The organism is Ideonella flava, assembly GCF_051857595.1.
Taxonomy (GTDB): domain Bacteria; phylum Pseudomonadota; class Gammaproteobacteria; order Burkholderiales; family Burkholderiaceae_C; genus Ideonella.
The window spans coordinates 56,761-227,813 of sequence record NZ_JBPZHD010000014.1 but is presented as its reverse complement, the minus strand read 5'-3'; the positions used below and the strand labels follow the sequence as shown (position 1 = coordinate 227,813).

Annotated in this window: 160 protein-coding genes, 2 tRNA genes and 1 pseudogene; 87 read left to right on the top strand and 76 right to left on the bottom strand. The window is 69.6% G+C overall.

Features of this window, described 5'->3' with window-relative positions; all coding sequences use genetic code 11:
* Positions 1 to 520: 520 nt before the first annotated feature.
* Positions 521 to 1,825: an oxalate/formate MFS antiporter gene (gene oxlT / locus ACS5PM_RS27840; RefSeq protein WP_439391173.1), complete on the bottom strand. Its 1,305-nt coding sequence runs from the start codon at positions 1,823 to 1,825 to the stop codon at positions 521 to 523.
* A 10-nt stretch (positions 1,826 to 1,835) separates the two neighbouring features.
* On the bottom strand, positions 1,836 to 3,362 hold the full coding sequence (locus tag ACS5PM_RS27835) for a sensor histidine kinase (protein ID WP_439391166.1): 1,527 nt from the start codon (positions 3,360 to 3,362) through the stop codon (positions 1,836 to 1,838).
* A gap of 139 nt (positions 3,363 to 3,501) precedes the next feature.
* On the opposite strand from ACS5PM_RS27835, the gene ACS5PM_RS27830 reads away from it, so the two are divergent.
* Positions 3,502 to 4,203, top strand: a complete 702-nt coding sequence (locus ACS5PM_RS27830) for a response regulator transcription factor (RefSeq protein WP_439391165.1) — start codon at positions 3,502 to 3,504, stop codon at positions 4,201 to 4,203.
* A gap of 3 nt (positions 4,204 to 4,206) precedes the next feature.
* On the opposite strand, the gene ACS5PM_RS27825 is transcribed toward ACS5PM_RS27830, so the two are convergent.
* Genes ACS5PM_RS27825 through ACS5PM_RS27800 form a run of 6 tightly spaced genes read right to left on the bottom strand, consistent with a single transcriptional unit; the run spans position 4,207 to position 11,281 of the window.
* Positions 4,207 to 5,331, bottom strand: a complete 1,125-nt coding sequence (locus ACS5PM_RS27825; RefSeq protein ID WP_439391164.1) for an HPP family protein — start codon at positions 5,329 to 5,331, stop codon at positions 4,207 to 4,209.
* 17 nt (positions 5,332 to 5,348) lie between these two features.
* Complete coding sequence (locus ACS5PM_RS27820; RefSeq protein ID WP_439391163.1) at positions 5,349 to 5,573, bottom strand: formate dehydrogenase subunit delta; 225 nt, start codon at positions 5,571 to 5,573, stop codon at positions 5,349 to 5,351.
* A gap of 4 nt (positions 5,574 to 5,577) precedes the next feature.
* The gene (fdhD, locus tag ACS5PM_RS27815; protein ID WP_439391162.1) at positions 5,578 to 6,414 is read right to left on the bottom strand and encodes a formate dehydrogenase accessory sulfurtransferase FdhD; all 837 of its coding nucleotides are present in this window, start codon (positions 6,412 to 6,414) and stop codon (positions 5,578 to 5,580) included.
* The gene (gene fdhF, locus ACS5PM_RS27810; protein ID WP_439391161.1) at positions 6,411 to 9,248 is read right to left on the bottom strand and encodes a formate dehydrogenase subunit alpha; all 2,838 of its coding nucleotides are present in this window, start codon (positions 9,246 to 9,248) and stop codon (positions 6,411 to 6,413) included. The genes fdhD and fdhF overlap by 4 nt, the downstream gene beginning before the upstream one ends.
* Before the next feature lie 27 nt (positions 9,249 to 9,275).
* Positions 9,276 to 10,814 carry a formate dehydrogenase beta subunit gene (locus ACS5PM_RS27805; RefSeq protein ID WP_439391160.1) on the bottom strand — a complete coding sequence of 513 codons (1,539 nt, stop codon included), beginning with the start codon at positions 10,812 to 10,814 and terminating at the stop codon, positions 9,276 to 9,278.
* Positions 10,811 to 11,281 carry an NAD(P)H-dependent oxidoreductase subunit E gene (locus ACS5PM_RS27800; protein WP_439391159.1) on the bottom strand — a complete coding sequence of 157 codons (471 nt, stop codon included), beginning with the start codon at positions 11,279 to 11,281 and terminating at the stop codon, positions 10,811 to 10,813. Before ACS5PM_RS27800 ends, ACS5PM_RS27805 begins: the two co-directional genes overlap by 4 nt.
* 220 nt (positions 11,282 to 11,501) lie before the next feature.
* Here ACS5PM_RS27800 and gcl point away from each other — a divergent pair, with 220 nt between their 5' ends.
* From gcl to ACS5PM_RS27780, 4 genes are all read left to right on the top strand, one after another.
* Positions 11,502 to 13,298: a glyoxylate carboligase gene (gene gcl, locus ACS5PM_RS27795; protein WP_439391158.1), complete on the top strand. Its 1,797-nt coding sequence runs from the start codon at positions 11,502 to 11,504 to the stop codon at positions 13,296 to 13,298.
* A gap of 18 nt (positions 13,299 to 13,316) precedes the next feature.
* Positions 13,317 to 14,096 carry a hydroxypyruvate isomerase gene (hyi, locus tag ACS5PM_RS27790; protein WP_439391157.1) on the top strand — a complete coding sequence of 260 codons (780 nt, stop codon included), beginning with the start codon at positions 13,317 to 13,319 and terminating at the stop codon, positions 14,094 to 14,096.
* 24 nt (positions 14,097 to 14,120) lie between these two features.
* Positions 14,121 to 15,017, top strand: coding sequence for a 2-hydroxy-3-oxopropionate reductase (gene glxR / locus ACS5PM_RS27785; RefSeq protein ID WP_439391156.1), 897 nt, complete (start codon positions 14,121 to 14,123; stop codon positions 15,015 to 15,017).
* 110 nt (positions 15,018 to 15,127) lie between these two features.
* Positions 15,128 to 16,363, top strand: coding sequence for a glycerate kinase type-2 family protein (locus ACS5PM_RS27780; RefSeq protein ID WP_439391155.1), 1,236 nt, complete (start codon positions 15,128 to 15,130; stop codon positions 16,361 to 16,363).
* Positions 16,364 to 16,624: 261 nt separating this feature from the next.
* Here ACS5PM_RS27780 and ACS5PM_RS27775 read toward each other — a convergent pair.
* From ACS5PM_RS27775 to ACS5PM_RS27725, 11 genes and pseudogenes are all read right to left on the bottom strand, one after another.
* Positions 16,625 to 17,557, bottom strand: a pseudogene (locus ACS5PM_RS27775) (LysR family transcriptional regulator); the annotation flags it as partial.
* A gap of 2 nt (positions 17,558 to 17,559) precedes the next feature.
* A complete protein-coding gene (locus ACS5PM_RS27770; RefSeq protein WP_439391172.1) occupies positions 17,560 to 18,984 on the bottom strand; it encodes an NAD(P)(+) transhydrogenase (Re/Si-specific) subunit beta in 1,425 nt (474 codons plus the stop codon).
* Positions 18,985 to 18,986: 2 nt separating this feature from the next.
* Positions 18,987 to 19,286, bottom strand: a complete 300-nt coding sequence (locus ACS5PM_RS27765) for an NAD(P) transhydrogenase subunit alpha part 2 (protein WP_439391154.1) — start codon at positions 19,284 to 19,286, stop codon at positions 18,987 to 18,989.
* Positions 19,287 to 19,776: 490 nt separating this feature from the next.
* The gene (locus ACS5PM_RS27760) at positions 19,777 to 20,916 is read right to left on the bottom strand and encodes a Re/Si-specific NAD(P)(+) transhydrogenase subunit alpha (RefSeq protein ID WP_439391153.1); all 1,140 of its coding nucleotides are present in this window, start codon (positions 20,914 to 20,916) and stop codon (positions 19,777 to 19,779) included.
* On the bottom strand, positions 20,910 to 22,334 hold the full coding sequence (pyk, locus tag ACS5PM_RS27755) for a pyruvate kinase (RefSeq protein ID WP_439391151.1): 1,425 nt from the start codon (positions 22,332 to 22,334) through the stop codon (positions 20,910 to 20,912). Before pyk ends, ACS5PM_RS27760 begins: the two co-directional genes overlap by 7 nt.
* 70 nt (positions 22,335 to 22,404) lie before the next feature.
* On the bottom strand, positions 22,405 to 23,439 hold the full coding sequence (locus tag ACS5PM_RS27750; RefSeq protein WP_439391149.1) for a 2-dehydropantoate 2-reductase: 1,035 nt from the start codon (positions 23,437 to 23,439) through the stop codon (positions 22,405 to 22,407).
* A gap of 43 nt (positions 23,440 to 23,482) precedes the next feature.
* Positions 23,483 to 24,256: a fumarylacetoacetate hydrolase family protein gene (locus ACS5PM_RS27745; protein WP_439391147.1), complete on the bottom strand. Its 774-nt coding sequence runs from the start codon at positions 24,254 to 24,256 to the stop codon at positions 23,483 to 23,485.
* A 27-nt stretch (positions 24,257 to 24,283) separates the two neighbouring features.
* The gene (locus tag ACS5PM_RS27740) at positions 24,284 to 25,123 is read right to left on the bottom strand and encodes a succinate--CoA ligase subunit alpha (protein WP_439391145.1); all 840 of its coding nucleotides are present in this window, start codon (positions 25,121 to 25,123) and stop codon (positions 24,284 to 24,286) included.
* Between the two features lie 26 nt (positions 25,124 to 25,149).
* Complete coding sequence (locus tag ACS5PM_RS27735; RefSeq protein WP_439391143.1) at positions 25,150 to 25,458, bottom strand: HAD family hydrolase; 309 nt, start codon at positions 25,456 to 25,458, stop codon at positions 25,150 to 25,152.
* A gap of 121 nt (positions 25,459 to 25,579) precedes the next feature.
* Complete coding sequence (gene frc, locus ACS5PM_RS27730; RefSeq protein ID WP_439391141.1) at positions 25,580 to 26,830, bottom strand: formyl-CoA transferase; 1,251 nt, start codon at positions 26,828 to 26,830, stop codon at positions 25,580 to 25,582.
* Between the two features lie 34 nt (positions 26,831 to 26,864).
* On the bottom strand, positions 26,865 to 27,305 hold the full coding sequence (locus ACS5PM_RS27725) for a PAS domain S-box protein (RefSeq protein ID WP_439391139.1): 441 nt from the start codon (positions 27,303 to 27,305) through the stop codon (positions 26,865 to 26,867).
* Between the two features lie 217 nt (positions 27,306 to 27,522).
* On the opposite strand from ACS5PM_RS27725, the gene ACS5PM_RS27720 reads away from it, so the two are divergent.
* Together ACS5PM_RS27720 and ACS5PM_RS27715 are read left to right on the top strand one after the other, a co-directional pair.
* The gene (locus ACS5PM_RS27720) at positions 27,523 to 28,545 is read left to right on the top strand and encodes a pirin family protein (protein ID WP_439391137.1); all 1,023 of its coding nucleotides are present in this window, start codon (positions 27,523 to 27,525) and stop codon (positions 28,543 to 28,545) included.
* Positions 28,542 to 29,270: a phosphatase PAP2 family protein gene (locus ACS5PM_RS27715; RefSeq protein WP_439391135.1), complete on the top strand. Its 729-nt coding sequence runs from the start codon at positions 28,542 to 28,544 to the stop codon at positions 29,268 to 29,270. Before ACS5PM_RS27720 ends, ACS5PM_RS27715 begins: the two co-directional genes overlap by 4 nt.
* A gap of 5 nt (positions 29,271 to 29,275) precedes the next feature.
* Here the strand turns inward: ACS5PM_RS27715 and ACS5PM_RS27710 are convergent, their stop codons facing one another.
* A complete protein-coding gene (locus ACS5PM_RS27710) occupies positions 29,276 to 29,683 on the bottom strand; it encodes a hypothetical protein (RefSeq protein ID WP_439391133.1) in 408 nt (135 codons plus the stop codon).
* A 183-nt stretch (positions 29,684 to 29,866) separates the two neighbouring features.
* Here ACS5PM_RS27710 and ACS5PM_RS27705 point away from each other — a divergent pair, with 183 nt between their 5' ends.
* Positions 29,867 to 30,397, top strand: a complete 531-nt coding sequence (locus tag ACS5PM_RS27705; protein ID WP_439391132.1) for a hypothetical protein — start codon at positions 29,867 to 29,869, stop codon at positions 30,395 to 30,397.
* Positions 30,398 to 30,401: 4 nt separating this feature from the next.
* Here the strand turns inward: ACS5PM_RS27705 and ACS5PM_RS27700 are convergent, their stop codons facing one another.
* Together ACS5PM_RS27700 and ACS5PM_RS27695 are read right to left on the bottom strand one after the other, a co-directional pair.
* Complete coding sequence (locus tag ACS5PM_RS27700) at positions 30,402 to 30,653, bottom strand: hypothetical protein (protein WP_439391131.1); 252 nt, start codon at positions 30,651 to 30,653, stop codon at positions 30,402 to 30,404.
* A 57-nt stretch (positions 30,654 to 30,710) separates the two neighbouring features.
* A complete protein-coding gene (locus ACS5PM_RS27695; RefSeq protein WP_439391130.1) occupies positions 30,711 to 31,043 on the bottom strand; it encodes a putative quinol monooxygenase in 333 nt (110 codons plus the stop codon).
* A gap of 28 nt (positions 31,044 to 31,071) precedes the next feature.
* Here ACS5PM_RS27695 and ACS5PM_RS27690 point away from each other — a divergent pair, with 28 nt between their 5' ends.
* On the top strand, positions 31,072 to 31,347 hold the full coding sequence (locus tag ACS5PM_RS27690; protein ID WP_439391129.1) for a hypothetical protein: 276 nt from the start codon (positions 31,072 to 31,074) through the stop codon (positions 31,345 to 31,347).
* A 53-nt stretch (positions 31,348 to 31,400) separates the two neighbouring features.
* Here ACS5PM_RS27690 and ACS5PM_RS27685 read toward each other — a convergent pair whose 3' ends face one another.
* The 4 genes from ACS5PM_RS27685 to ACS5PM_RS27670 form a co-directional block, all read right to left on the bottom strand.
* Entirely contained in the window at positions 31,401 to 32,624 is a 1,224-nt protein-coding gene (locus ACS5PM_RS27685) for a DUF418 domain-containing protein (RefSeq protein WP_439391128.1), read from the bottom strand.
* 16 nt (positions 32,625 to 32,640) lie between these two features.
* Positions 32,641 to 34,812 (bottom strand): glycoside hydrolase family 9 protein, encoded by a 2,172-nt coding sequence (locus tag ACS5PM_RS27680; protein ID WP_439391126.1) that lies wholly within the window; start codon positions 34,810 to 34,812, stop codon positions 32,641 to 32,643.
* 257 nt (positions 34,813 to 35,069) lie between these two features.
* Positions 35,070 to 35,624, bottom strand: coding sequence for a thioredoxin family protein (locus ACS5PM_RS27675; RefSeq protein ID WP_439391125.1), 555 nt, complete (start codon positions 35,622 to 35,624; stop codon positions 35,070 to 35,072).
* 131 nt (positions 35,625 to 35,755) lie between these two features.
* Positions 35,756 to 36,631 (bottom strand): hypothetical protein, encoded by an 876-nt coding sequence (locus ACS5PM_RS27670; protein ID WP_439391124.1) that lies wholly within the window; start codon positions 36,629 to 36,631, stop codon positions 35,756 to 35,758.
* Positions 36,632 to 36,842: 211 nt separating this feature from the next.
* On the opposite strand from ACS5PM_RS27670, the gene ACS5PM_RS27665 reads away from it, so the two are divergent.
* The 19 genes from ACS5PM_RS27665 (at position 36,843) to ACS5PM_RS27575 (ending at position 56,602) form a co-directional block, all read left to right on the top strand.
* The gene (locus ACS5PM_RS27665) at positions 36,843 to 38,006 is read left to right on the top strand and encodes a CaiB/BaiF CoA transferase family protein (protein ID WP_439391123.1); all 1,164 of its coding nucleotides are present in this window, start codon (positions 36,843 to 36,845) and stop codon (positions 38,004 to 38,006) included.
* Positions 38,007 to 38,159: 153 nt separating this feature from the next.
* On the top strand, positions 38,160 to 39,953 hold the full coding sequence (locus ACS5PM_RS27660; protein WP_439391122.1) for a hypothetical protein: 1,794 nt from the start codon (positions 38,160 to 38,162) through the stop codon (positions 39,951 to 39,953).
* 122 nt (positions 39,954 to 40,075) lie between these two features.
* A complete protein-coding gene (locus ACS5PM_RS27655) occupies positions 40,076 to 41,104 on the top strand; it encodes an AraC family transcriptional regulator (RefSeq protein ID WP_439391121.1) in 1,029 nt (342 codons plus the stop codon).
* Positions 41,105 to 41,252: 148 nt separating this feature from the next.
* Positions 41,253 to 42,242, top strand: a complete 990-nt coding sequence (locus ACS5PM_RS27650) for a Bug family tripartite tricarboxylate transporter substrate binding protein (protein WP_439391120.1) — start codon at positions 41,253 to 41,255, stop codon at positions 42,240 to 42,242.
* A gap of 112 nt (positions 42,243 to 42,354) precedes the next feature.
* Positions 42,355 to 43,539 (top strand): lipid-transfer protein, encoded by a 1,185-nt coding sequence (locus ACS5PM_RS27645; RefSeq protein WP_439391119.1) that lies wholly within the window; start codon positions 42,355 to 42,357, stop codon positions 43,537 to 43,539.
* Between the two features lie 11 nt (positions 43,540 to 43,550).
* Positions 43,551 to 43,994 carry a MaoC family dehydratase N-terminal domain-containing protein gene (locus tag ACS5PM_RS27640; protein ID WP_439391118.1) on the top strand — a complete coding sequence of 148 codons (444 nt, stop codon included), beginning with the start codon at positions 43,551 to 43,553 and terminating at the stop codon, positions 43,992 to 43,994.
* A gap of 12 nt (positions 43,995 to 44,006) precedes the next feature.
* Entirely contained in the window at positions 44,007 to 44,426 is a 420-nt protein-coding gene (locus tag ACS5PM_RS27635) for a MaoC family dehydratase (RefSeq protein WP_439391117.1), read from the top strand.
* 21 nt (positions 44,427 to 44,447) lie between these two features.
* Positions 44,448 to 45,275 carry an SDR family NAD(P)-dependent oxidoreductase gene (locus ACS5PM_RS27630; protein ID WP_439391116.1) on the top strand — a complete coding sequence of 276 codons (828 nt, stop codon included), beginning with the start codon at positions 44,448 to 44,450 and terminating at the stop codon, positions 45,273 to 45,275.
* On the top strand, positions 45,272 to 46,432 hold the full coding sequence (locus tag ACS5PM_RS27625; protein WP_439391114.1) for an acyl-CoA dehydrogenase family protein: 1,161 nt from the start codon (positions 45,272 to 45,274) through the stop codon (positions 46,430 to 46,432). The genes ACS5PM_RS27630 and ACS5PM_RS27625 overlap by 4 nt, the downstream gene beginning before the upstream one ends.
* A gap of 100 nt (positions 46,433 to 46,532) precedes the next feature.
* Positions 46,533 to 48,203 carry a long-chain-fatty-acid--CoA ligase gene (locus ACS5PM_RS27620; RefSeq protein ID WP_439391113.1) on the top strand — a complete coding sequence of 557 codons (1,671 nt, stop codon included), beginning with the start codon at positions 46,533 to 46,535 and terminating at the stop codon, positions 48,201 to 48,203.
* Positions 48,200 to 49,171: a Bug family tripartite tricarboxylate transporter substrate binding protein gene (locus ACS5PM_RS27615; RefSeq protein WP_439391112.1), complete on the top strand. Its 972-nt coding sequence runs from the start codon at positions 48,200 to 48,202 to the stop codon at positions 49,169 to 49,171. Before ACS5PM_RS27620 ends, ACS5PM_RS27615 begins: the two co-directional genes overlap by 4 nt.
* A gap of 11 nt (positions 49,172 to 49,182) precedes the next feature.
* Entirely contained in the window at positions 49,183 to 49,614 is a 432-nt protein-coding gene (locus tag ACS5PM_RS27610; protein ID WP_439391111.1) for a PaaI family thioesterase, read from the top strand.
* Between the two features lie 4 nt (positions 49,615 to 49,618).
* Entirely contained in the window at positions 49,619 to 51,151 is a 1,533-nt protein-coding gene (locus ACS5PM_RS27605) for a class I adenylate-forming enzyme family protein (protein ID WP_439391110.1), read from the top strand.
* A 71-nt stretch (positions 51,152 to 51,222) separates the two neighbouring features.
* Positions 51,223 to 51,624 carry a PaaI family thioesterase gene (locus ACS5PM_RS27600; protein WP_439391108.1) on the top strand — a complete coding sequence of 134 codons (402 nt, stop codon included), beginning with the start codon at positions 51,223 to 51,225 and terminating at the stop codon, positions 51,622 to 51,624.
* Positions 51,625 to 51,648: 24 nt separating this feature from the next.
* Positions 51,649 to 52,449, top strand: coding sequence for an SDR family oxidoreductase (locus ACS5PM_RS27595; protein WP_439391107.1), 801 nt, complete (start codon positions 51,649 to 51,651; stop codon positions 52,447 to 52,449).
* Between the two features lie 788 nt (positions 52,450 to 53,237).
* The gene (locus ACS5PM_RS27590; RefSeq protein ID WP_439391106.1) at positions 53,238 to 54,014 is read left to right on the top strand and encodes an enoyl-CoA hydratase/isomerase family protein; all 777 of its coding nucleotides are present in this window, start codon (positions 53,238 to 53,240) and stop codon (positions 54,012 to 54,014) included.
* 45 nt (positions 54,015 to 54,059) lie between these two features.
* Entirely contained in the window at positions 54,060 to 54,965 is a 906-nt protein-coding gene (locus tag ACS5PM_RS27585; RefSeq protein WP_439391171.1) for an SDR family NAD(P)-dependent oxidoreductase, read from the top strand.
* A gap of 2 nt (positions 54,966 to 54,967) precedes the next feature.
* Positions 54,968 to 55,957, top strand: coding sequence for an NAD(P)H-dependent flavin oxidoreductase (locus tag ACS5PM_RS27580; RefSeq protein ID WP_439391104.1), 990 nt, complete (start codon positions 54,968 to 54,970; stop codon positions 55,955 to 55,957).
* A 96-nt stretch (positions 55,958 to 56,053) separates the two neighbouring features.
* Positions 56,054 to 56,602, top strand: a complete 549-nt coding sequence (locus ACS5PM_RS27575; RefSeq protein WP_439391103.1) for a hypothetical protein — start codon at positions 56,054 to 56,056, stop codon at positions 56,600 to 56,602.
* A gap of 100 nt (positions 56,603 to 56,702) precedes the next feature.
* Here the strand turns inward: ACS5PM_RS27575 and ACS5PM_RS27570 are convergent, their stop codons facing one another.
* Both ACS5PM_RS27570 and ACS5PM_RS27565 read right to left on the bottom strand, forming a co-directional pair.
* A complete protein-coding gene (locus tag ACS5PM_RS27570) occupies positions 56,703 to 56,894 on the bottom strand; it encodes a hypothetical protein (RefSeq protein ID WP_439391102.1) in 192 nt (63 codons plus the stop codon).
* A 42-nt stretch (positions 56,895 to 56,936) separates the two neighbouring features.
* A complete protein-coding gene (locus ACS5PM_RS27565; protein WP_439391101.1) occupies positions 56,937 to 57,101 on the bottom strand; it encodes a hypothetical protein in 165 nt (54 codons plus the stop codon).
* Positions 57,102 to 57,307: 206 nt separating this feature from the next.
* Between ACS5PM_RS27565 and ACS5PM_RS27560 the strand changes: the two genes are divergently transcribed.
* Positions 57,308 to 59,848: an ATP-binding protein gene (locus ACS5PM_RS27560; RefSeq protein WP_439391100.1), complete on the top strand. Its 2,541-nt coding sequence runs from the start codon at positions 57,308 to 57,310 to the stop codon at positions 59,846 to 59,848.
* A 49-nt stretch (positions 59,849 to 59,897) separates the two neighbouring features.
* On the opposite strand, the gene ACS5PM_RS27555 is transcribed toward ACS5PM_RS27560, so the two are convergent.
* Both ACS5PM_RS27555 and ACS5PM_RS27550 read right to left on the bottom strand, forming a co-directional pair.
* A complete protein-coding gene (locus ACS5PM_RS27555) occupies positions 59,898 to 60,197 on the bottom strand; it encodes a PAAR domain-containing protein (protein WP_439391099.1) in 300 nt (99 codons plus the stop codon).
* Positions 60,198 to 60,208: 11 nt separating this feature from the next.
* The gene (locus tag ACS5PM_RS27550) at positions 60,209 to 61,789 is read right to left on the bottom strand and encodes a phage baseplate assembly protein V (RefSeq protein WP_439391098.1); all 1,581 of its coding nucleotides are present in this window, start codon (positions 61,787 to 61,789) and stop codon (positions 60,209 to 60,211) included.
* 136 nt (positions 61,790 to 61,925) lie between these two features.
* Here ACS5PM_RS27550 and ACS5PM_RS27545 point away from each other — a divergent pair, with 136 nt between their 5' ends.
* From ACS5PM_RS27545 to ACS5PM_RS27530, 4 genes are all read left to right on the top strand, one after another.
* Positions 61,926 to 62,384, top strand: a complete 459-nt coding sequence (locus tag ACS5PM_RS27545; protein ID WP_439391097.1) for a phage tail protein — start codon at positions 61,926 to 61,928, stop codon at positions 62,382 to 62,384.
* Positions 62,385 to 62,528: 144 nt separating this feature from the next.
* Positions 62,529 to 64,055 carry an FAD-dependent oxidoreductase gene (locus ACS5PM_RS27540; RefSeq protein ID WP_439391096.1) on the top strand — a complete coding sequence of 509 codons (1,527 nt, stop codon included), beginning with the start codon at positions 62,529 to 62,531 and terminating at the stop codon, positions 64,053 to 64,055.
* A 116-nt stretch (positions 64,056 to 64,171) separates the two neighbouring features.
* Entirely contained in the window at positions 64,172 to 65,011 is an 840-nt protein-coding gene (locus ACS5PM_RS27535) for a PA4780 family RIO1-like protein kinase (RefSeq protein ID WP_439391095.1), read from the top strand.
* Between the two features lie 135 nt (positions 65,012 to 65,146).
* The gene (locus ACS5PM_RS27530) at positions 65,147 to 65,338 is read left to right on the top strand and encodes a hypothetical protein (RefSeq protein WP_439391094.1); all 192 of its coding nucleotides are present in this window, start codon (positions 65,147 to 65,149) and stop codon (positions 65,336 to 65,338) included.
* A gap of 20 nt (positions 65,339 to 65,358) precedes the next feature.
* Here the strand turns inward: ACS5PM_RS27530 and ACS5PM_RS27525 are convergent, their stop codons facing one another.
* Positions 65,359 to 66,267, bottom strand: coding sequence for a LysR family transcriptional regulator (locus ACS5PM_RS27525; RefSeq protein ID WP_439391093.1), 909 nt, complete (start codon positions 66,265 to 66,267; stop codon positions 65,359 to 65,361).
* Positions 66,268 to 66,390: 123 nt separating this feature from the next.
* On the opposite strand from ACS5PM_RS27525, the gene ACS5PM_RS27520 reads away from it, so the two are divergent.
* From ACS5PM_RS27520 to ACS5PM_RS27490, 7 genes are all read left to right on the top strand, one after another.
* A complete protein-coding gene (locus tag ACS5PM_RS27520; protein WP_439391091.1) occupies positions 66,391 to 67,368 on the top strand; it encodes a Bug family tripartite tricarboxylate transporter substrate binding protein in 978 nt (325 codons plus the stop codon).
* Positions 67,369 to 67,379: 11 nt separating this feature from the next.
* Complete coding sequence (locus ACS5PM_RS27515; protein WP_439391089.1) at positions 67,380 to 68,879, top strand: class I adenylate-forming enzyme family protein; 1,500 nt, start codon at positions 67,380 to 67,382, stop codon at positions 68,877 to 68,879.
* A 58-nt stretch (positions 68,880 to 68,937) separates the two neighbouring features.
* Entirely contained in the window at positions 68,938 to 69,357 is a 420-nt protein-coding gene (locus tag ACS5PM_RS27510) for a Zn-ribbon domain-containing OB-fold protein (protein ID WP_439391088.1), read from the top strand.
* Positions 69,354 to 70,535 (top strand): thiolase family protein, encoded by a 1,182-nt coding sequence (locus tag ACS5PM_RS27505; RefSeq protein ID WP_439391086.1) that lies wholly within the window; start codon positions 69,354 to 69,356, stop codon positions 70,533 to 70,535. The genes ACS5PM_RS27510 and ACS5PM_RS27505 overlap by 4 nt, the downstream gene beginning before the upstream one ends.
* A gap of 304 nt (positions 70,536 to 70,839) precedes the next feature.
* A complete protein-coding gene (locus ACS5PM_RS27500; RefSeq protein WP_439391085.1) occupies positions 70,840 to 72,213 on the top strand; it encodes an MmgE/PrpD family protein in 1,374 nt (457 codons plus the stop codon).
* A 68-nt stretch (positions 72,214 to 72,281) separates the two neighbouring features.
* Positions 72,282 to 73,448, top strand: coding sequence for an acyl-CoA dehydrogenase family protein (locus ACS5PM_RS27495; protein WP_439391084.1), 1,167 nt, complete (start codon positions 72,282 to 72,284; stop codon positions 73,446 to 73,448).
* Between the two features lie 341 nt (positions 73,449 to 73,789).
* Positions 73,790 to 74,875, top strand: coding sequence for an MBL fold metallo-hydrolase (locus ACS5PM_RS27490; RefSeq protein ID WP_439391083.1), 1,086 nt, complete (start codon positions 73,790 to 73,792; stop codon positions 74,873 to 74,875).
* A gap of 21 nt (positions 74,876 to 74,896) precedes the next feature.
* Here ACS5PM_RS27490 and ACS5PM_RS27485 read toward each other — a convergent pair whose 3' ends face one another.
* A complete protein-coding gene (locus tag ACS5PM_RS27485) occupies positions 74,897 to 75,814 on the bottom strand; it encodes a LysR family transcriptional regulator (protein WP_439391082.1) in 918 nt (305 codons plus the stop codon).
* A gap of 91 nt (positions 75,815 to 75,905) precedes the next feature.
* On the opposite strand from ACS5PM_RS27485, the gene ACS5PM_RS27480 reads away from it, so the two are divergent.
* The 5 genes from ACS5PM_RS27480 to ACS5PM_RS27460 are packed head-to-tail and all read left to right on the top strand — an operon-like array spanning position 75,906 to position 82,238.
* Positions 75,906 to 77,966 (top strand): 4-oxalomesaconate tautomerase, encoded by a 2,061-nt coding sequence (locus ACS5PM_RS27480; RefSeq protein ID WP_439391081.1) that lies wholly within the window; start codon positions 75,906 to 75,908, stop codon positions 77,964 to 77,966.
* A gap of 20 nt (positions 77,967 to 77,986) precedes the next feature.
* Entirely contained in the window at positions 77,987 to 78,847 is an 861-nt protein-coding gene (locus ACS5PM_RS27475) for an HTD2 family dehydratase (protein WP_439391080.1), read from the top strand.
* Positions 78,848 to 78,860: 13 nt separating this feature from the next.
* Positions 78,861 to 80,042, top strand: coding sequence for a CaiB/BaiF CoA transferase family protein (locus ACS5PM_RS27470; protein WP_439391079.1), 1,182 nt, complete (start codon positions 78,861 to 78,863; stop codon positions 80,040 to 80,042).
* Positions 80,042 to 80,866: an HpcH/HpaI aldolase/citrate lyase family protein gene (locus ACS5PM_RS27465; RefSeq protein ID WP_439391078.1), complete on the top strand. Its 825-nt coding sequence runs from the start codon at positions 80,042 to 80,044 to the stop codon at positions 80,864 to 80,866. Before ACS5PM_RS27470 ends, ACS5PM_RS27465 begins: the two co-directional genes overlap by 1 nt.
* A gap of 25 nt (positions 80,867 to 80,891) precedes the next feature.
* Positions 80,892 to 82,238, top strand: a complete 1,347-nt coding sequence (locus ACS5PM_RS27460) for a class-II fumarase/aspartase family protein (protein ID WP_439391077.1) — start codon at positions 80,892 to 80,894, stop codon at positions 82,236 to 82,238.
* 70 nt (positions 82,239 to 82,308) lie between these two features.
* Here the strand turns inward: ACS5PM_RS27460 and ACS5PM_RS27455 are convergent, their stop codons facing one another.
* The 6 genes from ACS5PM_RS27455 to hrcA form a co-directional block, all read right to left on the bottom strand.
* Positions 82,309 to 84,093: a response regulator gene (locus tag ACS5PM_RS27455; protein ID WP_439391076.1), complete on the bottom strand. Its 1,785-nt coding sequence runs from the start codon at positions 84,091 to 84,093 to the stop codon at positions 82,309 to 82,311.
* On the bottom strand, positions 84,090 to 87,140 hold the full coding sequence (locus ACS5PM_RS27450; protein ID WP_439391075.1) for a ligand-binding sensor domain-containing protein: 3,051 nt from the start codon (positions 87,138 to 87,140) through the stop codon (positions 84,090 to 84,092). The genes ACS5PM_RS27455 and ACS5PM_RS27450 overlap by 4 nt, the downstream gene beginning before the upstream one ends.
* A gap of 240 nt (positions 87,141 to 87,380) precedes the next feature.
* Complete coding sequence (locus ACS5PM_RS27445; protein WP_439391074.1) at positions 87,381 to 88,490, bottom strand: DUF1615 domain-containing protein; 1,110 nt, start codon at positions 88,488 to 88,490, stop codon at positions 87,381 to 87,383.
* 153 nt (positions 88,491 to 88,643) lie between these two features.
* A complete protein-coding gene (locus ACS5PM_RS27440; RefSeq protein WP_439391073.1) occupies positions 88,644 to 89,279 on the bottom strand; it encodes an H-NS histone family protein in 636 nt (211 codons plus the stop codon).
* Positions 89,280 to 89,584: 305 nt separating this feature from the next.
* Positions 89,585 to 89,661: transfer RNA gene (locus ACS5PM_RS27435), tRNA-Ile, on the bottom strand.
* A 34-nt stretch (positions 89,662 to 89,695) separates the two neighbouring features.
* Complete coding sequence (hrcA, locus tag ACS5PM_RS27430; protein WP_439391072.1) at positions 89,696 to 90,724, bottom strand: heat-inducible transcriptional repressor HrcA; 1,029 nt, start codon at positions 90,722 to 90,724, stop codon at positions 89,696 to 89,698.
* 70 nt (positions 90,725 to 90,794) lie between these two features.
* Here hrcA and ACS5PM_RS27425 point away from each other — a divergent pair, with 70 nt between their 5' ends.
* The 4 genes from ACS5PM_RS27425 (at position 90,795) to ACS5PM_RS27410 (ending at position 94,995) form a co-directional block, all read left to right on the top strand.
* Complete coding sequence (locus ACS5PM_RS27425) at positions 90,795 to 91,670, top strand: NAD kinase (protein ID WP_439391070.1); 876 nt, start codon at positions 90,795 to 90,797, stop codon at positions 91,668 to 91,670.
* A 19-nt stretch (positions 91,671 to 91,689) separates the two neighbouring features.
* Positions 91,690 to 93,369: a DNA repair protein RecN gene (gene recN, locus ACS5PM_RS27420; RefSeq protein ID WP_439391069.1), complete on the top strand. Its 1,680-nt coding sequence runs from the start codon at positions 91,690 to 91,692 to the stop codon at positions 93,367 to 93,369.
* Between the two features lie 100 nt (positions 93,370 to 93,469).
* A complete protein-coding gene (gene rapZ, locus ACS5PM_RS27415; RefSeq protein WP_439391068.1) occupies positions 93,470 to 94,369 on the top strand; it encodes an RNase adapter RapZ in 900 nt (299 codons plus the stop codon).
* A complete protein-coding gene (locus ACS5PM_RS27410) occupies positions 94,366 to 94,995 on the top strand; it encodes an LON peptidase substrate-binding domain-containing protein (RefSeq protein ID WP_439391067.1) in 630 nt (209 codons plus the stop codon). The genes rapZ and ACS5PM_RS27410 overlap by 4 nt, the downstream gene beginning before the upstream one ends.
* On the opposite strand, the gene mutY is transcribed toward ACS5PM_RS27410, so the two are convergent.
* The 3 genes from mutY to mutM all read right to left on the bottom strand — a co-directional run bounded on the left by mutY (position 94,930) and on the right by mutM (position 99,074).
* The gene (gene mutY, locus ACS5PM_RS27405) at positions 94,930 to 96,039 is read right to left on the bottom strand and encodes an A/G-specific adenine glycosylase (RefSeq protein ID WP_439391066.1); all 1,110 of its coding nucleotides are present in this window, start codon (positions 96,037 to 96,039) and stop codon (positions 94,930 to 94,932) included. The genes ACS5PM_RS27410 and mutY overlap by 66 nt on opposite strands.
* On the bottom strand, positions 96,036 to 98,093 hold the full coding sequence (locus ACS5PM_RS27400) for a dynamin family protein (protein WP_439391064.1): 2,058 nt from the start codon (positions 98,091 to 98,093) through the stop codon (positions 96,036 to 96,038). The genes mutY and ACS5PM_RS27400 overlap by 4 nt, the downstream gene beginning before the upstream one ends.
* A 138-nt stretch (positions 98,094 to 98,231) precedes the next feature.
* Positions 98,232 to 99,074 carry a bifunctional DNA-formamidopyrimidine glycosylase/DNA-(apurinic or apyrimidinic site) lyase gene (gene mutM, locus ACS5PM_RS27395; RefSeq protein WP_439391063.1) on the bottom strand — a complete coding sequence of 281 codons (843 nt, stop codon included), beginning with the start codon at positions 99,072 to 99,074 and terminating at the stop codon, positions 98,232 to 98,234.
* 150 nt (positions 99,075 to 99,224) lie between these two features.
* Here mutM and ACS5PM_RS27390 point away from each other — a divergent pair, with 150 nt between their 5' ends.
* From ACS5PM_RS27390 to ACS5PM_RS27360, 7 genes are all read left to right on the top strand, one after another.
* Entirely contained in the window at positions 99,225 to 100,982 is a 1,758-nt protein-coding gene (locus ACS5PM_RS27390) for a tetratricopeptide repeat protein (protein WP_439391062.1), read from the top strand.
* Positions 100,979 to 101,521 carry a lipoprotein insertase outer membrane protein LolB gene (locus tag ACS5PM_RS27385; RefSeq protein WP_439391061.1) on the top strand — a complete coding sequence of 181 codons (543 nt, stop codon included), beginning with the start codon at positions 100,979 to 100,981 and terminating at the stop codon, positions 101,519 to 101,521. The genes ACS5PM_RS27390 and ACS5PM_RS27385 overlap by 4 nt, the downstream gene beginning before the upstream one ends.
* Before the next feature lie 5 nt (positions 101,522 to 101,526).
* The gene (gene ispE, locus ACS5PM_RS27380) at positions 101,527 to 102,447 is read left to right on the top strand and encodes a 4-(cytidine 5'-diphospho)-2-C-methyl-D-erythritol kinase (RefSeq protein WP_439391060.1); all 921 of its coding nucleotides are present in this window, start codon (positions 101,527 to 101,529) and stop codon (positions 102,445 to 102,447) included.
* A gap of 37 nt (positions 102,448 to 102,484) precedes the next feature.
* A tRNA-Gln gene (locus ACS5PM_RS27375) sits at positions 102,485 to 102,561 on the top strand.
* Between the two features lie 106 nt (positions 102,562 to 102,667).
* On the top strand, positions 102,668 to 103,630 hold the full coding sequence (locus ACS5PM_RS27370; RefSeq protein WP_439391058.1) for a ribose-phosphate pyrophosphokinase: 963 nt from the start codon (positions 102,668 to 102,670) through the stop codon (positions 103,628 to 103,630).
* Positions 103,631 to 103,783: 153 nt separating this feature from the next.
* Positions 103,784 to 104,410, top strand: a complete 627-nt coding sequence (locus ACS5PM_RS27365) for a 50S ribosomal protein L25/general stress protein Ctc (protein ID WP_439391057.1) — start codon at positions 103,784 to 103,786, stop codon at positions 104,408 to 104,410.
* Positions 104,411 to 104,556: 146 nt separating this feature from the next.
* Entirely contained in the window at positions 104,557 to 105,972 is a 1,416-nt protein-coding gene (locus tag ACS5PM_RS27360) for a pre-peptidase C-terminal domain-containing protein (RefSeq protein ID WP_439391055.1), read from the top strand.
* A gap of 31 nt (positions 105,973 to 106,003) precedes the next feature.
* Here the strand turns inward: ACS5PM_RS27360 and ald are convergent, their stop codons facing one another.
* Positions 106,004 to 107,119, bottom strand: coding sequence for an alanine dehydrogenase (gene ald, locus ACS5PM_RS27355; RefSeq protein WP_439391054.1), 1,116 nt, complete (start codon positions 107,117 to 107,119; stop codon positions 106,004 to 106,006).
* 123 nt (positions 107,120 to 107,242) lie between these two features.
* Between ald and ACS5PM_RS27350 the strand changes: the two genes are divergently transcribed.
* Genes ACS5PM_RS27350 through ACS5PM_RS27340 form a run of 3 tightly spaced genes read left to right on the top strand, consistent with a single transcriptional unit; the run spans position 107,243 to position 109,303 of the window.
* A complete protein-coding gene (locus tag ACS5PM_RS27350; RefSeq protein WP_439391053.1) occupies positions 107,243 to 108,211 on the top strand; it encodes a LysR family transcriptional regulator ArgP in 969 nt (322 codons plus the stop codon).
* Between the two features lie 7 nt (positions 108,212 to 108,218).
* Positions 108,219 to 108,854 (top strand): aminoacyl-tRNA hydrolase, encoded by a 636-nt coding sequence (pth, locus tag ACS5PM_RS27345; RefSeq protein WP_439391051.1) that lies wholly within the window; start codon positions 108,219 to 108,221, stop codon positions 108,852 to 108,854.
* A 29-nt stretch (positions 108,855 to 108,883) separates the two neighbouring features.
* On the top strand, positions 108,884 to 109,303 hold the full coding sequence (locus ACS5PM_RS27340) for a hypothetical protein (RefSeq protein ID WP_439391049.1): 420 nt from the start codon (positions 108,884 to 108,886) through the stop codon (positions 109,301 to 109,303).
* Here ACS5PM_RS27340 and ACS5PM_RS27335 read toward each other — a convergent pair.
* The 4 genes from ACS5PM_RS27335 to hisF are packed head-to-tail and all read right to left on the bottom strand — an operon-like array spanning position 109,300 to position 111,544.
* Positions 109,300 to 109,596 carry a YfhL family 4Fe-4S dicluster ferredoxin gene (locus ACS5PM_RS27335; protein ID WP_439391048.1) on the bottom strand — a complete coding sequence of 99 codons (297 nt, stop codon included), beginning with the start codon at positions 109,594 to 109,596 and terminating at the stop codon, positions 109,300 to 109,302. The two genes, ACS5PM_RS27340 and ACS5PM_RS27335, sit on opposite strands and share 4 nt — an antisense overlap.
* 30 nt (positions 109,597 to 109,626) lie before the next feature.
* Positions 109,627 to 110,130: a pantetheine-phosphate adenylyltransferase gene (gene coaD, locus ACS5PM_RS27330; RefSeq protein WP_439391047.1), complete on the bottom strand. Its 504-nt coding sequence runs from the start codon at positions 110,128 to 110,130 to the stop codon at positions 109,627 to 109,629.
* A gap of 53 nt (positions 110,131 to 110,183) precedes the next feature.
* Positions 110,184 to 110,768 (bottom strand): 16S rRNA (guanine(966)-N(2))-methyltransferase RsmD, encoded by a 585-nt coding sequence (gene rsmD, locus ACS5PM_RS27325; protein ID WP_439391046.1) that lies wholly within the window; start codon positions 110,766 to 110,768, stop codon positions 110,184 to 110,186.
* Complete coding sequence (gene hisF, locus ACS5PM_RS27320; RefSeq protein ID WP_439391044.1) at positions 110,765 to 111,544, bottom strand: imidazole glycerol phosphate synthase subunit HisF; 780 nt, start codon at positions 111,542 to 111,544, stop codon at positions 110,765 to 110,767. Before hisF ends, rsmD begins: the two co-directional genes overlap by 4 nt.
* A gap of 134 nt (positions 111,545 to 111,678) precedes the next feature.
* On the opposite strand from hisF, the gene ACS5PM_RS27315 reads away from it, so the two are divergent.
* Positions 111,679 to 112,257 carry a DJ-1/PfpI family protein gene (locus ACS5PM_RS27315; RefSeq protein ID WP_439391043.1) on the top strand — a complete coding sequence of 193 codons (579 nt, stop codon included), beginning with the start codon at positions 111,679 to 111,681 and terminating at the stop codon, positions 112,255 to 112,257.
* A gap of 57 nt (positions 112,258 to 112,314) precedes the next feature.
* On the top strand, positions 112,315 to 112,746 hold the full coding sequence (locus ACS5PM_RS27310; RefSeq protein WP_439391041.1) for a ribbon-helix-helix domain-containing protein: 432 nt from the start codon (positions 112,315 to 112,317) through the stop codon (positions 112,744 to 112,746).
* Here ACS5PM_RS27310 and hisA read toward each other — a convergent pair.
* From hisA to ACS5PM_RS27250, 12 genes are all read right to left on the bottom strand, one after another.
* Positions 112,680 to 113,426 (bottom strand): 1-(5-phosphoribosyl)-5-[(5-phosphoribosylamino)methylideneamino]imidazole-4-carboxamide isomerase, encoded by a 747-nt coding sequence (gene hisA / locus ACS5PM_RS27305; protein WP_439391039.1) that lies wholly within the window; start codon positions 113,424 to 113,426, stop codon positions 112,680 to 112,682. The two genes, ACS5PM_RS27310 and hisA, sit on opposite strands and share 67 nt — an antisense overlap.
* A gap of 100 nt (positions 113,427 to 113,526) precedes the next feature.
* Positions 113,527 to 114,186: an imidazole glycerol phosphate synthase subunit HisH gene (gene hisH, locus ACS5PM_RS27300; protein WP_439391038.1), complete on the bottom strand. Its 660-nt coding sequence runs from the start codon at positions 114,184 to 114,186 to the stop codon at positions 113,527 to 113,529.
* On the bottom strand, positions 114,183 to 114,785 hold the full coding sequence (gene hisB, locus ACS5PM_RS27295) for an imidazoleglycerol-phosphate dehydratase HisB (RefSeq protein WP_439391037.1): 603 nt from the start codon (positions 114,783 to 114,785) through the stop codon (positions 114,183 to 114,185). Before hisB ends, hisH begins: the two co-directional genes overlap by 4 nt.
* The gene (gene hisC, locus ACS5PM_RS27290; protein ID WP_439391036.1) at positions 114,782 to 115,879 is read right to left on the bottom strand and encodes a histidinol-phosphate transaminase; all 1,098 of its coding nucleotides are present in this window, start codon (positions 115,877 to 115,879) and stop codon (positions 114,782 to 114,784) included. Before hisC ends, hisB begins: the two co-directional genes overlap by 4 nt.
* Entirely contained in the window at positions 115,876 to 116,337 is a 462-nt protein-coding gene (locus ACS5PM_RS27285) for a PIN domain-containing protein (protein WP_439391035.1), read from the bottom strand. Before ACS5PM_RS27285 ends, hisC begins: the two co-directional genes overlap by 4 nt.
* Positions 116,309 to 116,554 carry a CopG family transcriptional regulator gene (locus ACS5PM_RS27280; protein ID WP_439391034.1) on the bottom strand — a complete coding sequence of 82 codons (246 nt, stop codon included), beginning with the start codon at positions 116,552 to 116,554 and terminating at the stop codon, positions 116,309 to 116,311. Before ACS5PM_RS27280 ends, ACS5PM_RS27285 begins: the two co-directional genes overlap by 29 nt.
* Positions 116,555 to 116,605: 51 nt before the next feature.
* Entirely contained in the window at positions 116,606 to 117,916 is a 1,311-nt protein-coding gene (gene hisD, locus ACS5PM_RS27275; RefSeq protein WP_439391033.1) for a histidinol dehydrogenase, read from the bottom strand.
* 15 nt (positions 117,917 to 117,931) lie between these two features.
* The gene (gene hisG / locus ACS5PM_RS27270; RefSeq protein ID WP_439391032.1) at positions 117,932 to 118,570 is read right to left on the bottom strand and encodes an ATP phosphoribosyltransferase; all 639 of its coding nucleotides are present in this window, start codon (positions 118,568 to 118,570) and stop codon (positions 117,932 to 117,934) included.
* Positions 118,570 to 119,832, bottom strand: a complete 1,263-nt coding sequence (gene murA / locus ACS5PM_RS27265; RefSeq protein ID WP_439391031.1) for a UDP-N-acetylglucosamine 1-carboxyvinyltransferase — start codon at positions 119,830 to 119,832, stop codon at positions 118,570 to 118,572. Before murA ends, hisG begins: the two co-directional genes overlap by 1 nt.
* 63 nt (positions 119,833 to 119,895) lie before the next feature.
* Positions 119,896 to 120,162, bottom strand: a complete 267-nt coding sequence (locus ACS5PM_RS27260) for a BolA family protein (RefSeq protein ID WP_439391030.1) — start codon at positions 120,160 to 120,162, stop codon at positions 119,896 to 119,898.
* A gap of 185 nt (positions 120,163 to 120,347) precedes the next feature.
* Positions 120,348 to 121,142 carry an ABC transporter permease gene (locus tag ACS5PM_RS27255; protein ID WP_439391029.1) on the bottom strand — a complete coding sequence of 265 codons (795 nt, stop codon included), beginning with the start codon at positions 121,140 to 121,142 and terminating at the stop codon, positions 120,348 to 120,350.
* Positions 121,139 to 122,059, bottom strand: coding sequence for an ABC transporter ATP-binding protein (locus ACS5PM_RS27250; protein WP_439391028.1), 921 nt, complete (start codon positions 122,057 to 122,059; stop codon positions 121,139 to 121,141). Before ACS5PM_RS27250 ends, ACS5PM_RS27255 begins: the two co-directional genes overlap by 4 nt.
* 149 nt (positions 122,060 to 122,208) lie before the next feature.
* Between ACS5PM_RS27250 and ACS5PM_RS27245 the strand changes: the two genes are divergently transcribed.
* From ACS5PM_RS27245 to ACS5PM_RS27225, 5 genes are all read left to right on the top strand, one after another.
* Positions 122,209 to 122,865 (top strand): TetR/AcrR family transcriptional regulator, encoded by a 657-nt coding sequence (locus ACS5PM_RS27245; protein WP_439391027.1) that lies wholly within the window; start codon positions 122,209 to 122,211, stop codon positions 122,863 to 122,865.
* Positions 122,866 to 122,896: 31 nt separating this feature from the next.
* Positions 122,897 to 123,670: a tetratricopeptide repeat protein gene (locus ACS5PM_RS27240; RefSeq protein ID WP_439391026.1), complete on the top strand. Its 774-nt coding sequence runs from the start codon at positions 122,897 to 122,899 to the stop codon at positions 123,668 to 123,670.
* Between the two features lie 289 nt (positions 123,671 to 123,959).
* On the top strand, positions 123,960 to 125,198 hold the full coding sequence (locus ACS5PM_RS27235) for a multidrug effflux MFS transporter (RefSeq protein ID WP_439391025.1): 1,239 nt from the start codon (positions 123,960 to 123,962) through the stop codon (positions 125,196 to 125,198).
* 146 nt (positions 125,199 to 125,344) lie between these two features.
* Entirely contained in the window at positions 125,345 to 126,370 is a 1,026-nt protein-coding gene (gene miaA / locus ACS5PM_RS27230) for a tRNA (adenosine(37)-N6)-dimethylallyltransferase MiaA (protein ID WP_439391024.1), read from the top strand.
* 44 nt (positions 126,371 to 126,414) lie between these two features.
* Positions 126,415 to 127,200 (top strand): oxygen-binding di-iron domain-containing protein, encoded by a 786-nt coding sequence (locus ACS5PM_RS27225; protein WP_439391023.1) that lies wholly within the window; start codon positions 126,415 to 126,417, stop codon positions 127,198 to 127,200.
* A gap of 177 nt (positions 127,201 to 127,377) precedes the next feature.
* On the opposite strand, the gene ACS5PM_RS27220 is transcribed toward ACS5PM_RS27225, so the two are convergent.
* Positions 127,378 to 128,142, bottom strand: a complete 765-nt coding sequence (locus tag ACS5PM_RS27220) for a GGDEF domain-containing protein (protein ID WP_439391022.1) — start codon at positions 128,140 to 128,142, stop codon at positions 127,378 to 127,380.
* A 293-nt stretch (positions 128,143 to 128,435) separates the two neighbouring features.
* On the opposite strand from ACS5PM_RS27220, the gene ACS5PM_RS27215 reads away from it, so the two are divergent.
* Both ACS5PM_RS27215 and ACS5PM_RS27210 read left to right on the top strand, forming a co-directional pair.
* Entirely contained in the window at positions 128,436 to 129,305 is an 870-nt protein-coding gene (locus tag ACS5PM_RS27215) for an SPFH domain-containing protein (RefSeq protein ID WP_439391021.1), read from the top strand.
* A 13-nt stretch (positions 129,306 to 129,318) separates the two neighbouring features.
* Complete coding sequence (locus tag ACS5PM_RS27210) at positions 129,319 to 129,504, top strand: type II toxin-antitoxin system antitoxin (RefSeq protein WP_439391020.1); 186 nt, start codon at positions 129,319 to 129,321, stop codon at positions 129,502 to 129,504.
* Positions 129,505 to 129,510: 6 nt separating this feature from the next.
* On the opposite strand, the gene ACS5PM_RS27205 is transcribed toward ACS5PM_RS27210, so the two are convergent.
* From ACS5PM_RS27205 to ACS5PM_RS27190, 4 genes are read right to left on the bottom strand one after another with little or no spacing between them, the layout of a single operon-like run.
* Positions 129,511 to 131,133 (bottom strand): DHA2 family efflux MFS transporter permease subunit, encoded by a 1,623-nt coding sequence (locus tag ACS5PM_RS27205; protein ID WP_439391018.1) that lies wholly within the window; start codon positions 131,131 to 131,133, stop codon positions 129,511 to 129,513.
* Positions 131,134 to 131,141: 8 nt separating this feature from the next.
* Complete coding sequence (locus tag ACS5PM_RS27200) at positions 131,142 to 132,347, bottom strand: HlyD family secretion protein (RefSeq protein WP_439391016.1); 1,206 nt, start codon at positions 132,345 to 132,347, stop codon at positions 131,142 to 131,144.
* A 29-nt stretch (positions 132,348 to 132,376) separates the two neighbouring features.
* Positions 132,377 to 133,885: an efflux transporter outer membrane subunit gene (locus ACS5PM_RS27195; protein WP_439391015.1), complete on the bottom strand. Its 1,509-nt coding sequence runs from the start codon at positions 133,883 to 133,885 to the stop codon at positions 132,377 to 132,379.
* A gap of 11 nt (positions 133,886 to 133,896) precedes the next feature.
* Positions 133,897 to 134,388, bottom strand: coding sequence for a MarR family winged helix-turn-helix transcriptional regulator (locus tag ACS5PM_RS27190; protein WP_439391013.1), 492 nt, complete (start codon positions 134,386 to 134,388; stop codon positions 133,897 to 133,899).
* A 116-nt stretch (positions 134,389 to 134,504) separates the two neighbouring features.
* On the opposite strand from ACS5PM_RS27190, the gene ACS5PM_RS27185 reads away from it, so the two are divergent.
* The 4 genes from ACS5PM_RS27185 to ACS5PM_RS27170 all read left to right on the top strand — a co-directional run bounded on the left by ACS5PM_RS27185 (position 134,505) and on the right by ACS5PM_RS27170 (position 139,419).
* Positions 134,505 to 136,304, top strand: coding sequence for an ABC transporter transmembrane domain-containing protein (locus ACS5PM_RS27185; RefSeq protein ID WP_439391012.1), 1,800 nt, complete (start codon positions 134,505 to 134,507; stop codon positions 136,302 to 136,304).
* A gap of 97 nt (positions 136,305 to 136,401) precedes the next feature.
* Positions 136,402 to 137,238, top strand: a complete 837-nt coding sequence (locus ACS5PM_RS27180; RefSeq protein WP_439391011.1) for a thymidylate synthase — start codon at positions 136,402 to 136,404, stop codon at positions 137,236 to 137,238.
* A gap of 113 nt (positions 137,239 to 137,351) precedes the next feature.
* Positions 137,352 to 138,758, top strand: a complete 1,407-nt coding sequence (locus ACS5PM_RS27175) for a selenium-binding protein SBP56-related protein (protein WP_439391010.1) — start codon at positions 137,352 to 137,354, stop codon at positions 138,756 to 138,758.
* Between the two features lie 4 nt (positions 138,759 to 138,762).
* A complete protein-coding gene (locus ACS5PM_RS27170) occupies positions 138,763 to 139,419 on the top strand; it encodes a hypothetical protein (protein ID WP_439391009.1) in 657 nt (218 codons plus the stop codon).
* Positions 139,420 to 139,557: 138 nt separating this feature from the next.
* On the opposite strand, the gene ACS5PM_RS27165 is transcribed toward ACS5PM_RS27170, so the two are convergent.
* Entirely contained in the window at positions 139,558 to 141,138 is a 1,581-nt protein-coding gene (locus tag ACS5PM_RS27165; protein WP_439391008.1) for a hypothetical protein, read from the bottom strand.
* Positions 141,139 to 141,354: 216 nt separating this feature from the next.
* Here ACS5PM_RS27165 and modA point away from each other — a divergent pair, with 216 nt between their 5' ends.
* Genes modA through ACS5PM_RS27145 form a run of 4 tightly spaced genes read left to right on the top strand, consistent with a single transcriptional unit; the run spans position 141,355 to position 144,675 of the window.
* The gene (gene modA / locus ACS5PM_RS27160; RefSeq protein WP_439391007.1) at positions 141,355 to 142,110 is read left to right on the top strand and encodes a molybdate ABC transporter substrate-binding protein; all 756 of its coding nucleotides are present in this window, start codon (positions 141,355 to 141,357) and stop codon (positions 142,108 to 142,110) included.
* Positions 142,107 to 142,796: a molybdate ABC transporter permease subunit gene (gene modB, locus ACS5PM_RS27155; RefSeq protein ID WP_439391006.1), complete on the top strand. Its 690-nt coding sequence runs from the start codon at positions 142,107 to 142,109 to the stop codon at positions 142,794 to 142,796. The genes modA and modB overlap by 4 nt, the downstream gene beginning before the upstream one ends.
* Positions 142,793 to 143,875, top strand: coding sequence for a molybdenum ABC transporter ATP-binding protein (gene modC / locus ACS5PM_RS27150; RefSeq protein WP_439391004.1), 1,083 nt, complete (start codon positions 142,793 to 142,795; stop codon positions 143,873 to 143,875). The genes modB and modC overlap by 4 nt, the downstream gene beginning before the upstream one ends.
* Positions 143,872 to 144,675: a TOBE domain-containing protein gene (locus ACS5PM_RS27145; protein ID WP_439391003.1), complete on the top strand. Its 804-nt coding sequence runs from the start codon at positions 143,872 to 143,874 to the stop codon at positions 144,673 to 144,675. The genes modC and ACS5PM_RS27145 overlap by 4 nt, the downstream gene beginning before the upstream one ends.
* A gap of 19 nt (positions 144,676 to 144,694) precedes the next feature.
* Here ACS5PM_RS27145 and ACS5PM_RS27140 read toward each other — a convergent pair whose 3' ends face one another.
* From ACS5PM_RS27140 to ACS5PM_RS27120, 5 genes are read right to left on the bottom strand one after another with little or no spacing between them, the layout of a single operon-like run.
* Positions 144,695 to 146,083, bottom strand: a complete 1,389-nt coding sequence (locus ACS5PM_RS27140; protein ID WP_439391001.1) for a patatin-like phospholipase family protein — start codon at positions 146,081 to 146,083, stop codon at positions 144,695 to 144,697.
* 8 nt (positions 146,084 to 146,091) lie between these two features.
* Entirely contained in the window at positions 146,092 to 146,829 is a 738-nt protein-coding gene (locus ACS5PM_RS27135) for a MipA/OmpV family protein (protein ID WP_439391000.1), read from the bottom strand.
* Complete coding sequence (locus tag ACS5PM_RS27130; RefSeq protein WP_439390999.1) at positions 146,826 to 149,897, bottom strand: efflux RND transporter permease subunit; 3,072 nt, start codon at positions 149,895 to 149,897, stop codon at positions 146,826 to 146,828. The genes ACS5PM_RS27135 and ACS5PM_RS27130 overlap by 4 nt, the downstream gene beginning before the upstream one ends.
* Positions 149,897 to 151,024 carry an efflux RND transporter periplasmic adaptor subunit gene (locus ACS5PM_RS27125; protein ID WP_439390998.1) on the bottom strand — a complete coding sequence of 376 codons (1,128 nt, stop codon included), beginning with the start codon at positions 151,022 to 151,024 and terminating at the stop codon, positions 149,897 to 149,899. Before ACS5PM_RS27125 ends, ACS5PM_RS27130 begins: the two co-directional genes overlap by 1 nt.
* Positions 151,025 to 151,036: 12 nt before the next feature.
* Positions 151,037 to 151,591, bottom strand: coding sequence for a TetR/AcrR family transcriptional regulator (locus tag ACS5PM_RS27120; protein WP_439390997.1), 555 nt, complete (start codon positions 151,589 to 151,591; stop codon positions 151,037 to 151,039).
* A gap of 81 nt (positions 151,592 to 151,672) precedes the next feature.
* On the opposite strand from ACS5PM_RS27120, the gene ACS5PM_RS27115 reads away from it, so the two are divergent.
* From ACS5PM_RS27115 to xth, 11 genes are all read left to right on the top strand, one after another.
* Positions 151,673 to 153,049: a TolC family protein gene (locus ACS5PM_RS27115; RefSeq protein WP_439390996.1), complete on the top strand. Its 1,377-nt coding sequence runs from the start codon at positions 151,673 to 151,675 to the stop codon at positions 153,047 to 153,049.
* 130 nt (positions 153,050 to 153,179) lie between these two features.
* Positions 153,180 to 154,754, top strand: a complete 1,575-nt coding sequence (locus ACS5PM_RS27110; protein ID WP_439390995.1) for a xylulokinase — start codon at positions 153,180 to 153,182, stop codon at positions 154,752 to 154,754.
* A complete protein-coding gene (locus ACS5PM_RS27105) occupies positions 154,751 to 155,416 on the top strand; it encodes a class II aldolase/adducin family protein (RefSeq protein WP_439390994.1) in 666 nt (221 codons plus the stop codon). The genes ACS5PM_RS27110 and ACS5PM_RS27105 overlap by 4 nt, the downstream gene beginning before the upstream one ends.
* Positions 155,417 to 155,421: 5 nt before the next feature.
* On the top strand, positions 155,422 to 156,900 hold the full coding sequence (locus ACS5PM_RS27100; RefSeq protein WP_439390993.1) for an aspartate aminotransferase family protein: 1,479 nt from the start codon (positions 155,422 to 155,424) through the stop codon (positions 156,898 to 156,900).
* Between the two features lie 3 nt (positions 156,901 to 156,903).
* Positions 156,904 to 157,518, top strand: coding sequence for a hypothetical protein (locus ACS5PM_RS27095; protein WP_439390992.1), 615 nt, complete (start codon positions 156,904 to 156,906; stop codon positions 157,516 to 157,518).
* Positions 157,519 to 157,547: 29 nt separating this feature from the next.
* Positions 157,548 to 158,696, top strand: a complete 1,149-nt coding sequence (locus ACS5PM_RS27090) for an MFS transporter (protein WP_439390991.1) — start codon at positions 157,548 to 157,550, stop codon at positions 158,694 to 158,696.
* 109 nt (positions 158,697 to 158,805) lie between these two features.
* Positions 158,806 to 159,318 carry a dihydrofolate reductase gene (locus tag ACS5PM_RS27085; RefSeq protein WP_439390990.1) on the top strand — a complete coding sequence of 171 codons (513 nt, stop codon included), beginning with the start codon at positions 158,806 to 158,808 and terminating at the stop codon, positions 159,316 to 159,318.
* A gap of 4 nt (positions 159,319 to 159,322) precedes the next feature.
* A complete protein-coding gene (locus ACS5PM_RS27080; RefSeq protein WP_439390988.1) occupies positions 159,323 to 159,898 on the top strand; it encodes a DUF4337 domain-containing protein in 576 nt (191 codons plus the stop codon).
* 78 nt (positions 159,899 to 159,976) lie between these two features.
* Positions 159,977 to 161,026 (top strand): ABC transporter substrate-binding protein, encoded by a 1,050-nt coding sequence (locus tag ACS5PM_RS27075; RefSeq protein ID WP_439390987.1) that lies wholly within the window; start codon positions 159,977 to 159,979, stop codon positions 161,024 to 161,026.
* Between the two features lie 10 nt (positions 161,027 to 161,036).
* On the top strand, positions 161,037 to 162,845 hold the full coding sequence (locus ACS5PM_RS27070) for a diguanylate cyclase domain-containing protein (protein ID WP_439390986.1): 1,809 nt from the start codon (positions 161,037 to 161,039) through the stop codon (positions 162,843 to 162,845).
* A 109-nt stretch (positions 162,846 to 162,954) separates the two neighbouring features.
* Positions 162,955 to 163,722, top strand: a complete 768-nt coding sequence (gene xth / locus ACS5PM_RS27065) for an exodeoxyribonuclease III (protein ID WP_439390985.1) — start codon at positions 162,955 to 162,957, stop codon at positions 163,720 to 163,722.
* A 107-nt stretch (positions 163,723 to 163,829) separates the two neighbouring features.
* Here the strand turns inward: xth and ntrC are convergent, their stop codons facing one another.
* The 7 genes from ntrC to ACS5PM_RS27030 form a co-directional block, all read right to left on the bottom strand.
* Positions 163,830 to 165,344: a nitrogen regulation protein NR(I) gene (ntrC, locus tag ACS5PM_RS27060; protein ID WP_439390984.1), complete on the bottom strand. Its 1,515-nt coding sequence runs from the start codon at positions 165,342 to 165,344 to the stop codon at positions 163,830 to 163,832.
* Between the two features lie 88 nt (positions 165,345 to 165,432).
* Positions 165,433 to 166,524 (bottom strand): nitrogen regulation protein NR(II), encoded by a 1,092-nt coding sequence (gene glnL, locus ACS5PM_RS27055; protein WP_439390983.1) that lies wholly within the window; start codon positions 166,522 to 166,524, stop codon positions 165,433 to 165,435.
* Positions 166,524 to 167,024 (bottom strand): hypothetical protein, encoded by a 501-nt coding sequence (locus ACS5PM_RS27050; RefSeq protein ID WP_439390982.1) that lies wholly within the window; start codon positions 167,022 to 167,024, stop codon positions 166,524 to 166,526. Before ACS5PM_RS27050 ends, glnL begins: the two co-directional genes overlap by 1 nt.
* A gap of 167 nt (positions 167,025 to 167,191) precedes the next feature.
* A complete protein-coding gene (glnA, locus tag ACS5PM_RS27045) occupies positions 167,192 to 168,607 on the bottom strand; it encodes a type I glutamate--ammonia ligase (RefSeq protein ID WP_439390980.1) in 1,416 nt (471 codons plus the stop codon).
* 192 nt (positions 168,608 to 168,799) lie between these two features.
* Positions 168,800 to 169,333: a GNAT family N-acetyltransferase gene (locus ACS5PM_RS27040; RefSeq protein WP_439391170.1), complete on the bottom strand. Its 534-nt coding sequence runs from the start codon at positions 169,331 to 169,333 to the stop codon at positions 168,800 to 168,802.
* A 44-nt stretch (positions 169,334 to 169,377) separates the two neighbouring features.
* A complete protein-coding gene (locus tag ACS5PM_RS27035) occupies positions 169,378 to 170,163 on the bottom strand; it encodes a competence/damage-inducible protein A (protein ID WP_439390978.1) in 786 nt (261 codons plus the stop codon).
* Entirely contained in the window at positions 170,163 to 171,038 is an 876-nt protein-coding gene (locus tag ACS5PM_RS27030; protein ID WP_439390977.1) for an EI24 domain-containing protein, read from the bottom strand. Before ACS5PM_RS27030 ends, ACS5PM_RS27035 begins: the two co-directional genes overlap by 1 nt.
* Between the last annotated feature and the right edge of the window lie 15 nt (positions 171,039 to 171,053).

The window sequence follows — 171,053 nt, the reverse complement described above, 5'->3', positions numbered from 1 at the left end:
TACAACCCCACGCGGCTGCACTCCACGCTGGGTTATCGCTCACCTGCCGACTACGAGCGCTGCCTTCTGCTGCAGCGCGCTTCCCTACCTATCTGAGTGTCCGGAATGGCTTGACCACGGCACACCTTTCCGTTCGGGCTGAGCTTGTCGAAGCCAGCGATGTGCCATTGGGCCCTTCGACAAGCTCAGGGTGAACGGCGGTGGGGTGGGCAGGCTCCCACTCCCACGGCTGGGATGAGCACCCCCCTTTCCGTTCGGGCTGAGCCTGTCGAAGCCAGCGATGTGCCATTGGGCCCTTCGACAAGCTCAGGGTGAACGGTGGTGGGTTGCAGCAGGCTCCCACTCCCACGGTTGGGATGGGGATCACCTTTCCGTTCGGGCTGAGCTTGTCGAAGCCTGGTGATGCGGGCCCTTCGACAAGCTCAGGGTGAACGGATTGGGGGCCATCGGCTCACACGTCCCTCCCCCGTTCTGCCTGAGCCTGTCGAAGGCCAGTGCGTCACTCGACCGTTGAGGCCGCTCAGGTCAGCAGCCTGTGTCGCATCGGCCGCAGAACGAACCAGGCCAGCAGCGCAGCCGCGCCGCTCATCCCCCCGGCGATCAGGAACACCGCGTGCCAGTCGCCGAGCACCGAGACCAGCACGCTCGACAGCGGCACCATCAGCGAGGCCGTGCCCTTGGCGGTGTAGAGCAGCCCCGCATTGGCGGCCGCGTACTTCGAGCCGAAGGTGTCGGCGCAGGTCGAGGGGAACAGGCTGTAGATCTCGCCCCAGGCGAAGAACACCAGGCCGGTGAGCAGCACGAAGACCACCGGGTGCGCGCCCGAATGGCTCAGGGCGAAGATGGCCACGGCCTCGAGCAGGAAGGCCGCCAGCATCGTCTCCTCGCGCCCGATCTTGTCCGACACCCAGCCGCAGATCAGCCGCGTCGCGCCGTTGAGCACGCGGTCCAGCGCGAGCGCAAACGTGAGCGCCGGCAGCACCAGGCCGAAGAGATCCACCGGCACATCCGCAATGCCGAAATGCACGGCGATAGGCGCCAGTTGCGCGGTGGCCATCAAGCCCCCAGCAGCCACGAGCGCGAAGATGAGGTACATCATCCAGAACACCGGCTGCCTCAGCACCTCGGCCGGGGTGTACTCGCGGCTCGATTGAGGCACGGCCGCCGAAGGCGGCGCCAGCGTGATTCGCGGCAGCAGCTCGTGCGGGTTGTCCAGCGCCAGCGCGAGGGCCATCACGACCAGCCCCTGGCCGAGGCCGAAATAGAGGAAGGCCGATTCGTAGCCGCGCGCCGCTATGACCATCGTGATGGGCAGCACGGTGAGCGCCGAGCCGGCGCCGAAGGCCGCCACCGTCAGCCCCACGGCCAGCCCGCGCTTGTCGGGGAACCACTTCAGCGCGCTGCCCACGCAGGTGCCGTAGACCGCCCCCGCGCCCAGGCCGCCGATGGCCGCCCCCACGTACAGCAGGCCGAGCGAGTCGGCCATCGCGTTCATGACCCAGGCGATGGCGCAGAGCAGGCCGCCGCCGAACACCACCGGGCGCGGGCCGGCCTCGTCCACCAGGTAGCCGGCAAAGGGCACGACAAAGGTCTGTGCAATCACGAAGACCGAGAAGGCCACCTGGACGGCCGCGTGGCTCCAGCCGAACCTGTCCGCCAGCGGGTTGACGAACAGTGTCCAGCCGTACTGCAGGTTGGCGACCATCGCCATGCAGACCAGGCCCATCGCCAGCTGCACCCAGCGGTGGGCCGCGCCCGGCGCGGGCAGGTCCCCGAGGCCCGCGTCGAGCGGCGTGGCGGCGATCTCGCTGCTGCTGCGCTTCATCATCTTCACTCTACGCCTGCGCGGGGCCTTGCAGCCCGCCCTGGTGACGATCGTGACCAAGGTCACCCCCCTCTCGCATCTCCGGCCCGACACGCAACCGCAGGCACAGCCGCGTGCCGGCGCCGGGCCGGCTTTGCAGCTCGAGCCGGGCGCCTATCAGCTGGGCATGCTCGCGGATGCCGGTGACGCCGAAATGGCCGGGGTAGCTCGACTCCGGATCGAAGCCGACACCGTCGTCGGCGATCACCAGCTCGATCTCGCCATCGCCCGCCTGCAGCAAGGCCACCTCGACATGCGCCGCGCGGGCATGGCGGTCGATGTTTCGCAGCGCCTCCTCGGCAATGCGGAAAACTGTCTCGGCCCGCTCGTCGGCGAAGCTCGCCGCCTGGGGATCGGCCCGGTAGCTGACCTCCAGCCCGGTGCGCTCGGCAAAGCGCACGGTCGCGCCGCTGAGCGCGGCCCCCAGGCCCAGGTCGCGCACCGCGTTCAGGCGCATGTGGCTCACGGCGTCACGCGCCTCCTTCAGGCCCTCGCGCGCCACCTCCTCGGCTCGCTCCAGCTCGGCGGCCAGGCGCTGCGGATCGTGGGCATGGAGCATGCGCAGGGTGCGAACCTCGACCAGCATCTCCATCATCGAATGGGCCAGGGTGTCGTGCAGGTCGCGGGCGAAGCGCAGGCGCTCGCGCACGACGGCGGCATAGCGGCTGTCGGCCGCCAGGCGCTCGACCTCGCGGGTGCGCGCCTGCACGCGTTGCTCGAGTTCGCGGGTGAGCTGGTCGAGCTCCGCATGCTCCTGCCGCAGGGCGTTCAGCAGGCGGCCGAAGGCGCGGCCCAGGACCGCCACTTCATCGAAGCCGGCCGGCTCCACGATCCCTTCGGCCTCCTGGTTGGCCACCTTGCGCACCTGCGATGTCAGGTCGCTCAGCCGCCGCGTGAGCCGGCGCGCGAAGGCCACGCCTATCAGCGCCGCAAAGATGCTCAGCAGGATGGAAATGGCGGTGAGCTTCTCCTGCAGGGTGCCGCCGTGCCCGCTCTCTTCGCTGGGCTGGACCACCGCCACGCGGATGCCCAGGCTGCGCAGGCCTGGCGCGCGCGACAGCGGCGCGGTGACGACCACCTGGTGCTCGCCGTTGCCGCCGATCTGGAGCGAGGCGCGCGGCAGGGTCAGCGGCACGTCGGCGGACGACTCTTCAGGCTGCTGGAAGACGATGTCGTGTCGGTCGTCGAGCAGCAGCACGCGGGCCCTCGGATCGGGCTTGGCCTCCTCGCGCGCGGCCTCGACGATCTTGCCGAGCCGCTGGCGCGAGGGCAGCGCCAGGACCCCGCCCGGCCCGGCCACCGCACCTTCCAGATCGATGGCCAGCCGGGTGGCGAAGCGCATCATCTGCGCGTCGCGCTGGGCCAGCATGCTGTTGAGGGCGAAGTCGCCGACGGTCAGCAGCGCCAGCGCGATGGCCAGCGACAGCACGACAGCGAACCAGGCCACCGCGGTCGCCAGGCTGCGCCTGGGATCCAGGGCTTGCAGGTATCGGGACATCGACTTGTAGTGCCGGCGTTCGGGGGCTGACGCCGGTCATCGTCTCCTCGTGGCCGACACGAATACCGCTGCCGCAGCCACTGCCGTATATTGCCTTGAACCCTCGCCGATCCATCCTAGCGGCGGCCCTAAGGACAGCATGAATTCCGTCACCGAGCGAGCCGGCACCCAGCGCATCCGCGTGCTGATCGTCGACGACCAGGCCCTGGTCAGGCGCGGGCTGGCGCTGATGCTGTCGCTCGAGTCGGACATGGAGGTGGTGGGCGAAGCCGGTGACGGCATGGAGGCGATAGAAACGGCCCGGCGCCTGCGCCCGGACGTGGTGTTGATGGACCTGCACATGCCGCGCAAGGGTGGCGTCGCGGCCACGCGCGAGATCACCGCCGCCCTGCCCCAGACCCACGTGCTGGTGCTGACCACCATGGAAGCCGAGCAGAGCGTGTTCGATGCCCTGCGCGCCGGCGCCCTGGCCTACCTGCTCAAGGACGCGACCGAGGTCGAGGTGCTGGAGGGCATCCGCGCCGTCCACCGCGGCGAATCACGCCTGACGCCACAGATCGCCCGCAAGGTGCTGGACCAGTTCCGCCGCCTGTCCGCCCTCGAGCCCAAGCCCACCTACCAGCCCCCGGTGGAAGAGGATCCGGCCGCCTCCTTGAACGACAAGGAGACCAAGGTCCTGCAGCTCATCGCCGAAGGCAAGAGCAACAAGCAGATCGCCGGCCTGCTCTTTCTCGCCGAGGGCACGGTGAAGAACTACGTCAGCCGCATCATGGAGAAACTGCATGCCGGCAGCCGCACGGAGCTGGCGGTCATGGCCTTGCGGCAGAAACGGGTCGAGTGAACGCTACTCGTGGCGCGCCAGGGCGCGGACCACGTCCGACTGCGTGATCATCCCCACCAGCCGGCGCTCGCCATCGATCACCGGCACGTGGTGGTGCCCGGTGCTGGAGAACAGCGGCAGCAGGTCGCCGATCGGCCTGTCCTGGCTCACCACCCGAACCTGCCTCGCCATGATCTGGCCGACCGTCTCGGGCTTGTCACTGTGGGTCGTCGGCGTGGGCCGGATGAGCGACGCGAGTCGCCGCGGCCACTCGGCCTGCGCGTCCACCTTGGCCTCGCGCATGAAATCCGCCAGGGTGACGATGCCCACCAGCCGCTGCGCCCGGTCGACCACCGGCAGCGACTTGATCCGGTGCTGGCGCAGCAGGGCCCAGGCCTCCTGCAGCGGCGTGCCGAAGCTCACCGCCACCGGATCCTGCGACATCACCTCGGCGCAGCGCACCTGCCCCGAGCGGCGCCGCCAGGCCTGCGCCTGCGCCTGCTCCAGCAGCATGTGCAGGTCCTCGCGGCTGAGGTCCAGCACCTGGTTGTAGCGGGCCAGCACGGCGTCGAGGTCGGCGTCGGTGAACGAGCGGTGCCGCACCTCGTCGACCTTCGGGCCCACCGCATGGCGCTGCGGGTAGGTCCGGCCGGTGGCGTGGTTGTAAAGAACCCCCGCCAGCGACAGCAGCAGCGAGTTCACGAGGACCGGGTAGACCGCGAACCCCGGATCACCGACGCCGGCCATCACCATCAGCAGCGCACAGGCGCCGCCCGGCGGATGGAGGCAGCGCAAGGCGAACATCAGCCCGATCGCCACGCCCACGGCCAGTGCCGCGGCCCAGGGGGTGCTGCCCAGCAACTGCACGAAAGCGATGCCGACCAGCGCCGACAGGGTGTTGCCGCCGACCACGCTCCACGGCTGCGCGAACGGGCTCGCCGGCAAGGCGAACACCAGCACCGCGCTGGCCCCTATGGGCGCCACCAGCCACGGCAGGCTGGCATGCGGCGGCGTGAAGGCGTGGCACAGCAGTGCCGTGAGCAGGACACCGAGCAGTGCGCCCAGCGAAGCGCGCCAGCGCTCCTTGCCGTCGACCGTCTGGTCAGGCGGAAGGAAGTCGCGCCAGCTCGCACCCGAAAGCGTGCGCAAGCGGAGGCTGCCGACCTTCACGCGAGTCGGGCGCGGTGCTGCTGCAGCGCCTGCAGCACGATGGCGTTCAGGCCCTCGCCATGCGCCTTGTCCAGGTGCTCGAGGATGCCGCGCCGCATGCGCGGCTCCCAGAAGCGCTGGATGTGCGTGGCCAGGTCGGCCCGCGCCTCGTCGGCATCGGGCATGGCGGCGAAGAAATCGCCGATGCTGTTGGCCATCTGGATGAGGTGCTCGGTGTGCATCGTGTCAGGTGGTCGTCGGTTCGAGGATCAGGCGGTCGGCATGGCTGTAGGCCACCCAGTCGACCCCGCGCGCGAAGCCGATCAGGCAAAGCCCGGCCTCCTGTGCACTGCGCACGGCCAGGGCGGTGGGGGCGGAGATGGCGGCCAGCACGCCGACGCCGGCACGCACCGTCTTCTGCACCATTTCGTAGCTGGCGCGGCTGGTCACCGCGAAGAAGCCCGCCCGCGCATCGGTACGACTGCGCGCGAGTGCGCCGATCAGCTTGTCGAGCGCGTTGTGGCGGCCGACATCCTCGCGCAGCAAGTGGATCTCGCCGGAAGGGTCGCACCACGCGGCGGCATGGGTTGCGCCGGTCGCGGATTGTAGGTGCTGCTGCCTTCGCATCGTGCCCAGCGCCCGGGAGAGACCGTCGACATCGATGGACAAAGAAGTGACTCGCGAATCGATGCGCGGCAGCGCCTGCGCCAGGCTCTCGACGCCACACAGGCCGCAGCCGGTGCGGCCGGCCAGCGTGCGGCGGCGCTCCTTCAGCTTGGCGATGCAGCGGCTCGCGACCTCGATGTGCACCACGATGCCCTCGTCGACCTGCTCGACCTCCACGTCGTGCAGGTCGCCGGGCCGGTCGATGATCCCCTCGCCCAGGGAGAAGCCGTATGCAAAGTCCTCCAGGTCGAGCGGCGTGGCGAGCATCACTGCATGGGAGAGGCCGTTGAACTGCAGGGCCACCGGCACCTCGTCGGCCACGAGGTCGTCGACCATGCGCGGCACGCCGCCGTGGCAGGCGAGCGCCTGCAGGGACGCGGAACCGGGGACGGGGGCGAGGGTGTGCATCGCCGTCATTCCTTGCCGAGCAGCTCGAGCTGCTTCTCGTTGAAGCGCACGTACTCGACCTGCCACTCCGAGGGCTGCGCCACCTTGCTGACCTGGACCGCCGTGACCTTGTACTCGGGGCAGTTCGTCGCCCAGTCGGAGCTGTCGGTGGTGATCACGTTGGCGCCCGACTCGGGGAAGTGGAAGGTCGTGTAGACGACGCCCGGCTGCATGCGATCGCTGACCCTGGCCCGCAGCACCGTCTCGCCGGCACGGCTGGTGATGCCCACCCAGTCCTCGTCCTTGATGCCGCGCTCCTCGGCGTCGTGCGGATGCAGTTCCAGCCGGTCCTCGTCGTGCCACAGGTTGTTGGGCGTTCGCCGCGTCTGCGCGCCGACGTTGTACTGGCTGAGGATGCGGCCGGTGGTGAGCACCAGCGGGAACTTGCGCGTCACCTTCTCGGGCGAGGCCACATACTGCGTGATGACGAAGCGGCCCTTGCCGCGCACGAACTCGTCGACGTGCATGATCGCCGTGCCGTCCTCGGCCGTCTCTTCGTTGCAGGGCCATTGCACGCTGCCGAGCTTGTCGAGCTTGGCGTAGCTGACGCCATGGAAGGTCGGCGTGAGCGCCGCGATCTCGTCCATGATCTGCGACGGGTGGGTGTAGTCCATCGGGTAGCCCAGCGCCTTCGACAGCTCGACGGTCACCTCCCAGTCGGCCAGGCCGCCCAGCGGCTTCATCACCTTGCGAACCCGCGAGATGCGGCGCTCGGCGTTGGTGAAGGTGCCGTCCTTCTCCAGGAAGCTGGAGCCGGGCAGGAAGACATGCGCGTACTTCGCCGTCTCGTTGAGGAAGATGTCCTGCACCACCAGGCACTCGAGCCGCGACAGGGCCTCGGTCACGTGCTGGGTGTTGGGGTCCGACTGCACGATGTCCTCGCCCTGCACGTACATGCCCTTGAAGCTGCCCTCCATGGCGGCGTCGAACATGTTGGGGATGCGCAGGCCCGGCTCCGACGCAAGCGGCACGCCCCACGCGGCCTCGAACTCGGCGCGCACGATGCTGTCGGACACGTGGCGGTAGCCCGGCAGCTCGTGCGGGAAGGAGCCCATGTCGCACGAGCCCTGCACGTTGTTCTGGCCGCGCAGCGGGTTCACGCCCACGCCCTCGCGGCCGACGTTGCCGGTGGCCATCGCGAGGTTGGCGATGCCCATCACCATCGTCGAGCCCTGGGCGTGCTCGGTGACGCCCAGGCCGTAGTAGATGGCCGCGTTGCCGCCGGTGGCATACAAGCGCGCAGCGCCGCGCAGCTCTGCTGCCGGCACGCCTGTCACGGCTTCCGTGTATTCGGGCGAGTTCTCCACCCTGGCCACGAAATCGCGCCACTGCTGGAAGGCCCTTTCCTCGCAACGCTCGGCGATGAAAGCCTCGTTCAGCAGGCCCTCGGTGACGATGACGTGCGCCAGGGCGGTGATCACGGCCACGTTGGTGCCCGGGCGCAGCTGCAGGTGATGGTCGGCGCGCACGTGCGGCGCCGAGACCAGGTCGATGCGGCGCGGGTCGACGACGATGAGCCGCGCTCCCTCACGGATGCGCTTCTTCATGCGCGAGGCAAACACCGGGTGCGCATCGCTCGGGTTGGCGCCGATGACCATGATCACGTCGGACTTCTCGACCGACTTGAAAGTCTGCGTGCCGGCCGATTCGCCGAAGGTCGCCTTGAGGCCGTAGCCGGTGGGCGAGTGGCAGACCCGGGCGCAGGTGTCGACGTTGTTGTTGCCGAAGGCCGCGCGGATCAGCTTCTGGACGAGGTAGGTCTCCTCGTTGGTGCAACGCGAGGAGGTGATGCCGCCGATGGAATCACGCCCATGCCTTGACTGGATGCGGCGGAACTCCGAGGCCGCATGCGCGAGCGCCTCTTCCCACGACACCTCCTGCCACGGGTCGCTGATCTTCGCCCGGATCATCGGCTTGGTGATGCGGTCCTTGTGCGTGGCATAGCCCCAGGCGAAACGGCCCTTGACGCAAGAGTGGCCCTCGTTGGCCTTGCCGTCCTTCCACGGCGTCATGCGCACGACCTGCTCGCCCTTGACCTCGGCCTTGAAGCCGCAACCCACGCCGCAATAGGCGCAAGTCGTGACCACGCTTTTCGTAGGCATGCCGAGCGAGATCACGCTCTTGTCCTGCAGCGTCGCGGTCGGGCAGGCCTGCACGCAGGCGCCGCAACTCACGCACTCGCTGTCCATGAAGGTCTCGTCCTGTCCCGGCGACACGCGCGAGTCGAAGCCGCGGCCGGAGATCGTCAGCGCGAAGGTGCCCTGCGTCTCTTCGCAGGCCCGAACGCAACGGTTGCAGACGATGCACTTGCTCGGGTCATAGGTGAAGTACGGGTTGGACTCGTCCTTCTTCGCCTGCAGGTGGTTGGCGCCTTCGAAGCCGTAGCGAACGTTGCGCAGCCCCACTGCGCCGGCCATGTCCTGCAGCTCGCAATCGCCGTTGGCGCCGCAGGTCAGGCAATCCAGCGGGTGGTCGGAGATGTAGAGCTCCATCACGTCGTGGCGCAGCTTGCCGAGCTTGTCGCTCTGCGTGCGCACCTTCATGCCGGCTTCGGCGGGCGTGGTGCACGAAGCCGGATAGCCGCGCCGGCCCTCAATCTCCACCAGGCACAGGCGGCAGGAGCCGAAGGGCTCCAGGCTGTCGGTGGCGCACAGCTTGGGCACGCCGATGCCGGCCTCGATGGCGGCGCGCATCAGCGATGTGCCGGCCGGCACGGTGACCTGCTGGCCGTCGATCTCGAGCGTCACCTGTGCCTCGGACCCACTCTTGGGCGTGCCGTAGTCGACTTCGTTGAATGGCTGCATGGGTGTGTGTCTCTTCGGTCGTGTTCTTCAGGCGGCCTGCTGGTCCGGCGGGACGAGGCCGAAGTCCTGCGGGTAGTGGTCGAGCGCCGACAGCACCGGGTACGGCGTCATGCCGCCCATGGCGCACAGGCTGCCGGCGAGCATGGTGTCGCACAGGTCTCGCAACAGCCTCTCCTGTTGCGGCCGGTTGTGGTTGGCTACGATCTTGTCGATGACTTCGACGCCGCGCGTGGAGCCGATGCGGCAGGGCGTGCACTTGCCGCAGGACTCGACGGCGCAGAACTCCATCGCGAAGCGCGCGAGCTGCGCCATGTCCACCGTGTCGTCGTGCACCACCACGCCGCCGTGGCCGAGGACCAGGCCTTTGCCGGTGTAGACGTCGTAGTCCAGCGGCAGGTCCCACTGCGATTCAGGCACGTAGGCGCCCAGCGGCCCGCCGACCTGGATGGCCTTGACCGGCCGGCCGCTTCGGGTGCCGCCGCCGATGTCGAAGACCAGCTCGCGAAGGCTCAGGCCGAAGGGCAGCTCGAACAGGCCGCCTCGCCTGATGTTGCCGGCCAGCTGGAAGGGCAAGGTGCCGCGCGAGCGGCCGCTGCCGAAGTCCTGGTAGAACTTCGCGCCCTTCTCCAGGATCGTCGGCACCGCGGCGAAGGTGAGCACGTTGTTGATCACCGTGGGCTGGCCGAACAGGCCGCTGAGGGCCGGCAGCGGCGGCTTGGCGCGCACGATGCCGCGCTTGCCTTCGAGGCTCTCCAGCATCGCGGTCTCTTCGCCGCAGACGTAGGAGCCGCCGCCGACGCGCGCCTCGATGTCGAAGGCCTTGCCCGAGCCGAGCATGGAGGCGCCGAGCACACCCGCCTCGCGTGCGGCCTTGAGTGCACGCTCGAAGGTGGCGATGGCGTGCGGGTACTCCGAGCGGATGTAGACGAAGCCCTTGCTGGCGCCGACCGCGAGCGCGGCGATCGCCATGCCTTCGATCAGGAGGTAGGGGTCGCCTTCGAGCAGCATGCGGTCGGCGAAGGTGCCGGAGTCGCCCTCGTCGGCATTGCAGACGACGTACTTCTGCCTGGACGAGGTCTGGGCGACCGTGCGCCACTTGATGCCGGCCGGGAAGGCTGCGCCGCCGCGGCCGCGCAGGCCCGAGTCCAGCACCGATTGAACGATGGCCTCCGGCGTCGTCGCCAGGGCGTTCTTCAGGGCGGTCCACGGTACCGGTGCGATCGGGTCATCCAGGCCGCAACGCGAGAAGGTCAGCCGCTGCTGGCGCTTGAACTCCGGCAGGTCCTCGGTGTGACCCAGGCGCAGCGGATGCGCCCCGCCTTCGAGCCAGCCGGCGTCGAACAGCGTGCGCACGTCGTCCGGAGTGACGGGACCATAGGCGATGCGGCCGGCCGAGGTCTGCACTTCGACCAGGGGCTCCAGCCAGGTCAGGCCGCGCGAGCCGTTGCGCACGACCTTGACCGAAAGCCCGCGGGCACCCGCCTGGCCCGCGATGGCGGCAGCCACCACGTCGGCATCCATCGCCAGCGCGGACGCATCGCGCGGCACGTAGATCACGGTGCTCATCGGAAATCCCCCGCCTCGGCCATCAGTTCATCCAGCTTTGCGGGCGTCATGCAGGCATGCGGCTGGCCTTGCAGCATCACCGCCGGCGATTGCGCGCAAAGGCCCAGGCAGTACACCGCCTCGACCGTGCAGCTGCCATTCGCCCGGGCCTGTGCCAGCAGCGCCTCGCCGCCGACCGAGCGGCACGACTCGGCACGGCAGACCTGCAGCACCGGCCCGCGCGCCGGCTCCTGGCGGAAGTGGTGGTAGTAGGTGATGACGCCGTGCACCTCGGCCCGCGACAGGTTCAGCGCCTGGGCGATCTGGCCGACCGCCCCGGAGGGCACGTGGCCCAGCGCGTCCTGCACGCCGTGCAGCACCGGCATCAAGGGGCCATCGAGATGGCGCCGTTCTGCGATCACCCGCGCCACCGCTTCACGGTTGTAAGGCGCTTGTCTCACGGGTGGTGCGATCACTGTCTCGCTCATGCGGATCTCTGGTCGGGATCAAGGTGGAGCCGACTATCGCGCCCCGCTGTTTCGGGGGCCGTTGACCGCAGTCAAGATTCGAAAAAACCCCCGAACCGGTCCCTCGTGACGAATGGCACTTTCTTCAAGTCTTGACTGCGGTCAACAGCGAAATGCTGCACGCCACCGGACCATTCGCCCCAATCGAAACCTGGCCGATCAAGGCCGCAGGAGGCACGAGATGGCGAAGATGAAGGCCGTGATGGCCGCGGTTCTGGTGATGGAAAAAGAGGGCGTCACGCAGGCCTTCGGCGTGCCGGGCGCGGCTATCAACCCGATGTACGCCGCCCTGCGCGAGCGGCAGACCATCAGCCACATCCTGGCGCGCCACGTCGAGGGCGCGTCGCACATGGCCGAGGGCTACACGAGGGCGCGAGCCGGCAACATCGGCGTGTGCATCGGCACCTCGGGCCCCGCGGGCACCGACATGATCACCGGCCTGTACTCGGCCGGCGCGGATTCCATCCCCATCCTGTGCATCACTGGCCAGGCGCCGCGCGCCAGGCTGTACAAGGAGGACTTCCAGGCGGTCGACATCGAGTCCATCGCCAAGCCGGTGACCAAGTGGGCCGTCACCGTGCGCGAGCCGGCGCAGGTGCCGCGCGCCTTCCAGCAGGCCTTCCACCTGATGCGCTCGGGCCGCCCGGGCCCGGTGCTGATCGACCTGCCCTTCGACGTGCAGATGGCCGAGATCGAGTTCGACATCGAGACCTACGAGCCGCTGCCGGTCTACAAGCCCGCGGCGACGCGCAAGCAGATCGAGAAGGCGCTGGACATGCTGGCCGCGGCCGAGAGGCCGCTCATCGTCGCCGGCGGCGGCATCATCAACGCCGATGCGAGCGCGCTGCTGCAGGAGTTCGCCGAGCTCACCGGCGTGCCGGTGATCCCCACCCTCATGGGCTGGGGCACGATCCCCGATGACCACCCTCTGATGGCCGGCATGTGCGGCCTGCAGACCAGCCACCGCTACGGCAACGCGACGATGCTCGCGAGCGACTTCGTGCTGGGCATCGGCAACCGCTGGGCCAACCGCCACACGGGCTCGGTGGAGACGTACACCAAGGGCCGCAAGTTCGTCCACGTGGACATCGAGCCCACGCAGATCGGCCGGGTCTTCATGCCCGACTTCGGCATCGTGAGCGATGCGAAAGCCGCGCTGGAGCTCTTCGTCGAGGTGGCGCGCGAACGCAAGGCCGCCGGCACGCTGGGCGACTACTCCGACTGGTCCAGCCGCTGCGCCGAGCGCAAGCGCCTGATGCTGCGCAAGAGCCACTACACCGAGGCCCCCATCAAGCCGATGCGGGTGTACGAGGAGATGAACGCGGCCTTCCCGCGCGACACCACCTACGTCACCACCATCGGCCTTTCGCAGATCGCCGGCGCGCAGTTCCTGCACGTGTACGGGCCGCGCCGCTGGATCAACTGCGGCCAGGCCGGGCCGCTCGGCTGGACCATCCCCGCCGCGCTCGGCGTGGTGGCGGCCGATCCGACGCAGATGGTGGTCGGCCTGTCGGGCGACTACGACTTCCAGTTCCTGATCGAGGAGCTGGCGGTCGGCGCGCAGTTCCGCCTGCCCTATGTGCACGTGCTGGTGAACAACAGCTACCTCGGGCTCATCCGCCAGGCGCAACGCAACTTCGACATGGACTACTGCGTGCAGCTGGCCTTCGAGAACCAGAACATGTCGGACGAGGACGGCGACCTGCGCGGCTACGGCGTCGACCACCAGGCCGTCGTGCAGGGCCTGGGTTGCAAGTCGCTCCGCGTGACCGACCCGGAGAAGATCCAGGGCGCGCTCGTCCAGGCCCAGTCCATGGCGCGCGAGTTCTCGGTGCCGGTGGTCGTCGAGGTGATCCTCGAGAAGGTGACCAACATCGCGATGGGCACCGAGATCGACAACGTGCGCGAGTTCGAGGACATCGATTGCCGCCATCCGGAAGGCATCAAGGGCCTGGAGCTGGCTGGGCTTCTGGCCTGAACTGAAAGGAGACCGGTCATGCCCCGTTTCGCCGCCAACCTGACCATGCTGTTCAACGAGGTGCCGTTCCTCGAGCGCTTCGAGCGCGCGGCCCGAGCCGGCTTCACGGCCGTGGAGTTCCTCTTCCCCTACGGCTGGACGGCCGAGGAGATCAAGTCGCGCCTGGACGCCAACCGCCTGCAGCTGGTGCTGCACAACCTGCCGGCCGGCGACTGGGACGGCGGCGAGCGCGGCATCGCCTGCCATCCCGACCGGGTGGAGGAGTTCCGCGCCGGCGTGGACCGCGCCATCGCCTACGCCAAGGTGCTCGGCGTGAAGCAGCTGAACTGCCTGGCCGGCAAGGCACCCGCCGGCGTGCCCGAGGACGCCCTGCGCTCCACCTTCGTCGCCAACCTGCGCTACGCCGCCCGCAAGCTGGCGGGCGCGGACCTGCGCCTGCTGATCGAGCCGATCAATCGCTACGACATCCCCGGCTTCTACCTGCACCGCACCGACCAGGCGTTGGGCATCCTGGACGAGGTCGGAGAACCTAACTTGTTCGTTCAGTACGACATCTACCACGCGCAGCGTACCGAGGGCGAGCTGGCCGCCACGCTGCGCAAGCATCTCTCGCGCATCGCCCACGTGCAGCTGGCCGACAACCCCGGTCGCCACGAGCCCGGCACCGGCGAGATCAACTACCCCTTCCTCTTCAAGCTGCTGGACGACATCGGCTACGAAGGCTGGATCGGCTGCGAGTACAAGCCCGCCGGCACCACCGAGGCCGGCCTGGGCTGGCGCCAGCAGATGGCGCTCTGAACCTTCGACAAAGGACTGCATTCCATGACCAAGCAACCCCTGAAGATCGGCTTCGTCGGCCTGGGCACCATGGGCACGCCGATGGCGGGCCACCTCATCGCCGCCGGCCACCAGCTCTTCGTCAACACCATCGGCAAGATCCCGCCTTCGATTGCCGACAGCACCGCCACCCAGTGCGTCAGCGTGCGCGGCGTGGCCGAACGGGCCGACATCATCTTCGTCATGGTCCCCGACACGCCGGACGTCGAGAAGGTGCTGTTCGACGAGAGCGGCCTCGCCTCCGGCCTCACCAAGGGCAAGGTGGTGGTGGACATGAGCTCCATCTCGCCCATCGCCACCAAGGAGTTTGCGAAGAAGATCAACGCCATCGGCTGCGACTACCTGGACGCGCCCGTCTCCGGCGGCGAGGTGGGGGCCAAGAACGCGACGCTGTCCATCATGGTTGGCGGCGACGAGGCGGTGTTCGCCAAGGTCAAGCCGCTGTTCGAGCTGATGGGCAAGAACATCACGCTCGTCGGCGGCAATGGCGATGGCCAGACGGCCAAGGTCGCCAACCAGATCATCGTGGCGCTCAACATCGAAGCCGTCGCTGAAGCCCTGCTCTTCGCCGCACGCGCCGGCGCCGACCCGGCCAAGGTGCGCGCGGCGCTGATGGGAGGCTTCGCTTCGAGCCGCATCCTCGAGGTGCATGGCGAGCGCATGATCAAGCGCACCTTCGACCCGGGCTTCCGCATCGAGCTGCACCAGAAGGACCTGAACCTGGCGCTTTCCAGCGCCCGCGCGCTCGGCGTCTCGCTGCCCAACACGGCGACGGCGCAGGAGCTGTTCAACGCCTGTAGCGCCCACGGTGGCAAGGGCTGGGATCACTCGGCGATGGTGCGGGCGCTGGAGAAGCTGGCCAACTTCGAGATCGGCGGATGACGGCCCCGAGGTCCGAGCTGCCGCCCGGCCCGGCCCCCGAGGGGGTCAAGGAACTTGGGAGCGGCCCTGCGTTCCTTGAGCGCATTCCTCCAGCAGATTTGCTGCGCCGGATGTTCGACGCGGCGATCGCCTCGGCCCAGCCCGACGTCTGCGTCCCGCTTCACCTGCCCGAGCCGCCACGCGGGCGGCTCCTGGTCATAGGCGCCGGCAAGGCCTCGGCGGCGATGGCGCGAGCGGTGGAGCGGCATTGGCGCGGGCCGCTGTCGGGCCTGGTGGTCACGCGCTACGGCTACGGCGCGGGCTGCGAGCACATCGAGATCGTCGAGGCGGCGCACCCGGTGCCGGATGCCGCCGGCCTGCGCGCCGCCGAGCGCATGCTGGCACTGGTGCAGGGCCTGACGGCGGACGACCTGGTGCTGTGCCTCATCTCCGGCGGCGGCTCGGCGCTGCTGCCGCTGCCCGTGCCCGGCGTGACCCTGCAGGACAAGCAGGCGCTCAACCGCGCCCTGCTCGCCTGCGGCGCGACCATCTCCGAGATGAACTGCGTTCGCCGGCACCTGTCGGCGATCAAGGGTGGGCGCCTCGCCGCGGCCTGCCACCCGGCCCGCGTGCTGACGCTGGCCATCTCCGACGTCCCCGGCGACCAGCCGGGCGACATCGCCTCGGGCCCGACGGTGGCCGACGCGACGACCTGCGCCGATGCGCTGGCCATCGTCGACCGGCACGGCATCGAGCTGCCCCCGGCGCTGCGCGAGGTGCTGGAGAACGGACGTGGCGAATCGGTCAAGCCTGGTGATCCGCGGCTCGCGGGGGCACGCTACGAGTTCATCGCCACCCCGCAGAGGGCACTCGAGGCGGCCGCCGACGTCGCCCACCGTGCCGGCTTCGCCGCCCACATCCTCGGCGACGCGATCGAGGGCGAGGCGCGCGACGTGGGCACCGTACTGGCCGGTATTGCGCGCCAGGTGGCCCTGCGCGGGCAGCCGTTCACGGCGCCTTGCGTGCTGCTTTCAGGCGGCGAGACGACCGTCACGGTGCGCGGTCCTGGCCGCGGCGGGCGCAATGTCGAATGCCTGCTGTCCACCGCCATCGCGCTCCATGGCCAACCGCGCATCCATGCGCTGGCCGGCGACACCGATGGAGTCGACGGCAGCGTCGACATCGCCGGCGCGGTCATCGGGCCGGACACCCTGGCCCGCGCTGTCGAGCTGGGCCTGAAGCCGCGCGAGGCGCTGGCCCGCAACGACGGCCACGGCTTCTTCCAGGCGCTGGGTCAGTCGGTGGTCACGGGGCCGACGAGGACCAACGTCAATGACTTCCGGGCGATCCTCGTCGAAGGGCCCTGACTCGCGAAGGAATTCATGCGCAAGGTCAAGCGAGTGATCTAGGGTTTTCCCTAGAATGGACTCAGTCCCGCTCCTCGTCGAATACCAGCCATGAATTCAGCCGTCACGACCGCCAAGCCCCTCGCTGCCCCGAGCGCCGGTTCCGAGACCTGGAACGAACTCGTCGCAGCGATGCCCATCGTCATTTTCTACCGCGCCGCCCGCGAGCTGCTGCGCCAGCGCGCCCACAAGCGCGCCGTGCTCGAAGCCTTCCGCCGCTGATCCGCTCTCGGGGGCCGTCCAGGGCACGAACTGCCCGATCAGCGACGCGCCCTCCCTCAGCAGGAAATCCTTGAACGCCTGAGCCACCGGCGGCAGGCGCTTGGTGCGCCGGTGCACCAGGTACCAGTGAAGCATCAGGGGGAAGCCCTGAACATCGAGCGCCCGCAGCTGGCCGCTCTGCAATTCGCGGCTCACCGTGTGGGCCGACAGGAAGCTCAGTCCGAAGCCCGCCATCACCGCCTGCTTGATGGTCTCGGTGCTGCGGATCTCCATCGCCACGTTCAGACCTGTCAGGTCGCCGCCGAAGCCCTCGCACATCGAGCGCCAGGTGTCCGAGCCGCGCTCTCGCACCACGAAGGGCTGGCGCATGACTTCCGCCGTCGGGATCCCCCGCCGCGTCACCATCGGGTGCGCCGGCGGCGCGACGATCACGTAGGGGTGCGGCGCGAAGGCCTGGTTCAGCGTGTCGAGGTCGGTGGGCGGCCTCACCATGATCGCGAGGTCGGTCAGGTTCTCGGCGATGTGGGCCAGCAGCTCCTCGCGGTTGTGCACCGTGAAGTTGAGCGTCACGCCGTGGTGGCGGCCCAGGAATTGCACCAGCAGCCGCGGGAAGAAGTAGTCGCCCGCGCTGATCACCCCCACGTTCAGCCGGCCGCCGCACACGCCACGGATGTGCGCCATCGCGGCTTCTGCCTGCTCGAACTGCTGGATGATGGTGCGGCTGATCTGCAGCAGCTCGGCGCCGGCCTGCGTGAGGTAGATCTTCTTGCCGAACTGCTCGAACAGCGTGTGGCCCGCATGCTCCTCGAGCTTGCCCACCTGCGTGGACACGGCGGGCTGCGTGAGGTGCAGCTCCTCGGCTGCTCGCGAGTAGCTCAGGTGCCGCGCCACCGCTTCGAAGACCTTGAGCTGCCGAAGCGTGGCGTTCTTCATTCCTACTCCACGGCCTTCACCGCGTCCTCGACCACCTTCTTCGCATCCCCGAACACCATCATCGTCTTGTCCATGTAGAACAGCTCGTTGTCGAGCCCCGCGTAGCCCGCGGCCATGGAGCGCTTGTTGACGATGATCGTCTTGGCCTTGTAGGCCTCCAGGATGGGCATGCCGTAGATGGGCGAGCCCTTCTGCAGCGCGGCCGGGTTCACCACGTCGTTGGCACCGAGGATCACCGCCACGTCGGCCTGGCCGAACTCGGCGTTGATGTCCTCCATCTCGTGGACCTGGTCGTAGGGCACCTCGGCCTCGGCCAGCAGCACGTTCATGTGGCCGGGCATGCGGCCGGCGACGGGGTGGATGGCGTACTTGACCTTGATGCCTTTGTCGGTGAGCTTCTGCGCCAGCTCCTTGACCGCATGCTGCGCACGCGCCACCGCCAGGCCGTAGCCCGGAACGATGATCACGCTCTCGGCATTGCCGAGGATGAAGGCCGCGTCGTCCGGGCTGCCGCTCTTGACCGGACGCTGCACCGCCTCGCCCTGCGCCGCGCCAGCCTCGCCGCCGAAGCCGCCGAGGATCACGCTGAAGAACGAGCGGTTCATCGCCTTGCACATGATGTAGCTCAGGATCGCGCCCGAGGAGCCGACCAGCGAGCCCGCGATGATGAGCATCGGGTTGCCCAGCGAGAAGCCGATGCCGGCCGCGGCCCAGCCCGAGTAGCTGTTGAGCATGGACACCACCACCGGCATGTCCGCCCCGCCGATCGGGATGATGATGAGCAGCCCCAGCACGAAGCTCAATGCCAGCATCAGGCCGAAGGCCAGCGGGTGCTGCGTGCCCATGAAGACCAGGCCCAGGCCGACGGTGGCGAGACCCAGCGCGAGGTTGAGCGCGTGCTGCCCCTTGAACGAGACCGGCGTGCCCTGGAACCAGCGAAGCTTGTAGCGGCCCGAGAGCTTGCCGAAGGCGATGACCGAGCCCGAGAAGGTGATCGCCCCGATGGCGGCGCCCAGGAAGAGCTCCAGCCGGTTCCCCGCGGGGATGGGCTCGCCGGCTTGCAGGCCGCTCAGCAGTGCCGAGGGCTCGGCCACCGCGGCCACGGCGATGAACACCGCCGCCAGGCCGATCATGCTGTGCATGAAGGCGACCAGCTCCGGCATCTTGGTCATCTCGACGCGCCTGGCCATGACGGCGCCCGCGGTGCCGCCGACCAGCAGGCCGATCAGCACGTAGCCCAGGCCGAGCGCATGCCCGCCGGCCAGCTTGACGATCAGCGCCGCGGTGGTGAGCGCGGCGATCGCCATGCCCGTCATGCCGAAGACGTTGCCGCGGATCGAGGTGGTGGGATGCGACAGGCCTTTCAGGGCCTGGATGAAGCAGACGCTCGCCGTGAGGTAGAGCAGCGTCACGAGATTCATGCTCATGCTCATGCTCGGCGCTCCTTCTTCTTGAACATCTCCAGCATGCGGCGGGTGACGAGGAAGCCGCCGAAGACGTTGACGGCGGCCAAAGCGACGGCCGCCACGCCCATGCTGCGGCCCAGCCAGGTCTCGGTCAGCGCCGCGGCCAGCATGGCACCGACGATGACGATGGCCGAGATGGCGTTGGTGACCGCCATGAGCGGCGTGTGCAAGGCCGGCGTGACCGTCCACACCACGTGGTAGCCCACGTAGATGGCGAGCACGAAGACGATGAGGTTGGTGATGGTGGGACTGACGATGTCCATGGTTTCGGTTCTCTGTTCACTCCCCCGTTCGGCCTGAGGCCGTCGCCCCGATCGGTCTGCCCCCTGCCCGTTCTGCCTGAGCCTGTCGAAGGCCCTTCGGCACCCACCAACCGTTCGGGCTGAGCCTGTCGAAGCTGCACGCCCTCTAACGGATGGTGGTATGGGCCCTTCGACAGGCTCAGGATGATCGGGACCCTTCGACAAGCTCAGGGCGAACGGGAGATGGGAGGCTCGGATGAACGGTTGGAGGTGGGGCCCTTCGACAAGCTCAGGGTGAACGGAAGAGGAGGCGCGGTGAACGGGTGAAGGTGTGCGGACCCGGGTTCCCCTCCCCGTTCGGCCTGAGCCTGTCGAAGGCCCTGCGCCCACCTCAGGGGAAATGGAAACTGAAGGCCCGGCACATCTCCGTCCGTTCGGGCTGAGCCTGTCGAAGCTGCAGGCCCCTGAACGGACGGAGGCACGGGCCCAAGCCAAGGGTGAACGGCGGTGCTCATGCCGTGCTCAGCGCATCATCCGCCGGCACCGCCGCGACGGCCGGCCGCGCCACCAGGCACGCCGCCACGATGTCGTCGTCCACCGGCACCTGCAGCCCACCCTCCTTCGTGAGGATGAGCTTGAGGAAGTCGAGGACGTTGCGGGCGTAGAGCGCGCTCGCATCGGCAGCCATCAGCGCCGGCAGGTTGGCCTCGCCGACCAGCGTGACGCCGTGGCGCACCACCGTCTCGCCAGGCACCGTGAGCGCGCAGTTGCCACCGGCCGGAGCGGCGATGTCGACGATGACCGACCCCGGCTTCATGGCCTGCACCATGTCCTCGGTCACGAGCCGCGGCGCGGGCCGGCCGGGGATGAGGGCGGTGGTGATCACCACGTCGGCCTGGGCCACCCGCTTCGCCACCTCGAGCTGCTGGCGCGCGAGCCACGAAGCCGGCATCGGCTTGGCGTAGCCACCCTGCCCCAACGCGGCTTCCTTCTCTTCCTCGGTCTCGCAGGGCACGTCGATGAACCTGGCGCCGAGCGACTCGACCTGCTCCTTCACCGAGGGCCGGACGTCCGAAGCCTCGATCACCGCGCCCAGCCGCTTCGCCGTCGCAATGGCCTGCAAGCCCGCCACGCCCACGCCGAGGATCACGACGCGTGCAGCCTTCACCGTGCCCGCCGCGGTCATCAGCATCGGGAAGAAGCGCTTGTGGTGATGAGCGGCCAGCAGCACGGCCTTGTAGCCGGCGATGTTGGCCTGGCTGCTCAGCACGTCCATGGACTGGGCACGCGTCGTTCGCGGTGCGGCCTCCAGCGCGAACGCCGTGACGCCCGCCGCCTGCAGCCGCTGCAGCCCCGGCTTGTCGAAAGGATTGAGCATGCCCACCAGCACCGTGCCCGCCTTCATCAACGGCAGCTCTTCAGCCGAAGGCGAACGCACCTTCAGCACCAGCTCGCCACCGAAGGCCCCGGCGCGGTCGGTGATCTCCACGCCCACCGCCTGGTAGGCCACGTCCGGCAGGCTCGCGGCCTCGCCGGCGCCGGCCTCCAGGCGCAACACATGGCCCAGCGCGCCGAGCTTCTTCGCCGTCTCGGGCGTGAGCGCCACGCGCGTCTCGCCGGGCCAGGTCTCGCGAGGGATGCCGATCAGCATGGCGCGACCCGGTGCACGTGCAGGAAGTTGGTGCTGCCGGCACGCCCGAAGGGCAGGCCGGCGACGATCGCGATGTCGTCACCCTCCGCCGCAAAGCCTTCGGCCTGCGCCGTCCGGCCCGCGCGCTGCAGCATCTCGCCGACGTCGTGGACGTCGTCCTCGACCCGCACTGCGTGCACGCCCCAGGCCATGGCGAGCCGGCGTGCCGTGGCCTGCGAAGGGGTGAGGCTCAGCAACGGCACCGCGGGCCGCTCGCGTGCAGCGCGCAGAGCGCTGAAGCCGGAGGCCGTGTAGGTCACGGTCGCCGCCGGCCGCAGCAGCTCGGCCACCTGCCCCAGCGCGGCACACACGGCATCGGCGGTGGTGGCCTGCGGCGGCTGGTGCGTCGCCTCCAGGCCGGGGCGATAGGTCGGGCTCGCCTCCACCCGGGCGATGATGCGGTCCATCATCGCCACCGCCTCCTTCGGGTAGCGGCCCGACGCCGACTCGGCCGAGAGCATCACCGCATCGACGCCTTCGTAGACCGCATTGGCCACGTCGGAGACCTCGGCGCGCGTCGGCGCCGGCGACTGGATCATGGACTCCAGCATCTGCGTGGCCACCACCACCGGCTTGCCCGCGCGGCGGCAGGCCTGCACGATGCGGCGCTGCATCTCGGGCACGCGCTCGGGCGGCAGCTCGACGCCCAGGTCGCCGCGGGCCACCATCAGGCCATCGCACAGGTCGACGATGCCGTCCAGCTGGTCCATCGCTGCCGGCTTCTCGATCTTGGCCATGATCCAGGCGCGGTCGCCGATGATCTCGCGCGCCTCGACGATGTCCTCGGGTCGCTGCACGAAGGACAGCGCCACCCAGTCGACCCCGAGCTGCAGCCCGAAGGCGAGATCGTCACGGTCCTTGGGCGTGAGCGGCGACAACGGCAGCACGACGCTCGGCACGTTCACGCCCTTGCGATCGGAAAGGGTGCCACCGACCAGCACCCGCGTCTCGGCGAAGTCGGCTCCATGCCGCTCGACGCGCAGGCGCAGCTTGCCGTCGTCGAGCAGCAGCTCGGTGCCCTCGGCGAGCGCGGCGAAGATCTCGGGGTGACGCAGGAAGGCGCGGCGTGAATCGCCGGGTGTCGGATCCATGTCCAGCCGGAAGGCCGCGCCCTGGTCCAGCACGGCTTGGCCGCCCTCGAAGGTGCCCACGCGCAGCTTGGGGCCCTGCAGGTCCAGCAGCACGCCGATGGGGCGCTGGTACTGCTGCTCCAGCCGCCGGATGGCGGCCAGGCGGCGGGCGTGGTCGTCCTGCGTGCCGTGGCTGAAGTTGAGGCGGAAGACGTCGACGCCCTGCTCGAACAGCGCGCGCAGCATCGCCTCGTCCGAGCTCGCCGGCCCGAGCGTGGCGACGATCTTGGTGTTCCTGGCGCGCCTCATGTCTGCTCCCTACGGCCTGCGGCCGATCCCTCCGAGAGGGAATGCGCCCCTACGGGCGGCCGGGCGGGGCTCATGCCGCCCTCGCCTCGGCTTGTGCGGCGGCCCCATGCAATCGCACATGCCCGCCCTGCTCCTGCATCGTGCGGGCGAGCAGCTTCACCAGCGCATAGACGCTGTCCATGTGCGGCGTGGGCGTGTCCGTCAAGCGCGCGAGTTCGACCACCGAGCCGAGCAAGGCATCGATCTCGAGCTCGCGGCCGGCCTCCACGTCCTGCAGCATCGAGGTCTTGTGCTTGCCGACCTTCTCGGCGCCGGCGATTCGCTTTTCCAGCGGCACGCGGAAGCTGATGCCGAGCTTGTGCGCCACGGCCTGGGCCTCGCGCATCATGTTGGCCGCCAGCTCGCGCGTCAGCGGGAACTGGCAGATGTCGACCAAGGTGGCGTGGGTCAGGCTGCTCACCGGGTTGAAGGTGAGGTTGCCCCACAGCTTGAGCCACACCTCGGCGCGGATGTCCTCCAGCACCGGTGCCTTGAAGCCGGCGTTGGCGAAGCAGGCCGACACGCTCTGCGCGCGCTCGCTGACGCTGCCGTCGAGCTCCCCCAGCGGGAAGCGGTCGCCCTCGATGTGGCGCACCACGCCCGGCGCCATCAGCTCGGAGGCCGGGTAGACCACGCAGCCCAGCACGCGCGCCGGGTCGATGGCCGCGGCGATGCGGCCCTGCGGATCCACGCTGTCGACGTGTGCGCCTTCGTACGGCCCGTGCTGCTTCTGGAAGTACCAGTACGGGATGCCGTTCTGCATCGGCACGATGATGGTGTCGGGGCCCAGCAGGTGAGGCAGCGAGGCGATCACCGGCTCCAGCTGGTGCGCCTTCATGGCCAGCACGACCACGTCCTGCGGGCCGGCAGCCGCGTAGTCGTCGGTGGCCTGCACGTGCAGGGCGGTGTGCTCGTGGCCGTCGGCCGTGACCAGGCGGATGCCGCGGTCGCGGATCGCGCTCAGGTTGCGGCCGCGCACGATGAAGGTGACGTCCTCGCCCGCCAGGGCAAGCTTGGCGCCGACGAGGCCGCCAATGGCCCCCGCGCCGATGATGGCGATCTTCATGGGTGGAATCCTCGAGTTGGAGAAACCGGGGCGCGGCGCAGGCTCAGGCCTGGCCGAAGCGATTCGACAGCCGGCCTATGCCCTCGATCTCCACCTCGACCAGGCTGCCCGGCTTCATCGAGCCGACGCCGACCGACGTGCCGCACAGGATCACGTCGCCCGGCAGCAGGGTCATGTCGAGGGAGATGCGGCTCACGAGCTGGGCCACGCTGAAGGTCATGTCGCTGATGGGGTAGTGCTGGCGCACCTGGCCGTCGAGCAGCGTCTTCACGCTGAGCGCCGCCGGGTCCAGGCCGCTGGCCACCACGGGGCCCAGCGGGCAGAAGCCGTCCAGGCCCTTGGCCCGCGTCCACTGCGCGAAGGACGCATCGCGGAAGAGGATGTCGGACACGGTGACGTCGTTGCCCACCGTGTAGCCGAACACGAAGGCCATCGCCTCGCTCTCGGTCACCGCCGTGCAGGGCCGGCCGATCACGATGCCGAGCTCGCCTTCGAACGCCACCTTGCCGCCGCCGCGAGGCAGCGGGATGGGCGCGCCATGGGCGCTCCACGAGTTGGGCGACTTCAGCAGGTACAGCGGCTCTTCCGGATAGGCCAGCTGCAGCTTCTCGCGCAGCTGGCCGAAGTTGTTCCACAGCGCGATGACCTTGGTCGGCTGCACAGGCATCAGCACCTGCACCTGCTCGAGGCCGGCGCTGCGGCCGGTGGGCTCGTTGTCGCCGAAGAAGTCCCCGCGGTGTTCGAGCACCCGGTCGCCGTGGAGCGTTCCGAAGGAGTCGATGCCGTCGAGGCGATAGCGGATCCAGCGCGTTTGCATGGGTTGCCTTTGATTGCTTGAAAGAATTCAGTCGAAAGGCAGCCAGCGCGTGTCGACCACCGACGCGGTGAGCTCCCCCAGCATCGCGGGGTTGCGCGTCATGTGCACGCCGCAGTCCTGCAGGCGGGTGCGCTGGGCCCGCGCGGGATCGGCTTCGTCGATGTAGCCCACCAGCGGCTTGTGCGCGCCGGCGCGGATCCACGCCGCGCATGCGGCTTCGCTCGCTTCGTCGATGGGGCCTATGAGCAGCACGGCGTCGGTGGCCGGGTCCTGCTCGAAGAGCTTGAGCAGCTCCAGGTGCGTGGGCTCGTGGTGATCCTCGGCCAGGCCCACCGCAGTGGAGGTGCCCAGGCCGAACTGCACGAGCTGGCGCGCCGCCAGGGCGGTGAGGCCCAGCGAGCGCGAGATGATGCCGATGTGACCGCGCCGGTGGGCTTCACCCGGCAGGCCGCCGATCTTCACTTCGGCCGGCGTGACCAGGCCGGCGCAGCCCGGTCCCAGCAGCCGCGTGCCGCTGGCCTCCAGGTGGCCGCGCACGTCGCGCAGCTCGTCCTTGCTCACGCCGTTGCTGATGCACACGACGAGCTCCATGCGGGCCTCGGCCGCCTCTTCGATCGCCGCGGCCGTGCGTCCGGCCGAGGCGTAGACGACGCAGGTGTTCGCCCCCGTCGCTTCGCGCGCATCGGCCACGTTCTCGAAGATCGGGATGCCGTCGACGAGGCGCCCGGCCATTGACGGCGCCACCCCCGCCACGAAGCACCGGCGGCCATGCCCATAGCCGAGGCAAGCCGGCATGTGCAGCCGCTCCGCGTCGTCGCCCAGGCCCTGGACGACGATGCGGGTGCGCTTGTTGACGAGGATGGACATGGCGGCAGGCTCCGTTCGATGGGCCGTCAGACGCCCGGTTGCAGCGTGGCCGTCTGCGACCAGTCGAAGGGGCGGCCGGCGCAGGGCTTGTACTGGGCCTTGCGCTCGTGGATCGCAGCCGCGAGGAACTCCGCGTCATAGGCCTGGAGCAGGTGCGGGTGCTGCGTCTGCAGGTAGTGCCGGATGCGGACCTCGGGCTGGGGGCTGAAGCGCATCAGCGCCTCGTAGGTCTGGCTGTCCCAGTGCCAGCGCAGGCCGAGCTCGTAGAAGGCCGCGTTGTAGGCGTTGCGCTCGAGTTCTTCGTGGTCCAGTTCGCGGGGCAGATCGTTCATCATGACCATCACTCCTTCAATGTTTCGCCGGTGGTGTCAGGTCAATGTAGAAGGCCGCTCGGATCAAAGACAGTCAATACTTTTTATGCGGACCATCTGCGCGAAGTGATGGTCCGCACCAGCTTCAAATGGCCTTTTCCGAGCGCAGCAGCTCCACGTCGCTGGCGCTGTAGCCGAGCTCGCGCAGCACCTCGTCGGTGTGCTCGCCCAGCAGGGGCGCAGGCGTGACCACGGTGGGGCTGTCGGAAAGCTTGATCGGGTTGCCCACCGTGAGGTGCTTGCCCCGCTTGGGGTGCTCGACTTCGACCACCGTGCCGCTCTGGCGCAGCCACGGGTCCTCGGCGATCTCCTTCATCGAAAGGATGGGGCCGCAGGGGATGTCGAACTCGTTGAGGATCTCCATCGCCTCGAACTTGGTCTTGGTCATCGTCCACTGCTCGATGCGCGCGAAGATGGGCTTCAGGTGCAGCAGCCGGGCGCGCGGCGTGGCGTAGGCCTCGTCGGTGATCCAGCTCTCTTCGCCGATCACCTTGCACACCGCCGGCCAGACGGCCGCCTGCGTGATGAAGTAGATGTAGGCGTTGGGATCGGTCTCCCAGCCCTTGCACTTCAGGATCGAGCCCGGCTGGCCGCCGCCGGAGGCGTTGCCGGCGCGGGGCACCGCGTCGCCGAAGTGCTGGTCGGGGTATTGCGGGTACTCCTGCAGCACGTGGGTTCGCTCCAGCCGCTGCTGGTCGCGCAGCTTCACGCGGCACAGGTTCAGCACCGCGTCCTGCATGGGCGCGAGCACCCGCTGGCCGCGGCCGCTGTGGGTGCGCTGGTAGAGCGCGGCGACGAGGCCCAGCGCCAGGTGCAGGCCGGTGCCGCTGTCGCCGATCTGGGCGCCGCTGACCACGGGCGGGCCGTCGTCGAAGCCGGTGGTCGACGCCGCGCCGCCAGCGCACTGCGCCACGTTCTCGTAAACCTTGCAGTCCTCGTAGCGGCCGGGGCCAAAGCCCTTGACCGAGCCGACGATCATGCGCGGGTTGAGCTTCTGGATGTGCTCCCACGACAGGCCCATGCGCTCCATCGCGCCGGGGGCGAAGTTCTCGACCAGCACGTCGCAGTGCTTGATCAGCGACTCCAGCACCTGCTTGCCCTTGGGCTTCTTGGCATCGAGCGTGATCGAGCGCTTGTTGTGGTTGAGCATCGTGAAGTAGAGGCTGTCGGCATCGGGGATGTCGCGCAGCTGGCCGCGCGTGGCATCGCCTTCGCCGGGCCTTTCCACCTTGATCACGTCGGCCCCGAGCCACGCCAGCAGCTGGGTGCACGTGGGCCCCGACTGGACGTGGGTGAAATCGAGGATGCGAACGCCGCTGAGGGCCTTGTTGTCCATCGCCTGGTCTCCGGTTCAATCAACGAAATGGGGGTCAGGCGGCGCTGCGCGCGGCGGCCTGCTCGAGCTCGGCGATGCGGCGGCGCATGGCACGGTCCTCGTTGAAGCGCGCGGTGTCGTCGCGGATGATGGCGGCCACGCCCTGCACCTCTTCCTGCGGGCCGGTCAGCAGGGCCACGGTGAAGGCGATCGAGAGCTGGCGGCCGTCCTTGTGAAGTGCCGGCACCTTCAGCAGCGAGGTGCCGTAGCGCGTGACGCCGGTGGCCACGGTCTTGGCGTAGCCTTCGTTGTGGCGGCCGCGAAGGCGGTCGGGGATGATGAGGTCCAGCGGCTGCCCCAGCGCCTCTTCCTCGCTGAAGCCGAAAAGGCGAGTGGCGGCGTCGTTCCACACCACGATGGCGCCCTGGGCATTGCTGACGACGACGGCGTCGCCCATGCCCCGCAAGAGTTGTTCGAAATCGATGGAAGAGGTCACTGCAGTCTCCTGTCCGATCCAAGGCGCCCTCTGCGTTCCTGCTCGGGGCAGGTGTTTTCGTGGGGCGTATCGCTTGGGAAGACTGTGCGGTGGCACCTCTTTGGAAGCCGTTGACCGGAGTCAAGATTCAAAAAATATGTGACGAGCGTCCCGGCCCCCGCCTTGGCGGTAAGGTCGGGGCCTGCGGCACGAGCGGCAGCCCTCCAGAAAGACCTGCATGAACCCGATCCTCTCGATCCAGCCCCTGGGCTTTCCCTGGCCCACGGTGGATCCCTTCCTCTTCTGCGTCCACCACGACGACCCGTACCCGAAGGCCAACGGCCGCTTCGGCCCCGCCGCCTCGCTGCAGGGGCATCAGCTCGGGCAGGACTTCAGCAACGCCGACGGCTGGCGCATGTACCACGGGCACACCGTGCCGGGCTTCCCGCCCCACCCCCATCGCGGCTTCGAGACGGTGACGGTCGTGCGCCGCGGCTGGATAGACCACGCCGATTCGCTGGGTGCCGCCGCCCGCTACGGCCAGGGCGACGTGCAGTGGCTGACCGCCGGCAAGGGCGTGGTCCACGGCGAGATGTTCCCCCTGCTCGACACCGAGGCGCCCAACCCGCTGGAGCTGTTCCAGATCTGGCTGAACCTGCCGGCCCGCAGCAAGATGGCCGAGCCGCACTTCACGATGTTCTGGTCGGCGCAGGTGCCGCGCCTGGTCGACACGAGCGCCTCGGGTGCACGAACCGAGGTCCTCTGCATCGCCGGACCGCTGGAGGGCGCAAGCGGGTCGCCTCCCGCACCACCGCCCGATTCCTGGGCCGCCGCGCCGCAAAACGACGTGGCGATCTGGACGCTGCGCCTGGAGCCCGGCGCCCGCTGGACGATGCCCCCCGCCCGGGGCGAGGGCACGCGCCGCCATCTCTACTTCTTCGCCGGCGACCGGGTCACGATCGCGGGCCAGCCCCTGAAGGACCCTGCCGCCATCGAACTGGCGCCCGGCGCGCCGGTGGAGCTGGTCAACGAAGGCGAATCGACCGCCGAGTTCCTGCTCCTGCAGGGCCGCCCCATCGGCGAGCCAGTCATGCAGTACGGCCCCTTCGTGATGAACACCGAACAGGAGATCAGGCAGGCCTTTGCAGACTACCAGCGCACCCAGTTCGGCGGCTGGCCCTGGCCCGACCCCGAGCCGGTGCATGGACCCGATGCGGTGCGCTTCGCCCGGCGCAGCGACGGGCAGATCGAGCATCCATGACCCTGAATCGAGACGCCCGCTGGCCCGCCGACCTCTGGCAGCGCGCGCGCCACCTGTTCCCGCTGAAGCTGTTCGGCATCACCGCCGTGATCACGCTGTTCTTCGTCGGCTACTTCCACGTTCTTCGCCACCCGGCCCATCCGGTGACGATCATGCCGACGACGGCGCTCGACGCGCTCATCCCCTTCCAGCCGTGGACGCTGGGCGCCTACCTGTCGCTGTGGCTGTACGTCGGCTTTGCCCCGGGGCTGCAGCTCACCTTGGCTCAGCTTCGGGTCTATGCCGTGTGGTCGATAGCCCTGTGCCTGACGGGCCTGGGCATCTTCTACTTCTGGCCGACGGCCGTGCCCCCGGTCGAGATCGCCGATCCGAGTTCGGGCGCGTTCCAGATGCTGCGTGGCGTGGATGCTTCCGGCAACGCGTGTCCGTCGATGCACGTGGCCTTCGCGGTGTTCACCGCGTTCTGGCTGGCGCGCGTGCTGAAGGAGGCTCGCGTGCCTTTCGCCCTGCACCTCGTCAACATCGCCTGGGTGCTGGCCATCACCTGGTCCACGGTCGCCATCCGGCAGCACGTGGTGCTGGACGTGGTGGCAGGCGCCCTGCTGGGAAGCGCGTATGCATGGTTGTCGCTGCGCAGGCTGCCCGTGGGCCGGGTGAATCCTGCGCAGTCCATCGATTCGCCGCTGCCGGCGGCTCCCGCGCTCAGGCCGGGACCGGGCCGCTGAGTCTTTCAGCGCGCCGCGGGTCCGCTGGCCTCCAGGGCCTGGGTGCAGGCCAGGCGCTGGCGAGGATCGGCCAGGGCCTTGCAACGCGCCACCCGGTCGTCGATCTTCCCGGGGGCCGCGGCGCCTTGCTCGGCGGACCGGGCTTCGGCCGGCGACGGCGGCGGGGGCTTGCGGCCCAGCGGGACGGTGACCTGTGGCGGCGGCATGTCCTCGGGGCGCAGGTCGCCGGGGAAGGTCGCGCTGTCGCGCAGTTCCTGCGCGGTCAGGGGGCGTTTCACCGGCTTGGCCGTGCGCGGCGCGGAGGCGACGGCGCTCGCAGCGCCAGGCGGTGCCGAAGCGGGCTGGGCGGCATGGCCCGGCATGGCCACGAGCAGCGGCCAGCAGGCGGCGACAAGAAGGCGTTGGCGTTCCATGGTGTCCTGCCGTGCGGCTGCAGATGTGCAGCCTTGCATGGCAGCCTGCGCCGCCTGACGGCGAATCTGCGTAGGACGACCCGCCGTTCGCGCATCGGCACACGTCCCTCGGACGACGATTGTGCAGTTGCACAACGCCGCCTAGGATGGACGTTCAACGACCACATCCGAGGGAGCCCAGCCATGGCATCAACCCGCCCCGCCGCCATCGCCACCGCCGCGAATGAAGCCCAGGCAGCCTCGTCTGCGCCGGCCCCGGCCACGCAGCCCTACCCCGACCTGTATGGCCTCTGGCTGCAGTCGCTGGCCCGGGCGCTGGAGGCCCGCTCCCCCTTGTCCGGCGACGTGACGCAGTGGATCCGCGCCTGGGGCGAAGCTGTTGGCCAGGTGGGCCTGTTCAACCTCAACATCGCCGGCTCCAGCGACCCGCAGGCCGAGCGCCGCATCGGCGGCCAGTACAGCTATGGCCGGCAGCTGGGGCGCCTGACCGAGGTGCTGGAGCCCTTCGTTCATGCTCACGAAGGCGAGTTCCGCAAGGAGGCTGGCGACAAGGCGGTCGACGACTTCCTGAAGATGGTCGCCGACATCAAGAAGCTGAAGCAGGCCAGCGTCGAGGACATCGTCGCCAAGGTTCGGCAATGGCGCGACGAGCCCGACTTCGAGAAGAAGCTCCGCGAGCTGCAGGCGCAGCTGAAGGCGATCTCGAAGGCCTAGGGCCTCAGTCCAGCTTTGCCCCGGACTTGCGGATCACCTCCGCCCACTGGCCGGCCTCGCGCGCGACGAAGTCCTGGAAGGCCTCGTGCGGCATGTTGATCGGGAAGCTGGCCGCCGTCTCCAGGCCCGCCTTGACCTCGGCCGAATTCATCACCTCCGCCAGTTCGTCGGACAGGCGCTTGCTGCTGGTGACCGCCAGCGGCGCGATCCCGCCGCTGCGGATGTGCGGTGCCGAAGTGGCGACGAAGTCGAACATCGCTGCAGGGTCGCAACGCCATCGAGCCGGCCAGCAGCGAGAAGGTGCGGCGATCCATCACCGGCCCGCGTCGGGGGTGGAGCGAGGCGCCTTCGGCAGCGCCAGCTCGCTGGCCTCGTAGACCTTCATCTCGGGTTCGACGGCGGCCAGCGCTGCGATCGAGCGTGCGAACTCCACCGAGGCCGGCACCTTGAAATGCCGGAACAGGTCTTCGGCGCTCGCCCACTGCTCGATGAAGACGAGGCGCCCGGGATGGCCAGGGTCGGTCGTCACGTCATGCCGCAGGCAGCCGGGCTCCTGCCGCGAGCGGGCCACGTGCTCCTGGCTCAGGCGCAACGATTCGTTGAAGTGGTCGTCTCTCGCGACGACACTGCCGAGGACGATCAGCATGCCGGTGTCTCCTGGAAAGGGATGGCGAATGGGGTCGACATGGCGCGCCAGGCTCAACGGGCGCAGGCGCCGCCATCGACCGGGATCACGGTACCAGTCATGTAGCTGGGCGTCCGATGGCGTCCTGGGCGGAGCGATCAAGCGTGCCTACGGTGGCGCCAACAAGTCGCTGCGCGAACTGGAGCGCCTGGGAGCCATCGCGCTGGACTACGGCGCCATCGAGATCCGCGACGTGGGCTTGCTGCGCCAGGCCTGCGGGCAGGCCGCGAGCGTCGCGAACGCCAGGGTTGCGCCGGGCGGGTGACATGGGCAGCCTGGCGAGCGCTGGCCCGGACCTTTCCACAGCCACCTCCTGGCTCATGTCGGCTGTGGCAGGGCACGCCGCATCGGCACCTGAAGCGTGCGCAGCGTGGCCGCGCGCCACAGCCACTCGAGCGGCCCGTATGAATACCGCTTCAGCCACGCCCGCGCGAATGTGCATTGCAGCGCGAACACCGCAAGGGCGAAGAACAGCGCCGCGAACGGGCCCACGTGGCGGTAGAGGCCCAGCCCGAAGGGGTAGAAGAACGGAACCCCGATCACGGCCTGCGTGACGTAGCAAGTGAGGCTCATGCGCCCGTAAGGGACCAGCACGCCAAGCACCCGGCGTGCGCGCGGATACAGCAGCGCGAAGCCGCCGGCCCACACCGCCGCCTGCGCCAGGTTGCCGTACATCCCCACGAGCTCCGCCAGGAGTTGTTCGCGCCGGCCCTGCAGTCCCAGCATGCCCAGGCCACGCTGCGCAAGCCAGGCCAGCGCGAGGCCTGCGAGCCCCCCGACCAGCGTCCAGCGCGCCAGCCGCTGCAGCCGGACAGCATCGTGCAACACGCCGCTGCGCCCCAGCAGCAGGCCGCAGGCGAACAGGCCCAGCATCTGCGGCCAGCGCCAGCTCTCCCACAGCCACCACCACTTGGTGAGCTGCCCTTGCCACGCGTTCAGGCGCACCACGTCGGCGAGGCTGCCGGTGGCGAACACGTCCTCTGCCTGCCCGAACATGGCCCAGTGACGCGGGATGCCCGGCTGCCAGGCAGGGTCGGCCAGCACGCGCAGCACCTCGACCCACTGCGGCAGTTGAAGCAGCAGCAGCACCGCGACGACAGTCAGCCCTCGCGAGCCCAGCCGGTCCAGCAAGACCAGCGGCACCGCCAGCAAGGCGATGGGGCCAAGGATGTCTCCGTTGTAGAGCAGGCCGTGCAGGTAGCCCAGCACGCCGAGCAGCGCCATGCGCCAGAGGAAGCGTGCCTGGGCGCCTTCGTCGCCCCTGCGGCGCCAGCTTTGCAGCGTGATGAAGAAGCTCACGCCGAACATCAGCGCGAAGATCGCATACGCCTTGCCGCCGAGGATCCGGAAGGCCCAGCCGATGGTCTGGCCGTCCAGCGCTTCGAGCCAGGCCGGCCGGCCCGGCGGCATGCGCATGAAGTCCCAGTGCTCGACCGCGTGCAACAGCAGGATGCCGAGCAGCGCCGAGCCGCGGAGCGCGTCCACCAGGTCCAGCCGAGCGTTGCCGGCTGGCGGGCGCGTCGCCGCGACTCGTGCTGTCACGCCGGGGCGTTGTGCGTCACTTCACGAAACGGGCGAGCAGGCGGATGTAGGCCGTCTGGTAGCCGTTGGAGTTCTCGCTGATCGGCCAGGAGTTCAGCGGCCAGCCGTCGTTGAAGTCGAGGTAGGACTTCTGCGGCGGTTGGCCCCACGGCGGGGTCGGCCGGCTCGTGCCGCAGGCGGCCGAGATGCCGGGACAGCGGTCGTCCCAGTTCCACTGGTTGTAGTTGGGGCCGCCCACGAGGATGCCCGGCGCGGGGCCGTAGGTCGAGGTCGCGGCGCTGTCCCATTGCGCGCTGCCGTCGGTGAACCAGGTGTGGAAGATCTGGTTGACCGACTTCTCGGCGCCGAAGCTCACCATGTTGGTCAGGTAGACCTTGCCGAACGGGTTCACGCCGTGCAGGTAGTGCAGGTAGTCGGACGCGGCATCGGCCACTTCGTCGGCGCTGCGGCTGTTGATGCCGTAGTAGCTTTCGTTGGCGAACAAGGTGCCGGCCAGGCCCTTCGCCCCGTTGCTGCCCCAGGTGTAGTCGCTGAGGTAGGCGCGGTACGGGTCGCGCTGCGCATCGACGGCGCCCCAGCCGCCGTAGTCCGGGCGGGCCCACTGCTCGACGTAGCGAGTGCGGATGGCGCTCGCGATGCTGGCGGTGGCGCCGGGCAGCGAGGCGTAGTACAGCAGGTTGCTGGCGCTGCCGGCGTTGAAGGGCGAGATGTACCACGAGCCCATCAGCGGCTCTTCCGTGTAGTGCGCGTCGACGTAGTCGCGGTAGGTGGCCTCGCCCGTGGCTGCGAAGAGCTTGATGGCGGCGAACAGGCGCAGTTGCTTGCGGCCCGCGTCGTCCGTCTCCTGCTGGCCGGCACCGAGGCCTTGAGTGCCGCTGGCCTCGTCGTTGTTGCGGAAGACCACGTTCGGATTGGCCGCAGCCCAGTTCCATGCATTGCGGGCCCGCGTCAGCAGGTCGGCGGCATAGTTCTTCATCGCCGTGTTGTTCAGGCCGCCGAACACCTTGGCGCCGTGCGCATAGGCGGCCGCCACCGCGAGCGTGGCCGAAGTGCTCGCGTCACCGTAGTAGCTCGGGCCGGTGGCGGCCGACGGCGGGCTGGCGTGCGAAACGCCGACGATGGACAGCACCGAGCCGTTGCTGTTTTGCATGCGCACCAGCCAGTCCAGGCCCCACTTCACTTCGTCGAGCAGGTCGGGAATGCCGTTCCGGGACTCGGGGATGTTGAAGTCGTCGGTCCAGACCGTGGGGTTCTGGCTGTAGGCGTCCAGCAGGTCCTGCACGTAGCCGGCGGCCCAGCTGGAGTACTTGTTGAGGTCGCCCGCGTCGTACCAGCCGCCCCGCAGGTCGCGTGCGGTGTTGGCGTTGTTCTTGTCGAGGAAGCGCCGGGCCTGGGTGTCCTGGCCCGCCTTCAGGTGGCTCGCGGCATCGGCCCAGCCGGCACCGGCGTTGCCGGCGCTCTTGGTCTGGCCAGCGCGCTGGTAGTAAAAGCTCCGCACGGCCTGGATCAACACGTCGCGGTAGACGTTGTCACCAATCTCGAAACGGGCCGAGCGCTGGTTGGCCGCGGGATCGACGATCTCGTAGGTGCCGGGCGTGGTGACCTGGCTGAAGTCGAACCACCACACCTGGTCGCCCGAGGAGGGATCGGTCTTGAGCTCGTTCCAGTCCCTGGGCCAGAAGGTGTAGACAACCGAGCCGTTGAGCGAGTTCACCACCTGCAGCTGCTGGGGCCAGTAGAACTCGTTGCTGTCATAGCCCACCTTGGGCAGGCGCAGCACCGCGATCTTCTTGCGGTTGGGCTGGTAGCCGAACTGGTCGACCATGATGTACTTGGCCACGTTGGCGGCCGGCGCCGGCGCGACGGTGAAGGTGTAGTTCTGCACCGTCTTCGCACCGCAGCTGTTGGTGTAGGTGGCGGTGGCTGTGCAGCTGGCACTGAGCTTGATCGCCTGCTCGCGCGACGAGCCCGAGGTGCCGCAGCCGCTCCACGACCACGAGCCTTGCAGCGGCTGCGGCCCGAGCACGACCCGGGAGCCGGCGTTCAGCGATGCCGAGGCCCGGACCGCCCAGGGGCTGGTGCCGTTGATGTTGAGGTAGGGGGTGACCGCGCTGGGCTGGCACGTCTGTGCCCACGCCGGGGCGCCCAACGCTGCGAGTGAAAGCAGCACGCCTGTTCTGATCGACACGTCTTGTCTCCGTTCTGGTCTGTGAGGTCTGGTCTTCCCCGGCGAATCCTGACGAGCCGGCCGAGGGCGGGACTTCAGCACCTTGCCGGTGCTACCAATAAATTGGTAATACCAGTTTCGCCCCAATCGCAAGGCGGCCTTACCAGAACAAACCCTTGGCCGAAGGCATCGCCGGCCACTGATCCATGGAGGCCGTTGGCCGGCCCTCAGCTCATCGCGCGCGCCTTGCGAAAGCTGCCGCTTCAGCGCCGAGGCCTTCAGGCCGCCTTCCACTTGATCGAGCAGCCCATGCTGGCGTGCTGGGCCTCGGGGCCCTGGCCGGTGCGCGCGATCGACTCCATGGCCTCGTAAAGCTCGCGGCGGGTGTCGGGCGCGGGCGGCTGTCGCCCGGCGGAGTCCAGCCGCCCTCGGTACTGAAGCGACCGCTCCCGGTTGAAGCCGAAGATGTCCGGCGTGCACACGGCGCCGTAGGCCAAAGCCACCTGCTGCGTCTCGTCGTGAAGGTAGGGGAAGTCGAAGCCATGCTCGGCAGCGAAGGCCTTCATGCGCTCGAAGGAGTCCTGCGGATAGGCGGCGGCATCGTTGGCGCAGATCGCCACCACGCCGACGCCGATCTGCCGCAGGGCCCGCGCCTCCTGCACGATGCGGTCCACGACCGCCAGCACGTAAGGGCAGTGGTTGCAGATGAACATCACGACCAGCCCTTGCGGCCCGGCAGCCTCGGCGTAGGACCAGCTCCGGCCCTCGACGCCGGGCAGCCTGAAATCGGGGGCGATCATGCCGCGCTGCAGCGGCTCGGACGTGGCAGCCATGGGCGGACTCTCCTGCGGGTTGGACGATGGACGCGGCCTCGATGCCTGCGCGGCCAAGGCCGTGTCCACCGACATCAGGTCAGGATACCGCGCCGCTCCCGGCGCCCAGGACGACCGAACGAGTCAATGCGTCAGCTCAGGCCGGCCGTGTCGATGCCGGCCTGGTCGAGCTTTCTCTTCACTTCCTCCTGCGGCATTCCGGAGGGGGTCTTGAAGTCCGCCAGCGTGGCGTTCGACGCGCTGGGGGTGGGAACGAGCACCTGCTTTCCCAGCAGCGCGCCGCCCAGGCGGAAGTGCCCGCTGCCCGTCATGGCCATGACCTCCCTGGCCAGGGCCGAGAGGTTCGAGTCCGTGTTCTGCTCCTCGGGCGCTTCTTCCCGGGCGCTCTTGCGCACCACTGTCACGTCGTCCAGCGCGCTCGCCATCACGGTCGGCACCCGGTGGTGGGCCAGGCCGAGCATCCAGGCCGAGTTGACCCGCATGTCGTGCTCATCCCCCGGGTCGTAGACCACGCCTTTGGGCACCTGGCCCTGGTAGAGGGCCTGCTTCATCTCGTCCTTCTCCTGCTCTTGCTGGCGGCTGTGCAGCAGCGCCAGAGAACCCTTGGGGACGTGCCGGGTCGACTCGTAGACCACCCATTCCTTCTCGCGCGGGCCAGTCGTTCCATCGCTGAAGCGCTTCATGGGCTGGGCTTCGACGCAGTAGCCATGACTGGCCATCTGGTAGTGGAGCTCGCTTCGGTAGGGCGTGTGGCCCTGCGCATCCCTGGCATTGACGTCTCTCTGGTGAGCGCCGCGCCAGTGCGCTTGCAGGGTCGTGGCCGCCTCGTCCTGGCTCGGAGAGCGTCGCTGGGCGAGTCCATCGAGAACGCCGGCGCCGCGAGGCGAAGCCGTCGAGTGGTCAGGCGGCGACGGGGCTGCCGCGCCCGGATGAGCGAGCTCGGGCGACGAGGCGCTGGCCGTTTGGACCGGGCTGCCTGCCAAAGCCTTGGAGATGACTCCGCCCATTCTTTGCCTTCTTCATTCGACCGTAGGAGGGGCCAGTCTCCGAGCGGCCCGCCCGCGCGGCCCATGCCGTGCGAACGGTCGTGTGGTGAAGCGAAAGACCCGCGCCGGGGCTGCCGCGGCTTGCTTCCGGCCGGCCTGCTGATCGTTCCTGCCAATCGGATTCAGCCAATCCGCCATCGCCCGGCACCGCCGTGCTGCCTAGACTGGCCCGATGACAGCAGCCCCCGACACCGCCCCGCTGGCACGCGTGCGCGTACTCGACCTCACGCGTCTCCTGCCCGGCCCGATGTGCACGCTGCACCTCGCCGACCTCGGCGCCGACGTGATCAAGATCGAGGACACCGGCGCCGGAGACTACGCGGCCCCGGCCCTGCGCACCCTCGTCCAGCGTAACAAGCGCGCGCTGCGGCTGGACCTCAAGCAGCCCGAGGGCGTGGCCGTGCTGCAGGCGCTGGCCCGCGACGCCGATGTGCTCGTCGAAAGCTTCCGCCCCGGCGTGATGGAGCGGCTCGGGGTGGGCTACGACACCCTGGCCGCGCTCAACCCCAAGCTCGTCTACTGCAGCATCACCGGCTACGGCCAGAGCGGGCCCTACCGCGACGAGCCCGGCCACGACCTCAACTACTGCGCGCTGGCCGGCGTGAGCGACCAGATCGGCCGAGCGGGCGAAGCACCGGCCTTGTCGAACGTGCCCGTGGCCGACCTGCTCGGCGGCTCGCTCACCGCGGCGATGGGCCTGCTCGCCGCCTTGTTCGACGCGCAACGCACCGGCCGCGGCCGGCACGTGGACATCTCGATCGCCGACAGCACCCTGGCCCATGCCGTGGTGCCCATGGTGAGCATGCTCAGGGAGGGCACCACCCGGCCGGCGGGCACCGACAAGCTGTCGGGCGGCCTGGCCTGCTACGGCCTGTACCGAACGAGCGACGGCCGCCATCTCGCCGTCGGCGCGCTGGAGCGCAAGTTCTGGGACGCCTTCTGCCACGTGCTGGGCCGCGAAGACCTGAAACCGCAGCACCTGCCGCCCGATGCCGAGGCCACGCAGATGCTGCGTGCAGAGCTCGCCGAGATCATCGCCTCGCAGCCCCTGGCCCACTGGCAGCAGCGCTTCGAGGGCACCGGCTGCTGCGTGACGCCGGTGCTGCGCCTGGAGGAGGCGCTGGACGACCCGCACTTCCGCGCTCGCGGCATGGTCGTCGAACCGCCGGAGGGCGGCCCGCGTCAACTCGCCTGCCCGGTCAAGATGAGCGGCTACCGCTTCGAGCTACGCCGCCCGGCCCCGCGCCCCGGCGAGCACAACGACGAGATCCTCGACGAGCTGGGATTCGGCGCCAGCGAACGCGACCACCTGCGCCGGCAAGGAGCGATCGCTTAGCGCCCGCACGCTTCATAACCAACGAGGCGTACGCAGGCAAATCAGACACCAAGGAAGAAGCCACCTTCGCCAGTTTGCACTTGCCTTCGTGTTCCGGGCCCGACGCGGAAGACCTCGCCCGACAGTCTCGGGAAATCCCGGCCGGACACACGCATGCAACCCACCCACATCAGAACGCCTTCCTTCACGGGCGTGCCGTTCCAGCACGACAGCTCGTCTCGCAGCACATCCGCATCGCCCAGCCACCGTGCACCTGGGCAACGGACTCACGAGCGCCCGGATGGGCTGGAAACGCGCCGCGCTTCGTCGCCGGAGCCGGCGGCCACAGGCCGGCCGCGCGCGGCGCTGCCTGCAGTGGGCTCAACGGGCGATCGCTTTGAAGCAAACACCGCGCCCTGGGCCTTCCCTGCCGATCTGTTGACCGAGGTCGCCACGCGGCTCGGCGAAGAGAGTGCAGCAGCGCTGGCGAGCATCAACGAGGGCAACCGTGATGACCTTCCGGCCGTCGTCGACAAGATCACTACCGCCCAGGCGGAGTGCTTCTGGGAGAAAAAAGGCTTCGAAGGCAACCGCGTCATAGCTGTCCTCGCCAAGGTGATAGCTCAGTTGCCACCAGAGCACCTCGCAGGCCGTTTGGCGGGTATTGCGTCCTGGCTGTCCCAATCGGAAGCTGGAGCGACGTCGGTGCATGTCATGCTCGAGGCGTCCCAAAAGCTGCCGGCGCATCAGCGACAGAAAGTCTTCGACACGATGCTCGGGCAAATGCAGTACAACCCGGACAACCTGCATCTTCTGTCGAAGGCGGTATGGACGCATCCGCACGAGCGGCCCATCGACGAAATGCTCAAGATCGTTCGGTCATTCGAATTCCTCAAAGCCGACCCACGTGCGTCCACCGACTTGCGCCACATCGTCTCCGAGATGCCGATCTCGAAGATTGGATCAGACGATCGCTTGGCATTGGTGAACGAGCTTGCGCGGGTGGGTCAGCGTATTGATCCCACCGACTGGGTTGGAAAAGCTTGGCAGATGGTGTGCGAGGCCAACGACCCGCAATTGCTGCAAAAGTCGTTCAACCCTCTGATGTCTCTCATCCCGGACCGCATTCGACATTTTGGTGAAAGTTTCGAATCCAATAACCCGCTGAAAAGCATGGCCGAACGGCTTGGCGAATTGCCCGAGACGGAGTTGCGGCCTGCATGGGCGCAGATGAAGGAAATCCTGCGTTCCAGGCCCGAACTGGTTGAAGCCACCGCCCTCGCCCATGCACGGGGGGGCACGGCTACGAAGGAGGCCATGCTTGCAGGCTTGATGGAGACAGTGCCGCGCCTGGCGCCTGAGATGCAAGGGGAGGCTGCGGCATTGATCAAGGGACACTGGCCCGCATCGAGTAAGGCGCTTGTGAAGCTGGCCTCGGTCATCCCCAAGCTCACCGAAGAGGCGCGCGAAAAGGCATTCGAAGCTGTGGTGAGTTGCCTGGAAGAGGCGGAGAAAAAGCTGCGCCATTCCCTTGCGGGCCCAGGGCCCTCGCGGGCGGCGTTCGCCCAGATGGGCGGCCTCGAGGGCCTGCTGGTGCCGATGTCCCGGGCGGCGGGTGCCCTTCCCGACCACGCCCCGCGCGCAGCTGCTGTGGATCAGGTTCTCAAGTGGCTGCCGCACGTCTCTGACCCTTCCAGCCTCGCCGAAGCGCTCAAATCGCTGGCCCGAGCTTTGCCGGCCGTGCTGGAACGTCCAGTCCCCCACGGAGCGACGAAGCGTGACGCGCTCCTGCAGAGCTTTGCCGAGCAGGCCAAGAGGCTTCCGCCCGAGCACCGTGCCCCTGCTCTGAAGGAGATGATTGGCGACACCCAGGCGTACGCCGGCAAGCCGACGTCATTCTTTAGCCGGGACAAGAGTCAGAAGCTTCCGGCGCTGCTTCAGAAGCTTCTGGATGACAGTACGCGGTGAGGGCAAGCCCCTGCGGGACGCAGGATGCCCTCCGATAGAGGTAGGTTGAAGCGACTGCTGGCTTCAGGGCCCACTTCCTACAATCGCGCCACCTCGGACACCCGGCCTGGCGCGGCGCCCGCATGGCGACGACGAGCTTCACCCACCACACGATCGCCATCCAGCAGGTCGAGCAGATCCTGCTCGGTGCGCGCGCGCGGGGTGCCGACATCGGCGCCTTGCTGCAGCGTGCCGGCATCTCGCCCGCCCTGCTCGAATCGCCGCTGTCTCGGGTCACGCAGGCGCAGTACGCCGCCCTGATCTTCGTGCTGCGCCACGCGATGCGCGATGAGCTCTGGGGCCTGTGCCAGCGGCCGCTGCCGCTCGGCAGCTTCGCGATGGGGTGCCGCCTGCTGATTGGCTCGCGCACGCTGGGCGAGGCGCTGCAGGCCGGGCTGCGCTTTTACCGCCTGCTGCTCGACGACTTCGTGCCCCGCCTGCAGGTGCAGGGCCGCGTGGCCCGCTTGAGCCTGGTGCCGCGCGGCGAGCCGAACGCAGCGCTGGCCTACGCCGAGCGGGCGTTCTCATTCTTCGCCTACGGCCTGGCCTGCTGGCTGGTAGCGCGCCGCGTGCCGCTGCTGGCGGTGGACTACCCCCCATCCGCCCTCGGCCACAGCAACGACGCGGGCACGCTCTTCCAGGCCCCGGTGCACTACGACCAGCTGTGCACGGGCTGGCGCTTCGACGCCCGCTGGCTCGATCTGCCGGTGGTGCAGAACGCGCAGAGCCTGGGCGAGTTCCTGCAGCAGGCGCCCGCCAGCCTGCTCGTGAAGTATCGCGACCAGAGCAGCCTCACCGAGCGGATCCGCCGCATCCTGCGCCGCCGCCTGGCCGAGGAGCTGCCCTCTCTCGAGGACATCGGCCATCAGCTCGCGATGACGCCGCAGACGCTGCGCCGCCGCCTGCACGAAGAAGGCCGCGGCTTTCGCGAAATCAAGGACGACCTGCGCCGCGACGCCGCGATCGAGTACCTCGCCCGACCCGAGCTGACGCTGCCCGAGATCGCGGCGTTGCTGGGCTTCTCGGAGGCCAGCACCTTTCACCGCGCCTTCAAGCACTGGACCGGCGTGGCGCCGGGCGAATACCGGCAGACCCGCCTGCGCGAGCGCTGAGCCGCCGGGCGCTGCTCGGGGTCAACCCGAAGCACGACGACGGTTGTCACTTTCTGCCAATGCATAGAGCGTCGTTGCCATTGGACGCGTGGGCACCGGCTCCCACACTCGCATCCGTCATTGCACCAGACAGACGGAGACAAGCGAGATGCACAAGCCCCTCACCATCACACGCCGCAGCTTTGCCGGCGCGCTGTCCGCGCTCGGCCTGTGCGCCACTTCGGCGGCCTTCGCCCAGGGCGCCGACGCCTACCCGCGCCAGGTGATCCGCATCGTCGTGCCCTACCCGGCCGGCGGCGCCACCGACACGCTGGGGCGGGTGATGGCGACCAAGCTGCAGGAGGCGTGGGGCCAGACGGTGATCGTGGAGAACAAGCCCGGCGCCTCCGGCACCATCGGCAACGACATGGTGGCCAAGTCGCCGCCCGACGGCTACACGGTGCTGCTGGCCATCACGGCCATCGTGCAGGTGCCGGCGCTGATGCCCAACCTCGGCTACGACGTGATGAAGGACCTGCAGCCGCTCGCGCAGGTGGCCAGCACCAACTCCCTGCTGGTCGTTCCCAAGTCCGCTCCCGTGAGCACGCTCAAGGAGTTCATCGACCTGGTCAAGGCCAACCCCCGCAAGTACAACTTCGGCTCCTATGGCGTGGGCACGTCCTCGCACATCCAGGGATCGCTGCTGAACATGCAGGCCAAGCTCGACCTCACGCATGTGCCATACAAGGGCGCAGCACCCCTGCTGCAGGACCTGCGCGGCGGCCAGCTCTTCTCGGCCTTCATCGACATGGCCACCGCCCGCCCTCACCTGGAGGCGATGAAACCCCTGGCCGTCACCGGACCTCGCCGCAACCCCTTGCTGCCCGAGGTGCCGACCTTCGCCGAGCTGGGCTACCACTCCTTCGAGCCGCTGGGCTGGTTCGCGCTGTTCATGCCCTCGGGGGTACCCGCCCCGATCGCGAAGAAGTTCGCCGACGAGGCCAACCGCATCCTGCACCTGCCCGACGTGATCCAGCGCATCGAGGGCCTGGGCATGACGCCCGGCGGCATGCCGACGGCCGACTTCGCCAAGGTCGTGCGCGAAGACGCCGCCATCTACGCCCGGATCATCCGCGAAGCCAACATCCGCCTCGAATGAGCCGCGCCTTGAGCGGTTTTGCCAATGCGCTTGTCCGCACTGGCCATTGGACTGAAGACCACGGCGGCGCAAGCTTCGAGCCATCACAGCCCTGCACAAAGGCAGACCCCCGATGAAACGCAAAGTCTTCGTAGCCGGTGTCGGCATGATCCCCTTCAGCAAGCCCGGCAAGAGCGAGCCCTACATGGTGATGGGCGAGCGCGCCGCCAAGCTCGCGCTGGAGGATGCCCGCGTGCCCTATGCCGAGGTGCAGCAGGCCTACGTGAGCTATGTCTACGGCGACTCCACCGCCGGCCAGGCGGCGATCTACCGCGTCGGCCTCACCGGCATCCCGGTGTTCAACCTCAACAACAACTGCTCCAGCGGCTCCAGCGCGCTGTACCTGGCGCGCCAGGCGGTGGAGAGCGGCATGGTCGAGTGCGCCATCGCGCTGGGCTTCGAGCAGATGGTGCCCGGCGCGCTCAAGGGCGCCTATGACGACCGGCCGTCGCCGATGGCGCGTTTCGCCGAGACGATGAGCGAGCTGCAGGGCTACGACGACGCCGCGCCGCGCGCCTCGCAGTTCTTCGGCGGCGCCGGGCGCGATTACATGAAGCAGTACGGCATCCGCGCCGACACCTTCGCCCGCATCTCGGTCAAGGCGCGCCAGCACGCGGCGCGCAACCCGCTGGCGGTGTTTCGCGACACCGTCACGCTCGACCAGGTGATGGCCGCGCCCACGGTGTTCGAGCCCCTCACCCGCCTGCAGTGCTGCCCGCCCACCTGCGGCGCGGCCGCGGCCATCCTGTGCTCGGAGGACTTCGCGCGCCGCCATGGCCTCGATGCCAAGGTCTTCATCGCCGCGCAGGCCATGACCACCGACACGCCCAGCACGTTCGACAAGCGCGACATGCGCCAGCTCGTGGGCTACGACATGACCCAGGCCGCCGCGGCCCAGGTGTACGAAGCCGCCGGCATCGGCCCCGAGGACCTGGACGTGGTCGAGCTGCACGACTGCTTCACCGCCAACGAACTGATCACCTACGAGGGCCTCGGGCTCACGCCCGAAGGCACCGCCGAGAAGTTCATCGTCGAGGGCGACAACACCTACGGCGGCCGCGTGGTCACCAACCCCTCGGGCGGCCTGCTCTCCAAGGGCCACCCACTGGGCGCCACCGGCCTGGCGCAGTGCGCCGAGCTGACCTGGCAACTGCGCGGCCAGGCCGACCAGCGCCAGGTCGAGGGCGCGCGGCTGGCGCTGCAACACAACCTCGGGCTGGGCGGCGCGTGCGTGGTCACGCTGTACCAGGCCGCTTGAGGGGCACAGCGATGATCGACAGACGCTACATCGGCCACACCCTGGCGCCGTTCTCGGTGCCGGTCGAGGCGGGCCGCCTGCGCTTCTTCGCCAAGGCCACCGGCCAGGCGGACCCGGTCTACACCGACGTGGCCGCGGCGCGCGACGCGGGCCACCCCGACCTGCCGGTGCCGCCCACCTTCCTCTTCTGCCTGGAGATGGACAGCCCCAAGCCCGCGGCCATCCGCGAGCTGCTGGGGCTGGACTACCGCCGCCTGCTGCATGGCGAGCAGCAGTTCAGCTACCACGCCATGGCCTATGCCGGCGACGTGCTGAGCTTCGAGCAGCGCATAGAGGACATCTACGACAAGAAGGGCGGCGCGCTGGAGTTCGTGGTGCGCCGCACCCGCGTGAGCAACCAGCACGGCGCACTCGTCGCCGAGCTGCGAAGCGCGACGGTCGTTCGCAACGGCTGAAGGAGCATCCGAATGACGCTGGCGAATTTCGAGGCGCTGCAGGTCGGCGACAGCCTTCCCGCCTTCCAGACCGAATCCATCTCGCGCCTGGCGCTGGCGCTGTACTGCGGCGCCTCGGGCGACCACAACCCCATCCACGTGGACATCGATTTCGCCCGCGCCGCCGGCCAGCAGGACGTGTTCGCCCACGGCATGTTGTCGATGGCCTACCTCGGCCGACTGCTGACGAACTGGGCGCCGCAGCGGCAGCTGCGCCAGTTCGGCGTGCGCTTCGTCGCCATCACCCAGGTGGGCGACCGCATCACCTGCCGCGGCACGGTGCTGGAGAAGTTCGAGGCCGAAGGCGAGAAGCGCGTGCGGCTGGAGCTCTCCACCGTGGATGCCGACGGCCAGGTCAAGTTGAGCGGCGACGCCGTCGTGGCGCTGCCCTGACCCCCTTCCGGAGATACGACGATGACGAAGAAGTTGCAGGACAAGGTGGCGCTGGTGTCGGGCTCGGGCCGCGGCATAGGCCGCGAGATCGCGCTCAAGCTGGCCAGCGAAGGCGCGCGCGTGGTGGTCAACGACCTGGACGAAGCCCCCGCGATGGAGGTGGTGCAGGCCATCCGCGCCGCCGGCGGCCAGGCGGCGGCCTGCGTAGGCAGCGTGACGGAGGCCGGCTTCGCGCCGCGCTTCGTGCGCACCGCGCTGGACGAGTTCGGCGGCATCGACATCATCGTCAACAACGCCGGCTACACCTGGGACAACGTGATCCAGAAGATGAGCGACGAGCAGTGGGAGGACATCCTGGCCGTCCACCTGACCGCGCCCTTCCGCATCCTGCGCGCCGCCGCCGATTTCATCCGCGAGACGGCCAAGAAGGAGGCCGAGGAAGGCAAGCAGGTGTTCCGCAAGGTCGTCAACATCTCGTCCACCTCGGGCGTCTACGGCAACGCCGGCCAGGCCAACTACGCGGCGGCCAAGTCCGGCATCAACGGCTTGACGCGGGCGCTGGCCAAGGAGTGGGGCCGCTACAAGGTCAACGTCAACAGCGTCGCCTTCGGCCTGATCAAGACGCGCCTGACCGAAGCCGACGCCGATGCCGACGCCAGCATCGACATCGAGGGCCGCCAGATCAAGGTCGGCGTCAACCCGCAGATCCTGAAGAACGCCGAGGCCACGATCCCGTTGGGGCGCGCCGGCACGGCGGAGGAAGCGGCCGGCGCGGTCTACCTGTTCTGCATCCCCGAGTCGAACTACGTCAGTGGCCAGACCCTCATTTGCGGCGGCGGAAAGCCATGAGCCTCGCGAATCCCGCACGCCCCTGGATGGAACCCGAGCTCCAGCAGCTGCGCGACACCGCGCGCCGCTTCTTCGAGACCGAGTGCGCGCCGCGCCACGAGGAGTGGGCCGAGCAGAAGCACGTGGACCGCAAGATCTGGCGGCGGGCCGGCGAGCTGGGCCTGCTGTGCGCCGGCATGCCCGAGGAGTACGGCGGTGGCGGCGGCCACTTCCTGCACGAGGCGGTGATCTGCGAGGAGCAGCAGCGCGCGATGGTCAACAGCTTCAGCATCAATGTGCACTCGGGCATCCTGGCGCACTACCTGCTGGCCTATGGCAGCGAGGCGCAGAAGAAGCGCTGGCTGCCGGCCATGGCCAGCGGCGAGATGGTGGGCGCCATCGCGATGACCGAGCCCGGCGCCGGCACCGACCTTCAGCGCATCCGCACCACGGCCCTGCGCGACGGCGATCACTACGTGGTCAACGGCGCCAAGACCTTCATCACCAACGGCTTGCACGCCGATCTCGTCTGCGTGGCCGTCAAGACCGATCCGCAGGCGCAGGCCAAGGGCGTGTCGCTGCTGATGATGGAGACACGGGATCTGCCGGGCTTTCGCCGCGGACGCCTGCTGGACAAGATCGGCCAGCGCGCGCAGGACACGGTGGAACTGTTCTTCGACGACGTCCGCGTGCCCGCGGCCAACCTGCTGGGCGGCGAGGAGGGGCGTGGCTTCGCGCAGCTGATGCAGCAGCTGCCGCGCGAGCGCCTGCTCATTGCCGTGGGCGCCGCGGCCACCATGCAACGGGCGGTGGACGAGACGCTGGCCTACGTGCAGCAGCGCCAGGTCTTCGGTGCGCCCCTGATGGCCCTGCAGAACACCCGCTTCAAGCTGGCCGAGTGCCAGACCCAGGCCACCCTCGCGCGCAGCTTCGTCGACGACTGCATCGCCCGGCTGCAGCGCGGCGAGCTGGACGTGCCCACCGCCGCCATGGCCAAGTGGTGGATCACCGACGCGCTGTGCAAGGTGGTCGACGAATGCCTGCAGCTGCACGGCGGCTATGGCTACATGAACGAGTACCCCATCGCCCGCATGTATGCCGATGCCCGCGTGGGCCGCATCTACGGCGGCGCCAACGAGGTGATGAAGGAAATCATCGCCCGCGGCATGGAGCGTTGAGCGCTGCCCGCCTTCATCTCTGGTGAACCCCCGTTTCGGCAAATACAGATAGGCGCCGCGAAGACCGCCGCCTAGCATGGATCCGGAGACAAGAACTGCCATGACCGCCCGCGCCTCGTCCCCCTGGTTCAGCGTCTGGCCGCGCGGCCTGCCCCGGCAGATCCACGTGCCCCAGGTCTGCCTGAGCCACAACCTCGACGTGGCCGCGGCGCGCTATCCGGACAAGCCTGCGGTGCTGTTCTTCGACCAGCCGGTGACCTTCGCCGAACTGAAGGCCCAGGCCGATGCGCTGGCCGGCCACTTGCAGCGCAACGCGGAGCTGAGGCACGGCGACCGCGTGCTGCTGATGAGCCAGAACTGCCCGCAATACGCCATAGCTTTCCACGCCATCGTGCGCTGCGGCGCGGTGGTGGTGCCGGTCAACGCGATGTGCACCGCCGCCGAGCTCTCGCACTACATCGAGGACAGCGGCGCCCGCGTGGCCCTGGTCGCGCAGGAGTTGCTGCCCGCCCTGCGTCCGGCGCTGGACGACGGCCGCCTCCAGCACGCCGTGGTGCACACGTATTCGGACGCGCTGGGCCCTTCCAGCGACCTCACCGTGCCCGACTGGGTGAGCGCGCCCCGCGCGGTGCTCGACCACCCTCGCCTCGTTCACTGGCAACAGGCGCTGGCCCAGGGCCTGAAGCCGTCAGCCGTCCAGGCCTCGCCTGACGACCTCTGCGTGCTGCCCTACACCTCCGGCACCACCGGCCAGCCCAAAGGCTGCATGCACACCCACCGCACGCTGCTGGCCTCCACCGTCTCGGCCGTGCTGTGGCGCGGCCTGCATGCCGAATCGGTGGTGATGGGCGTGGCCCCGCTGTTCCACCTGCTGGGCATGCAGAACGCGATGCTGATGCCGATGGCGGTCGGCGCGACGGTGGTGATGCAGCCGCGCTGGGATGCTGCCAACGCCGCGCGCCTGATCGAACGCCACCGCGTCAGCGCCTGGGCCGCGCCACCGGCCATGCTGAACGACTTCTTCGCCCACCCCGAGGCGCTGCAGCGCGATCTGTCCAGCCTGGCCATCCTCAACGGCGGCGGCGCCGCGATGCCGGAGGCCGTGGCCGAGATGCTGCAGGAGCGCTTCGGCCTGAGCTACATCGAGGGCTACGGCCTGACCGAGACCGCCTCCTTCCTGCACTGCAACCCGCTGGGCCGCGGCAAGCGCCAGTGCCTGGGCGTTCCGGCCTTCGGCGTGGATTCGCGCATCGTCGACCCCGAGACCCTCGCCGAGCTGCCGCCGGGGGAAGTGGGCGAGCTCGTCACCAGCGCACCGCAGGTGATGCGGGGCTACTGGCACGACGAACGAGCCAACGCGGCCAGCTTCTTCGAGCGCGACGGCCAGCGGTTCTTGCGCACCGGCGATCTCGCCAGCATGGATGAGCAGGGCTACTTCTTCATGCGAGATCGACTCAAACGCATGATCAACGTCAGTGGCTACAAGGTCTGGCCGGCCGAGGTGGAAAGCGCGCTCTACGAGCACCCCGCCATCCACGAGGCCTGCATCGTGGGCGTGGCCGACAGCCGCCAGGGCGAATCCGTCAAGGCCGTGGTGGTGCTCAAGCCGGGCGCCGCGCTGGACGAGCCGCAGCTCATCGCCTGGTGCCGCGAGCGCATGGCCGCCTACAAGGTCCCGCGGCAGGTCGAGTTCCGCGACGCGCTGCCGAAGTCCGGCACCGGCAAGGTTCTCTGGCGAGAGATTCAAGCTCAACAAAGGGGACAAGCATGACCACACTGACCCGCCGCGTTCTGTGGACCGCCGCGATGCTGGCAGCCGCGCTCGGCTGCGCTCCGGCCCTGGCCACCGACGCCTTCCCGAGCAAGCCCATCGTGCTGGTGCTGCCCTTCCCGCCCGGCGGCTCGTTCGACCCCATCCTGCGCGCGCTCGGCAACGCGGCGGGCAAGGAGCTGGGCCAGCCCGTGGTGCTGATGCACAAGCCCGGCGCGGGCGGCGTCACCGGCACCGCCGGCCTGGCCACGATGACCGAGGCCGATGGCTACACCCTCGCGCTGATGCACAACTCGGTGATCCGCCAGCCGCTGATCGCCAAGGCCACGTGGGACCCGCTGAAGGACTTCACCTACGTGATCGGCCTGGGCTCGCTCAGCACCGGCATCGCCGTCGCGGCCGATGCGCCGTGGAAGACGCTGCCCGAGCTGCTGGCCGATGCCAAGGCCCGCCCCGGCATCGTGAGCTGGGGCAACGTCGGCGCCATCAGCGCCAACCGCATCTATGCCGAGCGCCTGGGCCGCAGCGCCGGCGTGAAGTTCAACATGATCCCCTTCAAGGGCGGCAGCGAGGCCTTCACCGCGTTGATCGGCGGCCACCTCGATGTCTACGGCGACCCGGGCTTCGGCCCCATGGCCAGCAGCGGCAAGGTGCGGCTGCTCGCGACCATGACCGAGCACCGCCTGCCCCGGTGGCCCCAGGTGCCCACGCTGAAGGAGCTGGGCCACGACCTGGTCGTGCAATCCAACATCGGCCTGGTCGCGCCCAAGGGCCTGCCGCCCGAGATCACCGAGCGCCTGCACGCCGCCTTGCGCAAGGCCACCGAGGATCCGGACTACAAGCGCCTGTGCAACGAGTTCGACCTCGCGCCCGCGCTGCTCGACCCGCCGGCCTACAAGGCCTACGCGCAGGCCCAGTTCCAGCGCGAGAAGACCATGCTCGACGAGATCGGCTTCAAGCCGGAGTGAGGCGCAACGCGATGTCCGAATCCCCTTCCATCGCCCCGGCGGCACAGCCGACCCCTGCCCTGCCCGAGCGCCACATCCCCTTCCTCGACAAGATCGGCATGCGCCGCGTGCGCGTCGGCGGCGGCGAGGCAGTCGTCACCCTCGACCTGCAACCCGACCTGCTCAACAACCATGGCGGTGGCCACGGCGGGGTGGTGATGACCCTGCTCGACAGCGCGATGGCCAACGCCGCGCTCAGCCGCATCGACTTCGCCCGCGAGGTGGTCACCATCGACATGCACATCGGCTTCATGCGCCCGGCCGCCGGCCGGCTCGAAGCCACCGGCCGCGCCACCGGCGGCGGCCGCTCGGTGTGCTTCTGCGAGGCCGAGATGACCGATTCGACCGGCGAGGTCGTCGCCAAGGCCATGGGCACCTTCCGCTACCGCGCACCGGCCGCCTGAAGCCATGTACCTCACCCAAGGATTGCACCGCGCGCTGCAGCGCGATCCCGCCAGGGTCGCCCTGCGCCATCTGCAGGCCGGGGGCGATCGCCACTGGACCTTCGCGCAGTTCGCCGACCGCGTGGGCCGGCAAGCGGCGGCGTTGCGGGCACGCGGGGTTGGCCGTGGCGACCGCGTGGCCCTGCTGGCGCCGAACGACGATGCGCTGATCACGCTGCTCAACGCCTGCTGGTGGCTGGGCGCCGTGGCGTGCCCGCTCAACGTCCGCTGGAGCGTGCCGGAGTTGCGTTTTGCCGTCGCCGATTGCCAGGCCCGCCTGCTGGTGGCCGACGCGCAGTTCGCGGCCCAGGCCGCGGCGCTGGCCGACCTGGGCCCCATCGCGTCCTGCGAAGACATCGCCGCCGAAGGGCAGGCGCTCGAGCCGCTCGAAGACACCCGCACCGGCGGCGACGCCCTGGCCGCCATCCTCTACACCGGCGGCACCACCGGTCGCTCCAAAGGCGTGATGCTCACCCACGCCAACTTCTGGACGGCTTCGATGACGCGCGGGGCCGAACTCAACAACTCGCCTGACAGCGTCTCGCTACTGGTGGCACCGCTGTTCCACGTCGCGGGCCTGGGGCGGCTGGTGGGCCAGTCCATCGTCGCAGGCGCCTGCGTCACCTTGCCGCAGTTCCGCGCCGAGGTGGTGCTGGCCGCCATCGAGCAGCACGGCATCACCGACATCGTCGTCGTGCCCACCATGCTGCAGGCCCTGCTGGAGGCGCCGGGCTTCGACGCCGCGCGATTGCAAAGCCTCAACCGCATCGCCTTCGGCGCGGCACCTATGCCGCCCGACCTGCTCGACCGCGCGCTGGCCGCCTGGCCGCAGGCCGAGTTCTTCCAGGCCTATGGGCTCACCGAGACGGCCGGCGCCGTGTGCATCAACCTGCCGGCCAACCACCGGCCCGCGCCAGGGTCGGATGCACGCACGCTCGGCCGCCTGCGCAGCGTCGGTCGGGCCGGCCTGGGCGCCGAGATCCGGGTCGTCGACGAAAGCGGCCGCGAGCTGCCGCGCGGCGAGGTGGGCGAGATCGTGGTCCGCGGCCCGATGGTGACGCAGGGCTACTGGCGGCTGCCCGAGGTCACCGCCTCGGCCTTTCACGAGGGCTGGTTCCGCACCGGCGACGGCGGGCGGATGGACGACGAAGGCTTCCTCTTCATCGCCGACCGCCTGAAGGACATGATCATCACCGGCGGCGAGAACGTCTACTCCGCCGAGGTCGAGGCCGCATTGCGCAGCCACCCCGCCGTGACCGACGCCGCGGTGATCGGCGTGCCCGACGCCCGCTGGGGCGAGGCAGTGCATGCGGTGGTGGTGTTGAGCAAGGCGGCGGATCTGGACCCGGCCACGGCCGGCGACGCGCTCAAGGCCTGGTGCCGTGGGCAGCTCGCCGGCTTCAAGTGCCCACGCGGCATCAGCTTCACCGATGCGCTGCCGCTTTCCGCGGCCGGCAAGGTGCTCAAGACCGTGCTGCGCGCGGCGCATCCCAAGTGAGCCCCGCCCGGCCGCCCGTAGGGGCTCACTCCCTCCCGGAGGGACAGGGCCGAAGGCCCGAGGGAGCACCGTTGCGCGACGTCGATCGTCACCAGGCCTTCGGCCGCGTGCCGTTCATGCAGCTGCTGGGCGTGCGGCGCGAGTTCTCGCAGGACGGCCGGGCGCGCCTGGTCGTGGAGGCGCGGCCCGAGCTGGAGAACCTGATCCACGCGATGCACGGCGGCGTGGTCGCCACGCTGGTCGACGTGGTGATGGCCAGCGCGGCCGTCTCGCGGATCGATTTCAGGCGCACCGCCGTGACGCTCAACCTCAACACCAGCTACCTGCAGCCCGGCCGCGGCCGGCTCACGGCCGACGGCGAGGTGATCAGCGTCGCCGACGAGGTCGTGCAATGCCAGGCGGTCGTGCGGGACGAGGGCGGCCGCACCGTGGCGCGCGCCGTCGGGTCCTTCCGCTACCTGGACCCTCGCTGAGATCCCAAAGACTGGACTGAAGCCATGAACACGAACCCGCTCGATTTCACCGGCCGCCACGTCTTCGTGGCCGGGGGCAGCAGCGGCATCAACCTCGCCATCGCCGATGCCTTCGCCCAGCGCGGCGCCACGGTCTCCATCGCCAGCCGCTCGGCCGAGCGCGTGGCCGGTGCGGTCGAGCATTTGCGCCGCCACGGCGGCCAGGTGCAAGGCCACAGCGCCGACGTGCGCGAGTACGAGGCGATCGACGCGGCGCTTGCCGCGGCCCGCGAGCGCTTCGGCCCCATCGACGTGCTCGTCTCGGGCGCCGCCGGCAACTTCGTCGCGCCGGCGCTGGGCATGTCGAGCAAGGGCTTTCGCACCGTGGTCGACATCGACCTGGTCGGCAGCTTCAACGTGCTGCGCGCCGGCCATGCGCACCTGCGCCGCCCGGGCGCCTCGGTGATCAACATCTCGGCGCCGCAGGCCTACAACCCCACGCCCTACCAGGCCCATGTGTGCGCCGCCAAGGCGGGCGTGGACATGCTCACCCGCGTGCTGGCCATGGAGTGGGGTCCGGATGGCGTGCGCGTGAACTCCATCGTCCCCGGCCCCATCGGCGACACCGAAGGCATCCGCCGCCTGGCACCCAGCCCCGAGGCCCTGGCGCAGATGGCCGCGAGCATCCCGCTGGGGCGGTTCGGCAAGACAGCCGAGGTGGCCGACATGGCTCTGGTGTTGAGTTCGCCGCTGGCCAGCTTCGTCACTGGCGCCATCATCCCCGTGGATGGCGGCAGCTCGCTGCCGGGCGGGCGTGATTTGAGTGCGGCTGTGAAGGCGGCTTAGGGGCCGGGAAGATGCCGGACCATTCCACCGCTCGCCCGCCGCAGGCCCGAGGCTTCGACAGGCTCAGCCCGACGCTCCCCACCCCGTTCACCCTGAGCCTGTCGAAGGGCCCTCACGCTCCAGGCTTCGACAGGCTCAGCCCGAACGGGAGAGTGGGAGCCGGTCGAACCTTTGCTCCGTTCACCCTGCGCTTGTCGAAGGGCCCGAATGCACGAGGCTTCGACAAGCTCAGCCCGAACGGAAAGGTGGTGCCCAGCTCGACACTCCCCACCCCGTTCACCCTGAGCCTGTCGAAGGGCCCTCACCCATCAGGCTTCGACAAGCTCAGCCCGAACGGGAGAGTGAGACCCAACCGCACCTTTACTCCGTTCACCCTGAGCTTGTCGAAGGGCCCGAATGCACGAGGCTTCGACAAGCCCGAACGGGAAGGTGGTGCCCAGCTCGACACTCCCCACCCCGTTCACCCTGAGCCTGTCGAAGGGCCCTCAATCACCAGGCATCGACAGGCTCAGCCCGAACGGGAGAGTGAGACCCAACCGCACCTTTACTCCGTTCACCCTGAGCTTGTCGAAGGACCCTCAAGCACGAGGCTTCGACAAGCTCAGCCCGAACGGAAAGGTGGTGCCCAGCTCGACAGTCCCAACCCCGTTCACCCTGAGCCTGTCGAAGGGCCCTCACGCTCCAGGCTTCGACAGGCTCAGCCCGAACGGGAGAGTGAGACCCAACCGCACCTTTACTCAGTTCACCCTGAGCTTGTCGAAGGGCCCCTCAACTCGACCTCGCAACTCATGCAAACCATCCACTACGAAGTCCGCGACCAGGTCGCCACGCTGACCCTCGACCAGGCCGCCACCCGCAACGCGCTGAGCCCCGCCATGCGCGAGGAGGTGGCCGAGGTCGTCCACAGCATCAAGCAAGACCGCCACATCCGCGCCCTCGTCATCACCGGCGCCAACGGCCACTTCTGCTCCGGCGGCGACCTGCGCAACATCGCCACCGCCGGGCTGGACAACCAGGGCTGGCGAGATCGCCTCCACAGCCTGCACCACTGGCTGCAGGACCTGATCACGCTCGACCGCCCCGTCATCGCCGCCGTCGACGGCGCCGCCTACGGCGCCGGCCTCGGCCTCGCCCTGGCCGCCGACTTCGTGATCGCCACACCGCGCGCCCGCTTCTGCGTGTCCTTCCTCAAAGTAGGCCTGGTCCCCGACTGCGGCATCTTCTACACCCTGCCCCGCATCGTCGGCCCGCAGCGCGCCAAGGAGCTGATGCTCTCGGCCCGGGAGGTCGGCGCCGAAGAGGCGCTGCGACTCGGCATCGCGATGGAGCTGCAGCCACCTGAGCAGCTGCTCGCCCGCGCGCAGGCGATGGCCGCGAGCTTCGTGCAGGCCTCGCCCATGGCCGTGAGCCTCGTCAAGCGCACGGTGGCTGCTGGCAGCGACCTCGCCACCCAGCTCGAACTCGAAGCCAACGCCCAGGCGCTGGCCATGGGCACGCAAGCGCACCGCGAGGCGGTGCAGGCCTTCCTCGACAAGCAGCCGGCCCGCTTCCAGTGGCCGGCATGACGACCTTCCACAGCACATCACACGGAGTCCCCCATGACTGCACCCATGCTCGAAGGCAAGGTGATCGTCGTCACCGGCGCCGGCGGCGGCATTGGCCGCGACATCGCGCTCGCCATGGCACGCGCCGGAGCACGCGTCGTCGTCAACGACATAGGCGCCTCGGTGGCCGGTGAAGGCTCCGATGCGGGGCCCGCTCAGCAGGTGGTCAATGAGATCCGCGCCGCAGGCGGCGAGGCGACGGCCAACACCGACAGCGTGTCCGACCCGCGCTCGGCCGGCCGCATCATCGCCACCGCGCTCGACAGCTTCGGCCGCATCGACGGCGTGGTGAACAACGCCGGCATCCTGCGCGACCGCTTCTTCCACAAGATGAGCGACGACGAGTGGGACGCCGTCATCAAGGTGCACCTGTACGGCAGCTACTACGTCAGCCGCGCCGCCGCCCCGCACTTCAAGGAGCAGCAGTCGGGCGTGTACGTGCACATGACGTCCACCTCCGGCCTGATCGGCAACTTCGGCCAGGCCAACTACGCCGCGGCCAAGCTGGGCGTGGCCGCGCTGTCGAAATCCATCGCGCTGGACATGCAGAAGTTCAACGTGCGCTCCAACTGCATCGCGCCCTTCGCATGGAGCCGCATGATCGGCTCCATCCCCACCGAGACCGATGCCGAGAAGCAGCGGGTCGATCGCATGAAGCAGATGACGCCGGCCAAGATCGCGCCGCTGGCCGTCTGCCTGGCCAGCGAGGCCGCGGCCGACACCAACGGCCAGATCTTCGCCGTGCGCAACAACGAGATCTTCCTGATCAGCCAGCCTCGCCCCATCCGCTCGGTGCACCGCAGCGAAGGCTGGAGCCCCGAGACGGTGGCGACCCACGCGCTGCCTGCGCTCAAGGCCCAGTACTTCGACCTCGAACGCTCGGGCGACGTGTTCAGCTGGGACCCGGTGTAGTCATGGCCCTGCCCGCGCTCTTCAGCGGCCTGCGCCTGCCGGTGATCGCCGCGCCGCTGTTCATCATCAGCGTGCCGGAACTCGTGATCGCCCAATGCAAGGCCGGCATCGTCGGCTCCATGCCTGCGCTCAACGCCCGGCCCGCCTCGCTGCTCGACGAGTGGCTGGCCGAGATCACCGAGGCCCTGGCCGCGCACGACCGAGCCCACCCCGAAGCCCCTGCCGCGCCCTTTGGCATCAACCAGATCGTGCACAAGAGCAACGACCGGCTCGAAGACGACCTCGCCCTGTGCGAGAAGTACCGGGTGCCGCTCGTCATCACGTCGCTGGGCGCGCGGCCCGAGGTCAACCAGGCGGTGCATGCCTGGGGCGGCCTGGTGCTGCACGACGTGATCGACAACACCTTCGCGCACAAGGCCATCGCCAAGGACGCCGACGGCCTGATCGCCGTGGCCGCCGGCGCCGGAGGGCATGCCGGCACCCGCAACCCCCTCGCGCTGATCCAGGAGATCCGCAGCTGGTTCGACGGCCCGCTCGCCCTCAGCGGCGCCATCGCCACCGGCCAGGCCATCCTCGCCGCCCAGGCCATGGGCGCCGACCTGGCCTACATCGGCTCGGCCTTCATCGCCACCGAGGAGGCCCGCGCCGAAGAGGCCTACAAGCGCATGATCGTCGAGTGCACGAGCGACGACATCGTGTATTCAGACCTCTTCACCGGCGTGCACGGCAACTACCTCAAGCCCTCCATCCGCGCCGCCGGCCTGGACCCCGACAAACTGCCGACGAGCAACCCCCATGCGATGAACTTCGGCAGCACGCGCAAGCCGTGGAAGGACATCTGGGGGTGTGGGCAAGGGATAGGGGCGGTGACGGGGGTGGAGAAGATGGCGGAGAGGGTGGACCGGTTGGAGTTGGAGTACCGGAACGCCTTGGCGGGTCTGATGGCGAAGAGGTGTGCGAGGGTCAGCGAGGTTGACATCGCGGCATGCTGAGCTGGCTCCTCGCTCGTTGAAGTGCCAGCACGGCCTGCCAACCGCGCGTTCATCGGCGATATTCGCAATTCGCGAATAGCGAATACGCGCATCCCCATGGACCTGAAACCGCAAGACTTGATGGTGCTGCTGAAGGTGTCGGCTCATCCGCCACAGCGCTGGACCTACGCCGCTTTGGGCGAGGCGCTCGCCATGAGCGCGTCTGAAATGCATGCGAGCGTGAAGCGCGCCGTGGCATCGGGCCTGGCCGTGGCACCCGCGCGCGGCGAGTGGTCGCCCGTGCGGCCGAACTTGCTGGAGTTCGCGGTGCACGGCGTGCGGTACGTCTGGCCGGCCACGGCAGGACCGGTCAAGCGCGGCGTGCCGACGGCCTTTGGGGCCGAGCCGCTGGCCAGCCAGTTGAATGCTGCTCCTGTAGAGGCGCCGGTATGGGCGCATCCCGATGGCAGCGCCAAGGGCCCGACGATCTCGCCGCTCTACCGCACGGCACCTCAGGCCGCGCTTGCCGACCCTGCGCTGCACCGCCTGCTCGCCCTGCTGGATGCTTTGCGGACCGGCCGGGCGCGCGAGCGCAACCTGGCAGCCAAGCTGATGGAGGCTGAGCTGATGCGAATCCACACCGAGGTGACCGATGCGAGCCGATGACCCGAACCTGCCCTATCTGCGCCACATCGCCGAGGCACTGGGCGATCTGCGCGAGCAGATCCCCAGCAACAACGCTTCGAGCACGTCGTCGACCCCGGACTCAAGAACTGCCGTGCTCCAGCGTTGCCAGCGCAATACCGGCCGCGCAGCGCCCGCTGTTCAGCCTCGCCGACAGGGGATCCGGGCCGGCGCCGGCCGGGCCGGCCAGGCAGAGCAGGCCATGCAGCAGGGCCAGCGTGGTGGCGGCGGAGGCCGCGGCGGCGGCCAGGCGGGTGTTCCAGCTCGTGTTCATGGGGGAGTCCTTTCGAGGGTTGGTGGCGTGGTGGGAATCGGGTCAACGGCTGCTCGTCGCCAGCGCGACGACGGCGGGATGGGCTTCGACGACCAGCGGCGCAGCCGAAGCGCCACCCAGCGGGGCGACGAACTGCAGCAGCGTGTAGGTGATGCGAACGGCGGCGAAGGCGGCGGCGAAGCGGGTGCTGGTCGGGGCGGTTTGCATCACGGTTCCTCGGGTGGGTCGGGTGGCACCGGGCGGCGCGTTGTCGATGGATGAACTGTCCCGCTGAAGGCCGGTTCAGGTCCTTGGGCCGGCCCTGAAGCGTTCTGAATCGCGCGCCTGAAAACGCATCCATCACCCCCCATCCGGGGGAGATGACGGCCGCAGCGCCCGCCGGGCGTAAGCTCGCGCCCAAAGAAGGAGGGTCGATGGCCGGTTCGTCCGCCTTGAAGGAGTTCGCCTTCGGCCGCTTCGTGGCGCAGCCCGAAGCCCGCCAGCTCCTGGTCGACGGCCAGCCGGCCAAGCTCGGCGCTCGCGCCTTCGACCTGCTGGTGACGCTGGCGCAGCGTCGCGACCGCGTGGTCAGCAAGAACGAGCTGCTCGACGTGGTCTGGCCCGGACTGGTGGTGGAGGAGAACAACCTGCAGGTGCACATCTCGGCGCTGCGCAAGCTGCTCGGGCCTTCGGCCATCGCCACCATCCCCGGCCGCGGCTACCGCTTCACCGCCCCGCTCGAAGGGGCCGCCAACGACGATCGCCCGGCCACCACCACCCTGCCCGACGTAGCGATCTCCACCACCTCGGCCCGAGGGCGGCTTCCCTCGCCCGGCGAAGCGCTGTACGGCCGTGACCGCGAACTCGCGGCCTTGGGCAGCCTGCTCGCCCAGCACCGGCTGGTGACGGTCGCCGGCGCCGGCGGCATCGGCAAGACGCGCCTCGCGCTGGCCGCGGCCTGGCGGGCCCAGTCCGGCTTTCCCGACGGCGTCTGGCCGGTCGAGCTGGCGCCGGTGAGCGAGGCCCGGCTGGTGTCCAGCAGCATCGCGTGCGCCCTGGGCGTGTCGCTGGACGCCCCGGCGGGGCCCGAGCAGCTCGCTGCACGCCTCGGCGAGCGCAGCTTGTTGCTGCTGCTCGACAACTGCGAGCACCTGGTCGCCGGCGTGGCCGAGGTGGCGGGCCTGCTGCTGCGCGACTGCCCCGGTGTGCACCTGCTGGCCACCAGCCAGGAGACGCTGAAGCTCGCCGAGGAGCGCCTGCTGCGCCTCGGCCCGCTGGAGGTGCCCGCGCTCGACGAGCCGGCCACGCCGACCGGTGAGGGCGATGCCGCGCTGGCCCTGTTCGCGGCCCGCGCCCATGCCGCGAACCCGTGCTTCACGCTCGACGCCGACAATCGCGCCTCGGTGGCCGACATCTGCCGCCGGCTCGACGGCATTCCGCTGGCGATCGAGCTCGCGGCCGCACGCTGGCCGCTGCTCGGCATCGACGGGTTGCGCCAGCGTCTGGACGACCGCTTCCGCCTGCTCACCTCGGGCAACCGCGGCGCGCCTCGCCGCCAGCAGACCCTGCGCGCCGCCATCGAATGGAGCCATGCCCTGCTCGGCGCGGACGAGCAACTCGTGCTGCGGCGCCTCGGCATCTTCCACGGCGGCTTCGGGCTGGACGCGGCGCAGCAGGTCGCCGCCGATGCCTCTCACGACGAGTGGGCGGTGCTGGACCAGCTGGGGGCGCTCGTCGACAAGTCGCTGGTCATCGCCGACGGCGGCGAGCCGCCGCGCTACCGCCTGCTCGAAAGCACGCGCGCCTTCGCGCTGGAGCGCCTGGCCGAGGCCGGCGAGCTGGCTGCCACGTCCCGCCGCCATGCCGAGGCGCTGCTGGCCGTGTGGCGGCGCGCCGAGCTGCAGCGCTGGCACCTGGGCGACAGCCGCCAGCTCGCCGTGCTGCTGCACGAGATCGACAACCTTCGCGCCGCGCTGGCCTGGTCCGCGCAGCCCTGCGGTGACGCGACGCTGCTGGTGGGCCTGGTCGGCGCCAGTGGCTGGGCCTGGAAGGCCTTGGGCCTGGCGGCCGAGGGCATGCGCTGGTGCGACGAGGCCCTGGCCCGTTTCGACGAGGTGCGCGAGCCTGCGCTTCAGGCGCAGGTGCTGTACGCCAGCGCCCGCGTGGCCCACCGGACCGAGGCGGCCAGGGAGTTCGCCGATCTCGACAGCGCCGCCGCGATCTACCGCCGCCTGGGGGACCGGCGCGGCATCTACCTCTGCCGCACGCTGGCGGCGCAGAAACTCGCCTGGCGCTACGACCTCGAAGCGGCCGCCGAGGCCATCCGCGAGGCCGCCGAGGCGGCCGATCCGGCGTGGCCGCCGCTGTCACGCGAAGAGCTGCTGATCGCGCGCACCTTCTGGCATGAGGCCCGGGGCCGGCCGGCCGAGGGCCAGCCGTTCGCCGAAGAGCTGCTGGCGCTGCAGCGGGCGCACGGCGACGCGCGCCAGATCGACGTCGCGCGCATCAACCTGGCCGAGAACCTGTTCGTGCAGGGGAAGGCGGACGAAGCGATCGCCCTGCGCCGGCAAGTGCTGGCCCAGACCGGCCGCGCCCTGCAGCTCTATGCCATCACCAACGTCGCCAACCTGAGCGCCGCGCTCACCTACCGCGGCGACACGCCAGAGGCGCTGACCCTGGCCCGGCGCTCGCTGCCGGAGCTGATCCGCATCGACCGGCTGGACCATCACGCCGACCACTTCGCGCTGCTGGCGTGCCAGCGCGGCCGCCACCCCGTGGCGGCACGCCTGGCCGGCTGGTGCGATGCGCAGTACCTGAAATCGGGTTTCCAGCGCGAGCTGAGCGAGCAGCGGGCCCGTGACATGACTCAGGCGGCCCTGAGCGCCGTCCAGCCCACGCTGCCGCTGTCGGCCTGGCTTGCCGAAGGCGCCACGATGTCCGGCGAGGTCCTGGCGGCGCAGGCGCTGGGGGAATGACAGGCTGAGAGTCTTTCGTCCACCGGCGACCGACTGAGCCCGCGGCTGGTCAGCCTCCGATCGACACGGTGGGCCAACCCGTCGCGAGGGAGCCTCCGTGCGAGGTGGCGTCTCCCAGGCGCGCCGCCGGACGGCCGCCGATCATCACGGTCGCCGAGCCTGTGACGACGGTGTCGACGGGGCCGACGCAGGCCGCCAGGTCGCCCACCACGGCGGCCGGCAAGCCCCCGATCAGCACGGTCGGCACGCCGGGCCCGAGGACCGGCCCGCCGACATGAGGTATCGGCGACAAGCCGGGCGTCACCATCGGGCAAATGTGCATGTCGGTGATGCGGGCGGCGGGAGGCATGGCAGTGCTCTTCAGTTGATCATGACCATCGCGCCCTTGACCGTGGTCTGGCCGGAGGACGAGAGCTCGGCGGCAGCCGCGCCCTTGGCGGAGATGCCCACCTGGGCTTGGCAGGCGACGTTCAGCCCCTCCACGTTGACGTCGCCTTTGGAGCGGACAGCGATCGCGCCGACCGCCTCGAGCGTGATGACGCCCTGGGCCGCCAGCGTGATGTCGCGGGGGCTGTCGAGCGCGATGCCGGCTGGCGAGAGCCTGACGACGTTGCCGCTCTGGTCCTTGACCTCGATGGCCTGCTCCTGGTCGCTGAACACCAGCTGGTTGCGGGCCGGCGTGGTGATGGTGATGACCTTGTCGGCATCGTTGAACTCGATCCGGTGCCGGCTGCGCGTGACGACCGCCTTGATGGCGTTGCCGGCCGTCAGCGGGTAAGGCGGCGTGCGACTGCTGCCGTAGAGGCTGCCCAGCACGACCGGCTGCGCGGGATCCTGGTCCAGATGGCCGAGCAGCACCTCGTCGCCGACCTCGGGCAGGAAGAAGCTGCCGAATCCGGCGGAGGCCTGCAGCTGCAGCACCCGCGCCCAAAGGCCTTCGGTCGCCCCCTGGCAGGCCGCCGTGCGGACCAGGATCCGGTGCTGCCCCTGCGGATCGCCATCGAGCTGGAGCACCACGCCGGTCTGCAGGCCGCCGGCACCCGGCAGAAGGCCGCTGCTGGATGATGCCGGCAAGCCCGGGGGCTGGTCGGGCGAGCGAAGGTCCAGGCCGAACCCGGCCCGCGTGATCCATTCGCCGTCGCTGATTTCGTGCTCGACCGAGCTCAACAGCACCGGGCCGCTGAACCGCTTGCCCAGGCCCGCCAGCTCGACCACGGCACCGGGCCGGGCCAGGGCGCTGCCCTGGAAGCTCATGCGCCCGCGCAGCGACGCCTGCGTGACCGCGCAAGGACGGCTCGCCTCGGCGTCGGCATCGAAGTCGATGAGGTCCACGCCCCAGGTCAGGGTGAGGACGGCCGCCGCGTCCGTCGGCGGCGGCTGCACGCTCACGGTGTCGCCCTCGACGTTCACCATCAGGCCCATCGCGCCGGCTCTCGCCAGCATGTAATCCCAGTCGCTGCAGTCGCGCTGGACCAGCACTTCGCGATCGATGTCGGTCTTCGCCACGCGGGCGGTGAGTCCGGCGTTTCCGATCAGGGTCTGGAGGACTTCGGCGTCGGTGCCACGCCCGTGAAGCACGGTACGGCGCGGCTCGGTCATCTTGCAGGCCCTGGCGCGGCACAGCACGCTGAGGCGGCCGTCGCCGCCGCTGATGCCGAAGCTGTGGCGGACCACGATGCCGGTGAAGATCGTCTCCTCGACATCGCCGTAGCCGGCCTTCACCGCGATGTCGGCGCCCGGCTCGAACAGCTCGCCATCGCTCAGCGGAACACTGCCATTCGCCATGTCGCCATCGGCCAGCACCAGCCGGGCCCAGGGCACGTCGTTCAGGGCGTGATGGACCTGGACCGAGAGGACGCTCAGATCGGACTGCTGCCGACCCGAGCTGAGGATGCTGAGGCGAACGACGCCCTCCGCATGGAGTTGGGGAGAGTCAGCCATGGTGTGTCGCTACCTTCGGCTTGGAGGCGGAAAGCGCAGGGTATACGCTGGATGGGGGCCGCGTGCGCGCGGCAGGCCAGGCAGGGCGCAAGATGGCGCCTGGAATCGGCCCCATCGACCCCACCGGAGATCGACCATGGCAGACGACGGTTCGGCGCAGTCCACCACCGCGTGGCCGCTTCCCAGGTTCCGCTTCGAAGTGAAGTGGGCGGACCGGGTGATGAGTTTCCAGGAGGTCTCGGGCCTGGACGTGCAAGGGCAGCCCATCGAGTATCGGCGTGGAGACAGCGCTCAGTTCTCGGTCCTCAAGATGCCGGGCATCCAGAAGCACGGCGACATCACCCTGAAGAAGGGCGTCTTCAAGAGCGACAACAAGTTCTGGGACTGGTTCGACGAGATCAAGTCGAACGCCGCCGGGCGCACGGCGATGACCATCAGCCTGATCGACGAGAGCGGGATGCCCGCGATGGTGTGGACGCTGGCCAATGCCTGGCCGGCCAAGATCACCGGCACCGACTTGAAGTCGACGGGCAACGAGGTGGCGGTGGAGACCCTGGTCATCGCCCACGAGGGCCTCACGATCGCCAACGCCTGACGTGACGGCATCGAGGCAGCCTGACGCCATCGAGGCGCGGGGCGGCACCCAGGGGCTGAGAGCAAGGCCATGGCCGCCGGCGCATGATCCCGATCCCGTGCCCGGCGCGGCACGGGAGTTCACGGCCATGAACCGGAGGTCGCCATGAGCACTGATGCATCGCAAGACAAAGGCCCCGATCTCGCCCAGGGCGTCGCCCTCGACACCCTGCCCGACGGAAAGATGCTCGCCGGCCACGTGGGCGACGAGGCGGTTCTGCTGGCGCGCCGCGGCGGCGAATACTTCGCGATCGGCGCCGAGTGCACCCATTACCACGGGCCTCTGGCCGAGGGGCTGATGGTCGGCGACACCGTCCGCTGCCCCTGGCACCACGCCTGCTTCAGCCTGCGGACCGGCGAGGCCGTGGCCGCACCGGCCCTGAGCCCGGTGTCCTGCTTTGCCACCGAGGTGCGGCAAGGCAAGGTCGTCGTGATCGGCAAGGCATCGCCTGAACAAGCCCGCGCCGCGCCGGCCGGCTCGCCGCCGCAGAAGATCGTCATCGTCGGCGGTGGCGCGGCCGGGTTCGCGGCGGCCGAAATGCTGCGCCGCCGGCACTACCAGGGCAGCCTCGTGATGCTGAGCGACGACGGCGCACCGCCGGTCGATCGGCCGAACCTGTCCAAGGACTACCTGGCCGGCAGCGCTCCGGAGGAATGGGTGCCGCTGCGCGACGAAAGCTTCTACGCCGAGCAGTCCATCGAGCTGCGGCTCGGCACCCGCGTCGTCGGCCTCGACACGCAGGCGCGCGAGCTCGAACTCGGCGACGGCAGCAAGCTGCCCTACGACCGCCTGCTGCTGGCCACCGGTGCCGAACCGGTCCGCCTGTCTATCCCGGGCATGGACCTGCCGCATGTGCACACGCTGCGCACGCTGGCCGATTGCCGAGCCATCATCGAGCAGGCTTCGAAGGCACGGGTTGCCGTGGTGATGGGCGCCAGCTTCATCGGGCTGGAGGTCGCGGCTTCGCTGCGGGCACGTGGCATCGAGGTGCACGTCGTCGCGCCCGAGGCGCGCCCGATGGAGCGCGTGCTGGGTCCGCAGCTGGGGGATTTCATCCGCCGGCTGCACGAGAAGCACGGCGTCGTGTTCCACCTGCCCGACACGGCCAGCGCGATCGACGAGCGGCAGGTCATGCTCGCCGGCGGCGGCCGCATCGAGGCCGACCTGGTGGTGGCCGGCGTCGGCGTGCGGCCGCGGCTGTCGCTGGCCGAGAAGGCGGGCCTCGCGATCGATCGCGGCGTGACCGTCGATGCCTGTTTGCAGACGAGTGCGCCGGGCGTCTTCGCTGCGGGCGACATCGCGCGCTGGCCCGACCCGCACACCGGCGAGTCCATCCGCGTCGAGCACTGGGTCGTCGCGCAGCGCCAGGGCCAGACCGCCGCGCTGAACATGCTCGGCCATCGCGAGAGGTTCGAAGCCGTGCCGTTCTTCTGGAGCCAGCATTACGACGTGCCGATCAACTATGTCGGTCATGCGGAGAAGTGGGATGAGATCGTCGTCGACGGCGACATCGCGGGCCGCGACTGCACGCTCCAGTACAAGCGCGAGGGGCGTGTGCTGGCGGTGGTGACGATCTATCGCGATGCAGACAGCCTGGCCGCCGAGCTGCGGATGGAGGAGCAGGCCGGCTGAGGCACGGCAGGTTCGGGCAGCAGCCTGTGGGTGCGGCTGATGATTTGGTCTCGCGCCGCGCCCGCTCGTCGCCGTCCCCTCGTTCGTCGGGCTCCGCCAGCCCCGACAATCCGCCCATGAAAACCCCCGCCCGCCTGCAGGCCCTGATGGCCGAAGGCCTGATCGACAGCGTTGTTCGCCAGCTCAAGAGCGGCAAGGAAGCCGATGTCTACGTCGTTCGCTGCGGCGAAGAGACCTGCGCGGCCAAGGTCTACAAGGAGGCGCACCAGCGCAGCTTCCGCCAGGCGGTCGACTACACCGAGAACCGCAAGGTGCGCAACAGCCGGCAGGCGCGCGCGATGGCCAAGGGCACGGCGTTCGGGCGCAAGCAGCAGGAGGCCGCCTGGCAGAGCGCCGAAGTGGATGCCTTGTATCGCCTGGCCGCCGCCGGCGTGCGCGTACCGCAGCCCGGCAACTTCCATGAAGGCGTGCTGTTGATGGAGCTGGTGGCCGATGAGCAAGGCGACGCGGCCCCGCGCTTGAACGACCTGTGCTTCAGCGAAGAGGAGGCGCAGCAGCACCACGCCACGCTGATCGACGAGGTGGTGCGCATGCTCTGCGCCGGCGTGATCCACGGTGACCTGTCGGAGTTCAACATCCTGCTGGCCGCCGACGGGCCGGTCATCATCGACCTGCCGCAGGCGGTGGATGCCGCCGGCAACAATCACGCGCCGCGCATGCTGATGCGGGATGTCGACAACCTGCGCAGCTTCTTCGGCCAGCATGCGCCGGCCCTGCTCTCCACCCAGTACGGCCCCGAGATCTGGTCGCTGTACGCCGGCGGCAGGCTGGTGCCCGACATGCCGCTGACGGGACGCTACGAGCATCAGCCCGGCGAGGTGGACCTGTCCGGCGTGTTGCGCGAGATAGAGGATGCGCGGCTCGAAGAGGCGGCGCGCCTGGAGCGCATGGGCTGACGCGGCTGCTGACATCCGCCGACAAGGAAAGCAACGTGTTGCGGGCTCTTCGCGCCGGAATGCGGGTCTGTCCGACAGACGTCGCGCCAGCGCCGTCCTAGCCTGGAAGTTCCTCATCACGCGATGGAGAACAGCATGACGTACCGCCAGAATCCGCGCGACGAACAGGCGGCGAAGTCGGGCAAGGCCGAAAACGACAAGAACAAGCTCGGCGAGGCCCCTGCCACCCAGCTGAACCAGGGCCAGAGGACGCCAGACAGCCGGCACGACCGCGAAGCGCATGTCGGCTCGGGCAACCAGACGCAGTCGCGAAGCCAGCGCCGCTAGGGCCAGTCAGCGACAGGCCGCTACAACAAGCGTTCTTCGAAGTTGAAGTTCGCCAGGTGGCGGATCAACTCCGTCGCCAGCTTGGGCAGCGGCACGTGGGCGCGGTTGACGATCTTGGTCTCTCGCCGCGCCCACTCGTCGCTGAGCTGAACGATCTTCAGCTTCATCGTCCGGGCATGCCGCAGCGCGGATGAGCGCGGGATGATGCCTATGCCCACGCCCGCTTCCACCAGCAGGCAGATGGATTCGAAGCTGCTGACCTGGATGCGGAACTCGAGCTGGCGCCCGATGGCGCGCGCCAGCGGCGGCAGGAAGCTGGCCAGCGCGCTGCCCTCGGCCAGCGAGATGTGGTGCTCGTCCAGCGTTTCGACGAAGCTCACTTTCGGCCCTCGAGCCGCCAGCCGGTGGGCCTGGGGCACGACCACCACGAGTTCGTCGGCGACGAAGTCGTGCACCTCCAGGCCTTCGGTTTCGACGTTGCCGGCGACCAGGCCGATGTCGGCATGCGCCTCGTGGATGGCGATGACGATCTCCTGGCTCAGGCGCTCGTGCAGGTCGATGCTCACATCGGGGTGGCGGGCGAGGAAACTGGCCAGCGCGGCCGGCAGCGCGCTGCTGATCGAGGTGGTGTTGGCCAGGATGCGGACGTGGCCCTTGATGCCGCTGGCGTACTCGCGCAGGTCCATCTTCAGGTGCTCGACCTGCTGCAGCACCAGCCTCGCGTGGTGCAGCATCGCCTCGCCGGCCGGGTTGAGCTCCACGCCCTGCGGCTTGCGGTAGAACAGCTTCACGCCGATGTTGTCTTCGAGCTGCTTGATGCGCGTGCTCGCCGCGGCCAGCGAGATGCAGGCGCGCTCCGCCCCCTTACGCAGGTTCGACTCCTCGGCCACGTAGACGAAGAGCCGCAGGTCCATCAGGTCGAAGTGCATGGTGCTTCATTGTGCGGCAGCCCCCTCGGCCGCTACGCCCGCCGAACACCCCCTTTGGGAAATACAGATGGCGCCTCGCCGGGCCCGGCGCCATGCTCGGGCCACACCGAGATGGAGACATTCATGGCAGATCGGATTTCAGCCCGGCGCCGCGCGCTGGGCCTGCTCGCGTTGGTGTTCGCCACCGGCCCCGCCTGGGCCCAGGCGCCCGCCGCCTCCGCCACCGTGCGCCTGGTCGTAGGCTATGCCGCGGGCGGGCCGGTGGACACGGCGGCGCGCCAGTTCGCGCCGCTGCTCTCGCGTGAGCTGGGGCGCAACGTGATCGTCGACAACCGGCCCGGCGCGGCCGGGCTGCTCGGCGCCGAAGCGGTCGCCAAGTCGGCGCCCGATGGGGCCACGCTGTACTTCGGCGCCAGCCCCACGCTGACGATCAGCCCGCACGTGATCAAGACCACGGCGCTGGACCCGGCCAAGGACCTGACGCCGGTCTCGCCGGTGCTGAGCTATGCCAACGCCCTGGTCATCAACAAGGACCTGCCCATCAAGTCGCTGGCGGAGCTGGTCGCCTACGCCAAGGCCAACCCCGGCAAGGTGAGCTACGGCTCGGCCGGCATGGGCGCGTCCAACCACCTGAGCGCCGAGCTGTTCGCGAAGCAGGCGGGCGCCCAGCTCACGCATGTGCCCTACAAGGGCAACGCGCCGGCGATGACCGATGTGATCGGCGGCCAGATCACGATGATGTTCGACATCGTCAGCACCGCGCGCACCTACGTGCAGACGAACCGAGTGCGCGCCCTGGCCGTCACTTCGCGGGCGCGCAACCCCTCGCTGCCCGAGGTGCCGACGATGCGCGAAGCGGGCCTGGCCGGCTACGAGGTGGTCGGCTGGTACGGCGTGTATGGCCCGGCGGGCATGAGCACCGAGCAGGTGAGGCAGCTCAACGCCGCCGTCAACCACGCGCTGGCCGACGAGGCCCTGCGCAAGCAATGGACGGAGCATGGCTACGACCTGTGGGTGGGCGAGCCCGCCACGCTGGCCGCCCAGCAGCGCGGCGACTTCGACCTGTGGCGCGGCGTCACCGCCGGCATCAAGTTCGAGTGAGGATCCCTTGCATGCGGCGCATCCACGAAGCCTTCGACGACTGGCTGGCGCGCGACTCGCGGAGAACCTTCCTCCACCTGCCCGACCGGGACGTCGATTTCGCCGCGCTGGGCCTGCTGGTCGATGCGCTGGAGCAAGAGCTGCGGGCCGACGGCATCCGCCCTGGCGACCGCGTGCTGATCGTGGCCGAGAACTGCCCGGAGCACGTGGCGCTGATCCTCGCCTGCAGCCGCGTGGGTGCGTGGTCCTGCGGCGTGAACGCGCGCATGGCTCCGGGCGAGGTCGCTGCCTTCGCCGAAAAGGCCGATGCACGGCGCGTGTACTTCACCTCGGGGGTGTCGGCGGCCGCGACGAGCCATGCGGCGCGCGTCGAGGCCACTGCGTCCAGCGTGCCCGGCCTCGCGCACAGCCTCGTTCGCGAACAGGCCCGGGCCGAGACCGGCGAGCTGGCCGAACGCGTGGCAGCGATCATCTTCACCTCGGGCACCACCGGCGTGCCCAAGGGCGTGATGGTCACGCACGACGGGCTCTTGCACTTCGGCCGGGTATCGGCCGAGTCGCGCCGGCTCGGGCCCGAAGACCGCTCCTACGCCTACCTGCCGATGACGCACATCTTTGGCCTGGGCACGGTGCTGATGGCTTCGCTGCAGGCCGGCGCCAGCCTGGTGATGCGCAGCCAGTTCGATGCCGACGACGTGCTGGATGCGCTGGCGCGGCACCGTGTGTCCCAGCTGCAGGGGCCGCCGACGCTGTTCTCGCGCCTGCTGGCCCACCTGGACGAGCGCGGCATCACCAAGCCTGAGGCGCCCGCCCTGCGCTACGTGTACACCGGGGCGGGGCCGCTGGACATGCCGCTCAAGCGCCGGGTCGAGGCGCGCTTCGTGCAGCCGCTGCACCACGGCTACGGCCTGTCCGAGTACGCCGGCTCGGTGCACGTCACGGCCATCGGTCAGCACCGCGAAGACACCTCTGCCGGCACGCGGGTCGAAGGCGCCGAGCTGCGCATCGTCGGCCCCGAAGGGCAGGACCTTCCGGCTGGACAACGCGGCGAGATCTGGCTGCGCGGGCGCGGGCTGATGGCGGGCTACTTCCGCGACGAGGCGGCGACCAAGGCGGTGATGCGCCCCGGCGGCTGGTACGCCAGCGGCGACCTGGGCTTCCTGGACGAGGAAGGCGCGCTGTTCGTCGTCGGCCGGCTGAAGGAAATGATCATCCGCTCGGGCTTCAACGTCTACCCGGGCGAGGTCGAGGCCGTGCTGCACGGATTTGCCGCCATCCACGCCGCCGCGGTGGTGGGCCGGCCCGAGGGCGACGGCAACGAGGAGGTCATCGCCTTCGTGACCCTCAAGCCCGGATGCGAGCTCAGCCTGGCCCTGCTCGATGCCCACCTGCGCGAACACCTGGCGCCCTACAAGCGGCCGGCGCGGATCAAGGTGGTCGAGGCCTTCCCGATGACGCTCAGCGGCAAGGTGCTCAAGCGCGAGCTGCTGGCCTCGCTCGCGCCATCGTGAACACCCCCTTTCGCAATCGCAAATGGCGCCGCGGCCCGCCTGCGGCCATGCTGCAGGCATGAACACGACGACCTCCTCCCGCCCTACCCCCGATCCGCAAGGCGGCGTGCTCGCGCGCCACCAGGCGGCCCTGAACGAAGGCCGCTTCCTGATCCAGCGCTGCACCGGCTGCGGCCAGGCGGTCTACTTCCCGCGCGAGCTGTGCCCGCACTGTGGCCACGGCGAGCTGAGGTTCGTCGTGCCGGCGGGCACCGGCAGCGTCTACGCGGTGACCACCGTGCGCCGCAAGCCCGAGGCCGGCGGCGACTACAACGTCTGCCTGGTCGAGCTGGACGAAGGCGTGCGGCTGATGAGCCGGGTGGAAGGCGTGCCGAGCAGCGATGTGCGCATAGGCCAACGCGTGAAGGCGCGCGTGGTGCAGCAGGCCGGCCAGGGGCTGGTCGTGTTCGACCTGGCCAGCGAAGGAGCGCCAGCATGAGTCGCAACGACTTGAGGAGCCTGCGCGGCAGCGCCGCCATCGCCGGGGTGGCCACCTTCGGCTGCGGCGAGGCGCCCGGCTACACCGACATGGAGCTGCTGGCGAACGCCGCCCGCGCCGCGGTGGCCGATGCCGGCCTGCAGATGAGCGACATCGACGGCCTGTGCACGGCCAGCGGCGGCGCCACCATGTGGGCCATGCCGGTGGTCGAGTACCTCGGCATTCGCCCGAGCTACATCGACAGCACGATGATCGGCGGCTCCAGCTTCATCGCCCACCTGCTGCCGGCCATGCAGGCGCTGCAATCGGGCCAGTGCAATGCGGTGCTGGTCTGCTATGGCAGCGCGCAGCGCTCGGCGACGTTCGGACGCAAGGAGATCGTCGCCAGCCGCCGCTATCTCGACCCCCAGCCTTACGAGACGCCTTACGAACCGATGCTCCCGCTGTCGGCCTACGCGCTGGCGGCCTCGCGCCACATGCACCAGTACGGCACGACGCGCCGCCAGCTGGCCGAGGTGGCGGTGGCGGCTCGCTCCTGGGCGCAGCGCAACCCCGAGGCCTTCATGCGCGAGCCGCTGTCCATTGAAGACGTGCTCGGCGCACGCATGGTGAGCGACCCGCTGACCGTGCGCGACAGCTGCCTGGTCACCGACGGCGGCGGCGCCTATGTGCTGGTGCGCGCCGACCGCGCGCGGGATCTGCCGCGCACGCCGGTCTACGTCCTCGGCAACGGCACGGCGGTGTGGAACCGCCAGATCTCCTCGATGCCCGACCTGACCGTGACGGCCGCCCGCGACTCCGGCCACGCCGCATTCGCGATGGCGGGCATGAAGCCGGCTGACATCGACGTGGTGCAGCTGTACGACGCCTTCACCATCAACGTGCTGCTGTTCCTGGAAGACCTGGGCTTCTGCGCCAAGGGGGAAGGCGGTGCCTTCGTCGAGGGCGGGGCCATCGGGCCGGGCGGCCGCTTGCCGGTGAACACGAACGGCGGCGGCTTGTCATGCGTGCATCCCGGCATGTACGGCATCTTTGCGCTGATCGAGGCGGTGCGGCAGCTGCGCGGCGAAGGCGGCGAACGCCAGGTGCCCGGGGCCAAGACGGCCATCGCGCACGGCAACGGCGGCACGCTGTCGAGCCAGTCGACCGCGGTGCTGGGCCTGGCCGAGGCGCTGTGAGGCCCGCCCCGTTCGGGCTGAGCCTGGCGAAGCCCATGCGCTCATCCACCCACCCTTCGACACGGGGCCTTCGGCAAGCTCAGTCCCCTGCTCAGGGCGAACGGTGGGATGTTCATCCGTCCGGACTGAGCACCCCCCATCCGTTCGGGCTGAGCACCCCCCATCCGTTCGGGCTGAGCACCCCCCATCCGTTCGGGCTGAGCTTGTCGAAGCCTTCATTCAATCCGTCCGAGCTGAGCACCCCCAGTCCGTTCGGGCTGAGCCTGTCGAAGCCCCCTCTCGCCCGGCACCCAGAACCACCGACATGAACGACGGCCACGCCATGCAAGACCACCCGAGCAAGACGCTGGCCGCCTTCGCCGCCGGCCTGCGCTTCGAAGACATCCCCGCGCCCGTCCTGCGCCGCACCGAGGACCTGTTCCTCGACTGGCTCGGCTCGGTGCTGGCCGGCAAGGGCGCGCGGCCGGTGGAGACGATCGCTGCCTTCGCACAGGCGATGGGCCCTTCCGACGGCCGCAGCGAAGTGCTGATCTCGCGCACGCGGACGAGCCCGCTCTTCGCGGCCATGGTCAACGCCGCCGCCTCGCATGTGGCCGAGCAGGACGACGTGCACAACGGCTCGGTGTTCCACCCCGCGGCCGTCGTGTTCCCGCCGGCACTGGCGGTGGCGCAGGCCATAGGCGCGTCGGGCCGCGAGCTGCTCGCCGCCTCGGTGGCAGGCTACGAGGTGGGGATCCGCGTGGGCGAGTTTCTCGGGCGCTCGCACTACAGGATCTTCCACACCACCGCCACCGCCGGCACGCTGGCCGCGGCGGCGGCCGTCGGCCGGCTGATGGGGCTGGATGCGGCGCAGATGCTGCATGCCTTCGGCTCGGCCGGCACGCAATCCGCCGGCTTGTGGGAATTCCTTCGCGACGCGGCTGATTCCAAGCAGCTGCACACCGCCAAGGCCGCCAGTGATGGCCTCCTGGCCGCCTGGCTCGCGCGAGAAGGCTTCACCGGCGCACAGCGCATTCTCGAGGGGCCTCAAGGCCTGGGCGCGGGCATGTCGCGCGACGCCGATCCGGCCAGGCTCACCGACCGCCTCGGCGAGCGCTGGGCCCTGGCCGAAACCTCGTTCAAGTTCCACGCCTCCTGCCGCCACACCCACCCGGCGGCCGACGCGCTGCAGAAGGTGATGCGCACGCATGGCCTGAAGGCTGCCGACATCGAGCGGGTGACCGCACAGGTTCACCAGGGGGCGATCGACGTGCTGGGGCCGGTGGTCGACCCGCAGACGGTGCACCAGAGCAAGTTCTCGATGGGCACGGTGCTGGGCCTGATCGCCTGCCACGACCGCGCCGGCCTGGCCGAGTTCGACGAGCATTACCGGGACCCGCCCGTCGTGGCCGTTCGCCACAAGGTACAGATGCAGATCGATGCCGAGGTGGATGGCGCCTACCCGCAGCGCTGGATCGGCAAGGTCGAGGTGCTGACCACCGACGGACGCACGCTGCATGGCCGCGTTGACGAGCCGAAGGGCGACCCCGGCAACACGTTGAGCCGCGAAGAGATCGAGGCCAAGGCGCGGCAGCTCGCGGCCTACGCACGCGGGGCCAGCGAAGCCGAGATGGACGCGCTGATCTCGCGCGCGTGGCGCCTCGCCGACTGGGCGCGCGTCGAGCGCCTGCTGCCGTGAACATGCTGCCGCGCGCCCTGCTGGCCCAGGCCCGCTGAAACCCATCCCTTGCCGAGGAGACCCACCCCATGATCCGCGACCCCGACACGCTCAAGGCCCTGCTCGACAGCGTGCGCCGCTTCGTCAAGGAACGCCTGGTGCCCGCCGAGAACACCGTGGCCGAGACCGACGAGATCCCCGAGGACATCGTGGCCGACATGAAGGCCATGGGCCTGTTCGGGCTCACCGTGCCGGAGTCGTATGGCGGCCTGGGCGTGACGATGGAGGAGGAGGCGCTGGTGATGTTCGAGATGGGCCGCACCTCCCCGGCCTTTCGTTCGTTGTTCGGCACCACGGTGGGCATAGGCTCGCAGGGCATCCTGATCGACGGCACGCCGGCACAGAAGGACAAGTACCTGCCCATGCTGGCCTCGGGCGAGCTGATCGCCTCATTCGCGCTCACCGAGCCGGAGGCCGGCTCCGACGCCGCCTCGCTGCGCACCACCGCGCGCCGAGGCACCGACGAGCAAGGGGATCACTACATCGTCAACGGCACCAAGCGCTTCATCACCAACGCACCGCACGCGGGCCTGTTCACGCTCATGGCCCGCACCGACCCGAACAACAAGGGCGCCGGCGGCGTGTCGGCCTTCATCGTCGAGCGCAGCACCCCGGGCATCACGATCGGCAAGCCGGACAGGAAGATGGGCCAGCGCGGCGCGCACACCGCCGACGTGATCTTCGAGAACTGCCGAGTGCCCGCCGCCAACCTGATCGGCGGCAAGGAGGGCATGGGCTTCAAGACCGCGATGAAGGTGCTCGAGAAGGGCCGCATCCACATCGCCGCCATCTGCGTAGGCGTGGCCGAGCGCATGCTGGAAGACGCGCTGGCCTATGCGATGGAGCGCAAGCAATTCGGCCAGCCCATCGCCGAGTTCCAGCTCGTGCAGGCCATGCTGGCCGACAGCAAGATGGAGGTCTACGCCGCACGCTGCATGGTGGTCGACGCCGCGCGCCGTCGCGACGAGGGCGAGAACGTCGCCACCGAAGCCTCGTGCTGCAAGCTCTTCGCCTCCGAGATGTGCTGCCGCGTGGCCGACCGCGCGGTGCAGATCTTCGGCGGCTCGGGCTACGTCGCCGATCACGGCATCGAACGCTTCTACCGCGACGTGCGCCTGTTCCGCATCTACGAGGGCACCAGCCAGATCCAGCAGTTGGTCATCGCCCGCAACATGATCCGCGAAGCAGCGCACTGAGGCCGGACTGGCCACCGGAAGCGGGCCGGGGGGCGGGTCGCAGAGAGTCCATTTGCCGTCCGCCGAGCTCCGTCGGATCACTCGCCCAGCATGAACGCGCTTTCTGCGGCGCGTCCGGTGGCAAGCCGCCGCACCGCGGCGTCCGGGAGGCTGAATCACCTGCATGGCAGGCGTAGACTGCGGCCTTCCCGCCCTGAGCCGCGCCGCGCGCGGGCTGCCTGGTGCCTCCTTCAACGGCGGTGTTTCTTCCTCCCTGAGCACCGAGTGCCGGGTGGCGGCGGGTTTTTTTAAGCACGACCTTCCGGGGCTTCCGGGCCCGGCGCGGGCGCCAGAATCGGCCCATGCCCCATCGTCACGGAGCGCTCGCCGCCCTGGCCGTCACCGTCGCACTCAACGTCGGCTGCTCGAGCGTCAACCCCTACTACGACCCCTCCAAGCCGCATCACCGGCCGGACGGCTTCAACAACCACTACGTCGACAACTGGAGCGACCGGCCCAGCTTCTGGCGCTGGCAGTGGGAGCGCTGGACTGGCGACCTGCCGGCGCAGGATGTCTCGCGCGTGCCGCGCACCCAGCCGGATCTCGCCTACCTGCGGGCCAACCGGCGCGACGCGACGGTCACCTGGCTGGGTCACTCGACGGCGCTGTGGCAGATCGGCGGTCTCAACATCCTGACGGATCCGCAGTTCTCGGAGCGTGCATCGCCGGTTTCCTTCATGGGCCCGAAGCGAGAGGTGCCGCTGCCGGCCCGGCTCGAGGAGTTGCCTCGCATCGACGCCGTGCTGATCTCGCACAACCACTACGACCATCTCGACCTGCCCACGGTGCAGGCCCTGGCCGCGCAGGCGGCCGGCCCGCCGCTTTTCCTCGTGCCGCTTGGCATCGACCTTTGGCTTCGTGATCAGGGCATCCCGAACAGCCGCGCCATCGATTGGTGGGACCGGGTGGACCTGCCGGTGACCGGCGGCTCGGTCAGCGTCCACCTGGTGCCCGTGCAGCACTGGACCAGCCGAACGCCCTGGGACCGCAACCGCGTGCTGTGGGGCGGGTTCGTCGTCCAGGGCCAGGTGGGCGCCAGGCCGTATTCGATGTTCTACACCGGCGACACCGGCTACTCGAAGGACTTCCAGGACATAGGCGCGCGCTTCGGCGGCTTCGACTTCTCGCAGATCGCGGTGGGCTGCTACCAGCCGCGCTGGTTCATGAAGATGCAGCACGTCGACGAGGACGAGGCCGTCCGCATCCACCTCGACGTGAAGAGCCGGCGCTCGATAGGCGTGCACTGGGGGACCTTCCGCCTCTGCGACGACCCCGTCGAGGCCCCGCTGGAAGGCCTGCCGAAGGCCCGCGCGCTGCACGGCGTGCCGGACGACGCCTTCACGCTGCTGGCGATCGGCCAGACGCTGGTCCTGGAGCGGGCGAAGTGAACGGACGCCCGGCTTGAGGCATCACGCCGGGCCGCGCGGGCGCCTGCGCTCCTTGACCTCTCCGAAGAGATCGAACAGCTGCTGCGCCGCCGGCGAAAGCGACCGGCCGCGGCGCCAGATCAGGCCGACCTTGCGCGAGACCACCGGGTCGACCAGCGGCACGCTGACCAGCAAGGGATGCTCCGGCCCCGGCATGGCCATCGAAGGCACGGCGGCGACGCCGAGCCCGGCTTCGACCAGGCCGAGCGTGGTGGTCACGTGCTGGGCCTCGTAGATCGCCTGCGGCCGGCTCGCCACGCCGGCCAGCGCCTGGTCCAGCAGCACTCGGTTGCCTGAACTGCGCCCGACCGAGATGTAGTCGTGCTCGCTCAGCTGGGCCCAGCTCACGCGACGCATTCCGGCCAAGGGGTGGTCGCGCCGGCAGGCGGCGACGAAACGCTCCTCCACCAGGGGCTTGAACTCCAGGTCCCCTTCCTGGGCGCCTATGAAGTTCAACCCGAAATCGGCCTCGCCCCGCGACACCGTGGCGAGCACCTCGTTGGCGCTGGCGTCGAGCACCTTCACGCGCACCTTCGGGCAGCGCTCGTGGTAGCGGCGGATCACCTGTGACAGGTAGTAGTACACCGTCGACGGCACGCAGGCCACGGTCACCTCGCCCATGCGCGTGGCCGCCACGCCGCGGATGCCCATCAGCGTCGCGTCGAGCTCGTCCAGCAGCTCGCGCACCTTGCGCTCGAAATCGCGGCCGACGGCGGTCAGCGTGACCCGGCGCGTCGTTCGCTCCAGCAGGCGCACCCCCAGCGCCTGCTCCAGCTTGTCGACGCGACGGCTGAAGGCCGGCTGCGAAAGGTGCACCGATTCCGCCGCCTTGCGGAAGTTGCCGAGCTCGGCCACCGCACGGAACGCGAGCAGGTCGTTCAGGTCGAAGTTGATGGCCATGGCCAGCCCTCTTGATTGATGCCCAAACCGGATCAGTTGATCTTAAAGATGCAATTCTCTTTTGCAATGCCGGCGCCCATCATCACGCTCCATGAACCGAGTCATTCCCTGCGTCCTGATGCGTGCCGGCACGTCGCGCGGCCCGTTCTTCCTGCGCGACTGGCTGCCCGCCGATGACGCGGCGCGCGACGAGGCGCTGATCGGCGCGATCGGCGCCTCCGACCTGCTGCAGGTCGACGGCGTCGGCGGCGGAAGCACGCTGACCAGCAAGGTCGCCATCGTCTCGAAATCCTCGCAGCCGGGCTGCGACGTCGACTACCTGTTCGCGCAGGTGGGCGTCGGCCAGAAGTCGGTTGACACCCGGCCCAACTGCGGCAACATGCTTTCAGGCGTGGCGCCCTTCGCGATCGAGCAGGGGCTCGTCGCGGCGCAGGAGGGCGAGACCACCGTGCGCGTGTTCAACGTCAACACCCGTTCGCGCATCGACGTGACCGTGCTCACGCCGGGCCGCCGCGTGAGCTACGACGGCGAAACCGGCATCGACGGCGTGGCCGGCACGGCCGCTCCGATCCGCCTGAACTTCCTGGACGCCTGGGGCGCCGTGACCGGCTCCCTGTTCCCGACCGGGCGGCGCATCGACACCATCGACGGCCTGGCCGTGACCTGCATAGACGCCGCCATGCCGCTGGTGATCCTGAGGGCGCGCGACCTGGGCCTGACCGGCCGCGAGACGCCCGCCGAGCTGGATGCCGACCGGGCCCTGCTGGAGCGCATCGAGAAGCTGCGCTGCGCCGCCGGCGAGGCGATGGGACTGGGCGACGTGTCGAACAGCGTCGTGCCCAAGCCGGTGATCGCCAGCGACGGCGACGACGAGCACAGCATCACCTCGCGCTACTTCACGCCGCGCCGCTGCCACGCCTCGCATGCGGTGACCGGCGCCATCGGCGTGGCCACCGCCTTCGCACTGCCCGGCACCGTCATCAGCGGCGTCGAGTCCACCCCCGGCACGCGAAGCATCGCGGTGCTGCATCCGCAAGGGCGCATCGAAGTGGAGGTCGCCATCGAAGGCGCCGGCGCCGAAGCGCGCATCCAGCGGGCCGCGCTGGTGCGCACCGCCCGAAAGATCCTGCAAGGCGAACTCCACCTCCCGCCCTACGTGTTTTCCAAGAGTCCAGTCGAAGGAGACAAACCCATGAACCGATTGATCGCCCCCGCCGTGGCCGCCGTGATGGCTGCATCCGCCCCCCTGGCCATGGCCTACCCGGACAAGACCATCACCATCGTCGTGCCCACCGCGGCCGGCGGCGGCAACGACGCGATGGCCCGCACCATCGCCCAGAAGCTGGGGCCTCTGCTCGGCCAGACGGTGATCATCGACAACCGGGCCGGCGCGAACGGTGCGATCGCCAGCGAGTACGTGGCGCGCGCCACGCCCGACGGCCACACGCTGATGTTCGGCTACATCGCCACGCACGCCATGAACCCGGCGCTGCAGAAGCTGCGCTACGACCCGGTGGCCGACTTCGCACCCATCGGCCTGGTGGGCTATTCGCCGACGCTGATGGTGGCCACCGCGAATGTGCCCGTGAAGGATGTGAAGGACCTGGTGGCGCAGCTCAAGGCCAAGCCGGACAAGTACACCTATGCCTCGGCCGGCAACGGCACCGCCCCGCACTATGCGGCCGAGCTGTTCAAGCTCAACGCCGGCGTGGTGATGCTGGGCGTGCCCTACAAGGGCTCCGCGCCCGCCATCAGCGACACCATCGGTGGACAGGCGCAATTCATGTTCCCGAGCCTGTTCACGGCCCTGCCGCACGTCAAGTCCGGCAAGCTGCGCGCCCTGGCGGTGGCGGGGCCGAAGCGCTCGGCCCTCCTGCCCGACGTGCCCACGCTGAAGGAGTCCGGCATCGAAGGTGTCGACGTGCAGCAGTGGTACGGCTTCTTCGCCCCGGCCAAGACGCCCAAGCCCATCATCGACCAGCTGAACAAGGCGCTGAACCAGGTGCTGGCCGACAAGGAGATCATCAAGCGCATCGAGGACCACGGCGCCGATGTCGAGACCAGCACGCCGGAACAGTTCGGCGCCCTGGTCGGCAGCGAGCTCGCCAAGTGGAAGGGTGTCGTCCAGCGCGCGAAGCTGACGGCGGATTGAGCACCGAAGGAGCCTCGGACATGGACACATCCCTCGACGACCTGAAGGCCTGGACTGGCCGCAGCGAGACCGTGCGCGACGAGATCGGCGCCACACCGGCGAGGGCGCTCGACGCGACCCTCGACCACCCGCCGACACCCGTGGAGAAGGGGCAGGCGCTGCCGCCGCTGTGGCACTGGCTGTACTTCCTGCCCTTGCACCGCCAAAGCGACATCGGGCCCGATGGCCACGCCCGGCGGGGCGGCTTCCTCCCGCCCGTCCCGCTGCCCCGGCGGATGTGGGCCGGCAGCCAGTTCGAGTTCCGCTCGCCGGTGCGGGTGGGCGACGCGGTCGAACGCACCTCGACGATCGCCGATGTCTCGGTCAAGGAGGGGCGCACCGGCCAGCTCGTGTTCGTGAAGGTGCGGCACGAGCTGCGCTGCAACGGCTCGGCGGAGCCGGCCATCGTCGAGTTCCACGACATCGTCTACCGGGACGCCAAGCGCCCCGGCGACGTGGAGCCTGCGCCGCAGGCCGCCGCGACGGGGGCCGCGTGGCAGCGCGAGATCGTGCCGGACGACGTGCTGCTGTTCCGCTACTCCGCGCTCACCTTCAACGGCCACCGCATCCACTACGACCGCAAGTACGTGACCGAGGTCGAGGGCTATCCGGGGCTGATCGTGCACGGCCCGCTGATCGCGACGCTGCTGATGGATCTGGTGCGCCGCAACGCACCCGGTGCCGACGTGGCCGGCTTCCGCTTCAAGGCGGTCCGGCCGACCTTCGACCTGAACCCTTTCCGCGTCAATGGGCAGCTCCAGGAAGACGGCCAGACCATCAAGCTGTGGGCGCAAGACCACGAAGGCTGGCTGACGATGGACGCCGTCGCCACGCTGCGCTGAACGAGGAACTGCCATGCAACCGCTCAAAGGTCTCACCGTCGTCACGCTCGAGCACGCGATCGCCGCGCCGTTCGCGACGCGCCAGCTCGCCGACCTCGGCGCCCGCGTCATCAAGATCGAGCGCCCCGGCGTGGGCGACTTCGCGCGCGGCTACGACTCGAGGGTTCGAGGACTGGCCTCGCACTTCGTCTGGACCAACCGCTCCAAGGAAAGCCTCACGCTCGACGTGAAGCACCCCGAGGCCGCCAAGGTGCTCGAACGTTTGGTGCTGGAGAAGGCCGACGTCGTCGTCCAGAACCTCGCCCCCGGCGCCGCCGCGCGGCTCGGCCTGGGCTACGAAGTGCTCGCGGCGAAGAAGCCGGGCATCGTCGTTTGCGACATCTCGGGCTACGGCGCGGACGGCCCGTACCGCGACAAGAAGGCCTACGACCTGCTGATCCAGAGCGAGGCGGGCCTGGTGTCGGTCACCGGCACGCCCGACGAGCCCTGCAAGGCCGGCCCCTCCATGGCCGACATCGCGGCTGGCATGTACGCCTACACCAACATCCTGGCCGCCCTGCTGCAACGCGCGCAGACCGGGCGTGGCCAGCACATCGACATCTCGATGCTGGAGTCGCTGGCCGAATGGACCAGCTACCCGCTCTACTACGCCTTCGACGGCGCGCCGCCGCCGCCGCGGACCGGCGCCGCGCACGCCACGATCTATCCCTACGGCCCGTTCCCGACCGGCGCCGACGGCGGCAGCGTGATGCTGGGCCTGCAGAACGAGCGCGAGTGGGTCAACTTCTGCGACAAGGTCCTGCTGCAGCCGGGGCTGGCGCGCGAGCCTCGCTTCAGCGGCAATGCCAAGCGGGTGGCCGAGCGCGCCGCGCTGCGCCAGATCATCGTCGAGGCCTTCGCGCCGCTGACCACGCCGCAGGTGGTCGAGCGGCTAGAGGCGGCCCAGATCGCCAACGCCCGCGTCAACACCATGCACGAGGTCTGGGAGCATCCGCAGCTGAGGGCGCGCGAACGCTGGCGCGAGGTCGGCTCGCCCGTCGGCCCGCTGCCCGCGATGCTGCCGCCAGGCACCTGGGACGAAGGCCCCCGCATGGATCCGGTGCCCGCGCTCGGCGAGCACACCGATGCCATCCTGGGCGAGCTGGGCATCGATGCCGAGGGCATCCGCGCGCTGAGATCGGCCGAGGCCATCTGATGGACCCGCGCACCTACCTCTTCGTGCCGGGCAACCGCCCCGAGCGGTTCGCCAAGGCCCTGGCCAGCGGCGCCGACGCGATCGTGCTGGACCTGGAAGACGCCGTCGCCCCCTCCGCCAAGAGCGAAGCGCGCGACGCGATCGCCCAGTGGTGCGGCGAAATCACCGCCGGCGACCGCTCGCGAATCGTCGTGCGCGTCAACGAGGCGCAGTCGACGAACTTCGCCGACGACCTGAAGCTGCTGCGCGAGGCGCGAATCGCCTGCGTGATGCTGCCCAAGGCCGAGTCGGCCTCACAGGTGCAGGCCGTGGGCGCCTTGGTGCCGGGTGCCAGCGTGCTCGGCCTGATCGAAAGCGCACGCGGCGTGGCGAAGGCATCCGAGGTGGCCGGCGCCGAGGGCGTCGCCCGCCTGGTCTTCGGCACCCTCGACTACGCGCTGGACCTCGATCTGGACCTGGACAGCGCCGAAGACGAGCCTGGCGGCCTGGCCCATGCCGCGAGCGTGATCGCGATCGCGTCGCGCGTCGCGGGTCTTGCAGGGCCCGTGGCAGGCGTCACCCCGCAGATCGATGACGAGCGGCGCCTGCTCGCCGATCTCGCGTGGTCGCGCCGCCACGGCTTCAGCGCCAAGCTGTGCATCCATCCGCGCCAGGTCGCGCCCATCCACGCCGCGCTGGCGCCCAGCGCACAAGCCCTCGACTGGGCACGCCGGGTGCTGGCCGCCGAGGCCGCCTCGCCCGGCGCGGCCCAGCTCGACGGCCGAATGATCGATCGCCCCGTGGTGCTGCAGGCGCAACGCACGCTGCACCGCGCAGGCCACTGAACCGAACACTTCCCAGGAGACCTCCATGCCATCGTCCATCATCGACTCCGCCATCTTCCAGGGCATCTTCTCCAGCGACGAGATGCGCCAGGTCTGGTCCGACGAGAACCGCACCCAGAAGTACCTCGACATCGAGGCCGCGCTGGCCAAGGTTCAGGGCCGCCTCGGCCTCATCCCGCAGGAAGCGGCCGACGAGATCGTCAGCCACTGCCGGCTGGACCAGATCGACCTGGCCCTGCTTCGCCAGCAGACCGAGCGCATCGGCTATCCCATCCTCGGCGTGGTGTCGCAGCTCAACGCGCTGTGCCGCGACAAGCTCGGCGAGTACTGCCACTGGGGCGCCACCACGCAGGACATCACCGACACCGCGACGGTGCTGCAGATCCGCGAGGCCCTGGCCATCGTCGATCGCGAGCTCACCGCGATCTCGGCCGCCATGGCCAGGCACGCCAGGGATCACCGCGACACGCCGATGATCGGCCGCAGCAACCTGCAGCAGGCCATCCCGGTGACCTTCGGCTACAAGATGGCCGGCCTGCTGAGCGCCATCGAGCGGCACCGCGAACGGCTCGCGCAGTTGAAGGAACGCGTGCTGGTCGGCGAGTTCGCAGGTGCGGCCGGCACGCTGGCCTCGCTCGAGACGGGCGCGATGGAGACCCAGGCCGGCCTGTGTGCCGAGCTGGGGCTGAAGCAGCCGGTGATCGCCTGGCACACCATCCGCGACAACATCGCCGAGGTGGGCGCCTTCCTGGGCCTCGTCGGCGGCACGCTCGGCAAGCTCAGCATGGACGTGAAGCTGATGATGCAGACCGAGGTGGGAGAGGTCTACGAGCCCTACGCCCACGGCCGGGGTTCGAGCAGCACCATGCCGCAAAAGCGCAACCCGATCTCGAGCTGCTACATCCACGCGGCGATCTCGGTCGTGCGCCAGCATGCCGCCGCGCTGATGGATGCGATGGTGGCCGACCACGAACGCTCGACGGGCCCCTGGGAGATCGAGTGGATCGTCCTGCCCGAGGCCTTCTGCCTGATGGCCGGCGCGCTGAAGCAGTCACGCTTCGTGCTCGAAGGGCTGGAGGTCGACGTGCAGGCGATGCGCCGCAACATCGACCTGACCCACGGCCTGGTGATGAGCGAGGCGGTGATGATGGGCCTGGGCCGGTACATCGGCCGCGAGTATGCGCACGACCTGGTCTACGACATCTGCCGCGAGGCGGTGAAGCAGCAGCGCCCGCTGCTGGACCTGCTGGCCATCCACCCCGAGATCCAACCGCACCTCGACCGCGCCGCGCTGGCGGCGCTCTGCGACCCGGCGAACTACCTGGGGCAGTCCGGCGTGATGGTCGATCGGGTGCTGGCCTCGCTGCGCTGAGCCGATGCCGAGCCCACGCTCCCGGACGGCCGGGGGCGTGCAGGCGGCCAGCGCCGGCCGCCCGCCCGGTTCATGACAGGCCCAGCTGCTCCATGACGTGCGCGTGCAGCGTCTCGAGGGACACCGGCTTGGTCAGGAACACGTTGACCCCGGCCTTCAGGCAGTCGGCCCGGTGCTCGGCGCTGGCCGAGGCAGAGATGGCGATCACCGGGACCGCGCCCAGCTCGGGATCGCGCCTCAGGCGCCGGGTGGCTTCCACGCCGTCCACCATGGGCATCACGCTGTCCATCAGGATCAGGTCCGGCCGGAAGCTCCTGGCGGCGGCGAGCAGCTCGCTGCCGTCGGTGGCCTGCGACACCTGGAAGCCGGCGTTGACGAGGAAGTCGCACAGCAGGGTGCGGTTCTCCGGCACGTCGTCGACCACCAGCACCCGCCGCGGCGGCCCCTCGTAGCGCGCCACCGCAGGGTGCTTCCGGGGTGAAGCCTCGGCCGGCTGCACCACCGGCAACGGCAACTCCACCCGGAACCTTGTGCCGTGGCCGAACTCGCTGCTCACCTGCACCTGTCCGCCCATGTCCTTCACCAGCGCGCGGGTGATCGCCAGGCCCAGCCCGGTGCCGCCGCTGCGGCGCTGCACTTCGCCCACCTGCTCGAAGGGTTCGAAGATGCGTTCCAGCTCTTCGGGGCGCATGCCGACGCCGGTGTCCTCGACATCCAGCCGCAGCAGGACCTGCGACGGGCCCCTGGTCTCGGCGCTGGCGCCCAGGGTGACCGTGCCGCTGTCGGTGAACTTGATCGCGTTGCCCAGCAGGTTCAGCAGCACCTGCCGCAGCCGGCGCTCGTCGGCCAGCACGGCCCCGGGCAGGCCCGCCCCGGCATCGAACACGAAGGCCAGGCTCTTCTCGTCGGCCTTGACCCGCATCAGGTTCACCACCGTCTGCAGCAGCTCCGACACGTTCACCGGCGCCGGGTTCAGCTCGGTGCGACCCGCCTCGATGCGCGCCAGGTCGAGGATGTCGTTGATCAGCTCCAGCAGGTGCTGCCCGCTCTGGTGGATGGTGTTCAGGCCCTTTGCCTGCCGCGGGCTCAGGCCGCCGTCCATGCTCAGCAGCTGCGCATAGCCCAGGACCGCGTTCAGCGGCGTGCGCAGTTCGTGGCTCATGCCGGCCAGGAATTCGCTCTTGGCGCGGTTGGCCGCCTCGGCCGCATGCCGCGCGGCGCGCTCCGTCTGCACCATCCCGCTCTGCAGTTCGGGCATCGTGGCGAGCGTGCGGTCCAGCGCGTCCAGCTTCTTCAGGATGTTCTGCACCTGGCGCTCGACCGCCTCCTCGCTGACCGCGAGCGTCCTGGCGATTTCTGAGTGCGACTGGCCCTGCGCGATGTATCGCAGGACGCTGATTTCCGACGGCGTGAGCGTCTCGTCGGCGATCTGCCCGGCCAGCTCGAACGAGCCTTCCGTCGGCAGCGCCTTGCGGCCGCCGTGCACGCCGCGGATGGCGTCGAGCAGTTCCTTGTGCAGGGCGTTCTTCAGCAGGTAGCCGCGGGCTCCGGCCTGCAGTGCGCGCTGCGCCTGGGCGTCGCCGGCATAGGTGGTGAGCACGATGATCCGGGCGTCCGGGAATTCGGCCCGGATCGCGGCTATCGCGTCGAGCCCGCTCATCCCGGGCATCTGCAGGTCCATGAGGGTCACGTCGGGGCGGTGGGCGCGGTATTGCTGGATCGCTTCGCGCCCGTTCGCCGCCTCGGCCACGAGGGTCATGTCGGGCTCCACCGACAGCAGCGTCGCGATGCCTTGCCGCACGATCGGGTGATCGTCGACACAGAGAACCTGGATTCGGGTCGGATCTTCTGTCATTCGCCAATCTCGCTGGGCGCAAATCTCTTGGGCAGCCGCCACGATCGGGCTGGGGAGGGCTTACTGTACGCCCGTGACCCGGGCGCGCTGAACTCCACTTCCGTGCCCGTCTCCACACTGCTGCGCACGGTGAGCTTGCCGCCGGCGAGCTCCGCGCGCTCGCGCATCCCGCTCAAGCCGAAGTGGCCTTCCCTCCCGCCGTTGCGCAGAACTTGCGGGTCTATCCCCTTGCCGTCGTCGCGCACGCGCACGCGAAGCTGCCGCGCTTCGTAGCGGATCTCGACGTCTATCTGCTTCGCCTCGGCGTGGCGGAAGGCATTGCGCAGTGCCTCGCCGGCGATGCGGAAGGTTTCGTCGCGCACGATCGGATGCAGGGCCTGCGGCGAGCCCTGGACCTCGACGAGCGCCGACGCCGCATGGCCGTTCTCGCTGGCCAGGTCCTCGGCGAGCGCCCGCAAGGAGTCGGCCAGGTTGTTCGTCTCCTGGGTCGAGGCCCTCAAGCCTTGCACCGTGTCGCGCCCCTCGGTGATGGCTTCGGCCACGCGGTCGATGGCGCCGGCGAGGACCTGCTTCGATTCGCGCGGACGATCGGGCAGCAGGTTGAACGCCGCCTGGAACTGCAGCAGCAGCCCGTGGAAGCGCTGCAGCAGGGTGTCGTGCAGGTCGCGCGCGATGCGCGTGCGCTCGTCGACACGCGCCTCCAGCCTCGTCTCGAACTGCCGTTGCAGCCGCCGGACCTGCATGTGGAGCCAGAGCTTGAAGCCGCTCCAGGCCAGGCCTATCAGCAGCGCAGCGCCAACCAGGCGAAACCATGTCGTCTGGTAGAAGGCCGGCAGGATGGAGAACTGCAGCTGCGCGCCCGTCTCATTCCACACGCCGCTGTTGTTGGACGCCTTCACGTGGAAGCGATAGTTGCCCGGCGGCAGGTTCGTATAGATGGCCTGGCGTCTGTCGACGGCCTCCTGCCAATCGCTGTCGTGTCCCTCCAGCCGGTAGCGAAAGCGCATGTTCTTCGGATCGGCAAGGCTCAGTGCCGCGAACTCGATCGTCATGTCTCGCACGAGCGGGGGCAGGCGCAGCCCATTGGCGACCGCGTAGGCCTTCTGGTCGGCGACCAGGCTCTCGATGTGAACCGGCGGAGGCAGCGGGTTGAAGGGCAGGTGATCAGGATCGACCAGGTGGACGTCGGCGCCCGACACGAACCACAACTTGCCATCCGGCCCTTTCGCCACGGGAGGATTGAAATAGGCCGGCGACAACCCGAGGAGCGGCACGCCATCCGCGCCGGCCCACAGCTTCGCGGCCACCCGGTGGTTGGGGTCGGCGATCCAGGCCGCCAGGTCGTCACGCGTGATCCTCGCCAGCCCGCAGGCGGCGTATATCCACAGCGCCCCGTCGTCGTCCAGCGTCGACCAGTGGATCGTGTTGCAGGGCAGGCCGTTGGCGACGGTGAGCGTCGTCACGCGGCCATCCTTGATGCGGCTCAGGCCCCCCAGCTCCGTCGCCGCCCACACCGCCCCGACGGCGTCGAGGCGCAGACCGGCGACGTGGCCTGCCCCCAGCCCCTGGGCGGGCGAGTAGGAAGCCTCGACCTTCCCATCCTTGAAATAGAGCACCCCGCCGTCCATCCAGAAGGACAGCCACACCCCGCCCCGGTCGGCAATGATGACCTTGGCTTGCTGCCGGCGACCGAGGGCAGCCCAAGGGATGTTCTCGACGAAGCGGCCCCGGTTCAGTCGTGCGAGGCCCTCCTTGCCCGACAGCCAGAGGTTGCCCGCCGCGTCCCCCGTCATCGAGTAGACCTCGTTGCTGGGCGACCCTTGGACCGCGACGAACCTGTCGTTGGCGAAGTAGGTCAGGCCTCGGGCCGTGTTCGCCCAGAGCCGACCTTCGGCGTCCTGGTACAGGGATTGCACCCTCGAATCCGGCAGCCCGTCGCGCTCCTTGTAGACGACCGTTCGCTCGCCCTTCCAACGGGCCAGTCCATCGTTCGTCGCCACCCAGACGCTGCCATCGGTGGTGGCCAGCACCGACTTCGTGCCTTCGTCGGGCAGGCCCTGTTGCCTCGACAGGGTGGTGATCGGCAGCTTGCGAAAGCGGTCCAGGCCCTTCTCGCTGCCGAACCAGATGTTGCCCTCGCGATCTTCGAACAGGCTGCAGGCGATGTTGCCCGAGAGGCCGTCCGCCCGCGTGAACGAATCCGCCTTGCCGTCTTTCACGTGGATGAGGCCGAGGCCATCGGTTCCGATCCACAGGCCGCCGTCCCGGTCGCGCAGCAACTTGTTCGACTTGACATCGCCGTCGGGGATCCATTCCTCAGGCTTGGCGGCCCGCCGGATCGGATAGGGCACGAGCTGGTCGCCCACCCACTGCTTGAGCCCCCCGCCCCGGATGCCGATCAGGATCTTTCCGTCGACCGTCGTGCTCATGTCGCCCACCCGCTTGCCGGGCACCTGGAACCGCTGGGGCGTTCCGGGCTTCCAACGCCAGATGCCTGAATCCGCGCCTGCCCACAGGTTCCCGGAGCTGTCCTCGCCCAGGCTCCAGACGAAGGTGCCGAAACCCCCTTCCGGCTTGAAACACTCCGCCTGTCCTGCGCGAACGGCGCACAGCCGCCCCCGGTCACCGAACAGTCCGGCCCAGACCGTTCCCTCGCGGTCCTGGAGCAAGGACGTCACGAACGAACCGTCGGTCTGCGAATAGTGGGTGAGCTCGGTGCCGTTCCAGCTGGCCAGGCCACTGAACGTGCCGATCCAGAGCGTCCCGTCGCGTGACACCAGCAGGCTGTAGGGCTCCGCCAGCGATTGGCCCTTGGGCGGGCTCCAGGGCACGAACCGAACGCCGTCAAAGCGAAACAGCCCGAACGACCCGGCGATCCAGAGATAGCCGTCGGGCGTCTGTGCGACTGCAAAGACGAGGCCCAGCATGGCCCCGTCGCGGGCGGTCCACGAGGTGTGCGCGTACTGGGCGATCTGCAGGGGCTGATCGAACGCGAGCGCGGGTGAAGCCGCAGTGAGCAGTGTCGATGCCAGGAGCAGGCCGGACATGAGAGGTCTTCGACGTTGGCCTTCCTGTTGACTCACGAAGAATCCTTTGCCGCTTTCGGCACGCGGGCCGCGTATCCCGAAAGACTCACTGTCCCGTGGATCTTATCGTTCCGGCCGCTGGCGCAGCCCGCAGTGCCGCAGCTGCTACGCGTGCGGATCGCACATCGACGGCGGCGCCGGGCCGCCCCCGCGGAGACCCTCAGCGGCTCGACAGCGCCCGGCACGCGTCCCGGCCTCGCTTCAGGCACCTCCGCCCCCGAGGCAACGCCTGAATCGCTCGTCCACGCGGCGAGCGAACCACTCGGTGGTCAGCCGGCGCGTGATCTTCGGACTCTTCAGGACGATGTGCGGCAATACCGCGCGGGGCTGGGCCCGACCACTGCGGGCTTCGGCCAGCGCGAACACCTTGGCCACGAGCGGACTGCGGTCGAAGTCCTCGCCGTGGCTGCGTTCGAGTTCACGGCGGATCGCGCGCTCATCGATGCCGAGCTCCGGACCCAGGCTGCGCGCGGCCATCTCGGTCTGGCTGGGTTCGGCGTCGCTGACGAACAGGTCGCCATCGAGGTCCAGCGATCGCCCGCTGGCCACCGCGAGGGCCTGCTGGAATGCCGCGTTGCGGCTGGCATAGCGACCGGCATTGAAATCCGCGAAGCGGTAGATCATGGCGGAGCCGTAGGCCGTGGTCGCGTAGCCGAGCAGGTGGGCGGTGCCGAAGTACAGGCCGCCGCGCCGCGTGAACACTTCGTGGCGGACCGACTCCAGGGCTGGAAATGGGTAGGGATGGGACCGCACGTGTTCTTCGGCGAACGCAATGCTGACCTGCATGGGCCCGCCGGTGCGCACCGGATTCCAGTTGGCGAACAGTCGCTGGCCGAGCGGCACTTCGTCGATGAACTGCTCGTACATCAGGCTGAGCTCTCGCTCGGTCTTCACCTCCCGCAGCCGCTCGTCGTAGGTACGGCCATCGGGGGATCGCAGCTGTAGCGCCAGGTTCACCGCCAGCTCAGGCACCCCCAGGGCGCCGGCTCGGCGCAGGAGCTCTTCGCGTGCGACCTTGGCCAGGTTGGGCACTGGCGGATCGGCGTTGAAGGTCGATTCCTGCTCGGTGACGGCCAGGACGGCGCACACGTTCTCGGTGGTCGGGGGGAGCTTCAGGCCGGCGAAGACCAATTGCAGATCGACGGCCCAGGCCGCGCGCTGTGCCACCCGCGCGGGTATCAACGCCTGGATGTCTGCCTGGATGCTTTCCGGCGTGCGTTCAGGCGAAGACTTCGGGACATCGCCGGCGCAAGCGACCAGCCCGAGAACCAACGCCGCCGCGAGCGCGGCTGCGCCCGGCTGGCGTGACATGGGATGAAGGCGGGGCAGACAGACTCCTCGCATGCCCGAACTCGAACTGACCCATGCTGAGACTCTGCTCGCCACGCTGCGTTCAGTGCGGTGGATCGCGCCCGGCCATTGGTGGAGTCAGCCGCCAGGCGCGGGCGCGACCTGTGCCGCTGGTCAGCCCGCCGACTGATCCGCGCCGGCTGCCGTTTCGGCTGCGGCCGCTCGGGCGCTCTCTGCAGCACGTTTGGCCTTGGCGCTCTTCTTCGCCGCGGCCCGCTTCGTGGCGGAGCCTTTCGTCGCTGCGGGCGCCTTCTCGGGAGCCGAACTGTCGGCACTGCGCCGGGAAGACTTCCGGGCGGCAGGGCGGCCGGCCGGCTTGCGCGCGGCCTTCTTGGCTGCGGCACCGCCACGCCCCCGGGACGCCGGCTTGCGGGGCGTCTTGGCCGGCTTGTCTTCGTTGACCGATGACCCCGTTGCTGCATCGATCAGGAAGGCAGTCCTGTCGGCCGCGCCTGCGATCCATCCCGGCGGCTTGCCGCGACCCGTCCAGGTCTTGCCCGTAGCCGGATCACGGTACATGGGCACCCCGCCGGTCTTCGCGGCCTTCCCGGTCTTTCGAGCCGGACGCGCACCGCCGGCCTTCTTGCCGCGCTTCGCGCCGAATCCGAGATCCTCGGCGGTGAATCCATATCGATCGATCATCTCCTTGACTTTGGCAATCGCTTGCGAAGCTTCGGATTTGATGAGCGCATTCGCCTTCTTCTCGAGTGCGGCGATTTGCTTTTTGATTGCAGCCAGGCTGTTTGCCATGGGAGTCCTATCAAGCAGTTGCAACTCGCGGAGTCTAGCGAAGTGACCTTGAATGTCGAGCATTCGATTCGACGCTCTCACCGAGAAGCATTCGATCCACCGCGATTCCGATCGGCATTCGAATGTCTTGTCCTTTTCGATGCGCCGGCTTGGCCATCCGAAAGAATGGAATGGCTTTTGAAAGTGAAATGGGCATGGGCCTGTCGGCCGAGGAACAGGTGGGCGTGCAAGACAGCGATCGGAATGCGACCTGTGCGGTCACTGCGCTGCGCGCTTGGACACACGCGCATTCATCCAGTTTTCGTTGGTAGGCCGTGTTGGACTTGAACCAACGACCAAAGGATTATGAGTCCTCTGCTCTGACCAACTGAGCTAACGGCCCCCGGGGGAAAGCGCGATTCTAGGCGGCGGATGACTCAACGCTGGGACAAGGCGTTGCCGACCAGCCTGGAGGTGATGTCGACGATCTGGATCATGCGGTCGTAGGCCATGCGCGTCGGGCCGATCACGCCCAGGGTGCCGACGATCTGGCCGTCCACCTCGTAGGGGGCCGAGACGACCGACAACTCTTCGTAAGGGACCACCCGGCTCTCGCCGCCTATGAAGATGCGCACGCCCTCGGCGCGGCTGGACGTGTCCAGCAGGCGCATCAGCTGGGTCTTCTGCTCGAAAAGGTCGAACAGCTTGCGCAGGGAACCCAGGTCGTTGCCGAAATCCTGCACGCCCAGCAGGTTGCGCTCGCCGCTGACGATGACCTGGTCCTGCGTCTCGGCCGCCGCATCGCTGCCGACCTGCACCGCGGCCTGCATCAGGCCGGCGATCTCGCCGCGCAGCGCGTCGATCTCGCCTTTCAGGCGCTCGCGGACCTCCTCGATCGTCAGGCCGGCGTAGTGCGCGTTGAGGTAGTTGCTGGCCTCGACCAGTTCCGACTGGGTGGGATCGTGGGCGGTGAAGATGACGCGGTTCTGGACATCGCCATCCGGCGCCACCAGGATCACGAGCACCCGGCGCTCGCCCAGGCGGAGGAACTCGATGTGGCGAAAGACGCTGGGCTTCTTGGGCGCGGTGACCACGCCGACGAAGCTCGACAGGTTCGACAGCAGCTGGGCTGCCTGCGCGATCACGCGCTGGGGCTGGTCCGGGTGCAGTTGCTCGCGAGCGGCGGCGAAATCCGGCGAGGAATGCTCGAGATCGAACGCCCGCGTGGTGAGCATGGTGTCGACGAACAGGCGGTAGCCACGCGCCGTGGGGATGCGGCCGGCCGAGGTGTGGGGGCTGACGATCAGGCCCAGGTCTTCTAGGTCGGCCATCACGTTTCGGATGGTGGCCGGCGACAGCTCCAGCCCCGAGGCCTTCGAAAGCGTGCGCGACCCCACCGGCTGGCCATCCGCGATATAGCGTTCCACCAGGGTTTTGAGCAGGGATCGGGAGCGCTCGTCGAGCATGAAATCATTGTAAGGACCGGGCCCCGCCAAGGCATTTGCGTAAAAGCCCCTGTGGTGTAATTTGCCCGCCATGCCCACCCGCTTCCGCCACGCCGCCCTCATCGGGAAGTACCAGGCCCAGGGCATCCGGCCGATGCTGCAGGGACTGGCCGATTTCCTCATCCGACACGGACTGGAGGTTTCGCTCGAACGCGAAACCGCGCTGAACACCGATTGGGCCGAGCACGGCGCCTTCACCCAGGCCGAGCTCGGCGCACGCTGCGACATCGCCATCGTGGTGGGTGGCGACGGCACCATGCTGGGCATAGCGCGAGAGCTGTCCGCGTTCAACCTGCCGATGGTGGGCATCAACCAGGGCCGGCTCGGCTTCATCACCGACATCCGCGCCGCCGACTGGGCCGAGGTGCTCGGCCCCATGGTGCAGGGCGACTTCGAGGAAGAGCGCCGCGCCATGATCGAAGGCGAGGTCTGGCGCGACGGCGAGATCATCTTCGAGGGCCTCGCACTGAACGACGTGGTCGTCAGCCGCGGCAACACCGCCAGCATGGTCGAGCTGCGCATCGATGTGGGACCGGAGTTCGTCGCCAACATCCGGGCCGACGGCCTGATCATCGCTTCGCCCACCGGGTCCACCGCCTACGCCTTGTCGGCCGGCGGGCCCATCCTGCATCCGGCCATCGCCGGCTGGGTGATGCTGCCGATCGCCTCGCACACCCTTTCCAACCGGCCCATCGTGCTGCCCGACGGGCAGGACGTGTCGGTCACCATCGTCGCCGGGCGCGACTGCAGCGCCAACTTCGACATGCACCGCCTCGCGAGCCTGCTGCACGGCGACCAGGTCCGCGTGCGCCGCTCCGCACAGGCGGTGCGCTTCCTGCACCCGCTGGGCTGGAGCTACTACGCCACGCTGCGCCGCAAGCTGCGCTGGTACGAAGGCGTGGTCTGAATCCGATCTCCCACCTCCCATGCTGAAGAGCCTCACCCTCAAGGATTTCGTCATCGTTCGTGCGCTGGACGTCGAGTTCGACGCCGGCTTCTCGGTCCTCACCGGCGAAACCGGCGCCGGCAAGTCCATCCTCATCGATGCGCTGCAGCTGGCGCTCGGCGCCCGGGCCGAGAACCACGTGGTGCGAGAGGGCGCCGCGCGCGCCGAGATCACCGCCGCCTTCGACGCGCCCGCGTCGCTGGCGAGCTGGCTGGAGGATGCCGGCTTCGACTCCGGCGAAGACACGCTGCTGCTGCGGCGCATCGTCGATGCCAAGGGCGGCAGCCGCGGCTTCATCAACGGCAGCGCAGCCACCGTCGCCCAGCTGCGCGAGGTCGCCGATCACCTGATCGACATCCACGGCCAGCATGCCTGGCAGGGCCTGACCCGCCCGGCCTCGGTGCGCGCGCTGCTCGATGAGCAGGCCGGCATCGACCCCAAGCCTTTGGCGGTCGCCTTCGAAGCCTGGCGCGACGCCTCGCAGGCGCTGGCCTCCGCACGCACCCGGCAGGGGGATCTCGCCAGCGAGCGCGAACGCCTGCAATGGCAGATCGGCGAGCTCGATCGCCTGGCGCCCGGGGCGGACGAATGGCCCGAGCTCAATGCCGAGCACCAGCGCCTGGCCCACGCCCAGGCCCTGCTCGATGGCGCCGGGCAGGCGGCACGCGACATCTCCGGCGACGACGGCGACAGTGCCTCGCGGCTCGTCTCGCGCGCGCTGTCCGCGCTGGAAGGCGTGGCCGACTTCGATCCCCGGCTCTCGCCGGTCCTCGAGGTGCTGCAGGGCGCGCAGGCCCAGCTCGAGGACGCCGCCCACACGCTCAACGCCTACCTTTCGCGCACCGACCTCGATCCCGAGCGCCTGAGCGAGCTGGACAACCGCATGTCCGCCTGGTTGAGCCTCGCGCGGCGCTATCGCCGCCCGCCGGAAGAGCTGGCCGCGCTGCTGGCCGAATGGCGCGAAGCCCTGCAGGCGCTGGACGAAGCCGCCGACCTGGAGGGCCTCGAGCAGCGCGTGGCACAGGCGCTGGCGGCGTGGCAGGCCGAGGCCAAGTCGGTAAGCGCTGCTCGCAAGAAGGCCGCCAAGCCGCTGGCCCAACGGGTCACCGATGCGATGCAGCAGCTCGGCATGGCCGGCGGCCGTTTTGAAGTGGCGCTGCAGCCGCTCGAAGAGCCGCAGTCCTACGGGCTGGAGACGGTGGAGTTCCTGGTCGCCGGTCATGCCGGCAGCGCCCCGCGGCCGCTCGGCAAGGTGGCCTCGGGCGGCGAGCTCTCGCGGCTGGCGCTCGCCATCGCGGTGACCACGGCGCAAGCCCGGCAGCAAGGCGGCGCCAGCAGCAGCCCCGCCACCCTGATCTTCGACGAGATCGACTCCGGCGTGGGCGGCACGGTGGCCGACTCGGTGGGCCGCCTGATGAAGCAGCTCGGCCGCAGCGCCCAGGTGCTGGCCGTCACCCACCTGCCGCAGGTGGCCGCCTGCGCGGATCACCACTTCGTCGTCGCCAAGGCCACCGATGCCGGCCAGACGCTGAGCCAGGTGGCGCCGGTGCACGGCGAGGCGCGGGTGGGCGAAGTGGCGCGCATGCTCGGTGGCGACCGCTCCTCGGGCACCAGCCTCGCGCACGCGCAGGAGCTCATCCACCGGGCGGTGAAGACATGATCACCGCCCGATCGGCCGCAGGGCACTGTCGCCTTCCGGCGCCAACTTGCCGAGGGCCACAGGGCGCGCTGCGCGCCTGCACCGGCCCCAGGGCAGGACCATGACCGACGAGGCGACACCCCCGCCGGCACGCCGCGCCGTCGTGCTGGTCACCGGCATCTCGGGCTCCGGCAAGTCGGTCGCCCTGCACGCCCTGGAAGACGCCGGATTCTTCTGCGTCGACAACCTCCCCCCCGAGCTGCTGCAGGATTTCATCCGCGTCGAGAGCGGCCACGGCGTGGACCGGATGGCCATCGCGGTCGACGTTCGCACCGCCGGCTCGCTGCCGCACCTGCTGCCGGTGCTGGATCAGCTGCGCAGCGCCGACGTCAACGTGCGCAGCCTTTTCCTCGACGCCGGCACCGAAGCCCTGGTCAAGCGCTTCTCCGAGACGCGCCGCCCTCACCCCTTGAGCGCGACGCAGAACGACGAAGGCGCGATGCACCGAGCGCTGGTCGACGCCATCGAGCTCGAGCGCACCTTGCTGGCCGATCTGCGTGAGCGCTCCACGGTGCTCGACACCTCGCAGCTGCGCCCGGCCCAGCTGCGGCTGTGGGTGCGAGACCTGGTGCAAGCCACCTCGAGCCGGCTGACCCTCGTCTTCGAATCCTTCGCCTTCAAGCACGGCGTGCCGCTGGATGCGGACCTCGTCTTCGATGTGCGCGTGCTGCCCAACCCCTTCTACATCCGCGAGCTTCGCCCCCTGACAGGACGTGACCAGCCAGTGGCCGACTACCTCGAGCAGCAACCCGAGGTGGGCGAGATGCTGGGCCAGATCGAGGGCTTCGTGCGGCGCTGGCTGCCGGCCTTCGAGAGCGACCAGCGCAGCTATCTCACGGTCGCCATCGGCTGCACCGGCGGCCAGCATCGCTCGGTCTACTTCGTCGAGCAGCTCGCCGCGCTTTTTGCCGGGCGCGTCGCCACGCTGCGCCGGCACCGCGAGCTGGACGCGCGGGCATGAATGAAACCGGCGGCGCACAGCCGCTTGCGCTGTTCCCGCTTCGCACCGTCCTGTTTCCGGGCGGGCGTCTGTCGTTGAAGGTGTTCGAGGCGCGATACCTCGACCTGGTGGCCAGCTGCCTGCGCGAAAGGCGGCCCTTCGGCGTGGTCTGCCTCCTGCAGGGCGGTGAAGTGCGGCAGGTCGGCGGGGCGACGACGGACACGCGCTTCGAGCCGGTGGGCGTGCTGGCCCACCTGGCGGATGTCGACGCCATCGGCACCGGCCTGCTGCAAGTGCACTGCGACGGCGGTGCGCGCTTTCGCTGGCAGGCGGCGCACGAGGGCCCTGACGGCCTGTGGCTGGCGCAGGGCATCACGCTGCTGCCACCCGACCCGGCGATCCTGCCGGACGAGCGCTTCCAGGCGACCGTGCTCGCGCTGCATCGCGCCTACGATGCACTCGCCCACCGGCCGCAGGCGGACCTGCCGCCCGAGCGGCATTTCGACGATGCCGGCTGGGTCGCGAATCGTTGGTGCGAACTCCTGCCGGTGCCACTGAATGCGCGGCAACAGCTGATGGCGCTAGCGGACCCGCTGCAGCGGCTCGCGCTCGTCGACGAGTTCCTGCGCGGCAAACAGCTGATCTGACGCGGCCAGCAATCGCGCGATGGGCGCCGGCAGCCCGAAGGCGCCGAGATCGGCGCGCGCCACCCAGCGCCCTTCCGGCCAGCGGGCGGCGAGTTCTTCTTCCGAGGGCGAGCCCGCATTTAGCTCGTGGCGCACCGGCTTCAGGTACAGGTCGAGGTGGGTCAGCACATGGGTGACGCCGGGCCACTCGGTGGTCTGGCCGGGCCACGTAGCGGCTTGCTCGCGCGCCTCCTCCCGGGTGTCGAACTCCGGCAGCGACCACAGCCCGGCCCAGACGCCGCGAGCCGGACGCCGCACCAGCCAGACGCGGTCGCCCTGCGCCAGCCAGAGCAGTGCCACCTCGCGAGCGCTTCGCTTGAGCTTGCGCGTCTTGACGGGATAGGCCTCAGGCCGGCCCTCGCTTCGCGCCACGCAATCCTCGGCCAGCGGGCAGGCGGCGCATCGCGGTGCGCGCTGGGTGCACAAGGTTGCGCCCAGGTCCATCAGGCCCTGGGTGTAGGCGACCATGTCCTCGGACGGCGGCAACAGGGCCTCGGCCTGCGCCCACAGGGCCCGCTCGTGACGCGCCTCGGCGAGGTCTTCGCCAAAGCCGATCGCGCGGCCCAGCACCCGCTTGACATTGCCGTCGAGGATGGCCACCCGCTCGTCGAAACAGAAGGCGGCGATGGCCGCCGCCGTCGAGCGACCAATGCCAGGCAGCGTGGCGAGAACGGCGGCACTCGAGGGAAAGCGCCCTGCGTGCTCGGCAACCACCGATCGAGCGCACCGGTGCAGGTTTCGCGCACGGCTGTAGTAGCCGAGCCCGGCCCACAGCGCGAGCACCTCGTCCTCAGGTGCCGCCGCCAGCGCGTCGACACTCGGGAAGCGTTCGAGAAATCGCTCGTAGTAGCCCAGGACCGTCGAGACCTGGGTCTGCTGCAGCATGATCTCCGACAGCCAGACGCGGTAGGGATCGAGCGTGCCTTGCCAGGGCAAGGCGTGCCGGCCGTGCTGCCGCTGCCAGGCGACGACGCGCCCGGCCAGCAGGCCGGCCGAGTCGGTCACCGCAGGGCGAGGCTGTCGCTGCGGGCGAGCAAGGCCTCGTCGCCGGTGACCGTGTCGATCGCATCGGGCGAGGGCCCGGCAACGACCGGGCCGCGCTCGGCGCGCTGGCGCAACAGGTTCCCCCGCGCGTAGGCCTGCTCCAGCAGCTGCATCAGCCGCGCGTCCTGGCCCTCGACCTCGGCCAGGCGCTGTTCGAGTTCGCCCGTGGCCATCTGGATGCGCTCCAGGGCCTCGCGGCGTCGCTTCAGGCCGCGCCGGCGGTCACGGAACTGGCCGTCGATCTGCTGCGAGGCCATCTGGTTCCAGGCCTCGACCTCGCCAGAAGCGTTCTCGAACACCACCCGCAGCTTGCTCATCAGCATGCGCTGGAACTGCTCGGAGAACGCCGGCGCGTTCATGCGGATGGTGCGGGTGACGCTGAAGTAGCGGCTGTAGCCGCGTTCGATCAGCTTGAGCTCCTCGCGAAACGGCACCAGGTCCGGCGCGGGCGTCAGCGCGAGCGAGAAGCCGAACTCGGTGTTGAGCTGCTTGAACGAGGCCTGCAGCATCTGGTCGATCTCGGTGCACTGGTGTGCCGCCTTGTCGACCTGGTCCAGCAGGCCATTGCACAACGCCTCGAAGGCCGAGCGCGCGCGGAGGTTGAACCAGCTCGAGCCCAGCATGGCCTGCAGGTTGGCGATGGCCTCGCGCAGGCGGTCGCTCGACAGGGCGTGAACGGCCTCGCGCAGCATCCGCATGTGCACCGCGCGCAGCGCCGACAGGCGCGAGGCGCAGCGCTCGAACTCGGACGAGTCGGCCTGCACTCGCGTGAGCATCTGCGCCACCCGTCCGCCGCTCTTGCCGCGCAGGCTGCGCAGTTCCAGCATCTGTTCGGCATTGGTGCGGCGCTGGTCGCGCAGCCGACGCGTGGCGTGTTCCATCAGCGATTGCACGCCGCTGATCACGGCCTTGGCCAGGACGTGCTGGCGCTGCGGCAGCAGGTCCGCATTGAGTGCCGCTTCCAGCGCGGGCAACCGGCTTTCAGCCAGGCCGGCCTCGTCGCCGGCCAGCCGCGCCGCCAGCGCCTGGCGCGCGGACACCGGGAACACCCGCTCGCGCGTGATGCCCAGCGTCGCCGCCGTCTCCCTGCACTGTCGCTCGACCGCCTGCTCGCGCTCGGCCGGCGTGGCCAGCGGATCGGCCAGCGTGTCGACCTTGTTGAGCACCACGAAACAGGCCAGGCCCTGGCCGCCGAGGTGGTCGGTCCAGATGTCGAGGTCCGAGCGGGTGACGCCGGTGTCCGCGCCGAGCACGAACAGGGCAGCATGGGCGCTGGGCAGCAGGCCCAGCGTCAACTCGGGCTCGGCGCCGATGGCGTTCAGGCCAGGGGTGTCGACGACCACCAGGCCGCGCTGCAGCAGCGGGTGCGGGTAGTTGATGATGGCGTGGCGCCACGCCGGGACCTCGACGCGGCCATCGGCCTGGCGAGGCGGGTTCTCGTGCGGATTGCTGTCGGACCACAGGCCCAGCGTCCGGGCCTCGTCCACCGTGACGAGCTTGGTGGTCGTGACTTCGTTGAGCGACCGGGCCAGGCCTTGCGTGTCGCCGGGGTCGAGCGACAAGCGCTTCCAGCTCTCTCGCTGCTCGCGCCAGTCGGCCAGCGAAGCGGCCTCGCGGCGGGTCTCGATGGGCAGCAGATCCAGCGTGGGCAGCTCGTGCTCGTCCCACGACAACTCGACCGGGCACATGGTCGTGCGGCCCGGCGTGGCCGGCAGCACGCGGCGGCCGGCGTCGGCAAAGAAGATGGCGTTGATCAGCTCGCTCTTGCCGCGCGAGAACTCGGCCACGAAGGCGATCACCAGCTTGTCGCTGGCCAGGCGCTGGCGCAGCGCCTTGGAGGCGCCGGCGGCGGCGGGATCCAGCAGGTCGCTCGCGGCCAGGGAGCGTTCCAGCGCGCCCAGGTCCTGCTCGAGGCCGAGGCGCCAGTCGGCCAGGGCATCCAGCCCGGGCACGAGAAAGGGCTGCATCGCGAGCTGGCGTTCGGCCGCCGGAACGGCAGCGGGTGTGATGGGCATGGTTTCGCGTTCGGCTCGGAGGGACTGCAAGGAAGGGGCCGCTTGTAAGCAAATGTGCGTTCGTCGGCAGCGGCTTCGCCCCCGACCAACGCAGCATGGGAAATCCTAGCAAAGCGGTTTGGCGGAACCGGCCATGGATCAGCGGCGCTGGCAGCCGATGCAGAAATATGTCGCACGCTGGCCTTGCACGATGCGACGGATCCGGCCACCGCAGCGCGCGCAGGCCTCGCCGGCGCGGCCGTAGACCCGCGCCAGGCCCTGGTACTGGCCGACCTCGCCGTGCGCGTTGCGGTAGTCGCGCAGTGTCGAGCCGCCGGCGGCTATCGCCTCGCCGAGCACCCGCTGGATCGCCGCATGCAGGCGCGTGGAGCGCAACGGCCCGATGCGGCTGCAAGGGGTGCGAGGGTCTATGCCGGCCTCCCACAGCGCATCGCTGGCGTAGATGTTGCCCGCGCCGACCACCAGTTCGCCGGACAGCAAGGCGAGCTTCACCGCCGTGCGGCGCGTCTTCAGCGCAGCGTGCAGCGCCTCGGAAGTCCATGCTGGATCGAAGGGCTCGGGGCCCAGGCCGGCGAGCAGCCTGGCGGCGGGCTCGGCGTCGAGCGCGGATGACCACACCACCGCACCGAAGCGCCGCGGGTCCGTCAGGCGCAGCAGGCCGCGATCGGTCACCAGCTCCACGTGATCGTGCTTGCCGGGCGCGCCGAGGTGCTCTCCGAACGCCAGCGAGCCGGACATGCCCAGGTGCACGAGCAGTCCTCCGACCGAGCGGTCGCTCAGCGAATCGGGCTCCGGCATCAGCGGCAGCCACAGGTATTTGCCGCGACGGCCGATCGGGCCGACCCGCAGGCCTTCGATGGACTGAGGCTCCACGCCTAGCGGCCAGCGCAAGGGTTTGCCCAGTCGCATGGCCAGCACTCTCGCGCCTTCGATGCCGCCGACGCTGCGGCGCGTGACTTCCACCTCGGGCAATTCAGGCATCGGGGAATTATCCGGGTGGGACGAAATCCTAGAATCGACCTCGCTCTCGGAGATTCGATGCTTGCTCGTCCTGCCGGGCCCACTGTGGGGCCCCGTTCGCTTCCGCGCCCCCGGCCTCTTTACCTGCGCTTCACATGGCTCGCCGCCCTGATGGCCTGCCTGGGCGCCGCGCAGACCGTGCGGGCCGAAGATCCGCCGACGCCCCCTGCCGAAGCCGCGTCCGGCCCCGCTGCCAATTCGGGCATGGACAGCACGTTGTTCTACGACGTGCTGGCCGCGGAGCTGGAGGCCCAGAACGGCGAACTCGGCGATGCCTTCGGCCGCATGGTTTCCAGCGCCCGGCGTTCGCGGGACGAAGGCTTGTTCGAGCGCGCCATCGAGCTGGCCCTGGCGGCCAAGGCCGGCGACAAGGCCCTGGCCGCGGCCAAGCTCTGGCGCGCCGCCCTGCCCGACTCCGGCGCCGCGCTGAGCACCTACCTGCACCTGTTGGTCGCCCTGAACCGGCCCGGCGAACTCACCGAGCCGCTGCGCGCCTTCATCGACAAGGAGCCGGCGGTCGAACGCCCGGCCGCCATCGCGGCCCTGCCCCGCTTCTTCGCCTCCATCACCGACAAGCAGCGCGCATTGACGCTGGCCGAACAGGTCCTTTCGCCTTACGCCAACGCGCCGGGCACCCGATCGGCCGTTCACGTCGCCCTGGGCCGGATAGCGCTGGCCGCTGACCAGACCGATGCCGCGCTGAACCATGCCCGCCGAGCGCTGGCCGACGATCCGGCCGCGCCGGGCCCGGTGCTGCTGGCGCTGGAGCTGGCGCCGAAGAGCACTGCCGGCGAGGTGCTCGTCCAGGGCTATCTCGCCCGCCAGGATGCCCTGCCGCCCGTGCGCCTGGCCTATGCCAGGCTGCTGGACCAGCAGCACCGCATCGGCGAGGCCGCCGTCCAGCTGCGCCTGGTCGTGGCCCAGCAACCAGACCAGGCCGCGGCGTGGCTCAGCCTGGGTGCCTACAGCGTGGATCTGCACGTCCCTGACGAAGCCGTTCGCGCGCTGAGCCGCTTCCTGGAGCTGGCGCCATCGGCGATGGCCGCCGCCAGGGACGCCGCCAAGGAAGGCGAAGCGGACGAAGAAAAGCGCGACCCGCGCGTCCTGATCGATCTGGCCTACCAATTGTTGGCGGAGGCGGAGCAGCAGCGTGGCAATACCAAGGCGGCATTCGCCTGGCTCGACAAGGTCGAGCCTTCCCGGGTCGATCTTTCCACCCTGGCGCGACGCGCCAGCCTGATGGCCGCCAGCGGCCAGCTGGACCAGGCCCGCGCCCTGCTGCGCAAAGCCGAGGCACGCGACCAGCCCGACGCACGTGCCCGACTGCTGGCCGAGGCCGCGTTGCTGCGAGACCAGCGCCAGTACGCCGAGTCCTACGAGATGCTCGTGGGTGCCTTGCGCAAGGACCCGGATGACACCGTCGTCATGTACGAACTGGCCATGGTGGCCGACCGCCTGGATCGCCACGACGACATGGAGTCGCTGCTGCGCCGGATCATCGCGCTGAAGCCGGACGACCAGCAGGCGCACAACGCGCTGGGCTACTCGCTCGCCGATCGCAACGTGCGCCTGGCCGAGGCCCTGAGCCTGCTGCAACGGGCCGCGACACTGGCGCCGCACGACCCCTTCATCATCGACAGCCTGGGCTGGGTCCAGTTCCGCCTCGGACACAACGACGAGGCGCTCAAGCTCCTGCGGCGGTCGCACCTGGCGCGGCCGCACGTCGAGGTCGCGGCCCATCTGGGCGAGGTCCTGTGGACCATGGGCCAGCGCGATGAAGCCCTGCAGGTCTGGCGTGAAGGGCAGACGCGCGAAGCCGACAACGACGTCCTGCAGGAGACGCTGTCGCGGCTGAAGGTCAAGCCGTGACGGTGCCGGTCTGGCGGCGCGCCGCGACCGTGGCGGCGCTATCGTTGTCGTGCTGGATCGCCGGCTGCGCGACGGCACCACCGGCCGGGGGCGTGCCGCCCGTGAGCGGCCGGCTGCTGGTCAAGGTGGCGGCGATCGCGGATCAACCGGCCCAGTCGCACAGTGCAGCGTTCGAGTTGAGCGGCGATGAGCGCGCCGGCCAGATGAAGCTGATGGGCCCGCTGGGCGCCCAGGTGGCCCTGGCACGCTGGGGCGCGGGCGGCGCGTCCCTGCAGGATTCGCAAGGCACGCGGGAGTTTCCGGACCTGGCCTCCCTGGCCGCCGAGACGCTCGGCGAGCCCTTGCCGCTGGGCGCCCTGATGCACTGGCTGCAAGGCAGGCCGTGGGCGGGAGCACCCCACCAGGACCAGCCCGAGGGCTTCAGCCAGCTCGGCTGGAGGGTGAACCTGGCGCACTGGAGCGGTGACGCCCTCATCGAGGCCACCCGGGTGGATCCGCCGGGCGTCAGCGTGCGTGCCAAGCTCGACCGGAACCCCTGACCTCCATGCCGCTCGCCGCCCTGTACGACCTGCCTGCGCCGGCCAAGCTCAACCTGTTCCTGCATGTGGTCGGCCGCCGCGCCGACGGCTACCACCTGCTGCAGTCCGTCTTCACCCTGATCGACTGGGCCGACACCCTTCACCTGGAGCGCCGGCAGGACGGCCAGCTGCGGCGACACGACCTCGGGCCTGCGCTGCCGCAGGATGATCTGTGCCTGAAAGCCGCACGCGCGCTTCAAGCGGAAAGCGGTTGCGCGCTGGGGGCCGACATCTCCATCGACAAGCAGGTGCCCTGGGGAGCCGGCCTGGGCGGCGGCAGCTCCGACGCGGCGACGGTGCTGATGGGTCTGAACCGGCTGTGGGGCCTGCACTGGCCGCGTGAACGGTTGCTGGAGCTGGGCGCGCGCCTGGGCGCCGACGTGCCCTTCTTCATCGGCGGCCGCACCGCGTGGGTCGAGGGCATAGGCGAAAGGCTGGCCCCCATCGAGCTGTCGCCTCAGCACTACGCGGTGCTGAAACCTGCGACTTCGATCGCCACGGCCGCGATCTTTTCGAGTCCGCTGCTGACACGAGACACAGACCCTGCTATAGTCACAGGCTTTCTTGCAGACGCTAGCGCGTTGGCTTTGAGCGAAGCCTCAGAGGGTCGACAAATCGGTCGACAAACCCTCGCCGGCTTTTCAGGGCGCAACGACCTGCAGCGCGCCGCCGAGGCCACGTGCCCGGAGGTGGCACAGGCAGGGCGTTGGCTGCAGGCCCGCTTCGGCAACAGCCGGATGACGGGCTCGGGCAGCGCAGTATTTGCAAGAGCCGGCGCAGGCGAACGACCTGTGGCGACCATGCACGAGGGCGAATGGCCCGAAGGCTGGGTCGGGCGAATGTGCCGGAGCCTGGATACGCACCCGCTGGTCGGGTGGCCGGGCTGAAGGTTTTAGGGTCGGGCCGTCAGGCCAGGTCCTGTGTAGGGGAGTCGCCAAGTTGGTTAAGGCATCGGATTTTGATTCCGACATGCGAGGGTTCGAGTCCTTCCTCCCCTGCCAAATTTCTGCTCATGCCTCCGCGTTCAAGACGGCGTGATCTTCACGCCGTCTTCGTCTGAAGTCCTCACCCCAACCCCCGCTCGCTGCTGCCCACCGGAGTCCTCCCGTGCTGTTCAACACCGTGCTGTTCACCGGCAACGCCAACCCGGCACTGGCCCAGGAGATCGCCACCCACCTGGGCACCGAGCTGGGCAAGGCCTCCGTGGGCCGCTTCTCCGACGGCGAGGTCACCGTCGAGATCCAGCAGAACGTCCGTGCCCGTGACGTGTTCGTCGTGCAGTCGACCTGCGCGCCGACCAACGAGAACCTGATGGAGCTGCTGATCATGGTCGATGCGTTGAAGCGCGCCAGCGCGCGCCGCATCACCGCCGTGATCCCCTACTTCGGCTACGCCCGCCAGGATCGCCGTCCGCGCTCCACCCGCGTGCCGATCTCCGCCAAGGTCGTGGCCAACCTGCTGGAGACCGTGGGCGTCGAGCGCGTGCTGACGATGGACCTGCACGCCGACCAGATCCAGGGCTTCTTCGACATCCCGGTCGACAACATCTACGCCTCGCCCGTCCTGCTGACCGACCTGAAGGCCAAGGCCTACCGCGACCTCGTGGTGGTCAGCCCCGACGTAGGCGGCGTGGTGCGCGCCCGCGCCCTGGCCAAGCAGGCCGGCTGCGACCTGGCCATCATCGACAAGCGTCGCCCCAAGGCCAACGTGTCCGAGGTCATGCACGTCATCGGCGACATCGACGGCCGCAACTGCGTGATCATGGACGACATGATCGACACCGCCGGCACGCTGGTGAAGGCGGCCGAGGTGCTGAAGGATCGCGGCGCCAAGAGCGTCTACGCCTACTGCACGCACGCGGTCTTCTCCGGCCCCGCCATCGAGCGCATCAAGTCCTCGCACCTGGACGAGGTCGTGATCACCAACACGATTCCGCTGTCCGACGCCGGCAAGGCCTGTCCGAAGATCCGCCAGCTGTCGGTCGCCTTCCTGTTCGCCGAGACGATCCGCCGCATCTCCGACGGCGAGTCGGTGACCTCGATGTTTGCGGAGCAGAACAACAATTTCTAGCCCGGCCGGCTGGGATCCGTGGACGACTCCCGACCTGCACGGCAGAACAACGATTTCCGAAGCCGCAAGGCTTTTTCGCCGGCGGCCCGCGAGGGCCGTCTTTCAAATGGGGCGATTCTGGTCGCGGACGCCCCGACTCATTGGAGAGTAACCATGGAATTCGTCGCTTACGAGCGCACCAAGCAGGGGACCGGAGCGAGCCGCCGCCTGCGCACTGCCGGCAAGGTGCCGGGCATCGTCTTCGGGGCTGGTGAGCCCGCGATGATCGAGCTGGATCACAACGCGCTGTATTTCGCGCTGAAGAAGGAAGCCTTCCACTCCTCCATCCTCGAGATGGACCTGGCCGGCAGCAAGCAGAAGGTCCTGCTGCGCGACTTCCAGATGCACCCGTGGAAGCAGCAAGTCCTGCACGTGGACTTCCAGCGCGTCGACGAGACGACCCGCCTGCGCAAGAAGGTGCCGCTGCACTACTCCGGCGAAGAGAACTCGGTGGCCGTCAAGACCGACAAGTGCCTCGTCAGCCACGTGGCGACCGAGATCGAGATCGAGTGCCTGGCCGTCCAGCTGCCCGAATTCATCGCGGTGGACCTGTCGGGCCTGGTCAAGGGCAAGAGCCTGCATGCCTCCGACCTCGAGCTGCCGGCCGGCATCAAGGCCGTCAAGCACGGCACCTTGAACCCGGTGGTGGTCGCCGTGACCGAGCCGAAGCCCGAAGAGGAAGTCGTCGCCGCGCCCGTCGCCCCGGTCGAGGACAAGAAGAAGGGCAAGGGCAAGAAGTAAGCTCTTGCCGGACCTTCAAGTTCGATCAACAAACCCCGCTCCGGCGGGGTTTGTCGTTTGTCGGCCCTCCCAGCGTAGGGATGGCCCGCCCGCGCCACGCTGGCCAGCATGGGCTCCCCATTGTTCTTCATTCGAGGAGCGTTTCCATGCCACTGTCCATTACCCGTGTGGCCCAGGCGGCCACCGCCCTGATGCTGCTGACTGGCGCGGCGCAAGCCGCCGCCGCCGCGCCACAGCTGCCCAGGGCGGAGGGTGGCGCGTCCGGCCAGCACGCCATCGACCTGCTCGGCCCCCGTCTGCCGGAAGCGGCAGCTGCCCACAAGCGCAGCCCGCAGGAGTTCCGCGCCATGTTGCTGCGCGACCCGTACTTGCGACTCGACCCCCGAGCGCGCATCTACGCGGTCGACACGCTGGAGCAGCCCTTGCCGAAGGCGCCCGGCGTCGGTCCCGAGGCCGCACCCGGCCCGTTGCCCGCGCCGCTGGACCAGACCTTCCTGCTGCACAGCCGCCCCGGCGCACAGCGAACGATCTACCTCGACTTCAACGGAGCGGTGATAGAGAACACCGCCTGGAACAACGGCGGCGGCCCCATCACCGCGCAGCCTTTCGACTCCGATGGCCACGTCGACACCGACTTCTCGGATGAAGAGCTTCAGCGCATCCAGTACATCTGGCAGCGCGTCGCCGAGGACTATGCGCCCTTCGACATCGACGTCACGACCGAGAAGCCGGCCGGCAGCAAGCTCACGCGCAAGGATGCGGCCGACCAGGTCTACGGCACCACCGTGCTGATCACCAACCACAATGGCGTCTACAACTGCGAGTGCGGTGGCGTGGCCTATGTCGGCGTGTTCGATTCGATCGGCGATTTCTACAAGCCGGCGCTCGTCTTCTGGGACATGCTCGGCTCGGGCAACGAGAAGTACGTTGCCGAGGCCATCTCGCACGAGGCCGGACACAACCTGGGCCTGAGCCACGACGGCTACTCGGGCGGCGGCTACTACCCCGGCCATGGCGAAGGCGAGACCGGCTGGGCGCCCATCATGGGCGTGGGCTACTACAAGAACACGGTCCAGTGGAGCAAGGGCGAGTACGCCACCGCCAACAACCACGAGGACGACTTCGTGGTGGTCGGCAACAACGGCGGCCCCTTGCGGGCGGACGACCACGGCAACTCGGCGGGCTCCGCCACGGCGTTGACGACCTCGCCTGACGGCCCGAACCTGAAGGTCTCGGGGGCCGGCGTGATCGAGCGCCGCAAGGACAAGGACTACTTCTCGTTCACCGCCGGCGCCGGCGCCGTGTCGATCGACGTCCTGCCCGATGCCCGCTCGGCCAACCTCGACGTGTCGCTCAAGCTGCTCGACAGCTCGGGCAACGTGGTCGCCAAGGCCAAGCCGAAGGCTGTCCTGGCGGCGACCATCGAAACCACCCTGCCCGCGGCCGGCACCTACTACCTCGTGGTGGACGGCGTGGGGGTGGGCAACCCGCTGGACACGGGCTACAGCGACTACGCCAGCCTGGGCCAGTACGGCATCCAGGGGACCGTTCCCGCGCCTTGAGCGCGTTGCCTGAAAGGCCCGCCTCGACGGCCTATCGCAGCAGGCTGTCGGCGGGCACGAAGTCGTAGTGCAGGTCCCGCGCCACGGCCTCGTAGGTGACCTTGCCGGCTGCGACGTTCAGGCCGGCCTTCAGGTGCGGGTTGTCCAGCATGGCCTGCTTCCAGCCCTTGTCGGCAAGCGCCAGGCCATGCGCCAGCGTGGCGTTGTTGAGCGCAAAGGTCGACGTGCGCGCGACGGCGCCCGGCATGTTGGCCACGCAGTAGTGCACGACGTCGTCGATCACGTAGGTCGGCTCCGCGTGCGTGGTCGCGCGCGAGGTCTCGAAGCAGCCGCCCTGGTCGATGGCCACGTCGACCAGCACCGCGCCCTTCTTCATGCAGCGCACCATCGAGCGCGTCACAAGCTTGGGTGCGGAGGCACCGGGCACCAGCACCCCGCCGATGACCAGGTCCGATTCCAGCACCTTCTCTTCCAGCGTCTGGGCGTTGGAGTAGAGCGTCTTCACGCGGTTGCCGAACACCGTGTCGATCTGGCGCAGGCGATCCACGTTCTTGTCCAGCACCGTCACCCGGGCGCCCATGCCGATCGCCATCTGCATCGCGTGCGTTCCCACCACGCCGGCCCCGAGGATCAGCACGTGGCCCGGTTCGACGCCTGGCACACCGCCGAGCAGCACGCCCATGCCGCCCTTGCTCTTTTCCAGGTGCGCCGCACCCGCCTGGATGCTCATGCGACCCGCCACCTCGCTCATCGGCGCCAGCAACGGCAGACCGCCGCCCGGGCCGGTGATGGTTTCGTACGCCACGCAGATCGCACCCGACTTGACCAGCGCAGCGGTCTGCTCGGGATCCGGCGCAAGGTGAAGGTAGGTGTAGAGGATCTGCCCTTCGCGCAGCATCGCGCACTCATTGGGCTGTGGCTCCTTGACCTTGACGATCATTTCGGCCTTGGCGAAGACCTCGGCCGCGTCCTTCAGCATCACCGCACCGGCCGCGGCGTAGTGCTCGTCGGCGAGACCGATGGCCGCGCCGGCGCCGCTCTGCACGAACACCTGGTGACCGTGCTCGCAGAATTCGCGCACGCTGGCCGGCGTCAGGCCGACCCGGTATTCATGGTTCTTGATTTCCTTGGGTACGCCGACGCGCATGTTGGTCTCCGTGTGGTTCTGAGGGGAAGGGCCATGTTCGAACCGCCCCGGGTCCTCACCAAGCTCCATCTGAATCTCAGCGCTTACATTAGAAGACCTGATGGATTTCATTAGCTCCGCGCCGTGAACGCCCTGGATCCTGCCGGGCTGGACTGCCTGGCGGCCCTGGCCGAGGCGGGCAGCTTCGAACGGGCCGCCCAGCTGCTGTCCATCACCCAGTCCGCCGTGTCGCAGCGCCTGCGCTCGCTCGAGGCCAGCGCCGGGCACTTGCTCGTGGTCCGCGCCAGGCCCTTGAGGCTGACAGAGCCGGGCAAGGTGCTGCTGCGATACGCCCGCCAGATGCAGGCCCTGCGGGCCGACGCCGCCCGCGAGCTGGGCACCACGCTGGGCCGGGACGAAAGGCTGCCCATCGCCGTCAATGCCGACAGCCTGGCGACCTGGGTGCTGCCTGCGCTCGATGCGCTGGTGCGCACGGGCCAGCGCGAGGGCTACGGGCTCGAGCTGATCGTCGACGACCAGGACTTCACCCACGACTGGCTGCGCCAGGGCGAGGTGCTGGGTTGCGTGAGCACCGTCTCGCAGGCCTTGCGCGGCTGCTCCTGCCAAGCGCTGGGCCTGATGCGCTACGTGGCCGTCGCGAGCCCGGTCTTCATCGAGCGCGCGATGCCGGACGGCTTGACGCCCCTGAACTTCCCGCACATGCCCTTCATCGTCTTCAATCGAAAGGACGACATGCAGGCCCAGTGGGTGGCCAAGGCCTTCGGCGTGCGTGCGCCCCGCCTGAAAGAGCGCTTCGTTCCCAGCAGCGAAGCCGGCGCGCGCGCGGCCACCATGGGATGGGGCGTGGCGGTGGTGCCCGAGCTGCTCGTGCGCGCCGACATCGCCAGCGGCGCGCTGGTCCAGCTCAAGCCGGCCATCACCATCGACGTGGCGCTGTACTGGCACCAGTGGAAGCTGAGCCTGGACGAGCCTCGCCTGACGCCTCCCGCGGCAGGCGGCCGGGCAGTGACGCCGGCCCACACCGGCTTGATGGAGCAGATAGGCCAGGCGGTGATCGACGGGGCGCGGGCGGCGCTGGGCGGCGTTCGATAATCGATCGATGATTCGGATGATCGTCGGCCTGGGCAACCCGGGCGTGGAATACGAGGCAACGCGCCACAACGCCGGCTTCTGGTGGGTCGACGCCGCGGCGCGCCAGCTCAAGGCATCGCTGGTGCCGGACCGGGCCTACCACGGCCTCGTCGCTCGCGTGAACCGGCCGCCGGACCAGGGCGGGCCGCTCTGGCTGCTCGAGCCCATGACCTACATGAACCTGTCGGGCAAGTCGGTCGCCCCGCTGGCACGCTTCTTCAAGATCGCCCCGTCGGAGATCCTGGTCGTGCACGACGAACTCGACCTGCCACCGGGCCAGATGAAGCTCAAGCAAGGCGGCAGCGCCGCCGGTCACAACGGACTGAAGGACATCCACGCCCAGCTCGGTGCGGCGGACTACTGGCGCCTGCGCCTGGGCATAGGCCACCCCGGCATCCGCGCCGAGGTCGTCAACTACGTCCTGCGCAAACCGCCGGCCGACGAGCGCGACGCAATCGAGCGCAACATCGAGGAGTCGCTCAAGGTGCTCGACCTCATGCTCGCAGGCGAGATGGAGCGCGCCATGATGAAGTTGCACGCCAAGCCGGCGCGGCCCAAGCCGCCCAGGCCACCGGATCCGCCGCCGGCCGCAGACGCCGGCTGAAACGACGATTCAAGGGAGGACAAGAAGACATGCGAATCGCCCACCGCCCCATCGCCCCGGGGCTGCTGTTGTTCGCCCTGCTCGGTGCGGCGCATGCCGCCGACGGCGGGGTTTACCGCTGCGGGCAGACCTATCAGCAGCTGCCTTGCGAAGGCGGCCAGGCCATCGATGCGAGCGACGCGCGCACCGAGGACCAGCGACGCGATGCACAGGCCGCCGCCAGTGCCGAACAACGCCACGCCGGCGTGCTGGCGGCCGAACGACGCGAGCGCGAGAAGAAGGCCGCGCCGCAACCTGAGCCGGTGGTGATCGGCGTCCGCCAGCCGCAGGCCGCCGCCAGCGCGCCGGCGGCCGCCCCGGACAAGACGACCCACAAACCCAGGCGGAAGAAGCCGAGCCGCCCGGATGAGCCACGCTACAGCTCGCCGGCTGCTCCCAGGAAGACTTAGCCGGCCTGAGCCGGTGGCGCGGCCGGTGGCGGAGGATCGCCGCGCTTCTCCGCCATGAGCGCATGGAACTTGCGCTGCAGCTGATCGCGCGTCTCGATGCGATCAGGATTGAGCGGGATGCATTCGACCGGGCAGACCTGCACGCACTGCGGCTCGGGGAAGTGACCCACGCATTCGGTGCAGCGGTCAGGGTCGATCACGTAGTACTCCGACCCCATCGAAATCGCGTCGTTCGGGCACTCGGGCTCGCAAACGTCGCAATTGATGCACTGGTCGGTGATCGTCAGGGCCATGGCGGCGGTCTCTCGGTGGCACCGGGCGGGTCACTCGCGCGCTTGCGCGACCCGCTCCTTCAGGCGCGTGAGCACCGAGGGTGCCACGAACTTGGAGACATCACCCCCGAGCATGGCAATCTCGCGCACGAAGGTGCCGCTGACGAACTGGAACTGGTCGCTCGGCGTCAGGAACAGGGTCTCGACCTCGGGCATCAGCTGGCGGTTCATGCCGGCCATCTGGAACTCGTACTCGAAGTCGCTCACGGCCCGCAGGCCGCGCACCACCACCTTGCCCCCGTTGTCGACGACGAAGTCGCGCAGCAGGCCCCGAAAGGCGATGACTTCGACGTTGCCGCAAGGCGCGGCCAGCTCCTTGGCGATGTCCAGCCGCTCCTCGACGGTGAACATCGTCCGCTTGTGGTGGCCGGCGGCGACGGCCACGATCAGGCGGTCGAACAGCCGGCTCGCGCGGCGCATCAGGTCTTCATGGCCGAGCGTCATGGGATCGAACGTGCCCGGATAGACGGCGGTCAGCGGTTGGGCGGTGGTCATCGTCGGGCTCCTGGCGGGGCGCTCATCGCGCTGGGGCGGGGACAGTGTAGGCGTCAGACGGCGGATTCGGCCGGATCGGCGGCGGCCTGGAACAGCGCGTAATGCACCGCCCCGGCCCGGGCCTGGCGATGCAGGCGCAGCCCCTCGGGCGGCTCCGGTGCGGCCTCGCCCGACTCGAGATACACCCATCCGCCGGACGACACGGCCTGCGCCGCGGCTGCCAGGGAACGCGCCCCCAGCCCGGCGCCGAAGGGCGGATCCAGCAGGACCAGGTCCCACCGGCCCGGCGAGCTTCGAAGCACTCCCAGGCCGTCGCCGCGCTGGATGCGCATGCCGGATGCCTTCAGCCGCTCGCGGGAGGCGTTCAACAGACCCACGAGCGCGGGGTCCTGCTCCACCAGCAGCACCTCGGCCGCACCGCGCGAGGCGGCTTCGAAACCCAGCGCGCCTGAGCCGGCAAAGGCGTCGAGCACGCGCCAGCCCGAAAGGTCCTGGCCCAGCCAGTTGAAAAGGGTTTCGCGCACGCGGTCCGGCGTGGGCCGCAAGCCCGGCTTGTCCGCCACCGGCAGCACGCTGCGCCGCCATTGGCCGCCGACGATGCGCACCTGGTGGCGCGGCCCGCCTGGAACCTTGGTCACTGGCGCACCGGGACGCCCGCGCGCGCCAGCATGGCCTTGGCCTGGCCGACGGTGAACTCGCCGTAGTGGAAGATGCTGGCAGCCAGCACCGCATCGGCGCCACCGACCTGGATGCCTTCGACCAGGTGCTCCAGCGCCCCGACGCCGCCCGAGGCGATGACGGGCACCGGCACCGCATCGCTCACGGCGCGTGTGAGTTCCAGGTCGAAGCCCGACTTGGTGCCATCGCGGTCCATGCTGGTCAGCAGGATCTCGCCGGCCCCGTGCTCCGCCATGCGGCGGGCCCACTCGACGGCATCCAGTCCCACGTTGCGGCGGCCGCCGTGGGTGTAGACATCCCAGCCAGGACCCTTCGTCGCCAGGTCGTCGCCCTGGCGCCGCTTGGCATCGATGGCCACGACGATGGCCTGGGCTCCGTACTTGTCGGACGCATCGCGGATGAGCTGCGGGTTCGCCACCGCTGCCGAATTGAAGCTGACCTTGTCGGCGCCCGCGTTGAGCAACCGCCGCACGTCGTCCACCGTGCGCACGCCGCCACCCACCGTGAGCGGGATGAAGACCTGCGAGGCGACTGCCTCGATGATGTGCAGGATCAGGTCGCGGCCGTCGCTGGTGGCCGTGATGTCGAGGAAGGTGAGCTCGTCGGCGCCCTGCTCGTTGTAGCGGGCCGCGATCTCGACCGGGTCGCCCGCGTCGCGCAGCTCCACGAAGTTGACACCCTTGACGACCCGGCCGCCGGTGACGTCAAGGCAGGGAATGATGCGTTTGGCGAGCATGGGCCGATTGTCGCAGCGCCGCCTGGGCCCGCAGGGTCACAGCCCGCTGTTACCACGCTCCCGCCCGCTGTCCCAAGAATGGCCCCAGCCTGGTGCGGGCGCGCCGGGCGATCGATTTCCAAGGAGAGCAAGCGATGGCCAAGAAGATCCTGATGCTGTGCGGCGACTTCGGCGAGGACTACGAGACCATGGTGCCGTTCCAGGCCCTGCTGGCCGTCGGCCACACAGTGCACGCCGTGGCCCCGGACAAGAAGGCCGGGGACTGGATCCACACCGCCGTGCACGACTTCGACGGCGCGCAGACCTACAGCGAGAAACCGGGCCACCGCTTCACGCTGAATGCGAGCTTCGCCGAAGTGAAGCCCGAGGCGTATGACGCGCTGGTCGTCCCCGGCGGGCGCGCCCCCGAGTACTTGCGCATGAACAGCCGGGTGGTCGAGATCACCCGCCACTTCCTGCAGGCCGACAAGCCGGTCGCGGCCATCTGTCACGGCGCGCAGCTGCTGGCCGCCACCGGCCTCATCAAGGGCCGGCGCGTGTCGGCCTATCCCGCCTGCCAGGTGGAGGTGGAACTGGCCGGCGCCGAGTACTGCGGCATCGCCGTGGACCAGGCCGTGACCGACCGCAACCTCGTGACCGCGCCCGCCTGGCCGGCCCACCCCGCGTGGATCGGCCAGTTCCTCTCGGTGCTGGGCACGCGCATCCAGGCTTGAGCGACGCCGGGGCGGCGCCTAAAGTGAGGGCTTTCGCCTTCCCACGGGAGGACCGCGATGTGCGAGATCTTCATCAGCGCCGACCCTGCCGGCTACGACAGCCGCACCCGCTCGGTGCGCCTGCACGGCGTAGTCACCAGCATCCGGCTGGAGAACCTGTTCTGGTCGGTGCTGGACGAGATCGCCGCGCGTGACGGCATGGGCGTGGTGCAGCTGATCGAGAAGCTGTACGACGAGCTGGTCCAAGCGCGCGGCGGGGTGGGTAACTTCGCCTCTTTCCTGCGGGTGACGGCCCTGCGCTACCAGGCCCTGATGGCGCAGCAGCGCATCCCGCAGGACCACCAGGTGCCGATCCGCTCGCTGGATGCCCAGGCCGTGCTGCACGAGCTGCCAGCAGGATGGGGCCGCGAGGCCGGGGGCGCTCAGCCTGCCTCGGCCAGCTCGTCCGCCCGGGCCTGGGCGGCCGCGAAATCCAGCGCGCCGGTGTAGATCGAGCGGCCGCAGATCACGCCCTCGATGCCCTCGGCTTCGACGGCGCACAGCGCCTCGATGTCGGCGATGTTGGAAAGACCGCCGGAAGCGAAGACCGGGATGGTCAGCGACTGCGCCAGCTTGACCGTGGCATCGACGTTGATGCCGGTGAGCATTCCGTCGCGCCCGATGTCGGTGTAGATCACGCCTTCGACGCCGTAGTCCTCGAACTTCTTGGCCAGGTCGATCACCTCGTGGCCGGTGAGCTTGCTCCAGCCGTCGGTGGCGACCTTGCCGTCCTTGGCATCGAGGCCGACGATGATGTGGCCGCCGAAGGCGGTGCAGGCATCGCGCAGGAACCCCGGGTTCTTGACCGCCGCGGTGCCGATGATCACGTAGCTGAGGCCGTCGTCGAGGTAGCGCTCGATGGTGTCGAGGTCACGGATGCCCCCGCCCAGCTGGACGGGAATATCGCTGCCCACCGCCTGCAGGATGGCCTTGATCGCCGGCTCGTTGACCGGCTTGCCGGCGAAGGCGCCGTTCAGGTCGACCAGGTGCAGGCGACGCGCGCCCGCCTCGAGCCAGCGCCTGGCCATGGCGGCCGGGTCTTCGCCGAAAGTGGTGGAAGCCTGCATGTCGCCTTGTTGGAGGCGAACGCAATGGCCGTCTTTGAGATCGATCGCGGGGATCAGCAGCATGGCTCGGCGTGCACGGATGAGTTGTGCGCGGGTGGCGGCGGGTGGGAGGAGAAGGCGGTCGGTGCGATGGAGAAAGCACGACTTCGGCCGGCGGGGCAGATCACGGATTCCAGTGCAGGAAGTTGCGATACAGGGCCAGGCCGTGCGCGGCGCTCTTCTCGGGGTGGAACTGGGTCGCAAAAATGTTATCCCGCGCCACCGCGCAGGTAAAGCGCAAGCCGTACTCGACGGTGCCCGCGCTGTGGCGCTCGTCCGACGGCTGGGTGTAGTAGCTATGGACGAAGTAGAAGAATGCTTCGTCGGGCACGCCCGCCCAGATGGGGTGTGGCGCTCCCGCGTGGCGCACCTGGCGGACCTCGTTCCAGCCCATCTGGGGCACCTTGTAACGGCTTCCGTCCGGCTGAAGCTGCCCTTCCAGGCGGAAGCGCTTCACGCGCCCCGGAATGAGGCCCAGGCCGGGCGTGTCCTGCTCCTCCGAGTGGTCGAGCAGCATCTGCATGCCCACGCACACGCCCATCAGCGGCTTGGCGGCAGCGGCTTCGAGCACCGCCTCCTTCAGCCCGGAGTCGTGCAGCTCGCGCATGCAATCGCGCATCGCCCCCTGGCCGGGCAGGACGATGCGTTCGGCGGCGCGCACGTCCTCGGGGTTCGAGGTGACGACCACCTGCACCCCCGTTCCTTCGGCCACGTGCATCACGGCCTGCGAGACCGAGCGCAGGTTGCCCATCCCGTAGTCGACCACTGCGACGGTGCGAGTCACAGCGAGCCTTTCGTCGAGGGGATCACGCCGGCCGAGCGCGGATCGAGCGTCATGGCCATCCGCAGCGCGCGGCCGAAGGCCTTGAAGATCGTCTCGCACTGGTGGTGGGCGTTGTGACCCTTGAGGTTGTCGATGTGCAGCGTCACGAGGGCGTGGTTGGCAAAGCCCTGGAAGAACTCGAAGGCGAGCTGGGTGTCGAACGTACCGATCATGCCGGCCTTGAAGTCGACCGCCATCTCCAGGCCCGGACGGCCGGAGAAGTCGATCACCACCCGCGACAAGGCCTCGTCCAGCGGCACATAGGCGTGGCCGTAGCGCGTCAGCCCTTTCTTGTCGCCGACGGCGCGGGCAACGGCCATGCCCAAGGTGATGCCGACATCCTCTACGGTGTGATGCCCGTCGATGTGCAGGTCGCCCTCGGCCTCGATCTCGAGATCGACCAGCCCGTGGCGGGCGATCTGGTCGAGCATGTGGTCGAAGAAGCCTATGCCGGTGGCGAGCTTCGCCTGGCCGGTACCGTCCAGATTGACGCGCACCCGGATCTTGGTTTCGTTGGTGTCGCGCCGGATTTCGGCGATGCGTGCTTCGGACGTACTCATGCGTTCAGCTCGGCCAGTGCGCCCTGCAGGGCGGCCACGGTTTGGGGATTTTCCTCCGGCGTGCCCACCGTGATGCGCACGCAGTCGGCAAGCAGCGGGTGCAGGTTGGACACGTTCTTGATCAGCACGCCGCGCGCCTTCATTGCCGCGAAGACGCGCTTGGCATCGGGCACCCGGGCCAGGATCATGTTGGCCTCGCTGGGGAACGGCTGCACGCCCGGCATGGCGGCGAGCGCTTCGAAGAGCTTCGCCCGCTCGATGCGAATCAGCTCGGCCTGCCGCGCGTACTCGTCGACATGCTCGAGCGCGAACAGGGCGGCCTCGCAATTGAGCACGCTCACGTTGAAGGGCGGACGCAGCTTGTCCAGCTCTCGGATGAGCGCAGCCCGGCCCATCATGTAGCCGATGCGCACGCCCGCCAGGCCGAACTTGCTCATGGTGCGCATCAGCAGCACATGCTCGTGGCGCTTGAGCCGCTCGAGCGAATCGCGCGACGCGAAGGGCTGGTAGGCCTCGTCCATCACGACCAGGCCCGGGGCGGCCTCGATGATGGCGTCGATCACGCCGTCGTCCCACAGGTTGGCGGTGGGGTTGTTCGGGTAGGCAAGGTAGATCAGGGCCGGCTGGTGCTCCTCGATGGAGGCGAGCATCGCCTGCGCATCGAGTTCGAAATCCGGCGTGGTCGGCACGCCCACGAACTTCAGCCCCTGCAGGCGGGCGGAAAGCTCGTACATCACGAAGCCCGGCAGTGGCGCGAGGATGGTGTTGCCCGGGATGTCGGCGGCCAGCGCCAGCAGGCTGATCAACTCGTCGGACCCGTTGCCCAGCATGAGCGCGCAGCCCTCGGGCATCCTGGCGTGCTCGGCCAGGGCCTGCCGCAGCACGTCGCCGCGCTCGGCCGGGTAGCGGTTCAGTGCCACCTCGGCCAGCCGCTCACCCAGCTGCCGCCGCAGCTCGGGCGGCAGGCGAAACGGGTTCTCCATCGTGTCCAGCTTGACGAGGCCGGCGCTGGGCTGGACGGCATAGCCATGCATGCCCTGCACATCCGCGCGCAGGTAACGGGTCATGCGGTCGGCAAGCGGGAGGGTGCTCATGGAGTGGCCGGTGAGTCGAGCACTTCGGGCCCGACGATGAAGGGGTTGAGGATCTGCACGCTGTCGATCTGCTGGCCATGCTGCAGGTCTTCTGTCAGCACGTATCGGCAGCCCAGGTGCGCCGCCGATGCCACGACCAGCGCGTCCCACCAGTTCACCTGGAAGCGCGCCTCTATGGCCCACGCCGTCTCCACCGTCTGGTGATCGACCTGCCAGGGCTTCCAGTGCTGGTAGCGGCGCACCTCGGCCCGGGCGTCGCCTTGCGGCATCGGCGGGCGCAGCTTGCGCGTCGCGTTCGCGTAGTACTCGCTCAGGACCTGGGTCGACAGGCGTCCGCAGCGCCGCATCCACAAGACGGTCAGCCAGGCGCGGGCGCGCTCGTGCTTGCCTGCGTCGGCCTGGTCGTCCGCGTACAGCAGGACAGGGGTGTCAACGAAAACGGTCGAGTCGCTCGGCATGGGTCTCGTCGCGCTTCGGATAGGGCTCGCCGCCGGATTGGTGGAACGAGGTCCGCTGCAGCCACTCGTTCATGGCGCGCTCGTACGCGTCGTCGTGGCGCATCTTCTCGGCCAGCATTTCGCCGATCAGGCGCGAGACGCTGGTGTTGCGCCGCGCGGCCTCCATCCGGGCCCATTCAGCGACGGCGTCTTCCATCGTGACGGTGACGTTTTTCATGGCTTACACGAAGTTCGTGTGACACGATTTTCGTGCAGCACGAAGTTCGTGTCAACGCTTGAGACGCATTTCCGCCGCTCTGGCGTGGGCGTGCAGACCTTCGCCGTAGGCCAGCTCCGCAGCAATGACACCGAGCTTGTTGGCACCCACTTCGGTGACCTCGATCAGGCTGCTGCGCTTCTGGAAGTCGTAGACCCCCAGGGGCGACGAGAAGCGCGCAGTGCCGGACGTGGGCAGCACGTGGTTCGGCCCGGCGCAATAGTCGCCGAGGCTCTCGCTGGTGTAGGCGCCGAGGAAGATCGCGCCGGCGTGGCGCAGCAGCGGTTCCCAGCGATTGGGGTCGGAAGAGGAGACCTCCAGGTGCTCGGGCGCGATGCGGTTGCTGATCTCGCAGGCCTCTTCCATCGACCGGGTCAGGACCAGCGCCCCGCGGCCTTCGAGCGAGGCACGGATCACGTCGCGTCGCGGCATCTCGGGCAGCAGGCGCTCGATCGCCTCGCGCACCTTCGCGATGTAGGTCGCGTCCGGGCACAGCAGGATGGACTGGGCCAGCTCGTCGTGCTCCGCCTGGCTGAACAAGTCCATGGCGACCCAGTCCGGCGGCGTCGTGCCGTCGGCCAGGACGAGGATCTCGCTGGGCCCCGCGATCATGTCGATGCCGACCTGGCCGAACACGCGCCGCTTGGCGCTCGCCACGTAGGCGTTGCCCGGGCCAGTGATCTTGTCCACGCCGGGAATGGTGGCCGTGCCGTAGGCCAGGGCTGCGACGGCCTGGGCGCCACCGACCGTGAATGCCCGCGTCACTCCGGCCACGTAGGCCGCGGCCAGGACGAGCGGGTTCTTCTCGCCGCGAGGCGTGGGAACGACCATGATGATCTCGCCGACGCCCGCCACGTGGGCGGGCACGGCACTCATCAGCACCGACGACGGATAGGCCGCCTTGCCGCCGGGCACGTAAATGCCGACGCGGTCCAGCGGCGTGACCTTCTGCCCCAGCAGCGTGCCGTCCTCGTCGCGGTAGCTCCAGCCGCGGCCGCAGGCATCGAGCTGGCGCTGGTGGTAGGCCTTCACTCGCGCGGCCGCCGCTTCAAGCGCGCTGCGCTGGGCGGGCGTGATGGCGTCGAAGGCTGCTTTCAGTTCGTCTCGCGTCAGCTCGAGCTGGCCCACGGTCTGCGCCTGCACCCCATCGAAGCGGGCCGTGTACTCCAGCACCGCCGCGTCGCCGCGCTCGCGCACGTCCGCCAGGATGGCAGCGACACGCTCCTCGATCGACGCGTCAGTCTCGGCCGACCAGTGCCTGAGCCGCTCGAACTCGGCCTCGAAATCGGAATGCGTAGTGTCGAGCTGGCGCAGGTTCAGCATGGCGGGCGGATGTTTCTATTGGGGGATGGCGCTCGCGAAGGCGTCGATCAAGGGGCGCAGCCTGTCCCGCTTGAGCTTCAACGCGGCCTGGTTGACGACCAGGCGCGACGAGATGTCCATGATGTGCTCGACCTCGACCAGGTGGTTGGCCTTGAGCGTCGAGCCGGTGGAAACGAGGTCGACGATGGCGTCGGCCAGGCCGGTCAGCGGCGCCAACTCCATCGAGCCGTAGAGCTTGATCAGGTCCACGTGCACGCCCTTGTCGGCGAAATGCTGGCGAGCGACCGTCGTGTACTTGGTGGCCACGCTGATGCGCGAGCCCTGCTTCACGGCCGTGGCGTAGTCGAAGTCGTTGCGCACCGCCACGCTCATGCGGCACTTGGCGATGTTCAGATCCAGCGGCTGGTACAGGCCCTCGCCGCCATGCTCCAGCAGCACGTCCTTGCCGGCCACGCCGAGGTCTGCGCCGCCGTATTGCACGTAGGTCGGCACATCCGTGGCTCGCACCAGCACCACACGCACGTCGGGCCGGTTGGTGGACAGGATCAACTTGCGGCTTTTCTCGGGGTCCTCGCTCACCGTGATGCCGGCAGCGGCCAGCAGCGGCAAGGTCTCTTCGAAGATGCGGCCCTTGGACAGTGCGAGAGTGATCATCAGGACACCCGCTCGATGTCGGCGCCGATGGAGCGCAGCTTGGCCTCCATCCGGTCGTAGCCGCGGTCCAGGTGATAAATGCGGTCCACCGTCGTCTGCCCCTCGGCCACGAGCCCGGCGATCACCAGGCTGGCCGAGGCGCGCAGGTCGGTGGCCATCACCGTGGCACCCGAAAGCCGCTCGACCCCGGTCACCATCGCCGAATAGCCGTCGACCTCGATCCTGGCACCCAGCCGGATCAGCTCGTCCACGTGCATGAAGCGGTTCTCGAAGATCGTCTCGCTGATCTTGGCTGCGCCGTCGGCGATGCAGTTGACCGCCATGAACTGCGCCTGCATGTCGGTCGGGAAGGCCGGGTACTCGCTGGTGCGAAAGCTCACCGCCTGCGGCCGCTTGTCGGCTTGAACGCGGATCCAGCCTTCGCCGCTGGTGATGGTGACGCCGGCCTCGCGCAACTTCTCGATCACGGCGTCCAGGTGGCGCGCATGGGCGTGGCGCAGCGTCACGTCACCGCCGGCCGCCGCCACGGCGCACAGGAAGGTGCCGGTCTCGATGCGGTCGGGAATGATGCGGTGCGGCGTCTTCGGCGCATGCAGGCGCTCGACGCCGTCGATCACGATGCAGCGGCTGCCGTGGCCCTGGATCTTCGCGCCCATGGCGATCAGCAACTCGGCCAGGTCGAATATCTCCGGCTCCTGCGCCGCGTTCTCGAGCACGGTGCGGCCGTCGGCCAGGGCCGCCGCCATCATCAGGTTCTCGGTGCCGGTCACGGTGACCATGTCGGTCGTGATGCGCGCGCCGCGCAGCTTGCCGCGGGCCTGGATGTAGCCATGCTCGACCACGATGTCGGCGCCCATGGCCTGCAGGCCCTTGATGTGCTGGTCCACCGGCCGCGAACCGATGGCGCAGCCGCCGGGCAGTGAAACGGTGGCAGTGCCGAAGCGGGCCAGCAAGGGGCCCAGCACGAGGATCGAAGCCCGCATGGTCTTCACCAGGTCATACGGCGCTTGGGTACTGGTGATGTCGCTCGCATCGATGGTGATGCGCTCGGGGGCATCCTCGGGCCGGTCGATGCCTGCGCCCATGTGGCGCAGCAGCTTGAGCGCCGTCGCCACGTCCTGCAGCTTGGGCACGTTGTCCAGGCTCACCGGCTCATCGGTCAGCAGCGCGGCGCAGAGCTCCGGCAGCGCGGCGTTCTTGGCGCCCGAGATGGTGAGTTCACCGGCCAGGCGGCGGCCGCCGCGAATCAGGAGTTTGTCCATGGGGTGTGGGGCATGGGCCAGGGATGGCCCATGGCGCGCCACGGCACGCCGCGGGCCGGAAGGTCAATGGTGGCCGGCGGCGGCGGACGCGGCGGCGGCCCATTCGGCCGGCGTGAGCGTCTTCATCGACAGCGCGTGGATCTCCTCGCGCATCCGCTCGCCGAGGGCCGCGTACACGCGCTGGTGCCGGCGTATGCGTGGCAGGCCGTCGAACTCCTTCGAGACGATGGTCGCGAAGAAATGCTGACCGTCGCCCTCCACCTCGAGGTGCTCGCAGGGCAGACCTGCGGCGATGTAATCGCGAACCTGGGCGGGGGTGGGGGCGGCCATGATTCCGGGATTATCCCTGAACGCCGGCCGCTCCCTAGCCGGCCCGCCATCCCCTCGGGGGATCGAACGACGTACTCGTCGGTCGAGGGGCTGCACTTCGCGGGCCGAGCGACGGGCCGCTCCCTAGCCGGCCCGCCATCCCCTCGGGGGATCGAACGACGTACTCGTCGGTCGAGGGGCTGCATTCAATGGCGCAGCTTGTAGCCGGTCTGCAGCAATCTGAGCGTGACGGCCGCGACCATGACGAAGGTGGTGGCGACCACGCCCAGACTCAGCCACGGCGACACATCGCTCACGCCAAAGAAGCCATGGCGGAATCCGTCCACCATGTAGAAGAATGGGTTGAGCCGGCTCACCGCATGCCAGAACGGCGGCAACGAATGCACCGAGTAGAAGACGCCCGCCAGGAAGGTCATGGGCATCACGATGAAGTTCTGGAAGGCCGCCATCTGGTCGAACTTCTCCGCCCACAGCCCGGCAATGAGACCCAGCGAGCCCATCAGCGCGGCGCCGAGCAGCGCGAAGACGAGGATCCACAGCGGCTGCACCAGGCCGGGCGGTGCGAACCACACCGTGACCAGCAGCACGCCCGTGCCTACCGCCAGCCCACGCACCACCGAAGCGCCCACATAGGCCACGTACCAGGCCAGTGGCGAAAGAGGCGTCACCAGCAGGAACACCAGATTGCCGGTGATCTTGCTCTGGATCAGGCTCGACGAGGTGTTGGCGAAGGCGTTCTGCAGCACGCTCATCATCACCAGGCCCGGGATGAGGAAGCTGGTGTAGCCGATGCGGTCGTAGACCTTGACGTGGTCCTCCAGCACGTGGCCGAAGATCAGCAGGTAGAGCACGGCCGTGAGCACCGGCGCCGCCACGGTCTGGAAGGCCACCTTCCAGAAGCGCAGCAGCTCCTTGTAGAACAGGGTGCGCGAGCCGGCAAGCGGCCGGCTGCCCTGCGTTGCGGGCAGGACTGCGCTCATGCCGCCTCCTCCGCGACCGCGCCCTGCATGATCTCGAGGAAGACGTCCTCCAGGTCGGCGCGGCCGATCTCGAGGTCCTCCACCCGCACGGCGGCGGCTCGAAGGCGCGCGAGCAGTTGCTCGACCTCGGATGCATCGTGCGCCGCGATCTGCGCGATTCGGCCGGTGACGCGGGCGCGTGCGGCCAGGTCTGGCGGCAAGGCGTCATCGGTCTTGAATCGCAGCACGCTGCCGGCCGTGGCAGCGAGCAGGTTGGCGGTCCGATCCAGGGCCACGATGCGGCCCTGCTTGAGCATCGCGATGCGGCCGCACAAGGCTTCCGCCTCTTCCAGGTAGTGGGTCGTCAGCAGCACCGTGTGCCCCTGCTTGTTGAGGCGGGCGACGAACTGCCAGAGCGTCTGGCGCAGCTCGACATCGACCCCGGCGGTCGGTTCGTCCAGCACGATCACCGGCGGGCGGTGCACCAGGGCCTGCGCCACCAGCACCCGCCGCTTCATGCCACCCGAGAGTTGCCGCATGTTGGCACCGGCCTTGTCGGCCAGGCCCAGGCCCGCCAGCAGCTCGTCGATCCAGTCGTCGTTGTGGCGCACGCCGAAGTAGCCGCTCTGGATGCGCAGCGTCTCGCGCACCGAGAAGAAGGGGTCGAAGACCAGCTCCTGCGGCACGATGCCCAGCGAGCGGCGAGCGTCTGCATAGCTTTCGACCACGTCGTGGCCCATCACCGAGACCCGCCCTTCGGTGGCCCGCGCGAGACCGGCCAGGATGCTGATCAGCGTGGTCTTGCCCGCGCCGTTGGGGCCCAGCAGGCCGAAGAATTCACCACGCTCGATGTCGAAGCTCACCCCGTCGAGCGCACGCAAGGTGCCGCGGGGCCCGAAGAAGGTCTTCGCGACGCCCTGGAAAGAAACTGCTGGCATCAATATCCTTTCGCCCCCGGCCGCACAAAGCGGCCGCCGCCCCCCAAGGGGGCCGCGGCCGCCAGCGAGCGGCCCGGCGCTTGGCCGCGTGATTGTAGGTAGGCCCCCCAAGGCCGCGTGCCCGTGGGGATGCTAGATTGGCGCGGCCCATGCCGACCAAGAAACCCCGCCGCACCGCCGAGCGCATCCTCGAAGTCACGCTCGACCTGTTCAACCGGTTCGGCGAGCCTAACGTGTCGACCACGCTGATCTCGGCGGAGCTGGGCATCAGCCCCGGCAACCTCTACTACCACTACCCGGCCAAGGACGAGCTGATCAACGCCCTGTTCGGCCGCTACGAGTCGGCCCTGAACGAGCTGCTCAATGCCGCGGACGGCGTGCGCAACGTGGAGGACGCGTGGCTGTTCTTCCACATGCTGTTCGAGCTGATCTGGAACTACCGCTTCCTCTACCGCGACCTGAACGACCTGCTCAGCAAGAACCGCCGGCTGGAGACGCACTTCCAGTTCGTGCTGAAGAACAAGACCCGCGCGGTCGAGGCCGTCCTGGCCGGCCTGACGCGCGGCAGCGCGATGCGCCTGGGGCGTCCGGAGTCCGCGGTGGTGGCCACTTCGATGGTGGTGGTCCTCACCTATTGGCTGAGCTACGAATACGTGCGCGAGCCCCGCAAGGCGCTGGAGCCCGACAACGCCGCCACCACGCTGGCCCGCGGCGCCTGGCATGTGCTGGGCCTGCTCGGGCCCTACCTCGATCCGGACGCGCGCGAGCACCTGAACACCCTGGCCGCGCCCTACCGCGCCAGTTGACCGACACCTCGAACACACCAGGAGACAACGAATGGCCAAGTGGACCGCCTTCCCATACGACGCCGCCGGCTACCGCTACGACGCGGCCACCCTGAAGAAGCAATGGTCACGGCTGCACCTCGGCGACGCCGAGCCCTGGCCCAAGGACGACGCCGTCCAGGCCGCCTGGGCGCTGTTCCATGCGGGCGAGTTCCAGAAGGCCCACGAGGCCGGCCTGAAGGCGGGCGGGGCCGGCATCACGGTGGCCAACAAGGCGCAGGCCATCTACGCCAACTACCTGGAGAAGAGCGAGAAGAACAAGCTGGCGATGTTCATGGAGATCGCCGAGCGGGCCGCCGCCCAGCAGGCCGACGAACCGAACAACGCGAACGCGTACTACTGGCAGGCCTACGCGCTGGGCCGCTACAGCCAGGGCATCAGCGTGGCCAAGGCCCTGGCGCAGGGCCTTGGCAGCAAGGTCAAGACGGCGCTGGAAGCCACCATCAAGCTCCAGCCCAAGCATGCCGATGCGCACATTGCGCTCGGGGCCTTCCACGCCGAGGTGATCGACAAGGTGGGCAAGCTGCTGGGCAAGACCCAGGGCGCCGATGCCGGCACCGGCCTGAAGCTGTACCGCGAGGCGCTCAAGCTCCATCCGGGCAGTGCGATCGCGATGGTGGAGTACGCCAACGGCCTGGTCATGCTCGAAGGCGACAAGAAGATGGCCGAGGCCGAGAAGCTGTATGCCGATGCGGCCGCCTGCACGCCCATGGACGCCATGGAGCGCCTGGACGTGGAGATGGCCAAGGCGGAACTCGAGGACTGATTTATCAACCCCTACGCCGCCTTCGGCGTCGGTCCCCCAAGGGGATCAGTCTCCTAGGGACGGCCCGTCGGAGACTACGGCCCCTACGCCGCCTTCGGCGTCGGTCCCCCAAGGGGATCAGTCTCCTAGGGGCGGCCCGTCGGAGACTACGGCCCCTACGCCGCCTTCGGCGTCGGTCCCCCAAGGGGATCAGTCTCCTGGGGGCGGCCCGTCGGAGACTGAGACCACCCCACACGTCGCCGTCGGAGACCGCGTCCGACACCTGCTGCGGCGCTGGTAGGCTCGGCGCATGCCGGCCTCCATGCAGTCCTCGTCCGCCGACCCTTTGCTGTCTCCCGCCCTGGCGGCGCTGGCCCTGGCCCTGCTGCTGGGCCTGCAGCCGGTGACGACCGACCTGTACCTGCCCGCCCTGCCGCGCCTGACAGCCGAACTCGGCGCGACGATGGGCGCGGCGCAGCTGACCATGTCGCTCGTGCTGCTGGCCTTCGGCATCGGCCAGCTGTTGATGGGGCCCTTGTCGGATCGCTTCGGCCGCCGACCGGTGCTGCTCGGCGGCCTGGCATTGCACACGCTGGCCAGCCTGGGCGCCATGGCCGCGCCGCACATCGAGGCGCTGATCGCCTTTCGGGCCTTGCAGGGCGTGGGGCTCGCCGCCTCTGTCGTCTGCGCCCGCGCGATGGTGCGTGACCTGTACGAGCCGCAGCAAGGCGCCCACGTGATGGCCTGGGCCTTGTCCGGCCTCGGGGTGCTCGCATTGAGCTCCCCGCTGATCGGCGGCTGGCTGGCCGCCAGCTCCGGCTGGCGCGCACCGCTGGGTGCCGTGGCGGCCATCGCGGCGCTGACGTTCGGCTACGTGGCCTGGCAGGTTCCCGAGACCAGCCGCACCCGCGACCCGCAGGCCCTGCGCCCCGCCCTGCTGGCGCGCGGCCTGCTCGGCGTGATGGGCCACCCGGCTTTCCGCGCCTGGGCGGCGTTGGTCAGTGCCACCTATGGCGGACTGTTCCTGATGCTGGCGGGCTCCTCCTTCGTCTACATCGGGGTGCTCGGCCTCACGCCCTGGGGCTATGGCCTGGCCATGGCCTCGGCTTCTCTGTCCTACCTCGCAGCCACCTTCTGGTGCCGGCAGCTGCTGGCCCGCCGCGGCCTGGCTGGCGCGGTCCGGCAGGGCGCGCTGTTCACGTTGGCGGGGGGCCTCGGCATGGCCGCCCTCGGGCTCGCGGGCCGGCACGAGTTGCACTGGGTGTTGCTGGCGCACTGGCTCTACAACTTCGGCCACGGCATCCACCAGCCCTGCGGCCAGGCGGGCGCCGTGGGCGCGTTCCCGCGCCAGGCGGGCCTCGCGTCCGCACTCGCCGGCTTCCTCCTCGCGGTGGTGGCCTTTGCCGTCGGCATCTGGCTGGGCCGCGCGCTCGACGGCACCCTGCTGCCGCTGGGGATCGGCCTGGGCTTCTTCTCGCTGGTCACTGCCGCCATCGCCTGGACTCTGGTGCAGCGGGACGGCGAACGCTTCGAAGCTGCTGCGGCATGAGCGCCGCCCGGCCGCCCGTAGGCGCTCATTCCCTCTCGGAGGGACCGGGCCGCAGGCCCGAGGGTGCACCAATGAGCGCCGCCCGGCCGCCCGTAGGCGCTCATTCCCTCTCGGAGGGACCGGGCCGTAGGCCCGAGGGTGCACCAATGAGCGCCGCCCGGCCGCCCGTAGGCGCTCAGCCCCTCTCGGAGGGACCGGGCCGCAGGCCCGAGGGTGCACCAGCCAGCGTCGACCGAGTGGAGTGGATAGGCCTGGCCGGGCCGACGGCTTCCGGCAAGACCGGCCTCGCGCTGGCACTGGCGGCCGAGTTCCCGCTGGAGATCATCAGCGTCGACTCGGCCCTGGTCTACCGCGGCATGGACATAGGCACCGCCAAGCCCACGGCGGCCGAACGCGGGGCGGTGCCTCACCATCTCATCGACATCCTCGATCCGGCCGAAGCCTACTCGGCCGCCCAGTTCGCCGCCGACGCGGCGCGATTGATCGACGAGATCCGCGCCCGCGGCCGGATCGCACTGCTGGTCGGCGGCACCATGCTGTACTTCAAGGCCCTCGTCGACGGCATCGATGCCTTGCCCCCAGCGGACCCGGCCGTGCGGGCACGGCTGGACGCCGAAGCGGCGCAGCATGGCTGGCCCGCCATGCACGCCCAGCTGGCGCTGGTCGACGCGAGCACCGCCGCCCGGCTGGCGCCCAACGATTCGCAGCGCATCCAGCGGGCGCTGGAGGTGTTCGAGCTCACCGGCCGGCCGCTCACCGAGTTCCACACCCGCCACAGCGGGCCCGCGGCTGCTCCTCGCCACCGCCTTCTCTCGCTGGAGCCGAGCGACCGCGCCTGGCTGCACGCGCGCATCGGCGAACGCTTCGCCCAGATGCTTTCGGGCGGCCTTCTCGACGAGGTGCACGCCCTTCGCGCACGTGGCGACCTGCACCCCGGTCTGCCCAGCATGCGCTGCGTCGGCTACCGCCAGGTCTGGGAGGCGATGGACGCCGGCCTGGCCGGCGATGCCCTGGCGAGCGCCGTGAGCGAGCGCGGCACCGCGGCCACTCGCCAGCTGGCCAAGCGCCAGCTCACCTGGCTGCGCGGCATGGACCGCGAGGTGCTGCCCGCCGAGGACCCGGCGCGTGCGCTCGTTCACGCGCGCAGCGTCCTGGGCGCCGGCACCGCTTGACGGTCATCAACCGGCGAGCGGGCAGCGGCTCCTACAGTGCCTCGATGCCTGTCACCCTTTTCGACCGCGACGGCCATCGTTGCCTGATGTTCACCGACCTGGGCCACGTGCCCGGCACCGACGGCCACGCCGACGAGGCGGTGCAGTCCAACCAGTTCCTCATCGTCGACGGCGACACCGGCGCCATCATCGACCCCGGCGGCAACCTCGCCTTCAGCGAGCTGTACCTCGGCATGACGCGGCACTTCCCGCCGCACCGCCTGACGGCCATCCTGGCCTCGCACGCCGACCCGGACATCATCGCCTCGCTCGACCGCTGGATGACCTCCACCCAGGCGAAGGTCTATGTCTCGCAGGTCTGGGAGCGCTTCATCCCGCACTTCTGCAAGCCCGGCAAGACCGTCGGTCGCATCGTCGGCATTCCCGACCCCGGCACGCGCATCCGAATCGGCCGTGGCGAGCTGATCGCCCTGCCGGCGCACTTCCTCCACGCCGAAGGCAACTTCCAGTTCTACGACGCGACGAGCCAGATCCTGTTCTCGGGTGACCTCGGCGTCTCGCTGGTCGGCGGCCAGCGGGCCAAGCAGCCGGTCGAAGACCTGGCGGCCCTGCTGCCCTCGATGGAGCGCTTCCACCGCCGCTACATGGTCTCGAACAAGGTCCTGCGCCTGTGGGCCGACATGGTCGATCCCCTGCCCATCCGCATGATCGTCCCCCAGCACGGCGCCCCCCTCGCCGGCCGCGCCGTCAAGGACTTCATCTCCTGGACCCGCGACCTGCGCTGCGGCATCGACCTGATGGAAAAACGTAACTACGCCCTCCCCGCCTGACGCGCGCTCAGGCGCTCACTCACGGGCTCACTCACGGGCTCGCTCACGGGGCGCTCACACGCCGCTCTCACGGGCCGCGCTCCGCGCCGCCCCCTACCAGGGCGTGCGCGGATCCGGCTTCGCCGGTCCGCTGCGCGAGCCCCCTCGGGGGGCAGGCCCTGGCAAGGGCCGTGGGGGCTAAGAGATGACTGCGCTCCGCCGCGGCTGGATGGGCGTGGCGCGCACACAGTTGCGGCCGGCTTCCTTGGCCGCCTGCAGGGCCGACTCGGCATCCTGCACCAGGCCATCCAGGGAGGCCTGGCCCATGTGGACGTGGGCCACGCCGACGCTCACCGTCGCGACCACGTGGGCGCTCTCCCAGCGGAAGGGGGCCGAGGCCACCTGCTGGCGAATCCGCTCGGCGACGTCCAGCGCGCCCAGCGGGTCGGTGTGCGGCAGGAAGACCGCGAGCTCGGCGCCGCCGAAACGGGCCAGCAGGTCGGACTGGCGCAGCGTGGCGTTCACTCGGCGGGTCACCTCCAGCAGGATGGCGTCGCCGCAGCGCTGGCCCATGCTGTCGTTGATGCGGCGAAGGTGGTCCGCGTCGATCAGCAGCAGTGCGCCGTCGTCGCCGTAGCGGCGGCAGCGCGACCATTCGCGTTCGGTCAGCCGCAGGAACTGGCGGCGGTTGGAGACGCCGGTGAGTTCGTCATCGACCATCAGCAGCTCGCGTTGCACCGACGACTGTGCCAGCGCGCGGGCCAGCTGCAGGGCAGCGGCGCCGGCCACCAGGGCCGGCAGCAGCGCGATGATCCCGGCACCCAGCGCCACCGGCCAGGAGGTGCTGTCCAGCCAGACGAGCATGGCGGCCACGGCCGTGGCGACGATCGCCGCCACGCCGATCTGGAAGGCCCAGGCGGATCCGAGGCTGGCGCGGCTGGCCAGCCTGGTGAGGGCCTGCATCCAGCCAGGGTGGTTGTTGCGCGCGGGGCGCGGTTCGCTCGTTTCCGCCATGGTCCTGCGAGGGTTCGCTCCAAGTGAGCCCCCAGGGCCGGGCCGATGTTCCGGCCCGCCCCCCACGGGGGTTCAAGTAGCCCGGCAGAGCCGGATCTACTCGAGAGATTCGATCACAAATCGGCCGTCCCCGGGCAATCTTGAGTCCCGATTACGTGGGGGTGCCGGCGGAGTTCACGGCGGCCTTGACGGCGAGTCGGCTTTACTTCTAAAGTGATATCACTTTGATTTCAGGAGACGACATGTCGCAGCCTTCCCGGGTGGAACGGCCCTTCCGGTCGGCCAATGGCTATCTGATGCTTGCCGCGGGCTTGCTCGGCCTGTTGGCGGGCGGCGCTCTGCTGCTGCGCGGTGGCGTCCTGCCTGCTGTCGTGCTGCTGGTCGCAGGGCTGTTCGTGCTGGGCGGCCTGTACATGCTTCAACCCAACACGGGCGCCATCCTGCTGCTGTTCGGCGAGTACCGCGGCACCGATCGTGCCGAGGGCCTGCGCTGGGCCAACCCCTTCCTGGCCAAGCGCAAGCTTTCGCTGCGGGCGCGCAACCTGAACGTGCCCACGCTGAAGGTGAACGATCGCCGCGGCAACCCGGTGGAGATAGGCGCGGCAGTGGTCTGGCGGGTGCGCGACACCGCCCAGGCGGTGTTCGAGGTGGACGACTTCGAGGCCTACGTTCGCATCCAGGCCGAGGCCGCGTTGCGCCACCTTGCCTCGCTGTATGCCTACGACCAGGGCGAGGACCCGGAGGCCAACGAGACGACCCTGCGCGGCAGCCTCGACGAGGTCGCCGAGGCGCTGAAGGCGGAGTTGCAGGAGCGCTTCGGCGAGGCCGGCGTTGAGGTGACGGGCGCCAAGCTGACCCACCTCGCCTATGCGCCGGAGATCGCCCAGGTGATGCTGCGCCGCCAGCAGGCCGAGGCCATCATCAGCGCCCGCCGCAAGATCGTCACCGGCGCGGTCACCATGGTCGAGTCGGCGCTGCAGGGCCTGTCGGAGCGCGAGATCGTCGTGCTCGACGACGAACGCAAGGCCGCCATGGTGAGCAACCTGCTGGTGGTGCTGTGTTCGGACAAGGACACGCAACCCATCCTCAACGCCGGCACGCTTTACAACTGACCCACGCGTCCGGATGGCCAGTCCCGGCAAGAAGAGCTACCCGCTGCGCATTGACCCCGCGCTGTGGGCCGAGATCGAGCGGCTCGCCGCGCAGGAGCTGCGCAGCGCCAACGCGCAGGTCGAGTTCCTGCTGCGCGAGGCGCTGGCGCGGCGCGGTCGGCTGCCGCCGCCCAAGCCGCCGAAGAACAACAACGAATAGCTCCGGCTAGTGCGCGCCGCCGGCCTCGGCGGCACCGGCGCCCGCCAGCTTCGGCGGCCGCTTGGTGAACCAGATCAGCGCGATGAGCGCCAGGAACAGCATCGCCGAGCCGAAGAAGATGTCGTCGGCCGCCCGGGTGTAGGCCTGCTGGTCGATCATCCGGTTGACCTGCGCCATCGCCTGTTCCGCCGACAGGCCGGCCGCCTGCAGCGACGCCAGCGTGTTCGCGAACACACCCTGGCCACTGGTCAGCGGCTCGGTGAGGTGGGCGTGGTGCAGCGCCGCGCGGTCATCCCACAGCGTGGTGGAGATCGAGGTGCCCATCGCACCGGCGGTGATGCGCACGAAGTTCGACAGGCCCGCCGCCGCCGCCACACGCTCCGGCCCGATGCCGCTCAGCGTCAGGGTCGTCAGCGGGATGAAGAAGAAGGCCATCGCCGCGCCCTGGATGAAGGTGGGCACCAGCACGTGGGCGAGGTCGGTCTGGGTCGTGAACTGCGAGCGCATCCACAGCACCAGCGCGAAGACGACGAAGGCGCCGCTCGCCATGCGGCGCGGATCCCACACCGACACCTTGCGGCCCACCAGCGGCGACAGCAGGATGGCGAACACGCCCACCGGCGCCAGCGCCATGCCGGCCGAGGTCGCGGTGTAGCCCATCCACTGCTGCAGCCACAGGGGCATCAGCACGACGTTGCCGAAGAACAGGCCGTAGGCCACCGACAGCGCGAGCGCGCCGAAGGCGAAGTTGCGGCGGGCGAACAGGCGCAGGTCCACCACCGGGTGCTCGTCGGTCGTCTCCCACACGAGGAAGACGGCGAAGGCCAGCACCGCCACGACGGCCAGCACGACGATCGTCGGCGACGAGAACCAGTCCAGCTCCTTGCCCTTGTCGAGCATCAGCTGCAGCGAGCCGACCCAGGTCACCAGCAGCGCCAGGCCTATCGTGTCTATCGGCAGCTTGCGGCGCGGCGTCTCGCGGTGGCGATAGATCCCCCAGGTGATGGCGGCGGCGAACAGGCCCACCGGGATGTTGATGTAGAAGATCCAGGGCCAGGCGACGTTGTCGGTGATCCAGCCGCCGAGCAAGGGCCCGACCACCGGAGCGACGAGCGTCGTCACCCCCCACAGGGCCAGCGCGGTGCCGGCCTTGGCGCGTGGATAGCTGGACAACAGCAGCGTCTGCGAAAGCGGGATCATCGGCCCGGCCACCAGGCCCTGGAAGATGCGAAAGCCCACCAGCGCCTCCAGCGAAGGCGCGAAGCCGCACAGCCAGGAAGCCAGCACGAACAGCAGCACGCTGGTGATGAACAGCCGCACCGCGCCGAAGCGCTGGGTGAGCCAGCCGGTCAGCGGCACCGAGATCGCGTTGGCCACGCCGAAACTGGTGATGACCCAGGTGCCCTGGCCCGGGCTCACGCCCAGGTCGCCCGCGATCGCCGGCAGCGACACGTTGGCGATCGACGAGTCGAGCACGTTCATGAAGGTCGCCAGCGACAGCGAGATCGTGCCCAGCACGAGGGCGGTGCCGGTCAGCGGCGGCGGCGGGGTGTAGGGCGCGGCAGGCGCCGTAGCCGGCGCCACGGCGGGCGCTTGCGCCCCTTCCCTGTCGAGGGCTTGGTCGCTCATGGTGTCGATCAGTGCAGGGACAGGCTGCCGCGGACGATGCGACGGATGCGCTCGTCCACTTCGCGGTCGATCGCGGAGTACACGCCGGTCGCCGCCACCGCCTGGGCGCGGGGTGCGTCGGCCAGGGTCTTGCCGTTTCGGTCGGCGGTGTCCACGGTGACTTCCATCGACAGGCCGACCCGCAGCGGATGGGCTGCCAGCTCGGCAGGATCCAGCGCGACGCGCACCGGCACCCGCTGCACGATCTTGATCCAGTTGCCGGTGGCGTTCTGCGCCGGCAGCAGCGAGAAGGCCGAGCCGGTGCCGGCGCCCAGGCCGGCCACCTTGCCGTGGTAGCTGACCTTGGTGCCGTAGACGTCCGCCACCAGCTCGGCCGGCTGGCCGATGCGCAGGTCGGCCAACTGGCCTTCCTTGAAGTTGGCGTCGACCCACAGCTTGTCGAGGTCGACCACCGTCATCAGCGGGGCGCCGGCCTGCACGCGCTGGCCGAGCTGAACCGAGCGCTTGGCGACGTGGCCGTCGATGGGCGCTGGCAGCTCGTCGCGCTTGAGCGCCAGGGCCGCCTCGCGCACCCGGGCCACGGCCCGCTGCACGTTGGGGTGCTGCTCGACCGAAGTGCCTTCGGTCATCACCCGGGCCGTGGCCAACTGCTCCTTGGCCGCGAGCGTGGCCGACTGGGCCGCGGTGACGGCGCTCTTGGCAGCGGCCAGCTGCGCAGTGGCGTGTTGGAACTCTTCCTTGCCGACGGCACCACTCGCGACCAGCGGACCGCGGCGATTGACGTCGTCCTGTGCCTTGGCGAGGTCGGCCTGGGCGCGGGCGAAGTCGGCCTCGCGCAGGGCCACCTGGGCCTTGAGCGTCTCGTTGCCGCTGTAGAGGGCGCGCACTTCGCGCACCGTCTGCGCCAGCTGGGCCTCGGCCTGGTCGAGTGCGACCTGCGCATCGGCGGTGTCGAGCTTGACCAGCGGCTGGCCGGCCTTCACCGCGTCGTTGTCGTCGGCCAGGATGGCGATCACCGTGCCGCCGACCTGGGGCGTGATCTGCACGACGTTGCCCGCCACGTAGGCGTTGTCGGTGGTCTGGCGATGGCGGCCGTGAAACCAGTGCCAGCCGCCCCAGCCCGCGGCGGCAAGCGCGGCGGCGATGGCGATGATCGTCAGGCCGCGACGGCGGCCGGCGGGATTGGCGGCGGGGGGAGAAGCGGCTTCGGTCATGGTGTTTCTTTCTCGTTCGGTTCGCGTGTTCAGTGCGCGGCGGCGATCGTGGCCGGGGCATCGCCTTGCCAGCCACCGCCCAGGGCCTTGACCAAGGCGATGCCGGTATCCAGCTCACGGGCCTGGAGGTCGACCGCGGCGCGGCGCTGGGCCAGCCACTGGCTCTCGGTGTTCAGCACGATCAGGTAGCTGCCGAGGCCGGCGCGGTAGCGCTGCAGGGCCAGGTCGTGCGCGGTCTGCGCACCCGCCAGCGCCTCGGCCTGTTCACGACGCTGGCGTTCCAGCGATTGCAGCGAGCCGATGGCGTCGCTGGCCTCGCGCACGGCGTCCAGCACGTTGGCGTTGTATTGCGCGATGGCGGCGTTCAGCTCCGCTTCGCGACCATGCAACTGGGCGCGCAGCCGGCCGCCGTCGAACAGCGGCAGGTGCAGTGCCGGCGTGAAGCCGTACTGGCGGCTGCCGGCCTCGAAGAGCTGGTCCAGCCCGATCGCGCTCAGGCCCACGAAGGCGGTGAGGTTGATGTCCGGATAGAAGGCCGTGCGGGCGACCTTGATGTCCTGCGTCGCAGCCTCGACGCGCCAGCGCGCGGCCACGACGTCGGGCCGGCGGCCCAGAAGGTCGGTGCCCAGCGTGCCGGGAAGGCGCTGGACGCTGATCTGCGCCAGCGACGGGCTCAGCGAATCCAGCGCGTTCGGCGCCTGCGCGCTCAACGCGGCCAGCTGGTGGCGGGCGAGCGTGATCTGCTCATCCAACGCCTCGATCTGGTTGCGCGTGTCCGGCAGCGCACTGTCGGCCTGCACCTCCTCGACGCGGGTATCCAGGCCGGCGGCGACGCGCTGGCGGGTCAGCTCCTTCATCTCCTGCCGCTGATCGAGCGTGCGGGCGGCCACCTCGCGCTGACTCACCAGCCGGGCGAGCCCGACATAGCTGCGAGCGACCTGCGCGGCCAGCGCGTTCGCGGCCAGTGCCGCATCGGCCTGCGCTGCGCGGGCCTGGTCCAGCGAGGACGCGAGCGAAGCGGCCTGGCGGCCGTACCAGTCCGGGCTCCAGCTGAAGCCGGCGTTCACGCTGCCGGAGTTGAGGATGGAGCCGGCGATGGGCGCCGGATACAGGCCGTGCTCCGGATAGCGCTGGCGCGTGGCGTTGGCGCTCAGGTCGGCCTGCGGGCCGTCGGCCGCCTCGGTCACCTGCGCCAGGGCCAGCGCGCGCTGCACCCGCGCCCGCGCGGCCGCGAGGCTGGGCTGGTCGCGCAAGGCCTTGTCGACCAAGGCGGCGAGCTGGTCGTCGCCCAGCGTGGACCACCAGCGGGCCGGCGCGACGGTGGCGGCCGCATCGCTCAGGCCGACCGCGGCGGGCGGGGTCTCATCGAGCTTCTGCAAGGGCGTGCCCGGGCTGGCGCAACCGGCGAGCAACACCACGGCCGAAGCCAGGGCGACGAGGGCGGTGAGCGCCGCGGCGCCGGGGCGGGGCAGGCGGTCGAAAGACAGCGCGGGCCAGTGCAGGCGGCCCTCGAAAGGGTTGATCAGAAAGTTCTTCATCGCGGCCTCCTTCATGCCGCTGGGGGTTCACGCATGGCGTCGCCGTTGGCGACCATGCGCGACAGCAGCGCCAGCAATTGCTTCCATTCGTCTTCGCTGAAGCCGCGCAGGTGGTTGTTGAGCACCTCGGCCATCACCGGCGGCACCTTGCGGGCCACCTTCTTGCCTTCCTCGGTCAGCACCAGGTGGATGACGCGCCGGTCCTCGGTCGAGCGCTCGCGCCGCACCAGGCCCTTGGCCTCCAGGCGATCGAGCGAGCGGGTCATGGCGCCGGGGTCCAGGTCCAGGTCGCGGGACAGGGCGGCGATCGTGTCGCAATGCTTGCTGGCCAGCTTGAACAAGGGCAGCCACTGGGCGTGGGTCAGGTCCAGGGCCGCGAGTCGCTCATCCGCCTGGGCGAGGATGGACGACATCACCCGCTTCATGAGAAAGCCCACGCTCTGGTCCGGCCGGTACTGGCCGGGAACGTAGAACTGGGTGGCGGGGGTGTCGTCTTGATCCATGCCGCCACTTTAATTGCATAGGCAATAATTGTCGCCGCATTCATTGAATAGCCAGCCTTTTGATGGGGTCATGCCCGGAGAACGGCTGTCACACCGCTTTGCCTACACTGCCCGCCATGGCCACTGCCCTCACCGAGCGCCCCAAAGGCGCCACGCCCAAATCGTTGTCGGGGCTCACGCCCTTCCTGCGCCCCTACCTCGGCCGCATCGCCCTGGCCGTGCTGTTCCTGATCCTGGCCGCGGTCGCGACCCTGGTGCTGCCCGTGGCGCTGAAGTCGCTGATCGACCAAGGGCTCGTCGCCGCGGAGCCGGGCGACCGGTTGATGTCGCTGCGCGAGCACTTCGGTGCCCTGTTCGCCGTCGGCGCCGCGCTCGGCCTGTTCTCGGCCGGCCGCTTCTACATGGTCACGTGGCTCGGCGAGCGCATCACCGCCGACCTGCGCAACGCCGTCTACGCCCATGTCGTGCAGCAAAGCCCCGCCTTCTTCGAGACCACCGCGACGGGCGAGGTGCTGAGCCGGCTGACCACCGACACGACGCTGGTGCAGACGGTCGTCGGCTCCAGCCTCAGCATGGGCCTGCGCAACACGGTGATGGGCCTGGGCGCGCTGATCATGCTCGTCGTCACCAACCCCTACGTGATGGGGCAGGTGCTGGGCATCCTGGTGCTGGTGGTGCTGCCGGCGCTGTACTTCGGCCGCCGGGTGCGCACCCTGAGCCGGGCCAGCCAGGACCGGGTGGCCGACTCCAGCGCCATCGCGGCCGAGGTGCTGAACGCGATCCCGGTGGTGCAGGCCTACACGCAGGAGCGGCGCGAGGCCGAGCGCTTCGACCGCGCCACCGAAGCCGCCTTCGACACCGCCCTGCGCCGCACGCGCGTCCGCTCGGTGCTGGTCGCGTTCATCATCACCTCGACCTTCGGCGGCCTGCTGTGGGGCCTGTACCAGGGCACCCAGGCCGTCCTGCACGGCGACATCACCCCCGGCCACCTGGGCCAGACCGTGCTCTACGTCATCGTGCTGGTCAGCTCGGTGGCGGTGCTGTCCGAGGTCTACGGTGACCTGCTGCGTGCCGCCGGCGCCACCGAGCGCCTGATGGAATTGCTGGCGGCCCGCTCACCGGTCGAGGAGCCGGCCGCGGCCCGCCCGCTGCCGCCGACGCGGCAGGGCTCGCATGTGCAGCTCGAGGGCGTGCGCTTCCACTATCCCTCGCGGCCGCTGACCGCCGCGCTGGCCGACATCTCGCTGGAGGTCAAGCCCGGCGAGACGGTCGCGCTCGTCGGCCCCAGCGGCGCCGGCAAGACCACCGTCTTCCAGCTCCTGCTGCGCTTCTACGACGTCGAGGCCGGCCGCCTGAAAGTGGACGGCGTCGACGTGCGCGAAACCTCGTTCGCGGCCCTGCGCAGCCGCATCGGCATCGTGCCGCAGGACAGCGTGATCTTCTCGGCCAGCGCGATGGAGAACATCCGATATGGCCGCCCCGAGGCGAGCGACGAAGAGGTCGTCGCGGCCGCCAAGGCCGCCTTCGCCCACGACTTCATCAGCGCCCTGCCCGGTGGCTACCAGAGCTTCCTGGGCGAACGCGGCGTGCGCCTGTCGGGCGGCCAGCGGCAGCGCATCTCCATCGCCCGCGCCATCCTCAAGAATCCGCCGCTGCTGCTGCTCGACGAAGCCACCAGCGCGCTGGATGCCGAGAGCGAGCGCATGGTGCAGGCGGCGCTGGAAGCGGCGATGGCCAACCGCACCACCCTAGTCATCGCCCACCGGCTCGCCACCATCCAGCGCGTGGACCGCATCGTCGTGCTGGAGGCCGGACGCGTCGTCGACCAGGGCACGCATGCCGAACTGATCGCCCGCCAGGGCCTGTACGCGCGCCTGGCCGCCATGCAGTTCGGCCTCGAAGAGGCCACCGCCTGAATGGGCCCCTACGCCGCCTTCGGCGTCGGTCCCCCGAGGGGAGCAGTCGTCTAGGGGCGGCCCGTCGACGACTCTTCACCCATAAAATCGAAGTGAAATGGATCATCAGTACCTCGGCCTGCTTTCCGACATCCTGGCCCACGGCGTCTCGAAGGGCGACCGCACCGGCACCGGCACCCTGTCCGTCTTCGGCCGGATGTACCGGCACGATCTGCGGCAGGGCTTCCCGCTGCTGACGACCAAGAAGCTGCACATCAAGTCCATCCTGCACGAGCTGCTGTGGTTCTTGCGCGGCGACACCAACATCCGCTACCTGAAGGAAAACGGCGTCACCATCTGGGACGAATGGGCGACGCCCGAGGGCGAGCTGGGCCCCGTCTACGGTGCCCAGTGGCGCCGCTGGAAGGGAGCGGACGGTCGCGAGCACGACCAGGTCCATGCGCTTGTCGAAGGCATCCGCCGCAAGCCCGACAGTCGCCGCCACATCATCAACGCCTGGAACGTGGCCGACCTTCCGGACGAGACCAAGGCGCCCGAAGTGAACGCGGCCGAAGGCCGCATGGCGCTGCCGCCCTGCCATGTCATGTACCAGTTCTACGTGGCCGAGGGCCGCCTGAGCTGCATGCTGACCCAGCGCTCGGCCGACTGCTTCCTCGGCGTGCCGTTCAACGCGGCCTCGGTCGCCTTCCTCACCCACATGGTGGCGCAGCAGTGCGACCTAGAGCCCGGGGGGATCGTGCACTCGTTCGGCGACCTGCACCTGTACTCGAACCACCTGGAGCAGGCGCGCCTGCAGCTGACACGCGAGCCCCGCCCGGCGCCCACGCTGGTCATCAAGCGCAAGCCCGCGAGCATCTTCGACTACCGCTTCGAAGACTTCGCCATCGAGGGCTACGACCCGCATCCGGGCATCCCGGCGCCGATCGCGAAGTAGCCGCCGGCGGGGGGCTGCCGGCTCTGGTCGGCCGTGCAACCACGAGCCCTGCAGGGATAGTTGACAGGGCCGGCGGCCGGAGGATGCTTGGCGCCTCGTCAAAGGAGGCAGCCATGCTCGAGACCCTGAGGCCCGACCCCACCTTCCACCCCTCGCCCCGGTTGGCCATGGAGGCCCCGCGCGAGCGCATCGCGTACACGGCGCTGCTGTCGCCCGACGGATCCCGCCCCGACGCCCTGGCCGTGGTGGATGTCGACCCGGGCTCGCCCACCTACAGCCAGGTCCTGCACCGGCTCGACATGCCCTACAAGGGCGACGAGTTCCACCACTTCGGCTGGAACGCCTGCTCCTCCGCGCTGTCCCCGATGTCCGGGCACGCGTTCCTGAAGCGGCGCTACCTCATCATCCCGGGCATCCGGTCCTCGCGCATCTACGTGGTGGACACGCAGCCCGATCCGCGCAAGCCAACGCTGGCCAAGGTGATCGAGCCGGAGGAGGTGATGCGCAAGACCGGCTACTCCCGGCCGCACACCACGCACTGCGGGCCCGAGGGCATCTACATCAGCACGCTCGGCGGCGGCGGTGCCGACGGCACGCAGGGCCCGGCGGGTGTGTTCCTGATGGATTGCGAGAGCTTCGAGATCCTCGGCAAGTGGGAAATCGACCGCGGCCCGCAGCAGCTGCACTACGACTTCTGGTGGAACCTGCCGCGCGACTACATGGTGTCCAGCGAGTGGGGCCGGCCGCCGCAGTTCGAGAACGGCCTGGTGGCCGAGGACCTGCTGTCCAACAAATACGGCCACCAGCTGCATTTCTGGGACCTGCGCGGGCGCAAGCACCTGCAGACCATAGACCTCGGGGCCAACCACCAGATGGCGCTGGAGATCCGGCCCGCGCACGACCCGACGCGCGAGTACGGCTTCCTCGGCGTCGTGGTCGACACCACCAACCTCGAAGGCTCGGTGTGGACCTGGTGGCGCGAAGGCGGCAAGTTCCACGCGAAGAAGACGGCGACCATCCCCGCGGAGCCGGCCGACAAGTCGGTGCTGCCCCCGCTGCTGCAGGGCTTCGGCGCCGCGCCGCCGCTGATCAGCGACATCGACCTTTCACTCGACGACCGCTTCCTCTACGTGGCCTGCTGGGGCACCGGCGAGCTGAGGCAATACGACGTCACCGACCCGATGGCGCCCAAGCTCACGGGCAGCGTCCGCGTCGGCGGCATTGCGCGCCACGACAAGCTCCCCTCCGGCCGGCCGTTCCCCGGCGGCCCGCAGATGACCGAGATCAGCCGCGACGGCAAGCGCGTGTATTTCACCAATGGCCTGTACAGCCGCTGGGACACGCAGTTCTATCCGGGGGGCGTACCGGGCGTGCAGGTGATGTGCAATGTCGGCGCCAACGGCGGCATCGAGCTGGACCGTGAATTCGGCGTGGAATTCGGCCCTGAATTCGGCGCGCACCAGATCCGCCTCGAAGGCGGCGACTGCTCGACCGATTCGTTCTGCTATCCGTCCGCATAGCAGCATGCTCAGCGCCGAAGCCGCTGCTTGGTGGGGAGTGGTCGGCTTCGGCATCTATCACGGCCTGAACCCGGGAATGGGCTGGCCGCTGGCGGTGGCCAACGGCCTGGCCGCACGCCGCGACGCCGCGGTGTTTGCCACCGTGGTCCCGCTGGGCGTCGGCCACCTGCTCGCGATGGCGGTCGTGCTGCTGCCCTTCACGCTGCTGGCCTGGTACGTGGAGTGGAGCCGTGCGGTGCGCATGGTCGCGGCGTTGCTCGTTCTCGGGTTTGGCGTGCTGCGCCTGGCCCGGCCACGTCATCCGCGCTTCCTGGCGCGCGTGCCGCCGTCACGCCTGGCATGGTGGTCGTTCCTCATGGCCACGGCCCACGGCGCCGGGCTGATGCTGGTGCCCATCGCTCTCGGCTTGTGTGCGGGCGAGGTATCGCAACACGGAGGCCACCTGGCGATCGGAGCCAGCTTGACCATCGCCCTGCTGGTCGCCCTCGTCCACACGGCGGTGATGATCGGCTGCGGGCTGGCGCTGGCGTGGGCCGTCTACCGTTGGCTGGGGCTGGGGTTTCTCAGCCGAGGGTGGCTCAACCTGGAGTCGGTCTGGGCCATGAGCCTGGTGGTGACGGGGGTGGTTGCTGCAGGGCTGGCGTGGATGGCGCCAGCATGAACTGGGCTCGCCATCGGCTCGGTGAACCGGCTGCTTCGGACTCGCCCAGGATCCCAATGCATCTTTCCCTCCCGCGATTTCGCGGCCAAGGCCCGGGTTCAATTCGGCGTGAGCATGCGGGCTGCGGTTCGAGCTTGCTCATGGCTTGACGCGGGTCTTGCCCGTGGCCTTGTTGTTGGCGATCACGGCGTCTTCCGTGTCGGCCACGACAAGGGCCACGTGCTTGAGCGTGCCGCGCACTTGTGGGACCAGGGACACGATCACTTGCGCCTGGCCTGCCGAGGCCAGGGCCCCCAATGCGCACTGCACGACACCCTCTTGCGCGACGCACTCCCCCTGCGACGACTGCACGCCGGCCAGCTCGGCCGTCGCCGGCAGCGTGTATCTCAGCCCGATTCCCTGCGCCTGGATGGGACCCTTGTTGAGTGCGTTCAATGTGACGGTCATGGGCACGCCAACATGCGCCGGGTCAGGGGTATCCATCAGCGTCAGCGACAGGTCGGCCAGCAGTTGCCGGAATTTCGCCGTTTGCCCGCCCACCGCGTGCACGCTCAAGTCCTCACCCAGGGCCAGGCCGACCGCCGACGAGCCGGGCGCCAAGGCCACCCAGGCGCGGCTGCCATCCGCACGCACCTTGGTGACCGCCATCTCGAACAGGGTGCTTGCTGCCAGATAGGCGTTGTTGCCCCGATCCAGCAGCATCTGGGCATGCATCAGCGAGTTCACACCGGTGCCGTCTCCATCCGGTTGATCCCACAGGACTTTGCCTGCGTCGCTGTACTTCATGAAGGCGGCCCCCGCACCGCCACCGACCGGAAATCCGCTGAGCACCGGTTTGTCGTCGCTGCCTACCTCGACTCGCAGGGCTGTCATGGCGTGCTGGCGCGTCCATAGCGTGGCCCCGCTGGGGGACAGCTTGCGCAACTCCGTCCCGTCGTTCACGAGGTAGCTGTTGCCTGCCGTGTCGCCGGCGGCGTCACCCTGGGGCGTGCTGGAAAAGCCAGCCTGGCTCCAAAGCAAGCCGCCCTGGGCATCGAGCTTGGCGTAGCCGTTGAGGATGCCGAACCGACTGCGCGCGATGATCAGCAAGGCGTGGTCCGGCGTCCATTTGAGATTCATCGGCATGCCGATGCCGGCACTGTCCGAATAGGTCCAGAGATCAGTTCCATCAGGGGCGACCTTGCGGACCTGCGTGACCAGGCCGTTGGCCCCTGCGCCCAGCCCGAGCACGAAAACATTGTCCGACTCGTCCAGCAGAAGCTTGCGGGTGGACGACCCGTCGAATGCGCCGCCGATATCGCGTCGCCAGATCAGCTTGCCCTGCGGGCTGAATTTCAGCAGCAGGCCATGCACGTCCACGGGATTGCTGTAGCCCGAACGCACGGTGCCCGACACCAGGATGTCGCCCCGGCTGTCAGTGCCCACCCAGGTGGCCACCTCGTGCCTGTTGGCGTCGTTGTTGTTCGACGAGGCTTCCCACAGCAACTCGCCTGCGGCACTGCGCTTGACCAGGAAGATGTCGCCTCCCGGGGCGTAGTCCCACCGCGCGGTGTAGACCTCGCCCATCGCATTGAGCGCCACGGATACCCCCCCAGGCTGGTTGACCCAGTCGGTCTGGACCTGTGCCTGGGAAGAAAGCGCCAGACCGGCCAGAAGACCCAAGACAAGAAAGCGAGATGGCATGTCGATCTTTCGCAAAGTGCTGGCGCAGCAGGCCAAGGTGCGCTTGTCGTGAAGTGGCCGGGTTGATGCACGTCAACAGGTGTTGGCGCGGACCGGAAATCGAGCCTTGTGCGTGACCCGACCTGGAACCTGGCCAGGCGTCGGCCCGAGCAGCTGGCCCTTTCAACCGATCTCAGCCGTACGTTGTGTACGGCGCTACATAACTCCTGTCGTACAGTCGAGGCCTTTGCCGTCGACCGCCCAGGAGGCTTCATGGCGCGTCAGTTCGCCCTCTTCTCGCTGGCCTTGACGGCCGCCATCTCCGTCCCCGTGTCGGCGGGCGAGGTCCAGGCCGCGGTAGCGGCCAACTTTGCCGGGCCGATGGCACGCATCGGCGAGGCCTTCACCGCCGCCACCGGCCACACGCTCAAGGTCTCGTCCGGAGCCACCGGCAAGTTCTACGCGCAGATCGCGGCGGGGGCGCCGTTCGAGGTGCTGCTCGCGGCGGACGACGAGACGCCCAGGAAGCTGATCGCCGAGGGCCGCGCCGTGGCCGGCAGCGACTTCACCTACGCCATCGGCAAGCTGGCGCTGTGGAGCACCCAGCCGGGCCTCGTCGACGACCAGGGCGCGGTGCTGGGCAAGGGGGGCTTCGCGCACCTCGCCATCGCCAACCCCAAGACGGCCCCGTACGGCGCCGCGGCGATGGAGGTGCTGAAGGCGCGCCAACTGGCCGGCGCCGTCGCTCCCAAGCTGGTCACCGCCGAAAGCATCGCCCAGGCCTATCAGTTCGTCGCCACCGGTAATGCCGAACTGGGCTTCGTCGCCTGGTCGCAGGTGGCCTCGCCGGGGCAGGGGGTGAAGGGCTCGTACTGGTTGGTGCCGCCCTCGCTGTACGGTGAGATCCGGCAGGACGCGGTGCTGCTGAAGGCCGGCGAGAAGAACCCCGCCGCCGCCGCGCTGCTGGCCTACCTCAAAAGCGAGGCGGCGAAGGCCACCATCCAGAGCTACGGGTACGGACTCAAGTGAACGCCAACGACTGGCAGGCGGTGCGAATCACTGCCGAACTGGCCGGCGTCAGCACCTTGCTGCTGCTGGTCATCGGCACGCCCATCGCCTGGGCCCTGGCGCGCAGCCGCTCGCGCTTCAAGCCCCTGGGCTCGGCCCTCGTCGCGCTGCCGCTGGTGCTGCCGCCCACGGTGATCGGCTTCTACCTGCTGGTGCTGATGGGCCCTCAGGGGCCGGTGGGCAGGATCACGGAAGCACTGGGCATGGGCCGCCTGCCCTTCACCTTCGGCGGGCTGGTGATGGCCTCGGTGCTTTACTCCATGCCCTTCGTCGTGCAGCCGCTGCAGCAGGCCTTCGAGGCGGTGCCCGAGCACTTGCTCGAGGCTGCGTCCACGCTGCGCGCCGGGCCGTGGGACCGCTTCTTCAGCGTCGCCCTGCCGCTCGCGCGGCCCGGCCTCGTCACCGCCAGCGTGCTCGGCTTCGCGCACACCGTGGGCGAGTTCGGCGTGGTGCTGATGATCGGCGGCAACATCCCCGGGGCGACACGCGTGCTCTCGGTCGCGCTGTACGACCACGTCGAAGCCTCGGAGTACGCCGACGCCCATCGCCTGGCCGCCTTCATGGTGGCCTTCGCGTTGGTGGTGCTGGTCACGCTCTATGCGTTGAACCGGCCCGCCGCGCACCGCGGACAGGAGGCCGGCCGATGATCGCCGCCGAGCTGCGACTGCCGCGCCGCGACTTCACGCTCGACGTGTCGCTCAGCTTGCCGGCGCGCGGCGTCAGCGCGCTGTTCGGCCCCTCGGGCTGCGGCAAGACCACGGTGCTGCGCGCGCTGGCCGGACTGGAGCGTGCCGAGGGCCGGGTCGTGGTCGAAGGCGAGGCCTGGCAGGACGGATCGACCTTCGTGCCCCCGCACCGGCGCCCCATCGGCTACGTGATCCAGGAGTCCGCCCTCTTCCCCCACCTCGACGTGCAGCGCAACCTCGACTACGGCCAGAAGCGCGTGCCCGTCGCCGAGCGACGCATCCCGCTGCCGCAGGTGATCGAGCTGCTGGGCATAGCGCCCCTGCTGGGCCGCCGGCCCGTCACCTTGTCGGGCGGCGAGCGCCAGCGCGTGGCCATCGCGCGGGCCCTGGCCACCAGCCCCCGCCTGCTGCTGATGGACGAACCGCTGGCCGCGCTGGACGCCCGGCGAAGGGCCGAGGTGCTGCCCTACCTCGATCGCCTGCACGAGGAGCTCGCCATCCCCATCGTCTACGTCAGCCATGCGCTGGACGAAGTGGCCCGCCTGGCCGACCACGTCGTGCTGATGGATGCCGGCCGCGTCAGCGCGCAGGGGCCGGTGGCCGAGATGCTCGCGCGGCTGGACCTCAGCCTGCCGTTGGGCGACGCGGCGGGCGTCGTGCTCGATGCGACGGTGGCCGAGCGCGACACGGCGTGGCAACTCGCGCGGCTGGACGTCGCGACCGGCGCGTTCTCGCTCTGGGCCCGAGACCCGGGGCGCGCGCTCGGCCAGCGCGTGCGGGTGCGCTTGCTGGCGCGCGATGTGAGCCTGGCCCGCCAGCCGCAGGCCGCGACCAGCATCGGCAACCAGTTGCGCGGCGTCATCGAGGCCATCGCCGATGACGAACACCCGGCCCTCGCGCTGGTGCGCGTGCGCGTCGGCGAGGGCTCGAGCACCGCGCCCGTGGTCGCGCGGCTGACCCGCCGCTCCGCCCACGCGCTGTCGCTCGCGCCCGGCCTGCCGGTGTGGGCCCTGGTCAAGACGGTGGCGCTGCTGGAATGACGGCCAACCGGCACGACGGCGCCCTCCTCAGCGGCGAGTTGCGCCTGGCCGGCCGGCTCGACGCCCGCTTCTTTGCGCTGCTGCAGGCGGTGCACGACACCGGCTCGATCAACCGCGCCGCCCGCGCCGCGGGCTTCAGCTACAAGGGCGCCTGGCTGCTGCTGGAGACGGCCTGCAACCTGGCCCACGAGACCCTGCTGGAAACCGCCACCGGCGGCGCCGGCGGCGGCGGCACCCGCCTCACGCCCGCCGCGCTGGGCCTGCTGCAGGCCTGGCGTCAACTCGAATCGGAGCACCAGGCCTTCCTGCGCACGCAGGAGGAGAAGCTGGCCCGCCACCCGGCCCTGCACGGGCTGCTCAGAAGGATGTCGATGAAGACCACCGCCCGCAACCAGTTCGCCGGGATCGTCGGCGCGGTCGACATCGGCCCGGTCTCGGCCGAGGTCACGATCGCGCTGAAGTCGGGCGACGAGATCACGGCCACCATGACCGCCGCGGCGGCCAGGCGGCTCAAGCTCAAGAAGGGCAAGGAAGCGCTGGCGCTGGTCAAGGCCTCGGCCATCGTGCTGGTGACCGACTTCGCCGGCTGGCAGCTGTCGGCGCGCAATCAGCTGGCGGGCACGGTCTCGCGCATCGAGACGGGCGCTGTCTCGTCGATGGTCGTCGTCACGCTGCCGGGCGGCTCGGTGATCACGGCGACCGTCACGAACGAAGGGGTCGAAGCGCTGGGCCTGAAGGTCGGCAGCCCGGCCACCGCCGTGTTCAAGGCCTATTCGGTGATGGTCGCGACGCAGGCCTGAACGTCACCGTCAACGGCCCTCAATCGGCCACCTTCAGGCTGGCCTTCAGCCGCTGGTACTCGGCCGACGCGCGCAGCGCCGCGCGCCCGGCCTCCTGCAGCCGGCGCTCGTCGGCCGGCGTGATGGTGAAGGCCGTGGGCACCTGCAGCATCAGCTGCCGCTCCTCCTCGTCCGGCACGTCACGCAGGCTCACGCTGATGACATGGATCTCCGCATCGGCCGCGAAGGGGCTGCCCGCCGCGCCGCGCTGCTTGCGCAGCTGCTCGGCCCACCGGCGGATGTCGTCGTTCAGGATGGCCAGCGTCTCCTGCGTGCCGCGCGAGCCGGCGCCGAAGATCAGCGCATCCATCACCTGGGCCGTGGAGGGCACGCGGTCGGTCTTGTCTATGCGCTCGGCCATGTCGCGCTCGGAGTTCACCGCGACCAGCACCAGCCGCCGGATGGTGCCGGGGGGCACGTCGCGAAACGGCTGGTCGATAGAGCCGCCGACGAGCATCCGGTCGAGCAGGCCGCGCACGCCGAGGTTGTCCGCCAGGCCGCCATCGACCAGGTGCAGATAGGGCCGCTCGCTCGCGTCGAGGTAGCTGCGGGCGCTGTTCTGGAACAGCCGGGCGCGGAAGTTGTCGGACGGCGCTGCGGCATGGTCGACCTCGCGCGGGCGCGGGCACTGGCCGGCGTGGTTGCGCAAGGTCACCGGCGTCAGCAGGATGGGCACGGCCGAGGAGGCGGCGACGGCGAAAGACAGCGGCACGCTGTCCAGGTCCGAGCAGATGAGGGCGAACTGTTCGGGGCTGAACTCGAAGGCGGAGCCGGTGGTCAGGTCGGTCGCCGTGACCAGCAGGTCCGGGCCGCCGCGCCGGTTGCGCAGGTCGCCGAAGGTGCGGCCGCGGTAGAGCACATCCAGCCGTTCGGCCAGGACGTTGCTGCGGCCGTACCAGGGCGAACCGAGCTGGTAGAGCTTGCGGGGCGACAGGGCGGTGCCCACGAGGCCGAACTCGAAATCGTCGAGCAGGAAGTCGTGCTCGAAGCGATCCAGCGTCTCGTCGCCGAAGGCCGCGAAGTGGGCGGCGAGCACGCTGCCGCCGGACACGCCGCTGACGAGGCTCACCTCGTCCAGCAGCGTGGTCTGGCGGCCATCCCACTCGAAGCGCGTGCCCTTCAGCTCGCGCAGCACGCCCAGGCCGAAGGCCGCTGCACGCGCCCCGCCGCCCGACAGCGTCACCGCCGCGACGATGGAGCGGGCCGACTCGGCGCGGCGCAGCGCCTCGGGCACCGCCGGCGAGGGCTGCTCGCCGCGGGTGTCGGGCAGGTTCTGCCAAGGGCGCGTCGTCGAGCAGCCGGCGAGCAGGGCCAGCGCGGCGCAGGCCAGCCATGCCGTGGCGGAGCGCTTCAGGAGGGAAACAGGCATCAGGATCTTCAGAAGCGATAGGCCAGCGCCACCAGGGCCGACTGGCTGCGTGATCGGTCGATCAGCGGGCTGCGCGTGATCTCGCGGTCCAGGCTGGTGTGGCGCAGGTAGGCGTCAAGGTACCAGTGTCCACACAGGCCGGCCTCGACCAGCAGGCCCACGTAGGGGTTCACCGCCGCGCCGGGCTGGTAGCGGCGGCCCAGCAGCGCGGCGTCGGCGGCCGTGGTGCCGGCGTAGTAGCCGGCGTAGCGCCTGGACTGCGCTTCCACTCCGAGCTCGGGATAGACCGTCACCGGGCCGAGGGTGAAGCGCGCCAGGTAGCGAAGCTGCAGCAGCCAGCCGTGCGAGTGGCCCAGGTCGTTCAGCGCATGCACCCCGAAGGCACCGAAGGGCGTGATCTGCAGCGTGCCCACGCCGATCGGGATCGGGTCGTCCCGCTCGTCGAGGCCGGCCACTTTGTAGCCGTCGCCGCGGACCTGGGCGACGAACTCCACATCCCCTGCGGCGAAGGGAACGGCGCGGACGCCGAAGGTGTCGATGCGGCCGAAGGCCCGGCCGGCTTCGAAGTTCAGGTAGGGGATCGCGGTGGTCTGCGAAGCCGCACCACGCACGGCGGACGTGCTGTGCACGACGCCGGCACCGACATCGCCCGTGAAGCGTGCGGCATCTTCAGCCCAGGCGTGGGCCGCGGGCCACAGCGTCGAAAGGGCCAGCCAGAGAAGGCGCGAGTTCTTTGTCTTGGTCATGAGGGGAGAACGGATCGCCGGAAGAGGAGTTCGTAGAGGACCGGCACCAGGCCGAGGGTGACCAGCGTGCCCAGGGCCAGGCCGCCGATGATGGTGATGGCCATGCCGGACCACAGCGCGCCGCCGAACAGCAGCAAGGGCACCAGCCCGGCCACGCAGGTCAGCTTGGTCATCACGATGGGACGCAGGCGCTGCACGGCAGACGTCACCACCGCCTCACGGCGGCTGCGCCCGGCGTGCAGCTCGGCTTCGATGCGCTCGAGCAGCAGCACCGCGTTGTTGACGATGATCCCGGCCAGCGAGAGCAGGCCGAAGTTCGCCATGAAGCCCAGCGGTTCACCCGAAAGCTTGAGCGCCGGCGCCACGCCGATCAGGGCAAAGGGAATGATGCAGAGGATGAGCGCCAACTTGCGGAAGGAGCCGAACTGCCAGACGAAGAGCACCAGCATGGCGACCATCGCGTGCGGCAGGTACTGGCCGAGCGCGGCATTGGCTTCGGCCGCCTCCTCGATCTCGGCGCCCAGCTCGATGCGGTAGCCCGCGGGCAGCGCCAGCGCCGAGACCGCGGGCGCGAGCCGGTCCACCACCTGCTGGGCGGTGAGCTGCTCGCTACGGGCCTGCACGGTCAGCGTGCGGCTGAGGTCGCGCCGGCGGATCACGGAAGGCTCGGAGGAGAGAGAAACCTCGGCCACCGCCGACAAGGGCACCGGCGCCGCTGAGCTCGACGGGTAGACGAGCGTGTTGGCCAGGTCCTCGGGGCGTTGACGCTCGGCCTCGGAGCCGCGCAGGATCACCGGCACCAGGGTGTCGCCGTCGCGCAGCACCGAGACGTCGATGCCGGTGAATCGCGCGCCGAGCGAGGTCGCCACGTCCTCGCTCGTCACGCCCAGGCGGCGCGCTCGGCGCTGGTCGATCTGCACGTCCAGGCGCGGCACGCGCTGGTCCCAGTCGTCGCGCACACCCACGACGCCGGGCACGCGGCGCAGCTCGGCCTGGAGCTGCTCGCCCAGCCGCTTGAGCTCGCCGTCGTCCGGGCCGCTGAGGCGATACGCCAGGGTGCCGGAGTCACTGGCGCCCAGCGAGAAGCGCTTGGCCTCGGCGCGGATTTCGGGATTCGCGGTGGCCAGCCAGGCGCGGGTGCGTTCGATCACCGGATCGAGGTCTTCGCGCGAGGCCACGCCCACCGTGAAGTACCCGATGTGCGAGGCCGGCAGGGGCGGGTTCAGCCCCAGGATGATGCGCGGCCCGCCATCGGCGACGTAGCCAATGCTGGTCGTGACTTCGGGGTTGGCCTTCTTGTCGCCGAGCCAGCGGCTGATCGCCTGAACCTTGGCCAGCGTGGCCCGCGCATCGCTGCCCGGCAGCAGCTCGATCGAGATCTGGAACTGCGGGCGGTCGGATTGGGGCAGGAAGCCGGCCGGCACGGTGGACAGCAGCCACAGAGCGCCGGCCAGCAGCAGCGCCATCGCGCCGAGGAAGGCCGGCTTGTGGTCCAGCACCCAGTGGATCAGCCGGCGGTATCCGCGGTAGAAGGCGGACTCCCTGTCCGGCTCGCCATGGCCCTCGGCCGCGGCGTGCACCGGTGCCCTCAGGAAGTGAAAGCACAGCAGCGGCGTGACGGTCAGGCACAGAAGCCACGAGCCGAGCAGCGCCAAGGCGAGCACGATCACCAGCGGCCGCAGGTACTCGTTGATCGAGGTGTTGCCGAAGAAGAACGGCGAGAAGGCGAACACGATCACGAGCGACGAGGTGAGCAGCGGGACGGCGAGGCTGCGGCCGGCCTGGATGCAGGCCTGGCGGCGCTCCTCGCCGGCGGCCAGCCGGCGCTCGATGTCCTCGGCGATGACGATGCCGTTGTCCACCAGCAGCCCGAGGGCGATGATGATGGCCGCCATGGACACGCTGTGCAGCTCGATGTGCAGCGCCTTCATCGCGATCAGCGTGCCCAGGATGGTCAGCGGCACGATGCTGCCCACGATCACGCCCGCACGCCAGCCGAGGAAGAGCACCACCACCGTCATCACGATGCCGATGGTCTCGAGCATCACGCGGTTCATCTTGCCCATCTCGTGCTGAACCACGTCGGCCTGGAAGGTCACGTAGTCGAGCGAGAAGCCGGCCGGCAGGGCCTGCTGCAGCTCGCTCACGCGGGCCTTCAGCGCGCGCCCGAAGGCCTGCACGTTCTGGCCCTCGCGCATCGCCACGCCCAGCACCACCGCCGGCTCGCCCTGGTAGATGGCGGCCGTCTCCGGCGGGTCTGCCGGCATGGCGCGCACCTGCGCGATGTCGCCCAGGCGCACCATCGCCGCGGGCCGTCCGGCGGTGTCGGGCACGCTGAGCACGAACTCTCGCAGCGCCTGCAGGGAGGCGATCTCGCCCGAGGTCACGAGCGCGCTGTTCAGGCCGGCCAGCACCACCTGGCCGCCCGAGAGCACGACGTTCTGCTGTTGCAACTGCTGCAGCACGGCCGGCGCACCCAGGCCCAGTCCGGCCAGCCGCGCACGGTCGAACTCGATGTAGACCCGCTCGTCCTGCAAGCCGTGGAAGCTCACGCTCTGCACGCCGGGCAGCGCATAGAGCTGGTCGCGCAGGCGCTTGAGCGGCTGGCGCATCTCGCTCATGCGAAAGCCGGGTGCGGTGACGGCGATGGAGGCCACGGCCACGCGACCGAAGTCGTCGTTGACCTGCGGCGGCAGCGTGCCGCTGGGGAACAGCGGCGTCACCTCGGCCAGCTTGGCGCGCACCTTCTGCCAGACGGGCGCCAGCTCCTGCTGGCTTTCGTCGATGGTGACCTGGACGATGACCGTGCCGGTGCGCACGGTGCTCGCGACGTGCTTGAGCTCGGGCAGCTCGCGAAGCTTCTCCTCCAGCGGGCGGGCCACCAGCTGCTCCATGCGCTCGACCGGCAGGCCGGCGTTGGAGACGAAGATCATCGCGTCGCGGATGGTCGTCGAGGGCTCTTCCTGCGAGGGGAATCGCAGGAAGGCAAAGACACCGGCCACGAGCACGAGCAGCGCCGCGAAAAGCGTCAGGCGGCTGGCGCCCAGGGCGGATTCGGTGAGCCTCATCAGCGGGCCTCGCTCAGCAGGGTCTGCTGCGGCAGTCGCACGGCCGCCTCGCCATCGGTGAGAAAGGCCGCGCCGGCGACCACCACCAGTTCGCCCTGTGTCAGCCCCTTGGTGACGGGCACTCGCCCCCCGGGCAGCACACTGCCGCCCAGCGTGACCTGACGCTTCTCGACGCGGCCTTTGGCAACGTCCAGCACCATGACGCTTCCGGCGCTGCGTTGCCTGCCGGGCAACACGGCGGCCGCGGGCAGGGAAAGCTGCGCCACGGCGGGTTGCGGCAACTCCACCGCCACGACGCTGCCGCTGTGCAGGGCGGCGCCACGGGCCGTGACCTCGAACACCGCCTGCATCAGCGAGCCGTTCTCGCTGCGCGGCGACAGGCGCGCCAGGCGCAGCGGCAGGGGCCTGCCATCGCCGGCCGGCGGCGAGACGGTCGCGGCTGCAAGCTGGCCCGGCGCGAGGCGGGCGGCCACCGCCTCGGGCAGCATCACGATCACCTCCAGCGAGGCCGGCGATTCGAGCTGCAGGATCACCTGGCCGGGTGCGACATCCGCATGAGCCTGCGCAGCCCGGGCGACGATCTCGCCATCGAAGGGCGCGGTGATGCTGGCCAGTGCCAGCTCGCGCTGGGCGAGCGCGAGGACCGCGTCGGCCCCCTGCAGCTGGCTGGCCGCCAGTTGCTGCTGGGTACGAACCGATTCGAGCGCGGTGGACGAGATGATCCCGTCCTTCGCCAGCGCCTCGTGCTGGCGAAGCTGGGTCTCACGCTCGGCCAGCGCAGCCGTGGCCGCGGCGCGGTCGGCCAGCGCCTTGTCCTGCCGCCAGCGGGCCGGTGCGCTTTCCAGCCGGGCGAGCACCTGGCCGGCGCGGACGCGGTCGCCGACATCGACCATCAACGCGGCCAGGCGGCCGCCGGCCTCGAAGCCGAGCTCGGCGCGCTGCCGGGCCCGGGCGGTGCCGATGAAGGTTTCGGGCGTGGCGGCCGCGCCCTCTCCGGCGGCTTCCACTTTCACGGGGCGTGGTGCGGTCGCGGTCGGCGGCGCATCGGCCGAGCACGCAGCCATCGAGAGGGCGAACGAGATCACGGCGGCGCCTGCGAGCGCCGCCGAAAGGCGGTCTGGGAACATGGTGGCGGGGGCTTAGTTCAAGGTCTGCGCGAGGTCCTGCAGCGCACGGCGCATGGCCTTGCGCTGGCTTTCGCTGAACTGGTGCAGGTTCATCAGTTCGAGCAGCGAGATGCCGTCCAGGGCGGCCGCGATGACCAGCGCCAGGCCGGCCTTGGGGCCGGCGCCAGCGAACTCGCCATAGAGGCGATCGAAAAGCCGCTGGGCCGGCGCCATGTGATGCGGGTAGGCCGCAGCGGCCGCCAGCAGGTTGGTCATCAGCTGCTTCTCGGCCGGCGGCATGTCGAAGGTTTCGTCGATGAAGGCTTGCAGCAGGGCGCCCGTGGTGGCGCCGCGGGCGGCCGCATGGGCGCGATTGCGCTCTTCGACCTGGGCCATCATGGTCTCGACCAGCGCGCCGAGCAGCTCGTCCTTGGTCTTGAAGTGATAGATCAGGCCTCCCTTGGTGACGCCGGCCGCGGCGGCCACGGCCTCCAGCGTCAGTTCGTGCACGCCTTGCTCGGAAACGATCGCGGCCGCGGCTTCGAGCAATCGCTCACGCCCACTGCCACGGGCTGGGTTGCTGGCCATCTCGGGATCTCCTTCTCGGTGGAAACTATACTGTACGTATAGTACAGTTGATTCGACCGACACGTCAATGAGTTCCCCAACATGCTTTTCGCCTCCGAGAGAGCTTCCCCCTTCGTCGCGTACCCTGCCCTTGCCCTCGCCGCCGCTGCCTTGCTGACGACGGCTTGTGCCGCGATCCCGGAGCCCAGGCCGCCGTCCATCGCTGCGCAGGCCACTCCGGCGGCGCTGCCGGGCGGGGAGGGCCCGTGGTGGCAAGACTTCGGCTGCCCGGCGCTGGACCACCTGATCGCCACGGCCCTGCGCGACAACCATGACTTGCGTATCGCCGCCGCGCGCGTGAAGCAGGCTCGTGCCTTGGCCGATGGCGCCCAGGCGGATCGCCTGCCTCAGCTCGGCCTGGCCGCCAGCGCCGGGGGCGGCCGGGACTCCGCCGCCGATCCCAAGGCACGGGTGCTGGCCGCGGGCTTGCGCGCCAGCTGGGAGCCCGATCTGTTCGGCCGCCTCGCTGCCGCTGGCGACGCTGCCGAAGCCGATGCGCAGTCCACTGAACGGGCACGTCAGGCCCTGGAGATCGGCCTCGCCGCAGAAGTGGCCACGGCCTACTTCGAAGCCGCGACGCTGGCCCGGCGCGAGGCGCTCGCCCGCGGAATCGTCGCCTCGCTGGACCAGGCGCTCGGTGCCGCACGCAGGCGCTTCGACGCCGGGCAGCTCACGCGCCTGGATCTTGACCGGCTGCAGGCCGAGTGGCGAAGCGAACAGGCCGCTGCGCTTCAGTTGGCCGGCGCGCGCCAGGTGCGGTTGAAGCAGCTGGCCTTGCTGATCGGACGAGACGAGCTGCCCGAGGTCATCGAGACGCCGGAGGATGCCTGCCAGCCCGCACCTCCGCCAGACGCCCTCGACGCGGACCTGCTCGCACGCCGTCCAGACGTGCAGCAGCAGGCCAGTGCTGCGCAGGCCGCGCTGCTGCGCCTGGGCATGGCCCGGCGCGACGTCTATCCACGCATCCAGTTCGACTGGTCGGGCCGCGACGAACGCCTGGCCATCGAGGGCGGCAGCACCGGCTCGACGGTCGTCATCGGCTACGGCGTGTCCTTGACCCTGCCGCTGCTCGACGGCGGGCGCATCCGCGCCAACATCGCGGCCCGCGATGCGCAGGCCGACGAAGCGCTGCAGGCCTACGAGAGGTCGATGCTGTCGGCGATGGTCGAGGCGAAGGTGGTGCTGCTGCAGTACGCGACGGCCACCGCCAGCGCGGCGGACTTGCAGCAGGCCGCCGACAGCGCCTCGTCGGCGGCCCTGCGCGCGCGGCGCCTGTTCGAGGCCGGCCAGGCCAGCGTGGACACCGTGCTCGATGCCGAGCGCAGCCAGCTGCGTGCCCGCGACGCACTCGCCCAGGCCGATGGCAGCCGCCTGGCGGCCGCGGTGGCGATCCGGCGCGCATTCGCCGGTCGCGTCTGAACCGCCTTCCGCGGGATTGCCCTAGGGCCACCGGCCACCGACAGCGGCCGCGATGGCGTTAATATAGTCATCACTATCTTTTCTTCGAATGACCTCTGCTCCGCCACCTCGACCGCCCGACGAGCGCCTCGTGCTCGCCGTCGACCTCGGGACCTCGGGCTGCAAGTGCGCCCTGGTGACGCTGGGCGGCACCGTGCGCGACTGGGCCTTCGAGCCGGTGGAGCTGCACGTGCAGGGCGCCCTGGCCGAGCAGGAGCCGAGGGCCTGGTGGGCCGCCTTCCTGGCCGCCGCCGGCCGCATCCTGGGTGCCGAGGCCTCGCGGCGGCGCCACGTCGTCGCCGTGTGCTGCTCGGCACAGACCGAAGGAACCGTCTGCGTCGACCGCGCCGGCGAGCCCCTGGGCCGTGCCTTGACCTGGCTCGATGCGCGCGGCGCACGCGCCATCCGCCGGCGCGTGCGCGGGCGTGTCGTGCAAATCGAGGGTTATGGCCCGCTCAAGCTGTGGCGCTGGATCCGGCTGACCGGTGGCGCGCCCTCGCTTTCGGGGAAGGATTCGGCCGGGCACATTGCCTACCTGCGAGACGAGGAGCCGCTGCGCTACGAGCGCACCCACCGTTTCCTCAACGTGCTCGACTACATGAACCTGCGCCTGACCGGCCGGTTCTGCACGACCCAGGATTCCATCCTCACGACCTGGGTCACCGACAACCGCGACGCCTCGAATCCGCGCTACGACGAGCGGCTGCTGGCCCTGCTGGGCATCGACCGCGAGAAGCTGCCCGACATCGTCAAGTCGACCGACGTGCTGGGGCCGCTACTGCCGGGCGTGGCCGACAGCCTGGGGCTGAGCGCGCTGACCGTCGTCGTCGCGGGAGCGGTCGATACCTCTGCGGTCGCGGTCGGCGCCACAGTGGGCGACTTCGATCCCCACCTCTACCTCGGCACCTCCTCCTGGCTGGGCGCCCACGTGCCGTTCATGAAGACGGATGTGCGGCACAAGATCGCCGCCATCCCCTGCGCGGTGACGGGGCGCTATCTCGCCATCGCGCTGCAGTCGACCGCGGGCGCCAACCTGTCCTTCCTGCGCGACCGCATCCTCTACCACCCCGACGAGCTGGCGAGCGACGAGGAGCAGCCCGCCGTCTACGAGGTGCTCAACCAGATCGCCGCCCGCGTACCGCCCGGCGCCCGCGGCCTGATCTACACCCCCTGGCTGCTCGGCGAGCGCACGCCCGTGGACGACCCGCACCTGCGCGCCGGCCTGCTCAACCTGTCGCTGGAGCACACCCGCGAGGACGTCTTCCGCGCCTTCCTCGAGGGGGTGGCGCTGAACACGCGCTGGATGATGGAGCCCTTCTCGCGCCTGCTGGGCCGGCCCGGCGATGGCCCGATCGCCGCGGTCGGCGGCGGCGCCCAGTCGGATGTCTGGTGCCAGATCATCGCGGACGTCACCGGCCGCCCCATCCGCCAGGCCAGCCAGCCCATCCAGGCCAACGCCATCGGTGCGGCGCTCATTGCCGCGGTGGGCATGGGCGCGACGACCTTCGACGAGCTCAGGGCTGTTCGCCGCGAGCGCCGCATCTTCGAGCCCTCGCGCTCACTGCGGCGCCTTCACGACGACCAGTTCGCCACCTTCAAGGAAGTGCATGCCCGGCTGCGGCCGCTGTACCGCCGATTGAATGCGCACGATGGGAGATCTTCATGACAGTCGCCGACGCCCGCCATGCCGTGGTCGAGCTGTGCCTGGCGCTCTCGCGGCGTGGCTATCTCGCCGGCACCGGCGGCAACATCGCCCTGCGCATCGACGAGCGGCACTTCGCCGTCACGCCCTCGGCGACCGACTACCTCGCGATGACACCGGCCGACGTGTGCGTGCTGCGCCTGGCCGACCTAGCCCGCGTCGAAGGCGAGCGCACGCCCTCCGTCGAATCGGGCCTGCATGCCCGCGTGCTCCGTGCCAGGCCCGACGTCCAGTGCAGCGTCCACACGCACCAGCCGGTGGCCAGTGCATGTGCCTTGCTGGGCCGCTCGTTGAAGGTCGGTGACGAGGCGCTGCGGAGCACGCTGGGGCCCACGGTCCCGATCGTCGCTTATGCGCCTTCGGGCACGGGCTGGCTGTCCGCCAAGCTCGGCCGCGCCCTGCGGCCCGAGCTCAATGCCTACCTGATGCTCAACCACGGCGTGCTGTGCTGCGGCACCAGCACCGAAGCGGCCGTGCAAGCCGTCGAGGCCCTGGAGACCTTGGCCCGCCAGCACCTGCTCGGCCTGATGAGGGGTCAAGCGCTTCGCGCGCCGGCCCTGAAGGCCGCGCTGGCCCGCGTGGCCGACGCCCTGGCAGCGCCGGCTGCCGCAGCCACCCACCCCTGAACACCATGAGCGATCTCGCCCCCATCCACACCGCCACGGCGGCGCGCCCCGCCATCTCGGCCTGGCCCGATGTCGATGACCTCTACCGCCGGCTCGACGCGCTGGTGAAGCAGCCCATGCGCCCCATCCGCCCCGCGGGGATGGCGCAGGTGATGCGCTATTTCGACGAGCGCTGCCAGGGCTCCAGGCGGCTGGCCGAGCGCGCCCAGGCCGTCATCCCCGGCGGCGTGCAGCACAACCTGGCCTTCAACCACCCCTTCCCGCTGGCCATTGCCGATGCCCACGGCGCCCACATGACGGACGTCGACGGCAACCGCTACATCGACTTCCTGCAGGCCGGCGGCCCGACGCTGCTGGGCTCCAACCACCCGGCCGTGCGGCAGAGGGTGAACCAGGTGCTCGACGAATGCGGCCCGGTCACCGGCCTGCTGCACGAGTACGAAGTCAAGCTGGCCGAACTCGTGTGCCGGTCGATGCCGGCCGTCGAGATGGTGCGCCTGCTCGGCTCGGGCACCGAGGCCGTGATGGGCGCCGTGCGCCTGGCGCGGGCCTACACCAAGAAGAAGTGGATCATCAAGATAGGCGGGGCCTACCACGGCTGGAGCGACCAGCTGGTCTACGGCATGCGCCTGCCCAACACCGGCCGGATGGAGGCGGTGGGCATCCCCCGCGGCGCCACCGCCCACACCCAGGAGTGCCTCCCGAACGACCTGGAGGCCCTGCGTCGCAAGCTGCAACTCAACCGCCTTCGCGGCGGGACGGCGGCCGTGCTGCTGGAGCCGATAGGCCCGGAGAGTGGCACCCGGCCCGTGCACCGCGACTACAACGCCCAGGTGCGGGCGCTGTGCGACGAGTTCGGCGCGCTGCTGGTCTTCGACGAGGTGGTCACCGGTTTCCGGCTGGGCATGGGCGGCGCCCAGGCCTATTTCGGCGTCATGCCGGATCTCACCGTGCTGGGCAAGTGCCTGACCGGCGGCTACCCGATGGCCGGCGCCATTGGCGGCCGCAAGGACGTGATGATGCTGCTCGTCGGAGGCATTGGCACCACGGCTCGGCGCGCCTTCGTGGGCGGCACGCTGTCGGCGAATCCGCTGTCCTGCGTGGCCGGCTACCACGCATTGCTGGAGGCCGAGCGGCTTGACGCCGCCGGCGTGGCCGGCCGTGCCGGCGACCGCCTGTGCCGCGGCCTGGCCGAGATCATCGAGCGCCGCGGCCTGCCCTACGTCACCTACAACGTCGGCTCCATCGTGCACCTGCAGACCTCCGGCGTGCTGCTGCTGGACACCAGCAGCCTGTGGAAACTGCTGCGCGCCAAGGACGAGGCCAAGCGCCGCAAGCACATGATGGAGGAGATGGGCGCTGCCTACACAGCGCACGGCCTCGTCACGCTGGCCGGCAGCCGCATCTACACCAGCCTGGCAGACACCGACGAGGTGATAGACGACGCGCTGAACCGTTTCGACGATGTGTTCAAGCTGGTCTGAAACATGGGCATCGACACCACCCTGCGCGCGCTGTGGATCGAGATCCGCGACCGGCTCGCGGCGCGGCAATTGCTGCGTGGCGCGGGCGCCGGCGTGTCGCTGCGCATCCCGGGCAGCGGCGAGCTGTGGTTCGGCGCCGCGGCGGACGAAGCGCCCCGCCGCTTGGCGGATGTGCCGCTGCACACGGCCCTCTACGCGGCCCGGCCCGACGTGGGCGCCATCGCCGTGGGCGGCGGCGTCTTCGGGGCCTGCCTGGCGGATTTCGGCGGCCGCATGCCCGAGGTCTTCGACGAGCAGGCGCGCCACCTGGGCCGCATGGGCCCGGCTGTCCGCAGCACAGAGTCCTTCGTCACCTCACTGCGAGCGGGCGGCAACGCCTTGCTGGTCGACGGCGTGACGGTGTGCCTCGGCACCACCGGCTCCCGCCTCGCGCTGAACGCCGAGCTGTTCGAGAAGTGCGCCAAGGCCTACGTGCTGGCCGCCGCCGCGGGCGGGCCGGTGAAGCCCTTGCCCTGGTGGGTTCGCCACATCGCCAACGGGCGGTTGCGGAAGGACCAGGGCCGCGCCGCCGCGCGCCTGGCCCAGGGCTTGCTGCCGGAGGAAAGCAGGGGCTACTGACCTCGCAGACGCACTGACAGGATGCACGCATGTCCCTCGACGCCACCGCACCCCTGACCCGCCGCCACATCGCCGCGGCGCTGGCCATCGGCACCCTGGCCGTGCTGATGATCGGCCTGCAGCCCATCCTGCTGGGCGAGCTGGTCGAGCGCCAGGTCGTGAGCCTGGAGGGCGTAGGCCTGGTGGCGATGGGCGAGATCGTCGGGCTCGGGCTGGGCATCCTGCTGGGGGACGCGCTGCTGCCCTGGTCGCACCTGAGGCGGATCGCCCTGGCGTCGGCGCTCTTGTCGGTGGCGCTCGACGTGGCCACCCTGTGGGCCCGGGGCGACGGCCAGATGCTGGCCGTGCGCGCCGCGGCCGGGCTGGCCGAAGGCGTGCTGGTGTGGGGCGCGACCGGCGTCATCGTCCGCACTGGTGATCCCGCCCGCCTGGGCGGCGTCTTCTTCGTCACGCAGACGCTGGCGCAAGCCCTGGTGGGAGCGGCCCTGGCCAATGCCGTGCTGCCCCACGGCGGATGGCGAGCCGGCTTCGCCGCGCTGGCCGTGCTCACCCTGCTGACGCTGCCGCTGGCTTTCATCCAGCCCGCGCGGCTGCAGGCGCTGGCGGCCCCGGCAGCGTCGGGCTTCCGCTGGTCCGCCGTCACCGTGCTGCCGCTGGCGATGGTGTTCCTGCAACTGGCCGCCATCGGGGCCTTCTGGGCCTACCTGGAGCCGCTGGGCAAGGCCGCCGGCCTGGACGCGCGCGCGGCGCAGACGCTGATCTCGGGCGTGCTCGTGATGCAGGTGCTGGGCGGCCTGGCCTCGACGGCCGCCGTGCGGCGCCTGCCCGTGCTGCCTGTGCTCGCGGTGGGCTCAGTGCTTCTGGCCGTCTTCGCTCTCGGCTCACAGGCCGGCGGGGAGCTCGCCTTCGGCCTGGCGTGTGCCGCCTTCGGCTTCGCCTGGCTCTTCCTCTTCCCCTTCCAGATCGCCGTGGCCTTCCGCGTCGACCCCAGCGGCCGCCTGGCCATGCTGGTGCCGGCTGCGCAGCTGCTGGGCAGCGCCTTCGGGCCCCTGATCGCGTCGCTGCTGGTCAGCGGCGAGGACGCTTCGCCGGTGCCGATGCTGGCCGCGGCCTTCGCCGTCGCCGGCGCGATGATGGTGATGGGGGCGCGCCGGCGCTCGGCGATGGCCGCCGCCTAGCGTCCGTTCACCCGTCCTGGGGATAATTCGCGTCTCCCGCCGGCCGCCTGCGTCGCGGCCAGACCGACAGACCGCGCATGAACATCCCCTGCCCTTCCGCACCGCACCGATGGACCTGACCCTCATCGCGGGGGTGGCCCGCAACGGCGTGATCGGCCGCGACAACCGGCTGCTGTGGCAGCTGCCCGAGGACCTGAAGCACTTCCGCGCCGCCACCATGGGCGCGCCGGTCATCATGGGCCGCAAGACCTGGCAGTCGCTGCCCGAGCGCTTCCGCCCGCTGCCGGGCCGGCGCAACCTCGTGCTGAGCCGCCAGGCCGGCTACGAAGCGCCGGGCGCGGAGGTCGTGGCCGACCTCGACACGGCGCTCGCGCTGGCACGGGCGGGCGGCGCCCCGCGCGTCTTCGTGATCGGCGGCGAGCAGATCTACCGCCAGGCCCTGCCGCTGGCGGACGAGTTGCTGCTGACCGAGGTCGAGCGCGATTTCGAGGGCGATGCGCACTTCCCCGCCTTCGACAGAAGCGCATTCGCAGAGATCGCACGCGAGCGGCACCGCGCCGCGCCGCCCAACGATTTCGACTTTTCCTTCGTCACCTACCGGCGCGCGGCGCCCAGGAGCTGAACACATGTCCGAGCATGGCTTCCACGTGCACGGCCCGCACGACCACGAGCTGGAGCACGCCGCCCAGCACGACCCCGACGGCATGGCCGGCCAGCTGGCCGTCATTACCGCCATCCTGGCCACCGTCGGCGCGCTCTTCGCCTACCAGGGCGGGGCCACCCAGGCCAATGCCGGCCTGCTGAAGAACGAGGCGGCGATCAAGAAGACCGAGGCGGCCAACCAGTGGGCCTACTACCAGTCCAAGAGCACCAAGCAGTCGCTGGCCGAGTTCGCGCGCGACCTGGCGCCCGAGGACAAGCGCAACGCCTACCAGGCCAAGGTCGACCGCTACGAGACCGAGAAGAACGACATCAAGAAAGAAGCCGAGCGGCTGGACGCCGAGTCGAAGGAGAGGGACGAGGCCAGCGAGGCGCAGATGCACCAGCACCACCGCTGGGCCCAGGCGACCACCGCGCTGCAGATCTCCATCGCCATGGCGGCCATCGCCCTGCTGACCAAGCGCCGCTGGCTCGAGTGGGCCACCCTGGGCCTGGGCGGCGCCGGCGTGCTCGTGGGCGTGCTGGCCTGGTTCCACGTGTGAGCTATTTCATGGCCTGCCGCACGACCCAGCCCTAAGATCAAGCGGCAACAGGGGGTGCGCGTGGGCCGGATGGTGGTGATGCTGCAGTGGCTGGTCGCGGCCGCGGTGCTGTCCGCCGCGACGGGCACGGCCGCGGCCGGCCCTGCGGTGCTGCGCGTGCTGGCCTGGCCGGGCTACGCCGAGCCGCAGGTCGTGCGCAGCTTCGAGGCCCGCACCGGCGCCCGCGTCGAGCTGACGGTGATAGACACCGACGAGTCCATGTGGCAGCGACTCAACGCCCACGGCGGCCAGGATTTCGACGTCTTCGCGGTGAACACCGCCGAGCTGCAGCGCTACATCCAGGCCGGCCTGGTGCAACCGCTGGCACCCGAGAAGATCCCCAACACCGAGCACCAGCAGCCGCGCTTTCGCCTGCGCGAGGCCATCCCCGGGCTCGTTCACAAGCAGGCCGCTGGCGCCCGGACGTACGCGATCCCCTTCACCTATTCGGAGATGGGCCTGATCTACGACCGGCGCCAGATCAGCGTCCCGCCGACCTCGATCGGCGCGTTGTGGGATCCGCGGTACCAGGGCAAGGTGATCGTCTACGGCGGCGGAACGCACAACTTCTCGCTCGCCGCGCAGAAGCTCGGCGCCGCATCGCCCTTCCGCATCGACCAGGCCCTGTGGCCGCGCACCGTCGAGGCCCTGATCGACCTGCGGCGCAACGTGCTGGGCTTCTACAACCAGCCCGAGGAGTCGATCAGCCTGTTCCGCCGGCACGGCGCCGCGCTGATGTACGCCAACTACGGCACCCAGCAGCTCCATCTGCTCAAGAGCCAGGGCATAGACGCCGGCTACGCCATCCCGCGCGAGGGCGCGCTCGCCTGGCTCGACTGCTGGGCGATCACGCGCGGCGCGCGCGACCCGGCCCTGGCCCATGCATGGATAGACGAACTGCTCGGCGACCAGGCGAGCAAGCTCCTCGTCGAGCACCAGGGCCTGGCCAGCACCACCACGGCGTCTGCCGCGAGCCAGCCTGACGTGCGGCTGATCTGGCTCGAACCGGTGGAAGACGCCAACCGGCGCGAGACGCTCTGGGCGCGCGTGCGTTCTGGCGACCGCGCGTCGAAGGTGCTGGCGCCATGAGCATCGGCTCATGGCGTTCTGGTCGCGGCCGCGAGGGGCCTCGATGAAGACCGGCATCGCCTGGCGGCTCGGGCTCGCCCTGGCGGCGGTGGGCGTGCTGGCGGCCGGCCTGACGGGCTACTACGGTTATTCGGCCAGCCGCGAGATGCTGGTCGACGGTGCGGAGGAAAGGCTCCTCACCGCCACGCGCGTGCTGGTGCGCCAACTCGCGGTCGGGCTCAATGGCACGGCACGGGACGTCAGGCTGCTGGCCGAGCACCCGCAGGCCGCGCGCCTGCTGGCCCGGGTCGACCCGCAGCTGCAGGAGCGCAGCGAGACCAACGTCGCGCTGCTGTTCGAGCGCATGCTGGACACGCATCCGGAGTACTTCCAGATGCGCCTGATCGACGTCACCGACCATGGCCTGGAGCGCATCCGGATCGACCGCGACGAGAACGGCCTGGTGCGCGTGCGCGGCGACGATCTGCAGGAAAAAGGCCACTACCCCTACGTGTTCGAGACGCTGCGCCTGCCGCCGGGCACGGTCTACGTTTCGGCCCCGGCGATCAACCACGAGGTGGGCGCGCATGCCGGGCTGGGCAAGCCGGCGCTGCAGGTTGCTGCGCCCGTGCACGACCCCGACGGCCGGGCGCGCGGCGTGGTGGTCATCAACGTCGACCTGAACGGCCTGTTCGCCCAGCTCGCGGGCGACCTGCCCGCCGGCCTGCAGCTGTACCTGACGAATTCGGCCGGCGACTTCCTGATCCACCCCGATCCGAGCCAGGCTTTCGCCTTCGACCGCGGCCAGGTGGCGCGGCTGACCGACACCTTCCCCGCCGCGGCCGCGATGATCCGCGACAGCCAGGACAGGCGCCAGGAGCTCGTCACCACGGCCACGCCGGCCGGCGGCGCGCCGGTGGTGGCCGCCTTCGTGCGCCAGCCGATGAGCGAGCTGCGGCACGAGGACGAGTTCATCCTCGGCCTGGCGCAGCCGCTGGCCGTCGTGCTCAAGGACAGCGACGACCTGGGCCGCGTGAGCGTGCGAATCGTCGTCGCCTTCAGTGCGCTGGCGGTGCTGCTGGCCGCGCTGCTCGCGAGGGCGCTCACGCGGCCGCTGCACCAGATGGTCGATGCGGTGCGGCGCTTCCCCGAAGGCCGGCCGGGCGCCCGCCTGCCCAGCGATCGATCCGACGAGATCGGACTGCTGGCGCGCAGCATCGGCGACATGCAGGACCAGATCCGCGCCCAGTTCGCCAAGCTCGAGCAGAAGCAGGGCGAGCTCGACCGCCTGGCCAGCCACGACAGCCTGACCGGCCTGCACAACCGCCGCTTCTTCCTCGACCGGCTGGAGCATGCGATGGCCCACGCGCGCCGCTCCGGCACCGAGCTCGCGCTGCTCTACATCGACCTCGACAACTTCAAGACCATCAACGACGAACTCGGCCACGCCGCGGGCGACCACGTGCTGCGCACGCTCGCCCAGCGCCTGAAGCACGTGGTGCGCGAGGCGGACACGGTGGCGCGCATCGGCGGCGACGAGTTCATCGTGCTGATCGAGGGCCCGGCCGACGAAGACGCCATCGCCGCCGTCGCGCACAAGGTGCTGGAGGTGCTGTCGCAGCCCGTGCCTCACGCCGAGCGCGACCTCGCCTGCGGCGCGAGCATCGGCGCCAGCCGCTTCCCCAGGGACGGCGCCACCGACATCGAACTTATCGCGGCGGCCGACCAGGCGATGTACCGCGCCAAGTCCGAGGGACGCATGCGCATCTGCCTGGCCGACAGCACCCGATCGGCGCCTGCCGAACCAGGCGCCGATCGGGGCATCGAAGAGCGCCGCTGAGCAGCGCAGCCGGGCGGCCGGGCACCCCCCGGGCGGTCACCCTGCGCGGCGTAGGATCACAGGGCGGCCCACCGGGGCCGCGCTTTCGTATCAATCACCTGGAAGACCCTTGAAGCTCGCCACCTGGAACGTCAACTCGCTGGCCGTACGGCTGCCGCAACTCCTGCAATGGCTGGCCGAGAACCCGGTCGATGCCATCGTCCTGCAGGAAACCAAGCTGACCGACGACAAGTTTCCCGCCGCCGAGATCCAGGCGGCCGGCTACCACGTGGTCTTCCACGGGCAGAAGACCTACAACGGCGTGGCGCTGCTGTCCCGCGGCACCCTGGCCGACAAGGTGGTGAAGAACATCCCCAACCACGGCGACGACCAGGCGCGGGTCATCGCCGGCACCCTGGGCGAGTTGCGCATCGTCGGCGGCTACTTCCCCAACGGCCAGGCCCCCGGCAGCGAGAAGTTCAGCTACAAGATGGGCTGGCTGAGCGCCCTGCGCGACTGGCTGCGTGCCGAGCTCGCCGAGCATCCGCAGCTGGTGCTGATGGGCGATTTCAACATCGCCCCCGAAGACCGCGACGTGCACGACCCGGTGCTGTGGGCCGGGCAGATCCACTGCACCGACGAGGAACGCGAGCACTTCCGCGGCCTGCTCGGCCTGGGTCTGCACGACGCCTTCCGCCTGTTCGACCAGCCGCCCAAGTGCTGGAGCTGGTGGGACTACCGCAACCTCGCCTTCCGCAAGAACCAGGGCCTGCGCATAGACCACATCCTCGTCAGCGAGGCGCTCAAGGGCCGCGTCACCGCCTGCAGCATCGACAAGCTGCCCCGCAAGGCCGAGCGGCCCAGCGATCACGCGCCGGTGGTGGTCGAACTGTCCTGAAGCGCTTCGCGCGGCCGCGGCGGCCACATCGCGATCACATGGCCGGCGAGCGCCGGGGCCATGCATGCGCGGGTCCGTCAGCAGCCCAAGCCTGCCGACGAACCCTCTCAGTCGTCCAGACCCAGCTCCTGGATCTTGCGCGTGATGGTGTTGCGACCTATGCCGAGCTTCTGCGCCGCCTCGATGCGGCGGCCCCGCGTGATGGCCAGCGCGGTCCGGATCATGCGGGCCTCGAACTCGCGCGTGAGGCTGTCCCACACGTCGGGCTGGCCAGCCTCCAGTCGACGCCGCGCCTCGACCTCGAGATCCCCCAGCCAGCGCGAATCCGAAGCGACCGGGTGGTCGGCCGCCGCCACGGAGGGCAGCTCGGGCGCTTCCGAGACGGGCCGTGAAGACTCCGCCAGTGGAAACGGTGCCGGCGCTGCACGCTCCGCCGCCGCACCCGTGGCCGAGGCGGGGCGACCGGTCAGTTCGGCCGGCAGGTCCTTCGGCTCGATCAGCTGCGCCGGCGCCATCACCGTCAACCAGTGGCAGACGTTCTCGAGCTGGCGCACGTTGCCCGGGAATTCGCAGGACTTGAGTTGCGTCAGCGCCTCGTCGCTGATGCGCTTGGGCTCGACGCCCAGCTCCTTGGCGCTCTTCTGCAGGAAGAACCGGGCCAGGGCGGGGATGTCGTCGGCGCGCTCGCGCAAGGGCGGCAGGCGCAGGCGGATGACGTTCAGGCGGTGGAACAAGTCCTCGCGGAACACGCCCTGGCGCACGCGCTCTTCCAGGTTCTGGTGGGTCGCCGCGATGACGCGCACGTTGGCCTTCAGCGGCTGGTGGCCGCCGACGCGGTAGAACTGGCCGTCCGACAGCACGCGCAGCAGCCTCGTCTGCAGGTCGAAGGGCATGTCGCCGATCTCGTCGAGGAACAGCGTGCCGCCGTCGGCCTGCTCGAAGCGACCGCGGCGCATGGTCTGTGCGCCAGTGAAGGCGCCTCGCTCGTGGCCGAAGAGCTCGCTTTCCAGCAGGTCCTTCGGGATGGCCGCGGTGTTGATCGCGATGAAGGGGCCGTTGGTGCCGGTGTCGCCGCGCGGGCTGTGCCGATGCAGCGCGTGGGCCACCAGTTCCTTGCCCGTACCGGACTCGCCGGTGATCAGCACCGTCACGTTGCTCTGCGACAGCCGGCCGATGGCGCGGAAGACATCCTGCATGGCCGGGGCCTGGCCGAGGATCTCGGGCGCCGGCAGGTGCCTGTCGTCCTTGACCTCCTCGCGCAGGCTCTCGTCCACCGCGCGGCGGATCAGCTCCACCGCCTTGGTCAGGTCGAAGGGCTTGGGCAGGTATTCGAAGGCGCCGCCCTGGAAGGCCGACACGGCGCTGTCCAGGTCCGAGTAGGCGGTCATGATGATGACGGGCAGGCCGGGCAGCCTCTCCTTCACCTGGGCCAGCAGCTCCAGGCCCGATCCACCGGGCATGCGGATGTCGCTGACCAGCACCTGCGGCTCGTCGTCGACGAGTGCGGCGAGAACGTCGCGCGGGTTGGCGAAGCTGCGCACCGGCAACTGCTCGCGCGCCAGCGCCTTCTCGAGCACGAAGCGAATCGATTGGTCGTCGTCAACGATCCAGATGGGTTTCATTACTTGAGTCAGTGAAGGGCCGCCGTGAGCCGACTCGCTCCTTCAAAGGGGCGGGTGCCGCTCGCGGCGCCCCTGGGGCACATGGGCTTCAGGGCAACGGAATGACGATCTTGAAGACCGTGCGTCCCGGCTCGCTGTCGCATTCGATCGTGCCCTGATGCTGTTGCACGAAGGTCTGCGCCAGTGTGAGCCCGAGCCCTGAGCCACCATCCCGCCCTGACACCAGCGGGTAGAAGATGCGTTCGCGCAAATGCTCGGGGACGCCCGGTCCGTTGTCCTGGATATGCAATTCCAATGCCAGTCGGAAGCGCTGCTTGCCGATGGTCACCTGCCGGGCGATTCGCGTGCGCAAGGTGATGACCGCGTCGCCCTGCTCTATCCGCTCGGACAGCGCCTGAGCCGCGTTCTGCACGATGTTGAGCACGGCCTGGATGAGCTGCTCGCGGTCGCCGCGGAACTCGGGGATGGAGGCGTCGTAGTCGCGCTGGACCCGCAGGCCGCGCGGGTACTCCACCAGCATCAGCGAACGCACCCGCTCGCACAGCTCGTGGATGTTGACGTCGCCCACCACGTGCGGCTTGCGGTGCGGGGCGAGCAGGCGATCGACCAGGGTCTGCAGGCGGTCGGCCTCGTGGATGATGACCTGCGTGTACTCGGTCAGGTCGGGCGATGGCACCTCCATCGCCAGCAACTGCGCCGCGCCGCGGATGCCGCCGAGCGGGTTCTTGATCTCGTGGGCCAGGTTGCGGATCAGCTCCTTGGTGACCTCGGCCTGGCCGAGCACCCGCTCCTCCCGCTCCTGCCTCGTCTGCTGCTCGATCTCGATCATCTCGACCAGGAGGGCGCCTCCCATGCGCTCGGTCTGGCTGACGATGATGTGGACCGGCAGCGGCAGCTGGTCATGGCCGACGGCCGCGCGGCGCAGCGCGCCTTCGAAGCGGCGCGTGGAGAACTCGTTGCGCGCCACCGCGGCAATGGCCTCGAGCAGCGAGGCCGGCTCGCGCAGCCACTCGTGCATGTGGCGCCTGGTCAGCGTTCGGCGCGACACGCCGATGACCGATTCGAGCTGGGCATTGACGAACAGGCATTCGCCGTCGGGCCGCACCACCGCGACCATGGTGGCCAGCAGGTCGAGCGCGTCGAGGCCTGTGCTGTCGGGCCGCGACGCGCCCTTGCTCATCACGCGGGGAGCTTGGCGAGCTCGCGCTTGATGGCCGCGATGTCGGCCTCCTGGCGCGTGATCGCGGCCCTCATCTCGGCCACGCGGTCGAGGTAGCGCTGGGCGTTGCGGTTCTCATCACCGCGGCGTTCGGGCTCGCCGTTGTTGAACTCGCGCTTGAGCGCATCGAGCCGCTCCTCGGCCCGGCGCAGCTCCTCTTCGAGGATGCGGCGGGCGTCGCTGTCGCGGGCCTTCTGATCGGCCGCATCGACCCGGTCGGCGCCCTTGGGCGCGGAGCCCTGGCTGGCCACCGGCCGGGGCTTGGGCCCGGAGATGGTGGTGGGCTGCTGCGCCTCCCTGGCCTTGCAGCCACGGGCGTCGGCTTCTTTCTGGGTGATGGTGTTGGTGAAGACGTTGCCGGGGCAGACGTAGTACACCGAGCCCTGGGCCCACGCGCCCGCCGCCGACAGGCACAGGGCACAGACAGCCAGGACACGGGGAAGGAAAGCCGCAAACGTCATCGGCGGGATTGTGAGGCCAAACCCCGCCACAACGCCCGGGCCGTCCGACGCGCCGACGGCAGGGGCGAGAAAAAAGGGCGGCCGAAGCCGCCCCTCTTGTCTGGATCCTGCTCTGCCGCGCCGTCCGGGCCCCTGGGCGCCCGTCCAGCCGCCGGCGCGAGCCGGGATCAGAGCGAGTAGTACATGTCGAACTCGACCGGGTGGGTCGTCATGCGGAAGCGTGTGACTTCCTGCATCTTCAGCTCGATGTAGGCGTCCAGGTACGCGTCGGTGAACACGCCGCCCTTGGTCAGGAAGGCGCGGTCCTTGTCCAGGTAGTCCAGCGCCTGGTCCAGGCTGTGGCAGACGGTCGGGATCTTCGCGTCTTCTTCCGGCGGCAGGTGGTACAGGTCCTTGGTGGCAGCCTCGCCCGGGTGGATCTTGTTTTCCACGCCGTCCAGGCCGGCCATCAGCATCGCCGAGAAGGCCAGGTACGGGTTGGCGGAAGGATCCGGGAAGCGAGCCTCGATGCGGCGGCCCTTCGGGTTGGCGACGTAGGGGATGCGGATCGAGGCCGAGCGGTTGCGCGAGCTGTAGGCCAGCTTGACCGGGGCTTCGAAGCCGGGCACCAGGCGCTTGTAGCTGTTGGTACCGGGGTTGGTGATGGCGTTCAGGGCGCGGGCGTGCTTGATGATGCCGCCGATGTAGTACAGCGCGAACTCGCTCAGGCCGGCGTAGCCGTCACCGGCGAACAGGTTCTTGCCGTCCTTCCAGACCGACTGGTGCACGTGCATGCCCGAGCCGTTGTCGCCGACGATGGGCTTGGGCATGAAGGTCGCCGTCTTGCCGTAGGCATGGGCGACGTTCACGATGATGTACTTCTGCAGCTGCAGCCAGTCGGCGCGCTCGACCAGGGTCGAGAACTTGGTGCCGATCTCCATCTGGCCGGCGTTGGCCACCTCGTGGTGGTGCACCTCGACCGGGATGCCCATCTGCTCGAGCAGCAGGCACATCTCGGAGCGCATGTCCTGCATGGAGTCGATCGGGGGGACCGGGAAGTAGCCGCCCTTGACGGTGGGACGGTAGCCGGTGTTGCCGTGCTCGTATTCCTTGCCGCTGTTCCAGGCCGCTTCCTCGGAATCGATCTTGTAGAACGCGCCGCCCATGGACACGTCCCAGCGCACGCTGTCGAAGACGAAGAATTCGGGCTCAGGGCCGAAGAAGGCGGCATCGCCCAGGCCGGAGCTCTTCATGTAGGCCTCGGCGCGCTTGGCCAGCGAACGCGGGTCGCGCTCGTAGGGCTTGCCGTCGCCCGGCTCGATGACGTCGCAGGTCAGGATGAGCGTGGGCTCTTCGAAGAACGGGTCGACGTTGGCGGTGTTAGGGTCCGGCATGAGCAGCATGTCGGACGCTTCGATGCCCTTCCAGCCGGCAATCGATGAACCATCGAATGCGTGACCGCCGCTGAACTTGTCTTCATCGAAATGAGACACCGGGACGGTGACGTGCTGTTCTTTGCCACGGGTGTCTGTGAAGCGGAAGTCGACGAACTTGACTTCGTTGTCCTTCACCATCTGCATCACATCGGCGACGGTCTTGGCCATCAAAAAGGCTCCTGGCGGGATGATTGTGTGGAACGGGATCGCAAGGTCGATGCCGCCAACGGGACGCGCGCCAGCCTGGCCGGTGAGCGCCCCGTGGCGACCACGGCGCGCGTAATCTAGCAGAATCCATGCCCAGATTTGGTGTGCGGCGACGCCCTCACGGGGGGCATTCGCGCCGCAGGCTGAGCTGCGTCAAGCGGAGGCGGACCAGGCCAGCAGGCGCAGCTCCTCGTCCCCCGGCGGCAGCCGCACGTGGCCCTCGTCGGCAAAACCGAGCTGCTCCAGCAGGACGATCGAGGGCGTGTTGGCGGGAGTGACGATGGCCACGATACGGGCCAGTCCCAGCTGCTGATGCCCCCACGCCAGGACCGCACGGGCAGCCTCCCGAGCGAACCCCTGGCCCCGTGCCGCCGGGACGAAGGCGTAGCCGATGTCGACATCGGGCAGCGTGTCGCGCTTGATGAGGCCGCACATGCCCACCGGGGCGCCGTCCGACAGGCGCTCGACCAGGTACAGCCCGAAGCCCAACCGCTCGCACATCCCTCTCGGACCTTCGCGCAGATAAGCCTCTGCCTGTTCGCAAGTGCTCACGTTTCTTTGCCCGATATGGGCGATCCAGTCGGGATCATTGACCAGCTCGATCACGAACCGCTGGTCGGACTCGGCCGCCGGTTCGAACCAGCGAAGCCGAAGTCGATCGGTCCGGAGGACCTCGGTATGCACCATCATGGGGCTTTGTATCGCACCAAAACAGATCAATGACCGCGCACTTATTCGGTGCTGAACTGAACGCCAGGCAGCGCATTCAGCCCGGCCTGCAACGCCGCAAAGGCCTGCTCGACTTCCCCCGGCTCGCCCTTCACGCCGAGCTCGATGTGACGGCCGCGCTGGGGATGGTCGACGCTCGGCAGGCTGAAGACCCGCACATGAGGGTAGCCCGCCTCGAGGGCCTCCATCAGCGGCGTCAGCGTCGCTTCCATGCTGCCCTTGACGAACAGCGCGCGCTCAGCATGGGGCTGCGGCTGCAGCCCGGCATAACGCGTGTCCAGCAGCCACTCGATCATCGGGTGGGCCATGACCGGAAAGCCGGGCACGAAGTGAACGTCGCCGAGGCTGAAGCCGGGGATCTTGTTGTAGGGATTGGGGATGAGCTCGGCGCCCTCGGGGAACACGCCCATGTTCAGCCGGTGCACGTTGTCCGGCCGATCCGGCTCGTAGCTCGCGCCCTGCTCGGCCGCCACGTCGCGCATGCGCTCCTCGATCAGCAGCCGGGCTTGCGGATGCAGTGCCAGCGGGCGTCCGCTGGCCGCGGCAGCACACTGGCGCGTGTGGTCGTCCGGCGTGGCGCCTATGCCGCCACAGGAGAAGACGACGTCCGCACCGGCGAAGGCTTCGCGCAGCGCCGCGGTGATGAGCGGCCGGTCGTCGCCGATGTACCGGGCCCAGGCGAGCGAGTGGCCGCGTGCCGCGAGCAGCTCGATCACCTTGGGCAGGTGCTTGTCCTGCCGGCGGCCGGAGAGGATCTCGTCGCCGATGATGATCAATCCGAAGCTCATCAGAGCGGCCCCCGCAGGTCGGGCATCGGCTCCGGGGCCGGCGCGGGCGGGTCCGGTGTCGGCGTCACCACCGCGGCGCTGGCCGTGGCACGCAGGTCGGCCAGCGCGGCCAGCAGGTAATGCGCGAACCACAGCGCCGAGAAGGCGAACACCAGCGTGTAGAGCCACACCGTGGCCGCCACCATCAGCGGCGCCAGCACCAGGGCCAGGGCGCTGACGGCCCAGATCAGCGTCGGCGCGGCCCCGAGGAAACCTGTGACGACGCCCAGCAGCAGCAGCTGGAAGCGATGCTCGGCCAGCAGTGCCCGGCGCTCCTCGCGGCTGGCGTGGTCGGCCAGCACGTCGAAGCTCATCACGCGTGCAGTGAGCCAGCCCCAGATCAGCGGCGGCACGATGAGCACGGCGCCCGGGATGAGCCACAGCGGCAGGGTGGCGAAGATTGCCAGCAGGGCCAGCAACGTGGCGCCGATGGACCACAGCGTGCTCTGCCAGAAGGCCGCGCCGCGCTTGCGCTCCAGCGAGGGGAAGCGCCTTTCCGCCACGAGGCTCACGATCGCCGGCGTCATCAGCACCGCCACCAACAGCAGCGAGGCCACGATGACCAACGGGGCGACCAGCGCAATGAGGATCAGCACGACGATCATCGCGCGGAAGTTCGCGCCCATCATGCCTTCCACCCACTTCAGCCCCGCATCGACCAGGCCCCAGTTCTCCAGGGCCTGCCGCACGGCGGCATAGGAGTCGTCCCAGAAGAACCAGGCCCATCCCAGCGTCAGGCTGCCGGCAATCAGCAGCGGCAGCAGCGACAGGCCGATCACGCGCGGCATCAGCAGGTAGGCCAATGCGCGCCAGAACGAATCCAGCAGCAGTTTCATCCGCCGAGCATACCG

Excerpts from the sequence above, each read along its gene's own strand:
- oxlT (WP_439391173.1), bottom strand. The coding sequence starts at position 1,825 with ATGAAGCGCAGCAGCAGCGAGATCGCCGCCACGCCGCTCGACGCGGGC.
- ACS5PM_RS27835 (WP_439391166.1), bottom strand. The coding sequence starts at position 3,362 with ATGTCCCGATACCTGCAAGCCCTGGATCCCAGGCGCAGCCTGGCGACC.
- ACS5PM_RS27830 (WP_439391165.1), top strand. The coding sequence starts at position 3,502 with ATGAATTCCGTCACCGAGCGAGCCGGCACCCAGCGCATCCGCGTGCTG.
- ACS5PM_RS27820 (WP_439391163.1), bottom strand. The coding sequence starts at position 5,573 with ATGCACACCGAGCACCTCATCCAGATGGCCAACAGCATCGGCGATTTC.
- fdhD (WP_439391162.1), bottom strand. The coding sequence starts at position 6,414 with ATGACGGCGATGCACACCCTCGCCCCCGTCCCCGGTTCCGCGTCCCTG.
- fdhF (WP_439391161.1), bottom strand. The coding sequence starts at position 9,248 with ATGCAGCCATTCAACGAAGTCGACTACGGCACGCCCAAGAGTGGGTCC.
- ACS5PM_RS27805 (WP_439391160.1), bottom strand. The coding sequence starts at position 10,814 with ATGAGCACCGTGATCTACGTGCCGCGCGATGCGTCCGCGCTGGCGATG.
- ACS5PM_RS27800 (WP_439391159.1), bottom strand. The coding sequence starts at position 11,281 with ATGAGCGAGACAGTGATCGCACCACCCGTGAGACAAGCGCCTTACAAC.
- gcl (WP_439391158.1), top strand. The coding sequence starts at position 11,502 with ATGGCGAAGATGAAGGCCGTGATGGCCGCGGTTCTGGTGATGGAAAAA.
- hyi (WP_439391157.1), top strand. The coding sequence starts at position 13,317 with ATGCCCCGTTTCGCCGCCAACCTGACCATGCTGTTCAACGAGGTGCCG.
- glxR (WP_439391156.1), top strand. The coding sequence starts at position 14,121 with ATGACCAAGCAACCCCTGAAGATCGGCTTCGTCGGCCTGGGCACCATG.
- ACS5PM_RS27780 (WP_439391155.1), top strand. The coding sequence starts at position 15,128 with ATGTTCGACGCGGCGATCGCCTCGGCCCAGCCCGACGTCTGCGTCCCG.
- ACS5PM_RS27770 (WP_439391172.1), bottom strand. The coding sequence starts at position 18,984 with ATGAGCATGAATCTCGTGACGCTGCTCTACCTCACGGCGAGCGTCTGC.
- ACS5PM_RS27765 (WP_439391154.1), bottom strand. The coding sequence starts at position 19,286 with ATGGACATCGTCAGTCCCACCATCACCAACCTCATCGTCTTCGTGCTC.
- ACS5PM_RS27760 (WP_439391153.1), bottom strand. The coding sequence starts at position 20,916 with ATGCTGATCGGCATCCCTCGCGAGACCTGGCCCGGCGAGACGCGCGTG.
- pyk (WP_439391151.1), bottom strand. The coding sequence starts at position 22,334 with ATGAGGCGCGCCAGGAACACCAAGATCGTCGCCACGCTCGGGCCGGCG.
- ACS5PM_RS27750 (WP_439391149.1), bottom strand. The coding sequence starts at position 23,439 with ATGAAGATCGCCATCATCGGCGCGGGGGCCATTGGCGGCCTCGTCGGC.
- ACS5PM_RS27745 (WP_439391147.1), bottom strand. The coding sequence starts at position 24,256 with ATGCAAACGCGCTGGATCCGCTATCGCCTCGACGGCATCGACTCCTTC.
- ACS5PM_RS27740 (WP_439391145.1), bottom strand. The coding sequence starts at position 25,123 with ATGTCCATCCTCGTCAACAAGCGCACCCGCATCGTCGTCCAGGGCCTG.
- ACS5PM_RS27735 (WP_439391143.1), bottom strand. The coding sequence starts at position 25,458 with ATGATGAACGATCTGCCCCGCGAACTGGACCACGAAGAACTCGAGCGC.
- frc (WP_439391141.1), bottom strand. The coding sequence starts at position 26,830 with ATGGACAACAAGGCCCTCAGCGGCGTTCGCATCCTCGATTTCACCCAC.
- ACS5PM_RS27720 (WP_439391137.1), top strand. The coding sequence starts at position 27,523 with ATGAACCCGATCCTCTCGATCCAGCCCCTGGGCTTTCCCTGGCCCACG.
- ACS5PM_RS27715 (WP_439391135.1), top strand. The coding sequence starts at position 28,542 with ATGACCCTGAATCGAGACGCCCGCTGGCCCGCCGACCTCTGGCAGCGC.
- ACS5PM_RS27710 (WP_439391133.1), bottom strand. The coding sequence starts at position 29,683 with ATGGAACGCCAACGCCTTCTTGTCGCCGCCTGCTGGCCGCTGCTCGTG.
- ACS5PM_RS27705 (WP_439391132.1), top strand. The coding sequence starts at position 29,867 with ATGGCATCAACCCGCCCCGCCGCCATCGCCACCGCCGCGAATGAAGCC.
- ACS5PM_RS27700 (WP_439391131.1), bottom strand. The coding sequence starts at position 30,653 with ATGTTCGACTTCGTCGCCACTTCGGCACCGCACATCCGCAGCGGCGGG.
- ACS5PM_RS27695 (WP_439391130.1), bottom strand. The coding sequence starts at position 31,043 with ATGCTGATCGTCCTCGGCAGTGTCGTCGCGAGAGACGACCACTTCAAC.
- ACS5PM_RS27690 (WP_439391129.1), top strand. The coding sequence starts at position 31,072 with ATGGGGTCGACATGGCGCGCCAGGCTCAACGGGCGCAGGCGCCGCCAT.
- ACS5PM_RS27675 (WP_439391125.1), bottom strand. The coding sequence starts at position 35,624 with ATGGCTGCCACGTCCGAGCCGCTGCAGCGCGGCATGATCGCCCCCGAT.
- ACS5PM_RS27670 (WP_439391124.1), bottom strand. The coding sequence starts at position 36,631 with ATGGGCGGAGTCATCTCCAAGGCTTTGGCAGGCAGCCCGGTCCAAACG.
- ACS5PM_RS27665 (WP_439391123.1), top strand. The coding sequence starts at position 36,843 with ATGACAGCAGCCCCCGACACCGCCCCGCTGGCACGCGTGCGCGTACTC.
- ACS5PM_RS27660 (WP_439391122.1), top strand. The coding sequence starts at position 38,160 with ATGCAACCCACCCACATCAGAACGCCTTCCTTCACGGGCGTGCCGTTC.
- ACS5PM_RS27655 (WP_439391121.1), top strand. The coding sequence starts at position 40,076 with ATGGCGACGACGAGCTTCACCCACCACACGATCGCCATCCAGCAGGTC.
- ACS5PM_RS27650 (WP_439391120.1), top strand. The coding sequence starts at position 41,253 with ATGCACAAGCCCCTCACCATCACACGCCGCAGCTTTGCCGGCGCGCTG.
- ACS5PM_RS27645 (WP_439391119.1), top strand. The coding sequence starts at position 42,355 with ATGAAACGCAAAGTCTTCGTAGCCGGTGTCGGCATGATCCCCTTCAGC.
- ACS5PM_RS27640 (WP_439391118.1), top strand. The coding sequence starts at position 43,551 with ATGATCGACAGACGCTACATCGGCCACACCCTGGCGCCGTTCTCGGTG.
- ACS5PM_RS27635 (WP_439391117.1), top strand. The coding sequence starts at position 44,007 with ATGACGCTGGCGAATTTCGAGGCGCTGCAGGTCGGCGACAGCCTTCCC.
- ACS5PM_RS27630 (WP_439391116.1), top strand. The coding sequence starts at position 44,448 with ATGACGAAGAAGTTGCAGGACAAGGTGGCGCTGGTGTCGGGCTCGGGC.
- ACS5PM_RS27625 (WP_439391114.1), top strand. The coding sequence starts at position 45,272 with ATGAGCCTCGCGAATCCCGCACGCCCCTGGATGGAACCCGAGCTCCAG.
- ACS5PM_RS27620 (WP_439391113.1), top strand. The coding sequence starts at position 46,533 with ATGACCGCCCGCGCCTCGTCCCCCTGGTTCAGCGTCTGGCCGCGCGGC.
- ACS5PM_RS27615 (WP_439391112.1), top strand. The coding sequence starts at position 48,200 with ATGACCACACTGACCCGCCGCGTTCTGTGGACCGCCGCGATGCTGGCA.
- ACS5PM_RS27610 (WP_439391111.1), top strand. The coding sequence starts at position 49,183 with ATGTCCGAATCCCCTTCCATCGCCCCGGCGGCACAGCCGACCCCTGCC.
- ACS5PM_RS27605 (WP_439391110.1), top strand. The coding sequence starts at position 49,619 with ATGTACCTCACCCAAGGATTGCACCGCGCGCTGCAGCGCGATCCCGCC.
- ACS5PM_RS27595 (WP_439391107.1), top strand. The coding sequence starts at position 51,649 with ATGAACACGAACCCGCTCGATTTCACCGGCCGCCACGTCTTCGTGGCC.
- ACS5PM_RS27590 (WP_439391106.1), top strand. The coding sequence starts at position 53,238 with ATGCAAACCATCCACTACGAAGTCCGCGACCAGGTCGCCACGCTGACC.
- ACS5PM_RS27585 (WP_439391171.1), top strand. The coding sequence starts at position 54,060 with ATGCTCGAAGGCAAGGTGATCGTCGTCACCGGCGCCGGCGGCGGCATT.
- ACS5PM_RS27580 (WP_439391104.1), top strand. The coding sequence starts at position 54,968 with ATGGCCCTGCCCGCGCTCTTCAGCGGCCTGCGCCTGCCGGTGATCGCC.
- ACS5PM_RS27575 (WP_439391103.1), top strand. The coding sequence starts at position 56,054 with ATGGACCTGAAACCGCAAGACTTGATGGTGCTGCTGAAGGTGTCGGCT.
- ACS5PM_RS27570 (WP_439391102.1), bottom strand. The coding sequence starts at position 56,894 with ATGAACACGAGCTGGAACACCCGCCTGGCCGCCGCCGCGGCCTCCGCC.
- ACS5PM_RS27565 (WP_439391101.1), bottom strand. The coding sequence starts at position 57,101 with ATGCAAACCGCCCCGACCAGCACCCGCTTCGCCGCCGCCTTCGCCGCC.
- ACS5PM_RS27560 (WP_439391100.1), top strand. The coding sequence starts at position 57,308 with ATGGCCGGTTCGTCCGCCTTGAAGGAGTTCGCCTTCGGCCGCTTCGTG.
- ACS5PM_RS27555 (WP_439391099.1), bottom strand. The coding sequence starts at position 60,197 with ATGCCTCCCGCCGCCCGCATCACCGACATGCACATTTGCCCGATGGTG.
- ACS5PM_RS27550 (WP_439391098.1), bottom strand. The coding sequence starts at position 61,789 with ATGGCTGACTCTCCCCAACTCCATGCGGAGGGCGTCGTTCGCCTCAGC.
- ACS5PM_RS27545 (WP_439391097.1), top strand. The coding sequence starts at position 61,926 with ATGGCAGACGACGGTTCGGCGCAGTCCACCACCGCGTGGCCGCTTCCC.
- ACS5PM_RS27540 (WP_439391096.1), top strand. The coding sequence starts at position 62,529 with ATGAGCACTGATGCATCGCAAGACAAAGGCCCCGATCTCGCCCAGGGC.
- ACS5PM_RS27535 (WP_439391095.1), top strand. The coding sequence starts at position 64,172 with ATGAAAACCCCCGCCCGCCTGCAGGCCCTGATGGCCGAAGGCCTGATC.
- ACS5PM_RS27530 (WP_439391094.1), top strand. The coding sequence starts at position 65,147 with ATGACGTACCGCCAGAATCCGCGCGACGAACAGGCGGCGAAGTCGGGC.
- ACS5PM_RS27525 (WP_439391093.1), bottom strand. The coding sequence starts at position 66,267 with ATGCACTTCGACCTGATGGACCTGCGGCTCTTCGTCTACGTGGCCGAG.
- ACS5PM_RS27520 (WP_439391091.1), top strand. The coding sequence starts at position 66,391 with ATGGCAGATCGGATTTCAGCCCGGCGCCGCGCGCTGGGCCTGCTCGCG.
- ACS5PM_RS27515 (WP_439391089.1), top strand. The coding sequence starts at position 67,380 with ATGCGGCGCATCCACGAAGCCTTCGACGACTGGCTGGCGCGCGACTCG.
- ACS5PM_RS27510 (WP_439391088.1), top strand. The coding sequence starts at position 68,938 with ATGAACACGACGACCTCCTCCCGCCCTACCCCCGATCCGCAAGGCGGC.
- ACS5PM_RS27505 (WP_439391086.1), top strand. The coding sequence starts at position 69,354 with ATGAGTCGCAACGACTTGAGGAGCCTGCGCGGCAGCGCCGCCATCGCC.
- ACS5PM_RS27500 (WP_439391085.1), top strand. The coding sequence starts at position 70,840 with ATGAACGACGGCCACGCCATGCAAGACCACCCGAGCAAGACGCTGGCC.
- ACS5PM_RS27495 (WP_439391084.1), top strand. The coding sequence starts at position 72,282 with ATGATCCGCGACCCCGACACGCTCAAGGCCCTGCTCGACAGCGTGCGC.
- ACS5PM_RS27490 (WP_439391083.1), top strand. The coding sequence starts at position 73,790 with ATGCCCCATCGTCACGGAGCGCTCGCCGCCCTGGCCGTCACCGTCGCA.
- ACS5PM_RS27485 (WP_439391082.1), bottom strand. The coding sequence starts at position 75,814 with ATGGCCATCAACTTCGACCTGAACGACCTGCTCGCGTTCCGTGCGGTG.
- ACS5PM_RS27480 (WP_439391081.1), top strand. The coding sequence starts at position 75,906 with ATGAACCGAGTCATTCCCTGCGTCCTGATGCGTGCCGGCACGTCGCGC.
- ACS5PM_RS27475 (WP_439391080.1), top strand. The coding sequence starts at position 77,987 with ATGGACACATCCCTCGACGACCTGAAGGCCTGGACTGGCCGCAGCGAG.
- ACS5PM_RS27470 (WP_439391079.1), top strand. The coding sequence starts at position 78,861 with ATGCAACCGCTCAAAGGTCTCACCGTCGTCACGCTCGAGCACGCGATC.
- ACS5PM_RS27465 (WP_439391078.1), top strand. The coding sequence starts at position 80,042 with ATGGACCCGCGCACCTACCTCTTCGTGCCGGGCAACCGCCCCGAGCGG.
- ACS5PM_RS27460 (WP_439391077.1), top strand. The coding sequence starts at position 80,892 with ATGCCATCGTCCATCATCGACTCCGCCATCTTCCAGGGCATCTTCTCC.
- ACS5PM_RS27455 (WP_439391076.1), bottom strand. The coding sequence starts at position 84,093 with ATGACAGAAGATCCGACCCGAATCCAGGTTCTCTGTGTCGACGATCAC.
- ACS5PM_RS27450 (WP_439391075.1), bottom strand. The coding sequence starts at position 87,140 with ATGTCCGGCCTGCTCCTGGCATCGACACTGCTCACTGCGGCTTCACCC.
- ACS5PM_RS27445 (WP_439391074.1), bottom strand. The coding sequence starts at position 88,490 with ATGTCACGCCAGCCGGGCGCAGCCGCGCTCGCGGCGGCGTTGGTTCTC.
- ACS5PM_RS27440 (WP_439391073.1), bottom strand. The coding sequence starts at position 89,279 with ATGGCAAACAGCCTGGCTGCAATCAAAAAGCAAATCGCCGCACTCGAG.
- hrcA (WP_439391072.1), bottom strand. The coding sequence starts at position 90,724 with ATGCTCGACGAGCGCTCCCGATCCCTGCTCAAAACCCTGGTGGAACGC.
- ACS5PM_RS27425 (WP_439391070.1), top strand. The coding sequence starts at position 90,795 with ATGCCCACCCGCTTCCGCCACGCCGCCCTCATCGGGAAGTACCAGGCC.
- recN (WP_439391069.1), top strand. The coding sequence starts at position 91,690 with ATGCTGAAGAGCCTCACCCTCAAGGATTTCGTCATCGTTCGTGCGCTG.
- rapZ (WP_439391068.1), top strand. The coding sequence starts at position 93,470 with ATGACCGACGAGGCGACACCCCCGCCGGCACGCCGCGCCGTCGTGCTG.
- ACS5PM_RS27410 (WP_439391067.1), top strand. The coding sequence starts at position 94,366 with ATGAATGAAACCGGCGGCGCACAGCCGCTTGCGCTGTTCCCGCTTCGC.
- ACS5PM_RS27400 (WP_439391064.1), bottom strand. The coding sequence starts at position 98,093 with ATGCCCATCACACCCGCTGCCGTTCCGGCGGCCGAACGCCAGCTCGCG.
- mutM (WP_439391063.1), bottom strand. The coding sequence starts at position 99,074 with ATGCCTGAATTGCCCGAGGTGGAAGTCACGCGCCGCAGCGTCGGCGGC.
- ACS5PM_RS27390 (WP_439391062.1), top strand. The coding sequence starts at position 99,225 with ATGGCCTGCCTGGGCGCCGCGCAGACCGTGCGGGCCGAAGATCCGCCG.
- ispE (WP_439391060.1), top strand. The coding sequence starts at position 101,527 with ATGCCGCTCGCCGCCCTGTACGACCTGCCTGCGCCGGCCAAGCTCAAC.
- ACS5PM_RS27365 (WP_439391057.1), top strand. The coding sequence starts at position 103,784 with ATGGAATTCGTCGCTTACGAGCGCACCAAGCAGGGGACCGGAGCGAGC.
- ACS5PM_RS27360 (WP_439391055.1), top strand. The coding sequence starts at position 104,557 with ATGCCACTGTCCATTACCCGTGTGGCCCAGGCGGCCACCGCCCTGATG.
- ald (WP_439391054.1), bottom strand. The coding sequence starts at position 107,119 with ATGCGCGTCGGCGTACCCAAGGAAATCAAGAACCATGAATACCGGGTC.
- pth (WP_439391051.1), top strand. The coding sequence starts at position 108,219 with ATGATTCGGATGATCGTCGGCCTGGGCAACCCGGGCGTGGAATACGAG.
- ACS5PM_RS27340 (WP_439391049.1), top strand. The coding sequence starts at position 108,884 with ATGCGAATCGCCCACCGCCCCATCGCCCCGGGGCTGCTGTTGTTCGCC.
- ACS5PM_RS27335 (WP_439391048.1), bottom strand. The coding sequence starts at position 109,596 with ATGGCCCTGACGATCACCGACCAGTGCATCAATTGCGACGTTTGCGAG.
- coaD (WP_439391047.1), bottom strand. The coding sequence starts at position 110,130 with ATGACCACCGCCCAACCGCTGACCGCCGTCTATCCGGGCACGTTCGAT.
- hisF (WP_439391044.1), bottom strand. The coding sequence starts at position 111,544 with ATGCTCGCCAAACGCATCATTCCCTGCCTTGACGTCACCGGCGGCCGG.
- ACS5PM_RS27315 (WP_439391043.1), top strand. The coding sequence starts at position 111,679 with ATGGCCAAGAAGATCCTGATGCTGTGCGGCGACTTCGGCGAGGACTAC.
- ACS5PM_RS27310 (WP_439391041.1), top strand. The coding sequence starts at position 112,315 with ATGTGCGAGATCTTCATCAGCGCCGACCCTGCCGGCTACGACAGCCGC.
- hisA (WP_439391039.1), bottom strand. The coding sequence starts at position 113,426 with ATGCTGCTGATCCCCGCGATCGATCTCAAAGACGGCCATTGCGTTCGC.
- hisB (WP_439391037.1), bottom strand. The coding sequence starts at position 114,785 with ATGAGTACGTCCGAAGCACGCATCGCCGAAATCCGGCGCGACACCAAC.
- hisC (WP_439391036.1), bottom strand. The coding sequence starts at position 115,879 with ATGAGCACCCTCCCGCTTGCCGACCGCATGACCCGTTACCTGCGCGCG.
- ACS5PM_RS27285 (WP_439391035.1), bottom strand. The coding sequence starts at position 116,337 with ATGCCGAGCGACTCGACCGTTTTCGTTGACACCCCTGTCCTGCTGTAC.
- ACS5PM_RS27280 (WP_439391034.1), bottom strand. The coding sequence starts at position 116,554 with ATGAAAAACGTCACCGTCACGATGGAAGACGCCGTCGCTGAATGGGCC.
- hisD (WP_439391033.1), bottom strand. The coding sequence starts at position 117,916 with ATGCTGAACCTGCGCCAGCTCGACACTACGCATTCCGATTTCGAGGCC.
- hisG (WP_439391032.1), bottom strand. The coding sequence starts at position 118,570 with ATGATCACTCTCGCACTGTCCAAGGGCCGCATCTTCGAAGAGACCTTG.
- murA (WP_439391031.1), bottom strand. The coding sequence starts at position 119,832 with ATGGACAAACTCCTGATTCGCGGCGGCCGCCGCCTGGCCGGTGAACTC.
- ACS5PM_RS27260 (WP_439391030.1), bottom strand. The coding sequence starts at position 120,162 with ATGGCCGCCCCCACCCCCGCCCAGGTTCGCGATTACATCGCCGCAGGT.
- ACS5PM_RS27255 (WP_439391029.1), bottom strand. The coding sequence starts at position 121,142 with ATGAGCGCAGTCCTGCCCGCAACGCAGGGCAGCCGGCCGCTTGCCGGC.
- ACS5PM_RS27250 (WP_439391028.1), bottom strand. The coding sequence starts at position 122,059 with ATGCCAGCAGTTTCTTTCCAGGGCGTCGCGAAGACCTTCTTCGGGCCC.
- ACS5PM_RS27245 (WP_439391027.1), top strand. The coding sequence starts at position 122,209 with ATGCCGACCAAGAAACCCCGCCGCACCGCCGAGCGCATCCTCGAAGTC.
- ACS5PM_RS27240 (WP_439391026.1), top strand. The coding sequence starts at position 122,897 with ATGGCCAAGTGGACCGCCTTCCCATACGACGCCGCCGGCTACCGCTAC.
- ACS5PM_RS27235 (WP_439391025.1), top strand. The coding sequence starts at position 123,960 with ATGCCGGCCTCCATGCAGTCCTCGTCCGCCGACCCTTTGCTGTCTCCC.
- miaA (WP_439391024.1), top strand. The coding sequence starts at position 125,345 with ATGAGCGCCGCCCGGCCGCCCGTAGGCGCTCAGCCCCTCTCGGAGGGA.
- ACS5PM_RS27225 (WP_439391023.1), top strand. The coding sequence starts at position 126,415 with ATGCCTGTCACCCTTTTCGACCGCGACGGCCATCGTTGCCTGATGTTC.
- ACS5PM_RS27220 (WP_439391022.1), bottom strand. The coding sequence starts at position 128,142 with ATGCAGGCCCTCACCAGGCTGGCCAGCCGCGCCAGCCTCGGATCCGCC.
- ACS5PM_RS27215 (WP_439391021.1), top strand. The coding sequence starts at position 128,436 with ATGTCGCAGCCTTCCCGGGTGGAACGGCCCTTCCGGTCGGCCAATGGC.
- ACS5PM_RS27210 (WP_439391020.1), top strand. The coding sequence starts at position 129,319 with ATGGCCAGTCCCGGCAAGAAGAGCTACCCGCTGCGCATTGACCCCGCG.
- ACS5PM_RS27205 (WP_439391018.1), bottom strand. The coding sequence starts at position 131,133 with ATGAGCGACCAAGCCCTCGACAGGGAAGGGGCGCAAGCGCCCGCCGTG.
- ACS5PM_RS27200 (WP_439391016.1), bottom strand. The coding sequence starts at position 132,347 with ATGACCGAAGCCGCTTCTCCCCCCGCCGCCAATCCCGCCGGCCGCCGT.
- ACS5PM_RS27195 (WP_439391015.1), bottom strand. The coding sequence starts at position 133,885 with ATGAAGAACTTTCTGATCAACCCTTTCGAGGGCCGCCTGCACTGGCCC.
- ACS5PM_RS27190 (WP_439391013.1), bottom strand. The coding sequence starts at position 134,388 with ATGGATCAAGACGACACCCCCGCCACCCAGTTCTACGTTCCCGGCCAG.
- ACS5PM_RS27185 (WP_439391012.1), top strand. The coding sequence starts at position 134,505 with ATGGCCACTGCCCTCACCGAGCGCCCCAAAGGCGCCACGCCCAAATCG.
- ACS5PM_RS27180 (WP_439391011.1), top strand. The coding sequence starts at position 136,402 with ATGGATCATCAGTACCTCGGCCTGCTTTCCGACATCCTGGCCCACGGC.
- ACS5PM_RS27175 (WP_439391010.1), top strand. The coding sequence starts at position 137,352 with ATGCTCGAGACCCTGAGGCCCGACCCCACCTTCCACCCCTCGCCCCGG.
- ACS5PM_RS27170 (WP_439391009.1), top strand. The coding sequence starts at position 138,763 with ATGCTCAGCGCCGAAGCCGCTGCTTGGTGGGGAGTGGTCGGCTTCGGC.
- modA (WP_439391007.1), top strand. The coding sequence starts at position 141,355 with ATGGCGCGTCAGTTCGCCCTCTTCTCGCTGGCCTTGACGGCCGCCATC.
- modC (WP_439391004.1), top strand. The coding sequence starts at position 142,793 with ATGATCGCCGCCGAGCTGCGACTGCCGCGCCGCGACTTCACGCTCGAC.
- ACS5PM_RS27145 (WP_439391003.1), top strand. The coding sequence starts at position 143,872 with ATGACGGCCAACCGGCACGACGGCGCCCTCCTCAGCGGCGAGTTGCGC.
- ACS5PM_RS27140 (WP_439391001.1), bottom strand. The coding sequence starts at position 146,083 with ATGCCTGTTTCCCTCCTGAAGCGCTCCGCCACGGCATGGCTGGCCTGC.
- ACS5PM_RS27135 (WP_439391000.1), bottom strand. The coding sequence starts at position 146,829 with ATGACCAAGACAAAGAACTCGCGCCTTCTCTGGCTGGCCCTTTCGACG.
- ACS5PM_RS27130 (WP_439390999.1), bottom strand. The coding sequence starts at position 149,897 with ATGAGGCTCACCGAATCCGCCCTGGGCGCCAGCCGCCTGACGCTTTTC.
- ACS5PM_RS27125 (WP_439390998.1), bottom strand. The coding sequence starts at position 151,024 with ATGTTCCCAGACCGCCTTTCGGCGGCGCTCGCAGGCGCCGCCGTGATC.
- ACS5PM_RS27120 (WP_439390997.1), bottom strand. The coding sequence starts at position 151,591 with ATGGCCAGCAACCCAGCCCGTGGCAGTGGGCGTGAGCGATTGCTCGAA.
- ACS5PM_RS27115 (WP_439390996.1), top strand. The coding sequence starts at position 151,673 with ATGCTTTTCGCCTCCGAGAGAGCTTCCCCCTTCGTCGCGTACCCTGCC.
- ACS5PM_RS27105 (WP_439390994.1), top strand. The coding sequence starts at position 154,751 with ATGACAGTCGCCGACGCCCGCCATGCCGTGGTCGAGCTGTGCCTGGCG.
- ACS5PM_RS27100 (WP_439390993.1), top strand. The coding sequence starts at position 155,422 with ATGAGCGATCTCGCCCCCATCCACACCGCCACGGCGGCGCGCCCCGCC.
- ACS5PM_RS27095 (WP_439390992.1), top strand. The coding sequence starts at position 156,904 with ATGGGCATCGACACCACCCTGCGCGCGCTGTGGATCGAGATCCGCGAC.
- ACS5PM_RS27090 (WP_439390991.1), top strand. The coding sequence starts at position 157,548 with ATGTCCCTCGACGCCACCGCACCCCTGACCCGCCGCCACATCGCCGCG.
- ACS5PM_RS27085 (WP_439390990.1), top strand. The coding sequence starts at position 158,806 with ATGGACCTGACCCTCATCGCGGGGGTGGCCCGCAACGGCGTGATCGGC.
- ACS5PM_RS27080 (WP_439390988.1), top strand. The coding sequence starts at position 159,323 with ATGTCCGAGCATGGCTTCCACGTGCACGGCCCGCACGACCACGAGCTG.
- ACS5PM_RS27075 (WP_439390987.1), top strand. The coding sequence starts at position 159,977 with ATGCTGCAGTGGCTGGTCGCGGCCGCGGTGCTGTCCGCCGCGACGGGC.
- ACS5PM_RS27070 (WP_439390986.1), top strand. The coding sequence starts at position 161,037 with ATGGCGTTCTGGTCGCGGCCGCGAGGGGCCTCGATGAAGACCGGCATC.
- ntrC (WP_439390984.1), bottom strand. The coding sequence starts at position 165,344 with ATGAAACCCATCTGGATCGTTGACGACGACCAATCGATTCGCTTCGTG.
- glnL (WP_439390983.1), bottom strand. The coding sequence starts at position 166,524 with ATGAGCAAGGGCGCGTCGCGGCCCGACAGCACAGGCCTCGACGCGCTC.
- ACS5PM_RS27050 (WP_439390982.1), bottom strand. The coding sequence starts at position 167,024 with ATGACGTTTGCGGCTTTCCTTCCCCGTGTCCTGGCTGTCTGTGCCCTG.
- glnA (WP_439390980.1), bottom strand. The coding sequence starts at position 168,607 with ATGGCCAAGACCGTCGCCGATGTGATGCAGATGGTGAAGGACAACGAA.
- ACS5PM_RS27040 (WP_439391170.1), bottom strand. The coding sequence starts at position 169,333 with ATGGTGCATACCGAGGTCCTCCGGACCGATCGACTTCGGCTTCGCTGG.
- ACS5PM_RS27035 (WP_439390978.1), bottom strand. The coding sequence starts at position 170,163 with ATGAGCTTCGGATTGATCATCATCGGCGACGAGATCCTCTCCGGCCGC.
- ACS5PM_RS27030 (WP_439390977.1), bottom strand. The coding sequence starts at position 171,038 with ATGAAACTGCTGCTGGATTCGTTCTGGCGCGCATTGGCCTACCTGCTG.